Source organism: Oceanibacterium hippocampi (assembly GCF_900172325.1).
GTDB lineage: Bacteria > Pseudomonadota > Alphaproteobacteria > Sneathiellales > Sneathiellaceae > Oceanibacterium > Oceanibacterium hippocampi.
This window is the reverse complement of record NZ_FWFR01000002.1, coordinates 453,985-681,285: the sequence shown is the minus strand read 5'-3', so window position 1 is coordinate 681,285 and position 227,301 is coordinate 453,985. Positions and strand designations below refer to the sequence as shown.

General features: G+C 67.1%; 215 protein-coding genes (1 of these 215 only partly in view). 125 read left to right on the top strand and 90 right to left on the bottom strand.

The genetic code is table 11. The features are described from left to right. Together OCH7691_RS14185 and pdxR are read right to left on the bottom strand one after the other, a co-directional pair. A protein-coding gene (locus OCH7691_RS14185; RefSeq protein ID WP_085884186.1) for an extracellular solute-binding protein crosses the window boundary here: on the bottom strand, positions 1-109 show its start. 968 nt of this gene lie to the left of the window's left edge; only the first 109 of its 1,077 coding nucleotides appear in the window; its start codon is at positions 107-109; the stop codon falls past the left edge of the window. Positions 110-221: 112 nt separating this feature from the next. Continuing rightward, a complete protein-coding gene (gene pdxR, locus OCH7691_RS14180) occupies positions 222-1,712 on the bottom strand; it encodes a MocR-like pyridoxine biosynthesis transcription factor PdxR (RefSeq protein ID WP_085884185.1) in 1,491 nt (496 codons plus the stop codon). Positions 1,713-1,829: 117 nt separating this feature from the next. Here pdxR and OCH7691_RS14175 point away from each other — a divergent pair, with 117 nt between their 5' ends. The 21 genes from OCH7691_RS14175 (at position 1,830) to OCH7691_RS14080 (ending at position 20,115) form a co-directional block, all read left to right on the top strand. After that, a complete protein-coding gene (locus OCH7691_RS14175) occupies positions 1,830-2,936 on the top strand; it encodes a mandelate racemase/muconate lactonizing enzyme family protein (protein ID WP_085884184.1) in 1,107 nt (368 codons plus the stop codon). Positions 2,937-2,940: 4 nt separating this feature from the next. Further along, positions 2,941-4,431 carry an aldehyde dehydrogenase family protein gene (locus OCH7691_RS14170; protein ID WP_085884183.1) on the top strand — a complete coding sequence of 497 codons (1,491 nt, stop codon included), beginning with the start codon at positions 2,941-2,943 and terminating at the stop codon, positions 4,429-4,431. 286 nt (positions 4,432-4,717) lie between these two features. Next, the gene (locus OCH7691_RS23320; protein ID WP_176245059.1) at positions 4,718-4,861 is read left to right on the top strand and encodes a hypothetical protein; all 144 of its coding nucleotides are present in this window, start codon (positions 4,718-4,720) and stop codon (positions 4,859-4,861) included. Positions 4,862-5,061: 200 nt separating this feature from the next. After that, entirely contained in the window at positions 5,062-5,274 is a 213-nt protein-coding gene (locus tag OCH7691_RS22955) for a hypothetical protein (RefSeq protein WP_139839704.1), read from the top strand. 298 nt (positions 5,275-5,572) lie between these two features. Further along, positions 5,573-5,899 (top strand): hypothetical protein, encoded by a 327-nt coding sequence (locus OCH7691_RS14160; protein WP_085884181.1) that lies wholly within the window; start codon positions 5,573-5,575, stop codon positions 5,897-5,899. Further along, positions 5,899-6,120, top strand: a complete 222-nt coding sequence (locus tag OCH7691_RS14155; RefSeq protein WP_085884484.1) for a recombinase-like helix-turn-helix domain-containing protein — start codon at positions 5,899-5,901, stop codon at positions 6,118-6,120. The genes OCH7691_RS14160 and OCH7691_RS14155 overlap by 1 nt, the downstream gene beginning before the upstream one ends. Before the next feature lie 40 nt (positions 6,121-6,160). After that, complete coding sequence (locus OCH7691_RS14150) at positions 6,161-7,234, top strand: Rieske 2Fe-2S domain-containing protein (protein ID WP_085884180.1); 1,074 nt, start codon at positions 6,161-6,163, stop codon at positions 7,232-7,234. Beyond that, positions 7,234-7,656 carry a RidA family protein gene (locus OCH7691_RS14145; RefSeq protein WP_085884179.1) on the top strand — a complete coding sequence of 141 codons (423 nt, stop codon included), beginning with the start codon at positions 7,234-7,236 and terminating at the stop codon, positions 7,654-7,656. Before OCH7691_RS14150 ends, OCH7691_RS14145 begins: the two co-directional genes overlap by 1 nt. Before the next feature lie 53 nt (positions 7,657-7,709). After that, the gene (locus OCH7691_RS14140) at positions 7,710-8,627 is read left to right on the top strand and encodes a PDR/VanB family oxidoreductase (RefSeq protein ID WP_085884483.1); all 918 of its coding nucleotides are present in this window, start codon (positions 7,710-7,712) and stop codon (positions 8,625-8,627) included. Positions 8,628-8,642: 15 nt separating this feature from the next. Beyond that, positions 8,643-9,608 carry a VOC family protein gene (locus tag OCH7691_RS14135; protein ID WP_085884178.1) on the top strand — a complete coding sequence of 322 codons (966 nt, stop codon included), beginning with the start codon at positions 8,643-8,645 and terminating at the stop codon, positions 9,606-9,608. Positions 9,609-9,655: 47 nt separating this feature from the next. Further along, complete coding sequence (locus tag OCH7691_RS14130) at positions 9,656-10,444, top strand: ABC transporter ATP-binding protein (RefSeq protein WP_085884177.1); 789 nt, start codon at positions 9,656-9,658, stop codon at positions 10,442-10,444. A gap of 38 nt (positions 10,445-10,482) precedes the next feature. Beyond that, positions 10,483-11,469, top strand: a complete 987-nt coding sequence (locus tag OCH7691_RS14125) for an ABC transporter substrate-binding protein (RefSeq protein ID WP_085884176.1) — start codon at positions 10,483-10,485, stop codon at positions 11,467-11,469. A 39-nt stretch (positions 11,470-11,508) separates the two neighbouring features. Then, positions 11,509-12,303 (top strand): ABC transporter permease, encoded by a 795-nt coding sequence (locus tag OCH7691_RS14120; protein WP_085884175.1) that lies wholly within the window; start codon positions 11,509-11,511, stop codon positions 12,301-12,303. A 25-nt stretch (positions 12,304-12,328) separates the two neighbouring features. Then, a complete protein-coding gene (locus tag OCH7691_RS14115; protein ID WP_370853115.1) occupies positions 12,329-12,940 on the top strand; it encodes a cupin domain-containing protein in 612 nt (203 codons plus the stop codon). A gap of 8 nt (positions 12,941-12,948) precedes the next feature. Beyond that, a complete protein-coding gene (locus OCH7691_RS14110) occupies positions 12,949-13,704 on the top strand; it encodes an SDR family oxidoreductase (RefSeq protein ID WP_085884174.1) in 756 nt (251 codons plus the stop codon). Positions 13,705-13,714: 10 nt separating this feature from the next. Beyond that, a complete protein-coding gene (locus tag OCH7691_RS14105) occupies positions 13,715-14,527 on the top strand; it encodes an alpha/beta fold hydrolase (RefSeq protein WP_176245058.1) in 813 nt (270 codons plus the stop codon). Beyond that, the gene (locus tag OCH7691_RS14100) at positions 14,524-15,360 is read left to right on the top strand and encodes an IclR family transcriptional regulator (RefSeq protein WP_085884172.1); all 837 of its coding nucleotides are present in this window, start codon (positions 14,524-14,526) and stop codon (positions 15,358-15,360) included. Before OCH7691_RS14105 ends, OCH7691_RS14100 begins: the two co-directional genes overlap by 4 nt. 24 nt (positions 15,361-15,384) lie before the next feature. After that, entirely contained in the window at positions 15,385-16,170 is a 786-nt protein-coding gene (locus tag OCH7691_RS14095) for an SDR family oxidoreductase (RefSeq protein WP_085884171.1), read from the top strand. Beyond that, the gene (locus tag OCH7691_RS14090; RefSeq protein ID WP_085884170.1) at positions 16,163-17,842 is read left to right on the top strand and encodes a thiamine pyrophosphate-binding protein; all 1,680 of its coding nucleotides are present in this window, start codon (positions 16,163-16,165) and stop codon (positions 17,840-17,842) included. Before OCH7691_RS14095 ends, OCH7691_RS14090 begins: the two co-directional genes overlap by 8 nt. After that, positions 17,839-18,636 carry an aspartate dehydrogenase gene (locus tag OCH7691_RS14085; protein ID WP_085884169.1) on the top strand — a complete coding sequence of 266 codons (798 nt, stop codon included), beginning with the start codon at positions 17,839-17,841 and terminating at the stop codon, positions 18,634-18,636. The genes OCH7691_RS14090 and OCH7691_RS14085 overlap by 4 nt, the downstream gene beginning before the upstream one ends. Positions 18,637-18,648: 12 nt before the next feature. Then, complete coding sequence (locus tag OCH7691_RS14080; RefSeq protein ID WP_085884168.1) at positions 18,649-20,115, top strand: aldehyde dehydrogenase; 1,467 nt, start codon at positions 18,649-18,651, stop codon at positions 20,113-20,115. Positions 20,116-20,134: 19 nt separating this feature from the next. Here OCH7691_RS14080 and OCH7691_RS14075 read toward each other — a convergent pair whose 3' ends face one another. Both OCH7691_RS14075 and OCH7691_RS14070 read right to left on the bottom strand, forming a co-directional pair. Then, positions 20,135-20,989, bottom strand: a complete 855-nt coding sequence (locus OCH7691_RS14075) for a MurR/RpiR family transcriptional regulator (protein ID WP_085884167.1) — start codon at positions 20,987-20,989, stop codon at positions 20,135-20,137. After that, positions 20,989-22,434 carry an amidase gene (locus OCH7691_RS14070; protein ID WP_085884166.1) on the bottom strand — a complete coding sequence of 482 codons (1,446 nt, stop codon included), beginning with the start codon at positions 22,432-22,434 and terminating at the stop codon, positions 20,989-20,991. The genes OCH7691_RS14075 and OCH7691_RS14070 overlap by 1 nt, the downstream gene beginning before the upstream one ends. Positions 22,435-22,657: 223 nt before the next feature. Here OCH7691_RS14070 and OCH7691_RS14065 point away from each other — a divergent pair, with 223 nt between their 5' ends. From OCH7691_RS14065 to OCH7691_RS14040, 6 genes are all read left to right on the top strand, one after another. Further along, complete coding sequence (locus OCH7691_RS14065) at positions 22,658-24,286, top strand: ABC transporter substrate-binding protein (RefSeq protein WP_085884165.1); 1,629 nt, start codon at positions 22,658-22,660, stop codon at positions 24,284-24,286. 75 nt (positions 24,287-24,361) lie between these two features. Beyond that, on the top strand, positions 24,362-25,330 hold the full coding sequence (locus OCH7691_RS14060; RefSeq protein WP_085884164.1) for an ABC transporter permease: 969 nt from the start codon (positions 24,362-24,364) through the stop codon (positions 25,328-25,330). Continuing rightward, complete coding sequence (locus OCH7691_RS14055; protein WP_217807998.1) at positions 25,327-26,181, top strand: ABC transporter permease; 855 nt, start codon at positions 25,327-25,329, stop codon at positions 26,179-26,181. Before OCH7691_RS14060 ends, OCH7691_RS14055 begins: the two co-directional genes overlap by 4 nt. Then, a complete protein-coding gene (locus tag OCH7691_RS14050; protein ID WP_085884163.1) occupies positions 26,178-27,161 on the top strand; it encodes an ABC transporter ATP-binding protein in 984 nt (327 codons plus the stop codon). The genes OCH7691_RS14055 and OCH7691_RS14050 overlap by 4 nt, the downstream gene beginning before the upstream one ends. Continuing rightward, complete coding sequence (locus tag OCH7691_RS14045; protein WP_085884162.1) at positions 27,158-27,925, top strand: ABC transporter ATP-binding protein; 768 nt, start codon at positions 27,158-27,160, stop codon at positions 27,923-27,925. Before OCH7691_RS14050 ends, OCH7691_RS14045 begins: the two co-directional genes overlap by 4 nt. Before the next feature lie 10 nt (positions 27,926-27,935). Continuing rightward, on the top strand, positions 27,936-28,763 hold the full coding sequence (locus OCH7691_RS14040) for a dienelactone hydrolase family protein (RefSeq protein WP_085884161.1): 828 nt from the start codon (positions 27,936-27,938) through the stop codon (positions 28,761-28,763). Positions 28,764-28,779: 16 nt separating this feature from the next. On the opposite strand, the gene OCH7691_RS14035 is transcribed toward OCH7691_RS14040, so the two are convergent. Further along, positions 28,780-29,208, bottom strand: a complete 429-nt coding sequence (locus tag OCH7691_RS14035; RefSeq protein WP_085884160.1) for a VOC family protein — start codon at positions 29,206-29,208, stop codon at positions 28,780-28,782. A 49-nt stretch (positions 29,209-29,257) separates the two neighbouring features. Next, positions 29,258-29,704, bottom strand: coding sequence for a MarR family winged helix-turn-helix transcriptional regulator (locus OCH7691_RS14030; protein WP_085884159.1), 447 nt, complete (start codon positions 29,702-29,704; stop codon positions 29,258-29,260). Positions 29,705-29,865: 161 nt separating this feature from the next. Between OCH7691_RS14030 and OCH7691_RS14025 the strand changes: the two genes are divergently transcribed. From OCH7691_RS14025 to OCH7691_RS14005, 5 genes are all read left to right on the top strand, one after another. After that, the gene (locus OCH7691_RS14025; RefSeq protein WP_217807996.1) at positions 29,866-30,375 is read left to right on the top strand and encodes a VOC family protein; all 510 of its coding nucleotides are present in this window, start codon (positions 29,866-29,868) and stop codon (positions 30,373-30,375) included. Positions 30,376-30,401: 26 nt separating this feature from the next. Next, positions 30,402-30,758, top strand: coding sequence for a DUF1428 domain-containing protein (locus OCH7691_RS14020; protein WP_085884157.1), 357 nt, complete (start codon positions 30,402-30,404; stop codon positions 30,756-30,758). Between the two features lie 224 nt (positions 30,759-30,982). Beyond that, positions 30,983-31,810 carry a mechanosensitive ion channel family protein gene (locus tag OCH7691_RS14015; protein ID WP_085884156.1) on the top strand — a complete coding sequence of 276 codons (828 nt, stop codon included), beginning with the start codon at positions 30,983-30,985 and terminating at the stop codon, positions 31,808-31,810. Next, positions 31,807-32,658, top strand: coding sequence for a CBS domain-containing protein (locus tag OCH7691_RS14010; RefSeq protein WP_085884155.1), 852 nt, complete (start codon positions 31,807-31,809; stop codon positions 32,656-32,658). The genes OCH7691_RS14015 and OCH7691_RS14010 overlap by 4 nt, the downstream gene beginning before the upstream one ends. Continuing rightward, positions 32,655-33,971 carry a magnesium transporter gene (locus OCH7691_RS14005; RefSeq protein WP_085884154.1) on the top strand — a complete coding sequence of 439 codons (1,317 nt, stop codon included), beginning with the start codon at positions 32,655-32,657 and terminating at the stop codon, positions 33,969-33,971. The genes OCH7691_RS14010 and OCH7691_RS14005 overlap by 4 nt, the downstream gene beginning before the upstream one ends. Positions 33,972-33,991: 20 nt before the next feature. On the opposite strand, the gene OCH7691_RS14000 is transcribed toward OCH7691_RS14005, so the two are convergent. Both OCH7691_RS14000 and OCH7691_RS13995 read right to left on the bottom strand, forming a co-directional pair. Then, complete coding sequence (locus tag OCH7691_RS14000) at positions 33,992-34,774, bottom strand: 3-hydroxybutyrate dehydrogenase (RefSeq protein ID WP_085884153.1); 783 nt, start codon at positions 34,772-34,774, stop codon at positions 33,992-33,994. A 44-nt stretch (positions 34,775-34,818) separates the two neighbouring features. Continuing rightward, positions 34,819-35,955 (bottom strand): DUF3734 domain-containing protein, encoded by a 1,137-nt coding sequence (locus OCH7691_RS13995; RefSeq protein ID WP_176245057.1) that lies wholly within the window; start codon positions 35,953-35,955, stop codon positions 34,819-34,821. A gap of 412 nt (positions 35,956-36,367) precedes the next feature. On the opposite strand from OCH7691_RS13995, the gene OCH7691_RS13990 reads away from it, so the two are divergent. Genes OCH7691_RS13990 through OCH7691_RS13965 form a run of 6 tightly spaced genes read left to right on the top strand, consistent with a single transcriptional unit; the run spans position 36,368 to position 41,784 of the window. Beyond that, positions 36,368-37,090: a TylF/MycF/NovP-related O-methyltransferase gene (locus OCH7691_RS13990; protein ID WP_085884151.1), complete on the top strand. Its 723-nt coding sequence runs from the start codon at positions 36,368-36,370 to the stop codon at positions 37,088-37,090. A 43-nt stretch (positions 37,091-37,133) separates the two neighbouring features. Next, the gene (locus OCH7691_RS13985) at positions 37,134-38,783 is read left to right on the top strand and encodes a CmcI family methyltransferase (protein WP_085884150.1); all 1,650 of its coding nucleotides are present in this window, start codon (positions 37,134-37,136) and stop codon (positions 38,781-38,783) included. Between the two features lie 8 nt (positions 38,784-38,791). Further along, on the top strand, positions 38,792-39,886 hold the full coding sequence (gene rfbG, locus OCH7691_RS13980; RefSeq protein ID WP_085884480.1) for a CDP-glucose 4,6-dehydratase: 1,095 nt from the start codon (positions 38,792-38,794) through the stop codon (positions 39,884-39,886). Positions 39,887-39,913: 27 nt separating this feature from the next. Next, a complete protein-coding gene (locus tag OCH7691_RS13975) occupies positions 39,914-40,702 on the top strand; it encodes a sugar phosphate nucleotidyltransferase (protein ID WP_085884479.1) in 789 nt (262 codons plus the stop codon). A 3-nt stretch (positions 40,703-40,705) separates the two neighbouring features. Further along, positions 40,706-41,287, top strand: coding sequence for a dTDP-4-dehydrorhamnose 3,5-epimerase (gene rfbC, locus OCH7691_RS13970; RefSeq protein ID WP_085884149.1), 582 nt, complete (start codon positions 40,706-40,708; stop codon positions 41,285-41,287). Beyond that, on the top strand, positions 41,281-41,784 hold the full coding sequence (locus OCH7691_RS13965; RefSeq protein WP_085884148.1) for an acyltransferase: 504 nt from the start codon (positions 41,281-41,283) through the stop codon (positions 41,782-41,784). Before rfbC ends, OCH7691_RS13965 begins: the two co-directional genes overlap by 7 nt. Here the strand turns inward: OCH7691_RS13965 and OCH7691_RS13960 are convergent. The 3 genes from OCH7691_RS13960 to OCH7691_RS13950 form a co-directional block, all read right to left on the bottom strand. Next, positions 41,750-42,766, bottom strand: a complete 1,017-nt coding sequence (locus tag OCH7691_RS13960) for a glycosyltransferase family 2 protein (protein WP_085884147.1) — start codon at positions 42,764-42,766, stop codon at positions 41,750-41,752. The genes OCH7691_RS13965 and OCH7691_RS13960 overlap by 35 nt on opposite strands. 87 nt (positions 42,767-42,853) lie before the next feature. Then, positions 42,854-44,314 carry a multicopper oxidase family protein gene (locus tag OCH7691_RS13955; protein ID WP_085884146.1) on the bottom strand — a complete coding sequence of 487 codons (1,461 nt, stop codon included), beginning with the start codon at positions 44,312-44,314 and terminating at the stop codon, positions 42,854-42,856. A 23-nt stretch (positions 44,315-44,337) separates the two neighbouring features. Then, a complete protein-coding gene (locus tag OCH7691_RS13950; RefSeq protein WP_217807992.1) occupies positions 44,338-46,740 on the bottom strand; it encodes a heavy metal translocating P-type ATPase in 2,403 nt (800 codons plus the stop codon). 152 nt (positions 46,741-46,892) lie between these two features. Here OCH7691_RS13950 and OCH7691_RS13945 point away from each other — a divergent pair, with 152 nt between their 5' ends. The 4 genes from OCH7691_RS13945 (at position 46,893) to OCH7691_RS13930 (ending at position 50,436) form a co-directional block, all read left to right on the top strand. After that, on the top strand, positions 46,893-47,255 hold the full coding sequence (locus tag OCH7691_RS13945; RefSeq protein WP_085884145.1) for a hypothetical protein: 363 nt from the start codon (positions 46,893-46,895) through the stop codon (positions 47,253-47,255). Between the two features lie 91 nt (positions 47,256-47,346). After that, positions 47,347-47,892 carry a cupredoxin domain-containing protein gene (locus tag OCH7691_RS13940; protein WP_085884144.1) on the top strand — a complete coding sequence of 182 codons (546 nt, stop codon included), beginning with the start codon at positions 47,347-47,349 and terminating at the stop codon, positions 47,890-47,892. A gap of 80 nt (positions 47,893-47,972) precedes the next feature. Next, positions 47,973-49,724 carry a copper resistance system multicopper oxidase gene (locus tag OCH7691_RS13935; protein WP_085884143.1) on the top strand — a complete coding sequence of 584 codons (1,752 nt, stop codon included), beginning with the start codon at positions 47,973-47,975 and terminating at the stop codon, positions 49,722-49,724. A gap of 4 nt (positions 49,725-49,728) precedes the next feature. Further along, the gene (locus OCH7691_RS13930; RefSeq protein WP_085884142.1) at positions 49,729-50,436 is read left to right on the top strand and encodes a copper resistance protein B; all 708 of its coding nucleotides are present in this window, start codon (positions 49,729-49,731) and stop codon (positions 50,434-50,436) included. Between the two features lie 73 nt (positions 50,437-50,509). Here the strand turns inward: OCH7691_RS13930 and OCH7691_RS13925 are convergent, their stop codons facing one another. The 3 genes from OCH7691_RS13925 to OCH7691_RS23310 form a co-directional block, all read right to left on the bottom strand. Next, the gene (locus OCH7691_RS13925) at positions 50,510-51,085 is read right to left on the bottom strand and encodes an OsmC family protein (RefSeq protein ID WP_085884141.1); all 576 of its coding nucleotides are present in this window, start codon (positions 51,083-51,085) and stop codon (positions 50,510-50,512) included. A gap of 64 nt (positions 51,086-51,149) precedes the next feature. Beyond that, positions 51,150-52,082: a hypothetical protein gene (locus tag OCH7691_RS13920; protein ID WP_085884140.1), complete on the bottom strand. Its 933-nt coding sequence runs from the start codon at positions 52,080-52,082 to the stop codon at positions 51,150-51,152. Positions 52,083-52,234: 152 nt separating this feature from the next. Then, positions 52,235-52,690: a universal stress protein gene (locus OCH7691_RS23310; RefSeq protein ID WP_176245056.1), complete on the bottom strand. Its 456-nt coding sequence runs from the start codon at positions 52,688-52,690 to the stop codon at positions 52,235-52,237. A gap of 199 nt (positions 52,691-52,889) precedes the next feature. On the opposite strand from OCH7691_RS23310, the gene OCH7691_RS13910 reads away from it, so the two are divergent. Both OCH7691_RS13910 and OCH7691_RS13905 read left to right on the top strand, forming a co-directional pair. After that, positions 52,890-54,017: an NAD(P)/FAD-dependent oxidoreductase gene (locus tag OCH7691_RS13910; RefSeq protein WP_176245055.1), complete on the top strand. Its 1,128-nt coding sequence runs from the start codon at positions 52,890-52,892 to the stop codon at positions 54,015-54,017. After that, positions 54,005-55,240, top strand: coding sequence for an NAD(P)/FAD-dependent oxidoreductase (locus tag OCH7691_RS13905; protein ID WP_085884138.1), 1,236 nt, complete (start codon positions 54,005-54,007; stop codon positions 55,238-55,240). The genes OCH7691_RS13910 and OCH7691_RS13905 overlap by 13 nt, the downstream gene beginning before the upstream one ends. A gap of 18 nt (positions 55,241-55,258) precedes the next feature. Here OCH7691_RS13905 and OCH7691_RS13900 read toward each other — a convergent pair whose 3' ends face one another. Genes OCH7691_RS13900 through OCH7691_RS13885 form a run of 4 tightly spaced genes read right to left on the bottom strand, consistent with a single transcriptional unit; the run spans position 55,259 to position 58,607 of the window. Beyond that, the gene (locus tag OCH7691_RS13900; protein ID WP_085884137.1) at positions 55,259-56,131 is read right to left on the bottom strand and encodes an amidohydrolase family protein; all 873 of its coding nucleotides are present in this window, start codon (positions 56,129-56,131) and stop codon (positions 55,259-55,261) included. Between the two features lie 16 nt (positions 56,132-56,147). Further along, on the bottom strand, positions 56,148-57,206 hold the full coding sequence (locus OCH7691_RS13895) for a 4-oxalomesaconate tautomerase (protein WP_085884136.1): 1,059 nt from the start codon (positions 57,204-57,206) through the stop codon (positions 56,148-56,150). Further along, positions 57,199-57,873 (bottom strand): 4-carboxy-4-hydroxy-2-oxoadipate aldolase/oxaloacetate decarboxylase, encoded by a 675-nt coding sequence (locus tag OCH7691_RS13890; protein WP_085884135.1) that lies wholly within the window; start codon positions 57,871-57,873, stop codon positions 57,199-57,201. Before OCH7691_RS13890 ends, OCH7691_RS13895 begins: the two co-directional genes overlap by 8 nt. Continuing rightward, the gene (locus OCH7691_RS13885; protein ID WP_085884134.1) at positions 57,873-58,607 is read right to left on the bottom strand and encodes a PIG-L deacetylase family protein; all 735 of its coding nucleotides are present in this window, start codon (positions 58,605-58,607) and stop codon (positions 57,873-57,875) included. The genes OCH7691_RS13890 and OCH7691_RS13885 overlap by 1 nt, the downstream gene beginning before the upstream one ends. A gap of 159 nt (positions 58,608-58,766) precedes the next feature. Here OCH7691_RS13885 and OCH7691_RS13880 point away from each other — a divergent pair, with 159 nt between their 5' ends. The 6 genes from OCH7691_RS13880 to OCH7691_RS13855 all read left to right on the top strand — a co-directional run bounded on the left by OCH7691_RS13880 (position 58,767) and on the right by OCH7691_RS13855 (position 64,249). After that, positions 58,767-59,999, top strand: a complete 1,233-nt coding sequence (locus OCH7691_RS13880; RefSeq protein ID WP_217807990.1) for a LysR family transcriptional regulator — start codon at positions 58,767-58,769, stop codon at positions 59,997-59,999. Positions 60,000-60,134: 135 nt separating this feature from the next. After that, a complete protein-coding gene (locus OCH7691_RS13875; protein ID WP_217807989.1) occupies positions 60,135-61,061 on the top strand; it encodes an NAD(P)-dependent oxidoreductase in 927 nt (308 codons plus the stop codon). Then, positions 61,058-61,447: a protocatechuate 4,5-dioxygenase subunit alpha gene (gene ligA / locus OCH7691_RS13870; protein ID WP_085884132.1), complete on the top strand. Its 390-nt coding sequence runs from the start codon at positions 61,058-61,060 to the stop codon at positions 61,445-61,447. Before OCH7691_RS13875 ends, ligA begins: the two co-directional genes overlap by 4 nt. Next, positions 61,440-62,279 (top strand): class III extradiol dioxygenase subunit beta, encoded by an 840-nt coding sequence (locus OCH7691_RS13865; RefSeq protein WP_085884131.1) that lies wholly within the window; start codon positions 61,440-61,442, stop codon positions 62,277-62,279. The genes ligA and OCH7691_RS13865 overlap by 8 nt, the downstream gene beginning before the upstream one ends. 27 nt (positions 62,280-62,306) lie before the next feature. After that, positions 62,307-63,248: a Gfo/Idh/MocA family oxidoreductase gene (locus OCH7691_RS13860; RefSeq protein WP_085884130.1), complete on the top strand. Its 942-nt coding sequence runs from the start codon at positions 62,307-62,309 to the stop codon at positions 63,246-63,248. 8 nt (positions 63,249-63,256) lie between these two features. Beyond that, positions 63,257-64,249 carry an aldo/keto reductase gene (locus OCH7691_RS13855; protein WP_085884475.1) on the top strand — a complete coding sequence of 331 codons (993 nt, stop codon included), beginning with the start codon at positions 63,257-63,259 and terminating at the stop codon, positions 64,247-64,249. A 108-nt stretch (positions 64,250-64,357) separates the two neighbouring features. Here OCH7691_RS13855 and OCH7691_RS13850 read toward each other — a convergent pair whose 3' ends face one another. Then, entirely contained in the window at positions 64,358-64,900 is a 543-nt protein-coding gene (locus OCH7691_RS13850; RefSeq protein ID WP_085884129.1) for a cytochrome b/b6 domain-containing protein, read from the bottom strand. A gap of 1 nt (position 64,901) precedes the next feature. Then, complete coding sequence (locus OCH7691_RS13845) at positions 64,902-65,174, bottom strand: PepSY domain-containing protein (RefSeq protein ID WP_085884128.1); 273 nt, start codon at positions 65,172-65,174, stop codon at positions 64,902-64,904. Between the two features lie 140 nt (positions 65,175-65,314). On the opposite strand from OCH7691_RS13845, the gene OCH7691_RS13840 reads away from it, so the two are divergent. Together OCH7691_RS13840 and OCH7691_RS13835 are read left to right on the top strand one after the other, a co-directional pair. Next, entirely contained in the window at positions 65,315-65,974 is a 660-nt protein-coding gene (locus OCH7691_RS13840; protein ID WP_085884127.1) for a response regulator transcription factor, read from the top strand. Further along, positions 65,971-67,308, top strand: a complete 1,338-nt coding sequence (locus tag OCH7691_RS13835; RefSeq protein WP_085884126.1) for a sensor histidine kinase — start codon at positions 65,971-65,973, stop codon at positions 67,306-67,308. The genes OCH7691_RS13840 and OCH7691_RS13835 overlap by 4 nt, the downstream gene beginning before the upstream one ends. On the opposite strand, the gene mdoH is transcribed toward OCH7691_RS13835, so the two are convergent. Further along, positions 67,305-69,281: a glucans biosynthesis glucosyltransferase MdoH gene (gene mdoH, locus OCH7691_RS13830; RefSeq protein ID WP_176245054.1), complete on the bottom strand. Its 1,977-nt coding sequence runs from the start codon at positions 69,279-69,281 to the stop codon at positions 67,305-67,307. The two genes, OCH7691_RS13835 and mdoH, sit on opposite strands and share 4 nt — an antisense overlap. 390 nt (positions 69,282-69,671) lie before the next feature. Here mdoH and OCH7691_RS13825 point away from each other — a divergent pair, with 390 nt between their 5' ends. After that, positions 69,672-71,237, top strand: coding sequence for an OpgD/OpgG family glucan biosynthesis protein (locus tag OCH7691_RS13825; RefSeq protein WP_085884124.1), 1,566 nt, complete (start codon positions 69,672-69,674; stop codon positions 71,235-71,237). A 55-nt stretch (positions 71,238-71,292) separates the two neighbouring features. Here OCH7691_RS13825 and OCH7691_RS13820 read toward each other — a convergent pair whose 3' ends face one another. From OCH7691_RS13820 to OCH7691_RS13790, 7 genes are all read right to left on the bottom strand, one after another. Continuing rightward, the gene (locus OCH7691_RS13820; protein ID WP_085884123.1) at positions 71,293-71,889 is read right to left on the bottom strand and encodes a NapC/NirT family cytochrome c; all 597 of its coding nucleotides are present in this window, start codon (positions 71,887-71,889) and stop codon (positions 71,293-71,295) included. A gap of 9 nt (positions 71,890-71,898) precedes the next feature. Then, positions 71,899-72,363: a nitrate reductase cytochrome c-type subunit gene (locus OCH7691_RS13815; RefSeq protein WP_085884122.1), complete on the bottom strand. Its 465-nt coding sequence runs from the start codon at positions 72,361-72,363 to the stop codon at positions 71,899-71,901. A gap of 25 nt (positions 72,364-72,388) precedes the next feature. Then, complete coding sequence (napA, locus tag OCH7691_RS13810; RefSeq protein ID WP_085884121.1) at positions 72,389-74,893, bottom strand: periplasmic nitrate reductase subunit alpha; 2,505 nt, start codon at positions 74,891-74,893, stop codon at positions 72,389-72,391. Next, positions 74,890-75,165, bottom strand: coding sequence for a chaperone NapD (locus OCH7691_RS13805; RefSeq protein ID WP_085884120.1), 276 nt, complete (start codon positions 75,163-75,165; stop codon positions 74,890-74,892). Before OCH7691_RS13805 ends, napA begins: the two co-directional genes overlap by 4 nt. Further along, complete coding sequence (locus OCH7691_RS13800) at positions 75,162-75,686, bottom strand: ferredoxin-type protein NapF (protein ID WP_217807986.1); 525 nt, start codon at positions 75,684-75,686, stop codon at positions 75,162-75,164. The genes OCH7691_RS13805 and OCH7691_RS13800 overlap by 4 nt, the downstream gene beginning before the upstream one ends. A gap of 4 nt (positions 75,687-75,690) precedes the next feature. Next, entirely contained in the window at positions 75,691-75,873 is a 183-nt protein-coding gene (locus OCH7691_RS13795; protein WP_085884118.1) for a periplasmic nitrate reductase, NapE protein, read from the bottom strand. A 164-nt stretch (positions 75,874-76,037) separates the two neighbouring features. After that, positions 76,038-76,997: a LysR family transcriptional regulator gene (locus tag OCH7691_RS13790; protein ID WP_085884117.1), complete on the bottom strand. Its 960-nt coding sequence runs from the start codon at positions 76,995-76,997 to the stop codon at positions 76,038-76,040. 104 nt (positions 76,998-77,101) lie between these two features. Between OCH7691_RS13790 and OCH7691_RS13785 the strand changes: the two genes are divergently transcribed. The 14 genes from OCH7691_RS13785 to OCH7691_RS13720 all read left to right on the top strand — a co-directional run bounded on the left by OCH7691_RS13785 (position 77,102) and on the right by OCH7691_RS13720 (position 91,775). Further along, positions 77,102-77,968, top strand: coding sequence for an ABC transporter permease (locus OCH7691_RS13785; RefSeq protein ID WP_085884116.1), 867 nt, complete (start codon positions 77,102-77,104; stop codon positions 77,966-77,968). Next, positions 77,968-78,753, top strand: coding sequence for an ABC transporter permease (locus tag OCH7691_RS13780; protein WP_085884115.1), 786 nt, complete (start codon positions 77,968-77,970; stop codon positions 78,751-78,753). Before OCH7691_RS13785 ends, OCH7691_RS13780 begins: the two co-directional genes overlap by 1 nt. Before the next feature lie 42 nt (positions 78,754-78,795). Then, a complete protein-coding gene (locus OCH7691_RS13775; protein ID WP_085884114.1) occupies positions 78,796-79,935 on the top strand; it encodes an extracellular solute-binding protein in 1,140 nt (379 codons plus the stop codon). 75 nt (positions 79,936-80,010) lie between these two features. Next, positions 80,011-81,096: an ABC transporter ATP-binding protein gene (locus OCH7691_RS13770; protein ID WP_085884113.1), complete on the top strand. Its 1,086-nt coding sequence runs from the start codon at positions 80,011-80,013 to the stop codon at positions 81,094-81,096. Beyond that, positions 81,093-82,448, top strand: a complete 1,356-nt coding sequence (locus tag OCH7691_RS13765; RefSeq protein ID WP_085884112.1) for an aminotransferase family protein — start codon at positions 81,093-81,095, stop codon at positions 82,446-82,448. The genes OCH7691_RS13770 and OCH7691_RS13765 overlap by 4 nt, the downstream gene beginning before the upstream one ends. Before the next feature lie 12 nt (positions 82,449-82,460). After that, positions 82,461-83,387 carry a 3,5-dioxohexanoate:acetyl-CoA acetone transferase gene (kce, locus tag OCH7691_RS13760; protein ID WP_085884111.1) on the top strand — a complete coding sequence of 309 codons (927 nt, stop codon included), beginning with the start codon at positions 82,461-82,463 and terminating at the stop codon, positions 83,385-83,387. Between the two features lie 82 nt (positions 83,388-83,469). Continuing rightward, a complete protein-coding gene (locus OCH7691_RS13755; protein ID WP_085884110.1) occupies positions 83,470-84,492 on the top strand; it encodes a histone deacetylase family protein in 1,023 nt (340 codons plus the stop codon). After that, on the top strand, positions 84,489-85,589 hold the full coding sequence (locus OCH7691_RS13750) for an NAD(P)/FAD-dependent oxidoreductase (protein WP_085884109.1): 1,101 nt from the start codon (positions 84,489-84,491) through the stop codon (positions 85,587-85,589). The genes OCH7691_RS13755 and OCH7691_RS13750 overlap by 4 nt, the downstream gene beginning before the upstream one ends. A gap of 37 nt (positions 85,590-85,626) precedes the next feature. Further along, positions 85,627-85,977, top strand: a complete 351-nt coding sequence (locus OCH7691_RS13745; protein ID WP_085884108.1) for a RidA family protein — start codon at positions 85,627-85,629, stop codon at positions 85,975-85,977. 142 nt (positions 85,978-86,119) lie between these two features. Beyond that, complete coding sequence (locus tag OCH7691_RS13740) at positions 86,120-87,601, top strand: DegQ family serine endoprotease (RefSeq protein ID WP_085884474.1); 1,482 nt, start codon at positions 86,120-86,122, stop codon at positions 87,599-87,601. Positions 87,602-87,774: 173 nt separating this feature from the next. Further along, positions 87,775-88,449: a winged helix-turn-helix domain-containing protein gene (locus tag OCH7691_RS13735; RefSeq protein WP_085884107.1), complete on the top strand. Its 675-nt coding sequence runs from the start codon at positions 87,775-87,777 to the stop codon at positions 88,447-88,449. Further along, positions 88,439-89,809, top strand: a complete 1,371-nt coding sequence (locus OCH7691_RS13730) for a sensor histidine kinase (RefSeq protein WP_139839701.1) — start codon at positions 88,439-88,441, stop codon at positions 89,807-89,809. Before OCH7691_RS13735 ends, OCH7691_RS13730 begins: the two co-directional genes overlap by 11 nt. A gap of 102 nt (positions 89,810-89,911) precedes the next feature. After that, on the top strand, positions 89,912-90,880 hold the full coding sequence (locus OCH7691_RS13725) for an ABC transporter transmembrane domain-containing protein (protein WP_085884105.1): 969 nt from the start codon (positions 89,912-89,914) through the stop codon (positions 90,878-90,880). Positions 90,881-91,004: 124 nt separating this feature from the next. After that, the gene (locus tag OCH7691_RS13720; protein WP_139839700.1) at positions 91,005-91,775 is read left to right on the top strand and encodes a PRC-barrel domain-containing protein; all 771 of its coding nucleotides are present in this window, start codon (positions 91,005-91,007) and stop codon (positions 91,773-91,775) included. A gap of 102 nt (positions 91,776-91,877) precedes the next feature. Here the strand turns inward: OCH7691_RS13720 and OCH7691_RS13715 are convergent, their stop codons facing one another. The 4 genes from OCH7691_RS13715 to OCH7691_RS13700 all read right to left on the bottom strand — a co-directional run bounded on the left by OCH7691_RS13715 (position 91,878) and on the right by OCH7691_RS13700 (position 93,651). Continuing rightward, complete coding sequence (locus OCH7691_RS13715) at positions 91,878-92,093, bottom strand: dodecin (RefSeq protein WP_085884103.1); 216 nt, start codon at positions 92,091-92,093, stop codon at positions 91,878-91,880. A gap of 153 nt (positions 92,094-92,246) precedes the next feature. Then, on the bottom strand, positions 92,247-92,552 hold the full coding sequence (locus OCH7691_RS13710) for a hypothetical protein (protein ID WP_085884102.1): 306 nt from the start codon (positions 92,550-92,552) through the stop codon (positions 92,247-92,249). A 90-nt stretch (positions 92,553-92,642) separates the two neighbouring features. Beyond that, positions 92,643-93,143 carry a CBS domain-containing protein gene (locus OCH7691_RS13705; RefSeq protein ID WP_139839699.1) on the bottom strand — a complete coding sequence of 167 codons (501 nt, stop codon included), beginning with the start codon at positions 93,141-93,143 and terminating at the stop codon, positions 92,643-92,645. A gap of 184 nt (positions 93,144-93,327) precedes the next feature. After that, the gene (locus OCH7691_RS13700; RefSeq protein ID WP_139839698.1) at positions 93,328-93,651 is read right to left on the bottom strand and encodes a hypothetical protein; all 324 of its coding nucleotides are present in this window, start codon (positions 93,649-93,651) and stop codon (positions 93,328-93,330) included. Between the two features lie 17 nt (positions 93,652-93,668). Between OCH7691_RS13700 and OCH7691_RS13695 the strand changes: the two genes are divergently transcribed. Together OCH7691_RS13695 and OCH7691_RS13690 are read left to right on the top strand one after the other, a co-directional pair. After that, the gene (locus tag OCH7691_RS13695) at positions 93,669-93,977 is read left to right on the top strand and encodes a hypothetical protein (protein ID WP_085884099.1); all 309 of its coding nucleotides are present in this window, start codon (positions 93,669-93,671) and stop codon (positions 93,975-93,977) included. Between the two features lie 63 nt (positions 93,978-94,040). Next, on the top strand, positions 94,041-95,078 hold the full coding sequence (locus OCH7691_RS13690; protein ID WP_085884098.1) for a sodium:calcium antiporter: 1,038 nt from the start codon (positions 94,041-94,043) through the stop codon (positions 95,076-95,078). Between the two features lie 102 nt (positions 95,079-95,180). On the opposite strand, the gene OCH7691_RS13685 is transcribed toward OCH7691_RS13690, so the two are convergent. From OCH7691_RS13685 to OCH7691_RS23305, 3 genes are all read right to left on the bottom strand, one after another. Beyond that, positions 95,181-95,471, bottom strand: coding sequence for a hypothetical protein (locus tag OCH7691_RS13685; RefSeq protein ID WP_085884097.1), 291 nt, complete (start codon positions 95,469-95,471; stop codon positions 95,181-95,183). Positions 95,472-95,508: 37 nt separating this feature from the next. Continuing rightward, positions 95,509-96,018 carry a Dps family protein gene (locus tag OCH7691_RS13680; RefSeq protein ID WP_085884096.1) on the bottom strand — a complete coding sequence of 170 codons (510 nt, stop codon included), beginning with the start codon at positions 96,016-96,018 and terminating at the stop codon, positions 95,509-95,511. Positions 96,019-96,130: 112 nt separating this feature from the next. After that, positions 96,131-96,727, bottom strand: coding sequence for a response regulator (locus OCH7691_RS23305; RefSeq protein ID WP_176245053.1), 597 nt, complete (start codon positions 96,725-96,727; stop codon positions 96,131-96,133). Positions 96,728-97,090: 363 nt separating this feature from the next. On the opposite strand from OCH7691_RS23305, the gene OCH7691_RS13670 reads away from it, so the two are divergent. Further along, positions 97,091-99,109 (top strand): acetoacetate--CoA ligase, encoded by a 2,019-nt coding sequence (locus OCH7691_RS13670; protein WP_217807984.1) that lies wholly within the window; start codon positions 97,091-97,093, stop codon positions 99,107-99,109. Positions 99,110-99,169: 60 nt separating this feature from the next. On the opposite strand, the gene OCH7691_RS13665 is transcribed toward OCH7691_RS13670, so the two are convergent. The 9 genes from OCH7691_RS13665 to OCH7691_RS13625 form a co-directional block, all read right to left on the bottom strand. Beyond that, complete coding sequence (locus tag OCH7691_RS13665) at positions 99,170-100,489, bottom strand: APC family permease (RefSeq protein WP_085884094.1); 1,320 nt, start codon at positions 100,487-100,489, stop codon at positions 99,170-99,172. Positions 100,490-100,657: 168 nt separating this feature from the next. After that, complete coding sequence (locus OCH7691_RS13660) at positions 100,658-101,818, bottom strand: serine hydrolase domain-containing protein (protein WP_085884093.1); 1,161 nt, start codon at positions 101,816-101,818, stop codon at positions 100,658-100,660. Between the two features lie 59 nt (positions 101,819-101,877). Then, positions 101,878-102,912: an extracellular solute-binding protein gene (locus tag OCH7691_RS13655; RefSeq protein ID WP_085884092.1), complete on the bottom strand. Its 1,035-nt coding sequence runs from the start codon at positions 102,910-102,912 to the stop codon at positions 101,878-101,880. A 30-nt stretch (positions 102,913-102,942) separates the two neighbouring features. After that, complete coding sequence (locus OCH7691_RS13650) at positions 102,943-103,758, bottom strand: ABC transporter permease (RefSeq protein ID WP_085884091.1); 816 nt, start codon at positions 103,756-103,758, stop codon at positions 102,943-102,945. Continuing rightward, entirely contained in the window at positions 103,758-104,687 is a 930-nt protein-coding gene (locus tag OCH7691_RS13645) for an ABC transporter permease (RefSeq protein ID WP_085884090.1), read from the bottom strand. The genes OCH7691_RS13650 and OCH7691_RS13645 overlap by 1 nt, the downstream gene beginning before the upstream one ends. Position 104,688: 1 nt before the next feature. Further along, positions 104,689-105,708, bottom strand: coding sequence for an ABC transporter ATP-binding protein (locus OCH7691_RS13640; RefSeq protein ID WP_085884089.1), 1,020 nt, complete (start codon positions 105,706-105,708; stop codon positions 104,689-104,691). A 282-nt stretch (positions 105,709-105,990) separates the two neighbouring features. Then, positions 105,991-107,364, bottom strand: a complete 1,374-nt coding sequence (locus OCH7691_RS13635) for an aspartate aminotransferase family protein (protein ID WP_085884088.1) — start codon at positions 107,362-107,364, stop codon at positions 105,991-105,993. Positions 107,365-107,398: 34 nt separating this feature from the next. After that, a complete protein-coding gene (locus OCH7691_RS13630) occupies positions 107,399-108,901 on the bottom strand; it encodes an NAD-dependent succinate-semialdehyde dehydrogenase (RefSeq protein WP_085884087.1) in 1,503 nt (500 codons plus the stop codon). A 124-nt stretch (positions 108,902-109,025) separates the two neighbouring features. Then, on the bottom strand, positions 109,026-109,520 hold the full coding sequence (locus OCH7691_RS13625) for an Lrp/AsnC family transcriptional regulator (RefSeq protein ID WP_085884086.1): 495 nt from the start codon (positions 109,518-109,520) through the stop codon (positions 109,026-109,028). 103 nt (positions 109,521-109,623) lie between these two features. On the opposite strand from OCH7691_RS13625, the gene ehuR reads away from it, so the two are divergent. The 10 genes from ehuR to doeB all read left to right on the top strand — a co-directional run bounded on the left by ehuR (position 109,624) and on the right by doeB (position 119,228). Next, positions 109,624-111,009, top strand: a complete 1,386-nt coding sequence (gene ehuR, locus OCH7691_RS13620) for a MocR-like ectoine utilization transcription factor EhuR (RefSeq protein WP_085884085.1) — start codon at positions 109,624-109,626, stop codon at positions 111,007-111,009. 123 nt (positions 111,010-111,132) lie between these two features. Next, the gene (gene ehuA / locus OCH7691_RS13615) at positions 111,133-111,918 is read left to right on the top strand and encodes an ectoine/hydroxyectoine ABC transporter ATP-binding protein EhuA (protein ID WP_085884084.1); all 786 of its coding nucleotides are present in this window, start codon (positions 111,133-111,135) and stop codon (positions 111,916-111,918) included. Between the two features lie 56 nt (positions 111,919-111,974). Further along, positions 111,975-112,826 carry an ectoine/hydroxyectoine ABC transporter substrate-binding protein EhuB gene (ehuB, locus tag OCH7691_RS13610; protein WP_085884083.1) on the top strand — a complete coding sequence of 284 codons (852 nt, stop codon included), beginning with the start codon at positions 111,975-111,977 and terminating at the stop codon, positions 112,824-112,826. 89 nt (positions 112,827-112,915) lie between these two features. Continuing rightward, positions 112,916-113,575, top strand: a complete 660-nt coding sequence (ehuC, locus tag OCH7691_RS13605; protein WP_085884082.1) for an ectoine/hydroxyectoine ABC transporter permease subunit EhuC — start codon at positions 112,916-112,918, stop codon at positions 113,573-113,575. Between the two features lie 6 nt (positions 113,576-113,581). Continuing rightward, positions 113,582-114,238 (top strand): ectoine/hydroxyectoine ABC transporter permease subunit EhuD, encoded by a 657-nt coding sequence (gene ehuD, locus OCH7691_RS13600; protein WP_085884081.1) that lies wholly within the window; start codon positions 113,582-113,584, stop codon positions 114,236-114,238. Positions 114,239-114,243: 5 nt separating this feature from the next. Next, positions 114,244-115,035, top strand: a complete 792-nt coding sequence (eutA, locus tag OCH7691_RS13595) for an ectoine utilization protein EutA (protein WP_085884080.1) — start codon at positions 114,244-114,246, stop codon at positions 115,033-115,035. After that, on the top strand, positions 115,032-116,030 hold the full coding sequence (gene eutB, locus OCH7691_RS13590) for a hydroxyectoine utilization dehydratase EutB (protein ID WP_085884079.1): 999 nt from the start codon (positions 115,032-115,034) through the stop codon (positions 116,028-116,030). Before eutA ends, eutB begins: the two co-directional genes overlap by 4 nt. Beyond that, entirely contained in the window at positions 116,027-117,016 is a 990-nt protein-coding gene (gene eutC, locus OCH7691_RS13585; RefSeq protein ID WP_085884078.1) for an ectoine utilization protein EutC, read from the top strand. Before eutB ends, eutC begins: the two co-directional genes overlap by 4 nt. An 18-nt stretch (positions 117,017-117,034) precedes the next feature. Next, positions 117,035-118,216 (top strand): ectoine hydrolase DoeA, encoded by a 1,182-nt coding sequence (doeA, locus tag OCH7691_RS13580; protein WP_085884077.1) that lies wholly within the window; start codon positions 117,035-117,037, stop codon positions 118,214-118,216. 4 nt (positions 118,217-118,220) lie between these two features. Next, entirely contained in the window at positions 118,221-119,228 is a 1,008-nt protein-coding gene (gene doeB / locus OCH7691_RS13575) for a N(2)-acetyl-L-2,4-diaminobutanoate deacetylase DoeB (protein WP_085884076.1), read from the top strand. A 3-nt stretch (positions 119,229-119,231) separates the two neighbouring features. On the opposite strand, the gene ureG is transcribed toward doeB, so the two are convergent. The 18 genes from ureG to OCH7691_RS13485 form a co-directional block, all read right to left on the bottom strand. Continuing rightward, complete coding sequence (ureG, locus tag OCH7691_RS13570; protein ID WP_085884075.1) at positions 119,232-119,894, bottom strand: urease accessory protein UreG; 663 nt, start codon at positions 119,892-119,894, stop codon at positions 119,232-119,234. Continuing rightward, complete coding sequence (locus OCH7691_RS13565) at positions 119,891-120,646, bottom strand: urease accessory protein UreF (RefSeq protein ID WP_217807981.1); 756 nt, start codon at positions 120,644-120,646, stop codon at positions 119,891-119,893. The genes ureG and OCH7691_RS13565 overlap by 4 nt, the downstream gene beginning before the upstream one ends. Continuing rightward, positions 120,576-121,091: an urease accessory protein UreE gene (gene ureE, locus OCH7691_RS13560; protein WP_085884073.1), complete on the bottom strand. Its 516-nt coding sequence runs from the start codon at positions 121,089-121,091 to the stop codon at positions 120,576-120,578. The genes OCH7691_RS13565 and ureE overlap by 71 nt, the downstream gene beginning before the upstream one ends. A 2-nt stretch (positions 121,092-121,093) precedes the next feature. Then, positions 121,094-122,806 carry an urease subunit alpha gene (gene ureC, locus OCH7691_RS13555; RefSeq protein ID WP_085884072.1) on the bottom strand — a complete coding sequence of 571 codons (1,713 nt, stop codon included), beginning with the start codon at positions 122,804-122,806 and terminating at the stop codon, positions 121,094-121,096. Between the two features lie 3 nt (positions 122,807-122,809). Next, positions 122,810-123,130 carry an urease subunit beta gene (locus OCH7691_RS13550; RefSeq protein WP_085884070.1) on the bottom strand — a complete coding sequence of 107 codons (321 nt, stop codon included), beginning with the start codon at positions 123,128-123,130 and terminating at the stop codon, positions 122,810-122,812. 10 nt (positions 123,131-123,140) lie between these two features. Beyond that, positions 123,141-123,443, bottom strand: coding sequence for an urease subunit gamma (locus tag OCH7691_RS13545; RefSeq protein WP_085884068.1), 303 nt, complete (start codon positions 123,441-123,443; stop codon positions 123,141-123,143). Positions 123,444-123,458: 15 nt separating this feature from the next. Then, positions 123,459-124,340 (bottom strand): urease accessory protein UreD, encoded by an 882-nt coding sequence (locus tag OCH7691_RS13540; protein WP_085884067.1) that lies wholly within the window; start codon positions 124,338-124,340, stop codon positions 123,459-123,461. Beyond that, the gene (gene urtE, locus OCH7691_RS13535) at positions 124,315-125,010 is read right to left on the bottom strand and encodes an urea ABC transporter ATP-binding subunit UrtE (protein WP_085884065.1); all 696 of its coding nucleotides are present in this window, start codon (positions 125,008-125,010) and stop codon (positions 124,315-124,317) included. Before urtE ends, OCH7691_RS13540 begins: the two co-directional genes overlap by 26 nt. A 2-nt stretch (positions 125,011-125,012) precedes the next feature. Further along, positions 125,013-125,792 (bottom strand): urea ABC transporter ATP-binding protein UrtD, encoded by a 780-nt coding sequence (urtD, locus tag OCH7691_RS13530; RefSeq protein ID WP_217807980.1) that lies wholly within the window; start codon positions 125,790-125,792, stop codon positions 125,013-125,015. Then, positions 125,785-126,966 (bottom strand): urea ABC transporter permease subunit UrtC, encoded by a 1,182-nt coding sequence (urtC, locus tag OCH7691_RS13525; RefSeq protein ID WP_085884063.1) that lies wholly within the window; start codon positions 126,964-126,966, stop codon positions 125,785-125,787. Before urtC ends, urtD begins: the two co-directional genes overlap by 8 nt. A gap of 1 nt (position 126,967) precedes the next feature. Beyond that, a complete protein-coding gene (gene urtB / locus OCH7691_RS13520; protein ID WP_085884061.1) occupies positions 126,968-128,617 on the bottom strand; it encodes an urea ABC transporter permease subunit UrtB in 1,650 nt (549 codons plus the stop codon). A gap of 110 nt (positions 128,618-128,727) precedes the next feature. Beyond that, positions 128,728-130,020: an urea ABC transporter substrate-binding protein gene (gene urtA, locus OCH7691_RS13515; protein WP_139839696.1), complete on the bottom strand. Its 1,293-nt coding sequence runs from the start codon at positions 130,018-130,020 to the stop codon at positions 128,728-128,730. A gap of 265 nt (positions 130,021-130,285) precedes the next feature. Further along, on the bottom strand, positions 130,286-131,329 hold the full coding sequence (locus OCH7691_RS13510; RefSeq protein ID WP_085884058.1) for an aldo/keto reductase: 1,044 nt from the start codon (positions 131,327-131,329) through the stop codon (positions 130,286-130,288). Further along, a complete protein-coding gene (locus OCH7691_RS13505; RefSeq protein WP_085884056.1) occupies positions 131,326-132,396 on the bottom strand; it encodes an aldo/keto reductase in 1,071 nt (356 codons plus the stop codon). The genes OCH7691_RS13510 and OCH7691_RS13505 overlap by 4 nt, the downstream gene beginning before the upstream one ends. After that, positions 132,393-133,961: an alkaline phosphatase family protein gene (locus OCH7691_RS13500; RefSeq protein ID WP_085884054.1), complete on the bottom strand. Its 1,569-nt coding sequence runs from the start codon at positions 133,959-133,961 to the stop codon at positions 132,393-132,395. Before OCH7691_RS13500 ends, OCH7691_RS13505 begins: the two co-directional genes overlap by 4 nt. Positions 133,962-133,973: 12 nt before the next feature. Further along, positions 133,974-135,065 carry a glycosyltransferase family 4 protein gene (locus OCH7691_RS13495; protein ID WP_176245052.1) on the bottom strand — a complete coding sequence of 364 codons (1,092 nt, stop codon included), beginning with the start codon at positions 135,063-135,065 and terminating at the stop codon, positions 133,974-133,976. 5 nt (positions 135,066-135,070) lie between these two features. Further along, on the bottom strand, positions 135,071-136,057 hold the full coding sequence (locus tag OCH7691_RS13490; protein WP_085884051.1) for a lysylphosphatidylglycerol synthase transmembrane domain-containing protein: 987 nt from the start codon (positions 136,055-136,057) through the stop codon (positions 135,071-135,073). Then, positions 136,054-137,199 carry a glycosyltransferase family 4 protein gene (locus OCH7691_RS13485; RefSeq protein WP_085884050.1) on the bottom strand — a complete coding sequence of 382 codons (1,146 nt, stop codon included), beginning with the start codon at positions 137,197-137,199 and terminating at the stop codon, positions 136,054-136,056. The genes OCH7691_RS13490 and OCH7691_RS13485 overlap by 4 nt, the downstream gene beginning before the upstream one ends. 231 nt (positions 137,200-137,430) lie before the next feature. Here OCH7691_RS13485 and OCH7691_RS13480 point away from each other — a divergent pair, with 231 nt between their 5' ends. Together OCH7691_RS13480 and OCH7691_RS13475 are read left to right on the top strand one after the other, a co-directional pair. Then, positions 137,431-138,126: a pirin family protein gene (locus OCH7691_RS13480; RefSeq protein ID WP_085884049.1), complete on the top strand. Its 696-nt coding sequence runs from the start codon at positions 137,431-137,433 to the stop codon at positions 138,124-138,126. Positions 138,127-138,185: 59 nt separating this feature from the next. Continuing rightward, complete coding sequence (locus OCH7691_RS13475; RefSeq protein ID WP_085884048.1) at positions 138,186-138,662, top strand: DoxX family protein; 477 nt, start codon at positions 138,186-138,188, stop codon at positions 138,660-138,662. Positions 138,663-138,775: 113 nt separating this feature from the next. Here the strand turns inward: OCH7691_RS13475 and OCH7691_RS13470 are convergent, their stop codons facing one another. Then, positions 138,776-139,924 carry an acyl-CoA dehydrogenase family protein gene (locus OCH7691_RS13470; protein ID WP_085884046.1) on the bottom strand — a complete coding sequence of 383 codons (1,149 nt, stop codon included), beginning with the start codon at positions 139,922-139,924 and terminating at the stop codon, positions 138,776-138,778. Positions 139,925-139,947: 23 nt separating this feature from the next. Next, positions 139,948-142,251 (bottom strand): NADP-dependent malic enzyme, encoded by a 2,304-nt coding sequence (locus tag OCH7691_RS13465; RefSeq protein WP_085884045.1) that lies wholly within the window; start codon positions 142,249-142,251, stop codon positions 139,948-139,950. A gap of 318 nt (positions 142,252-142,569) precedes the next feature. Here OCH7691_RS13465 and OCH7691_RS13460 point away from each other — a divergent pair, with 318 nt between their 5' ends. From OCH7691_RS13460 to OCH7691_RS13435, 6 genes are all read left to right on the top strand, one after another. After that, complete coding sequence (locus OCH7691_RS13460; RefSeq protein ID WP_085884044.1) at positions 142,570-143,532, top strand: TAXI family TRAP transporter solute-binding subunit; 963 nt, start codon at positions 142,570-142,572, stop codon at positions 143,530-143,532. Between the two features lie 163 nt (positions 143,533-143,695). Further along, on the top strand, positions 143,696-146,479 hold the full coding sequence (locus tag OCH7691_RS13455) for a TRAP transporter permease (RefSeq protein WP_085884042.1): 2,784 nt from the start codon (positions 143,696-143,698) through the stop codon (positions 146,477-146,479). A gap of 137 nt (positions 146,480-146,616) precedes the next feature. Then, entirely contained in the window at positions 146,617-147,603 is a 987-nt protein-coding gene (locus OCH7691_RS13450; protein ID WP_085884041.1) for a carbon-nitrogen hydrolase family protein, read from the top strand. A gap of 31 nt (positions 147,604-147,634) precedes the next feature. Continuing rightward, on the top strand, positions 147,635-150,409 hold the full coding sequence (locus tag OCH7691_RS13445) for an aminotransferase class I/II-fold pyridoxal phosphate-dependent enzyme (RefSeq protein ID WP_085884040.1): 2,775 nt from the start codon (positions 147,635-147,637) through the stop codon (positions 150,407-150,409). A 108-nt stretch (positions 150,410-150,517) separates the two neighbouring features. Beyond that, positions 150,518-151,981 (top strand): biotin carboxylase, encoded by a 1,464-nt coding sequence (locus OCH7691_RS13440; protein ID WP_085884039.1) that lies wholly within the window; start codon positions 150,518-150,520, stop codon positions 151,979-151,981. A 70-nt stretch (positions 151,982-152,051) separates the two neighbouring features. After that, positions 152,052-153,038, top strand: a complete 987-nt coding sequence (locus OCH7691_RS13435; protein WP_176245051.1) for a C45 family autoproteolytic acyltransferase/hydrolase — start codon at positions 152,052-152,054, stop codon at positions 153,036-153,038. A gap of 9 nt (positions 153,039-153,047) precedes the next feature. On the opposite strand, the gene OCH7691_RS13430 is transcribed toward OCH7691_RS13435, so the two are convergent. The 3 genes from OCH7691_RS13430 to OCH7691_RS13420 all read right to left on the bottom strand — a co-directional run bounded on the left by OCH7691_RS13430 (position 153,048) and on the right by OCH7691_RS13420 (position 156,174). Next, positions 153,048-154,424 (bottom strand): TRAP transporter large permease, encoded by a 1,377-nt coding sequence (locus OCH7691_RS13430; RefSeq protein WP_085884037.1) that lies wholly within the window; start codon positions 154,422-154,424, stop codon positions 153,048-153,050. A 3-nt stretch (positions 154,425-154,427) separates the two neighbouring features. Continuing rightward, positions 154,428-155,051 (bottom strand): TRAP transporter small permease, encoded by a 624-nt coding sequence (locus OCH7691_RS13425; protein WP_085884036.1) that lies wholly within the window; start codon positions 155,049-155,051, stop codon positions 154,428-154,430. Positions 155,052-155,169: 118 nt separating this feature from the next. Further along, complete coding sequence (locus OCH7691_RS13420; protein WP_085884035.1) at positions 155,170-156,174, bottom strand: TRAP transporter substrate-binding protein; 1,005 nt, start codon at positions 156,172-156,174, stop codon at positions 155,170-155,172. 263 nt (positions 156,175-156,437) lie between these two features. Between OCH7691_RS13420 and OCH7691_RS13415 the strand changes: the two genes are divergently transcribed. From OCH7691_RS13415 to OCH7691_RS13405, 3 genes are all read left to right on the top strand, one after another. Beyond that, positions 156,438-159,758 carry a transglutaminase family protein gene (locus tag OCH7691_RS13415; RefSeq protein WP_085884034.1) on the top strand — a complete coding sequence of 1,107 codons (3,321 nt, stop codon included), beginning with the start codon at positions 156,438-156,440 and terminating at the stop codon, positions 159,756-159,758. A gap of 88 nt (positions 159,759-159,846) precedes the next feature. After that, positions 159,847-162,432: a circularly permuted type 2 ATP-grasp protein gene (locus tag OCH7691_RS13410; protein WP_085884033.1), complete on the top strand. Its 2,586-nt coding sequence runs from the start codon at positions 159,847-159,849 to the stop codon at positions 162,430-162,432. Continuing rightward, positions 162,429-163,304, top strand: a complete 876-nt coding sequence (locus OCH7691_RS13405; protein ID WP_085884032.1) for a transglutaminase family protein — start codon at positions 162,429-162,431, stop codon at positions 163,302-163,304. The genes OCH7691_RS13410 and OCH7691_RS13405 overlap by 4 nt, the downstream gene beginning before the upstream one ends. Positions 163,305-163,363: 59 nt before the next feature. Here OCH7691_RS13405 and OCH7691_RS13400 read toward each other — a convergent pair whose 3' ends face one another. The 14 genes from OCH7691_RS13400 to OCH7691_RS13335 all read right to left on the bottom strand — a co-directional run bounded on the left by OCH7691_RS13400 (position 163,364) and on the right by OCH7691_RS13335 (position 179,340). Further along, positions 163,364-164,788 (bottom strand): gamma-aminobutyraldehyde dehydrogenase, encoded by a 1,425-nt coding sequence (locus OCH7691_RS13400; RefSeq protein WP_085884031.1) that lies wholly within the window; start codon positions 164,786-164,788, stop codon positions 163,364-163,366. Between the two features lie 21 nt (positions 164,789-164,809). Further along, on the bottom strand, positions 164,810-165,634 hold the full coding sequence (locus tag OCH7691_RS13395) for an ABC transporter permease (RefSeq protein ID WP_085884030.1): 825 nt from the start codon (positions 165,632-165,634) through the stop codon (positions 164,810-164,812). Continuing rightward, positions 165,624-166,571: an ABC transporter permease gene (locus tag OCH7691_RS13390; protein ID WP_085884029.1), complete on the bottom strand. Its 948-nt coding sequence runs from the start codon at positions 166,569-166,571 to the stop codon at positions 165,624-165,626. The genes OCH7691_RS13395 and OCH7691_RS13390 overlap by 11 nt, the downstream gene beginning before the upstream one ends. Next, positions 166,568-167,578, bottom strand: coding sequence for an ABC transporter ATP-binding protein (locus OCH7691_RS13385; RefSeq protein WP_085884028.1), 1,011 nt, complete (start codon positions 167,576-167,578; stop codon positions 166,568-166,570). The genes OCH7691_RS13390 and OCH7691_RS13385 overlap by 4 nt, the downstream gene beginning before the upstream one ends. Positions 167,579-167,650: 72 nt before the next feature. Beyond that, complete coding sequence (locus OCH7691_RS13380) at positions 167,651-168,820, bottom strand: ABC transporter substrate-binding protein (RefSeq protein WP_085884027.1); 1,170 nt, start codon at positions 168,818-168,820, stop codon at positions 167,651-167,653. Positions 168,821-168,968: 148 nt separating this feature from the next. Then, entirely contained in the window at positions 168,969-169,877 is a 909-nt protein-coding gene (locus OCH7691_RS13375; RefSeq protein WP_085884026.1) for a LysR substrate-binding domain-containing protein, read from the bottom strand. A 40-nt stretch (positions 169,878-169,917) separates the two neighbouring features. Next, positions 169,918-170,622, bottom strand: coding sequence for a Crp/Fnr family transcriptional regulator (locus OCH7691_RS13370; RefSeq protein ID WP_085884025.1), 705 nt, complete (start codon positions 170,620-170,622; stop codon positions 169,918-169,920). Between the two features lie 95 nt (positions 170,623-170,717). Further along, a complete protein-coding gene (locus tag OCH7691_RS13365) occupies positions 170,718-171,662 on the bottom strand; it encodes an FAD:protein FMN transferase (protein WP_217807979.1) in 945 nt (314 codons plus the stop codon). Positions 171,663-171,665: 3 nt separating this feature from the next. Beyond that, positions 171,666-172,193 carry a nitrous oxide reductase accessory protein NosL gene (locus tag OCH7691_RS13360; protein ID WP_085884024.1) on the bottom strand — a complete coding sequence of 176 codons (528 nt, stop codon included), beginning with the start codon at positions 172,191-172,193 and terminating at the stop codon, positions 171,666-171,668. Then, positions 172,190-173,011 (bottom strand): ABC transporter permease, encoded by an 822-nt coding sequence (locus OCH7691_RS13355; RefSeq protein WP_085884023.1) that lies wholly within the window; start codon positions 173,009-173,011, stop codon positions 172,190-172,192. Before OCH7691_RS13355 ends, OCH7691_RS13360 begins: the two co-directional genes overlap by 4 nt. Next, positions 173,008-173,904, bottom strand: a complete 897-nt coding sequence (locus tag OCH7691_RS13350) for an ABC transporter ATP-binding protein (RefSeq protein WP_085884022.1) — start codon at positions 173,902-173,904, stop codon at positions 173,008-173,010. The genes OCH7691_RS13355 and OCH7691_RS13350 overlap by 4 nt, the downstream gene beginning before the upstream one ends. After that, complete coding sequence (locus OCH7691_RS13345) at positions 173,901-175,169, bottom strand: nitrous oxide reductase family maturation protein NosD (RefSeq protein ID WP_085884021.1); 1,269 nt, start codon at positions 175,167-175,169, stop codon at positions 173,901-173,903. Before OCH7691_RS13345 ends, OCH7691_RS13350 begins: the two co-directional genes overlap by 4 nt. Before the next feature lie 3 nt (positions 175,170-175,172). After that, complete coding sequence (gene nosZ / locus OCH7691_RS13340) at positions 175,173-177,074, bottom strand: TAT-dependent nitrous-oxide reductase (RefSeq protein WP_085884020.1); 1,902 nt, start codon at positions 177,072-177,074, stop codon at positions 175,173-175,175. After that, a complete protein-coding gene (locus tag OCH7691_RS13335; RefSeq protein ID WP_085884019.1) occupies positions 177,067-179,340 on the bottom strand; it encodes a NosR/NirI family protein in 2,274 nt (757 codons plus the stop codon). The genes nosZ and OCH7691_RS13335 overlap by 8 nt, the downstream gene beginning before the upstream one ends. Before the next feature lie 133 nt (positions 179,341-179,473). Between OCH7691_RS13335 and OCH7691_RS13330 the strand changes: the two genes are divergently transcribed. Next, a complete protein-coding gene (locus tag OCH7691_RS13330) occupies positions 179,474-181,864 on the top strand; it encodes a thiamine pyrophosphate-binding protein (protein ID WP_085884018.1) in 2,391 nt (796 codons plus the stop codon). Between the two features lie 40 nt (positions 181,865-181,904). On the opposite strand, the gene OCH7691_RS13325 is transcribed toward OCH7691_RS13330, so the two are convergent. Beyond that, positions 181,905-182,330, bottom strand: coding sequence for a MarR family winged helix-turn-helix transcriptional regulator (locus OCH7691_RS13325; protein ID WP_085884017.1), 426 nt, complete (start codon positions 182,328-182,330; stop codon positions 181,905-181,907). Between the two features lie 95 nt (positions 182,331-182,425). Between OCH7691_RS13325 and OCH7691_RS13320 the strand changes: the two genes are divergently transcribed. The 8 genes from OCH7691_RS13320 to OCH7691_RS13285 all read left to right on the top strand — a co-directional run bounded on the left by OCH7691_RS13320 (position 182,426) and on the right by OCH7691_RS13285 (position 193,667). After that, a complete protein-coding gene (locus tag OCH7691_RS13320; RefSeq protein WP_085884016.1) occupies positions 182,426-183,583 on the top strand; it encodes a substrate-binding domain-containing protein in 1,158 nt (385 codons plus the stop codon). A 183-nt stretch (positions 183,584-183,766) separates the two neighbouring features. Beyond that, entirely contained in the window at positions 183,767-185,407 is a 1,641-nt protein-coding gene (locus tag OCH7691_RS13315) for a flotillin family protein (RefSeq protein WP_176245050.1), read from the top strand. Then, on the top strand, positions 185,407-186,633 hold the full coding sequence (locus OCH7691_RS13310; protein ID WP_085884014.1) for an urea ABC transporter substrate-binding protein: 1,227 nt from the start codon (positions 185,407-185,409) through the stop codon (positions 186,631-186,633). Before OCH7691_RS13315 ends, OCH7691_RS13310 begins: the two co-directional genes overlap by 1 nt. 67 nt (positions 186,634-186,700) lie before the next feature. Continuing rightward, positions 186,701-187,567, top strand: a complete 867-nt coding sequence (locus OCH7691_RS13305; protein WP_085884013.1) for an ABC transporter permease subunit — start codon at positions 186,701-186,703, stop codon at positions 187,565-187,567. After that, complete coding sequence (locus tag OCH7691_RS13300; protein ID WP_085884012.1) at positions 187,567-188,592, top strand: branched-chain amino acid ABC transporter permease; 1,026 nt, start codon at positions 187,567-187,569, stop codon at positions 188,590-188,592. Before OCH7691_RS13305 ends, OCH7691_RS13300 begins: the two co-directional genes overlap by 1 nt. Next, positions 188,589-189,305: an ABC transporter ATP-binding protein gene (locus tag OCH7691_RS13295; protein ID WP_085884011.1), complete on the top strand. Its 717-nt coding sequence runs from the start codon at positions 188,589-188,591 to the stop codon at positions 189,303-189,305. The genes OCH7691_RS13300 and OCH7691_RS13295 overlap by 4 nt, the downstream gene beginning before the upstream one ends. 7 nt (positions 189,306-189,312) lie before the next feature. Continuing rightward, a complete protein-coding gene (locus OCH7691_RS13290; RefSeq protein ID WP_085884470.1) occupies positions 189,313-191,826 on the top strand; it encodes an amidase in 2,514 nt (837 codons plus the stop codon). A gap of 53 nt (positions 191,827-191,879) precedes the next feature. After that, positions 191,880-193,667, top strand: coding sequence for an AMP-binding protein (locus tag OCH7691_RS13285; RefSeq protein ID WP_085884010.1), 1,788 nt, complete (start codon positions 191,880-191,882; stop codon positions 193,665-193,667). Between the two features lie 6 nt (positions 193,668-193,673). Here the strand turns inward: OCH7691_RS13285 and OCH7691_RS13280 are convergent, their stop codons facing one another. Continuing rightward, the gene (locus OCH7691_RS13280) at positions 193,674-194,447 is read right to left on the bottom strand and encodes a DeoR/GlpR family DNA-binding transcription regulator (RefSeq protein ID WP_085884009.1); all 774 of its coding nucleotides are present in this window, start codon (positions 194,445-194,447) and stop codon (positions 193,674-193,676) included. 114 nt (positions 194,448-194,561) lie between these two features. Beyond that, on the bottom strand, positions 194,562-195,266 hold the full coding sequence (locus OCH7691_RS13275; protein WP_085884008.1) for an SDR family oxidoreductase: 705 nt from the start codon (positions 195,264-195,266) through the stop codon (positions 194,562-194,564). A 158-nt stretch (positions 195,267-195,424) separates the two neighbouring features. Here OCH7691_RS13275 and acdA point away from each other — a divergent pair, with 158 nt between their 5' ends. From acdA to OCH7691_RS13255, 4 genes are read left to right on the top strand one after another with little or no spacing between them, the layout of a single operon-like run. Beyond that, positions 195,425-196,648 (top strand): 3-sulfinopropanoyl-CoA desulfinase, encoded by a 1,224-nt coding sequence (acdA, locus tag OCH7691_RS13270; RefSeq protein ID WP_085884007.1) that lies wholly within the window; start codon positions 195,425-195,427, stop codon positions 196,646-196,648. Continuing rightward, a complete protein-coding gene (locus OCH7691_RS13265; RefSeq protein WP_085884469.1) occupies positions 196,641-198,248 on the top strand; it encodes a thiamine pyrophosphate-binding protein in 1,608 nt (535 codons plus the stop codon). The genes acdA and OCH7691_RS13265 overlap by 8 nt, the downstream gene beginning before the upstream one ends. Continuing rightward, on the top strand, positions 198,232-198,666 hold the full coding sequence (locus tag OCH7691_RS13260) for a DUF2177 family protein (RefSeq protein ID WP_217807974.1): 435 nt from the start codon (positions 198,232-198,234) through the stop codon (positions 198,664-198,666). Before OCH7691_RS13265 ends, OCH7691_RS13260 begins: the two co-directional genes overlap by 17 nt. Further along, on the top strand, positions 198,663-199,967 hold the full coding sequence (locus OCH7691_RS13255) for an MFS transporter (RefSeq protein WP_085884006.1): 1,305 nt from the start codon (positions 198,663-198,665) through the stop codon (positions 199,965-199,967). The genes OCH7691_RS13260 and OCH7691_RS13255 overlap by 4 nt, the downstream gene beginning before the upstream one ends. An 8-nt stretch (positions 199,968-199,975) precedes the next feature. Here the strand turns inward: OCH7691_RS13255 and OCH7691_RS13250 are convergent, their stop codons facing one another. Beyond that, the gene (locus tag OCH7691_RS13250) at positions 199,976-200,605 is read right to left on the bottom strand and encodes a pyridoxamine 5'-phosphate oxidase family protein (protein WP_085884005.1); all 630 of its coding nucleotides are present in this window, start codon (positions 200,603-200,605) and stop codon (positions 199,976-199,978) included. Between the two features lie 108 nt (positions 200,606-200,713). On the opposite strand from OCH7691_RS13250, the gene OCH7691_RS13245 reads away from it, so the two are divergent. Further along, the gene (locus tag OCH7691_RS13245; RefSeq protein WP_085884004.1) at positions 200,714-201,631 is read left to right on the top strand and encodes a LysR family transcriptional regulator; all 918 of its coding nucleotides are present in this window, start codon (positions 200,714-200,716) and stop codon (positions 201,629-201,631) included. Between the two features lie 4 nt (positions 201,632-201,635). On the opposite strand, the gene OCH7691_RS13240 is transcribed toward OCH7691_RS13245, so the two are convergent. Then, a complete protein-coding gene (locus OCH7691_RS13240; RefSeq protein WP_370853114.1) occupies positions 201,636-203,417 on the bottom strand; it encodes an acyl-CoA dehydrogenase family protein in 1,782 nt (593 codons plus the stop codon). A gap of 112 nt (positions 203,418-203,529) precedes the next feature. Between OCH7691_RS13240 and gcvA the strand changes: the two genes are divergently transcribed. From gcvA to OCH7691_RS13225, 3 genes are all read left to right on the top strand, one after another. Then, on the top strand, positions 203,530-204,408 hold the full coding sequence (gene gcvA / locus OCH7691_RS13235) for a transcriptional regulator GcvA (protein WP_085884003.1): 879 nt from the start codon (positions 203,530-203,532) through the stop codon (positions 204,406-204,408). Between the two features lie 79 nt (positions 204,409-204,487). Beyond that, a complete protein-coding gene (lhgD, locus tag OCH7691_RS13230) occupies positions 204,488-205,708 on the top strand; it encodes an L-2-hydroxyglutarate dehydrogenase (protein WP_085884002.1) in 1,221 nt (406 codons plus the stop codon). Between the two features lie 375 nt (positions 205,709-206,083). Next, positions 206,084-207,271 (top strand): pyridoxal-phosphate-dependent aminotransferase family protein, encoded by a 1,188-nt coding sequence (locus OCH7691_RS13225; protein ID WP_085884001.1) that lies wholly within the window; start codon positions 206,084-206,086, stop codon positions 207,269-207,271. A 16-nt stretch (positions 207,272-207,287) separates the two neighbouring features. Here OCH7691_RS13225 and OCH7691_RS13220 read toward each other — a convergent pair whose 3' ends face one another. Both OCH7691_RS13220 and OCH7691_RS13215 read right to left on the bottom strand, forming a co-directional pair. Beyond that, positions 207,288-208,001 carry an ATP-binding cassette domain-containing protein gene (locus OCH7691_RS13220; RefSeq protein WP_085884000.1) on the bottom strand — a complete coding sequence of 238 codons (714 nt, stop codon included), beginning with the start codon at positions 207,999-208,001 and terminating at the stop codon, positions 207,288-207,290. Positions 208,002-208,010: 9 nt separating this feature from the next. Further along, the gene (locus tag OCH7691_RS13215) at positions 208,011-208,703 is read right to left on the bottom strand and encodes an ABC transporter permease (protein WP_085883999.1); all 693 of its coding nucleotides are present in this window, start codon (positions 208,701-208,703) and stop codon (positions 208,011-208,013) included. 78 nt (positions 208,704-208,781) lie between these two features. Between OCH7691_RS13215 and OCH7691_RS13210 the strand changes: the two genes are divergently transcribed. Genes OCH7691_RS13210 through OCH7691_RS13195 form a run of 4 tightly spaced genes read left to right on the top strand, consistent with a single transcriptional unit; the run spans position 208,782 to position 211,118 of the window. After that, positions 208,782-209,588: a biotin/lipoate--protein ligase family protein gene (locus tag OCH7691_RS13210; protein ID WP_085883998.1), complete on the top strand. Its 807-nt coding sequence runs from the start codon at positions 208,782-208,784 to the stop codon at positions 209,586-209,588. Next, positions 209,581-210,591: a DUF6352 family protein gene (locus OCH7691_RS13205; protein WP_085883997.1), complete on the top strand. Its 1,011-nt coding sequence runs from the start codon at positions 209,581-209,583 to the stop codon at positions 210,589-210,591. The genes OCH7691_RS13210 and OCH7691_RS13205 overlap by 8 nt, the downstream gene beginning before the upstream one ends. A 24-nt stretch (positions 210,592-210,615) precedes the next feature. Continuing rightward, a complete protein-coding gene (locus OCH7691_RS13200) occupies positions 210,616-210,822 on the top strand; it encodes a DUF6494 family protein (RefSeq protein WP_085883996.1) in 207 nt (68 codons plus the stop codon). A gap of 11 nt (positions 210,823-210,833) precedes the next feature. Next, entirely contained in the window at positions 210,834-211,118 is a 285-nt protein-coding gene (locus OCH7691_RS13195; protein ID WP_085883995.1) for a hypothetical protein, read from the top strand. A 33-nt stretch (positions 211,119-211,151) separates the two neighbouring features. Here the strand turns inward: OCH7691_RS13195 and OCH7691_RS13190 are convergent, their stop codons facing one another. Beyond that, complete coding sequence (locus tag OCH7691_RS13190) at positions 211,152-213,230, bottom strand: 4Fe-4S binding protein (RefSeq protein WP_217807972.1); 2,079 nt, start codon at positions 213,228-213,230, stop codon at positions 211,152-211,154. Positions 213,231-213,420: 190 nt separating this feature from the next. Here OCH7691_RS13190 and OCH7691_RS13185 point away from each other — a divergent pair, with 190 nt between their 5' ends. The 9 genes from OCH7691_RS13185 to OCH7691_RS23765 all read left to right on the top strand — a co-directional run bounded on the left by OCH7691_RS13185 (position 213,421) and on the right by OCH7691_RS23765 (position 221,986). Continuing rightward, positions 213,421-213,948 (top strand): DUF3305 domain-containing protein, encoded by a 528-nt coding sequence (locus OCH7691_RS13185; protein ID WP_085883994.1) that lies wholly within the window; start codon positions 213,421-213,423, stop codon positions 213,946-213,948. Next, on the top strand, positions 213,941-214,627 hold the full coding sequence (locus tag OCH7691_RS13180; protein ID WP_085883993.1) for a DUF3306 domain-containing protein: 687 nt from the start codon (positions 213,941-213,943) through the stop codon (positions 214,625-214,627). The genes OCH7691_RS13185 and OCH7691_RS13180 overlap by 8 nt, the downstream gene beginning before the upstream one ends. Before the next feature lie 130 nt (positions 214,628-214,757). Further along, positions 214,758-215,429 (top strand): TorD/DmsD family molecular chaperone, encoded by a 672-nt coding sequence (locus OCH7691_RS13175; protein WP_217807971.1) that lies wholly within the window; start codon positions 214,758-214,760, stop codon positions 215,427-215,429. Positions 215,430-215,516: 87 nt separating this feature from the next. Continuing rightward, positions 215,517-215,714 carry a twin-arginine translocation signal domain-containing protein gene (locus OCH7691_RS13170; protein WP_085883991.1) on the top strand — a complete coding sequence of 66 codons (198 nt, stop codon included), beginning with the start codon at positions 215,517-215,519 and terminating at the stop codon, positions 215,712-215,714. Between the two features lie 39 nt (positions 215,715-215,753). Continuing rightward, entirely contained in the window at positions 215,754-218,627 is a 2,874-nt protein-coding gene (locus OCH7691_RS13165; RefSeq protein WP_085883990.1) for a formate dehydrogenase subunit alpha, read from the top strand. Positions 218,628-218,639: 12 nt separating this feature from the next. Next, entirely contained in the window at positions 218,640-219,236 is a 597-nt protein-coding gene (gene fdh3B / locus OCH7691_RS13160; protein ID WP_085883989.1) for a formate dehydrogenase FDH3 subunit beta, read from the top strand. A gap of 90 nt (positions 219,237-219,326) precedes the next feature. Next, on the top strand, positions 219,327-220,412 hold the full coding sequence (locus OCH7691_RS13155; protein WP_085883988.1) for a formate dehydrogenase subunit gamma: 1,086 nt from the start codon (positions 219,327-219,329) through the stop codon (positions 220,410-220,412). A gap of 39 nt (positions 220,413-220,451) precedes the next feature. Next, positions 220,452-221,792: a c-type cytochrome gene (locus tag OCH7691_RS13150; protein WP_176245049.1), complete on the top strand. Its 1,341-nt coding sequence runs from the start codon at positions 220,452-220,454 to the stop codon at positions 221,790-221,792. 62 nt (positions 221,793-221,854) lie between these two features. After that, the gene (locus OCH7691_RS23765; protein WP_281251917.1) at positions 221,855-221,986 is read left to right on the top strand and encodes a hypothetical protein; all 132 of its coding nucleotides are present in this window, start codon (positions 221,855-221,857) and stop codon (positions 221,984-221,986) included. A gap of 36 nt (positions 221,987-222,022) precedes the next feature. On the opposite strand, the gene OCH7691_RS13145 is transcribed toward OCH7691_RS23765, so the two are convergent. Beyond that, positions 222,023-222,991 (bottom strand): NAD(P)H-dependent flavin oxidoreductase, encoded by a 969-nt coding sequence (locus OCH7691_RS13145; protein ID WP_085883986.1) that lies wholly within the window; start codon positions 222,989-222,991, stop codon positions 222,023-222,025. A gap of 158 nt (positions 222,992-223,149) precedes the next feature. On the opposite strand from OCH7691_RS13145, the gene OCH7691_RS13140 reads away from it, so the two are divergent. The 4 genes from OCH7691_RS13140 to OCH7691_RS13125 all read left to right on the top strand — a co-directional run bounded on the left by OCH7691_RS13140 (position 223,150) and on the right by OCH7691_RS13125 (position 227,215). Further along, complete coding sequence (locus OCH7691_RS13140; RefSeq protein ID WP_085883985.1) at positions 223,150-224,340, top strand: iron-containing alcohol dehydrogenase; 1,191 nt, start codon at positions 223,150-223,152, stop codon at positions 224,338-224,340. Between the two features lie 51 nt (positions 224,341-224,391). Continuing rightward, entirely contained in the window at positions 224,392-224,685 is a 294-nt protein-coding gene (locus OCH7691_RS13135; protein ID WP_085883984.1) for a cupin domain-containing protein, read from the top strand. Positions 224,686-224,724: 39 nt separating this feature from the next. After that, a complete protein-coding gene (locus OCH7691_RS13130) occupies positions 224,725-225,936 on the top strand; it encodes a multidrug effflux MFS transporter (protein ID WP_217807969.1) in 1,212 nt (403 codons plus the stop codon). Positions 225,937-226,129: 193 nt separating this feature from the next. After that, a complete protein-coding gene (locus OCH7691_RS13125) occupies positions 226,130-227,215 on the top strand; it encodes an acyltransferase family protein (RefSeq protein ID WP_085883983.1) in 1,086 nt (361 codons plus the stop codon). Positions 227,216-227,301: the final 86 nt, after the last annotated feature.

The following is a 227,301-nucleotide window of genomic DNA, read 5'->3' as shown; positions in this document are numbered from 1 at the left end:
GGGCGTAGGAACCCCAGGTCAGCAACCGCAGCGTTTCCGCCTGCGCCGCGGTTGCCGCGGTAAGCATGGTTGCAGCCAGGAGTGCCCCGGCCAGTGTCCCTATTCTCATTGTTACCTCCCGCTTCTGACCGGTCGTCCGGACGGACAGGCCGGCATTCTTTGAATGAAAGAAGCCTACGGTCTTATTGGACTGTGAAATATATCCATTAACGACATTTCAGTCAGACCAATGGCCGGGCCAGTTCTGGCAGGTCCGCGAGCTTCCTGACGCCGCGCCGGATATCGTCCGGGGTCACGCCGCCAAAGCCGAGGACCAGTCCCTTCCGGCCGCTAGCTGTCGCAGAATAGCGTGACAGCGGGGCGACGATAATGCCTTTTTCCCGCGCCCCTGCGACGATGCGGTCCTCGTCGGCCGCCGCGGGCAGGAATCCGACCGTGTGAAAGCCACTCGAGGTGGGTCGGATGTCGATATGCGGGCGCAGCGACGCCGCGGCCTCGAGCAGGGCGTCGTGCCGGGCCTTGTAGGCCCGCCGCATCAGCCGGATATGGGTCGCGAACAGGCCCTCGTTCATGAAATCGGCGACGATCGCCTGCGTTGCCGTCGGCACGCCGCTCAGCCAGTAGGCGCTGACCTCGGCGAGCGCGCCCACCAGGTTCCTCGGGACCAGGATGAAGCCGAGCCGGAGCGAGGGAAACAGCGATTTCGAGAAGGTCCCGACATAGATCACCCGGTCCCGGGTATCGATGCTCTTCAGCGACGGCTGCGGCTGGTTGCCATAGTAGAACTCGCCGTCGTAGTCGTCCTCGACGATGAGCGCGTCGGCCTCGTCTGCGGCCTGCAGCAGGGCCAGCCGGCGGCGCAGGCTCATCACCTGGCCGAGCGGCTGCTGGTGCGACGGGGTGACGAAGGCGAGGCGGAAGGCGGGTGCCTTGCGCAGCCCGTCGACGACGCTCAGGCCTTCCGCGTCGATGTCGACCGGCACGATCTCGGCGCCGCCGGCGACGAAGGCGTTGCGCGCGCCGATGGCACCGGGATTCTCGAACCAGACGCGCTCGCCGGGATTGAGCAGCAGCGTGCTGATCAGGAAGAAGGCCTGCTGCGCGCCGGCGACGACGAAAAGCTGGTCCGGATCGCACCTAATGCCGCGCGCCGCATTGAGATGGGTGGCGATGGCTTCCCTGAGGCCCTGGTGGCCGGACGGATGGCCGTAGCCCATGACATCGTCGCGACCCGCCCGCCAGTGTCGTGCCGAAAGCCGCGCCCAGTGCGCCATCGGGAAGAGGTCGAGCGCCGGCAGCGCGGTGATGAAGGCCTGCGACTTGTGCGGCAGCCAGGCGCGGGGGGCGAAGCGTTCGCGAGCGTCGGCCGCCGCCTGCGAGAGCGACGGGGCATGGCTTTCGCCGGCGGCCGGGCGCGGCGCGGCCGGGCTTGCCGGGCGACCGGCCAGGGCCTGGCTGACGAAGGTGCCGGCCCCGACCCGGGCGTCGAGCAGCCCTTCCGCGGTCAGCCGGTCGATCGCGTCGATAACGGTTGTCCGCGAGACGCCGATTTCCTTGGCCAGGGTCCGGGTCGCCGGCAGCCGCTCGCCCGGATTGACCCCGCCCGACAGCAGGATGTCCTTGAGCCGCAAGTAAAGCTGGACGCTGATCTTCCGGTCGGCCGCCCGGTCGATCCTGATCGAGGACAGCAACGCCCCTGCGTTCGTCTTCATGGCCTGGTCCCGATATGGATTGGACCATAGGACGAACGATAATGGACCTTAAATCAAGACCAATTCGGTCTATCGTGAGGATCGGGCCAGCCCTTTAGGGAATATCGCGGAACCGCCATGATCATCGCCAGTATCGAGACCTTCACGAACGAGTTCGTCTGCTTCGTCCGCGTCAGAACGGATGACGGTGCCGAGGGTTGGGGTCAAGTCGCGCCCTATTTCGCAGACATCACAGCGCAGGTCGTGCACCGCCAGGTCGCGCCGTATGCGCTCGGCCGGGACGCGCTCGATATCGACGCCCTGGTCGACCTCATCCCTGAGCGCGAGCACAAGTTCCCCGGTGCCTACCTGCGCCGGGCGATCGGCGGGCTCGATACCGCACTCTGGGATCTGCGCGGCAAGCTGGAGGGCAAGCCGGTCTGTGCGCTGATCGGCGGTACGCCGGGCACGCTTCGCGCCTATGCCTCGTCGATGAAGCGCGACATCACCCCGGCGGACGAGGCGGCGCGGCTGAAGGACCTGCGCGACCGTTGCGGTTTCGACGCCTTCAAGTTCCGGGTCGGCGCGGAATGCGGCCATGATGTCGACGAATGGCCGGGCCGCACGGAAGAGATCGTGCCGACCATGCGACGCGAACTGGGCGACGCGGTGGCGCTGCTGGTCGACGCCAATTCCGGCTTCTCGCCCGGGCGCGCGATCGAGGTCGGCGGCATCCTGCAGGACAACGGTATCTCGCATTTCGAGGAGCCGTGCCCCTACTGGGAATACGAGCAGACCCGGCAGGTCACCGAGACCCTCGACATCGACGTCGCCGGCGGCGAGCAGGATTGCTCGCTGGTCGACTGGCGGCGGATGATCGCCGGCCGGGTGGTCGACATCGTGCAGCCGGATGTCTGCTACCTCGGCGGCCTGACGCGCACGCTTCGCGTCGCGAAGATGGCGGCCGAGGCCGGGCTGCCCTGCACGCCGCACAGCGCCAATCTCTCGATGGTGACGCTGTTCACCATGCACTTGCTGCGCGCGATCCCGAATGCCGGGAAATATCTCGAATTCTCGATCGAGCGGGAAGATTACTACCCGTGGCAGGAGGGGCTTTTCGTGGAATCGCCCTACGCGATCGAGAATGGCCGCGCCACGGTCACCGCGCGCCCTGGCTGGGGCGTCGACGTCGATCCAGAATGGCTCGCCCGATCCGCCTACCGCATCAGCGAACAGGGACATTGAACCGATGAACAGCAGCCGTGAGCTTGCCGCGCGCGCCTTGTCCGGTGGAACACTTCCCGGCCTGCCGAACGGGCATTTCATCGACGGGGCGTTCCGTGCCGGCGCCGCGGGCCGGTCGATGGCGAGCCTGGATCCGGGACGGGCAGAGCCCTTTGCCGACTTCGCCCGGGGCGACGCCGACGACGTCGATGCCGCAGTGCAGTCGGCCCGTCGGGCCTTCGAGACGGCCTGGCGCGACATGGCGGCGGCCGAGCGCGGGCGGATCCTGATGCGCGCCGCCGGCCTGATCCGTCAGAATGCCGCCCGGCTCGCGGTCGCCGAATGCCTCGACAGCGGCAAGCCGCTGGCCGAGGCCGAGGGCGATGTCGGCGGCGCCGCGCGGGCCTTCGAATATTATGCCGGGGCCTGCGACAAGTTGCAGGGCGACAGCTTCCCGATCGGCCCGACGTATCTCGGCTACAGCCTGCACGAGCCGGTCGGCGTCACCGCGCAGATCATTCCCTGGAACTATCCGATCTCGACCGCGGCGCGGGGCATCGCCCCGGCTCTGGCGGCCGGTTGCACGGTCGTCGCCAAGCCGGCCGAGCAGACCCCGTTCACCGCGCTCATGCTGGCCGATATCCTCAGACAGGCGGGCCTGCCCGACGGCGTCTGCAACGTCGTGACCGGCACCGGGATAGAGGTCGGCGCGCCGTTGTCGGCCCATCCGGGCATCGACCACATCACCTTCACCGGTTCGGTCGCGAGCGGCCAGAAGGTGATGCGGGCCGCCGCCGATCACGTGACGCGGGTGGTGCTCGAGCTCGGCGGCAAGTCGCCCGTCGTCGTGCTCGGCGATTGCGATGTCGAGCGGGCGCTCGACGGGGTCATGGGGGCGATCTTCGAGAATGCCGGGCAGATCTGCTCGGCCGGCTCGCGCCTGATCGTCGAGCGTTCGCTGCATGCGCCGTTCGTCGAGACGCTTTGTCGCCGCGCGGAAGCGCTCAGTATCGGCCACGGGCTGCGCAACCCGGCGCTCGGACCGGTCAACTCGGCCGAACAGCTTGCCCGGATTTCCGGATTCATCGATCGGGCCCGGGACCGGGGCGCCGAGATCGTCACGGGCGGCGCGACAACCACCGATCCGGAAACCGGCAAGGGCTGGTTCTACCGGCCGACCATCGTCGACAACCGCGAACCCGATGACGAACTGGTGCGCGAGGAGATCTTCGGCCCGGTCCTGACCGTGCAGGTCGCCGAGGATGCCGATCATGCCCTGGCGCTCGCCAACGACAGCCAGTACGCGCTGGTCGCCGGCATCTACACCGGCGACTTCTCCCGGGCGCATCGTTTCGCCCATCGGGTCGACGCGGGACAGGTCTTCATCAACGAGTATTTCGCCGGGGGCATCGAGGTGCCTTTCGGCGGCAACCGGAAGTCGGGCTTCGGTCGCGAGAAGGGGCTCGAAGGCCTGTTGAGCTATTGCCGCACCAAGAGTGTCGCCGCGCGGATCTGACGCGTTCCGGAGAGGCGGCCCGAGGCCTCCTTCGGAGGCGTGGCCTTTTTTCGCCCGGTAGATGTCGAATTCGATGAAATGCTATCTCTATCTAGTTGAATCTGAAAAGTGATGTCTATTGCCAAAAAGATTTTACAAAACGAACGCTTCAAAAGCTCTCGAATTTAAAAATAGACGTTCAAGAAGTTAATATTGGAGAAGAGTGGCGGGTATTTGAAATTCCGGAGTTTCTACCCATATTAAACTGAGGGTCGATTTGGCCTTGGCAATTAGAAAGTCCAATTCCATGTCCTTCAAGAAATTCTCTGTCACCCAGGACAGCGCCGCTAAACCGGCGCCGGCCGCCGATGCTACAGCAGCTGCCAACAAGCCGGCGGTAAAGGCTCCCGCAGCGGTCGACAAGACGGCCGCGCCGAAACCGAAGAGCTGAATCTCGGCACTGCGGCCCGCTTGAACGGGTCGCGATCCAGTGACGGGCCTGCGATCCCGGTCCCGTGGCATCGCCGCGACGGGTTCGGGGTCGCGGCCTCGAATTGCCGTCGACTTTTGCGCGCCCGTACCGGCATGCCGGGTCGTCGGTCCCCTGTTCCTCTTTCCCGATGAAGGGACGGAAGCGAAAGGTTTACCAACGTGACAAAATCAGCTATCGCGCAGTCGCCGGACCTCGCCACAGCGTTCGAGCCGTCGCACGCGGACGAGAGCAAGACGCGCCATTGTCTCCGCTGCAAGTCGGAATTCCTGAGCAGCTGGTCGGGAGAGCGGATCTGCGGCCGTTGCAAGGGTTCGACCGCCTGGCGCAATGGCACGCCCTACAGCTTCACCTCGGCCGGCCGACGGGTCTGAACGACGCCGACCGGCGCCCGCACCGATCATCCGCCTGAACCGATCCGGTGATGACCGGTTCGGTCGGGCGGTTCTTGGTTCCGGTCCGTGAGGGTTCCGAAGCCCCCTGAAGCCATCCTTTACTTCCCGGATATCCGCGCGGTGCCGTTCTTCGGCGCCGCGCTGCCGATTCCGCTCTGGCGATTTTTCGCTTTACAGGGCCATCGCCGAGTCATATTATTTCGATAGTGAAATTGAGTTTCATATATGAAACATATTCACTGGTCGAGATAGCCCGACCCGAAGGGGGGACCATCCGATGCCCGATGCCGAAGAGACGATGTTGCTGACGGTGTTCCTGCGCCATGATCAGTCCAACAATCTCGACGCCATCCAGACCCGGCTGAAAGAGGCCGATTGGTGGGAGCGTTTCCCGCCCGAGGGCGTCGAGATCGTCTCCTGGACCGTGGCCATGGGCTTCGGCCAGATCGTGACCCTCCGCCTGCCGCCGTCCCGGCTGAACGTGGTCAACGTCGAGCTTGAGCGGTCCGCGTGGGGTGTCTTCAGCACCGAAATCTTTCCGACATACGACTTCGTTCCGGTTCGCGAGATGATCCGGGAACGGGTGCGAAACGGGGGAAAATGATGACCAATCAGCAGTATCTCGAAGTGCATCAGACCCGCGACAGGGCGCCGACCGATTACGAGAACATTCTCGGCGACGCGATCGAGCGGGCCTTCGCGGCCGGGGTCGACGGCCTGGACGGGCTCGTGCGGAGCCTCAACGAGCAATGTGTGCCGGCACCGGGCGGGGCCGCCTGGACGGCTGGCCTTTATGTCGCGGAAATGAAGCGGCTCGGCGCCTGACCGGCGCGACGCGAACGCTGACGAAAGCGGGGAGAGCGAGATGACGGACTTCAACGGCAATCTGGACAACGCCGCCACCGACGAGATGATCGAGCAGCGCCTGGCGGTCGGCCTGCGCAATCTCTGGTGGCCGATCTGCCCGTCGAGCTTCGTGGGCGAGCGGGCGATCTCGCTGCGCCGGCTCGGTTATCGCATGGTGCTCTGGCGGCGTCGTGACGGCACGGTCCGGATCCTCGAGGATCTGTGCCCGCATCGCGGCGCGCCGCTGTCCCGCGGCATCGTCATGGATGACCGGATCGCCTGCGGCTATCACGGTGTCCAGGTCGACGAGAACGGCGTTGCTGTGTCGGTTCCCGGCAGCCCGGGCTGCAAGCTGGAAGGGTCGCGCTGCGTCCGCGTGTTCCCTGCGATCGAACGCAACGACACGATCTTCGCCTATGTGTCGGACGACCAGGAACAGAACACCGATCCGGCACCCTTCACGATGCCGGAGCAGCTCGAATCCGACAACTACAGCGCCTTCCTCTGCTACGCGGAATGGAACGGCGATTATCGCTTCGTCTATGACAATGTCATGGACCCGATGCACGGCACCTTCCTGCACAAGCAGTCGCATTCGATGTCCTTCGGCGACACCACGGCGAAGTTCCGCATCCGTGATACCGATCATGGCTTCGTCTTCGAGAAGGAAGGCCAGCGGAACGTCAATTTCGACTGGACCGAGTGGGGCGAGACCGGCATCCACTGGCTGCGCCTGGAGATCCCCTACCCGAAGACCGGCGGTCCGGGCGGCAATTTCCACATCGTCGGCATGTACACGCCGATCGGCCCGAACAAGGCGGCGATCTTCCACTGGCGGGTCCGCGACGTCCAGGGCTGGCAGCGCGACACCTGGCGCTTCCTGTACAAGAACCGGCTCGAGGAGCGGCACTGGCACGTGCTGGAGCAGGACCGGGGCCTGCTGGAGGACCTCGACGAGGGCGCCAACGCCAACGAGTTCCTCTATCAGCACGACATGGGGCTTGTCCGGCTGCGCCGTCGGCTGCGTAATCTCGCGACCGAGCAGCTCGAGGCCGAGGCGGCGCGCCGCATGGGCCGGCAGAGCGCGGCCTGATGTCCGCTTTCCGGAAAATCGTCGCGGCCGAGGTCCCGGAACCGCCCGGCGCCTCCTGGTCGAACTGCCTGTTGATCGGCCGCGAGGTCGTGTTCTCGGGCGTGACCGCGCGCACTGCCGATGGCAACGCGGCCGGCGGTGACAGCATGGCGGCGCAGACGGCGGCGATCTTCGCCAAGATCAAGGCGCAGCTCGCCGCGGCCGGCGGCCGTGACGGCAACATCTACCGGCTGGTCATCTATGTCACCGACATCGCCCGCAAGGACGAAGTGAACGCCGCCCGGAAGGCCGCCTTCCGCGATGTCTATCCCTGTTCGACGCTGGTCGAGGTCTCAGGCTTCGTCTTTCCGGATCTTCTCGTCGAGGTCGATGCCTTCGCCAACCTGGACGTCGACCTGCAGGCGGAAGGGGCGGACCGGTGAGCGCCGCCGCCGACAGCGGCGACCGCCGCCCCCTGAACCTCCGTATCCAGCGCATGCAGTGGGAGGCGGAAGGCGTCCTTTCCGTCGAACTGCGGCGGCCGGACGGTGACGAACTGCCATCCTACGAACCCGGCGCCCATGTCGATCTGCGATTGCCGAACGGCCTGGTGCGAAGCTATTCGCTGGCCGGCGATCCGGCCAACCGCGATCGCTACGTGGTCGGCGTCGGCCTCGACGCGGCGAGCCGGGGCGGCTCCAGCTTCGTGCACGGCAAGCTCCGGGTCGGCGACCGCATCGACGTCGAGCCGCCGCTCAACCATTTCCCGCTGGTCGAGGACGCCGAGAAGGTGGTGCTGCTGGCCGGCGGCATCGGCATCACGCCGATGCTCTGCATGGCCCGCCGCCTGACCGAACGCGGCCGTCCCCTTACCTTCCACTATGCCGTGCGAAGCCGCGAGCGCGCCGCTTTCCTCGATCAGCTCGAGGCGATGGGGGCCGACCTGCGCCTGCATGTCGACGCCGAGGCGGGCGGGCCGTTCGACATCGCCGCGGCGGTCGCCGGCCATCCGGCGGGCACGCATTTCTACTGCTGCGGCCCGGGGCCGATGATGGCGGCCTTCGAGGCGGCGGTCGCCGAGGTTCCGGACGAGCGCGTCCATGTCGAGTATTTCACGCCCAAGGCGATCGAGACGGAGGGCGCGGACAGCGCCTTCACCGTGCGGCTCGCCAGGAAGGGGTTGACCGTCGAGGTCCCGGCCGGGCGTTCGATCCTCGGCGCGCTTGCCGATGCCGGCGTGATCGTACCGTCCTCCTGCGAGGACGGGATCTGCGGAACCTGCGAAACCCGTGTCCTCGACGGTGTTCCCGATCATCGGGATTCCGTTCTCACCAAGGCCGAGCAGCAGTCGAACCGGACCATGATGGTCTGCGTCTCGCGCTGCAAGGGTTCCGGCCTGGTTCTCGATATCTGACCCGGAGACCGTTCGATGAGCATTCTCGGTATAGACCGGATTACCTACGGCGCCGCCGATCTGGCGACCTGTCGCGCCTTCTTCGCCGACTGGGGCCTGACCCTGATGGCCGAGGACGCGGCGGGTCTCGATTTCGAGGCGGCGAACGGCTGCGAGATCCAGGTCAGGCTGCCGGACGACCCGGCGTTGCCGCCGGCCTTCGAGGAAGGGCCGACGCTCCGCGAGGTGGTCTGGGGCGTGTCCGGGACGGCCGATCTGCAGCGCTACCGTCCGACCCTGGCCGCGCGGCCGGGCTTCCGCGAGGATCCGGACGGCACGCTGCACGCGATTGACCCGAACGGCTGCGGCGTCGCGCTCCGGGTCAGCCGGAAGCGCGATGTCGAGGTCAAGGGCTCGCCCTCGAACGTCTGGGGCCACAACGCCCGTATCGACACGCCCGGCCCGGTGTACGACCGCGCCAGCCCGATCGAGGTCGGCCATGTCGTCTTCTTCACCAACACGCTCGAGGAAACGACCGCCTTCTACGCCGCCCTCGGGTTCCAGCTCTCCGACCGTTATCCCGGGCGCGGCCATTTTCTCCGCTGCGCGGCGGAAGGCGGCCATCACGACCTGTTTCTCCTGCAGACGCCGGCCGGCAATCGCGGCCTCAACCATGTCGCCTTCACCGTGCGCGACATCCACGAGGTCTTCGGTGGCGGCCTGCAGATGTCGCGGAAGGGCTGGGACACCCAGCTCGGGCCGGGACGGCACCCGATCTCGTCCGCCTATTTCTGGTACTTCCGGAACCCGGCCGGCGGTTTGATCGAATATTACGCCGACGAGGATTACCTGACCGGGAACTGGCAGCCGCGCGACTTCGAGCCCGGCCCGACCGTGTTCGCGGAATGGGCCGTCGACGGCGGCCTCGACGGCGAGACCCGGCGCCAGAGCAGGGGGCCGGCGACGGCAAGCGGCAAGTTCCTCACCGAGAAGCAATCCTGATGGCGAGGACGGCGGAAACCGGGAGTTCGGCAGGACAGGGGCGGGTCATGACCAGGCAGGCACTCGAATTCAGGAACGTCACCAAGATCTTCCGCGCCAGCCATCGCGGCAGCACGGAAGTGACGGCGATCTCCGACGTCAGCTTCCAGGTCGCCGAAGGCGAGGTCGTCTCGATCATCGGCCCCTCCGGCTGCGGCAAGAGCACCTGCCTCAATCTCGGCTCCGGCCTCGATCCGGCGACGACGGGCGAGATCTACGTCGATGGCGAGCGGGTGACGCGGCCGATCTCGCATGTCGCCTTCATGTTGCAGAAGGACCTGCTGCTGCCCTGGCGGACGATCCGCGAGAATGTCGAGCTCGGCCTCGAGATCCAGAAGCTGGTGACCGCCGAGAGCAAGGCGCGGGCGATCGAACTGCTCGAGAAATGCCACCTCGGTGGCTTCGTGAACAGCTATCCGCACGAGTTGTCGGGCGGCATGCGCCAGCGCGCCGCGCTCGCCCGCACGCTCGCCGTCGATCCGTCGGTGCTGCTGATGGACGAGCCGTTCTCGGCGCTCGACGCGCAGACCAAGATGGTCCTGCAGCAGGACCTCGGCAAAACCCTCGCCGAGACCGGCAAGACGGCGCTGTTCATCACCCATGACCTCGTCGAGGCGATCGCGCTCTCCGACCGCGTGCTGGTGATGAGCCAGCGGCCGGGCACGATCATCGAGGAAATCGTTGTCGAGATCCCCGATCGCGACAATCCCATGCAGCGCAGGCAACACGAACGCGTCGGCGGCTACGTCGCGGCGCTGATGGACCTGCTGCATATCGGAGAGGCCGCCGAGGCATGAAGCCGAGGCACGGAAACGGGAGACAACAGGGAAACGTCATGAAAAACATTCGCAAATTTCTGATCGCGGGCCTCGTCGGCGCCGCGGCCCTCGGCGCCTTCGCGACCCCGCAGGCGGAAGCGGCGGAAGACATCACCTATCTGCTGCCCGCGCCGGGCTTCCTGCCTGCCTTCTCGCCGTGGATGCTGGCGAAGGAGCGCGGCTACTATGACGACGAGGGCCTGAACGTCACCTTCCAGGTCGCCAAGGGCGGCGTCGATGTGGCCAAGCAGGTCGGCGCCGGCAATGCGGTCGTCGGCGGCGCGATCGGCGACACGCCGATCCTCGTCCGCGCCAACGGCGTGCCGGTCAAGGCGGTCGCGGTGCTCGGCGGACGCTCGTTGATGCAGCTCGTGGTCAACACCAAGCGCGACATCGAGACCCCGGCCGATCTCAAGGGCAAGACCATCACCGCGATGGCCTATCAGGACACCACCTTCTACGCGCTGCTCGGCGTGCTGGCCTCGCAGGGGCTCGGCAAGGACGACGTGAACGCCCAGGCGGTCGGCCCGGTCAATATCTGGAAGCTGTTCGTCGCCGGCGAGTCCGACGCGATGGCCTCGGTTCCGGACTGGACCTATTACGCGATGCAGTCGGGCATGGAAGGGATCAAGGTCATCCCGTCCGACGAGTATTTCAAGAGCATGGCGCAGGCGATCATCGTCGCCGACGAGACCATCGAGAACAATCCCGAGCTCGTCCGCAAGCTCGTCCGCGCGACGCTCAAGGGCATGAAGGACATCATGGACGATCCGGACGGCGCCGCCGTCGACTATGTCAAGGCCGTGCCCCAGAACAAGGGCAAGGAGAAGGACATGGCGGAGATCTTCCGGATGTTCACGAAATATGTCTACAGCGGCCAGGAGACGCTCGGCCTGATGGACGTGGAGCGCCTCACCGCGCTCCAGGAATTCTACCTGGAGCAGGGCATCGTCCGCACCCGCACGCCGGTCGACGAGCTCTATACCAACCAGTTCGTCCAGTGATCCGCTGAACCGCGCAAACCCGATCCAGGAGTAGACGCGATGGACTCCCTCTCGATCGAATCCTCGACCCAGCGGATGCTGGCAGGCAGTGTTCTCCTGTTCTGTGCCTTCCTTGCCCTCTGGGAATGGGGACCGACCCTGTTCGGCATCCCGGCCTTCATCATTCCGCCGGCGTCGAAGGTGTGGAGCGAGTTCATCTACATGTCCGGCAACGAGAACCTGCTGTTCCATACCGCGATCACCGCGGGGCAGGTCGTTGCCGGGCTGGTCCTGGGCGTGCTTCTCGGGATGGTGGTGGGCTTCATCCTCGGCATGTCGCCGACCGCCGAATTCCTGCTGTCGCCCTATATCCTGGCGCTGCAGATCGCGCCGAAGGTGGCGTTCGCGCCGCTGTTCATCATCTGGTTCGGCTACACCGTCTATCCGAAGATCCTGGTCGCGGTGCTGATCGTCTTCTTCCCGGTGATGATCAACGTGCTCGGCGCCGTACGCTCGATCGATCCGGACATCACCCGGCTCGCGCGGGCGTTCACGGCGAGCCGTCTGCAGGTCTTCTGGAAGATCGAGTTTCCCGCCTCGCTGCCGCCTTTCTTCGCCGGTCTTCGCATCGCCGCGACGCTCGCGGTGATCGGGGTCGTGGTCGGCGAACTGGTCGGCGGCAATACCGGACTCGGCTACCTGCTCTCGTTCGGCGAGGGCGCCGGCAACACCGCGATGGTTTTCGTGGCGATCATTCTGCTGACCCTGATCGGCATCGTTCTCTACGGGCTCATCGTTCTCGCCGAACGCCGGGTCCTGCATTACATGCCCGCGCGCGTCCGCGCCGACGGCTGAGCTGATTTCACGGAGGAATCGAAAGATGAGCAAGCGCAAGGAAAAGATCGTCGAACAGGCGGGCCAGATGCTGCCGAGCTGGGAAAAGCCGGCCGACCGCAGCCTCGGCGAGTGGATCGAGAAGAGCCGCGTGGCCCGTTTCGAGAGCCGGACCTACGACTGGAACGCGCTCAAGTTCCAGGCCGACTTCGACCCGAAATACAAGCGCGCCCAGTGCCGCTACATGGGCACCGGCGCGACCGGCGTGGCCAGCGACAGCGGCACCGTCCCGTCGGAGCATTTCACGTTCTCGACGATGATCCTGCCGGCCGGCTGCGAGGGCCCGCTGCATGTCCATCACGATGCCGAGGAAGTCTTCTTCGTGCTCAAGGCCGAGAAGCTCCGGCTGTTCTTCGAACTCGACGGCGAGACGGCCGAGACCGTGCTGACCTCGCGCGACCTGATCTCGGTGCCGCCCGGCGTCTATCGCGGGCTTCGCAACGAGGGCCAGGAAGAGGCCCTGATGTGCGTCATGCTCGGCACCTCGAAGCCGATCGTGCCCGACTATCCGGACGGGCATCCGCTGATGGAACTCCGCAAGCGCCGTCGCGAGATCGCGGCCGCCGCCGAGTCGGAGAAACTGAGCAAGGCGAGCTGACGACCGCCATGCCGCTTTCCGGACGCATCATCGTTGTCACCGGCGCCGGCCGGGGCCTTGGCAGGGCGTTCGCCGAGGCTGCCGCCGGGGCGGGCGCCGAGGCCGTCGTCATTGCCGAGATCAATCGGGAATGGGGCGAGGCCTCGGCCGCCGCGCTCGTCGAGGCGGGTCACGAGGCCTGCTTCCTGCCGCTCGATCTCGGCGACCCGGCCTCGATCGAGGCGCTGGCGGGCGAAGTCGGGGCGCGCTACGGCCGGGTTGACGGGCTGGTGAACAACGGCGCCATCGCGACCGGTATCGGCGGCAAGACCTTCGAGGAAATCGATATCGAGACCTGGGACCGGGTCATGTCCGTCAATGTCCGGGGCACCTGGCTGGCGGTGAAGGCCTTCGCGCCCTGGCTCCGCAAGTCGTCGGGCGGCCGGGTGGTCAACCTGGCCAGCGATACCGCGCTTTGGGGCGCGCCCCGGCTGTTGTCCTATGTCAGCAGCAAGGGCGCGATCATCTCGATGACGCGCTCATTGGCCCGCGAGATGGGCGGCGACGGGATCACGGTCAACGCGGTCGCGCCCGGGCTGGTGCGCGTCGAGGCCACCGAATATGTCCCGGAGGAGCGCCATCGCCTTTACGAGACCGGGCGGGCGATCCCGCGACCGCAGTATGCCGATGACGTGATCGGCGCGGTGCTCTACCTGCTCGGGTCCGGGGCCGGTTTCGTGACCGGCCAGACGCTGCCGGTCAACGGCGGCTTCGTTTTCAATTGAGGGCGGAACGGTGAGCGAAGCCCATCCCCGGAAAACCGTCGCGGTCGGCGACCTGGCGCTCAGCTATCGCGAGGCGGGCACAGGGCCGGCGCTGGTGCTGCTGCACGGGATCGGCTCGAACAGTGGTTCCTGGATCCACCAGCTTGCCGCGCTCGGCGCCGATCACCGGGTCATCGCCTGGGATGCGCCGGGCTATGGCCGGTCCGATCCGCTGGCCAACGCGCGGCCGGCGCCGGCGGATTACGCCGATCACCTGGCGGCCGCGCTCGACGCGCTCGGGATCGCGACCGCTGACGTCGTCGGCCATTCCTTCGGCGCGCTTGTCGCCGCCGCCTTCGCCCGCCGCCATCCCGCCCGGATCGGCCGGCTCGTGCTCTCGCACCCGGCGGTCGGATTCGGCGCCGCGGCCGACGCGCCACTGCCGGAGGGGGCCGCGGCCCGGGTCCGCGACCTGGAAACGCTCGGGCCCAAGGGCCTGGCGGAGAAGCGCGCAGCGCGGACCTGCGGTCCGCACGCGGCGCCGGAGGTTATCGACCTGACGCGTCGCGTCATGGGAGAAATCCGCCCCGAGGGCTACCGCGCCGCCAATCATCTGCTCGCCCGGGGCGATCTGCTGGCCGATCTCGCCGGTCTCGACCTGCCGATCCGGGTGATGGCCGGGACGGCCGACCCGATCACGCCGGAAGCGCGCTGCCGCGACGTCGCGGCGCGACTGCCCGGGGCCGATTATGTCGATCTCGGCGAAGTTGGCCATCCGAGCTACGCGGAAGTGCCGGAACGCTACAACGAGGCGCTGAGGCGCTTCCTGAGGAGGAACCGATGAGCAGCGAAGCCGATGAAAAGGCGGCCGCCGCCGATACCGAACGCTATGTCGTGCCCGGTCTCGAGCGGGGTCTCCGGCTTCTCGAATGTTTCAGCCGCGACCGGCGGGAAATGACCCTCGCCGATCTCGGGCGCGAGCTCGCGCTGCCACGCTCGACCGTGTTCCGGCTGGCGGTGACACTGGAGCGCATGGGCTATCTGCAGCGGGTTGTCGGCGGCAAGAGCTATGCGCTCGGATCACGCATCCTGACGCTCGGGTTCGAATATCTCGCCTCCATGGACCTGGTCGAGGTCGCCCGCCCGCACCTGACCGCGCTTCGCGACGCGACCGGCGCGGCGGCCCACATGGCGATCCGCGAAGGCCGCGAGATCGTCTATATCGCCCGCGTCGCCTCGCAGGCCCAGCTTGCCAGCAACGTCCATGTCGGGACCCGCTTCCAGGCCCATGCGACGTCGATGGGGCGCGTCCTGCTCGGCGCCCTGAACGACAGCGATATCGTGAACCTGTATGCCGGCGTGGCTCTGGAACGATTTACCGAGTTCACGCCCGGCACGGTCCCGGAACTGCTGGATATCGTCGAGCAGGATCGCAACCGCGGTTACGTCGTCAGCCGTTTCGCCTTCGAACGCGGTGTGGCGTCGGTCGCGGCGCCGGTTCGCGATGCATCCGGGCGGATCGTCGCGGCGATCAATATCTCCAGTCCCGGCAGCTACATCCCGCTCGACGAGCTTGACGGGGTCATCAAGGACCGGGTCCTCGAGAGCGCACGGGAAATCTCGGCCTGGCTGGGCTTCCGGCCGGCGGCGCTGGAACAGCGGGCGGCGGGCTCATGACCGCCGCCGGGAAAGGCTGACGCGATGGATCTGGGTCTGAAGGACCGCGTGGCGGTCGTGACCGGGGGAACCTCCGGCATCGGGCTGGAAGCGGCCCGCATCCTGCTCGGCGAAGGCGCCAGGGTCGCCATCTGTGGCCGCGACGGTGGCCGGCTGGATGCGGCCGCGGCAACGCTCGGATTCGACGACCGTCTGCTGGCCATGCGTTGCGACGTGCTGGACGAGGGTCAGGTCGGCGCCTTCCGCGCCGCGGTTGTCGACCGTTTCGGCGCGGTCGACATGCTGATCAACAATGCCGGGCAGGGTCGCGTATCGACCTTCGCCGATACCGGCGACGCGGCCTGGGAAGAGGAACTGCATCTCAAGTTCTTCAGCGTGATCCGCCCGACCCGGGCCTTCCTGCCGGCGCTGGAGAATTCGTCGGCCGGCAGCATTGTGGTTGTCAACTCGCTGCTGTCCCGGCAGCCCGAACCGCACATGGTCTGCACCTCGGCGGCGCGCGCCGGCGTACAGAACCTGGTGAAATCGCTGAGCGTCGAGTTCGCGCCCAGGGGCGTGCGCGTCAATTCGATCCTGCTCGGCGTGATCGTCTCCGGCCAGTGGCGCCGCCGCTTCGAGGCGGCCCGCGCACCGGGCCGGGATTTCGACGACTGGATCGCGGGCGAGGCCCGCATCCGCAAGGTTCCATTGGGTCGTTTCGGCCAGCCGGATGAGCCGGCCCGTGCCGTTGTCTTTCTCGCTTCACCGGCCGCGTCCTACATCACCGGCGCGGCGCTGGAGGTATCAGGAGGGGTGTCGCGTCATGCCTGAAGTGAAAACCACCGTCGGCGATCTGGTCGCCGCGTTTCTCGAAGCGGCCGGTGTCGAGGAGACCTTCGGGGTCATCTCCATCCACAACATGCCGATGCTCGACGCGATCGGTCGTCGCGGGAATATCCGCTACGTCCTCGCGCGCGGCGAGGCCGGCGCGGTCAACATGGCGGATGCCGCCGCACGCGTCCGGGGCGGGCTCACGGCCGCCTTCACCAGCACCGGCACCGCCTGCGGCAATGCCGCCGGTGCGATGGTCGAGGCGCTGACCGCGGGCAGCCCGGTCCTGCACCTGACCGGCCAGATCGACAGTCCCTACCTGGACCGGGACCGGGGCTATATCCACGAGGCGCCGGACCAGCCGCGCTTGCTTGAAGCTGTTTCAAAGGCGAGCTTCCGGGTCTGGTCGCCGGAAACCGCGCTCGGCGTGTTGCGCGAGGCCGCACGGATCGCGCTTACCCCGCCGGCCGGCCCGGTCAGCATCGAGATCCCGATCGACATCCAGAAGGCCGCGGTGACGATTCCCGACGACCTCGCGCCGATCCCGCCGGTGACGGCGCGCCCGTCCGAGGTGGCGCTTGACGCGCTCGCCGCGGCGCTGGTCAAGGCCCGCCGCCCGCTGCTCTGGCTCGGTGGCGGCGCCCGTGGCGCGACCGTCGGCGCGGAGCGGCTCGTCTCGATGGGGATCGGCGTCGTCACCAGCACCAACGGCCGGGGTATCGTGCCGGAGGATCATCCGCTCAGCCTCGGTGCGGTCAACATGGTGCCGGCGGTCGAGGCCTTGTACCGGACCTGCGATTTCATGCTGGTCGCGGGCTCCCGCCTGCGGGGCAACGAAACGCGGAACTACAAGATGGAATTGCCGCGTCCGCTCTGGCTCGCCGATGCCGATCCGCGCACCGAGGGCCGGTCCTACGTGGGCGACGGCTTCGTGCATGGCGATGCCGCCGACATCCTCGATGCCCTGGCCGACCGGGTCGCCGGCCGCATGGCGATCGATCCGGCCTTCGCCGACGATCTGGCGACGGCGCGCGAGACGGCGGTCACCGCGCTGCGTGACAATCTCGGTCCTTATGGCCGGCTGATCGACCAGTTGCAGGCGGTGATGCCGCGCGACGCGGTCTGGGTTCGTGACGTGACGATCTCGAACAGCACCTGGGGCAATCGCCTGCTGCGCATCTTCGGGCCGCGCGACGGCGTGCATGCGCTGGGCGGCGGCATCGGGCAGGGCACGCCGATGGGCATCGGCGCCGCCGTGGCGGCGGGTGCCCAGGGCCGCAAGACCGTCACGCTAGTCGGCGACGGCGGTTTCGCGCTCTCGCTCGGCGAACTGATGACCGCCGTGCAGGAACGCGCGGACGTGGTCTTCCTGCTGATGAACGACCAGGGCTACGGCGTCATCCGCAACATCCAGGACGTTCACTACGGCGGCCGGCGCTATTTCGCCGATCCGCTGGCGCCCGATTTCGGCGCGCTGTCGGCGGCCATGGGGCTCGCCCACACGGTGGTTCGCGACCTGGATGACTTTCCCGACGCGATGGCCGCCGCGATCGCCCTGCCGGGTCCGGCGATGGTCGAGATCGACATGATTGCCGTTGGCCCGTTCAAGGTCGCCTTCGCCGGCCCGCCGGTGCCGCAGAAGGCCCCGGCCAGGGAATCGGTGCCGGCGTGATCCGGATCGCGCTCATCGGTTATGGCGGGATTGCCGCGACGGTCGTCGAGACGCTGCCGCAGATGCCGGGCGTCGAACTCGCTGCCGTCCTGGTCCGGCCGGGACGGGAGCAGCTGGCCCGGGAGCGGCTCGGCGACGTGCCGCTCGTCACCTCGATCGAGACGCTGCTCGCCGAGGGGCCAGAGCTTGTCGGTGAATGCGCCGGGCATGAAGCCGTGCGGGAGTTCGGTCTGGCGATCCTCGATGCTGGCAGCGACCTCGTGATCGCCTCGATCGGCGCGCTTGCCGATCAGGCGCTTTACGACCGGCTGACCGAGGCGGCCGCGCGTTCGGGCGCCCGACTGGTCCTGCCGGCCGGGGCGATCGGCGGCATGGACGCGCTTGCCGCAGCCCGTTTCGGCCGGCTGGACACGGTTCGCTACCGGTCCCGCAAGCCGCCGCAGGCCTGGACGGGGACCCCGGCCGAGGCGATTTGCGACCTTGCCACGCTGACCGCGCCGGTGGTGCTTTATCGGGGCTCGGCCCGGGCGGCGGCGGAACAATATCCGAAGAACGCCAATGTCGCGGCGACCGTGGCGCTGGCCGGACTCGGCTTCGAGGCGACCGAGGTCGAACTCGTCGCCGACCCGGGAGTCACCGGCAATATCCACGAGATCGAGGCCGCCGGCGACTTTGGCCATTTCGCGATCACCCTGTCCGGGCGTCCGTCGCCGGCCAACCCGAAGACGTCGATGCTGACCGCGCTCAGCATGGCGCGCGCGTTGGGCCAGCCGGGCGCCGTCGTCGTCATCTGAGCGGGAGCGACCATGACCGAGATCTTCGTCGGCGGCGAATGGCGTCAGGGCAGGGGCCCGGTGCTTACCTCGATCAATCCGGCCGACGGCAGCGTCAATGCGGAGTTCGCGGGTGCCTCCGCCGAGGACGTGGCGGATGCGGTGACACGCGGTCACGAGGCAATGAACGATCCCGCCTGGCGCGATCTCAGGCCGCACGAACGGGCCCGCATCCTCACCCGGATCGCCGACGGGCTGGAATCGGAGATCGAGGCCATCTCGATCCTGCAGACCCGCGATACCGGCAAGACGCGCGGCGAGACGACGGCGCTGGCGGCCAGCGCCGCCGGGACCTTCCGCTACATGGCGGCCGCGCTGGAAACGCTGGAGGACGAGCTGACCCCGCCGCGCGGCGATTACATGACGATGAGCGTGCACGAGCCGCTCGGCGTCATCGGCGCGATCACGCCCTGGAATTCGCCGATCGCGAGCGACGCCCAGAAGGCCGCGCCGGCGCTCGCCGCCGGCAACGCGGTGGTGCTCAAGCCGGCCGAATGGACGCCGCTGGTGTCGCTCAAGTTCGCCCGCATCTGCGAGACGGCGGGACTGCCGGCCGGCCTGCTTTCGGTCCTGCCGGGGCAGGGGCGGATCGCCGGCGACGCCATCGTCCGCCATCCGCTGGTCCGCAAGGTCTCGTTCACCGGCGGCACCCGGACCGGCCGTCATCTGGCGACGGTGGCCGGCGAGAAGCTGATGCCGATCACGCTGGAACTGGGGGGCAAGTCACCGACCGTGGTCTTCGCCGATTCCGATATCGAGCATGCGATCAACGGCGTGCTGTTCGGGATCTTCTCGTCGAGCGGGCAGAGCTGCATCGCCGGTTCGCGCCTGTTCATCGAACGCGGCATCTACGACGAGTTTCTCGGGCGGCTGGTCGCCCGCGCCCGGCAACTGCGGGTCGGCCCTGGCGAGGATCCGGCGACCCAGGTCGCGCCGCTCGTCCATTTCGACCACCGGGCGAGCGTCGAGCGCTATGTCGATCTCGCCCGCGAGGAAGGCGGCCGCATCCTTTGCGGCGGCGCCCGCCCGGACGGCACGGCCCATGCGGACGGGGCCTATTACCTGCCGACGATCATCGACGGCCTGGCCAATGCCAGCCGTACCTGCCAGGAGGAGATCTTCGGGCCGGTGCTGGTCGCGCTCCCCTTCGATGACGAGGACGACCTGGTCGCCCAGGCCAACGACAGCGTCTACGGCCTCGCCTGCGGGCTCTGGTCGCGCGACTACCAGAAGGTCTGGCGGCTGGCCCGGCGCATCGCGGCCGGCACGGTCTGGATCAACACCTACAAGCAGTTCAGCATCTCGACGCCGTTCGGCGGCTTCAAGGACAGCGGCCTCGGTCGCGAGAAGGGGCGTCACGGCATCCGCCAGTACATGCAGCAGAAGAGCCTCTACTGGGGCCTCAACGAGGCGCCGCTGCCCTGGGCCATGCCGCGCTGACGGTCGGCAACAGGCGTCGTCAGTCGAGGAAGGCGCCGAAGTTCTGCTGCAACGCGGTCAGCCGGCCGATCCGATCCGTCGCGCGCTCGCCGAGCCGCTGGGCGATATCCTCGAACAGGAGGTTCGAGAGACTGACGAACGGCGACTGGCTGTCCCAGAACAGGCGGCTTTCCGTGTTCACCGCCAGCACGTCCTCGGTGTGGGCATGCGCCCAGTGGCAATGCCTGTCGCAGATGACGATCAGCCGGACGCCGGCGCGGCTCGCCTGTTCGGCAAGGAGCTGGCTGAGCCGCGTGTAGCGGCGCATTTCGAACAGCACCAGGGCGGGGGCATCTGCCTTGCCGCCGAACAGCGCCGCGAAGGTGCCGTCCGCGCCATCGAGGACACCGACCTCGGGGCGCAGATATTGCAGGCGGGCGGCGAAGTCGGCGGCGATGCCGCCCAGGGTCTGGAAGCCGGCCACGAAAACCGCGTCCGAATCGCACAGGGTCTCGACCACCCGTTGCCAGAGCGGCGTTCCGACCAGTTCGTAAACGGCGACGAGGGCGCGGATCTCGAGCTGCAGGCTGGCATGCAGGTCCCGCCCGGCCGGGCCCCTTTTCTTCAGATGCTCGGCCCGGTCGGTAAGGAGCAGGGACGGGTTCAGGCTGGACTCGCGCAACTCTTCCTTCAATTCGCCGATGCCGCTGTAGCCCAGGGTTCGCATGAAACGGCTGACCGTCATCTGGCTGACGCCGACCCGCGCGGCGATCGTCGCCGCCGTTTCGAACGGCAGGTCCTGGAGGTTGGCCAACATGTAGGTGGCGATCTCCCGCTCCGACCGGGTGAAGCGATGCAAATCGGCGCGCAGGCGCCTTTCCAGGTCGCCGTTCATCACACCGTGCCCGGGGGAGACGCCGGCGGACGCCGGTGGAACCAGGGTTTCGCGGTCTCGAGCTGGGCCGCCAGGCGGAAGAGGAGGCCCTCGTTCTCCATGGTCGCGCTCATCATGACGCCCACCGGCAGGCCGTCCGCGCTCCAGTGCAGCGGCACCGACATGCTCGGCTGACCGCTGACATTGAACAGACTGGTGAACGGGCTGAAGCGCAGAAGCGCTGCCGAATATTCCTCGATGTCCGGGTTCCGCATCCGTTGCGGACCGAGCGGCGCCGGTGGTTCCGCCAGGGTCGGGCTGACGAGAATGTCGTTGTCGCGATGGAAGGCGGCCATCCGCCGGCCCTGGGCATGGATCACCGACAACGCGTCGGCATAGGCGTCGGCAGTCAGCGTCCGGGCATGCACGACCGCGTTCCAGGTGACCGGCTCGACATCGCTCTCGGCCAGTTCCCGGCCGAGATGCGTTGCCCTGCGACGGAGGGCGGAAAGGACATTGGCGGCGACCAGTGTCCAGACGGCTCCGCCGACCTCCTCGCCGTCACCGGGAGGCATCGCCTCCTCGACGTGATGACCGAGGCTTTCCAGAAGTTGTGCCGCCTCGCGCGCGGCCGTGACGCATTCCGGGTCGACCGGCGTGCCGGACAGCGGGGCCAGTTGCAGGGCGACCTTCAGCTTGCCCGGATCGGCGCCGACTTCCTTGCGGTAGGGACGGGCGGGCGGTTGCGCCGAATAGGGGTCGCCCGGAATGCGGCCGGCGACCGCGTCCAGCAGCGCGGCGCTGTCCCGCACGCTTCGCGTCAGGGCATGGACGACCCCGAGGCCGCCCCAGCTTTCCCCGGCATCGGGTCCGAGGGAGACCCGCCCGCGGGTCGGTTTCAGGCCGAACAGGCCGCAGCAGGAGGCCGGAATGCGAATCGAGCCGCCACCGTCGCTGCCCTGCGCCGCGGGGACGATGCCGGCGGCCACCGCCGCGGCGGCACCGCCGGACGAGCCGCCGGCAGTCCGGGTCAGGTCCCAGGGATTGCGGGTATCGCCGTGCAGAACCGTTTCGGTCGATGCGGCGAGACCCTGTTCCGGCGTGTTGGTCTTGCCGAAAATCACCAGGCCGGCGGCCTTGTAGCGCTGGACGACATCGGAATCGTGATCGGCGACCGCGTCGGAGAAGAGCGCCGAGCCGCCGCTCGTGACGGTGCCGGCGAGTTGGACCCCGACATTCTTCAGCAGGAAGGGGACACCCCTGAAGGGGCCGTCGGGGAGGCCGGCGGCAACCGCCTCTCGCGCCAGATCGTCATGCCGGTAGCTGATCGCATTGATCGCCGGCTCGACCGTTTCGGCGCGGGTTATCGCGGTTTCCAGAAGCTCGCCCGGCGTCACCTTGCCGGACGCGACAAGCGCGGCGAGACCGAGCGCATCATGGTCGTCGTATTCGTCAATGACCGCCATTCAATCCATCCAGGGACAAGCTACAAACTGCCCGCATGATATCCCTTTACGGGCATTGTTGTTAAAGAAATAACATTTGTCGGAATGTTGGTGTCAAGATAACATCGACGGGGTTCGGATACAGGCGGACAGAACAGCGAAACGCTGCCGGCGCGGAACCGGGAGAGATATTCGCGGCGCGCCGAGGCAACGGCGAATCAAACGATAAACCGGAGGCAGAAAGATGAGAGCATTGTGGAAATCCGGCGGCCGGCGCCTGGCGCTTGTCGCGGCAGCGGTCGGCGGAGTCGCCGTCGGCGGCGCGGGCATGGCGCAGGCCGAGAACGTCATCGCCTGGGGCAAGGCCGCGGACGTGACCAGCATGGACGTCAACATTGCCGGCACGGTCGCGTCCTGGACCATGTACCAGATGATCTATGAGACCCTGCTGACCACCGACAAGGACATGAATCTGCAGCCGGGCCTCGCGGTCTCGTGGGAGCAGACCTCGCCGACCGGTTACGTCCTGAAGCTCCGCGAGAATGCCAAATGGTCGAACGGGCGCCCGGTGACGGCAGGCGACGTGATCGGTAGCCTGCAGCGGATCAGCGGCGAGGAACTGAACCCCGAGGGCGTTGCCGCGGCGACGACCGACGAGGCGAAGCAGAAGGCCAGCCTGAAGATCTCCTCCTACTGGGGGCGGCAGTTCGGTGTCATCAAGTCGATGACGGCGCCGGACGATCACACGGTCGTGGTGGAACTCGAAAAGCCGCATACCGCGTTCCTGACGGCGCTCGCCCATATCTCGGCGGCGATCGTCCCGATCAAGGAACTGAAGGACGGTACCTTCGATCCGAATTCCGAGATGCTGGGTTCCGGCCCCTTCATGGTCGCCGAGCATCTGCCGAAGGAAAGCTGGACGCTGGTCCGCAATCCCCATTACTGGCGCGACGGTTATCCCAAGGCGGACCGGATCGACGTGCCGATCATCCCGGACGAGGCGGCGCGGGTCGCCGCGCTCCGTGACGGGCGGGTCGACTACGCGATCTTCTCGAACCCGGATATCGCCCGTCTCGTCGCCGACGACCCGAACATCGTCGTCGAGGCGCAGAAGACGACCAACTATTTCCGCGTCGACATCAATGCGCTGTCGGACAAGTCGGCCTTCAAGGACAAGCGGATCCGCCAGGCCTTCAACCTCGCGATCGACCGCAACGCGATCGCCAATATCGTCTTCGCCGGCGCCACCGTGCCGGATCAGCCGGTCCCGGTCGCGTTCGGCAAGGATGCCTGCGGCACGACGGACACCTACGCGCTGCCGCGCGAGGAGCGGCTGAAGAAGGCGCGCGAACTGGTCACCGCGACCGGCGAGGATGAGGTCGAGACGACGATCATCGCGCCGGCCTCCGACCCGGTCTATGCCCGCATCGCCCAGGTGATCCAGCAGAATGCCCGCGACGTGGGCATCGAGGTCGAGATCCTGCAGATGCCGACCGCCGAGTATCTCCAGAAGGTCTTCACGGACGGCGATTTCGACGCCTCGATCTCCTGGCTCGCCGGGTACAGCGATCCGAGCATGGTGATCGCCTGGTGGAACCCGAAATTCGCGGTCTGGAACACCGTCTTCCACGAGTATGTGCCGGAACTCGCCGATGCGCTCGGAGAACTGAAGAGCACGCCGGCCGGGGGCGAACGCGATGCCAAGCTGACCGAGGTCTGCGGCATGATCGACGACGGCGCCAACATCCTCGCGCTGGTCTCGAAGGTCGACTTCATCCTGCACCGGAAAGACAAGATCGATATCCGTGTCGACCCGGTTTCCGGTTCCTCCAACACCTTCCAGTATGCTGCCGAGTATACCTCGAAGGACTAACGCAAGGCTGATCCACCCGCCGGGCGCCACGATTGCGTCCGGCGGATGGTCCCCCTCGGTGACGGAGACGGACGCTTGCGCCTGATCTATTTCCTCGCCCCGCGGCTGCTGATCGCGGCGATCACCATGTTCGGCGTCGCGCTGCTGGTCTTCCTGTCGCTCAGGCTGATTCCGGGCGGCTACGCCGACATCGTCCTCGGACCCTTCGCCACCGGCGCGGCGCGGGATCTGCTGATCCAGCGCTACGGTCTCGACGAGCCGATCTTCGTTCAGTTCGGCAAGTGGCTCTGGGCGCTGCTGCAGGGTGACTTCGGCAACTCGATGGTGACCAACAAGCCGGTGATAGACGAGTTTCTCCGCCGGGCGCCGGTGACCGGCGAACTGGCGATCCTGACGCTCCTCCTGGCGCTCGCAATCGGCCTGCCGCTCGGCGTCTGGAGCGGTCTCGCCGAGGGCGGCGCCGGCGGCAAGGGGCGTCTCGGACGCCTGGTCGGCGCGCTCGGCGCCAGCGTGCCGGATTTCGTGATCGGCAGCGCCTTCATCTTCATCTTCTCGAAATGGTCTCTCGGCCTGAAGGTCGGCGGCTTCGTGCCGCTCGACCAGGGCCTCTGGGACAATCTCAAGACCATGATCCTGCCGACCGTCTCGCTGTCGGTCTTCGCCATCGCGCTGTTCCTGCGGACGACCCGGGACGCGGTGCTGCGGGTCATGACCGACGGCCATATCCTTGCCGCGGTCGCCCGCGGCCAGCGGCCGCGCGACATCGTGCGCCACCATGTGCTGCGGAACGCGGCGATCCCGGTGGTGACCGTGACCGCGACCTATTTCGGCTTTCTGCTTGGCGGCGCGGTGATCGCCGAGGTGCTCTTCTCGATCCCGGGCGTCGGCTACTACATCTTCTCCTCGCTGGAGGAGCGCGACTATGCCGTCGTCCAGGCCGGTGTGCTGCTCGCCGCCTTCGTCTTCGTTTCACTCAACATGGTTGCCGACTTCGCCTACGCGCTGATCGACCCGCGCATCGGCGCGGCCCGGTCCGGCACGTGATCGCGCTCGCCTCGGCCCGGCTCGGGCGCTTCTTCCGGCGCGATTCGCTGGGCCTGCTCGGGGCCGTCCTGCTGCTGGTGCTGCTGATCCTCGGGATCTTCGGCGATCTGCTGCCGCTCGGCGATCCGAACGCCATCGGCGCCGGCCCGCGACTCGGCGCGCCCAGCCTTGCCTTTCCGCTCGGCACCGACGATCTCGGCCGGAGCTACCTGCCGCGCGTCGTCGAGGGCATCGGCGTGACTTTCCTGCTGTCGGCCATCGCGGTGATCATCACGGCGGTGATCGGCACGCTGCTCGGCATGGCGGCCGGTTACCTGCATGGCGCGACCGACCATCTGATCGCCCGCATCGCAGATATCCTGTTCGCCTTTCCGGCGCTCCTGTTCGGCCTGCTGGCGGCGGCCGTGATCGGGCCGGGCAGCATCGCCGCGATCGTCGTCATATCGACCGCGACGATACCGCTCTTCATCCGCGTCGTGCGATCCGTCACGCTTTCGGTTGCCGAGCGGGAATTCGTCGTCGCCGCCGTGGTCTCCGGCGCCTCGACGTGGCGGGTGATGCTGGTCCACCTGCTGCCGAACATCCTCGGCGCCGCGATCATCCAGCTCACCTATGCGCTTTCCGTCTCGATGATCATCGAAAGCGCGCTTTCCTTCCTCGGCCTCGGCGTGCAGCCGCCGGCGGCCTCGCTCGGCTCGCTGCTCCGCCTCGGCAGCGTCTATCTGACCATCGCGCCCTGGCTGGTGCTCGCGCCCGGTCTCGTGCTGGCGGCCGCGATCATGTCGATCAACCTGCTCGGCGACGCGATCCGCGACGCCCTCGACCCGCTTCGCGGACGGTCGCTCAAATGACGGCGGCGGTCGACATCCGCGACTTCGTCGTCGCCTACGAGACCGGGGGCGGCGCGGTCTTCGCGCTCGACGGCATCGACCTGGCGATAGGCGCCGGCGAGACGCTCGGCATCGTCGGTGAAAGCGGCTCCGGCAAGTCGACGCTCGGCATGGCGATCGGACGGTTGCTCGCGCCGAACGCCCGGATCGACGCGGGCGACATCCTTGTCGCCGGCTGCTCGGTGACCACCAGCGACGACGAGACCGTGCGCCGGTTGCGGCGGGAACGGCTGGGCTTCGTCTTCCAGAACCCGATGTCGGCGCTCGACCCGACGATGCGGATCGGACGCCAGGTCGCGCTTGCCATGGAGGGCACGCCTGACACCGCGGCGGTCGAGAGGTTGCTCGTCCGGGCCGGCCTCGACGAGCCCGGCCGTGTCGCCCGGAGCTTCCCGCACGAACTGTCCGGCGGCATGGCGCAGCGGGTGGTGATCGCGCTGGCAATCGCCCGCAATCCCCAGATCCTGATCGCCGACGAGCCGACTGCCTCGCTCGATGCCTCGATCCGCGACCGCATCCTGGATCTGCTGTTCGCGATGCGGGCGGAGACCGGCGCGAGTCTCGTGATCCTGAGCCACGACCTGAGGATGATCGTCCATCGCTGCGAACGGGTGATCGTGATGTATGGCGGGCGGATCGTCGAGATGGGCGAGAGCCAGGCCGTCTTCGGCAGTCCTGCTCATCCCTATACCCGGGCGCTGATCCGCGCGGCCGCCGGCAACGAGGCGCCGGGCGAGCAGCTCGACCCGATCCCGGGCGTGCCGCCGGTCCTGCGGGCGCCGTCGGCCGACTGTGCCTTCGCGCCGCGCTGTGCCCATGCGGCCGAGCGTTGCCGACGCGAGCGGCCGGCCGAACGCGCGGTCGGCGGAAGCCGCGTCGCCTGCCATTTCGCGGAGGAGATCATGGCCGCTTCCGGAACCGCGCGGGAGGTTGCCGAATGACTGACGTCGCGGCGCCGGTGATCGCCTTCCGCGGGGTCGGCGTCACCTATCGCAAGGGGCCGGTCTGGAACCGCACGGAGGTGCCCGCCGTCGGTGCCGTCGATCTCGAGATTGCCGCCGGCGAGACGCTGGGCCTGGTCGGCGAATCCGGCTCCGGCAAGACGACGCTCGGCCGGGTAGCGCTCGGCCTGATCCGCCCCTCGCGGGGCGAATTCCTGATCGAGGGCAGGCCGTTCGACCCCGCCATCCGCCGCGAGGGGGCGCTCTCGGTTGTCCTGCAGCACCCGGAATGGGCGCTCAATCCCCGCCTCAGATGCGGCGTCTCGGTCGCCGAGCCGTTGACGATCCGAGGCGATCTCGACCGTCAGGCGAGGCGTCAGCGGGTCGCGTCGATGCTGGAACGGGTCGGTCTCGACCCCGGATTCGCCGAGCGCTATCCGGGCGACCTGTCCGGTGGCCAGCGCCAGCGCATGGCGATCGCCCGTGCGTTGATCACCGAACCGCGCTTCATCGTCTTCGACGAGGCGGTGAGTGCGCTCGACGTTTCGGTCCAGGCGCAGATCCTGAACCTGATCCGCGAACTGCAGGCGGAGCACCGCTTCGCCGCGATCTTCATTTCCCATGACCTGGCCGCGACCCGCTACATCTCGCACCGGATCGCCGTGATGCTGAAAGGCGATATCGTCGAGGTCGCGCCGGCGCGAACCTTCTACGACATGCCGGCGCACGACTACAGCCGGGCCCTGTACGCGACGATCCGGTGAGGTCCGCCCGATGATCGCCATGCGCATGTGCCGCCGGATAATCGTGCCGGTCCTGCTTGCCGTCGCGATCCTGGCGGGTTGCGCCGGAAGCCAGGCCAGCGATTCCGGCAGCGATGCGGACGAATTGCTGCGGACCTGGGAGGGGGCGCAGATCTATCTTCCCGGTCCCCGTCCCAGGTCGGGTGTGCGGATCCGGGATGTCGATCTCGCGGCTTATGAGCCGTCCGACGGCGCGGTCCCGGTGATCGTCCACGCCCATGGCTGCACCGGGCTGTCCCGGGCCTCGGCGGAATTCGGCTACCGGATGGCGAAGGCGGGTTTCCTTGTCATCGAACCCGACAGTTTCGCGCGCAGCTACAAGCCGAGGAGCTGCGACGGCCCCCGCGCGAAGGGCGGCTTCCATCGCGGCGTCCTGGGCTGGCGACATGCGGAGATCGACCATGCGCTGAAGAAGGTCAGGGAACTGCCCTTCGTCGACCGGGACAACGTCTTCCTTGCCGGTCACAGCGAAGGCGCGATCGCCACCGCGACGTACGAGGGCGAGGTCGTGAGCGGCCGGATCATCGAAGGCTGGACCTGCCACGCGGGCTGGCCGGAATATCGCGGCCTCGCCGCGCCCGCCGACGAGCCCGTACTGGCGCTGCTGGGCGAGGATGACCCGTGGTTCCGGGGCAGGGCCGTCCTGACCGGCGATTGCGGCGCCTTCATGCGGGGCGCCGGGCAGCGCTCGATCGTCTACCGGGCGCCGTCGCCGCTCGCCGACCAGCACTGGCTCTCCTTCGACGAGGGCGTCCGGGCCGAGATTCTCGACTTCCTCAACCGCTATCGGACGAGATAGCGCCGCCGGCCTCCGGTCAGGGCTGGTCCGGGCGCCAGTCGTTCGAGCAGTTCACCATCCACGGCGTGCCGAAGCGGTCGGTCACCATGCCGAAGCGGGTCGCCCAGAAGGTCTCCTGCAACGGCATCTGCACCGTTCCGCCCTCTGCCAGGCGACCGAACAGCGTCTCGGCCTCGGCCGCGTCGTCGACCTGGAGCGAGAGGCAGATTCCCTGCGTCGGCGAGCCGGCCTGCTCGGGCGGCGCATCGGAGGCCATCAGCGTCTGTTCGCCGATTGTCATGTGGGCGTGCATGATCAGGTCATTCGCGATTTCCGGCGCGGTCGCGTCGGCCGGCATGTCGGCGAAGCTGATCATCGCCATGATCTTGCCGCCAAGGGCCATCTCGTAGAATTCGAAGGCCGCGCGGCAGTTGCCGTAGAAGGTGAGATAGGGGGCGAGGAGCATTCGTATTCCTTTCTTCGGGAATGAGGGAACGGAAAGCGCCGGCAACCGTTCATGAGAGTGCGACCAGGTCGCCGCGGAGACGGTCCGGATCGCCGCCCGCGAGCATCGCGTCGACCGTGTCGTGGGTCGCCCGCCAGACCGGAACGGCGTCCCTAAGATGGCGCCGGCCGGCGTCGGTGATCGTCAGGCGACGACCGCGACGGTCCTCCTCGTCGACCGTGACCTGAACCAGGCCGCGCCGTTCCAGCGGCTTCAGGTTGGCAGTCAGTGTGGTCCGGTCCATGGCCAGGAAAGCGGCGATGTCGCCCAGTCGCGGCGAAGCCGGTCGGTTGAGCGCCATCAGCAGCGAGAATTGTCCGCTGGTCAGCCCGAACGGCCGCAAGGCCTCGTCAAAGCGCCGCGCGACCCTGCGGGCGGCGCGCTGCAGGTGCAGGCAGAGGCAGCGGTCGCGGACCTCGTGGGTCACTTCGAGCGGCAGATCGGGAAGCATCGTCATGAGGCAAGTATGTTGACATCAACGTAAAAGTCAACGAGGCTTCGCGCCCGGATCGAGCGGACATCCTCGCCAAGTCGTCAGGGCGCCGCGAGCGGCACCGCAGGGGCGCCACGATGTGCGCGGCACGAAAGCGGGTCCGCGGAACGAAGGAGAATTCTGCCGTGCAAGGACATCCAGGCACCGGCAAGCGCGTCGAGACCAGCGAGCGCATCGCCACCTGTCTCTGGTTCGACGACAACGCCGAGGCAGCGGTCGCGTTCTATTCCGAGATCTTCCCGGACGTGGAAGAGGTCGGTCGTCTCCATGCCGGCGAGGCCGGGCCGCGCCCCGCCGGCAGCGTGCTCACCATCACCTTCACGTTGTTCGGCCGGCAGTTCGTCGCACTCAACGGCGGGCCCGACTTCACCTTCAGCCCGGCGGTGTCGCACATGGTGATCTGCGACAGCCAGGCGGAGATCGACCGCTATTGGGAGCGCCTGCGCGAGGGTGGCGAGACGCTGCAATGCGGCTGGCTGACCGATCGCTTCGGCGTCACATGGCAGGTCGTGCCCTCGGCGCTCCAGACCATGTTGCAGGACGGCGACAGCGCCCAATGCGACCGGGTGATGCGCGCCGTGCTGACCATGACGAAGATCGACATTGCCGCGCTGGAAGCGGCTTACAGGGGCTGACGCCCCGCAGGACAGGAGGAAACGGCATGTATGTCGACGGAATAGTGATCCCGGTACCGACCCGGAATCGTGAAGCCTATTACGAACTGGCGACCCGGGCGGCGCCGATCTTCAAGGAACATGGCGCGCTCAAGATCGTCGAATGCTGGGGCGACGACGTACCGGACGGCGATGTCACGTCCTTCCCGATGGCGGTGAAGTGCAAGGACGACGAGACGGTTGTCTTCGCCTATGTCGTCTGGCCGTCGCGTGCCGCGCGCGACGAGGGCAACGAGAAGATCAGGTCCGATCCGCGCATGAAGATGGGCGAGGGCGGCATGGAAATGCCCTTCGACGGCAAGCGCATGATTTTCGGCGGCTTCGAGGCAATCCTCGAGCTTTGAATACGACCGCGCGTCGCATCCCCGTTCACGCCCCCGGCATGCCCTGATCCCGGGGGCGTCGAACGTGGCAGGATCAATCCGGCGGAAACTGGGGTAGAATGAGAGCCGAGAAGGCAACATGGCCCGTTGCCGCGAGACCGTACGAGAAACAGTAAGACGAGGCTGACTGACGAGAGATTGCGCATTCAAACCAGCTGACCGAACCCAACGGAGGAGACACTCCTATGCTGGACCAAATTCGGCCGCTCGCGGCGAGCTTGAGACAGATTGCTGACGCTTTTCTGCAACATCTGCCGTCGCTGATCAGCGCAATCCTGCTGCTTCTCGTCGGCTGGCTCGTGGCGAGGCTCCTGAGGGGTCTGACGCTGCGTTCGGCACATACCCTCAACCGGGTTTCCCAGGCGATCGGGCTCGGCGGATTCGTTCGCAGCATCGACGCCCAGGGATCGACGGCGCGCGTCCTTGCCAGCATCATCTACTGGCTGGTCATCCTGTTCTTCTTGACCGCGGCGACCAATGTCCTCGGCCTGAGCATCTTCGCCGGCTGGCTGGACAAGCTCGTGGGCTACCTGCCGAATATCCTGTCCGGCCTGCTGATCATCTTCGCGGGCTTCATCCTCGCGACGATTGCCCGCGACGCGACCACGGCGGCCCTGCCGAACCTTTCCGAGCAGCAGCGCAAGCTCATCGGCGGCCTCGTGCAGGGTCTGACGCTGATCCTCCTGGTGGTGGTCGGCCTGGACCAGATCGGCATCGACATCACGGTCATCATCACGGTTCTGGCGGTCACCGTGGCGGCCGGCCTCGGTGGCCTTTCGCTCGCCTTCAGCCTTGGCGCGCGGATCTTCGTCAGCAACGTGATCGGCGCCCACTACCTGGATCGCGACCTCAATCCGGGCCAGCGTATCCGGGTGCGCGACATGGAGGGGACGATCCTCGAGATCACCTCGGTCGCTGTCATCGTCGAGACCGCCGACGGCCGGCTCTCGATCCCCGCCCACCTGTTCGCCGAAGAGGTCACGCTCACCCTGAAGCCGGAGGCGAAATCGTGAGCGGGCGGGACGCGCTGGCCGAGCTGTTCCTGGAGCGCCATCTGCAGGATGCCGCGGCCGTTGCCGAGGAATGCGACGCGGAGGCGATCGCCGCCTTCGCGGCGGAGCTTCCGGAGGATCGCGCCGTCGACCTGTTCTCGACGCTGTCCGCGGGCGTTGCCGCCGCGGCCATGGAACATGTCGACGACAGACTCGCGGTGGCCTTTCTCGGGGCGATGGCGCGCCGCAAGGCCGCCGACATCCTGCGCCGGATCGCGCCGGAGCGCCGGGCCAGCCTGCTCCAGGGCATGTCGACGGCGACCCGCCTGCAGCTCGAGGTGATCCTGCTGCAACCGAGGCACCGGGTCGGCGCCTGGATGGAGAGCCACCCGATGGCACTGCCGCAGACGGCGAGTGTTGCCGTGGCGCGCCGGCGACTGCAGCGGCATCCGACGACGGTCAGCGAGATCTATGTCGTCGATGCCGGGCAGAAGCTTGTCGGCGTGGTGCCGCTGTCGCGCCTGTTAACCGCTGGCGACGAGGCGTTGCTGCCGGCCGTCGCCATCCCAGCGAAGCGTACGCTGAGGGCCAGCGCCAGCATCGAGAGCGCGCTCGAGGAGCCGGCCTGGGCCGATCTCGATACCCTGCCGGTGGTCGACCGGGACGGCAAGCTGGTCGGCAGCGTCCGCCATGCCGCGTTGCGCGTGGCCTCGGAACAGCCGCGCGCCGCCGGCAACGACGAGGATGGCGGCGACTATCTGCTGCTCGCGAACAATGTCTATGTCGGCCTTGCCGCCGTCCTTGCCGCCTCGATGGCGAAGGCGCAGGTCGAGCCGCCGTCGCCGCCGGAAGAGGGGACGGCCCGATGACCGGCCCGGCGACCCTGGCACTGGCCAGCGCGTATCTGTCCCGCTACCCGGCCGAGGCGGCACGGGCGATCGACGCCTATTCCCCGGCCGAGATCGAGCGTTACCTGTCGCTGGTCCCGCCCGAACGCGCGGTGCCCGTGATGAACGCGCTGACGCCGATGACCGGGGCGACGGTACTGGAACGGCTGCCGGTGGAGCTTCGCCTGGCGGTGTTGCAACAGCCGGAGCGGAGCCGGGCGGTCGCCCTCCTCGGGCAGATGCCGGACGACCGCCGTGAGCAGGTCCTGGGCGAACTGCCGGACGGCCTGGCGACCCAGCTCCGCCAGACGCTGGAATATCCGGAAGCAACGGCCGGGCGCCTGATGGATACCGCTGTCTTCAGCCTGCCGGCGGAAGAGACCGTCGGCCGTGCGATGGCCTTGCTGCGCGAACCCCATCGCGGTTCGGCCGACGTCCATTTCATCAAGTTGCTGGACGCAGAGAACCGGCTCGCCGGGGTCGTCGATGTCCGCAAGCTCGCCTTCAACAGCCCGGATACGGTGTTGTCGAGCCTCGCCCGGGCAGTCCCCGCGGTGGTCGGGCCGATGGCGCCTCGGGAAGAGGTCGTGGAGGCCCTCGAGGCGCATAGTCTCGATGAACTGATGGTCGTCGATCAGGAGGGGCGCATTCTGGGCATCGTTCGCCATGGAACCCTGCTGAACGCCCTGAAGAGCGAGGCCAGTCTCGACATCCAGACGATGGTCGGCGTGAGCAAGGACGAACGCGCCCTGTCGTCGAGCTGGTTCGCCCTGCGCAAGCGCATGCCATGGTTGCAGATCAACCTGCTGACCGCGTTCCTTGCCGCATCGGTCGTCGGTTTCTTCGAGAATACCATCGCCACCTTCACCGCGCTCGCGGTGCTGTTGCCGGTTGTCGCCGGCCAATCGGGAAATGCCGGCGCCCAGGCGCTGGCGGTGACGATGCGCGGTCTCGCGCTCCGGGAAATCACCATCGGCCACTGGCTCCGCGTGATGCGGAAGGAGATGAACGCCGGCTTCTGGAACGGTGTCGCGATCGCGATCACCTGCGGGATCGGCGTCTTCCTGTGGAGCGGCAGTGTCGGCCTCGTGCTGGTGATCGCGCTCTCGATGGTGATCTCGATGGTCGCCGCCGGGATCGCTGGCGCGCTGGTGCCGATCGTCCTCGCCCGGCTCGGCCAGGATCCGGCGGTAGCCTCGTCGATCATCCTGACGACGGTGACCGACGTTGCCGGCTTTTTCTCCTTCCTCGGGATCGCGACCCTGCTGTCGGGGATGCTGGTCGCCGGGGGCTGAGGACGCGGGAAGGGGTGTCGTCAGTCCATGTGCCAGCCGTGGCTGACCACCAGTGACTGGCCGGTGAGCGCGTTGGTCGGGAAGGCGGCGAACAGGAGGGCGACCTCGGCCACGTCCTCGATGGTGGTGAATTCCTTGTCGACCGTCTCGCCCAGCATGATCCGGTCGACGACCTCGTCCTCGCTGATTCCGAGTTCTTTCGCCTGTTCCGGGATCTGCTTCTCGACCAGCGGCGTCTTGACGAAGCCCGGGCAGATGACGTTGGCCCGCACGCCGTGTTCGGCGCCTTCCTTGGAGATCACCCGGGCAAGGCCGAGCAGGCCATGCTTGGCGGTCACATAGGCGGATTTCAGCGGCGAAGCCTCCTTTGAATGGACCGAGCCCATGAGGATGACCGAGCCGGACTTCTGCCGGTACATGTGCGGAATGCAGGCCTTCGTGGTCAGGAAGGCGCCGTCCAGGTGAATGGCGAGCAGCTTCTTCCAGTCCTTGAACGCGTAATCCTCGATCTTGTCGACGATCTGGATGCCGGCGTTGGAAACCAGCACGTCGACACCGCCCCATTTCGCGACGACCGCGGCGACCCCGGCGTTGACCGCATCCTCGTCGGTCACGTTCATGGCGACGCCGAAGGCCGAACCGGGGCCGGTGGCGGTCAGCCGCTTGGCGGTCTCGCTGGCCGCGCCGAGGTCCAGGTCGGCGATCGCGACGCGGGCGCCTTCCGCGACGAAACGCCTGGCGATGCCCTCGCCGATGCCGCGCGCGGCGCCGGTGACGATGCAGACCTTGTCCTTGAGTTTCATGGTCGTCTTTCCTCTGGAACGAATTGTCGATCGCCGCGACCGGATCAGTCGTCGACGTCGCGGGTCAGGTCGAGGACGGTGACGCCCTCCTTCGGCCTGGTGCGCTCGCGCCAGGCCTTCTGGCGGAAGGTGCGACGTACGTCGACGACGCCGCTCTGCCAGTGCTCGAGCACCGAGTGGCGGGAGAATTCATAATCCTTCGACTGGCTGTGGTAGTTCTTCCGCCGGTGGATCAGGTGCACGATCGTCACTGCCGCGTCGCAGCAGAGCCTGTCGATCATCTGGACGTCGGGATCGGATTGATACTCCTCGGGCAGCTTGTGGATCAGCCGGTGGGCGGCGCGCTGCAGGGCGCGATTGCGGCGGAAGACATCGGTGTTCAGCCGGGTCCGGCTGGAGAAGCGGATATCCTTCGCCCGTTCCGAGACATCCGAGAGGGTGCGCGGCATCGGGCCGCGCGCGCTGAACAAATCGACCTGGAAGACCAGCATGTCGTCGTTGGGCGCTTCGTCGAGGACATATTGCAGCGGCGTGTTCGAGACGATGCCGCCGTCCCAGTAATGCTCGCCGTCAATCTCGATCGGCGGGAAGCTGGGCGGCAGCGCGCCGCTCGCCATCACGTGCTCCGGGCCGATCTTCTGCCGGTGGCTGTCGAAATAGGCGAAGTTGCCGGTGCGGATATTCACCGCTCCCATGGAAAGGCGCATCTTCTCCGAGTTGATCAGGTCGAAATCGACGTACTCGACGAGCGTCTTCAGCAGCGGGCTCGTCTCGTAGAGGCTCAGCGCCTGCGGCGAGCCCGCCGGGTAGATCGCTGCCGGCGGGAAACGCGGCTGGAAGAAGCCGGGAAGCCCGGTGCCGGCGGCGATCATGGCGCTTGTCTCGTTGAACAGCGCGCGCGCCTCCTCGCCCGGGATGACCGGTTCGGCCAGCAGGCGCGACGACAGTTTTTCCCAGAAGGCGCGCAGCCGCTCGATCCTCTGCTCGGGCGGGTTCCCGGCAATCAGCGCCGCGTTGATGGCGCCGATGGAAATGCCGGCGATCCAGTCCGGTGTGTGCCCGGTCGTCGTCAATTCCTCGAAGACGCCGGCCTGGTAGGCGCCAAGCGCGCCGCCGCCCTGCAGCACCAGCACGGTCTTTTCCGCGTCGACGGTCGGCTTCGACTGTGTCTTCTCGTTCATCGGGATGATGCTCCGGCGCTCTCGCGGCATGTTCGGGGCCCGCTGTGTCCATCCCCATCGCGCAGGCGGCGCGCTCGCCTGAGGGTGGTTCGTCGGGCATCTGGATCGCAGGGGCCGTGTGTTCGGGATATGGTCGCCCGCGCCGATTGCTGCAATGCGGTACGGACGAATTGACGCAGGCCCCGTATCGCGCCGCCGGAAGGCAACGAAATGGCGGAACGTCGGCGCCCTTCGCCTTGCCAAAGGCGGCGCTATTCAGTAACCATCTGCCCGCCCGCCTCCGGGGCAGTCGGGCACAGCAAAAGGACGGGTCGGCGATCCGGTGCCGGACGTGCGACGGGTCATCACCCCGGGGCGTTCGAACCGAAAAGAGCGAAGCGCGGCGCTCCATGCCCGACCCGGGAGGTCATGAATGTCGATCAGGAAATGGCTGGGACTGAAGCGGAAGAAGGCCGTGACCTACCGCTACGACCAGGACGGCCTGAAATCGATCCACAATTGCGATTTCATGGACGACCCGGCCTTCGCCGACGCCTACCGGGCCGGCGCCGAGACCGGCGCCTGGGGCAAGTCGCGGGTTCACTGGCGGGTCCATGTGGTGCTCTGGGCGGCGGCGCGCGGGCGCGGGTTGCAGGGCGATTTCGTCGAGTGCGGGGTCCACAAGGGCGGCACCGCGCATGCCGTGATACGGGCGCTCGATTTCGCGAAGCAGCCGCGGAAGTTCTATCTGTTCGATACCTTCGCCGGCTTCGACGAGAAAACCCTGACCGAGCGTGAGCGGCAGCGCGCGCTCTACAAGAACGAGTATGAGAGCGACGTCTACGAGGAAGTGCGGAAGCGCTTCTCGGTCTATCCGAATGTCGAGATCGTGCGTGGCCCGGTGCCCGATACGCTTGCCGATGTCGAGATCGACCGGGTTGCCTATCTGTCGATCGACATGAACACGGTTGTGCCGGAGATCGCCGCCGCCGAGCATTTCTGGCCGAAGCTGGTCAGCGGCGCGACGGTCGTGCTCGACGATTACGGCTGGCCGGGGCATGAAGAGCAGAAGGCGGCCTTTGACGGTTTCGCCGCCGAACGCGGCGTGCCGCTCCTGCGTCTGCCGACCGGGCAGGCGGTAATGATCAAGCCATGATCCGGAATGGCGAGCCCCATACGGCAATGAAGCGGAGAGCGATGTGAAATTCACCATTTTTGGGGCCGGCGGGTTCATCGGCCGGCGACTGTCCGACACGCTCAAAGCATCGGGGCACGAGGTCGCGACGCCGGACCGGACCTGGCTTTCCGGGGCGCGGAACTCCGACTTCAAGGTCGCGCCCTACAACGCCGATCTCGGCCAGGTGATCTATTGCATCGGCATGACCGCCGATTTCCGCGAGAAGAAGCGGGAGACGGTCGATGCCCATGTCTCGCTGCTCAACACCATCCTGCATTCGACCAAGTTCGAGAGCTTCCTCTATCTGTCGACGACACGGGTCTACCTGGGCTGCGAAACGACCTCGGAGGCGGCCCGGCTTTCCGTCGATCCGCAGGCTGCCGACGACCTCTACAACCTGTCCAAGATCATGGGCGAGAGCGCCTGCCTGTCGCTCGACAATCCGAAGATCCGCGTGGCCCGTGTGTCCAACGTCGCCGGCTTCGATCCGAATTCGCAGAATTTCCTGAACTCGGTCATTCGTACCGCCGTCACCTCCGACGCGCTCACGCTCGGCGAAAGTCTCGAATCGGCCAAGAATTACGTCTATGTCGATGATGTCGTCGAGGCGCTGATCAATATCGCGACAAGGGCGAAGGGCCGGATCTACAATGTTGCCGGCCCGGACAACGTCAGCCACGGCGATATCGCCGCCGCCCTCGGCCGCCTGACCGGAGTGAAGACGACGGTCGCCGACAAGGCGCCGACGAGGATCTTCCCGCCCATCGACATGGGCCGCTACAGCGCCGAGTTTCCGCCGATCACGCGCTCGCTGAACGATGTCATCGACGATGTCGTGAACAGCTATCGCGGCTATCACCATGCCCTCGACCCGGCGTCGCGCGGCGAAACGACAATCGACGAGGCGCGCGGCATCGTCCGCTACCGGGACGAGGCCCGGGGCATCGCGCTGGAACTGCCGATGGAAAGCGCCGAGGGCTGGGAAGTCGCCTCGAAGGCCTGGCTCCGCGTCGGCTGGGACGTGAAGCATATTTATACCTTCACCTGGATGGGGCGGCCGATCATCCAGCTGCCCGAGGACATGATCCGGATCCAGGAACTGATCCACACGACCAGGCCGGACGTCATCATCGAGACCGGCATCGCCCACGGCGGCTCGCTGATCTACTACGCCAGCCTGTTCGAGGCCATGGGCCATGGCCGGGTGATCGGCGTCGACATCCAGATCCGCCCGCACAACCGGCGCGCCATCGAGGAACATCCGCTGTTCAAGCGGATCGAGATGTTCGAGGGGTCATCGACCAGCCAGGCGATCGTCGACCAGGTCAAGGCGCGGATCGGCAAGGACGACAAGGTCATGCTGATCCTCGACAGCAACCACACCAAGGACCACGTCCTGGCGGAACTGCGCGCTTATGCGCCGCTGGTGACGGTCGGCTGCTACGCGGTCGCCGCCGACGGCATCATGGCCCAGGTCGCCGGCGGGCCGCGGACCGGCGCCGACTGGCCGGTCAGCAACCCGACCGAGGCGGCACGCGCCTATGTTGCCGAGAACGAGGATTTCGTGATCGACATGCCGGCCTTCGAGTTCAACGAGAGCCCGCTTCGCCATCACGTGACCTACTGGCCTGACGGCTATCTCCGCCGGGTCAAGGACAGCGCGGCCGGGTGATCTTGCCGATGCACGGTCATGCCCCAGATCCCGGATTCTGGCGCGGGCGCCGCGTCTTCCTGACCGGTCATACCGGCTTCAAGGGGGCGTGGCTGACGGTGCTGCTGCATCGTCTCGGGGCGGTGGTCACCGGCTACAGCCTGGCGCCGGTGCCGGCGCCCTCGCTTTACGAACTGGCGGGAACCGGCGCCCTGCTGGCCGGCGAGCATATCGCCGACATCCGCGATGCCGACCGCCTGGCGTCGGCGCTCGTCGCCTCCAGGGCCGACACCGTGCTGCACCTTGCCGCCCAGGCGCTGGTCCGGGAGAGCTACCGCGATCCGCTCGAGACCTTCTCGACCAACGTCATGGGAACGGCGAACCTGCTGGAGGCGGTGCGCCGCGCCGGCGAGCAGGTCCGCGCCGTCGTCGTCGTCACGACCGACAAATGCTACGAGAATGCCGAGACCGGCCGTGCCTATCGCGAGAGCGACCCGCTCGGCGGGCACGATCCCTACAGTGCCAGCAAGGCCTGCGCCGAGATCGTCACCCAGTCGATGCGCCGGAGCTTCTTCGGTCCGGCGGGCGCGGCCTGCGGGATCGCCAGCGCGCGAGCGGGCAATGTCATCGGCGGTGGCGATTTCGCGACCGACCGGCTGGTTCCGGATTTCGTCCGCGCCCGCGTCGCCGACCGGGTCATGGCGATCCGGAACCCGGCCGCCGTCCGCCCCTGGCAGCATGTGCTGGAGCCGCTGAACGGCTATCTCCTGCTGGCCGAGCGGCTGGCTGGGCCGGTCGTTGCGGACTTCGCGGAAGCGTGGAATTTCGGCCCCGATCTCGAGGCCTGCGTGCCGGTCGAGAGGCTGGTATCGCTGGCCGAGTCGGACTGGCCGGGCAAGCCGGTGGTGCGGGTCGCGCGGGACGGCGAGCCGCACGAGGCGACACTGCTGATGCTCGACACCGGCAAGGCGCAGGCGCGGCTCGACTGGCGACCGCGCTGGTCGCTCGAGGAGACGATTGCCGAGACGCTGGCATGGTATCGGGCCTGGCACGAGGGGGGCGACCCGCTCGCCGCCTGCCGCGAACAGATTGACGCCTATCTGGGCGACGGGAAGAAGGGGTAGCAGCGCGTGACAAACGATCTGAAGGACATCCCGGCGGTCATCCTGTGCGGCGGCCTCGGCACGCGCTTCGCCGAGGAGACGACGATCCGCCCGAAGCCGATGGTCGAAATCGACAACAGGCCGATCCTCTGGCACATCATGTCCCACTACGCGCTGTTCGGCGTGCGGCGGTTCATCCTCTGCCTCGGCTACAAGGGCGACATGATCCGCGACTATTTCCTGCATTACTGGCGGATCAATCGCGACATCGAGGTCAATCTCAAGAGCGGTACCGCGCAGGTCCTCGACAACGGCGGCCGGGGACCGGAGGACTGGGACGTGGTACTGGCCGAGACCGGGCGCCTCAGCCAGACCGGCATGCGGATCCGCAAGGTGCTCGACCGGATCGACAGCCCGACCTTCTTCGCGACCTATGGCGACGGCGTCTCGACGGTCGATATCGGGGCGCTTTACGAGGCCCACCGGAAGAGCGGCCGGCTGGCGACGATCACCGGTGTCCGCCCGTCCTCGCGGTTCGGCGAGCTCGACATCGAGGGCGGCCAGATCAAGACCTTCCAGGAGAAGCCGCAGTCGCAGGGCGGCTGGATCAACGGCGGCTTCATGGTGCTAGAGAAACCCGCCTTCGATCACCTGGGGCCGGCCGACGACGTCTCGCTGGAACGCGGCGTGCTCGAGGTTCTGGCCGACCGCGAACAGCTTTCCGTCCATTGTCACGGGGGCTTCTGGCAATGCATGGACACGGCGCGTGAACGCGATCTCCTGAACGAGATGTGCAAGGGCGGGACACCGCCCTGGCTGCGTCGGGACGCGGAATAGGGCATGGGCGCCTTCAGCTTCACCGAGCTCGCCATCCCGGGTGCCCGGCTGGTCGATTGCCGGGTCCACCGGGACCAGCGCGGCATCTTCACGCGGATGTTATGCGCCGATGAGTTCACCGCTGCCGGGATCACCCGGCCGTTCGTGCAGAGCAACCTCTCGTCCAACAACACGCTCGGCACCGTGCGCGGGCTGCATTTCCTGGCCACGCCGAAGCGCGAGGGCAAGTTCGTCCGCTGCGTCGTCGGCGCCGTCTTCGACGTCTTCGTCGATATCCGGAAAGGCTCGCCCACGTTCGGACAATGGTACGGCGTCGAGCTCTCGGCCGAGAATGCCCGCGCCATCTACGTGCCGCCCGGTTGCGCGCACGGTTACCAGACCCTGACCGAGCAGTCGGTGGTCAGCTATTTCGTGCAGGACAGTTACGACCAGTCGCTCGACCGCACGCTTTCCTGGGCGGATCCGGCGGTCGGGATCGACTGGCCGATCGCCGACCGGGCGGTTCTGAGCGAGAAGGATTCCGCCGCGCCGGACCTCGCCGGTCTGGAGGAGCGCGATCTGCTTGCCTTCGAGCGGTCATGCTGAGGATCGCGCCGAGCGCGCGGATCTCGAAACTTGCCGATATCGAGGATTCGGTGCGCGGTTCCGTGATCGAGATCGGCGAACGCGCGGTCGTCGATTCCTTCGTTAAGGTCAAGCCGGCGGGCGGCAGCGGCGACGTCGTGATCGGCGCCGATTGCCAGATCAACTCGGGCTGCGTGCTCTATATCGGCAACGGCATCCGCATGGGGCGGGGCTGCCTGATCGCCGCCAACTGCACCTTCGCGCCGACCAACCATGCCTTCGACGATCCCGACCGCTTCATCTTCGAGCAGGGCTTCCAGCCATCGCGCGGCGGGATCGTGTTGGAGGACGATGTCTGGATCGGTGCCAACAGCGTGCTGCTGGACGGCGTGAGGATCGGCCGGGGCGCGGTGATCGGGGCCGGCGCGGTCGTCCGCGGCGAGGTCCCGGCCTTTGCGATCGCCGTCGGCGCGCCGCTCAGGATCATCGGCCGGCGCGGTCCCGGCGACGGCGCTTGATCCGCTTGCCCGCCTGCTTGAGGTGCCAGCGGACGAAGGCGATCGGCCGGTAGACCGGCCATAGCAGCGCCGAGAACAGGATCTGCGAGCCGTAGCGCGCGACATAGGCGGCCGCCTCGGCCGGACGTTCGTCGTGGCGGAACATGCAGCGCAGGAAACCGAGGGCGAGCCCGGCGCGGAGCTTGAACGGGTTGAAGTCGCGGGCCAGCAGTTCCGGGTAGCTGTTCTCGAAGAAGCGCGCCCGGGCGACCCATTCGCCGAACTTCTCGTAGGCCCGGTAGCCGCCCGACTGGTAGCGGTCCGGGTGGATCAGTTCGACGAACAGCGGCGCCTTGAGCACCGCAAGCCAGGGTTTCAGCATCAGCAGCTCGAGGCCCGCCTGATGCTCGTAGCCGGCATGCAGATAGACTTTCGAAAGGTTGGTGTAGCGCAGGAGGTCGGACGGCAGGAGCGTGTGATAGATGATGCCGACGCCGGTCAGGGTGAAGAAGGCCGCCTCGATCAGCGCCCGGCAGTCGTAGAGTTCGCCGTCGCCGCGGGCGCCCTTCACATTCTCGAACTTGCCGGCGACCGGCTTGTCCCGGCCGCTGCCGAGATCGCGCTGCACGTGGCCGGCGCGCGCGGCGCAGGCCCGGGGCTCGGCCTCCAGCTTTGCGACCATGGCCCCGATCGCTTCCGGCACCAGCGTCCAGTCGCTCGACAGCACAATGTGATACTTGCCGTTCCGCGGCGTGAAGGCCTTCTGGTGGTTGAGAATGATGACATCGGAGAGGTTCGGGGAATTGCGCTCGTAGACGATCCGGGGATCGCCGATGTCGGCCACGATGTCGTGGATCGCGTCGCTGATCGAATTGTCGTGGACGAAGATTTCCAGTTCACGGTGGGTCTGGGCGCACACGCTCTCGAGGCAGAGCCGGAACAGGTCGGCGCGCTCGTAGGAGGTGATGGCGACCGTGACCAACGGCTGCGACGGCTCTGACATGGTTGGGATCCCGAACTGGCTGGCTGCGGAGGAGGAGTAACGGCGGCCGGCGCAAATCTCAACCCGGATGAAGGCGCGGTCGCGCCTTCAGGCGACGCGGATGACGCCCATCATGCCCGCGGCCTGGTGTTCGAGGATGTGACAGTGGAACATCCAGTCGCCCGGATTGTCGGCGACGAAGGCGATCTCGACCCGTTCACGGGGCGCCATCAGCACCGTGTCCTGCCATTCCCGGTGCCGGGTCGGTTCGCCGTTTCGGCTGAGCACGCGGAAGGAATGGCCGTGCAGATGGATCGGGTGATGCCAGGCGGTGGCGTTGGTCATCGCGATCACATGGCTCCGTCCGCGCTCGAGGGTCATCACCGGCTCCATCAGGTGGCCGGTGGCGGCGACGCCGTTGATGAACCACATGCGGCCGGCCATCATCATGTCCCGCATCGCCGGCGGCTCGGGCATCGTGCCACCGCCGGCGCCCATCTGCTGCATGACCATCCCGCCCATCATGCCGCCGTTGAAGACCACGTCGTGGCGCGTCGCGGTCTTGACATCCGGTTCGGGTAGCCCGTTCGACGGCAGCGCGATCGGCCAGTCCGGCGGGCCCGCCCGCAGGGGCTCGCCATCGAGGGCGAGATCGACCAGCCGATAGTCGGAACCCCGGTAGAAGCGGTCGATCACCGCGCTTCGCGTGCCGGCGGTGCCGGCAATGTCGAGGATCAGGTCGGCCCGCATCGCCGGGCCGAGCGTGACGAGCCCGTCGGGCGGCTCGTGCGGTGTCACCGGCTGGCCGTCGAGGGCGATCACAAGCGGCCGCTGGTCGCCGAAATCGAGCGCGAAGATCCGCGCGTTGGCGCCGTTGATCAGGCGCAGCCTGAGCCGTTCGCCCGGACGGACCGGAACGGCGTCGGGGACCCGGCCGTTGATTGTGACGGTGTTGCCGACACGGCCGTTGTGGCTGAGGTCGCGGGGGCTGCCGAAATCGTCGGTGATCCGCGCCGCCTGGGTCAGCCGCCAGTCGTCGAGCATCCAGACGAGCTCGCGGTCGACCCGGGGCGGCGACGGCTCCTCCACGATTAGCGGTCCGGCAAGGCCACGGCCGACCTGCTCGTGGCTCCGCATGTGCGGGTGATACCAGTAGGTGCCGGCATCGGGCGCGGCGAACTCGTAGACGAAGCGCTCGCCGGGCTCGATCGGCGGCTGGGTCAGGTGCGGCACGCCGTCCATGGCGTTCGGCACGCGCAGGCCGTGCCAGTGAACGGTGGTCGCCTCGGCAAGGCCGTTCTCGACCTCGATCCGGACCGGCTCGCCAGGAAGCAGGCGGAGTTCCGGACCCGGCACGGCGCCGTTGAAGCACCAAGTCGGGGTCAGGCCGTAGGGTTCGGGGACCAGCCGGACATCGGCCGGGGCGGGGCGAATCCGGATCGTGCGGGCCGGGCCGGAAGTCGCGGCATGCCCGGCAACGATGCCGGCGAACGGCGCCGCGAGGCCGGCGGCAAGGCCGGTGCCGAGAACCGTTCGGCGGGTGAGCATCGCCCTCTCCGGGTGCTTCATGATGACCCTCCAGACCGGCCGCCCTACAGGCGGATGCCCCTGAGGCGGAGCGCGTTGCTGATGACCGACACCGAGGAGAGGCTCATCGCCGCAGCGGCGAACATGGGCGAGAGCAGGATCCCGAAGAAAGGATACAGCACGCCGGCGGCAATCGGAACGCCCGCGGCGTTGTAGACCAGCGCGAAGAACAGGTTCTGGCGGATGTTGCGCATCGTCATTTCCGCCAGGCGCCGGGCCCGGACGATGCCGTTCAGGTCGCCCTTCACCAGCGTGATCCCGGCGCTTTCGATGGCGACGTCGGCGCCGGTGCCCATGGCAATGCCGACATCCGCCCGGGCAAGCGCCGGCGCGTCGTTCACGCCGTCGCCGGCCATCGCGACACGATGCCCCTCTGCCTGCAGTTCCGCGACGATGCGGGCCTTGTCTTCTGGCAGCACGTCGGCGCGGATCTCGTCGATGCCGATCCGGCTCGCGACCGCGCGCGCGGTCCGTTCGTTGTCGCCGGTCGCCATGACGATGCGGAAGCCCTGTGCGTGCAGTTCGCGGATCGCGTCCGCCGTGGTCGGCTTGATCGGGTCGGCGACGGCGACCAGGCCGGCAATCCGGCCATCGACCACGACGAACATGACGGTTTCGCCCTGGTCGCGCCGCTCGTTCGCGGTCGCCGTGAATTGCGTGCTGTCGAGGCCGAGATCGGCGAGCAGTGCAACATTCCCGAGCGCCACGTCGCGGCCCCCGACGCGGCCCTTCACGCCCTTGCCGGTCACCGCCTCGAAATCCGTGGCGTCTTCCGGCGTCACGTTTCGCGCCTCGGCGCCCTGGACGATGGCCTCGGCCAGCGGGTGTTCCGAGCCCCGTTCGAGGCTGGCGGCGAGCCGCAACACGTCGGCCTCGTCGTGGCCGGCTTCCGGCAGCACCGCGACCAGCGCCGGCTTGCCGGCGGTCAGCGTGCCGGTCTTGTCGACGATCAGGATATCGACCCTGGCGAAGCGCTCCAGTGCCTCGGCGTTCTTGATCAGGACGCCGGCCTGGGCGCCGCGACCGGTCGCGGTCATGATGGAGACCGGCGTCGCCAGCCCGAGGGCGCAGGGGCAGGCGATGATCAGTACCGAAATCGCGGCGATGAGGGCATAGGCAAGCGCCGGCGACGGTCCCCAGATCGACCAGGCGATGAAGGCGAGGATGGCGGTGCCGATCACCGCGGGAACGAAGATCCCGGCGACGGAATCGGCGAGTTTCTGGATCGGCGCGCGGGACCGCTGGGCTTCCGCCACCATGCCGACGATCCGCGCCAGCATCGTGTCCTTGCCAACCCGCCGGGCCTCGATCACCAGGCTTCCCGTGCCGTTCAGGGTCGCGCCGGTGACCGGATCGCCGGCCGACTTCTCGACCGGGATGGGCTCGCCGGTGAGCATCGATTCATCGACCGGCGAACGACCGTCGAGGACCTCGCCGTCGACCGGGATCTTCTCGCCCGGCCGGACCCGGAGCCGGTCGCCGACCTGGACATCCTCGAGCGGGATTTCCTCCTCCCGTCCGTCGGAGCGGATGACGCGGGCCGACTTGGCCGCGAGCCCCATGAGCGCGCGGAGCGCAGCGCCGGTCCGCTGGCGGGCGCCGAGTTCGAGTAACTGGCCGAGCAGCACCAGCACGACGATTACCGCGCCGGCCTCGAAATAGACCCCGACATTGCCCTCCGCGTCGCGGAACCCGGCGGGAAACAGGCCCGGCGCCAGCACCGCGACGAGACTGAAGAGGTAAGCGGCCGAGACGCCGATCGCGATCAGGCTGAACATGTTGAGGTTCATGGTGCGGAAGGATTTCGCGCCGCGCACCAGGAACGGCCAGCCGGACCACAGGATGACCGGCGTCGAGAGCACGAGTTCGAGCCAGAGCGACAGGCGCTCGCCAATCATGCCGCGCAACCCGAAGCCCAGGTGCGGGGCCATCGCCAGCACGAGGACGGGAACGGTCAATATCGCGCCGACAACGAAGCGACGGCGGAAATCGACGAATTCAGGGTTGGGGCCCTCATCGGCGGCGGGCAGGCCCTTCGGCTCCAGCGCCATGCCGCAGATCGGGCAATCCTCCGGCCCGGTCCGCTCGATTTCCGGATGCATCGGGCAGGTATAGATCGTGCCCTCGGGCATCGGTTCGGGCGGCGGCCGATCGCCCAGGTAGGCGTCCGGGTCCTTCTCGAATTTCGTCAGGCAGCCGGACGAGCAGAAATAGTGGCGCTCGCCCTGATGCTTCGCCATGTGGCGGGCGCTGGCGCGCTCGACCGTCATGCCGCACACCGGGTCGGTCGCACGTATGTAGGACTGCGGGTCGGCCTCGAATCGCTTGCGGCATCCTTCGGCACAGAAATGAAAGGCATGGCCGTCGACGTCCGCGATCGGTGTTTCGGGACCGGGGTCCACGAGCATGCCGCAAACCGGATCCCTGATAATCATCGTCTCTGTGATCGCCGCACCATCCGACATCGTGCCCTCCTGGATCAATATAAACTGGATATGGAGTTTCCAGTCACTGGAAGGTCAACGAGATTCTTTTGCGGCGATCTTGATCTTCCGGTCGTTTGGCCGATTATCAGACCGGTATGAAGCGGTTCCTTTCCTGGCTGGTCGTGCTGACGCTCCTGTCGGCGACGACAATGGCGAATGGCAGCGATGGTCTCGCTGCCGAGGCCACCCATCATGGAACATCGACGGCCATGGCCTCGATGCATGAGGACGGCATTTGCGCCGACGGGGAAGTGGATTGCGATACCGGCGGAGACCTTTGCTGCGCGATGGCGTTCGGCCATTGCGGCGGTTTCCTGGGACAGCCTGAACAGGTCGGAACGCCTGTGATCTTTGCGCGGCCTGCGGATTTCGCTGCCTACGCCGAGCGGCAACGCGGAATCCTGTCCGGGGCCGAAACACCGCCTCCTCGAACCTGATCGCCTTCACCTGTCCCGCTTCCGGCCGTCTCTCCATGAGATGGCCGACGCCGGACTCCGTACATGCGATTCCAATATTCGGGGATATCCGATGAATTTTTCCTGCCTGTCGCGCACCGCTGCCGGTGCCGCGTTCACCGTTGCCGCCGTACTCGCCGCGGGCCCATCGTCCGCGGACATGGGCCATGGTTCGTCCAAGGGTGTCGGTCACGCCGGCGAGGCCGCCAAGGCCACGCGCACCGTCGAGATCGTCATGCACGACAATTTCTACGAGCCTGAGAAGGTCGATGTGAAGGCCGGCGAGACCGTGCGCTTCACCGTTCGCAACAACGGCGAACTGGTCCACGAGTTCAATATCGGTACAGCCGACATGCATCGCGGTCATCAGAAGGAAATGATGATGATGGTGGAGCATGGCGTGCTCGAGCCCGACCGGATCAATCACGAGGCGGCAAAGGCCATGCAGGCCGATATGGGCCATGGCATGCACAACGATCCCAACAGCGTGCTGCTGGAGCCCGGCAAGTCCGGCGAGGTCGTCTGGACCTTCCCGGAGGACGCCGTCCTCGAATTCGCCTGCAACGTCCCAGGCCATTACGAGGCGGGCATGCAGGGACAAATCATGATCAAGCACTGACGGCACTCGGACGGGGCGGTCGCAAGGCCGTCTCGCCCGGACTTCCCGCGTCGCCGACCATCATGAAAAGGAATGCCAGGATGAAATCCTTCGGCCTCATGCCTGCCGGCCTGCTCTGTCTCGGCGCCTTGCTGGCGCCCGTGACCGCAGTCCAGTCCGGCGAATACAATCTCACCGTCGACCGCGTTCAGGTCGACACCGGAAGCTTCACCCGTAGCGGCATCGGCTATAACGGCGCCACACCGGGCCCCGTTCTGCGCTTCGAGGAAGGCGAGGAGGTCACGATCAACGTGACCAACAACCTCTCGGAATCGACCTCGGTGCATTGGCACGGCATCATTCTGCCGACCGATCAGGACGGCGTCCCGGGAATTTCCTATCCCGGCATCGCGCCCGGCGAGACCTTCACATACCGGTTCCCGATCCGCCAGAGCGGCACCTACTGGTTCCACAGCCATACCGGGTTCCAGGAACCGGACGGCGCCTACGGCGCCATCGTGATCACGCCGAAGAAGCGCGAGCCCTTCCGATACGATCGCGACTATGTCGTTCAGCTGACGGATGCCCACCCCCATTCCGGCGACCGGATCCTGCGCAACCTGAAGATGTCGGCGGATTACTACAACCGGAAGCAACGCACCCTGTTCGACTTCCTCGACGATGTCGCCAGCAAGGGGCTCGACCGGACGCTGGCCGACCGCGCCGCCTGGGGCGAGATGCGCATGATGCCGACCGATATCGAGGATTTGCAGGGCTTCACCCCGCTGATCAACGGCAAGGCGGTGTCGCAGAACTGGACCGGGCTTTTCACGCCGGGCGAACGGGTGCGCCTCCGCTTCATCAATTCGTCGGCGATGACCTATTTCGACATTCGCATTCCGGGTCTGAAATTGACCGTGGTACAGGCCGACGGCAACAACGTGCAGCCGGTCACGGTCGACGAGTTCCGCATCGCGGTGGCCGAGACGTTCGACGTGATCGTCCGTCCGACGGAGGACCGTGCCTATACGATCTTCGCTGAATCGATGGGCCGAACCGGGTTCGCCCGGGGTACGCTCGCGACCCGCGAGGGGGAGGAGGCCGACGTGCCGGAGCTGCGCCCGGCGCCGCTCCTGACTATGGCCGACATGGGCATGGCGCATGAAGGCATGGACCACGGTTCGATGCCGGGCATGACCCATAGCATGCCCGACGGCACGACGATGAAAGGCATGGACCAGGGTTCGATGCCGGGCATGACCCACAGCATGCCGGACGGCACGACGATGAAAGGCATGGACCACAGTGCCCACGGCGGAATGGCGATGGACAAACCCGATCCGTTCTATGCCCCGGGCAGCGGCCTCAGCCCGACCGCGGCCGAGCCGGGCGGGAAGTTCCTTTCCTACAGCGACCTGAAGGCACAATCGCCGCTCTATGCGGAGCGGCCGGCGGGGCGCGAGATCGAGCTCCGGCTGACCGGCAACATGGAGCGCTATATCTGGTCGATCAACGGGATCAAGTACGAGGATGCCGAGCCGATCCGGCTGCAGTATGGCGAGCGGGTCCGTTTCAAGTTCGTCAACGAGACGATGATGACCCATCCCATGCACCTGCATGGCATGTGGTCGATCCTCGACAATGGCAACGGCCGCTGGAACCCGATCAAGCACGTTGTCAGCGTGACGCCTGGAACGACCGTCTACATGGAGACCGAGGTCGACGCGCCCGGGGCATGGGCATTCCACTGCCATCTCTCCTATCACGCGGACACCGGGATGTTCCGGAAGGTGATCGTGGAAGGCGGTCCTCCGGAAAAGGCGGCGGCGCTGACCGGTGTGAGCGGAGGTTGAGGCGATGAACGGACGCTTTCTTGCCATCGCGGCGGCGGCCCTCACGCTGCTTGCCGCATGCCTGTCGATTGCCCGGGCGGAGCCCTATGTCTGGGGGTTCCAGGCGGAACAGCTCGAGTATCGCGCCGGCACGGGCGACGACGTCGCCGCCTGGGATTTCGATGCCTTCTTCGGCAAGGACGAGCTTCGCCTGGTCTGGCGAAGCGAGGCCGAGTACGAGACCGGGGAAAAGAATTTCGAGTCGTTGCAGAACCAGTTGCGCCTGCAGAAGCCGATCTCGGACTTCTTCGATGCCGTGGCCGGGGTCAGTGTCGAGACCCCCGACGGATACAAGCGGGTGCATGGCGTTCTGGGTCTTCACGGTCTCGCGCCGCAATGGTTCGAGATCGATGCCGACCTGTTCGTCTCCGATCGTCCGTATTTCCGGTTCGAGGCGGAATACGAGGGGCTGATCACCAATCGGCTTATCCTCACGCCAAGCGTCGAGGTCGAGGTTCCGCTTGTCGACGACCGGTTCGCCGGTCGCGGTGCCTGGGGGCCGAAGGTCGAGATCGGCGCCCGGCTAAGCTACGACCTCGTCGACCGGGCCTTCTCGCCCTATGTCGGCGTTCATTACGAACGGAGCTTTGGCGAAACCGCCAATCTGAAGCGGGCGGAGGGCGGCGACGCCGACAGCCTGTTCCTTGTGGTCGGCGCCCGGCTGATGTTCTGAACCCCTGCCGAAACGGCTGCGCCCCGCGGGGGATCCCGCGGGGCGCGCGCCGCGCGCTGCTCCGGCTGCGCCGCTACTCGACGATCAGGGTCGGGCGAAGACCGATCGCCCGCGAGATATTGTGGACGTTCGGCGAGGTCGCCGTCACCGCCTCGTGGATCTCCCGGAACTGCTCCGGAGTGCCGTCGCCCTTGATCCGAACGGTATAGCGCAGGCTCTCGAAGCCCGGCGCGATATCCGGATCGAGGCCGAAGAAGCCGCGCAGGTCGATGTCGCCCGCGGTCTCGATCTCGACGCTGTCAAGCCTGATCCCGCGCACCGCGCATTGCGCCACGTAGCCGACGGTCATGCAGGCGTTGAGTGCCGACAGCAGATGCTCCTGCGGGTTGGCATGGCGATTGCCGCCGCCGAGTTCTTCCGGCTCGTCGATGTCGATGGTGAAGTGCCGCTCCACGGTCTCGCCGTCGAGATCGAAGCCGGTCACTTCGGAGCGGCTGCGGGTCTGACCCTGCCAGGAGGTCGCGACCCGCCAACGGGTGTGCCCCTTGTCGGTATCGTTCGCGACCGAGGCGGCGAGCGCCTTCAGGTCGTCGACATTCAGGCCGTTGACGATGGTCGGTGCGACACTGGTCTGCGTATGCGCGTTCATGACAATTCTCCTGTATCGGGACGTTTCTGAAGATCTCGGACTGGTTCCCCGGGGCGGGACGTTCCTACTGGAGTGCCCCGAGCGTGGCCGCGATGCGGCCGAGCTGTTGCTCGCTGACGAGGCTGCCGAGCACTTTCTGGAAGTGCGGATGGTCGGCGCCGGAGTGGATATACTGCCAGCGATAGGCGGCGACGATTCCGGTCTCGATTTCGGCTGCTTCCTCGACGTCCACGGTGCGTCCGCAGGCGGCGACGAAATAGGCGGCATCGGCCTTGGCCTGGACCTGGAGGATTCCGTCGACGGCGCCGACAAGGCCGATGAAATCATCGACTGCCTGATCTCGTTCCGCCGGGCTGAATGTCGCGTCATGACGCTTCCATTCCAGTTCGTCGAGGATCGCGTGCTGGCTTTCCTCCTTCCAGTGGAACAGGAAGACGTCCTTGAAGAGCGGCGAGAGCATGCTGTCGGGCTCGATCGACTGGCGGTAATGCAGCTGGGTGAAGAGCTCGATGTCGTGGGTCAGCGCCAGCACCGCCCAGGTGCTGCTGCCGAGCACGGCCATCGCCACCTGATCCGGATCGACGTCGAAGCGATAGCCTGCCGGCAAGGTCTCGGCGATCATCTCCTCGATCCGCCGGAACAGGGCCTGATGCTTCAGTTCCTCGTCGCTGAAGCGGACCAGCGCTTCGAGTGCCACCTGGTCGCCGAGCCAGTAGTCGCGGCTGAGCTCGAGTATCTTGGCGTTGATGAAGCGCTCCGCCAGACCGAAGATGTTGGCGTAGGTGCGGCCCTGGATCTGGCTGAGGAAGTGCTGTTCGTCGACAGAGAGCGTGGTGAAGTCGCGGACGAGCGAGAGTCCGTCGGGCAGGAACTTGTCGGACCGGTCGAAATGCCGATCACGGATCACATCATTGTCGATGTCCCAGCGGACCTGCTTCGAGGCACGAATACACCGGGCGTAGCGGTCGGTTGCCGGAAAGTCGAATATTGCATTCATTGCCGTTCCCCTGTTTGACCAGGGTGCCGTCCGTCGGCCGCTTCTCGGCTTTCTTTCGGCACCTGTTCAGACAGGTAGGCGGCCGTGTATCACGATAATGTGATCCAGAACACAGTCGTCTGGGCCGCCGCCGGAGCGGAAGAGCCCGGCGGTTAGCGGACGGCGACGCAGGTGCAGCGGGCCAGATGCAGCACCTTGTGGGAAACGCTGCCCATCAGCAGGCCTGCCGCGTCGTTCAGGCCGCGGCTGCCGATGAAGATCATCTCGGCATGGACCTGCCGGGCGACGAGCGCGATCTGACTGGCCGGGTCGCCTTCCTCGGTCCGGCTCTCGACCCCGTCGATCTTCGCGCTCCGGGCGCGGATCTCGGCTTCGCGGAGGATGCCGGCCCCCATCCTGCCGCCGGCCTCGTAGCGGGCCGCGAGCTCGTCCTTGCGGATGCCCTCGACCTCGGCGAAGCGTTCGAGGCCGTCCGGCACCGGTTCGTGGCGGACGACATGTAGGATGACCAGCCCGGCGTGGCGCTGGGCGGCCAGATCGACGGCGAGGTCGAGCGCCTTCCAGCCGTGGCTGGAGCCGTCGACGGCGACAAGGTATTTCGCGACCATTTCGGTATCCTCCGTGCGCGCTCCGGCCAACCCCTCAAACGGTCGGTCGAACGGGGCGGGGGCCGGATACGCCCTCGCGGGTGGTCGTGCCGGCCATGCGATGCGATGCCGCCAGACTGCGGGAATGGCCGGTTGGCCGCCTTGACCTTGATCAACTCTCGTGCGGTTGCGATGGTGGGGCAGGAGATGGGGGAGAGCCGTGGGCGGAACAGGACCGACAATCGCCGTGATCGGCGCCGGCATCGTCGGTGCGGCGATCGCCCTTGATCTCGCGCGCCGGGGTGCCGCGGTGACCTTGCTTGAAGCAGGCATCCCCGGCGGCGGGGCGACCGCCGCAAGCTTCGGCTGGATCACCGTCACGCACGGCATGGCGGCGCCCTGTGCGCGACTTCGGCAGGCCGCGATGGAAGACTGGCACAGGCTGGATGCGCGACTGGATGGCCGACTTGCGCCGGAGTGGCGGGGGGCGCTCTCCTGGACCGCCGATACCGGGGCAACCGAGCGTTTGGTCAGCGATCATGCCGAGCGGGGCTACGACGTCCTCCTGCTGGAACGCGCCGAGATCATGGCACGGGCCCCGATGCTCGTCGATCCGCCGGCGGTTGCCGCATGGGCGGGCGGCGAAGGCGCGGTCGACCCGCCGGCTGCCGTGCGGGTGCTGGTCGCGGCCGCGTGCGAGGCCGGGGCGGTTCTGCGCGACCGCACCCCCGTCGACGCGATCACCGCGAGCGATGGCCGGGTCGACGGCGTGAATGTGGGCACAGAACGGATCCCGGCGGACCACGTGGTGCTGGCCGCCGGGGCGGGCGCGGCGGCGCTCGCAGCACCTCTCGGCGTGGCCCTGCCACTCCATGTCTCGCCGGCGATCCTGCTGCATTGTCGCGGGATCGCCATGTCGCCCGGGCCGATCCTGTCCGGTCCCGGTTTCGAGGTCCGACGGCGCGGCGCCGGGAGCCTGCTGGCGGCCGAGGATTATCTGGACGATACGGCCACGAACGGCCCGGATGCGGTCGCGGCCCGGGCGCTTGCTGCGATCCGCGCCGGCCTGCGCGGCACGGAAGCACTCCGCCTCGAACAGGTCAGCGTCGGCTGGCGGCCAATGCCGGATGACGGGCTGCCGATCGTCGGGGCCGTCGCGGGGATTGACGGTCTCTACCTGGCGGCGATGCATGCCGGGGTGACGCTCGCCCCGACCGTGGCCCGCCTCGCGGCGGCGGAACTGCTCGACGGCTCGGACGAAGTACTGCTCGCGCCTTGTCGCGCGGACCGGTTCGCGCAGGCTTCAAGTCACGACAGTAGAGGGAAGGCGGCGACATGGCAGGCATAGAGGCGGAGCGCGGGGTCGTCGTCGTCGGTGCCGGACAGGCGGGCTACCAGGTCGCGGACTCGCTGCGCCGCGAAGGCTTCGACGGGCCGGTGGCCCTGGTGGGCGAGGAGCCGCATCTGCCCTACCAGCGCCCGCCGCTGTCCAAGAGCTACATGCTCGGCGACCTGGCGCGGGAACGGCTGAGTTTTCGCAACGAAGACTATTACGGAAAACATAACATCGCGCTTCGGCTCGGCACCCGGGTCACGGCGATCGAGCGGTCGTCAAGGCAGGTGCGCCTCGTGGATGGCACGACGCTGCCCTACAGCCATCTCGTGCTCGCAACCGGCGCCCGCGTCCGGCGGCTGCCGGTGCCGGGCGCCGATCTTGCCGGGGTCTTCGATCTCAGGAGCCTCGACGACAGTGACCGGATCAAGGCGGCGCTTGCCCGCGCCGCGGACGTCGTGGTTATCGGCGCCGGCTTCATCGGCCTCGAATTTGCCGCTGCTGCCGCGAAACTCGGCAAGCGGGTCCGCGTGCTGGAGGCCCTGCCACGGGTCATGGCGCGTGTCCTGTCGCCCGAACTGTCCGACTTCTTCACCGCGCTCCATCGCGGTCACGGCGTCGACATCGCCTGCGGCATGGCAGTCAACGCGATAACGGGCGAGAGTGGCGCGGTGAGCGCTGTCGCCTGCGCCGACGGCAGCAGCCACAAGGCCGAGCTGGTGCTGGTCGGGATCGGCGTCGTCCCCGAAACCGCGCTTGCCGAGGCGGCCGGGCTCACCATCGACAACGGCATCGTCGTCGACGGTCACGGCCGCACGTCGGACCCCGCGATCCTCGCCGCCGGCGATTGCGCGGCGGTCGAGCATCCGTTCACCGGACGGCGGATCCGCCTTGAATCGGTGCAGAACGCAGCCGATCTGGGGCGCACGGTCGCGGCCACCATCGCCGGCCATGACCGGCCCTATGTCACAGTACCGTGGTTCTGGTCGGACCAGTATGACGTCAAGCTGCAGATGGTCGGGCTGCAGGACGGCTGCGATCGCACGGTCCTGCGGGGCGATCCGGCGCTCGGGAAATTCTCGCTCTTCCATTTCAGGGGGACGGAACTGCGGGCGATCGATTCCGTCAACCGCGCGGGCGACCATCTGCAGGGCCGGAAACTGCTCGCCGCCGGCGTCTCGCCGACCCCCGATCAGGCGGCCGACCCGGATTTCCCGCTGAAATCGCTGCTCGCCTGATCGCCCGGCCGTTCCGCCTCAGGCCCAGTAGAGCCGCATCGGGTTGTCGACCAGCAGGGCCCGCTGTTTCGCCGCATCGGTCGCGATATGCGGGATCACGTCGACCAGGTGGCCGTCGTCCGGCATGTGCGATTTCATGTTCGGATGCGGCCAGTCGGTGCCCCAGAGCACGCGGTCGGTGAAACGGTCGACGATGTGGCGGGCGAAGGGCGCGACGTCGGCGTAGGCGGGCGGGCCTTCCAGGCTCAGCCGTTCCGGGCAGGTTACCTTTGACCAGAGGGTGGGCACATCTTCCATCAGGCCGACGAAGCGCCGGAAGCCCGGATTGTCGACGCCCTTCGCGATGTCGGGGCGGCCCATGTGATCGACCACGATCGTCGTCGGGATCTCCTTCAGGAAGGGGATCAGTTCCTCGAGGTCGGCCGCCTCGAAATAGACCACGACATGCCAGCCCAGTCTGGCGATCCGTTCGGCGATCCCGAGGAAGACGTCCTTCGGTGTCGCATCGACCAGCCGCTTGACGAAATTGAAGCGCACGCCGCGCACGCCCGCCGCGTCCATTTCGGCCAGTGCCTCGTCGCTCACGTCAGGGCCGACCGAGACGACGCCGCGCGCCTTGCCGCCGGAGCTCTTCAGCGCATCGACCAGCGCCCGGTTGTCCTTGCCGTGACAGGTCGCCTGGACGATCACGTTGCGGTCGAAGCCGAGAAAATCGCGGAGCGCGAACAGCTGCTCCTTCGAGGCGTCGCAGGGGGTGTATTTCCGTTCCGGCGCGTACGGGAACTGCGCGGCGGGTCCGAAGACATGGCAATGGGCATCGACCGCGCCTTCCGGCGGGACGAAGGCCGGCCTGGTCGGGTCCGGGTGGAAGGGCAGCCAGTCGGGATCCATCGAATACTCCGGTAAGTCAGGCGGCGAAGACGGTGCCGTCGAACAGCTTGCGTGCGGTCCTGAGGATGGCGGCGTTGCTGACCGCGCCGCTGCCGTCGACCTCGACCACCACCGACATGGCGCCGATCGGATGCTCGATGTCGAGGGTCCTGCGGGCGCCATCCGGGATCGTCGCGACGGACGCCCCGGGGGTGCCGGGCAGCATGCAGGCGGTGGCCACGCTGACCGCGCCGAGGACGCCGATCGAGGCGTGACAGCGATGCGGGATGAAGGTGCGCGTGCAGACCGCACCACCGGCCTTCGGCGCCGAGACGAGGCACATCTTCGGCACCGAGGCGGCGCGAACATCGCCGAGATTCATCAGCGGGCCGGCTTCAAGGCGGATCTTCTCGAGCTTCGCCTTCAGCGTCTCGTCCGCATCCAGCGTCTGGCGGCTCTCGTCGCCGGTGATCCCGAGGTCGGCGGCCCGCATCACGACTACCGGCATCCCGTTGTCGATGCAGGTGACCTCGACACCGTCGATCACGTCGACCAGGTTGCCGGTCGGCAGAAGCGCGCCGCAGGTCGAGCCGGCGGTGTCCTGGAAGGTGACGGGGACGGGGGCGGCGGTACCCGGCACGCCGTCGATCCGCGCCGTTCCGGCATAAGTCACCCGGCCGCCCGGTGTCGCGACCAGCGCCGTCGCGGTCTGGCCGGTGTTCTCCATGAAGATGGTCACCGGGGTCTCGTCGCCGGTCGCGGGCACGAGTCCGCGCTCGATCGCGAAGGGGCCGACGCCGGCCAGCATATTGCCGCAGTTCTGCTTGTCGGTGACGATCGGCTGGTCGACGAAGACCTGCAGGAACAGGTAATCCACGTCGACGCCCTCGCGCTCCGAGCGTCGCACCACCGCGACCTTGGAGGCGAGCGGGTCGGCGCCGCCCAGCCCGTCGATCTGGCGCGGGTCGGGCGAGCCCATGACCGACAGCAGGAAGGCGTCGCGGATCGCCGGATCGGCCGGCAGGTCTTCATGCAGGAAGAAACCGCCCTTCGAGGTGCCGCCGCGCATCCACATGCAGCGGACGCCGTCAGACATATTTCAGGCCTTTCTCGGCCAGCCGCCCGCGCATGTCGTAGATGTCGAGGCCAAGCTCGCCGGCGGCGAGCCGCTTGCGCTTCTCGACTTCCTTCGCCTCGCGGTCGCGCGCCTTCGCGAGTACCGCTTCGGCTTCCTCGCGGCGCACGACGCAGACACCGTCGTCGTCGGCGACGATGACATCGCCGGGATTGACCAGCGCACCGGCGCAGACCACCGGGACATTGACCGAGCCGATGGTCTCCTTCACCGTGCCCTGGGCGAAGACGGCCTTCGACCAGACCGGGAAGCCCATCTCCGTCAGGTCACGGACATCGCGGACGCCGGCGTCGATCACCAGCCCGACGCCGCCCCGGGCCCGCGCCGACGTCGCAAGCAGGTCGCCGAAATAGCCGTCTTCGCAGGGCGAGGTCGGCGCGAGCACGAGGATGTCGCCGCTCGTGAGCTGCTCGATCGCCACGTGGACCATCCAGTTGTCGCCGGGCGGGGCGGAGATCGTCACCGCCGAGGCGGCGAGCCGCGCCCCCGGATAGATCGGCCGCATGGACGCGGCGAGCAGACCCTTCCGGCCCTGCGCCTCGTGCACGGTGGCGACGCCGCAGGCGCCGAGACCGTCGATGATGGCCTGCGGGGCGCGCGCGATTTCCCTGACGACGATTCCCGACATCAGAGTTCGTCCACGGTGCGCGGGTAGATCGACTGGAAACCCTCGGCATATTTCGCCGGCCGGCCGCCGGACTGGCCGCCCGAGTTGCGCCGGAAATGGTTGCCCCGGTTCTCCGCGAGGTTGGTGTAGTAGGTCCAGAGATGCTCCTGGCCCTGCATGCATTCGATGGCCGCGCGCTTCTTCTCCCAGACCGGGGTGATGTCGAGGAAGACATCCGGCTTCCAGCCCATCTGCTCGGTCTGGTGCGGCTCGAACAGGTAGAGCTGCGGCGCGCCGAGCACCTTCTGGCCGGGATTGTGGCCCCAGGCCTGGGCGATCATGCGGCATTCCATGGCGACGTTGGTCGCGTACATGTGGTCGGTATTGTAGGGATCGTAGAGCGAATGGCTCAACATGAAAGCCGGCTGGACCGCGCGGATGATGTCGACGAGCGCGAACTTCTTCGCCTCGTCGAGGGCGAGCGGGTAGTCGCCGGCGTCGAGGAAGCGGATGTCGTGCGCGTCGAGCGCCTGGGCGGCGGCCTCCGCCTCCTTCCGGCGATCCGCCTTCACGCCTTCCAGGGTCGCGCCCGCCTGCTTCCAGAGTTTCGCCGATTCTCCGCGCTCGCCGAACGAGAGGCAGACGATGGTGACGTCGTAGCCCTTTTCCTGGTGCAACGCGATCGCGCCGGCGCAGCGCCAGACGAAGTCGGCGGCATGGGCGCTGATCACCAGGGCTGTCTTGCGGTCTGTCATGGAAGCCTCGTGAAGCAGGATGCGCGGCCGCCCGAGGGCGCGCCGCGGAAAGAAATCTCCGGGCAGTATCCCCGCGCAATACGCTGTTCCCTATTCCAATCTCGATGCAGCAGTATAAGAAATGGCTATAGAGAAAAAGAAATGTGGGAAGGGTGGGGCGTGGACGAGATCCTGTACGACCGGATGCCGAATTTTCGCCATCTCCGCGCCTTTCGCGAAGTCGCCGCGAGCGGCAGCATCTCGCAGGCCGCGACGCGGGTCCACCTGTCGCAGCCGGCGATCACCCAGGCGCTTGCCAAGCTGGAAGGACAGCTCGGCGCGCCGATGTTCGTGCGCTCGCCGGGCGGCATGCGGGTCAACGAACTGGGCCAGCGTTTTCTCTCCCGTGTCGAGCGGGCGCTCTCGCTGGTCCGGAACGGCGCCCGCGAGGCGCTCCGCCTGGGCGCGCGACGGGGCGGGCGCGGCTTCTCGAATTTCGACCAGTTGGCGACCAGCGCGCAGCTCCGGGCGCTGGTTGCCGTCGCCCGGGCCGGGAACTTCACCCTCGCGGCGCGCGAGGCGGGGGTGTCGCAACCGAGCCTGCACCGGGCGGCGCGCGACCTGGAGCGGCTGTCCGGGCTTGCCCTGTTCATCAAGAGTGCCGGCGGGATTGAGGTCACGCCGGCGGCCGAGATGCTCGCCCGCTCGGTGCGGCTCGCCTTCGCCGAACTGGCCCAGGGCTTCGCCGAGATCGGCGAGACGCTGGGCGTCGACCAGGGCCGGATCGTCGTCGGCACGATGCCGCTGGCGCGAACCTTCGTGCTGCCGAGCGCGATCAACATGCTGATGGAATCCCGGCCCGATGTCAGGTTCAGCGTTATCGACGGCCCCTATGACGACCTGCTGCACGGGCTTCGCCATGGCGATATCGACGTGCTGGTCGGTGCGCTGCGCATTCCGGTGCCGATCGACGATGTCGTGCAGGAGGAGCTGTTCCGCGATCCGCTCGCGGTGGTCGGCCGGGCCGGCCATCCGTTGTGCCGGCAGGGGGCGATCGGGCGCGACGACCTGGCCGCCTATCCCTGGGTGGTTGCCCGCCGCGGCACGCCGACACGCCGCCATTTCGAGGCGCTGTTCGCGGGCGTGAGCGAGCCATCGTCGATCGTCGAGGCAAGCTCACTGGTGTTGATCCGCGGGTTGCTGACGGGTTCCGATCGGCTGACCCTGATCTCGACCCACCAGATCCGCCACGAGCAGGAAATGGGCCTGCTCGCGCCGCTCCCCGTCGATAGCGCCGGCACGGTCCGGCCGATCGGAACGACCTGCCGGCGGGACTGGCGGCCGACCGGGACCCAGAGCGCCTTCCTCGATTGCCTGCGCCGGGCGGGCGAGCTGGCAACGGCGCAGCCCTGAGCGGCATTGACCCGGTCGCATTATTCAAGAAATGAATAGCGGAGATGAATTTCCGATTATTCAGGTTGGCCGTTGAATGGTACGCCGGTCGAGCAGCGGACGGTCGAAGAGCCCGCCGGACGGGAGAACGGGAACGTGGCAGGCATCAGCGAAAACAGGGGAACAGCGCCGGGAACGGTCGCCTTCATCGGTTATGGCGAGGCCGCGCAGGCCTTCGTTGCCGGATGGGGCGCCGGGCGAACCGAAGCGATCGTCGCCTATGACATCAAGACCGACTCGGCCGACGCCGCCATCGTCGCGGCCAAGCGGGCCGATTACGCTCGGACCGGCATCACCGGTGCGGCGAGCCTTGCCGGGGCGCTGGCCGGCGCCGCGGCGATATTCTCGACCGTGACCGCCGATCAGGCGCTCGTCGCGGCGGAGGCGGCCGCACCGGGGATCGGCGCCGGCGCGCTCTATTTCGACTGCAATTCCTGCTCGCCCGAGAGCAAGCGCCGGGCCGCGTTGTCGATCGAGGCCGCCGGCGGCCGCTACGTCGACACGGCGGTCATGGCGCCGGTCCATCCGGGTCTGCACCGGACGCCGCTGCTGGTCGCCGGGCCGCACGCGGCGGCGGCTCTGGAACGGCTTGGGGCACTCGGCATGAATGCGCAGGCGGTCGAGGGGCCGGTCGGCGCCGCCTCGTCGATCAAGATGGTACGATCGATCATGATCAAGGGCATGGAGGCGCTGTTTCTCGAATGCGTGCTCACCGGCCGGAAGGCGGGTGTCGACGAGACCGTGCTGGCCTCGCTGGAGAAGAGTTTCCCCGGTTTCGACGTCGCCGGGCGGGCGGCCTACATGATGAGCCGGGCGATGATCCACGGCACGCGGCGCGCGGCCGAGATGCGCGAGGTGGCGCGGACCGTCGAGGAACTGGGGCTGGCGCCCCGAATGGCCGCGGCGACGGTTGGCTGGCAGGCGGAAATAGGGGGGCTCGGCCTGCCGATGGAGAACGACGACTACCGCGTTCTCGCCGACGCCCTGATCGAACGGATCCCGAGCAAGGACGAGGCGGCATGACAGCGGATTACGACGACATTCCGGGCACGCACGTGTTCGACGCGGCCCGGTCACGCCAGGGCTACCACCTGAACATGTTCTGCATGTCGCTGCGCGTGGCCGGCAACCGGGAGGCGTTCAAGGCGGACGAGGCCAGTTACCTGGACCGCTTCCCGATGTCCGGGGAACAGCGGCAGGCCGTCCTGGCGCGCGACTGGAACCGCATGCTCGGCCTTGGCGGGAATGTCTATTACACGGCGAAACTGGCGGCGACCGACGGCCTGACCTTTCAGGAACTGGCCGCCCTGATGACCGGCATGGCGCTGGAGGACTATCGCGACATGATGCTCAGGGGCGGACGCCCGATCGCCGGCAACCGCAGCAAGTCGGAGTGGTCGAATGGCTGAGATCGTCGGCGGTTACGCGACGTCCCACGTGCCCGCCATCGGCGTGGCGATGGACCAGGGCAAGACCGCGGAGCCCTACTGGCAGCCGCTGTTTGCCGGCTACGAGGCCTCTCGGAAATGGATGGCCGAACTCAAGCCCGACGTTGCCATCGTCGTCTTCAACGATCATGCCAACGCCTTTTCGCTGGAGATCATCCCGACCTTCGCGCTCGGCTGCGCCGCCGAGTACCGGCCGGCCGACGAGGGCTGGGGTGCCCGGCCGGTGCCGCTCGTCAAGGGTCATCCGGATCTCGCCTGGCATATTGCCCAGTCGGTGATCCTGGACGAGTTCGATCTGACGATCGTCAACGAGATGGAGGTCGATCACGGCCTGACGGTGCCGTTGTCGCTGGCCTTCGGCCAGCCCGAGGCCTGGCCCTGTCCGGTCATTCCGCTGGCCGTGAACGTGGTTCAGTATCCGCCGCCGACCGGCAACCGCTGCTTCCAGCTCGGCAGGGCGATCCGCCGCGCGGTTGACAGCTTCGAGCCGGGCCTGCGCGTCGCGATCTTCGGCACCGGCGGCATGTCGCACCAGTTGCAGGCTGAGCGCGCCGGGCTGATCAATGCGGACTTCGACCGGCGCTTCCTCGACCTGCTGGTCAACGAGCCGGAGGCCGCGGCGGCCATACCCCATGTCGAGTACCTGCGCGAGGCCGGCTCGGAAGGGATCGAGCTGGTGATGTGGCTGGTGATGCGCGGCGCGATGAACGCCCGGGTCAGGGAAGTGCACCGGCACTATCACGTGCCCGCGTCCAACACCGCGGTCGGGCATCTGGTGCTCGAGAACGACTAGCCTGGGAGAGAGGAAGAAGAGGTGGTGATGAGAGTCTGTGTAGCCGGCGCGGCGGGCGCCTTCGGGCGGAAGCATCTGGATGCCCTCGGCGCGATCGAGGATGTACGCGTGACCTCGGTCGTCGGCCGGTCGAACAGCATCGATGGCTTCGCCGCCGAGCGCGGCATCCCGCATGCGACGACCGACCTGGAGGAAAGCCTGGCCCGCGACGACGTCGACGCGGTGATCCTGTCGACGCCGACGCAGTTGCACGCGGCCCAGGCGATCCAGTGCCTGAAGGCCGGCAAGCATGTGCTCGTCGAGATCCCGATGGCCGACAGCCTGGCCGATTCCGAGGCGCTCGTCGCGGCCCAGCGGGAAACCGGGCTGGTCGCCATGGCCGGCCATGTCCGCCGCTTCAACCCGAGCCATCAGTGGATCCACAACCGGATCGAGGCCGGCGAGCTGAAGATCCAGCAGATGGACGTGCAGACCTATTTCTTCCGGCGCACCAACAAGAACGCGCTGGGCGAACCACGCTCCTGGACCGACCACCTGCTCTGGCATCACGCCTGCCACACGGTCGACCTGTTCCAGTACCAGACCGGCGAGACGGCGAGCCGCGCCTTCGGGCTGCAAGGCCCGATCCATCCGGAACTCGGCATCGCCATGGACATGTCGATCGGCCTCAAGGTTCCGTCCGGCGCGGTCTGCACGCTGTCGCTTTCGTTCAATAATGATGGTCCGCTCGGGACGTTCTTCCGTTATATCTGCGATAACGGGACCTACATCGCCCGCTATGACGATCTGTTCACCGGCAAGGAGGAACAGGTCGATCTGTCGGGCGTCGCGGTCTCGAACAACGGAATCGAGCTGATCGACCGCGAGTTCATCGGCGCCATCCGGGAGGGACGTGAGCCCAACGGCTCCGTCGCCCAGTGCCTGCCGGCGATGCGGACGCTCGATCTGATCGAAAGGAGTCTCGGTTGAGCGACAAGATTGCGGAACGGACACTCGGCCCGGGATCGATCTATCCGATCGGTCTGGGCTGCATGAACCTCTCACACGGTTATGGCCCCGGCCCGGACGAGGTGGACGCCTCGGCGCTGCTGAACCGGGCGCTCGATCTGGGCTGCACCCACCTGGATACGGCGGCGATCTACGGCCTCGGCCATAACGAGGAACTGCTCGGCCGGGCCGTCATGCATCGTCGCGACGAGTTCCTGCTCGCCAGCAAGTGCGGCATGGACCGGGGGCCCGATGGCAAGCGCGCGCTCGACGGCCGCCCGGAGACCCTGAAGAAGACCTGCGAGGGTGCGCTGCGCCGTCTCGGCACCGACGTGATCGACCTCTACTATCTTCACCGGATGGACAAGAAGGTGCCGATCGAGGACAGCGTCGGCGCGCTCGCCGACCTCGTCGCTGCGGGCAAGATCCGCGCCATCGGATTGTCCGAGGTCTCGGCGGCGACGGTGCGCCGCGCGCACAAGGTGCATCCGATCGCAGCCGTGCAGAGCGAATACTCGCTGTGGTCGCGGAATGTCGAAATCGGCGTGCTGGAAACCTGCCGGGAAATCGGCGCCACGCTGGTCGCTTTCAGCCCGCTCGCCCGGGCCTTCCTCACCGGCAAGCTGCGCGACGTGACGGGCTTCCCCGACGGCGACATCCGCGCCACGATGCCGCGCTTCACGCCGGAGAATTACGCGAAGAATCTCAAGCTGCTGGACGGTTTTGCCGAGATTGCGGGTGAGGTCGGCTGCTCGATGGCCCAGCTTGCGCTTTCCTGGCTGCTTGCCAAGGCGCCGCATATCGTGCCGATCCCCGGCACCACGCGGATCGATCACCTGGAGGAAAATCTTGGCGCCGCCCGCTGGCGTCTCGATGCGCCGACGATGGCCCGCCTCGAGGCGCTCATCAACGAGCGCACGGTGACCGGGTCGCGCTACAACGCGGCCGCGCAGGCCACGGTCGATACCGAGGAATTCGCCTGAGAGGGCGATAGCGGACACTGCTCCCCCGACATCGTCGGGGGCCGCAGGCCGGCGGGCGAAGGGGGTCGCCCGCCGGTGTTTGCGGGCCGGCAATGACCGGGGCGAGGGTCAGTCTATGTCGGTACCCGAGGGCGCCCGTTTCCGCCCGACGATCATCGCCCGGACCAGGTTTTCGCGGTGTCGCAGGCTCGTCAGGGCGACGCCCGTGACGTGGATCGCGACCATGACAATCATCAGATTGGCCATGATCTCATGGACATCTTCGACCCATTTGATGCCCCAGTAGACGTCGAGCGTGGTCATCCAGCCGGTTGTCGCGGTCATCGCGGTAATCGCCAACAGGGCGAGGATCATCGCGGCACCTGCCGGGTTGTGGCCGACAAAGCGCCGCTCCCGGCCGCGCAGGATGTCGCGGAGATACTGGCCGACCGCCGCGGGCGACCGTACGAACTGGCTAAACCGGGCATGGCGCGGGCCGATCAGGCCCCAGAGCAAGCGGAAGGCGACCAGTCCGCCCGCCACGTAACCCGACCATTCGTGGATCCTGTCCAGCTCATCCGCTGTCAGCCAGGCGATCGCGAAGGCGGCCACGAGGCTCCAGTGGAACAGCCGGACGAGCGGGTCCCAGACCGGGACCGTGGTTCTCGTCATGTCAGTCATCGATCTTCTGCTTGATCATCTTGAAGCTGCGGGGGTCGAAATAGGCTTCCACCCGGTCGCCCCGCGGGTCGATGGCGTAGACCTCGTAGCACCCGTCGTCGGACTTGATCCGCTTGATTTTCCAACCCTCGGTCTCGAGTTTCTGCTGAAGGGCTTCGCTGGGCTGCCATTCGGCGACCGGCACATTGCAGCGGTCCTCGGCAAATGCGGAATTAGTGCCGAGCAGGGCGGCGAGAAGGACGGCGGCGGTGGTGAGACGATTCATCGCTGTTTCTCCGGATCGGGGTTGCGTTAAGACCAAGATGGGATGCGAACCTGACGACAAGCTGAAGCCGCGGCCGAACTGGCTTCAGCCCGGCTTCAGGTCGAGGGCCTAGTTTCCGGCCCCCGGGGAGGACGGATCACATGCGAGTCTTGCTGGTCGAGGATGACGAGGCGCTCGGCGCCGCGGTCTGCGAGCATGTTGCCGAGGCCGGCCACGCGGTCGACCGGGTGACCCGGCTGGCCGATGCCGCCGCAAGCGTCCGCGCCGCGGCCTACGATCTGGTGTTGCTCGATCTCATGCTGCCCGACGGCAGCGGCCTGGATTTTCTGCGACGGCGCCGGGCCGAGGGCAGCGTGACGCCGGTCATCATCCTGACCGCGCGCGACCAGATTTCCGACCGTATCGCCGGCCTGAATGCCGGCGCCGACGATTACCTGGTCAAACCGTTCGACCTGTCCGAGCTTTCCGCCCGGATCGCCGCGGTGGCCCGCCGTTATGCGGGCAATCCCAACCCGCAAGTCACGCTCGGCGAACTCGACATCGATCTCGCCGCGAAAGCCGTCTTCCGGGCCGGTCGGCGTGTCGAGCTGACCGCGCGGGAATGGGCGATCTTCGAGGCGCTCGTGCAGCATCCCGGGGCAATCTTCTCCAAGGCCCGGCTGGAGGAGAAGATCTATGCCTACGGCACGGAAGTCGAGAGCAACACCATCGAGGTCCATGTCAGTCGGCTGCGCAAGAAACTCGGCGCCGGAGTGATCGAAACCATGCGCGGTCTCGGCTATCGGCTGGGCAGGTCGTGAGCGAACGGCGCAGCCTGCAGCGGCGGCTCGCCCTCGGGCTCGCGTTCGGCGTCGCGCTGCTCTGGCTGGTGGCGGCAATCGGCGCCGGACTGGTGGTCCGCCACGAACTCGACGAAGCCCTCGACAGCGCGCTTCAGGAAACGGCGCAGCGGTTGCTGCCGCTCGCCGTTCCGGCCATTCTCGAACGCGGAATGACCGGCCTGCCGCACGAGGCAATCGCGATGCGCGCGCATCGCGAGTTCCTGACCTACCTGGTCCGCGATCCGGCGGGGCGGGTTCTGCTGAAATCCCACGACGCCGATCCGGCGCATTTTCCGGCCGTGCCGCGGGCGGGTTTTTCGACGACCGCGACGCACCGCCTGTATGGCGAGGCGGGCGTGAGCGGAACGATGATCCTCGAAGTCGCCGAACCGCTGGCGGATCGGCGCCGGGCAATCATGGAGCCACTGGTTCCGCTATTGCTGCCGCTGCTGGCCTTCATTCCGCTGAGCCTCGGCGGGGTGTGGTGGTTCGTCCGCCACAGCCTGCGACCGGTCGCGGCTTTCAATGCCGAGGTCGAGCGACGCGGCGGCGGCGATCTGACGCCGGTTGCGGACGACACGCTGCCGGCGGAACTCCGGCCGATCGCCGAGGCGATCAACCGGCTGATTGCCCGTCTCGGGGCGGCAATCGAGGCAGAGCGGAGCTTCACCGCGAACAGCGCCCATGAAATCCGCACGCCGATCGCGGCGGCGCTGGCCCAGACCCAACGGCTGATCGCCGAGGTGGAACCCGGTCCGCTTGGGCCACGGGCGCGCCGGATCGAGCGTTCGCTGCACGATCTCGCCACCTTGTCGGAAAAGCTGTTGCAGCTCGCCAAGGCGGAAGGGGTCGGCCTGGTCCGCGAGGAGCCCGGCGATCTGGCGCCCGTCCTTGCCTTCCTGGTCGACGAGATGCGGCGCGCGGAGAATGCCGGCGAGCGATTGCGCGTGCACAAGTCGGACGACCAACTGGTCTCGCGGATCGATCCGGATGCCTTCGCGATACTGCTGCGGAACCTGATCGAGAACGCGCTGAAGCATGGCGATCCCGCGGCGCCCGTCGATATCGTCGTCGCGGCCGGTGGCGTGCTTCGCGTGGTCAATGCGGGGCCGGTCGTACCCGCCGCGCAACTGGGACGGCTGAAAGACCGCTTCGAGCGGGCCGGAACGGGCGCGAACGGCGCGGGCCTCGGTCTTGCGATTGCAGAGGCGATCGCCGCCGGCGCCGGCTGCCGGCTGGAGCTCTTTTCGCCGGCACCCGGTCGCGACGACGGTTTCGAGGCGAGGCTGTTGCTGGGAGGCGGTTCCGCCTAGGCGGCTTGCCTGTTCGCGGTGGGAGCCGGCGGAGCGGCCGGTGTACGTGCGCGGTCGGACGCCATCTGCGGCACGATCGCCATCTCGGTCGTCTCGGTCGGGTTCAGGAACAGGCCCTGTGAACGCGCCCAGCGGCCGGCGTCGGGACTGGAACTCAGCCAGCTGACCGGGATCGCCAGGATCAGGCCGACGAGGATCGGCGACAGCCACCAGAAGCTGCCGGGGATGAACAGGGCGACGGCGAGCGCCGCGACCAGGCCGATGATCGTGTGCGGCGCGAAGACCCGCGCGACGAAGCGGAACGGGAGCAGGTGGTCGTCACGCTCCTGGCTTGCCCAGCCGGCGCTCCGGCCGAACAGGATATTGATCACGAACCAGCTGTGCGCGAGCATCGCCACCGGCGCGAACAGCGCCGAGAAGACGGTTTCCCAGAAGATGCTGCGGGCGAGTGCCACGGCGCCGCCATGGGCGGCCGTCAGCCGGCGGTTGCGGAGCATCAGCGCGAAGGCGAAGAGCTTCGGCCCGAGCAGCAGGACGATCATCGCGCTCAACAGGCCGGTCACGGCGGCGGCGTGCGAGATCGGCCAAGTCAGCACCGGACGGCCGCCGACATAGCTGACCTCGGGGATCTGCGCGATCTGGTACGCCTCGACCGCCGAGAGGCCGAGCAGCAGCAGCCAGAGCGGCGAGGAGAGATAGCTCATGATGCCGATCGCGAAATGCATCCGCGAGGGCAGGGTAAGGCCGCGCGCGGCAATGATCTTGAGATGCTGCATGTTGCCCTGGCACCAACGCCGCTCGCGGGCCAGGTAGTCGATCGACGTGGTCGGGGTTTCCTCGAAGCTGCCGCCCAGATCGGGCGCCATCCAGACCTCCCAGCCGGCCCGGCGAAGCAGCGCGGCCTCGACGAAGTCGTGGCTCATGATCTCGCCGCCGAGCGGCGCCTTGCCGGAGAGCAGCGGCAAGCCGCATTGGTCCATGAAGGCCTTGACGCGGATGATCGCGTTGTGGCCCCAGTAATTGCCGTCGCTGCCCTGCAGATAGGCGAGGCCGGTGGCGAAGATCGGTCCGTAGACCGACGAGGCGAACTGCTGCACGCGGGCGAACAGCGAATCGCGGCCGATGATCTGCGGCGGGACCTGGATCAGGCCGACCTTCGGGTTGGCGTCCATCAGGTCGACCAGCCTGAGCAGGGTCTCGCCGGTCATCAGGCTATCGGCGTCGAGCACCACCATATGTTCATAGCGGCGGCCCCAGTTCTCGCAGAACTCGGCGATGTTGCCGCTCTTCCGGCCCTTGTTCTCGCTGCGCCGGCGGTAATGGAGCGGGAAGCTGCCGGCGAGCGCATGGCGCAGGCGCCGGGCCGCGGCCTGTTCCGCCTGCCGGATCGCCGGGTCGGTGCTGTCGCTCAGCACGAAGAACTCGAAGTCGCCAGCCCCGCCGGCGGTCCGGAGCGAGGTGGCGATCGCCTCCAGTCGCGCGAAGACCCGGTCCACGTCCTCGTTGTAGATCGGCATCGCGATCACGGTCCGTGCCGCGCCGTGGAACTCGACACGGCCGGTGCGGCGGGGCGCATGCCGGAGGAAATGCAGCGGCACGGCGCGCCAGTGGGCGAAGATGCCGAACGCGGTCAGCCAGAATGAGGTGGCGATCCAGGCGAAGACGATGCCGAAGACCGAAATGAGGGCGATCTCGAGCGGCGTCGTGCCATCGATCCGGAGCACCGTCCAGAACCAGGCGACGCCGGTAGCAGTGGTGGCGACCACGAGCAGCAGGAACAGCCAGCGGCGGAGCCGGAGCTCATGCTCGAAAAGGCGGCGCCGGGTCGCGAGGCCGCGGCCGCCGGCGACGGTGGCGAGCCCCGCCAGGACGATCCAGAGCGAGACTGCGAGATCGCGGATGCGGCGGAGCCCCAGCAGGAAAAGCGGCCCCGCGTCAGACAGGCCGATCCGCGCCAGTGACTGGACGGGCATGGCGGCCGGGCGCGGTGCGGGCGTGAAGGAAGGGTCGGCCCGACGCGCACGACCGTCGTCGGCGGTTCCGTGTTCAGCGCTGGAATCGAAGGCAGTGTCGGCACTGTCGGCGCCGGTATCCTGGTCGCGGGATGCAATATTATGGTGCCGCAGATTTGCTTGCAGCGGGGTCATTGCGATGCCTTTCTGGCTTGGGTAGCGTCAGTTAGATTGTGCGCGGCGAAGCGCTTTCCAGCGATGCCCTACAAAATTCACGAACACTAACCAATGTAGTAGCCCGGGCCGCATGCTATCTCGCGGAATTGCGGCTGTTTCAAGACCGATCAACGTCGTGGACACCGGGAAAGTTCCCGCGCAGCGGAAGCAGGTGACAAAGTGTATGGGAGTAAGATGAGCGAACTTGATCGCCGCCAGTTGCTGGCTGCCGGCGCAGCCTTTTCCGCCCTCGGATTCGGTGCGATATGGAGCCGGTCCGCGCACGCGGCCGCGTTTGGTGCGGCCGAGCCGTTCAGCTTCGATCTGCTGCGCGCCCGCGCCCGGCGGCTTGCCGGCGAGGACTACAGGCCGCCGGAGAAGCCGGCGCCCGACGCCACCGCCGCAATCGACTATGACACCGTCCAGAAGATCCGCTACAGGGCCGACCGCGCCTTGTGGCAGGACGCCCCCGTCGGTTATCCGGTGCGTTTTTTCCACCTGCACCGCTTCGCCCAGGAGCCGGTCCGGATGAACGTCGTCAGCGGCGAGCAGTCGCGGCCACTCGTCTACGAGAAGGCGCTGTTCGACTACGGCGACACGGGGCTCGGCGAAAGCCTTCCCGAAGGCCTCGGCTTCGCCGGTTTCCGGGTCATGGACGGCAGCGGCCGCGACAGCGACTGGCTGGCCTTCCAGGGGGCGAGCTATTTCCGTACCTCCGGCGAATCCGACCAGTACGGCATCTCGGCGCGCGGCATCGCCACCAACACCGCGCTCGCGACCCGCGAGGAGTTCCCGGTCTTCACCGAATTCTGGCTGCAGGCGCCGCTCGAGGAAGGCGCGCCACTGGTGATATATGCCTTGCTGGAGGGGCCGAGCGTGACCGGCGCCTACCGCTTCGACGCGGCGCAGAAGGACGGTGCCGTGATGGACGTCCATGCCGAGCTTTTCATGCGCGGCGACGTGCCGCGGCTCGGGATCGCGCCGCTGACCTCGATGTACTGGTTCGGCGAGAACGAGCGTCGGCAGGCGGTCGACTGGCGGCCGGAGATCCACGACAGCGACGGGCTGGCGCTCTGGACCGGGACGGGTGAGCGGATCTTCCGGCCGCTGGTCAACCCGCCGAGCGTTCAGGTCAATTCCTTCGTCGACCGCAACCCGAAGGGCTTCGGCCTGATGCAGCGCGACCGGGACTTCGATCATTACCAGGATGACGGCGCCTTCTACGATCGCCGGCCGAGCGTCTGGGTCGAGCCGAAGGGCGACTGGGGCGACGGCGCGGTGGTGCTGGTCGAGATCCCGACCGACGACGAGGTTTACGACAACATCGTCGCCTTCTGGCAGCCGAAGAAGCCGGTTCGCGATGGCGACGTGCTGGCCTTCGACTACCGCCTGCACTGGCGGGACAGGGAGCCCTATCCGGCGCAGGGTGTCGGCCAGGTGGTCGCGACCCGGATCGGCCGTGGCGGAATCCCCGGCGGTCCCGCTTCCGAGCGCCAGGGCCTGCGGAAATTCGTCGTCGATTTTGCCGGCGGTCCGCTGACCGAGATGGAAGCACGCTACGACGTCGACCCGGTCGTTACCGTTTCGCACGGCGAGGTGTCGAACGGCTACGTCATCAAGGTCGTCGGCACGAACAGCTGGCGCGCGGTCTTCGACGTCGCCGTCGACGGCGACGCCCCGATCGATCTGCGGTGCTTCCTTCGCCTCGACGGGCGCACGCTGACCGAGACCTGGCTCTACAAGTACTTCCCGAAGACCTGAGAAACGCGGCCGGCGACCGGGTTCGACGACCCGGTCGCCGTCCTCGACAGGCGGCTCACCAGCCCTCGACCCCGGCCATGTCCGGCAACTGGTGGGCGATCCCCTTGTGGCAGTCGATGCAGGTCTTCTCGCCGGACACCAGGAAGCCCTGATGGGCTTCGGCGGCGCGCGGTCCCTGCTGGGTGAAGTCCATGGATTCGGCGCTGTGGCAGTTCCGGCATTCGAGCGAGTCGTTGCTCTTCAGCCGATGCCATTCGTGCTTGGCCAGACGAAGTCGCTCGGCGACGAACTTGTCGCGGGTGTTGATGGTGCCGAACAGTGTCCCCCAGACCTCTTTCGATGCCTGCATCTTGCGGGCGATCTTGTGCGTCCATTCATGCGGCACATGGCAGTCGGGGCAGGAGGCGCGCACCCCCGATGCGTTGGAGAAATGCACCGTCGTCTTCAGTTCGGCGAAGACGTTGTCGCGCATCTCGTGGCAGGAGACGCAGAAGGTCTCGGTATTGGTCGCTTCGAGGGCGGTGTTGAAGCCGCCCCAGAACACGACACCGGCCAGGAAGCCGCCGAGCGTGAGGAAGCCGAAGCTCAGGTGAACCGCCGGACGGCTGAGGGTCCGCCAGAAACCCAGGACAAGGGAAATGAGTGCCCGCATGGCCGCTTCCTATTCCTTGTCCCGTTCGGCCGCGAGCAGGCTGTCGATGTCGACAAAGCCGTTGGCGACCGCCGGATCGATCCGCTGCTGGGTGACGTGGCACTGGTTGCAGAAGTAGCGGCGCGGCGAGATGGCCGCGAGGAACTGGCCGTCGCGATCCATGAAATGGGTGATGCTGACCATCGGCGCGCCGCTTTCCTGGGTCCGGGCGCGGGCGTGGCAGGACAGGCACTTGTTGGCGTTGCGGGTGACCTGGTAGCCGTCGATCTCGTGCGGGATGGTCGGCGGCTGTTCCGGGTAGTTGCGGACCCGGCGGCTGGCGCTGTCCTCGGTCCGGGCGATCGGCGGGGGCATCGTGTCGCCACCGAGGGTCGCCTCGCCGCGAAGACCGGCAATCGAGTGCGGGACATCCTGGGCCTGCAGCGGGGCCACTGCGAACAGCAGAGCGAGAACTGCGAGAACCGACTTTTTCATCGTGAAGTCCTCCCGGCGCGCCGGCTCATATCCGCTCGATCCGAACGGCGCATTTCTTGTAGTCGGTCTGTTTCGAGATCGGATCGGTGGCGTCCAGCGTGACCTTGTTGATCAGTTGGCTGGCATCGAACCAGGGCACGAAGACGAGGCCCCGGGGCGGCCTGTTGCGGCCGCGCATCTCGACCCGGGTCTGCATCCGGCCGCGCCGGGAAATCACGGCGATGGCATCGCCCCGCCGCAGGCGCAGGGCGGCCGCGTCGTCCGGATGCATGTAGCAGAGCGCATCGGGGACTGCCTTGTAGAGTTCCGGGACCCGCTGGGTCATCGAGCCGGAATGCCAGTGTTCGAGAACCCGCCCGGTCGAGAGCCAGAACGGGTAATCGACATCGGGGGATTCCGCCGGCGGCTCGTAGGGCAGGGCGAAGATCCGCGCCTTGCCGTCCTTGTGGCCGTAGAACTCGACGCCGGCGCCGGCCGTCACATAGGGGTCGTGGCCTTCCCGGTAGCGCCAGCGGGTTTCCTGGCCATCGACGACCGGCCAGCGCAGTCCGCGTTCCGCGTGATAACGGTCGAAATCGGCGAGATCGTGCCCGTGACCGCGCCCGAATTCGGCATATTCCTCGAACAGGCCCTTCTGCAGGTAGAAGCCGAAGGCCTCGGCCTCGTGGTTGGCGTAGTCCGGGCTCGCCTCGGAAAGCGGATAGCGGTCGACCTGGCCGTTCCGGTAGAGGATGTCGTACAGCGTCTTGCCGCGATATTCCGGCATCTTCGCGAGCAGATCCTCGGGCCAGACCTCCTCGACCGTGAAGCGCTTGGAGAATTCCACCAGTTGCCAGAGATCGGAGCGCGACTCGCCCGGGGCGTCGACCAGCTGGTGCCAGAACTGGGTCCGTCGCTCGGCGTTGCCGTAGGCGCCTTCCTTCTCGACCCACATCGCGGTCGGCAGGACGAGGTCGGCAGCTTCCGCCGTCACCGTCGGATAGGCGTCCGAGACGACGATGAAATTGTCCGGGTTGCGATAGCCGGGCAGGGTCTCTTCCATCATGTTGGCCGCGGCCTGCATGTTGTTGTTGACCTGCACCCAATAGGCGTTGAGCTTGCCGTCCTTCAGCATCCGGTTCTGCTGCACCGCGTGATAGCCCGGCGTGTCCGGGATGGCGCCGGCCGGCAGCTTCCAGATCTTCTCCGCGATCGCCCGATGTTCCGGATTGGCGACCACCAGGTCGGCCGGCAGGCGGTGCGAGAAGGTGCCGACCTCGCGCGCCGTACCGCAGGCGGACGGCTGACCGGTCAGCGAGAAGGGGCTGTTGCCGGGTTCGGCGATCTTCCCGGTCAGAAGATGGATGTTGTAGATCAGGTTGTTGGCCCAGACGCCCCGCGTATGCTGGTTGAAGCCCATGGTCCAGAACGAGACGACCCTGGTCGCCGGATCGGCATAGGCTTCCGCCATCTCGAGCAGCCGTTCCTTCGGCACGCCGGACATCTCGTGCGCCTTGTCGAGCGTGTAGTCGGCGACGAAGGCGGCATAGTCCTCGAACGTCATGTCGGTCGAGCCGCCCGCATTGTCGGCGTTCTGCGCCGCCTGCTCGAGCGGATGCTCGGGCCTCAGGCCATAGCCGATGTCGGTATTGCCGCGCCGGAAGGTGGTGTGCTTCCGGACGAAATCGCGGTTCACCCGCCCTGTCTGGATGATGTGGTTGGCGATGAAGTTGAGCAGCACCAGGTCGGTCTGCGGCTTGAACACCATCGGGATGTCGGCAAGGTCGAAGCAGCGATGCTCGAAGGTCGACAGCACGCCGACCCGGACATGGGGGGCGCTCAGCCGGCGGTCGGTCAGGCGCGTCCACAGGATCGGGTGCATCTCCGCCATGTTGGAGCCCCAGAGGAAGAAGGCGTCCGCCTGCTCGATATCGTCGTAGCAGCCCATCGGCTCGTCCATGCCGAAGGTCCGCATGAAGCCGCCGACCGCCGAGGCCATGCAATGGCGCGCGTTGGGGTCGATGTTGTTGGTCCGGAAGCCGGCCTTGAAGAGCTTGAGCGCGGCATAGCCCTCCCAGACCGTCCACTGCCCGGAGCCGAACATGCCGACCGCGGTCGGCCCCTTGTCGCGCAGCACCGCCTTGAACTTCTCGGCCATGACGTCGAACGCGGTATCCCAGCTCACCGGGGTGAATTCGCCGTCCTTGGCATAGGCGCCGTCCTTCATGCGGAGCAGGGGCGTCGTCAGGCGGTCGCCGCCGTACATGATCTTGGACAGGAAGTAGCCCTTCACGCAGTTGAGGCCGCGATTGACCTCGGCCTTGACGTCGCCATGGGTGGCGACGACACGGCCCGACTTGGTCGCGACCATCACCGAACAGCCGGTGCCGCAGAACCGGCAGGGCGCCTTCGACCAGGTCAGGGCCGTCTTGTCGCGATGGGTGACGAGGTTCTGCGCCTCGGCCGGCAGCGTGATCCCGGCGGCCATCGCCGCCGTGGCCGCGGCCTGCGCCTTCAGGAAAGCCCGCCGCGTCGGTTTCAGGTCGGTCATTGGACGTATTCCTCAATTGGCTCGTCCGCACCCTCGTCGATCGCGTGGTAGACGAGGTTGCAGCTGAGAACGCCGGCGATGCGCGAGAAGCTGTCGGCACGGGCCGCGATCGGCGCCGTCGTCGGCACCTCGATGACGACGACGATCTTGCCGCACGGATCGGTCGCATGGATCTCGCAGGTCGCGTCGGCCCGGATTTCGGCGCAGACGTCGGCCAGCCGCTCGGGCCGGCATTGCACGATGAGGCTGGCGATGTTCACGGCTTCGGTCATGGGCTCATGGTTTCCCGCGAATAGGCGGCGGACAGCGCGCCGGTCGGACAATGGGAGAGGCAGGCGCCGCAGCCGCTGCAATCGGCGCTGCTGACGATCGGAACGGGCGGCCCGCCAAGGCGCGGCGGGAAGCGGATCGCCTGCATGTCGCAGGAATCGCGACAGGTTTCGCAATGGATGCCCTTGGCCGGCAGGCACTTCCCGTCATCGACGGACACGGCAAGCGACCAGGCCGGCAGCCCGATATGGCCGAAGACGTCCGCCGGACAGGCCCGCGCACAGTCGCCGCAGAAGGTGCAGGCGCCGTTGCCGGCCAGGAAATCGACGACCGGATATCCGCCGTCGCCGATCCGGATGATCGCTTCCGGACAGGCATCCCGGCAGGCGGCGCAGCCGTCGCAGGCGATGGCGATGCGGGCTTCGTCGGTCCAGGGCGGCCGGATCGGGGCCGGGCCGGGCTTCACCCTGCCGCTCAGCAGCGCGCGCCGCCCGGGGTCCGGCATCGTTGCTCTATGCCACATGATGTCAGGCCGCCGGCGGCCCCGGGGGGCCGTAGATGATCTGGATCAGCCAGATCGCCAGGCCGAATGCCCCGACAAATCCGACGGCGAGCCCGGGAATGAGAAGGAACACGGTGAACAGGAAGGTCAGCAGTTCGGACCTCCGACCGCCGTCATGCTTCTCCGCTGTCGGGCTTGTGCCGCGCATGCTTTCCTCTCCTTCGATACGGCGCCTCGGGCGGGCGTCGCTGGTTCGAACGGAGGGCAGGATCGGCGACCTTGCGGCCCGGTGCATTGACCGAAATCAAGACGAACCGGAAATTGCGCGATCAGGCTGTCATTCGCGCCAGGCGTTTCTTCGCCCTAACCGATCTACAGATAGGTGCGTTCGGCGATCGGGGTTTCCTCGATGCGGCGAACCAGTTCCGCGATCAGCACTTCCTCGGCCCTGTTCATCCGCGCCTTCGGGTTCCACACCACGTGGACATCGATCGCCGGCGGGTTGTCGTAGGGCGGCAGGCGCCAGAGCAGGCCATCCTCGATGTCACGCCGCATGACATGGATCGGCAGCGGGCCGACGCCGAGCCCGGCGACGATCATGCGCCGAACCTCCTCCAGATGTGCCGAGGTGCCGACGATCCGTTCGTCCAGTTCCGCCTCGGCGCGCATCAGGGCGACGGAGCGGAGCGCATCGTTCATCTGGTCGGTGACGAAGCTGACCGAAGACTGGCCGGCGAGATCCGCCTTGGTCAGTCCCTCGCGGCCGTAGAGCGCGTGGGTCGGGCCGCAGAAAAGCCCGAAATACTCCCGGTATAGCCGGCGGTATTCGAGCCGCGGACTGCGGTCGCGGACCAGGCACACGGCAAATGACGCGCGCCGCGCGGTGACCGCCGCGATTGCCTCCCGGCTGGCTGAGACGTCGATCGAAAGAGTGGCGCGGGGATGGGCGCGGTGGAAATGATTCAGCGCCTCGTCGAACAGGGGACAGATCACGTGGCTGGCCATCGCGACCCTGACGTGGCCCTGAACCGCGTCGGTGATCTCCCGCATCAGGGTGCCGAGGCGGAGGATCGAGCCATGGATCTCTATCGCCTCACGATGCAGAAGCCGGCCGGCGTCGGTCAGTTCGAAACGCCCGGGCGAGCGGTGGATGAGCCGCCGGCCGAGCCGGTCCTCGAGACGCTTGAGCGCGTTCGAGACGGTCGGCTGCTTGAGACGCAGGCGCTCGGCGGCTTCCGTGACCGAGCGCGCCTCGGCAAGCGCCACGAAGGTGCGCAGGAGGTTCCAGTCGAGCTCGCGGGCGATCCGCTCGGGGCTGTCGCTGTGCTGCATTCCACTATAGGGCATCGCTATAGTGAAGATTTCAACTATCTATTTGAAGAATATTAGGGGTCATGCGACCGTCTTCCGACGCTGACAACGGAAGACAGAACAGCATGACTGTCGAAGCGCGCGAAGCGCGACAACCGTGGATCCTGCTTTCCCCCGCCCTGACCGCTGTGGCCCTTCTGCTTCTCGTGCCGCTGGCCTTCATCGTCGTCTATTCGTTCTGGCTCCGGACCTCGACCGGCGCCGACCAGGTCGGCTTCTTCCTCGACAACTGGCAGGAGGCGCTGAGCGACCGGTTCTACCGGGACATCCTGCTCAACACCCTCAAGATCGCCGCGATCACGACGATCGTCTGTGCCCTGATGGGCTATCCGGCGGCCTACGTGGTTGCCCGCTCGAAGGGCAACAAGGCGCTGCTTCTCCTGCTCCTGATGCTGCCCTTCTGGATCAGCTACATCATCCGGACGATGTCGTGGATCAACATCCTCGGCGTCTCCGGCGCGATCAATTCGGCGCTGCTGGCGCTCGGCCTGATCGGCGAGCCGATCCAGATGCTCTACAACGAGACGACGGTCATCCTCGGCCTCGTGCATTTCCTGCTGCCCTTCATGGTGCTGAATGTCTTCGTCAGCCTGGAGGGCATCGACCGCACGCTCGAGGATGCCGCCTGTTCGCTCGGCGCGACGCGCTGGGAAAGCTTCATCCGGGTCACGCTGCCGCTGTCGCTGCCCGGGCTCGCCGCCGGCGGCCTGCTCTGCTTCGTGCTCGGCGCCGGCACCTACATCACGCCGCTCGTTCTCGGCGGGCCGACCGACGCGATGTTCGCCAACCTCGTCTTCGAGGCGATCATCACCCAGCTCGACTGGCCGCTCGGCTCGGCGCTCTCGCTGATGCTGCTCGGCGTGCTCGGCGCCCTGGTCGCCGTCTACAACCATTTCCTCGGCATGGCGCAGCTGATGAAAGGGCTCGGCTGATGGGCTGGAACCTGCTGCGCGGCTGGACCGTGCTGGTCTATCTCTTCATGTTCCTGCCGGTCGCCGTGGTCATGCTGCTCAGCGTGAACGCGAGCCAGTTCGGCTCCTTCCCGATGACCGGCTTCTCGCTCCGCTGGTTCGTCGAGCTCGCCAACAACGACGCGATCCTGCGCGCCTTCCGGACCTCGATCCTGCTCGGCACGCTGACGGCGATCATCTCCTCGACGCTTGGCGTGCTCGCCAGTCTCGCGCTCGTCCGCTACGAGGTGCCGGGGCGGAATGTCATCTCGACCCTCTTGATCGCGCCGATCCTGGTGCCCGAGGTGGTGCTGGCGGTCGCGCTCCTGCTGTTCCTGAACGTGCTGCAGATCAACAAGAGCTTCCTGCTGCTGCTCATGGGGCATGTCATCTTCACGCTGCCGTTCGTCATTCTCGTCGTGCAGGCGCGGCTGGTCAGCATCCGCCGCGACATCGAGGAGGCGGCGATGAGCCTCGGCGCGAGCCCGGCGCAGACCTTCCTGCAGATCACGCTGCCGCTGCTCGCCCCCGCCGTCTTCGCCGGCATGCTGTTCGCCTTCACCATCAGTTTCGACGACATCACCGGGACCCTCTTCTGGAAGCCCGGCGGCGTCGAAACCGTACCGACGCAGATCTTCGCGATGCTCCGGAACTCGATCTCGCCCGAGATCAACGCCCTGGGCACCGTGATGATCCTGCTCACTGCCGGGCTGCCCCTTGTCGGGATGGCGATCGCCCGGCGCATGGCAAGCCGGCGCGGCGGTTAGAAACGCGCGGCTCAATCAGGGAAAGGTCACAAGGAGAGACTCATGGACAATTCAAAGCGATACGAACGCCTTCGCGAGCGTTACCTGAACGGCGGGCTGGACCGCCGCACCTTCCTCGGGCTGATCGGCGCCGCCGGTGCCGCCTACGGCCTGCAGACGCCCTTTGCCCGGCACGCGCTGGCGGCGGCCGGCGAGGTCCGCTTCGACGGCTGGGGCGGTGTCGTCTCGGAAGCCTTCCGCAAGCATGCCTTCGACCCCTATACCGCGAAGACCGGCATCAAGGTCATCGACGGCACCTTCGGCGGCGGCGACGAGTATCTCTCGCGCGTCAAGGCGAGCCAGCCCGGCGAATACAATATCGCCCACCTGTCCGGCGTCTTCGACTATGCCCGCTACGCCAATCTCGGGCTCGCCTCGACCCTGAACGAGGCGAATATCCCCAACCTCGAATATGTCATCCCGAAACTGGTCGACGTGTTCCGCGGCGTCACCGACGGCAAGCTGTCCTGCGTGCCCTACGATTACGGCACCACCGGGCTCGCCTATAACCGCAAGCATGTCTCCGACGAGGAGATGAAAGAGAAGGGCGCGAAGATCCTCATCGACGAGCGCCTGAAGGGCAAGATCGGCGGCTGGGGCGACTGGCGCACGCGGATCTGGATGGGCGCGCTGCAGACCGGGCAGGACCCGAACGGCATCACCGACATGGACGCGGTCTGGAACGCGATCCGCACCCACCGCGACCTCGCGCTGAAGTACTGGGGTTCCGGCGCGGAGCTGATGAGCCTGCTGGCCGAGGAGGAGATCTACGTCACCGAGGGCTGGTCCGGCCGCATTTACGCGCTGCAGGAGCAGGGCCACGACATCGGCTACATGGACCCGCCGAACGGCTACGGCTGGCAGGAATGCCTGTTCGTGCTCAAGGGCTCGCCGATGGAGGCCTGCGAGGAGCTGCTGAACTTCATGCTGGCGCCGGCGACCTCGATCGCGGTCGCGGAGGGGCAGAATTACCCGCCGGCCCTCGACCCGAAGAAGGTCGATCTCGGCAAGAAGATCCCGACCCTTCCGGCCTTCGATCCGAGCGGCACGCTGGCCGGTCTCACCTTCGCCGATCCGGCTTACTGGAACGGCAACGAGCAGGAATGGTCGAAGGCATTCGGCCGGATCCAGAAGGGCTATTGAGGACCCGGCAACCGGCCGGGGCGGGAGGAGAGCCCTCGCGCCCCGGCCGCGCCGCGACAGACCGGAGTACAGCCGTTGAGCGCCGTTCAACTGACCGACATCGTCAAGCAGTTCGGGACCTTCACCGCCGTCCACAGGATGTCGCTGGAGATCCCGGATGGCGGCTTCGTCACCCTGCTCGGGCCGTCCGGCTGCGGCAAGACGACGACCTTGCGGATGATCGCTGGCCTTCTCGACCCGAGCGAGGGCGAGATCGCCATCGGCGGCCGGCGGGTCAACGAGGTGCCGATCCACAAGCGCAACCTGGGCCTCGTGTTCCAGAATTACGCGTTGTTCCCCCACAAGAGCGTGGCCGACAACATTGCCTTCGGACTCAGGTACCGGAATGTCCCGCAGGCCGAGGCGGCGAAGCGGGTCCGGGAGGCGCTCGAACTGGTCCAACTCCCGGATGTCGGCGACCGCTATCCGAAGCAGCTTTCGGGCGGCCAGCAGCAGCGCATCGCGCTGGCCCGGGCAATCGTCATCGAGCCGGACGTGCTGCTGCTCGACGAGCCGCTGTCGGCGCTTGACGCCAACCTGCGCGAAAGCATGCGGGTCGAGCTGAAACGCATCCAGCACCGGATCGGCGTCACCACCGTGTTCGTCACCCATGACCAGTCGGAGGCGCTGGCGATGTCCGACCTGATCGTCGTCATGTCGGATGGCCGGATCGAGCAGGTCGGCGCGCCGGAAGAGGTCTACAACACGCCGGCGACGGAGTTCGTCGCCCGTTTCCTCGGTGCCTCCAACATCCTCGACGGGCGCGTTTCCGGCGCTGACGGCGGGGAACTGACGATCGAGGCCCCGGCCATCGGCGCGATCCGGGTCGCCCGGGCCCGCGCGCCGGGACTGGACGGTGCCGGGCCGGCGAAGCTGGTGATCCGGGCCGAGAAGCTCCGCCTTGCCGCGCCCGGCGCCCTTGTCGACGGCGAGGTCGCGGTCGACGGCATGGTCGAGACGGTCGATTACCAGGGCCAGGCGGCGCGCTATTTCGTACGCGTCGGCGGCGAGCAGTTGCAGGCGATCAACATGATCGACGACCACCCCTTTGCCGAGGGCGAGGCCGTTTCGGTCTGCCTGCGGCCGCGCGATTGCGCCGCCCTGCCGGGAGGCCCGCAGTGAGCCAGCGCAAGGCGAGCCACCTGTTCTACCAGAGCCGGCGCCGGCGGCCGGTGCTCGACCAGGCCCGCGGCGTCTACATGTGGGACGTCGACGGCAACCGATATCTCGACGGCTCGTCCGGTGCCATGGTCTGCAACATCGGCCATTCGGACGAGCGGGTGCTGGCGGCGATGCGCCGGCAGATGGACAAGTCGACCTTCGGCTACCGGCTGCATTTCGAGACCGAGGCGGCCGAGCGGCTGGCCGAGAAGACGGCGAGCCTGGCGCCGGAGGGGATGAACAAGGTGTTCTTCGTTTCCGGCGGCTCGGAGGCGGTCGAGAGCGCCATCAAGCTCGCCCGGCAATTCGCGCTTGCCATCGGTGAGGCGCAGCGCTGGAAGGTGATCTCGCGCTATCCGAGCTATCACGGCTGCACGCTCGGCGCGCTCGCCCTGACCGGCTACGCGCCGATGACCGCGCCGTTCGACGCGATGATGCGGCCGATGCCGAAAATCCCGGCGCCGCGTGCCTACCTGGACGGTCTCGACGCCGACGATCAGGCGACCGGCCGGCATTACGCGAACATGCTGGAGGCGGCAATCCTTGCCGAGGGCCCGGAAACCGTGCTCGCCTTCATCGTCGAGCCGGTTGGCGGCGCCTCGACCGGGGCGCTCGTTCCGCCGGCGGGCTACATGGCGCGGGTCCGCGAGATCTGCGACAGCTACGGTATCCTGCTGATCCATGACGAGGTGATGTCGGGCGGCGGCCGCACCGGACGCTTCTTCGCCGCCGAGCATTGGGGGGTGGAGCCCGACATACTCGCGGTCTCGAAGGGTTTCGCGGCCGGTTATGCGCCGCTCGGCGCGATGGTCGCCCATGACCGGATCGTGGAAGCCGTGCTCGACGACGGCGGCTTCATCCACGGCTTCACCTATGCCGGCAACCCGCTCGCCTGTTCCGCCGGCCTCGCGGTACTGGAGGCGATCGAGGCCGATGGCATGATGGCGAACGCGGCCCGCGTGGGCGCCCTGCTGAAATCACGCCTCGAGGGCCTGAAACAACGCTATCCGTTCATCGGCGACGTGCGGGGAGAGGGCCTGCTGCTCGCCTTCGAACTGGTCGCCGACCGGGCGACCATGGAGCCGCTGCCGAAGGCGCTCGGGGCGTTCGACCGGCTGGTCGAGATCGCCTACGACAACCGCCTGATCATCTATTCCCGGCGCAGCCGTGGCGGTTACGTCGGAGATCATTTCCTCGTCTGCCCGCCGATGATCGCGACCGAAGATCATGTGGCCGAGATCATCGAGGGGCTCGATCGTTCGCTCGACCAGTTCGCCCGGGAGGCGGGCCTGCCCGGTCCCGGCGCCGTCTGACCGGAAGGTAGCATGAGCAAGATCATCATTAGTTGCGCCGTGACCGGCTCGATCCACACGCCTTCGATGACGCCGCATCTGCCGGTGACCGGCGACCAGATCGCCGAACAGTCGGTGGCCGCGGCCGAGGCGGGGGCGGCGATCCTGCATCTCCACGCCCGCGATCCGGCGGACGGCCGTCCGTCCGCCGCGACCGAGCATTTCATGGCCTTCCTGCCGCGCATCAAGCAGCAGACCGACGCGGTGGTGAACCTCACGACCGGCGGCAGCGCGACGATGACGCTCGACCAGCGGCTGGCGGCGCCGAAGGCGGCGGCGCCGGAAATGTGCTCGCTCAACATGGGCAGCATGAATTTCGCGCTCTACCCGGCGGCCGAGCGGATCAGCGCCTGGAGATACGACTGGGAACGGCCGTTCCTCGAGAATTCCGACGATCTCGTGTTCAAGAACACGCCGCGCGATATCGCCCATGTCTTGACCGAGATGGGGACCAGGCGGGGCGCACGCTTCGAGTTCGAATGCTATGACGTCGGCCATCTCTACATGCTCCGGCACTTCGCCGACCGTGGCATGGTCGAGGCGCCGTTCTTCATCCAGTTCGTGTTCGGTGTGCTCGGCGGCATCGGCGCCGATCCGGAGAACCTGACCCACATGAAGGGCATCGCCGACAAGCTGTTCGGCGACGATTATGCCTTCTCCGTCCTCGCAGCGGGCCGCCACCAGATGCCGCTCGCCACCATCGCGGCGGCGATGGGCGGTCATGTCCGGGTCGGGCTCGAGGACAGCATCTTCATCGCGCGTGGCCGTCTTGCCACCTCGAACGCGGAACAGGTGACGAAAATTCGCGAGATCGTCGAGCGTCTCGGCCGCGATATTGCCACCCCGGCCGAAGCCCGGCATATGTTGGGGCTGAAGGGCGCCGACCGCACCGCATTCTGACGCGACGACCTTTTTGATGAAGAACGTGACGGGACGGCAACTGGCCCGGTCCCGCCGCCGACGTTCCGCCGGAGGAAGAGAAATGAAGGCTGTCTTTGACGCGCGCCAGCGCAAGCACGATCCGAAGCATTTCATGGCGAGCGGCGCGCTGTCGCAGAACCCGGAGCAGCCGGCGCGGATCGACGCGCTGATGGCCGGCGCGAAGGCGGCGGGCGCCAGTTTCGTCGCGGCGGAGGATCATGGCCGGGGGCCGCTCGCGGCCATCCATTCGCCGGAGTATCTCGCCTTTCTCGAAACCATCCACGAACGCTGGAAACGCATTCCCGGCGCTTCCGAGGAAGTCATTCCGAACGTCCATCCGGACCGCCGCACGGTCGGCTACCCGCGCTCGGCGGTCGGCCAGGCGGGCTATCACCAGGTCGACACGGCCTGTCCGATCGCCGCCGGCACCTGGGAATCCGCCTATTGGGCGGCACAGGCCACGCTTACCGGCGCGGACCTCATCCTCGATGGTGAGAAGGCGGCCTATGTCCTTGCCAGGCCACCCGGACATCATGCATTCGCGGATCTCGCCGGCGGCTTCTGCTTCCTCAATAACGTGGCGATCGCGGCCGAACATCTGCGGCGCGCCGGGCGGCGGCCGGCGATCCTCGACGTCGACGTCCATCACGGCAACGGCACGCAGGGCATTTTCTACGACCGCGACGACGTGCTGACCGTCTCGATCCATGCGGATCCGGAACGCTTCTACCCGTTCTTCTGGGGGCATGCCCAGGAACGCGGCGAGGGGCGCGGGCGAGGCTACAATCTCAATCTGCCGCTGCCGCGCGGCACCGGCGACGCGGCGCATCGTGAGGCGCTCGGGCTTGCCCTCGCGCGGATCCGCGCCTTCGGGGCCGACGTCCTCGTCGTGGCGCTGGGCCTCGACGCGTCCGAGAACGACCCGCTCCAGGGCCTGTCGATCACGACCGCCGGATTCGGCGGTATCGGGGCGGCCATCGCCGGGCTTGCTCTTCCGACACTGCTGGTGCAGGAAGGCGGCTATCTCTCCGACGATCTCGGAGCCAACCTGACCAGTTTCCTGCGGGGGTTTGTAGGGACATGAGCGAGACGGCTGATATCCTCGTTATCGGTGGCGGAATTGCCGGCATCAGCGCTGCGGCGCGGATGGCGCCGGAGGCCTCCGTCATCGTGCTCGAGGCGGAAGACACGATCGGGCGGCACGCGACCGGTCGCTCGGCGGCGATCTTCATCCTGAACTACGGCAACATGACGCTGCGCGCGCTCAACCTCGCATCCGAGAGCGAGCTCCTGGAGCCGGTCGGGATCTCCGACCGCAGCCTGTTGTCGCCGCGCGGCGAGATGCTGATCGCGAGCGAGGCGGACATGCCGGCGTTCGAGGCCTACCTGGCCGGCTCGGTCGGGATGGACCGGCTGACGCCGAAGGAGGCTGTCGAGCTGTTTCCGCTGCTCCGGCCGGAGCCGATCTTCGCGGCGGCGATCGAGCGCAATGCCCAGGAGATCGACGTCGACCGGCTGTTGCAGGGCTTCGCCCGGCTGTTGCGCCACCATGGCGGCAAGATCGTGCCCGAGGCCCGCGCCGAGACCATCGTTCGTCGCGACGGGGTCTGGCATGTCGAGACCCCGGCCGGGAGCTTCGAGGCGCCGATCCTCGTCAATGCCGCCGGGGCCTGGGCCGACGAGGTCGCCGCCACCGCCGGCCTTCGCCGTCTCGGGCTGATGCCGCTGCGACGCTCCGCGGCGATCGTGCCGCTGCCCGATGGCCAGGATTCGCGTAGCTGGCCGATGGTCGCGAGCGCGGCGGAGAACTGGTACGCCAAGCCCGAGGGCGGCAAGCTGATGGTCTCGCCGGCCGACGAGGACCTGGTCGAACCGCATGACGCCTGGCCGGACGACATGGTGCTGGCGGAAGGTCTCGACCGTTTCGAGAAGGCGATGACCATGGAAGTGACGCGGGTCGAGCGGACCTGGGCGGGGCTTCGCACCTTCGCCCCCGACCGCTCGCCGGTCGTCGGCTTCGCGCCGGACGGCGAGGGCTTTCTCTGGCTGGCCGGGCAGGGCGGTTACGGCGTACAGACCTCGCCGGCGCTGTCACGCCTTGCCGCCGATATCGCGCTCGGGCGTCAACCGGTACTGGGCCAGCAGACGGTCGCGGCGGTCGCGCCGGCACGCTTCTTCTGACATTCTTCCGATTTCCCAATGACTTGAGAGGGTTTCCATGAGCGATATCACACGTTACGAGCCCGGCAAGCGGATGTCCCAGGCGGTCGCCCACGGCGGCCTCATCTGGCTGGCGGGCCAGGTCGGTGCGCCGGGCGAAAGCGTCACCCGGCAGACCGAGGCGATCCTCGCCAACATCGACCGTCTTCTGGCCGAGGCCGGCAGCAGCAAGTCGCGACTTCTGCAGGCGACCATCTGGCTTGCCTCGATGGACGATTTCCAGGAAATGAACGCGGTATGGGACGCCTGGATCGACCCGAAGAATCCGCCAACCCGGGCCTGCGGCGAGTCCCGGCTCGCCACGCCCGACTACCGGGTCGAGATCATCGTCGTCGCGGCCGCCGGCTGAGGCGCCGCCAGCGCGGCCCGTCGCCACATGACACGGAGTTCATCTTCCTGAAAGCGTAAGGCCCGTCCGGTCTCCCTACCTTCATGACGGCACGGCGGAACATGCACCGCCGATCGAATCCGCAGTCACGATGGAGATCAACATGACGGCACTTGCAATTCGGGAGCGCCCCGCATCCGGTCTCCGGTCCCTCGGGATCGGGATCGCCGCGGGCACGATGCTCCTGTGGAGCGGCGTGGCCTCGGCCGCGCCGGCTCCCGACGGTTTCACGGCGCTGGCCAAGAAGGTGACGCCGGCGGTGGTCAATATCGCCTCCGCCCACGAGGTCGAAACCGGCTCGACGCCGGAGATGCCGTTCCAGTTTCCCGAGGGATCGCCGTTCGAGAAGTTCTTCCGGCAGTTCCAGGATCGCATGGGCCCGCAGGGCCGGGGACACGAGGCGCCGCGGATGGCGATGGGGCTCGGTTCGGGCTTCATCATCGACCCCTCGGGCTACGTGGTCACCAACAACCATGTCATCGACGGCGCCACCGAGGTGAAGGTGCGGCTCGACGATGACACCTCCTATCCGGCGACGATCGTCGGGACCGATCCGCTGACCGACCTGGCGCTGCTCAAGATCGATGCCGGCAAGCCCCTGCCGTCGGTCGACTTCGGCGATTCCGACAAGGCCGAGGTCGGCAGCTGGGTCATGGCGGTCGGCAACCCGTTCGGCCTCGGCGGCACGGTGACCGCCGGAATCGTCTCGGCGCGCGGCCGCAACATCGACGCCGGACCCTATGACGACTTCCTGCAGATCGACGCGGCGATCAACAAGGGCAATTCCGGCGGTCCGCTGTTCAACATGGACGGCGGCGTGGTCGGCGTGAACTCGGCGATCTACTCGCCGAACGGCGGCAGCGTCGGCATCGGTTTCGCGATCCCCTCCAATCTCGTGAAGACCGTGGTCGCCCAGCTGAAAGACGGCGGCCAGGTCGAGCGCGGCTGGCTCGGCGTGCAGATCCAGCCGGTAACGCCGGAGATCGCCGACGCGGTCGGCATGGAGCAGCCGGCCGGCGCGATGGTCACCGCGGTGACCGAGGACAGCCCCGCCGCGAAGGCCGGGCTGAAGCAGGGCGATGTCATCGTCGGTTATGCCGGGCACAGGGTTTCCGGCCCGCGTGAACTGGCCCGCGTCGTCGCGATGCAGAAGGTCGGTTCGAAGACCGCGGTGACGATCTGGCGCGGCGACGGCGAACGGGAAATCCCGGTCGTCACCGGCCGGCTTACGGCCTCGGCCGACCAGCCCGGACAGGGGGCACCGGTCGAGCCGACCGGCGCCTACCGCTCGGATGCCCTGAACGCCGAACTCGCATCGCTGACCCCGGAACGGCGCAAGGCCTACAATATCGATGAGGAGACAACCGGTGTCCTGGTCCTTGACGTCGAGCAGGGTTCGGCCTTCGAGGTCGGGATCCGCGAGGGCGACGTGATCGAGGAGATAAACCAGGTCGCGGTTTCCTCGCCGCACGAGGTCGACGCCATCGTCGAGAAGGCGAAGACGGAGAAGCGCAACTCGGTTCTCACCCTGATCAATCGCCGGGGTCACAATCTCTTTCTCGGCCTGAAGCTCGACCGGGCATGACCCCACGCGCCACGTCGTGAAAACGGGCCGGCCGGCGGCAAACCGGCTGGCCCGATCTCGTTCCGGCACAGGGTGGTGCCAAAGAGGAGATTGCGGCAACCATGACCAGAACCCCATATTGCAGCGGAAGCGAAGGCCGGGAAGCCTGGCCGCAGTCGAGAGTCGGGGACGGCATGCGGATACTGGTGATAGAGGACGACGCGAAGACCGCCGATTACATCCTGAAGGGACTGGGCGAGGCGGGACACCGGGCCGACCACGCGGTCGACGGCCGCGAAGGCCTGCACCGGGCGACCGGGGGCGAGTATGACGCGCTGATCGTCGACCGCATGCTGCCGGGCCTCGACGGGCTTTCGATCGTCAGGGCGATCCGGGCGGCCGACATGACGGTTCCGGTCCTGATCCTGAGCGCCCTCGCCCATGTGGACGAGCGGGTGACGGGACTGCGCGCCGGCGGCGACGACTATCTGACCAAGCCTTTCGCCTTTTCCGAATTGCTGGCGCGCCTCGAGGCGCTGCTCAGGCGGCCGCACGCGATCGCGCAGCAGACCGTACTGACGGTCGGCGACCTCTCGATGGACCTGCTCGCCCGCCGGGTCGTGCGCGCCGGCCAGCCGATCGAGCTGCGTCCGCAGGAATACAAGCTGCTCGAGTATCTGCTGCGCCACGCCGGTGACGTGGTGACGCGGACAATGCTGTTCGAGGGCGTCTGGGATTTCCATTTCGATCCGCAGACGAATGTTGTCGATGTCCATGTCAGCCGCCTCCGCCAGAAGATCGACAAGGGTTTCGACAAGCCGCTGATCCATACCCACCGGGGCGGAGGCTATTCCATCCGTGCTGACTAGGCTGCTCAGGACATCGGGATTCCAGGTCGCGGTTCTCTACGTCCTGTTGCTCGGCGTGACCCTGGTCGCGCTGCTCGGCTTCATCTACTGGTCGACCTCGTCGCTGATCGACGCGCAACTCAACGAGACGATCGAGGCGGAGATCCGGGGCCTTGACGAGCAATACCGGGCCGAGGGGATCGGGCGGCTGGTCGAGGTGATTGCCGAGCGGAGCGGACCGCGCGGTGGCGGTGACGGCGTCTACGGGCTCGCCACGCCGGGTTTCGCGATGCTCGCCGGCAACCTGACCGCGTGGCCGCGCGAGGCGTCGGCGGCCGACGGCTGGCGCGAGCTTTCGCTTGCCCGCAACCTGAACGGTGCGACGACCCGCCATGTGGTTCGCGGCCGGGTCTTTGTCCTGAAGGGCGGCTATCACCTGTTCGTCGGCCGCGACACGGCGGAACGCAGTCTCTTCAAGGAGATCATGATCAACGCGATCGTCTGGGCGCTCCTGCCGGCGCTGGCGCTCGGCCTCCTTGGCAGTGTCCTGATCGGCCGCTACGCGCTGCGCCGGGTCGACGCGGTGCGGGCAACCAGCGAGGAGATCCTGGCCGGCGATCTGACCCGCCGCGTGCCGCTCGCCGGCAGCGGCGACGAGTTCGACCGGCTGGCGGAAACCATCAACAGGATGCTTGAGCAGAGCGAAACCCTGATGACCGGCATGCGGACCGTGACCGACAGCCTGGCCCACGACCTTCGCAGCCCGCTGACCCGGGCCAAGACCGGCATCGAACTGGCGCTCCGCCGAGAAAGCGACATCGCCACCTACCGGCAGACCCTCGAGCAGACCAACGGCGAACTGGAGACCATCCTCCGCACCTTCGAGGCGCTCATCAGCATCGCCCATGCCGAGACCGGCATGAACCGACTGGCGGACAGCTCGCTCGACCTCTCGCAACTGCTCGGCGATCTGGCGGATCTTTACCAGCCGATGGCGGAAGAGGCCGGCCGCGTGCTGGTTGGCGAGGTCGCGCCAGGGATCATGATCCGGGGCCATCGCGAACTGCTCGGCCAGGCGGTCGCCAACCTGATCGACAACGCCATCAAGTTCACGCCGGAAGGCGGGGAGATACGGGTTGTGCTGGGCCGCGAGGGCGATACCGCCGTCCTCGCGGTTGCCGATAGCGGACCCGGCATTCCCGCCGCCGACCGGGAGCGCGTGCTCCAGCGTTTCGTGCGCCTCGACGCGAGCCGGGGAACGCCGGGCAGCGGGCTTGGCCTGAGCCTGGTGGCCGCGGTCGCCAGGCTGCACGGCGCGGCGCTGGCGCTCGCCGACAACGAGCCCGGACTGCGGGTCATCCTGCGCCTGCCCCTCGCCTGATCGGCGGCGGGGCGTTGCCGCGCCGGGAACTTGTTCCCAGTTCCATCGTTCGGCTATGGGGATGCCCGCATCGCGGTTCGGCGACGGGCAGGGGGGACGTTCATGTTCGGCTGGATCCGGCTTAAGCCCAAGAGCATCGAGAGGACCGGCGACGACAGGCCGGTGCGCTCGCTGTTCCGTTTCGTCTGGCGCATGACCGGCCAGCACCAGGTGCTGGTCAGCCTGGTGGCGCTCGCCGTCGCCAGTCTCAGCATGGCCCCGCTCGAACTGCAGCGCCGCATCATCAACAACGCCGTCGAGGATCGCGACGCGACATTGCTCATCGAACTCGGGGCGATCTATCTCGCCGTCGTCGCCGTGCAGGGCGCGATCAAGTTCGGGCTCCGCATCTACCAGGGCTGGCTCAGCGAAAGTGCCACCGCCTATTGCCGGAACCATCTGGCGCGTATCCATGCTGAGCGGGACCGGGACGACGAGAACAACGGCCAGGGACGGGCTGTCTCGGTCATCACCACCGAGATCGACAAGCTGGCCGGTTTCGTCGGCGAGGGGATTTCGCAACCGGTCGTCAATCTCGGCATGTTCGTCGCGATCACCGGCTACATGCTGGTGGTCGATCCGCTGGTCGCGGCGCTGAGCTTCGCGTTCCTGGTGCCGCAGCTGATCCTCGTGCCATTCGTCCAGTCCTGGCTCAACCGGCTGATCGAGGAACGGCTGAAGCTCATCCGCGGGCTCAGCGACACCATCACCGGGGCGGAGGAGGACGGCGGAAGCCTGACCGGTGACGGGTTCCGGACCGTTGTCCACGAAGTCTATCGGAACCGGATCAAGATCGTCGCGCTGAAATCGGTCCTGAAGGCCGCGGTCAACCTGATGAACAACCTGGCGCCGCTGTCGGTCCTTCTCGTCGGCGGCTACCTGGCGATCCAGGGCGAAACGACGATCGGTATCGTCGTCGCCTTCATGTCCGGCTTCGATCGCCTGGCGGATCCGATGCGCGAACTGCTGAATTTCTACCGGATCGCCGCGCAGGCGGATGTACAGCACCGCATGATCACCCGCTGGATGTGAGCCCGGCGGTTGGAACCGCGACTGCGCGCAGACGTTTCCCTAGTCAACGGTCGGTTGGCCGCGCAGCGCCAAGGATCGCCGCGGCGGTGGCCGTCCCCTGACACAGGCAAAGGAAGGCCAGATCATGTTGCAAAGTATGAAGGAACTGCAGGGCTACCGGATCCAGGCGTCGGACGGCGACGTGGGCAAGGCGAACGATTTCTTTTTCGACGACCGCGTCTGGACCGTCCGCTACATGGTGGTCGACACGGGCTGGCTGTTCGGGCGCAAGGTGCTGGTCGCGCCCGACGCGGTGAACGACGTCAATATCGTCGACGAGAAGTTCGTCGTCGGCCTCTCCAAGAAGGCGATCGAGGAGGGGCCCGGGGTCTCGACCGACTTGCCGGTCTCGCGCCAGGAGGAGATCAATCTCCGCCGTCACTACAACTGGCCCTATTACTGGGAGGCCTATCCGGCCGGCGTCATGGCGGCGCCGCTGGTCCCGCCGTTGCAGCCGGTGCGGGCGATTCCCGAGGAACGGAACGCCGCGGGCGAGAGCGAGGCGGAAATCGCCGAGGGCCACGATTCCCACCTGCGCAGCGCGAACGAGGTCGAGGGTTATCACATCGAGGCGCTCGACGGCGAGATCGGCCATGTCGAGGACTTCCTGGTCGATGACGAAACCTGGGTCGTCCGCTACATGGTCATCGACACGCGGAACTGGCTGCCCGGCAGGAAGGTGATCGTCGCGCCGGTCTGGGCCAAGGCGATCGACTGGTCGGCCAAGATCGTCCAGGTCGACCTGGAGCGCCAGGCGATCAAGGAGAGCCCTGAATTCACCGGCCATTCCGAGATCGGCCCCGAGTTCGAGAAGTCGCTGGAGAGCCACTACGACCGACCGCTCATGTGGCCGTGACGGATCCGCAGACAGGGACGGTCGGCCAGGAAGAAACGGCGCCCGGGTAACTCCGGGCGCCGTTCCGTTGCGGGCCGTTGCGGGCCGTGCGGCGGTGGTGGCTTACTTGCCGCCTTCGTAGCGGAAGCCGAGTTTCACGCCGACCTGGTAATGGGCGACCTTGCCGGCCTCGATGTGGCCGCGGATTTCCGACACTTCGAACCATTCGAGATTGCGGAGCGTCTTGCCGGCGGTTTCAACCGCGTTGTTGATCGCGTCGTCCAGCGAGTCCGGCGATGAGCCGTAGACTTCGGTGACGCTGTAGACATTCTTCGACATGTCGTCCTCGCTTTCGTGAAAATGTGTCGTGTGTCCGGTTATCCTGCCGGGGGGGGCAGATGATATCAGCCGCGGCCGGCGAGATGCCGGCCGCAGATGATAACGGCCGCGGCCGGCGAGATGCCGGCCGCGGCGCATTTCCTGCGACAGTCGTCAGGCGTGGTGGGCGTGTCCGTCGTGACCGGCAGGCGTCGCGCCCGTGTCGCCGTCGCGCAGCCGGTCCAGGGCATGGCGGAGTTCGGTGTAGCGATCCTCCATTTCCTTGTCGTCGTCGGGCCAGGACGCCTCCGCCGTCTCGTCGATCTCGCGCATCGCGCGACCGATCTCGGCGTCCAGCCATTCGATCGTTTCGCCATAGGGATCGCTCTGATCCCAGTGTCCGCGTTCCTCCTTCACTTCATCCAGATCGCGGCGCAACTCGTTGAATCTGAGGATATGCTTGTCTTTCCTGTCGACCATGTTTCCGTCCTTTCCGGTTTGCGGGATGCTGGTAGTTCACTACCAAATTGAACGCTTGCGGAAGGCCGAGGTTCCTGTCGACGACGCGGCTCAGTCGCGCCTTTTCTTCGCCGGCGGGACATGCGGCCGGGTCGTGTAACTCTTCACCTCGCCGAAGGGGGCGGTGTCGGGCGCCTTCTCCATCGGGTCGCGGGCGCGCCGCTTCCTGTCTGGGGCGGCGGTGTCGTCGCCGGGGGCCAGGTCGCTCGGGCCGATCAGGCCGTGGATCTGGTGATCCTCGTCGACGACGGCGACGATACCCGCATCGGAGAAGGTCAGCAGTCGCTCGACCACGGTGATGTCGTCGTCGAGCCGGCAGGTGCGGAATTTCAGGGAATCGAGGTTGCCGATCAGTTCATCGCTGATCCCGGGCGTTTTCGCGTCGAGATCGACCAGCAGGGCACGGTCGATGACGCCGGCGACCTGGTTGCCGTCCAGGGCAACGAGATAGTCGGTGTCGCTTTCGCGGAATCGGATCAGGGCCTCGCGAAGCGAATGTGCGACATGCACGATGGCTTCGGCGGGTTGCATGATATCGCGTGCCATTGTCATGGAATGCCTCCGGTCAAGGGTCCGGTCATCGGGCAACGCGAACGGGCGTGGGTCTGGCGGCAGTCCGACGCCACCGACGACATACTGAGTAACTGACATCGGGGCGGCCGCTGCCGTTCTCCCGATTCCTTCTGCTGCATGGTCATTGCCGGGGGCGTCCGAGAATTCGGACGCTGCCCGGACGTCAGGATGGAATCGCCGCCAGAAAGGCGATCAACAGGAACACCACGGCGAGCCCGAGAATGGCGACGTAGCGCCAGCGTTTCCGGCGCGTGTCGAGGATGATCTCGGCCTGTCTCGCCGCGCGTGGATCGATGTGCGTCGCATCATCCCGGCCGGGACGATTTCTGGCGGTGTTCTCATCCGGATTTCCCGGCGCGTTTCCGGATGTCCGGCCACGCGGGTCGGTCATCTCCTGTTCCTTCGGTGCGTTTGAACAAGGAACGCGCGCCATCCGCTTTGGTTCCATGACGGGAACAATCCGGGCCGACAGGCGTTCAACCGGCATGGCAGGGATCTCTTGACATGATCGGCGGACTGATACTGGCGCTCTGGGGCGCCTTCATGGTCGTTGCCTGGCCCTATTGCCGGCATGCGCGGCATCCCCGGTTGCCGCTGGCGGCCGCCTATCTGGTCTTCGTCACGGTGGTGTCCATGATCACCGGCGGGACATTCTTCATGACCGCCTCGTTGCTGTTCGGCTTCGGCTTCGCGACCGATGTGGCGGTCTTTCCGCCGGCAACCCTCATCGCGTTGGCGGCGACGGTTCCCGCAATCCTGCTGGGTGGGAGGATGATCCGCCGTCCGCCCTCCCGACAGCCCCTCCCGGACTAGGCGCGCCGAGCGATCCCGGCGCCGGCCGGCACCGGTGCGCCATGCACTCTCAGGAAGGCGATCGTGCCCGATATCCAGTCCCAGTCTGTTCTGCCGGCGTTGCTGGTCTTCACCGCGGCTTCGGTCGCCATTCTCCTGGGCGGAATCCGGCTGACCCGGTTGGTCGACCGCCTGGCCGACGTCACCGGTCTCGGGGAGGCGATTGCCGGCGCCCTGTTTCTCGGGGCCGCGACTTCGTTGTCCGGCCTCGTGACCTCGGTGGTTGCCGCCGGAGACGGCTATGTCGATCTCGCGCTCTCCAACGCGCTCGGCGGGATTGCCGCGCAAACCCTGTTTCTGGTCGCCGCCGACCTCGCCTATCGCCATGCCAACCTGGAACACGCAGCGGCATCGCTGACCAACATGGTGAGCGGCCTGATGCTGGTCATGATGCTGACGGTGCTGCTTGCCGCCGGCCACCTCGACCCGGTCACGTTTCTCGGCATCCATCCGGCGACGCCGGTCCTGTTCGCGCTCTACCTAGTCGGGCTGCGGCTCGGCTCCGGTGTCCGGACGGAGCCCATGTGGGGGCCGGCCGAGACCCCGGAAACCCGTCCCGACCGGCCCGAAGGCGGTCCGGAGGGATCGCCCGGGACCGGCTCGCTGCTGGCCGGGATCCTTGCCCTCGGTCTGGTTGTGGCGGTTGCCGGATACCTGATCGCCGAGAGCGGCCTGGCGTTCGTTCGCCTGGGCGGGTTGCGGGAAACGGTCGTCGGGGCGCTGGTCACGGCGCTTGCGACCTCGACGCCGGAGCTGGTGACGACCGTCGCCGCGGTGCGCCGCGGCGCACTGACCCTGGCCGTCGGGGGCATACTCGGCGGGAACTGCTTCGATGTTCTCTTCGTCGGCGCCGCCGACATCGCCTACCGGGACGGCTCGATCTATCACGCGATGGCGGGCGAGCAGGCCTTCCTGGTGCTGCTTTCCATCCTCATGACGGTCGTCCTGATTCTTGGCCTGGTCGGTCGCCAGCGGCACGGCCCGGGCAATATCGGTTTCGAGGGGCTGGCGCTTGTCGGGCTCTATGGCGGGGCGATGGCGATCCTGCTCGCCGGCGGCTGAAGACAGGGCGGCCGCGCCTGACCCGGCGGGGTCCGGCACGGCCGCCCGTTTCCGCGCGGACGGAGAGGGAGCCGGCGGAAACGTCGTGGAACCTGACGGGCGCTACTGCTTGGTGTTACGACGCTCGCCGAGCGCATGCGCCGATGCCTTGTCGGGCGCGAGCAGGCGGATCGCCTCGAGCACATCCGTGAGGCGGGATGTTTCGCCGCCCTGCATGTTCTCCTCCTCCGCGACCTCCAGCTCGCGCGCGTCGGTTTCCATCGCGCCGAGGACGCGAAGCTTGTCGTCGCGGCTCAACTCGTCGTCGCGGACGACGTCGAAGGGGCTGGCGTAGAACTGGCCGGGATCCTCGATGATCTCGGCAACCGTCTTGCGGGCATTCTCCGTGGCCATGGTGATCTCCGTGCGTTGCGGGAGGGTAGGGGTGGCCCTACTCGGCGAGGATCGAGCGCAGCATCCATGCCGCCTGCTCATGCGCGCCGATTCGGGCGGTCAGGAGGTCGGCGGTATAGACATCGTCGATCTCCTCGGCGGCCTGCACGGAATGGCGCAGCCGTTCGGCGACCGCCTGGTTGTCGGCCACGAGCTGGCGGACGAGGTTCTCGGCGGATTTCTGGGTCGCCTCGCTCTTCAGTTCCGAGAATTTCTCGAACTCGGCGAAGCTGGACGGCGCGACATGGCCGATGGCGCGGATGCGTTCGGCGATGTCGTCGATGGCGGCCGCCAGATCCTCGTATTGTGCCTCGGTGAGATTGTGCAGGCCGTAGAATAACGGCCCGACCGCGTTCCAGTGCGTGCCCTGCGTCTTCAGGTAGAGGATGTAGGTATCGGCGAGCGAGCGGGAGAGGCAGGTCGCCAGTTTCCCGGTGTCGCGCTCGGGGATCCCGGTCTTCACCTTCACCTTGCCGGGTTTCGCCTGCAGAACGGCCTGCTTGCTCATGCAACAATCTCCTGTCGGTCGGTACTGTCCGCCTGTGGCGGCATCAACTGGCCGGATGGCCTGATGCCAGACGAACGCTTACCGGGCGGACAGGTTCCGGGTCCGAACGCGTCTATTCGACGAGATCGCGGACCGCCGTCACGAGTGTTGTGGGAATGCTGACCTTGCTGACGATCGGTGCCACCCAGTGCCGTTCCGGCAATGCGTCCTGCGGGTCGCAATCGGTGCAGAAGATGAAGGGCACCTTCGCCTCGGCGAGCGCATCGGCGATGTCGACGACGGGACACTCGCCCGCATGCAGATCGAGAATGACCGCGTCCGGTTCGAACTGCTCGACCGACTTGAGCGCTTCTTCGGTTGTCGCGACCGGTTCGAGAACGTCGAATCCGGCGTCTTCCAGGACACTCTTGATGCCGTGCGCGATGAGGAAATCCTGATCGACGATCAGGATGGTGGCGCCGTCGCCGAGGCGCAACGCTTCGCGGACAACGGCGGAACCGTTCTTGACCACGCCGATATCGGTAGACGAGATGTTGTTCTGCATCAGCTTCTCGCCGTCGACCGAACCGGCGGTACTGAGGCCGATGTTCATCAATGCCCGGACAGCCGCCGAGCGGGACGGCATCTTGTGCTCGAAACGCCAGTCATCGACGGCAAGGACCTCTGACTGCGTAAGCATGACCTGCAGTCGCTCGGCTCTCTTCTCCATCTTACTGAATTCTCCAAACTCCGATCGGCCGGTAAATCACTACAATTCGCGAAACAACTACGCACAGTCGCTGCCAGCCTGGGGAGGAAATGCCTCCCGCTTGCCGATTGGCCAGCTGTCGAAAATGCATTCCTTAATGGAAGATAATACGCGACTTTTGAGAAAGTTAACGAAGAATCGGCGCGTCCCCTCATTACTTGACCAGGCGCTTCTGTTGCTTGCGTGATATTTCTTGAGATAAACCGTTGATACGAATACGGCTTCCCCGCTTCCCGCAAGAGGTGCGATGTCGCGCTTGCGGCCTGCGACAGGGAACGAGAGGATTGATGGTCCCGAGCGGACCGAAGAAGGGGAGAACGGATCGTGCGTCCTGCTTATGTTTCGCAACTTCGCCGCTACCAGGCCTGGCTGAGCCGGAACCGGGGCCTCGACTTCCAGAATTACGAAGCGCTCTGGCAATGGTCGGTGGGGGAACCGAACGACTTCTGGCAGAGCCTCTGGGACTATCACGGGATGACCTCGCCGACGCCGCACAGTGCCGCGCTGGCGGAGGAACGGATGCCCGGCGCCGTCTGGTTCCCGGGCGCGCAGGTGAATTATGCGCGCGAGGTGTTCCGCCATGTCGATGCCGCGACGGCGGCCGGCATGCCGGCAATCATCGCCGAGAACGAGGAGGGGGCGGTCCGCGAGACGAGCTGGACCGGGCTGCGCCGCGACGTTGCTGCCTTCGCCCTGACCCTTCGCGATCTGGGCGTGACGCGGGGTGACCGGGTCGCGGCCTACATGCCGAACCGGACCGAGACGATCGTCGCCTTTCTCGCGACCATTTCGATCGGCGCGGTGTGGAGCGTCTGCGCCCCCGACATGGGACCGCAGGCGGTCATCGACCGGTTCCGCCAGATCGGGCCGTGCATCCTGATCGCCGTCGACGGCATCCATTACGGCGGCCGGGCGGCCGACCGGAGCGCCATGGTCGAGACGCTGCGCGCCGAACTGCCGAGCGTCGAGCGGGTGATCCTGCTGCGCACGCCGTATGCCACGGGAACGATCCCGGCCGATGCGGATTTCGCGGCGTCGGTCGCGCGGGAGGATGCGGCGGCGGATGATTTCGAGCCCGAATGGCTGCCCTTCGATCATCCGCTCTGGGTACTCTTCTCGAGCGGCACGACCGGCATGCCGAAGGCGATGGTGCACAGCCATGGCGGTGTTCTCATGGCCGGGTTCGCCGGCAGCAAGAATGTCGATGTCGGCTGCTCCTACGAGGAGAACAGCTTCGGCGAACGCTTCCACTGGTTCTCGACGACCGGCTGGGTGATGTGGAACGCCCAGGTTGGCGGACTGGTCAGCGGCACGACGATCTGCATTTACGACGGCAGCCCGAACGGGCCGAAGGGGGGGCCGGACTGGACCACGCTCTGGCGCTTCGCGGCCCGGCACGGGGTGACCTACTTCGGTGCCGGCGCGGCCTTTTACGGGGCCTGCATGAAGGCCGGGATCGGCCTGGCCGCCTGCGGCGATCTCGCTCGCATCCGGGCCCTCGGGACCACCGGTTCGCCGCTGCCGCCTGCGGTCCAGGAATGGGGAACACGGACATTTGCCGCCCTCGGCACGCCGGACATCTGGTGGAGCAACATCTCCGGCGGCACCGATTTCTGCGCCAACCTGGTGTCGGGCAACCGGGACCTGCCGCTGCAACCGGGGCGCATGCAATGCCGCCAACTCGGCTCCGCCGTCGCCGCCTGGAACGACGCCGGTGAGCCGGTCATCGGCGAGATGGGCGAACTGGTCTGTACCCGGCCGTTGCCGTCGATGCCGCTCTATTTTCTCAATGACCCCGACGGCGAGCGCTACCGGTCGAGCTATTTCGACGTCTTCCCGGGGGTCTGGCGGCACGGCGACTGGATCCGCATCGATGCCGACGGCACCTGCGTGATCTTCGGCCGCAGTGACGCGACCATCAACCGGCACGGCGTGCGGCTTGGCACCAGCGAGATCTACTCGGCGGTCGAGAAGCTGCCGGACCTGCAGGATTCCATGCTGGTCGACCTGGAGTATCTCGGACGCGACAGCTGTCTCGTCCTGTTCGTCGTCCCGCGCGAGGGGACGCGCGTCGATGACTGCCTCCGGCAGCGGATCGGCGAGGCGATCCGCTCGCGCGTGTCGCCGCGCTTCCTGCCCGACCGGATCATCGCCGCGCCGTCGATCCCCTACACGCTGTCCGGCAAGAAGCTCGAGATCCCGGTGCGCCGGCTGCTGCTCGGCCATCCGGCCGACAAGGTGGCGAGCCGCGACGCGCTCGCCGATCCGGGCGCGCTCGACTGGTACGCGGCGCTCGCCGCGAGCGGGAGCTTCGGGCAGGACGCCGCCGGGAACCCGGCCTGAGGGTTCGACGAACCGACCGGTAATCGCCCGGTGCGGGTGAGAACGCGCGCTGTGGCGCGGTCACTCCCGCGACAGGCGCAGGAACAGTCTCTCGCCGAGGAAGAGGATGGCGATCCCGGCGAGCGCGACGACGATGATGATCGGATCGGAGCCGCCACGGACCACGAGCAAGGCGCCGAGAACAGTCACGTCGAGCAGAATGGCGGTCACGAGTATCGGCGTCGAAGCGCCGGTCTCCTTGCGCAGATGGCGCAGGATTCCCCAATGCACGGCGATATCCATGACGATATAGAAAATCGCACCGAGCGCCGCGATGCGCGAAAGATCGAAGAGGATCGTCAGCAGCATGGCGGCCACGATGGTATAGACGAGCGTATGTTTCTGGATGTCGCCGGGCATGCCGAAATGGCTGTGCGGGACCAGCTTCATGTCCGTCAGCATTGCCAGCATCCGCGAGACCGCGAAGACGCTGGCAATAACCCCCGATACTGTCGCGACGATGGCGAAGATAATCGTGAACGTTTCGCCGGCGCCCCCGAAGGCAGGTCGGGCCGCTTCGGCGAGCGAGGCGTTCTTCGCCGCGGCGATCTCCTCCAGTGTCAGGTTGCTCCCGACCGCCAGTGCGACCAGCAGGTATACGATGCCACAGATGAGGATCGACCAGATGATCGCGCGCCCGACATTGCGATGCGGATCGACGATCTCACCGCCGCTGTTGGTGATCGTCGTGAATCCCTTGTAGGCAAGAATGCCGAGCGCCACGGCGCCGAGAAATCCCCCTGCCGATGTTTCGCGCGGAGCGATCGAAGCGCTTTCGAACGACAAGCCGGACGCCCAGAGTCCGGTGATCGCGAATACCGCTATTCCACCGATCTTGAGAAAGGCCATCACGAACGAGAGGGTCTGTATGATCCGGTTGCCCACGATATTCACGAGAAAGGCAATCAGCAGCAGACCGACGCCGAGGGCTGGAACAAGCAAGCTTTCCTCCCCGACATCGAACAGCCGCAGCGCGTAGGTGCCGAATGTCCGTGCCACCAGGCTTTCGTTGATGACCATCGAGAAATACATCAGCAGCGCGAAGCCGGCCGTGATCGCCGTCTTGCCGTAGGCCTTTTCCAGGAACATCGCGATTCCGCCGGCGGACGGGTAGGTATTCGACAGCTTCACGTAGGAATAGGCGCTGAAACCGGACACCACGGCGGCGGCCAGGAAGGCCAGCGGGAACCACGATCCGGCCAGTTCCGCGACCTGACCGGTCAGCGCGAAGATACCGGCCCCGATCATCACGCCGGTGCCCATCGAGATCGCGCCGACCAGCGTCAGGCTGTCGCGCGCGTATCGGCTCGATTGGCTGTTGTCATCGTTCGGTCGGCGCATCGGTATTCCCCCGCGGAAAACAACCATGTCGTCATGCCGGAACGGCTCTGACGACTGACCGGCGGTGCGACACGCCGGGAACCGATAACCGTGTTTCGGCCAGTCGGGTTCCCTTCGCACGCGGATTTGGGGGCGCACCGGGTATCGGTGACAGCGGTTTCGGGAGAGTCAGACGGCGGCGGCGATCGCCTCGAAGGCGCGGAGCATCAGCGCGTCGGTCGGGTCGTCGACCGGTTCCGGCTGCGCGGCGGCCTTGGCGATCACGACCTCGCGGGCCGGGTCGATCCACAGCCACTGGCCATGGATGCCGATGCCGCAGAAGCTGCCGCTGGCGTTGCCGGTCTGGTACCACTGGCTGCGGTAACGGCCCTCGGGGAAGAGGTAGGCCATGCTGCCTTTCCGCCAGGGCCTGCTGTCGCCGGCTTCGCGGATATCCGTGACCCAGTCGCGCGGCAGCACCTGGCGGCCCTCGACCTCGCCGTGGTTGCGCATCAGTTCGCCGAGCCTGGCAAGGTCGCGCAGGCGAAGCGAAAGGCCGCCGCCGGTGCGCGGCGAGCCGTCGCGGTCGACGGTGATGACACCCGGCGCCTCGGCCCGCATCGGCCTCAGCAGGTGGTCGGAGAGCAGGTCGACGATGCGTTCGCCGGCGGCGCGTTCGACGATCCAGCCGAGCAGGTCGGCGTTGGGTGAGAGATAGCGGAAGATCTCGCCGTGGGGTTCGGGTGCAGGGCGCATGTCGGCGAGGAATTCGTGCAGCGATTCCGGCTTTTCGCCCGGCGGCAGCGGATTCCAGAGGGTCGCCCGGCGGTAGCGGACATAGTCGCTGTCCGGATCGTTGTAATCCTCGACGAAGGAGGACGAGACGGTCATGTCCAGCACGTGGCGCACGGTGCAGTCGCCGTAGGCGGAGCCGGCCACTTCCGGCACGTATCGGGTGACCGGCTGCTCCGGGTCGAGCTTGCCCTGTTCGACGACGATCCCGGCGAGCAGGGCCGTGACCGACTTGGTGATCGAGAAGATGATGTGCGGCGTGTCGCCGTCGTAGCCGTGGCCGTAGCGTTCGGCGACGAGCCGGCCGCGCTTGAGGACCACCAGGCCGCGCGTCGCGGTCGCCGCCATGGCCTCGCCCACGCGGCGCTCCTGCCCGTCGGGGCCCTCGAAGGCGATCCCGTCGACCGGGGTCGGAGCGGTCTCGAACGGCCGCGGCGTTCCGGCGGCGGCGCGAACGACCGGCACCAGCGCCTCGACATTGTGGAACGAGCGGCTGCTGTAGGGCGCGAGGCGCCAGTTCGCGAGCGTCGGTTCGGCCTCGTCGGGGTGCGTTGTCATGGTCCCTCGCGGAAAAAAGAAGGGCCCGGCGAACCGGGCCCTTCCGTAGGACGTGACCCTTACTTCGTGAGTTCGGTCCAGATCGCGGTGTAGATGTCGTTGACTTCCTTCGGGCAGGCCGGGAGGAAGACGCCCTTGTCCTTGTAGGCGTCGGGCACCTGGATCTCGACCGCCGTCTTCATGTCTTCCGGCATGAAGGCTTCCGAGCCGTCGATGCCATTGGCGTAGCGGGCAAAGGCCGAGATCAGCGCGGCATTCTCCGGCTCCATGACGAAGTTCATGAAGGTCTTGGCGTTCTCGACATTCTTGGCGTCCTTCAGGATGAGCACACTGTCCATCCAGACCGGGTAGCCTTCCTTCGGATAGCCGAACTTGATGGTGTCCTTGGCCAGCCGGGCGCGGAACGCGGCGCCGTTCCAGTAGGCGGCCGCGGCAAAGTCGCCGCGCGGCATCTTCTCGACGAGGCCGTAATCCATGGACAGCCACTTCGGCTTCGCGGCCATCAGCGCGTCGCGCGCCTTCTTCAGCGCATCCTTGTCGGTCGTGCAGGGCTCGCTGCCGACATACATGAGCGCGAGGCCCATGATATCGCCCATTTCCGGCGCAACGTTGATCTTGCCGACCAGGGATTCGGGCGGATCGAAGACGATCGCCGAGGTATTGATGTCGCCGTCATAGACCGAGGTGTCGACGACCATGCCGACCGTGCCCCATTGCCACGGGACGCTGTAATGCCGGCCCGGGTCCCACGGCGGGTTGCGCCATTGCTCGGCGACATTCTTGAAGTTCGGCATCTGGTCCGGCCGCGATTCCATCGCCAGCCCCTCGTCGATGAAGATCTTCACGAAATTCGCCGAGGGGACGACCATGTCGAAGCCGTGGCCGCCGGCCTTGACCTTGGCCAGCGCGGTCGAGTTCGAATCGTAGTCGGTGACCGTGATCTTGATGTCGTGGGCTTCCTCGAACTTCTTGATCAGTTCGGGATTGGTGTAGTTGCCCCAGTTGTAGAGATTGAGTTCCCCTGCGGCCTGCGCCATGCCGGCGGAGGCAAGCAGGGCCGCACCGGCGAGGCCGGCGGACAGTTTCCACATCATTGGACATCTCCCTGTATAGGTTTTTCCATTTTACGAAGGTTTGCGCGTAATCACAAAGAACAGCGATACGACGATGATCGAGATCGCCAGCAACGCCGTCGAAATGGCATTGATTTCCGGGGTGATCACCCGGCGAAGCTGGCCCAGCATGTAGGTCGGCAGGGTTTCCTGGCCGGCCGACTTGACGAATTCCGTGATCACCACGTCGTCGAGCGAAATGACAAAGGCGAGCATGGCGCCCGCGAGAATGCCGGGGAAAAGCAGCGGCAGCGTGACCCGGCGAAAGGTCTGCCATGGCGTCGCGTAGAGGTCGGCCGCCGCCGTTTCGAGCGTCAGGTCCATGCCCTCCAGGCGGGCGCGGATCGGCAGATAGGCGAACGGGATGCAGAAGGCGGTATGGGCGGCGACCAGGTAATAGAGACCCTGAACGCCGGTCGCGACCTTGATCACCGCGAACAGGATCAGCAGGGCCACCGCGGTCACGATTTCCGGCACCATCAGCGGCTGGTTGATCATCGCGTATATCGCGGTGAGCCCGCGGAACGGCTTGACCCGGGTCGTGCCGAGCGCCGCCATGGTCGCCAGCGTCGTGGCGAACAGCGAGGCGAGGGCCGCCAGTACCAGCGAGCGGATCGTCGCGTCCTGCACGGCCGCGTTGTTCCAGGCCGCGACATACCATTGCAGCGAGAAGCCTTCCCAGATCGCGATATACTTGCCCGCGTTGAAGGAATAGACGACCAGCGTGACGATCGGCGTGTAGAGCAGCACGAAACAGGTGATCGCGATCATCGTGAACCCGGGCAGCCGCCGGATCGAGAAGGGTCGCCGCTGTCCGAAGAGCGCCATTATTGCCGCGCCTCCGACGCACGCTGCACGGCGCGGACATAGAACAGCAGCACGATCATGACGATCGCCAGCAGGGTGATCGAGAGCGCCGCGCCGAGCGACCAGTTGCGGCCGGCGCCGAACTGCAACTCGATCAGGTTGCCCAGCATCATGTTCTTGCCGCCGCCCAGCACGCGCGGCGTGACATAGGCACCGAGCGCCGGCACGAAGACCAGGATCGAGCCGGCGACGATACCCGGCTTGACCAGCGGCACGATGATCCGGCGCAGCACGGCGAGGCGGCTGGCATAGAGGTCGTAGGCGGCTTCCACGAGGCGGAAGTCGAGCCGCTCCATCGAGGCATAGAGCGGCAGCACCATCAGCGGCAGGTAGACGTAGGTCATGCCGACCATGATCGCGAAGTCGCTGTAGAGCATCTGGATCGGCTGGTCGATGATGCCGGCGAGCTTCAGCCCGGTATTGATGATGCCCTCGTTGCGGATCACCTCGAGGATCGCGAAGGTGCGGATCAGCAGGTTGGTCCAGAACGGGATGGTGATCAGGAACAGCCAGATGTTGCGGTCCGAGGCCGGCCGGGTGGCGATGAAATAGGCGGTCGGAAAACCGAAGGCCAGGGTCGTCAGGGTGGTCAGGAAGGCGATCCGGACCGAGCGCCAGAGGATCATCAGGTGCGCGTCGGCGAACGAGAGCGTGCCGTCGAAGATATCGCGCTGGAAGACGACCTTGAACCAGGCCTCGTCGGAGAACTTCCAGACCACGCCGCCGTATTCGGCCGGCTCCAGGAAGGAATAGACCAGCACGATCAGGAGCGGGCCGGAGGCGGCCATGAACAGCACGGTGAGCGCCGGCGCGCTGAGCAGCCAGCTGCGCCGGACCTTGCGGCGTTCCTCCGCCTCGACCCGTCCGCTGCCGGCTGTCTCGGTCAGCATCTCAATCTCTCAATACCTGGACGGAATCCGGCTCGAAGGCGATGCCGACGGGGGCGCCGGCCTGCAGGGCCTCGGTGCTGTCGCGGCGGTTCTGGTTGCGCACGACGAAGGCTTCGCCGCCGTCAAGGCGGACGTGGTAATGGGTGTCGGTGCCGAGATAGACGATATTCTCGAGCGTCCCGTTGAGCGCTGCGCCGTCCGGTGCAAGCCGGGCATGTTCGGGCCGGATCGCCACGGTGACGCGGCCGCTCGCGCTCCGGTTCTCCGGCAGTTCGACGGCGATCTCCGGCCCGCTGGCGAGACGCAGCCGGACCTGCCGGCCGTCGGAGGCGAGCACCTCGGCCATGAGGAAATTGGTATCGCCGATGAAGTCGGCGACGAAGCGGTCGGCCGGGTGATCGTAGATCTCCCGCGGGCTGCCGATCTGCAGGACCTTGCCGGCATGCATCACCGCGATGCGGTCCGACATCGTCAGCGCCTCTTCCTGGTCGTGCGTGACGAAGATGAAAGTGATCCCGGTCTCGCTCTGCAGGCGTTTCAACTCGATCTGCATTTCCTTGCGGAGCTTGTAGTCGAGCGCCGACAGCGGCTCGTCGAGCAGCAGGACCTTCGGTCGCGGCGCGAGTGCGCGGGCAAGCGCCACGCGCTGCTGCTGGCCGCCGGAAATCTGGTCGGTGCGGCGGTCGCGCAATTCCTCCATGCGGACCAGTTTCAGCATCCGGTCGGCGGTCTCGCGGACCTCAGATTTCGGCTTGCCGAGCATCTCGAGGCCGAAGCCGATATTCTCCGCCACCGTCATGTGCGGGAACAGCGCGTAGCTCTGGAAGACCGTGTTGACCGAGCGCTGGTAGGGCGGGAGATGGGAGATATCCTGTCCCTGCAGCAGGATCGTGCCGCGGGTCGGCTGATCGAAACCCGCGATCAGGCGGAGCAGGGTGGTCTTGCCGCAGCCGGAGGGACCGAGAAGGGTGAAGAACTCGTTCTCCCGGATCGTGACGGAAACGTCGTCGAGCGCCTGCATGGCGTTCGCGCCCTCGCCGAAGATCTTGAAGACATGCTCGGCGACGATGGCGCCGCCGCTTCGTTCATCGGCCGTTTCGCTGGCAATTCGCCCTTGTTCGATAGTCGCACCCCTCGGTCGTTGCCGCTTTCTCGCCGTCTATCTAAGCCGTTCGTGGCGTCGCTTGGCAAGCCTGTTTCGGACTGGCCCCACCCTGACCGGTGGCTGAACGGGCCGCGCGACATGCGCGCCGGAGGGGGAAGGGAACGACCATTCGCCCCCTTCCTTGCCTGCCCGTCCCGGTCAGCCGAGCACTGCCTTGACCGCCTCACCCGTGGCGCCGGCGATGGTGTCTGCCTCCGCCCGGGACAGGCAGAGCGGCGGCGCGAAGCCGAGGATGTCGCCCTGCGGCATGGCGCGGGCGATCACGCCGCGTTCCAGCAGGGCGGCGGCGACGCGCGGACCGACTTTCTCGGCGGCGTCGTAGAACCGCGTGGTCTCCCTGTCGGCGACGAACTCGACGGCACAAAGCAGGCCTTCGCCCCGCACGTCGCCGACATGGGCATGGCCGGAAAGGGCCTCGCGCATCACCTTGTTGAAATAGCCGCCGGTCTTGCCGGCATTGCCGACCAGGCCGAGGTCGTCGATCAGTTTCAGGTTGGCGACGCCGGCCGCCGCGCAGACCGGATGCGCCGAATAGGTCCAGCCATGGCCGATCGGTCCCATCGCGTCGGAGGCCTGCATCAGCACCTCCCAGACCCGGTCGTGGACGATCGAACCGGACAGCGGCGCATAGGCCGAGGTCAGGCCCTTGGCGATGGTGATGATATCGGCGTCGATCCCGTAATGGTCCGAGCCGAACATGCTGCCGAGCCTGCCGAAGCCGGTGACCACCTCGTCGGCGATCAGTAGCACGTCGTGCTTCCTTAACACCGCCTGGATCGCTTCCCAGTAACCGGCCGGCGGCGGCACGATGCCGCCGGTGCCGAGGACCGGCTCGCCGATGAAGGCGGCGACGGTATCGGGACCTTCGGCGACAATCAGCGCTTCCAGCCGTTCGGCGCACTGGCGGGCGAAGTCAGCCTCGCTCTGGCTGCGGTCCTCGCGCCGAAAATAGTAGGGCGCGTCGGTATGCAGGATCGGCGCGCGGGGCAGGTCGAACGCCTTGTGAAAGAGGTCGAGTCCGGTCAGCGAGCCGGTCATGACGCCGGAGCCGTGGTAACCGCGCCAGCGCGAGATGATCTTCTTCTTCTCGGGCCGGCCGAGCGCGTTGTTATAATACCAGACGAGCTTGATGTTGGTCTCGTTGGCGTCCGAGCCGGAAAGCCCGAAATAGGTGTGGTTGAGGCCCTCGGGCGCGCGCTCGGCGATCATCCTGGAAAGCGTGATCGAGACCTCGGAGCCATGCCCGACATAGGAATGGTAATAGGCGAGTTCGCGGGCCTGTGCGGCGATCGCCTCGGCGATCTCGGTGCGGCCGTAGCCCACGTTGACGCAATAGAGCCCGGCGAAGCCGTCGAGCAGGCGGTTGCCGTCACGGTCCCTGATGAAGACGCCTTCGCCGCCGGTGACGACGCGGGTCGGCGTTTCGCCGCGGGCATGCTGCGCCATGTGGGTCGAGGGGTGGAAGAAGTGGGCGCGATCCCACTCTTCGAGCTGGTCGTTGCGACGGAGCATGTCGGTCCTGCCTTTCCGGTTCTGTCGTTTCGCCTCAAGCCTGTTCGAGGCAGCGGTATTTGAGCGTCGTGAAGGCCTCGAGCCCGTGCCGCGAACCCTCGCGGCCGAGGCCGGACATCCTGACGCCACCGAAGGGCACTGGGGCCCCGGTGATCTTGACCCGGTTGACCGCGACCATGCCGAAATCGAGCGCCGCGCTCATCCGCTCGATGCGCGCCGGGTCGGCCGTGACCAGGTAGGCGACGAGCCCGTAGTCGGTGTCGTTGGCCCGGCCGATCGCCTCCGCCTCCGTGTCGAAAGGGGCAAGGGCGGCGACCGGCGCGAAGGTTTCCTCGGTCATGATCAGGGCGTCGGCCGGGACGTCGGCAAGCAGCGTCGGCTGGTAGAACAGCGGCCCGGCCTCGTGCCGCGCGCCACCGACCAGCAGGCGGGCGCCCCTGGCTACCGCGTCGTCCACATGACGCGCCGCCTTGTCGACGGCGCCTTCATGCATCAGCGGGCCGATATCGACGTCGTCGAAGCCGTTGCCGGTGCGGAGCGCGGAAACTTTTTCTGCGAAGGCTGCCGTGAACGCCTCGTAAATGCCGCGCTGCACGAGGATCCGGTTCGCGGCGAGGCAATCCTGGCCCGAGGTCGCGAACTTGGCCGCCATCGCGATCCCGACCGCGCGCTCGATATCGGCGTCGTCGAAGATCACTAGCGGGGCATGACCGCCGAGTTCCATGATCACGGTCTTCATGGTCCCCGCGCACCGTCCGGCGAGCATCGTCCCGATCTCGGTCGAGCCGGTGAAGGAGAAGACCCGGACGCGGCGGTCGTCGACCATTGTGCCGACAATTTCCGAGGCCTCGCCGGTGACCACGTTGAAGACGCCCGCCGGCAGTCCCGCCTCGTCGGCCAGCGCCGCCAGCGCCAGCGCGGAGAGCGGCGTCCAGGCGGACGGATGGGCGACCACCGTGCAACCGGCGGCCAGCGCCGCAGCGGCTTTCCGGGTCAGCATCGCGGCCGGGAAGTTCCACGGCGTGACGATGCCGGCCACGCCGAGCGGGATCCGCTCGACCGCGACTTCGGCGCCCGGCAGGTGGCTCTCCATCGGTTCGCTGAAGGATCGGTTCGCCTCGGTCGCGTAGAAGGCGACGAAAGAGGCGGCATAGTCGATCTCGCCGCGGGCCTCGGCCAGCGGCTTGCCCTGTTCCAGGGTCATCAGCACGGCCAGGTCCTCGCGATTGGCGACGATCAGCCGGTGCCAGGCGTCTAGCCGCGCGGCGCGCTCGGCCGCCGGGGCCTTCGACCAGCCGGCAAAGGCCGTCGTCGCGGCGTCGATCGCGGCCCGGGTGTCGCCGGCGCCGAGCTTCGCGACCCGGGCGATGGTGAGCCCGGTGGCCGGATCGTCGACGGTGAAATCGCGGCCCTCCGGGCCGGCCGTCCAGCGGCCGTCGACATAGGCGAGGGTGCGCAGCAGCCGGCGGTTGCCGAGACGGTCGAGCTCGGCGGCGGTCTCGTGGACGGCTTGCTTGATCGGGAACAAGGCGGACATCCGGTTTTCTCCCCTGGCAGAGCGATTTCGCCCTTGAGAATGGGGCCCGGACGGAGAGAGCGAGTCCGAATAGGCCGCCGATCGGAGAGAGATCATCTTCCCGCGGGGCGGAGGCGCGGGGGAATCATCTTTCCGCCTCGGACGAGGCCCCGAACAGCGCATCCGTCGGCAGGATGACCGGGTCCTTCACGGTCTTGGTGACGATGTAGGAGAAATAGCGCGCGATGCCGATCTCGCGCTCCAGCAACTCGTCGATCAGGCGCTGGTAGATGTCGATGTCGCGTGTCATGACCTGCAGCATGTAGTCGAGCCCGCCGCCCACCGCCCAGCAGCCGACGATTTCCGGGATCGCCCGGACGGCGCGCTCGAACCGGTCGAAATCGGCCTGCCGGTGATTGGTGAGCGTCACCTCGACCAGCACCGTCGTGACCGGACCGGCGACGCGGGGCGCCAGCCTGGCGTGATAGCCGGCGATCAGGCCACTGTCCTCGAGCCGCTTCAGGCGCGTCCAGCAAGGCGTTGCCGATATCCCGACGCGCTCGGCCAGGGCGACCTTGGCGACGCGCCCGTTCTTCTGGATTTCCGACAGGATGCGAAGGTCGATCGCGTCGAGTTTCATGGCTCACCGTTGCGCGGATGCCGGGCTCGCCGCCGGCACCGATGCAGCATGAGGATATCCGTTCCGCATTGTCAATTGTACTGATTATGGGCATAAGTGTCTCATGACAAGTTGGCGTCCCGATCCCGGCCAGTTGAGCCGTCCCATCTATCTGTCGCTGGTCGAGCAGTTCGGCCGGGCGATCGCCGAGGGTCTTCTGCAGGAGGGCGAGCGGCTGCCGACCCACCGCCAGCTTGCCTACGAACTCGGCATCTCGGTGCAGACCGTGAGCCGGGCCTACGAGGAACTGATGCGGCGAGGGCTTGCCTCGGGCGAGGTCGGCCGCGGCACCTTCGTGCGGCTCGGCGCGGAGGAACACAGCCCGCCCTATATCCCGGAACGGGTCGCCGAGGTCATCGACCTGTCGATGCTGAAGCCGGTTCTCGAAGCACGCCATGTCGATCTGTTCCGCGCCGGCGCGGCGGCGGTCGCGGGCTCGATGCCGGATCGCGCGATCACCTCCTTCCGCTCCAACGTCGTCTATGCCAGCCATCGTCCGGCGGCGCTCGCCTGGCTCAGGCGTTGCGGCATCGATCCGGGCGAACGGGATGTGCAGATCACCAATGGTGCGACGGCGGCGATCGCCGTTTCGGTGATGACGGCCCTGCCGCCGGGCAGCACGATCGCGACCGAGGTTTTCACCCACCACACGCTCCTGCCGCTGGCCCGCTATCTGGGTATCCAGGTGCGAGGGGTGGCGATGGACGAGGAGGGGATCATCCCCACCGAGCTCGAGCGGCTGTGCCGTGAAGGCGACATCTCGGCGCTCGCGCTGCTGCCGAACGGAGCCGGGCCGACCGCCGCCTTCATGTCGCTCGGGCGCCGCGAGGCGATCGCCAGGATCGCCCGGCACTACAATCTCTGGCTGATCGAGAACGACGCCTGGGGGCCGTTGATCGCCGATCGGCCGCCGCCCTTCGCGACACTCGCGCCGGAGCGGACCTTCTATTTCACCAGTTTTACGAAGATCACCGTGCCGGCCTTGCGGATCGCCTATCTGCTGACCCCGGAACGGCTGCTCGCCTCGGCCCTGAACCGCCATCTGGTGACCAACTGGATGGCCTCCTCGCTGATCGCCGAACTGGCCAGGCAATGGGTCGTCGACGGAACCGCGGACGAACTGGTGCGCTGGCAGCGGCAGGCGCTCGCCCGGCGCCAGCGGGACGCGGCGGCGGTTCTCGGCGATATCTGCTACACTTCGCACGAGCAGGGCTTGCATCTCTGGCTGCCTTTGCCGGAGGGCCGGAGCGAATCGGACTTCGTCTCCTTTGCCCGGTTGCGCGGCGTCGCGGTGGCGCCCGGGTCGTCCTTTCATGCCGGCGCCCAGCCGAGCCCGCCGGGGATCCGCGTCTCGGTCGGATCGACCGGGGCGGACGAATTGCGGACCGGACTCGGCATCATCGCCTCGCTTTATCGGGGGGCGCCGGAGCCGGCCCTGCTGACGCTCTGAGCGTATCTTTCTCCGCGTCCTGAATTGTCATGATTAAATATTCAGATTGACATGATTCACTTTGGATTGAATCGTTTGTCGGCAAGCACTCGGGAATAGGGTGCAGGGAGGCGGCGGTCAGCCATGACAGAGCCCATCATCAATATCGACAAGGTATCGAAGAGCTTCGGTGCCTTCGAGGTTCTCAAGGAACTCTCCTTCAGCGTGAAGCCCGGCGAGAAGCTGGCGCTGATCGGTCCCTCGGGATCCGGCAAGACGACCATTCTCCGGATCCTGATGACGCTCGAGACGATCAACGGCGGCCACATCACGGTCGACGGTGAGCAGCTGTGGCACAAGGAGGAGAACGGCAAGCTGGTGCCGGCCGACGAGAAGCACCTGCACAGGATGCGCGAGAAGATCGGGATGGTCTTCCAGCTCTTCAATCTCTTCCCGCACAAGACGGTGCTGCAGAACGTCATGCTGGCCCCCGTGCTGGTGAAGGGCGTCTCGCGGGAGGAGGCGAGGACACGCGCCATGGAACTGCTCGACATGGTCGGCATGTCCGAGAAGGCCGACGTACGCCCGGCGCAGCTCTCGGGCGGGCAGAAGCAGCGCGTGGCGATCGCCCGCGCGCTCGCCCTGCAGCCGAAGATCATGCTCTTCGACGAGGTGACCTCGGCACTCGATCCGGAACTGGTGGAGGAGGTACTGAACGTCATGCGCCGCCTCGCCCGGGAAACCGACATGACCATGCTGCTGGTCACCCACGAAATGAGTTTCGCGCACGATTTCGCCGATCGGGTCCTGTTCTTCGATCAGGGCCGGATCGTCGAGGAGGGGCCGCCGGAGAAGATCTTCAGCGACCCGCAGCAGGAACGGACGCAGTCCTTCCTGCGCAAGATCATCGCGGCGGGGCAGCGAATCTGAACCCGGCCGCATCCTGTCTCGACAATCTGCACGTCAATTAGAAACGGGAGGTGAATATGGGTATCGAACGGAAAATCGGCCGCGTCGCGGCCGCGGGCTTCGCCATCGGCCTGACAATGCTGTCCGGCGCGGCGCTGGCGGAAGGCGAACTCGACCGTCTCCGCGACCAGGGCTTCGCGCGGATCGCGATCGCGAACGAGCCGCCCTGGACCGAGGTCAAGCCGGACGGCAAGGTCACCGGCGCCGGACCCGAGGTCGCTCGCGCGATCCTGAAGAAGCTCGGCGTCGACGACATCGTCGCCTCGATCTCCGAGTACGGCGCGATGATCCCGGGCCTGCAGGCCAAGCGCTTCGACATGGTCGCGGCCGGCCTGTTCATCAAGCCGGAGCGCTGCGCCGCCGTTCTGTTCTCGCAACCTGACCTGTGCGACGCCGAATCCTTCGCCGTCAAGAAGGGCAACCCGATGGGCATCAAGTCCTTCGAGGATGTCGCGACCAAGGGTGCCAGCGTCGGCGTCGTCGGCGGCGGCACCGAGGAGAAGCTGGCGATCGAGGCCGGCGTGCCGCGCGACAAGGTGATCGTCGTCCCCGATCCGCAGTCCGGCATCAAGATGCTGCAGGCCGGTCGCATCGACGTCTATGCGCTGCCGGTGCTGTCGATCAGCGATCTGCTGAAGAAGGCCGACGATCCGGAACTCGAGATGTTCGCGCCGGTCGCCGGGACGCCGATCTTCTGCGCCGGCGTGGCCTTCCCGAAGGGCGCCGAGGCGCTTCGCGACGCCTATGACGTCGAACTGGCGAAGATGAAAGAGAACGGGGAATTCGCGGCGATCGTCGAGCCCTGGGGCTATTCGGCGGAAGCGGCGAAGCAGCAGAACCGCGAGACGCTCTGCGGCGGCCCGAACTGAACCGACCGGGATCGCGTGGGGGGAGACCCCCACGCACCCCCGCATCGCCTCGTTCCGCCGGAACTCCGGCCTATCGGGAGGCTTGATCGATGGACCAGTGGTCCGGCTATCTCCAGCTGATCGTCGACGGCGCCTTCGTCACCGTCCAACTGACGCTGATGGGCTGCGCGCTGGCGCTCGTGATGGCGTTCGTCGCCGGCCTCGGGCGGCTGTCGCGGTTCTTCGCATTGCGGGCGATCGCCACCGCCTATATCGAGTTCTTTCGCGGCACCTCGATCTTCGTCCAGCTTTTCTGGGCCTATTTCGTGCTGCCGCTCATGGGCGTTCCGCTGTCGCCCTTCCAGGCCGGCGTGCTTGCCCTCGGGCTGAACGTCGGGGCCTACGGCGCCGAGGTCGTGCGCGGCGCGATCCGCTCGATCCCGCGCGAGCAGTACGAGGCCTGCACGGCGCTCAACCTGGGGCGCTGGCAGCGGCTCCGCCATGTCATCCTGCCGCAGGCCTTCGTGCTGATGCTGCCGACCTTCGGCAACAACGCGATCGAGCTGATGAAGGGAACCGCCGTCGTTTCCCTGATCTCGCTTTCCGACATGACCTTCCAGGCCCAGGTGGTGCGCGCGCAGACCGGCAGCACGGCGGTCCCGTTCCTGACCATCCTGGTGCTCTATTTCCTCTTCGCGACGGTGCTGAGCTCGTCGATCCGCGGGCTCGAACGGCGCCTGAGCCGCGGCCTCGAAGGCACGAGGAGCTAGCCGGCCATGGAATGGGACTGGGAATTCGTCTTCAAGATCCTGCCGGGCCTCGGCCGGGGCGTCCTGATAACCATCCAGGCGACGATCATCGGCACGGTGATCGCGATGGTCGTCGGCCTCTTCTTCGCCATCCTCAGGCGGTCGACGAACCGGTGGATCTCGCGTCCGGTCGGCTTCTTCGTCGATTTCGTGCGCGGCACGCCGCTGCTGGTGCAGCTCTATTTCCTGTTCTACATCCTGCCCGACATCGGCATCCTGCTGCCGCCGCTGCTGGCCGGCGTGATCGGTCTCGGGCTGCATTACGGGACCTACACCGCCGAGGTCTACCGGGCCGGCATCGACAACGTCCCGCGCGGCCAGTGGGAGGCGGCGAAGGCCGCCAACCTCAACGCCTACCAGACCTGGCGCCACGTCATCATTCCCCAGGCCGTGCCGCCGATGATGCCGGCGCTGGCCAACTACTTCGTGGCGATGTTCAAGGAAACGCCGCTGCTCGCCGCGATCACCGTTCTCGAACTGATGAACGAGGCCCGCAGCGCCGCGAACTTCTACTACCGCTATCTCGAGCCGATGACCCTTGTCGGCGTCTTCTTCCTGGTGATCAGCGTGCCGTCGGTGGTCCTTCTCCGGTGGCTGGAAAAGCGTTTTGGCAAAGTGGAGTAACCGAGATGGGTGCCGACCGGATCGCGCGGACCGCGCGCCTGCCCGAACTGGACGACCGTCCGGTCGCGCGCAGGATCGGCCTGGTCGCGCTGGCGACCGATCACACGACCGAGCGTGATTTCGCCCGGATGCTGCCGCATGGCGAGGCCGCCGTCTACGTCAGCCGGGTCGCCTACGACAATCCGACGACGCCCGAGAATCTTGCCCGGATGGGGCCGCGGCTCGGCGCCGCGGCGGCGCTGATCCTGCCCGGGGAACCGCTCGACGCGCTCTATTACGGCTGCACCGCCGCCTCCTTCGTGATGGGTGACAGGGCGGTCGCGGCGGCTTTCGCGTCGGCCAAGCCGGACGTTCCGGTGGTCACGCCGCCGCAGGCGGCGGTGCTCGCCTTCCGGGCTCTCGGCATCCGCCGGATCGCGATCCTCACCCCCTATCTGGAGGAAACCAGCCGGCCGCTGATCCCCTATCTGGAGGAACGCGGTCTCGAGGTCACCGGCCTGACCTGTTTCGGGATGGAGGACGATCGCGAGATGGCGCGGATCAAGCCCTCCGAGCTGGTCCGCGCGGCGGTCGAGGCAGCCGGGGACGGCGCCGAGGGCCTGTTCATTTCCTGCACCGCGCTTCGTTCGACCGAGGTCGTGGGCGAGATCGAGCGCCGTCTCGGGCGTCCGGCCGTGACCTCGAACCAGGCCGGGATCTGGTGCTCGATGCGGCAGGCGGGCATCGCCAGTGCCATCGACGGTTACGGCCGCCTGCTCGGATTGCCGTTGCCCGATACTGCCGGACCGGGCCGATGACGGCGCTGCCCGTCGGCATGGCCGGGATCCGCGAGGCCCGCCGCCGCATTGCCGGCCATGTCCGCCGCACGCCGCTGGTGCCTTCGACCGCTCTCTCCGACCGACTCGGCCGCCCGGTCAGCCTCAAACTCGAACATCTCCAGATCACCGGCAGCTTCAAGCTCCGCGGCGCCACCAACGCGATCCTCTCGCTGGCCGCCGAGCAGGCGCAACGCGGCGTCGTCGGCGTCTCGACCGGCAACCACGGGCGTGGCCTGGCCCATGCGGCGAAGGTCGCCGGCGTACCCTGCACGATCTGCATGTCGGCCCTCGTGCCGGCCAACAAGGTCGAGGCGATCCGGGCACTCGGCGCCGATGTCCGGATCGTCGGCCGGTCCCAGGACGACGCCCAGGTCGAGGTCGACCGGCTGGTCGCGGAGGAGGGCATGACGATGCTGCCGCCCTTCGATCATCCGGACATTATCGCCGGCCAGGGCACGCTCGGGCTGGAGATCCTCGAGGAATGCCCGGAGGTGGAAACGGTGCTGGTGCCGCTGTCCGGCGGCGGCCTGATCGCGGGGCTGGCGCTGGCGATCAAGGAAACCCAGCCGGATGTCAGGGTCGTCGGCGTCAGCATGGCGCGCGGCGCGGCGATGCATGCCTCGCAGCAGGCGGGCAAGCCGGTCCTCGTCGAGGAACTGGCGACGCTTGCCGATTCGCTCGGCGGCGGCGTCGGGCTCGACAACCGCTACACCTTCCGCATGGTTCGCGATCTCGTCGACGAGATCCTGCTGCTCGATGAGGCCGAGATCGCGGCCGCGATACGCCATGTCTACTGGCAGGAACAGGAGATCGTCGAAGGCTCCGGCTCGGTCGGGGTCGGCGCGATCCTGGCCGGCAAGGTCCGTGCCGCCGGGCCGACCGTCGTGCTGCTCTCGGGCCGGAACATCGACATGGCGCTGCATCACCGGATCATCTCGGGCGAGGATGTCGACGTGGCGGAGGAAGGGACGTGAACGCGATCAGGATCGTCGGCGAGAAGGAGCTGCGCGCGGCGCTCGACCTCGACTTGAGCGTGCTCGACTGCGTCGAGGACGCCTTCGTGGCACTCGCGACCAAGGCGGTGGCGATGCCGCCGATCCTGCGGCTCGACATCCCGGCCCATAACGGCGAGGTCGATGTGAAGACGGCCTACGTGCCGGGTCTTGACAGTTTCGCGATCAAGATCAGCCCCGGCTTCTTCGACAATCCGAAGCTCGGCCTGCCAAGCGTCAACGGGCTGATGGTGGTGTTCAGCGCCCGCACCGGCCTGGTCGAGGCGGTCCTGCTGGACAACGGCTATCTGACCGATCTCCGGACCGCCGCCGCAGGCGCGGTCGCGGCCAGGCATCTGTCCCGGGCCGATTCGTCGGTCGCCACGATCTTCGGGGCCGGGGTCCAGGCCCGCCTGCAGCTGCGCGCACTGACCCTGGTGCGTCCGATTGCCGAGGCCCGGATCTGGGCCCGCGACAGCGAGCGGGCGTCCAGGGCTGCCGCCGAACTTGCCGCCGAACTCGGCATCGCCGTCCGCGCGTCAAACGACGCCGAGGCGGCGGTCGCCGGCGCCGACATCATCGTCACGACGACCCCGTCGACGGCGCCGCTGCTCGCGGCCGACTGGCTGGTCCCCGGCCAGCATGTGACCGCCATGGGTTCCGATGCCGAGCACAAGAACGAGCTCGATCCGCGGATCGTTGCCATGGCGCGCTACGTCCCCGACAGCCTGAAGCAGGTCCGCCGCCTGGGCGAACTGCATCACGCGATCGCCGCCGGGCTGGTCGGAGACGATGCGATCTTCGCCGAGCTCGGCGCCGTCATCGCGGGGCAGGCGGAGGGGCGGACCGGCGACGTCGACATCACCGTTGCCGATCTCACCGGGACCGGTGTCCAGGATACCGCCATCGCCACGCTCGCCATCGCCCGTGCCTCCGCCTCGGGCGCCGGCGCGACCTTTCAGGCCTGACCATCGGGAGGAGTGCCGATGCCCGATATCGCTCTCAATTTCAGCCGCTCCGAATATGCCGACAGGCTGGCCGCGACCCGCCGGGCCATGGCGGCGGCGGGCGTCGAACTGCTGATCGTCAGCGATCCGTCGAACATGGCCTGGCTGACCGGCTACGACGGCTGGTCCTTCTATGTCCATCAGGCGGTGATCGTGCCGCCGGACGGAGAGCCGGTCTGGTTCGGCCGCGGCCAGGATGCGAACGGCGCACTCCGCACGGTCTACATGGCCGAGGCGAACATCATCGGCTACCCGGATCACTATGTGCAGTCGACCGAGCGCCATCCGATGGACTATCTCTCGGCCCGGCTCGCCGATCGCGGCTGGGACGGTCTCGCGACCGGCGTCGAGATGGACAATTACTGGTTCACCGCGGCTGCCTTCGCCGCACTGCAGCGGCATCTGCCGAACGCCCGCTTCAGCGACGCCAATTCACTGGTGAACTGGCAGCGCGCCGTGAAGAGCCCGCAGGAACTGGACTACATGCGGATCGCCGCCCGCATCGTCGAGGGCATGCACAGGCGGATCGTCGACGTGATCGAACCGGGCATGCGGAAATGCGACCTGGTGGCGGAGATCTACGATGCCGGCATTCGCGGCGCCGACGGCCATGGCGGCGACTATCCGGCGATCGTGCCGCTGCTGCCGTCCGGGACCGACGCGGCGGCGCCGCACCTGACCTGGGACGACCGGCCGATGAAGTCAGGCGAGGCGACCTTCTTCGAGATCGCCGGCTGCTACAAGCGCTACCATTGCCCGCTCTCGCGCACGGTCTTCCTCGGCAAGCCGACGGACAATTTCCTGCGCGCCGAGGCGGCGGTGCTGGAGGGCATGGAGGCGGGCCTGTCCGCGGCGCGTCCGGGCAACAGCTGCGAGGATATCGCCAACGCCTTCTTCGCCGTGCTGAAGCGGGCCGGCATCGTCAAGGACAACCGCACCGGCTACTCGATCGGGCTGAGCTATCCGCCCGACTGGGGCGAACGCTCGATGAGCCTGCGTCCCGGTGACCGGACCGAGCTTCGACCCGGCATGACCTTCCATTTCATGACCGGTCTCTGGCAGCAGGACTGGGGGCTCGAGATCACGGAGTCGATCGTCATCACCGAGCAGGGCGTCGAATGCCTCGCCGACTTTCCCCGCCAGCTGTTCGTGAAGGATTGACGCCGTGCCGAAGACAGAGCCCCGTCCGCGTTCGTCGCCGCTCACGCCGACCGTCGATTTCAACGCTGCCGGAGTCCAGCACGGATTCCTGAGGCTGCCCTACAGCCACGACGATTCCGCCTGGGGCTCGGTGATGATCCCGATCACCGTCGTCCGGAGCGGCGAGGGTCCGACGGCGCTGCTGACCGGCGGCAATCACGGCGACGAGTACGAGGGGCCGATCGCGCTCTTCGATCTCGCCCAGTCGATCCGCGCCGAGGACATTACGGGGCGCGTCATAATCGTGCCGGGAATGAACTACCCGGCGCTCAGGGCCGGCACGCGGACCTCGCCGATCGATCGCGGCAACCTGAACCGGAGCTTCCCCGGCCGCCCCGACGGAACGGTGACGGAGAAGATTGCCGACTATTTCCAGCGTCACCTGGTGCCGCTCGCCGATGTCGTGGTCGATATCCATTCCGGCGGCCGGACGCTCGATTTCGTGCCGTTCGCCGCCGCGCATGTGCTGATCGACAAGGAACAGGAGGAACGCTGCTTCGCAGCGGTCGAGGCGTTCTCCGCGCCCTGGTCGGTCCGGATGCGGGAGATCGATGCGGCCGGCATGTTCGATACCGCCTGCGAGGACATGGGGAAGGTCTTCGTCACCACCGAACTGGGCGGCGGCGGCACGGCGCGGGCGGCGACGGTCGCGATCGCCAAGCGCGGCCTCCGCAACGTGCTGATCCACTCGGGCATCCTGAAGGGAACGGTCGAGCGGACGCCGAGCCGCTGGCTCGACATGCCGTCCGACGATTGTTTCCTCTTCGCCGAGGAGGACGGCTTGCTGGAGCTTGCCCGCGATCTGGGCGAACCGGTCAAGTCCGGCGAGGCGATCGCCCGCATTCACCCGGTGACGCGGACCGGGATCGCGCCCAAGGTGCTGCACGCGAAGCTCGACGGCATTCTCGCCGCCCGTCATTTCCAGGGTCAGATCAAGACCGGCGACTGCCTGGCCGTGGTCGGCGTGCTCTGACCCTCAGGCCGCGCCGCCGTCCGCTGCCTTGCCGATCCGGTCGGGCAGGCCGCCGCTTTCGACGATGAAGCGGACGATCTCGTCGGCGCCGTCGCCGATCTTGAGATTGGCGAAGACGAAGGGCCGCTCGCCCCGGGCACGACGGGTGTCGCTTTCCATGACGGAAAGATCGGCGCCGACCAGCGGCGCCAGGTCGGTCTTGTTGATGACCAGCAGGTCGGAGCGGGTGATGCCCGGTCCGCCTTTCCGCGGGATTTTCTCGCCGGCCGCAACATCGATCACGTAGATGGTGATGTCGGCGAGTTCCGGGCTGAAGGTCGCGGCCAGGTTGTCGCCGCCGCTTTCGATCAGGCAAAGCTCGGCAGCCGGAAACCGGGTTCCCATGCGGGCGACCGCCGCAAGGTTGATCGAGGCGTCCTCGCGGATCGCCGTGTGCGGACAGCCCCCGGTCTCGACCCCCTCGATCCGTTCGGCGTCGAGCGCGCCGGCCCGCGTCAGGATCATCTGGTCCTCGCGGGTATAGATGTCGTTGGTGATGACGAAGAGATCGTAGTCGGCGCGCATGCGCCGGCAGATCTGCTCGGCCAGCGCCGTCTTGCCGGAGCCGACAGGGCCGCCGATCCCGACCCGCAGGGGGCCGCCTTGTCCGATCCGGATCGTGCTCATGAGCGGAACAGCCTCGTATACTGGGTTTCGTGGGAGAGTGAGCAGAGTTCGGCCGCGACGCCGGCGCCGCCGAGATCGTCGAGATTCCGGTCGAGCGCCACGGCCGCTGCCGCCAGCAGGCCGGCTTCCAGCGCCGCCGTGATCCGCTGGCCGGCGGTCTGGCCGAGCGGGATCAGCCGCACCCCGGCCGAGACGAGGTTGGCGGCGAAGGCATGCAGATGCAGGGTCATTGCGCCGGCGAGCGGCAGGCCGTGGAGCCGGCAGGCGGCCCCTGCGACGACCGGCAGCGAAAGCGCGATGTCGGCCGCTTCCAGATCCTCTCGCAGTGCCGCCAGGGCGGTGTCCGGCCAGGCGGCGATCACGGTGTCGAGGAAAGCCGCACCCTGCATCTCGGTTTCCAGCGCCAGTTCGACGGACGGGCGAAGGGCGGCGCCGACCTCGGCGACTGCCCGGAACGCCGCCGCATCGGGCGCGGCTCGCCAGGCGGCGGCGAACAGGATCGCCTCGTTCCGGCCGCTGCCGAAGGACAGCAATCCGTCGAGCCAGTCGAGCAGCGTGGTCTCGTCGGTCACGTCGCCATGCTCGATCGCGAATTCAAGGCCGTGCGAATAGCTGAAAGCGCCGATCGGGAAGGACGGCGAGAGCCAACTGGCCAGCCGCAGCGCCTGCGGCGCGGTCAGTTCAGTGCCCGTGTCCATGATCGTGCCCGTCGCCGTGATGATGTTCGTGCCCGTGGCCATGGTCGTGGACATCGCCGGCACCCGTACCCGCATAGGCGCCCGATTCCGGCTGGAAGGGCGCGGTAACCTCGACGACCCGGCCGCCGAGGCCGCGGAGCATCTCGGCGATCACATGATCGGGGCGAATGCGGATCCGTGCGGCGTCGATTTCGGCCGGGATATGCCGGTTGCCGAGATGCCAGGCTAGGCGAATCAGGTGGTGGCTGTCGTCGGCGGTGATATCGAGCAACGCTTCCGGCGCGGCGCGCACGGCGATCCAGGCGCCCGCCTCGGTCTTCAGTCCGTCGCCGTCGGCCATCGCGATCGCCTTCGGCAGGTCGAGCAGCACGGCGTTGCCGCCGTCGGTCGCGAGGCGGATCCGCCGGCGGTGCCGGTCATGGAAATCGAGCGTCACGGAATCGCCCGCGGCGTCGGCCGGCCAGTTGCCCCTCGGCCTGTGTTCGATCGCGCGTTCCATGCTCAGAACAGGAAGTAGCGCTGGGCCATGGCAAGTTCCCTTGCCGGCTCGCAGGTCAGAAGCTCGCCGTTGGCGCGCACTTCATAGGTCTCCGGGTTTACCTCGATATGCGGCGTCGCGCCGTTCAGGACCATCGACGCCTTGCCGATCCCGCCGCGCGTGTTGGCGACGGCCAGCAGCGGCTTGTCGACCTCGAGCCCGGCACTCAGGCCCGCCTCGCTGACGAAGGTGACCGAGCTTTTCGTCAGCGCCTTGCCGAAGGCGGCGAACATCGGCCGCATGTGAGTCGGCTGCGGGGTCGGGATCGAGGCGTTCGGATCGCCCATGACGGCGGCGGCGATCATGCCGGATTTCAGCACCAGGTCCGGCTTGACGCCGAAGAAGGCCGGCGACCAGATCACCAGGTCGGCGAGCTTTCCCGGCTCGACCGAACCGACATGGCTGGAGATGCCGTGCGCGATCGCCGGGTTGATGGTGTATTTCGCGACATAGCGCCGGGCCCGGAGATTGTCGTTGTCCCCGGTTTCCTCGGGCAGCCGGCCGCGCTGGCGCTTCATCTTGTCGGCTGTCTGCCAGGTGCGGATCACCACTTCGCCGACCCGGCCCATCGCCTGGCTGTCGGAGGCGATGATCGAGAAGGCGCCCATGTCGTGCAGGATGTCTTCGGCGGCGATCGTCTCCTTGCGGATCCGGCTTTCGGCGAAGGCGACATCCTCGGGGATCTTCTGGTCGAGGTGATGGCAGACCATCAGCATGTCGAGATGCTCGTCGACCGTGTTGACGGTGAAGGGCCGTGTCGGGTTGGTCGAGGACGGGATGACGTTCGCCTCGCCGCAGACCTTGATGATGTCCGGGGCATGCCCGCCGCCGGCGCCCTCGGTATGGAAGGCGTGGATGGTGCGGCCCTTGAAGGCGGCGACGGTGTTCTCGACGAAGCCCGACTCGTTCAGGGTGTCGGTATGGATGAGGACCTGGACGTCCATCTCGTCGGCGACCCCGAGGCAGCAGTCGATGGCCGCCGGCGTGGTGCCCCAGTCCTCGTGCAGCTTGAGCCCGCAGGCGCCTGCCTGGACCTGCTCGATCAGGCCGGCCGGGCGGCTTGCGTTGCCCTTGCCGAAGAAGCCGAGATTCATCGGGAAGGCGTCGGCTGCCTCGATCATCCGGCGGATGTTCCACGGACCTGGTGTGCAGGTCGTGGCATTGGTGCCGGTCGCCGGGCCGGTGCCGCCGCCCATCATGGTCGTGATGCCGGAATGCAGGGCCTCGTCGATCTGCTGCGGGCAGATGAAATGGATATGCACGTCGAGGCCGCCGGCAGTGACGATCTTGCCTTCGCCAGCGATCGCCTCGGTCGCCGGGCCGATGACGATGTCGATGCCGCGATTGCCGGCGGACTGCACATCCGGGTTGCCGGCCTTGCCGATGGCGACGATGCGGCCGTCCTTCACGCCGATGTCGGCCTTTACGATCCCCCAGTGGTCGAGGATGAGGGCATTGGTGATCACCAGGTCGACAGCGCCCTCGGCGCGCGAGGCCTGGCTCTGGCCCATGCCGTCGCGAATGACCTTGCCGCCGCCGAACTTGACCTCGTCGCCGTAATTCGTGTGGTCCTCCTCGACCTCGATGAAGAGCTCGGTATCGGCGAGGCGAACCTTGTCGCCGACGGTCGGGCCGAACATCCCGGCATAGGCGGCGCGTGACATGCGATAGGCCATCGTTCAGCGCTCCCCGCCGTCGAGCGGTCCCATGACCGCCTGGTTGAAGCCGTAGACCCGGCGCCTGCCGCCGTAGGGCACCAGCGTCACCTCGCGCGACTGGCCGGGCTCGAAGCGGACGGCGGTTCCGGCCGGGATGTCGAGGCGCTTGCCGAGCGCCTCCATGCGCGGGAAGTCGAGCGCCCCGTTTACCTCGTAGAAGTGATAGTGACTGCCGACCTGGACCGGCCGGTCGCCCCTGTTGGCGACCGTTACCGTCGTCGTCTCGAGCCCGGCATTCAGTTCGATTTCGCCGTCGGCCGGCAGGATTTCGCCCGGTATCATGCGTGCCCCCTCAGCGGATCGGGTGGTGGACAGTGACGAGCTTGGTGCCGTCGGGAAAGGTCGCCTCGACCTGTACTTCCTCGATCATCTCGGGGATCCCCTCCATCACCTGGTCGCGGCGGATCACGGCGGCGCCGGCTTCCATCAGGTCGGCGACGCTGCGGCCATCCCGGGCGCCCTCGACGACATAGTCGCTGATCAGCGCGATCGCCTCCGGGTAGTTCAGCCGGACGCCGCGGGCCAGCCGCTTGCGCGCGACCTCGGCCGCCATCGCGATCAGCAGCTTGTCCTTTTCCCTCGGGGTCAGATGCACCGTTTAGTTCCTCCCTCAGCAGGACCAGACCCGCGGCAGCGCGGGCACGAATCCGAGCAGTTCTTGCCGCAGCATCGCGAGCAGCCCGACCAGCAGACGACGTACCGCCGCCGGCTCGCCGAGCAGACGGGCGACGAGCAGGCCGTTGACGATCGTCGCCGCGGCGCGGACCGCCGCGCCGTCGAGGAGCGTCCGGACCCGCTCGCGCAGCGGTTCGAGGTCGGGACCGTGGGCGATCAATGTCGTGAAGGCGCCGGCGCCAGCGAGGCCCGCGCGCCGGGTCAGGGGAGCCGCATCGTCAAGGCGAAAGGGATCGAGCCAGCGCAGCCGTCCGGCGATCCGCACGCGCCATTCGTCTCGGAGGCTGATCCGGGTCACCGTCTCGCCCATCGCGCCACGACCGAAGACCAGCGTCTCGGCGGCGAGAAGTCGGGCTCCGGTGGCAAGATCGACCCGCGTCCGGCGCCGGAAATGCGCGCCGTCGAAGAGGATCGTTTCCTGCGGCGCCCAATGCAGGCGGGCATCATCGCCGAGGGTGATCGTCGTCTCGATCCGTGCCGGCTCGTCGATCGACCGGTAGATCCTTTCGGCGGCCTGGCCGGCCACGGTCGCCGCCGCGCCGTCGCCGAGCGCGACATCGGTGGCCAGCCGGTCGCCGCCGCAGACCCCGCCGGCGGTGTTGATCAGCACCGCGACGGGCTCGGCCTGGCCTTCGCGCGGCAGGATGACCCGGCACGGGCTGTGCTGGGCAAGCGTGTCGAGCCGCGTCCTGCCGCCGTCCGATACGAAACCGAGCCGCACGGCGCCATCGGCGCGGGCGAGATCGCGATCGCTTGCCGGCGGGTCGCGGAACTGCCCGGCATGCGCGTCTTCAGACGGTGAGGTGACGGCGTACATCCTGTTCCACCATGTCGGCGGCGCTCCCCGCCATCACCACCTCGCCCCGGTCCATGACGGTGAAACGGTCGGCGAGATCGCGGGCGAACTCGAAATACTGCTCGACAAGAACGATGGCCATATCGCCGCGGGCGCGCAAGTCCGCGATTACCTGGCCGATCTGCTTGATGACCGACGGCTGGATGCCCTCGGTCGGTTCGTCGAGGACGAGCAGGCGCGGCCGCATGACGAGCGCGCGCCCGATGGCGAGTTGCTGCTGCTGGCCGCCGGACAGGTCGCCCCCGCGCCGGCCGAGCATGTCCTTCAGAACCGGGAAGAGCGCGAAGACATAGTCGGGCACATGGCGTTCGCGGGAAGGCAGCGCGGCGAAGCCGGTGCGCAGGTTCTCGTCGACCGTGAGCAGCGGAAAGATCTCCCGGCCCTGCGGGACAACGGCGATGCCGCGCCGGGCCCGTTCGGCGGAGGGCAGGGCCGTGATATCGTGGCCTTCCCAGTCGATCCGGCCGCTGGCGACCGGCTGCTGGCCAACGATGGCGCGGAGCAGGCTGGTCTTGCCAACGCCGTTCCGGCCCATGACGCAGGTGACGAGGCCCTTCTCGGCGGACAGCGAGACACCGCGCAGCGCCTGGCTGGCGCCATAGAAGAGGTCGATATGATCTACAGAGAGCATGGTCAGCGCCCGAGATAGACGTCGATGACGTCCTGGTTGTTCTGTACCGCCGCGAGCGAACCCTCGGCCAGCACCGCGCCCTCGTGGAGCACGGTGACCCGGCAGCCGAGCGCGCGGACGAATTCCATGTCATGCTCGACGACGACGACGGTATGGCGCCGGGCGATCTCGCTCAGCAACTCGGCGGTGCGCATTGTCTCGGCATCGGTCATGCCCGCGGCCGGCTCGTCGACCAGCAGCAGTTCCGGGTCCTGCATCAGCAGCATGCCGATCTCCAGCCACTGCTTCTGGCCGTGCGACAGGCCGCCGGCCGCCTCGTTCTGCTGACGGCCGAGGTTGATGATGCCGAGCACTTCCTCGATGCGGGCCCGTTGCCGTTCGCTCGCGCGGAAGCGGAGCGCGGCCAGCACGCCCCGGGGCGCCTTGAGCGCCAGTTCGAGATTTTCATAGACGGTCTGGTTCTCGAACACGGTCGGCTTCTGGAACTTGCGGCCGATCCCGAGATTGGCGATCGCCGCCTCGTCGAGCGCGGTCAGGTCATGACCGCCGTGGAACCTGGCGATGCCGAGATCGGGCCGGGTCTTGCCGGTGATCACGTCCATCATCGTCGACTTGCCGGCGCCGTTCGGCCCGATCACGGCACGAAGCTCGCCCGGTTCGAGATAGAGGCTCAGGCTGTTGAGGGCCCTGAAGCCGTCGAAGCTGACCGTGATTCCGTCGAGGTAGAGGATCGCGTCCTGAACCGCCCCGGCGCGCGCGGATGGCGTTGCGATGTCAGTCACCTGTTGCGTCCTCCACCGGCTTCCGCGGCCTTGTCCGGCCAGGCATGCCGAGCGAGAGCGGCCAGCCGGTCAGCCGGCGGCCGAAGATTCCGAGCACGCCCTTCGGAAAGAACAGCGTGACCGCGACGAACAGGCCGCCCAGCAGGAACAGCCAGAGCTCGGGGAGGGCGCCGGTGAACCAGGACTTGCCGAAATTGACCATCACCGCGCCGAGGGCGGCGCCGACCAGCGTGCCGCGACCGCCGACCGCGACCCAGATGACGATCTCGATGGAATTCGCGGGGGTGAATTCGCTCGGGTTGATGATCCCGACCTGGGGGGTGTAGAGGGCGCCGGCGGCGCCCGCCATCATCGCCGAGACGATGAAGACGAGGAGCTTGTAATGCTCGACCCGGTAGCCGAGGAAACGGGTCCGGCTCTCGGCGTCGCGGATCGCCAGGATCACCCGGCCGAACTTGCTGTCGACCATGCGCCGGCAGAGCAGGTAGCCGGCGACCAGCGCGATCGCCGAGGAGAAGAGCAGCGCGCTCCGCATGCCGTCGCTGCGCAGGTCGAAGCCGAGCAGGTCCTTGAAGTCGGTCATGCCGTTGTTGCCGCCGAAGCCCATGTCGTTGCGGAAGAAGGCGAGCATGAGGGCGAAGGTCATGGCCTGGCTGATGATCGAGAAATAGACACCGGTCACCCGGCTGCGGAAGGTGAACCAGCCGAAAACGAAGGCGAGCAGGCCGGGCACCAGCAGAACCATCAGCAGCGTGAACGCAAGATTGTCGAAGCCGTGCCAGTACCAGGGCAGTTCCTTCCAGTCGAGGAAGACCATGAAGTCGGGCAGCAGCGGGTTGCTGTAGACCCCGCGGTCGCCGATCTGCCGCATCAGGTGCATCCCCATCGCGTAGCCGCCGAGCGCGAAGAAGGCGCCGTGGCCGAGGCTGAGGATGCCGCAGAAGCCCCAGATCAGGTCGACGCTCATGGCGAGCAGGGCGAAGCAGAGATACTTGCCGACCAGCGACATCACGTGGGCGGGGACATGAAAGCTGCTCGACGGCGGCAGCAGGAGATTGCCGGCGACCATCAGGATCGCCACCACGGGCACGAGGATCACGAAGACCGTGCCGGTTGGCCCGAGGCGGAGCAGGAACGGCCGGTGGCCGGCATGGGGAAAGGCGGCGTTGCTCATCTCAATTCTCCACGGCCCGGCCCTTCAGGGCGAACAGGCCCTTCGGCCGCTTCTGGATGAACATGATGACGGCGATGAGGACGAGGATCTTGCCGAGCACGGCGCCCGAATAGGGTTCCAGCAGCTTGTTGACGATGCCGAGGCTCATGGCGCCGACCAGGGTACCCCAGAGATTGCCGACGCCGCCGAAGACGACGACGAGAAAACTGTCGATGATGTAGCTCTGGCCGAGATTGGGGCTGACATTGTCGATCTGGCTGAGCGCCACGCCGGCGATGCCGGCGATCCCGCTGCCGAGGCCGAAGGTGAAGGCATCGACCCAGCCGGAGCGGATGCCCATCGCGTTCGCCATCCGGCGGTTCTGGGTCACCGCGCGCATCTGCAGGCCGAACGCGGTGTAGCGGAGCACTGCCATCAGCGCGAACAGCACGATGAGTGCGAAAGCGATGATCCAAAGCCGGTTCGTGGTGAAGAGAAGGCCGCTGGTGACCTCGATCGTGCCGCTCATCCAGTCCGGCGAACTGACCTCGCGATTGGTCGGGCCGAATATCGTGCGGACGAGCTGCTGCAGGACCAGGCTGATGCCCCAGGTCGCCAGCAGGGTCTCCAGCGGGCGGCCGTAGAGGAAGCGGATCACGCCGCGCTCCATGGCGATGCCGACCGCGCCGGCGACCAGGAAAGCGAAGGGGAGGGCGATCGGCAGCGACCAGCCGAGTGCCTCCGGCGCATGAAGCCGGAAGGTTTCCTGCACCAGGTAGGTGGCATAGGCGCCGAGCATCACCATCTCGCCATGCGCCATGTTGATGACGCCCATGACCCCGAAGGTGATGGCGAGCCCGATGGCGGCGAGCAGGAGGACCGAGCCGAGGCTGATCCCCTGGAAGACATTCTCGACGAAGGCCAGCCGGGAAAGCCGGGTCTCGATCTGTTGCAGCGCCTTTCCGGCCGCCTGGCGAACTTCTTCGCTGCCTTCCCCGTCGTCGAGCAGGATGCCGCCGAGCAGCGCCCGTGCGCCCTGGCTGGTCGACTGCGACAGTATCCGGATGGCCGCGACCTTGTCGGCGGGTGTCGAAGCCTCGCCGGCCTTGATCAGGATCGCCGCCCGGGCGAGGTCGAGCGCCTCGCGTGCCCCGGGGTCGTCGTCCTTCGAGAGCGCGTCATCGACCAGCGGCAGCAAGGCCGGATCGGGATCCATGAACAGCGATCGGGCGGCGGCGATACGGACCTGCGGATCGGGGCTGAACAGGCCGAGCGCGCCCAGCGCCGTGCGGATCTTGACCCGAAGCCGGTTGTTCGTCTTGATTTTCTGGAAATCGCCGCGCGCGCCGGTGCCGGCCGCTTCACCGGTCCCGGGGTCGGTGAGCAGGTAGCCTTCGCCGCCTTTCCTGGCAAGAAAGACGGCCTTGTCGGACTCGCGGTAATAGAGGTCGCCGTCGGATAGCGCCTCGAGGACCGGGATTGCCCGGGGGTCTCCGCTGGCGGCCAGTGCATCGACGGCTTCGCCGACCGCGGCAAAGCCTTTCCCGGTCAGAACCGGAAGCGCGTCCTCGAAGGCCCCGGCGCGGGCGCCGTTCGCCGAGAACGGCCCGGCCGCCAGGATGGCCGCGAGCAGCAGTAGCAGGCGGATCGCGCGTTGGCAGATCTGGATCACGAAGTCAGCGCTCCCGTCCGGTGTTGACGTGGTAGCGGCGAACCGTGCCGCCGGAAGGAAAAGCGGGGTGCCGGAGAGGGGACGCCGGCACCCGCGCTTCTCGTCGCGCCTCAGTTACCGAGATATTTTGGCTTCTCGCAGTTGCCGCAGACCCAGGGATAGGTCCAGTCGGCGGTCAGCTTGGCGCTTTCCGGGATGAAGTCGGACCAGGCATCGCCGATCACCGTGCCGCTGGTCTCCCACACCGTCTCGAACTGGCCGTCGTCCTGGATCTCGCCGATCAGCACGGGCTTGGACAGGTGGTGGTTGACGTGCATCTCCGCGACGCCGCCGGTCAGATTCTTGACCTGCTGGCCGTACATTGCCTGGCGAACCGCGTCGACGTTGGTCGTGCCGGCCTGCTTGACGGCCTGAACCCACATGTTGAAGCCGATGTAGTGGGCCTCCATCGGATCGTTGGTGACCCGCTTCTCGTCCTTGATGTAGCCGTGCCAGGCCTCGATGAAGGCGTCGTTTTCCGGCGTATCGACCGACATGAAGTAGTTCCAGGCGGCGAGATGGCCGACCAGCGGCGTGGTGTCGAGACCGGCCAGTTCCTCTTCGCCGACCGAGAAGGCGACGACCGGAAGGTCCTCGGCCTTGATCCCCTGGTTGGCGAGTTCCTTGTAGAACGGAACGTTGGCGTCGCCATTGATGGTCGAGACGACCGCCGTCTTCTTACCCTGCGAGGAGAATTCCTTCAGGTTGCTGACGATGGTCTGCCAGTCGGAATGGCCGAACGGGGTGTATTCCTCGAGGATGTCCTCGTCGGCAATGCCCTTGGCGTTCAGGAAGGCGCGCAGGATCTTGTTGGTCGTGCGCGGATAGACATAGTCGGTGCCGAGCAGGGCGAAGCGCGTGGCACCGCCGCCGTCCTCGCTCATCAGATACTCGACCGCCGGGATCGCCTGCTGGTTCGGCGCGGCGCCGGTATAGAAGACGTTGCGCGAGCTTTCCTCGCCTTCGTACTGGACCGGATAGAAGAGCAAGCTGTTCAGCTCCTCGAAGACCGGCAGGACCGATTTCCGCGAAACCGACGTCCAGCAGCCGAATACCACGTCGACCTTGTCGCCGGTGATCAGCTCGCGCGCCTTCTCGGCGAACAGCGGCCAGTTGGACGCCGGGTCGACCACGACCGCCTCGAGCTTCTTCCCGAGCAGCCCGCCCTTGGCGTTCTGCTGCTCGATCAGCATCAGCATCGCGTCCTTCAGGGTGGTCTCGCTGATCGCCATGGTTCCCGACAGCGAATGCAGGATGCCGACCTTGATCGTGTCGGCGGCCTGGGCGGCGGTGGCCCCGAACCAGGTTCCCGCCGCAACGCCGGCAATCGCCAGTGTCCGGCTCAATCTGCGAACTTTGCCCATGAATTATGCCTCCTTGCCCATTCTGTTTTGCACTGCACAATGGGAATTCAAGGAATGTGCCACTTCGCCAACGATCGCAGAAAATGGCGAAATGCTTGGGCGGACGGCACCCGTGGCCCGGGGCAGAAGCCAGTCGGTGGCGCGAATTTGGGCAGGGAGGGAAGGGCTGCCCAGGAATTAAGCGAATGGCGATATGGCTCCCGCCGGCCGCGCGGCCAGCGTCGGTACGGCGGAGAAGGCGACGCTCGCCCGAAGCTGGGCGCGCCTACGTTGCGATCGCTTGCCCGGGCGGGCGGAGCGAGCATTTCGCCATCGGTGCCAGACGTTCGACCTCGGCGAGGTCTGTCGCACTCAGGGGCGGGCTGGCAAGGACGCCCAGGTTCTCGCGCAGTTCCGCCTCGCTCCTGACCGCGAACAGACAGGTCGAGATGCCGTCGAGGTCGAGCGCGTAACGAAGCGCGGTTTGCGCCATGCTGCGATCGGCGCGGGCGAGTACCCGCAGGCTCTTGCCGCAGTCGGCACGTTCGCGCAGGCGGTCCCGCGTGCTGTGCGAGGTTTCGTGCCCCATTACCTCGCCATCGGCCGAGGTCAGGAAGCCCTGGGCGAGCGGCGACCGGCCGATGACCCCGATCCTCCGCTCGATCGCGACCGGAAGGAAAGTGGCTGACCCGTCCCGATCCAGCAGGCTGATCGCGAACTGGACGGCATCAAGCCCGGGCAGGTCGGCCGCCCGGCCGAGCCCGTCCGGGAACACCACGGTCAGGCCGGCGGCACGGATCTTCCCTTCCTCCTTGAGGCGGGACATGACATCGAACAGGTCGTCGCGCGCCATCGCGCTCTCGGTGACATTGTAGAACTGATAGAGATCGACATGATCCGTGCCGAGCCGCCGCAGGCTGCCCTCGAGGTGCCGCCGGATGTCGTCGGGCCGATAGGAATAGCTCTGCTGGCTATCGCGCATCAGGTTGAGTTCCCGGCGCACGCGCTTGAGGAGAGCCCGGGCCGGCACCAGTGCCGGTCGAAGCTTCATCGCCAGGGCCCCCAGGCGGCTCAGCGTCATGCCGCCCTTGGTCGCGATGACGACCTTGTCGCGACGGGCGGCCAGGCTCCGGCCGAACACCCGCTCGCTGTTGCCGTGGCCATAGCCGGGCGAGGTGTCGAAGAAGGTCACGCCGGCGTCGAACGCGATATCGACGATCCGCCGCATCGCCGTTTCGTCACGGAAGTGGAGCCCGCCGCCGAAGGTCGAGCCGCCGAGGGCCAGCGCCGAGACCTCGATGCCGGTGCTGCCGAGCGGGCGATAGATCACGTTTGCCGCCCGGTGTTGCCGGCCGGTCCGGGCGCGGCCTCCGCCGGAGTCGCATCGGCCGCCGGCGGCAGCGGCGCGATCCGCTCGGCCGCGCGGATCTCGTCCTGGCTGAGCGGGGCGCCGTCGAGCGCCTTCAGATCCGCCGCGAGCTGCTCCCGGTTGACGACCGAAAAGAGCACCGTCGAGACCCCTGCCACCTGCAGCGCGTACCGGAGCGCGAATTCCGCGACGCTTCGGCCGTTGCCGACAAGTGCTCGGGCCTCCTCCGCCTGGGCGCGCCGGGCAGCGATCTGCTGCGCGCTGATGTGCGAGGATTCGGTTGCCTTGATATGACCGGTCGTATCGGTCAGGAAGCCGGATGCGAGTGGCGAACGGCCGATCACCGCGACGCCGCTTTCCATGGCGAGCGGCAGGAAGCGCTGCACGGCAACCTGTTCGAGGAAGTTCACCGGAACCTGGATGCAGTCCATGGCCTGGTGCCGCAAGCCCGCGAAGGCGGTGTCGATCTTGACCACGGTTGCACCGCCGAAGCGGATTTTGCCCTCCGCCTTGAAGCGTTCCATGACGTCGAAGGCATCGTCTCGGGCGAACAGGCTCTCGCTCGCGTTGTAGTACTGGTAGACGTCCACATAGTCGCTTTTCAGGCGCCGCAACGTACCCTCCAGCGAGGTCCGGACATCCTCGGGCCGGAATGTGTATCGCTTGTGCCTGTCGCGGAATATCCCGATTGCGCGACGATGGCGCTGCAGGAGGCCCTTGGCCGGGGCCATCAGCGGCCGGATCTTCAGCAGAAACTTGCCGAGCGCGGTCATCCGGATGCCGCCCTTGCTGGCGATGACAACGCGATCCCGGCATGTGCCGAATGCCTGGCCGAGCAGTTCCTCGTGCAGGCCGTTGCCGTAGCTCTCCCCGGTGTCGAAATAGTTTATGCCGGCGTCGTGCGCGGCCTGCAGCACCGCAAGCGCTTCGCGGTCGTCGCGGTAGAAGATGCCGCCGCCGAGCGGCGAGGTGCCGAGCGCGAGTTCGGAGACCGAAATCCCGGTGTTCCCGAAAGGCCGCTGTTTCATGGAATTCTCCGATCGTCGGTCGCGACCGCAGGGGCAGGTCGCGGATGCAGGATCTCGTGCAGCACGCGGCCTTCCAGCTCTGGCGGCGGCGTTATGCCGAGACAGTGCAGCCAGGTCGGCGCCAGGTCGATCAGCCGCCCGCCGTCGAGCGTCGCGCCGGGCGCGATCATCGGGCCTGCGGCAAAGAACGTCGCGGCCGGTCGATGGCTGCCGCTGGTTGGCCAGGCCATGCCTTCCCGCCAGCGGGTCCCGAAGACCTGGTCTGACCGCCTGACACTCTCGTTCGGCATGTATTCACCCCCGCGCCAATGGACCAGCAGATCGGGCGCCCGATCGAGTTCAGGGCCATGCAGCACGTCCTCCCGCCTGTGAACGGAGGAGACGGCCGGCTCTCCCGTCTCGGGATCGCGAAGGGCGAGCAGCGCCGCGCCGATCTCCGCCCTCAGGCGCTCGTATTCCGCGCCGGGCGCGACGATCCCCTCCGGGTCGCGTCCCCTGAGATTGATGAAGATCTGGCCCTCCTCGCCACGGGAAAAGGCGCGGGTCCGTTGCCAGTCGATATCGGCGCCGTCAAAACGGTTCATCAGCCAGCCTTTCAGGGGGCGCAACGTGCGCAGCAGGGCCGTCCTGACGCCCACCGGCAGGCGGCTCTGCGCGAGGAAGCGAAGCCTCGCGAACAGTTCCCGCCTGCCGCCGTCGCTTTTCGCCGCCGCGGGCGTGAAGGCGAGGAACCCGGCCTGTGCCAGGAAGGCATTCACATCGACGCCGGATGCGAGCGGCCCGGCGCCGCATTCGGAGACGACAAACACCGTCGTATCGGGCCCCGACGCCTCGACGAGTCGCCCGACAAGGCGGTCGAGGCCGAGAAAGGCGCTCTTGACCACGTCACGGTAGGGGTTGTCCGGGCGCTCGTCCGTCATGTCGCCCCAGAAGTAATGCTGGGCCATCGCCGTCGCACCGACATAGCACATCGTCAGGTCGCAAGGGCGGCTGTCGACGACATGGCCCATGACGTCGACCCAGCGATCGCAGTCCCGCTCGACGAGCCAGAGATAGTCGGCCTTCTCGCGGCCGCCCGGAAAGATGCTCTTGAGCGGGTAGGGGCCCGATGTCCGGACGATTTCGTCATAGAGCGTCGGCGGTTCGGCGATCGAGCGGTGCGCGCCCGGCGCGTCCTGCCCGGCGATCATGAAGCCGGAAAGCCGTTCCGGCGGATAGGTGAAGGGCAGGTTGATCGTTCCGGCGGTGCGGCCGGCCGCCTCGGCCAGTCGCCAGACCGGCGCCGTTTTCAGCGCCGTGCCGTCGATTTCCCGAAACCGGCCGTCGGTGTCGCGCTGCATGAAATCGAACAGCCCGTGATGGCCCGGCGTGCGCCCGCTGATCAGGGTGCCCCAGAGCTGCGCGGTAACGAACGGTTCCGGCGCCTCGATCGTACCGGCGACACCGGCGCGCATCAGCCGGTCAAGATTGGGGAGGTCGCCGGAGCGGGCCCATTTCATGGCAAGCTCGGAAGAGGCTTCGCCCGAGACGATCACCAGAACCTTCTGCGCGGAACTTTCAGCCATCACTTTCCCGCTTCAGGGGCCGCCGAGGAGTTCGCGATAGATCGCCAGATGGCGATCGATGACGCGATCTTCCTCGAACCTCTCCGACACGTAGTCCCGGCCGGCCTCGCCGCGCGCGCGCCAGGCATCGCCGGTCAGCAGGGTCTTCACGCCGGCCGCGAAATCGTCTTCGCCGGCATGATAGCCGAATTTGCTCGCGACCCCGGACGGATCGACGAAACTCAACAGCGCGCAGCCGTGCGCCATCGCTTCCAGGAAGGATGTCGGCAAGCCTTCCCGCGCGGCGGTGTTGACGAAGATCCACGCCTTCGCAAAGAGCGCTTCGAGACGCCCGGTTTCGAACTGGTCGATGAATCCGGTGAGTTCGAGATTGGGCAGGTTGCCGTACCGGGCCCGCAACGCGGCGTCCCATCCGGCATCCTGGCTGGCGCCGGCGGCAATGAACTGCACCTCCGGGAAGACTTTCGCGAGTTCGAAGAACAGCTGTGGCCGTTTCCGCCGGTCCCAGCGGGCGACGAACAGCACGGTCGGCTGTTCCGCCTTCGTGGGCAGCCGTTGCGGGATGCGGATCGGCGAACCGAGAAACTCGATCGGCCCGACGCTGGCGAACCGGCGGTTGAGCGCGTCGATCCCGTGCGGCGCGCAGGCAAACAGGCGATCGGCGTGCCGGATCGCCCGGCCGACAAGCGGGTTGCGCTCGAACATCCAGGCGGCAAGGGTCTTCAGTCGGCTTCGGGACGGGTGGCGGAGTTCGATCAGCCAGTCGGCGAGAAACTTGGGATCGCGAAAGGTGATGACGTGCCGCCGGTCCGGCATCGCATGCTGGGCAAGATAGGAGGCGAGCGAGGCTTCCTGCGAGTGATAGATGTCGGCATCGCAGTCGCGGAAGAGGGCGGCGGCGCGCCAGGGGGCATTCGGCGGATAGGCGAGCACGCGGACACCGTCGACCTCTTCGACGGGCCCCTGTCCCGGCCGCTGCGGCACGACGGCGGTCACCTCGATACCTCTCTCGACCAGCTTCCTGCCGATGAAACGGGCCGAGCGGCCGAAGCCGCCGTATTTGCCCCAGGCGAAGAACTCGACGCAGATCAGGCAGACCTTCACCGCGGTTACTCGGACCTGTCCGGGACGGCGCTGTTGCGCTCCCGGGCAAGATCGCAAACCAGCAGGAGGCCGCCCGCGGCGCTGACCACCACCAGCCGGAGGAAGAGCGTGAGGGAAAAGGCGACCGCCTCGACCGCGCCGATGCCATAGGCGCCGAGCAGGACGATCAGCGTACCCTCGCGGACGCCGAGGCCGGCGAAGGTCAGCGGCAACAGGCCGACGATCGCGACCGCGCTTCTCACCCAGGCGAGGTCGACGATGGCAAGATCGAGGCCGACGGCATGCGAGAAGAGGGCGTAGGAGCCGATGCCGACGGTGTGGCCCAGCAGCGCATAGCTCCAGATCCACGCGCGCCAGCCGATCGGCAGATCGTGAAAGGCGCGGGAACTGTCGGCGAGCTTGTCGAAGATCCGGGCGAACAGCGGCAGCCGGACGAGCCCGATCCTTTCGGCAAGCGCCCTGGACAGGACGAGGAAGCGTTCGTTGAGGATCGCCATCTGGGCGATGACGATGGCCGCGAAAAGCGCGGCGAAAGTAAGCCGGATGGCGTCGCCGCCGGGGATGTCGCCGATCATCAGGCTGGCGGCGAAGCCGATTGCGACCAGCGAAGAGACCTCGTTCAGTCGGTCATAGACGATCCCGACAAGGGCGTTCGCGCCGCCCGTGCCGCGTCGCTTCAGGAGGTACCATTTCGCCGCCCCGCCGGCCAGATGGCCGGGCAGGAAGAAGGAGAAATAGGCGGTCCGGAGATTGATGGCGAAAATGCTGGCGACCGACGCGTGAAAATCGAATCGCCGCAGGATCAGCCGCAGGCGGGCGGCGGCGAAAAGGCGCATGGCGAATACGACGACGATCCCGGCCACGAGCGGGAGGGGATCGAGCCCGATCAGGCTCCGGCCGAGTTCGTCGAGCGGGATCTGAGTCAGGATAAGGGCGAGGAGACCGAGCCCCACGGCAATCTTGAGACCCGGGATGGCCAGCAGGCGGCTCATCGCGACAAGGCGGCGGACGGCGGACGATCGGGCGACGCCCGGCGAAAGGCATCGACATACTGCACCGCCACATGGGACCAGGTGAAATTCTGTTGCAGGCGAAGCCGGCCCGCCTCGCCGAGCCTGGCGCGCAAGGCCTTGTCGGTCGTCAGGCGGACAAGCGCCGCGCGCAGCCCGTCGACATCGCCCGGTTCGACGAGAAGGGCGGTGTCGCCGGTCACATCGGCACAACCTGTGCCCTTTGTCGTCACGATCGCCGTCCCGCTCGCCATCGCTTCGAGCAGGGAGACCGGGAAATTCTCCGCCGTCGACGGCAATGCGAACACCGAGGAGGTCTCGAAGAGAGCCTTCAGGTCGGGACTGTCGTTGTCGAGCCACCCGCGGAACCGGATCGGCGCCTTCGACGCGCGGGCCTGCTTCTCCAGCGCCTGGCGATTGGGCCCGTCACCGACGATATCGAGTTCGTAGGGCGTGTCGAGTCCGGCGAAGGCTTCGATCAGGTCCTGGATGCCCTTGCGCCTGAAGAGCCGTGAAACGGCAAGAATGCGCGGGACACGTTCGGACGACGGCTTGAACCGGGCCGGATCGAATCCGTTGGGTATGATCACGGTCCTTGCCTTCGGGCGTCGCGAAACGATGAGTCGTCGAAGCGTCGGCGAGGGGCAGACGATCAGGTCGGCGCGGTCGACGACCCAGTTCCACAGCGGCGCCAGCACCGCGTGCAGGAGGCGGAAGCGTTCCGGGTTGTAGCCCGGCACATCCGATCCGTGCGCGGTCAGGACGATCGGGATGTCCGACCAACGCTTCATCAGGGGTATGAGCACGCCATCGGGAAAGATGAAGTGACAATTGCAGACGTCATAGGAACGTTCCCGCAGGAGGCGCCGCAGCGTGGGGATGACCGAGATCGCGTAGGCGGCAAGCTCCAGGGGCGACGTGCGGTCGGCCCGGCCGCGGATCGTCCTGACCCTGTGGACGATGGCGCCCGCGATGGTTTCCTTCGGCGGGAGATCCTTCCAGCCCGACGTGAGAATGTCGACTTCGTGGCCATCCAGCACGAGCTGTCGCGACAGGCCCGCGACGACTTTCGCGCCCCCTCCACCAAGCGGCGGGAACTCGTAGCAAAGGATCAGAACCCTCAATTCGACCTCGCCTCCTCGGACGGACGCTCGTTAAAGGGTATGCGCTGTCCTATACGAAAGTGTAAAGCCCGCATCATTCCGGCGGTCGCGATATTCCCTCGCTTGTCCGATTGTACATCGAGAGGAGACAGTGTGGTGCTATCTTGCGTGATTGTCCGCATTAGGCTTTTCCCCACCTATTGCCCATGGAACGACCGGCGGGTCAATCGCCGGCAGGCAAGGAGACGGACAATGATCGCAAAAAGAAGCGCGGCGGAACGCGGAGTCGAGCGTCTGGACTGGCTGCACTCGAAGCACAGCTTCTCGTTCGGTCGCTATTTCGATCCGCAGCACATGGGGCATGGCCCGCTTCGCGTGATCAACGAGGACAAGGTCGTCCCCGGCGCCGGGTTCGGCGAGCATGGCCACCGCGACATGGAGATCATCTCCTTTGTCCTCAACGGCGCGCTTGCCCATCGCGACACGCTGGGCAGCGGCTCGGTCATCCGGCGCGGCCAGATCCAGCGCATGAGCGCGGGCACCGGGATTCGCCATAGCGAGTTCAATGCCTCCGAAACCGAGGCGGTTCACTTCCTGCAGATCTGGATCGAGCCGGAACGGAAGGGTCTCGCACCGGGCTACGAGGAGAAGGCGGTCGATCTCGACACGCCCGGAATCCGGCTGATTGGCAGCCGGGACGGGCGGGACGGATCGGTCACCATCCATCGCGACGCGGATCTCTACGTGGTTCGTCCCGAACCGGGAAAGGCGCTGCGTCATTCGTTGCGACCCGGCCGGATCGCCTGGGTGCAGTCGACGGCGGGGCAGATGCTGGTCAACGGGACCCGGCTGGCCGCTGGCGACGGTGCGGCGATCGACGATCTCGACAGCCTCGAATTCGTGGCGAACGACAATGCCGAGGCCCTGCTTTTCGACATGGCGGCCTGAGCGCCGTCCCGACATGCATTCGCGGGCTGCCCGCGCAACCGAACAGAAGGAGATTGATCATGAATAGTCGTACTGCCGACCTGTCCGCCCCCCGCCCGATCGTGCCGGTCCTGGCGCCGCTCTGGCAGGGCCTGGCGCCGCTCGCGCCACTCCTCGTCCGCGTTGTCACCGGCGCGCTGCTGATCCCGCACGGCGCCCAGAAGCTGTTCGGCTGGTTCGGCGGTTACGGTCTCGAAGGGACCGGGCAGTATTTCGCCTCGATCGGTTTCGAGCCCGGAATCGTCTTCGCCGCACTCGTCGGCCTGCTGGAATTCTTCGGCGGGATCGCGCTGATCCTGGGCCTCCTGACCCGCCCGGTGGCGGCGGCGGTGGTCGTCTTCATGGCGGTCGCCTTCACGATCCACCTGCCGAACGGCTATGCGTGGAACAGTGCCGGCTTCGAGATGCCGCTGTTCTGGGGCCTGATGGCGCTGGCCGTGCTGTTCCAGGGCGGCGGACGTTTTTCGCTGGACCGGGTGATCGGCCGCGAGGTCTGACGCGTAGAACGATGTAGTGAGTAGCGCAGGACGCGTAGTCTGTCGCGACGGAAGGCCGGTGTCTCCCCTCTGACACCGGCCTTTTTCGTGCCCGGCAGGGCGCTACGCCGCAATCAGATCCGCTTGGCGATTTCCTCGAGCATCACCTCGGTGGCGCCGCCGCCGATCGCCTGCACCCGGGCATCGCGGACCATGCGTTCGATTGCGGCCTCGCGCATGTAGCCGAAGCCGCCATGGAACTGCTGGCAGTCGTACATCACCCGGTTGACCAGTTCGCCGCAGAGCGCCTTGACCATCGAGACCTCCTTGACGCAGTCCTGGCCCCGGGCATCGAGCCAGGCGGCGTGATAGACGAGTTGCCGGGCCGCCGCGACCTCGGCCTGGCGAAGCGCCAGGCGCTGGCGGATTGCCTGCTTGTCCCATAGCGGGGCGCCGAAGGCACGGCGCTCGCGCACGTAGGCGAGCGTCATCTCGAGCGCCTTGTCGGCCTCGCCGAGGGCCTGGGCGCCGAGCACGGTGCGCTCGTTCTGGAAATTCTGCATGACCGCATAGAAGCCGCGATTCTCCGCGCCGAGAATGTTCGCCTTCGGCACCCGGCAGCCCTCGAAGACGAGCTCGGCGGTGTCCGAACTGCGCCAGCCCATCTTGTCGAGCGCGCGGCCGACGCGGAAACCCGCCATGCCCTTCTCGACGATGAAGATTGTGATGCCGCGCGATCCGCGGGCGTCCGGATCCGTGCGGGCGGCGACGAAATAGAGGTCCGCGTGGACGCCGTTGGTGATGAACATCTTGGTCCCGTCGATCACCCAGTCGTCGCCATCCGGGCGGGCCCGCGTGCGCATGCCGGCGACATCCGAACCGGCGTCGGGCTCGGTGATCGCGACCGCGGTGATCGCCTTCCCGGCGACGATGTCGGGCATGTAGCGGGCGAGCTGTTCGGCAATGCCCGCATTGGCGAGGTGGGGCGAGGCCATATCGGTATGGACGAGCACGGTGATCGCGAAGCCGCCGAAGGAGGAGCGTCCGAGTTCCTCCGCCAGCACGACCGAGGCGAGTGTGTCGAGGCCGGACCCGCCATGGGACTCCGGATGGCGGATCCCGAGAAAGCCGAGTTCGCCCATCCGCCGCAGGACGGCGCGGGGCACCATGCCGTCCTTCTCCCATGTCTCGCCGTGCGGCAGCACCTCGCGTTGGACGAAGCGGCGGAGCTGCTGGCGCAGCATGTCGTGGGTCTCGTTGAAATAGAGGCTCGGCTGGGTCATGGCGTTCGCGGGGTGTCGATGGCTCAGGCCTCGGCGACGACCGGTGAGGTGCCCTGCTGCGCCTCGACGACGGCCAGCGCCGTCATGTTGACGACGCCGCGCGCGGTCACCGACGGGGTCAGGATATGGGCCGGCTTGGCGGCGCCGATGAGGATCGGCCCGACCGGTAGCGCGCCGCCGAGCGATTTCAGCAGCTGGTACGAGATATTGGCGGCGTCGAGGTTCGGCATGATCAGGATGTTGGCCTCGCCGGTCAGCTGCGAGAGCGGGAAGGAGCGGGCGCGATAGGCCTCGTCGAAGGCCGCATCGCCGTGCATCTCGCCCTCGACCTCCAGGTCCGGCGCGGCGGCGCGGATGCGCGCGGCGGCTTCCCGCATCTTGATCGCCGTCGGCGTGTTGGCGCTGCCGAAGGCGGAATGGGAGAGCAGCGCGATCTTCGGCACGATCCCGAAGCGCTTGACCTGGCCGGCCGCGAGGATCGCCGTCTCGGCCAGTTCCTCGACGCTCGGGTCGAAGCTGACATAGGTATCGGCGATGAAGAGCGCGCCACGGTCGAGGATGATCAGGCTGAGCGTCGAGAAGTCCCGCACCCCGGAGGCGAGGCCGAGCACCGTGCGGATGTGGTCGAGGTGGCGGTCGAAGCGCCCTTCGAGGCCGCAGATCATGGCGTCCGCGTCGCCCCGCTGAAGGGCCAGCGCGGCGATCACGGTCGGCCGCGTGCGGACGATGGTACGCGCCCTGTCGGCGGTCACGCCGTTGCGCCAGGAGCTTTCCAGGTAGGTGTCGACATAGTCGCGATAGCGCGGATCGCTTTCCGGATTGACGACCTCGAAATCGTTGCCCGGACGGATCGACAGGCCGAAGCGGTCGATGCGGGCCTGGACGACCTCGGGACGGCCGATGAGGATCGGCCGCGCGATGCCTTCCTCGAGGGCGACCTGCGCGGCGCGCAGCACGCGCTCGTCCTCGCCCTCGGCATAGACGACCCGCTGCGGCGCGGTCTTTGCCTGGGCGAAGATCGGCTTCATGATCAGGCCGGAGCGATAGACGAAGCGGTTCAGGCGGTCCCGGTAGGCGTCGAAATCCTCGATCGGCCGGGTCGCGACGCCGCTTTCCATGGCCGCGCGGGCGACCGCCGGGGCAATTTCCAGGATCAGGCGCGGCTCGAACGGAGAGGGAATCAGGGATTCCCGGCCGAACAGCTTGGCGTCGCCGCCGTAGGCCTTGGCCGCGATATCGGACGGCGCCGCGTGGGCAAGTGCCGCGATGGCGCGGACGGCGGCGTGCTTCATCGCCTCGTTGATCGCCGTCGCGCCGACATCGAGGGCGCCCCGGAACATGTAGGGGAAGCAGAGCACGTTGTTGACCTGGTTGGGAAAATCCGATCGGCCGGTGCAGATCATCACGTCGGGGCGGGTCACGCGGGCAAGGTCCGGCATGATTTCCGGGACCGGGTTGGCGAGCGCCAGGACGAGCGGGTTGGGCGCCATCGTCTGCAGCATTTCCGGTTTCAGGACACCGCCGGCGGAAAGCCCGAGAAAGACATCGGCGTCCGGGATGACGTCGGCCAGCACGCGGGCGTCGGTGGCCTGCGCGAAGGCGGCCTTCCAGCGGTCCATGAGTATCTCGCGGCCCTCGTAGACGACGCCCTCGATATCGGTGACGTAGATATTCTCCCGCTTCGCGCCGAGCGAGATCAGCAGGTTGAGGCAGGCGAGCGCCGCCGCGCCGGCGCCGGAGGCGACGATCTTCGCCTCGGAGAGCTTCTTGCCGGCGACGTCCATCCCGTTCAGGACGGCCGCGGCGACGATGATCGCGGTGCCGTGCTGGTCGTCATGGAAGACCGGGATCTTCATGCGCTTCTTCAGCCGGTCCTCGATCTCGAAGCATTCCGGCGCCTTGATGTCCTCCAGGTTGATCCCGCCGAAGGTCGGTTCGAGGGTCGCGACGACGTTGCAGAACAGGTCGACGTCCTGACAGTCGACCTCGATATCGAAGACGTCGATGGCGGCGAATTTCTTGAACAGGACCGCCTTGCCCTCCATCACCGGCTTGGCGGCCAGCGGCCCGATATTGCCGAGCCCGAGGACGGCGGTGCCGTTCGATATCACCGCGACCAGGTTGCCGCGCGCGGTCATGCGGGCGGCCTGGGCGGGGTCGTCCACGATGGCGTCGCAGGCGGCCGCGACCCCCGGGGAATAGGCGAGCGCCAGATCGCGCTGATTGCCGAGCGGCTTGGTCGGGACGACCTCGATTTTCCCGGGCCGGGGCTCGGCGTGATAGAAAAGCGCGCCCGCACGCAGGTCGTCAGAAATATTGCTCGGCATCTCTCTCAATCTCCGCTCGGGACGCGACAGGCTGGATACGTTACGCGAAAGCCGCCGGGAGAACCATTGCCGCGGCGCAACTATCGCGACTCCCAATGACCGCCATCGGGGCGCTCGCAACATTACCTTTGATAGTGCTATGCTGATTGGCAATACAGCCATGCGGACAGGTAAGGCAATTGCCGCGATGTCGCATGGGAACCGGGAAACGGCAAGTGCAGCCGCGTCCCGTTCCGGGTTCCGGCCCGCGAAATGCGACGATCTTCCGTCGATCGGCGGAAGGCGTCGGAGACACGACTATGAAGGGAGACTTGCAAAATGCGATTCATTACTGGTGCGGCGCTCGCCGCGGTATTCTTCGCCGGGGCGACCGGTGCGATGGCGGAGGAGAAATTCGTCACCGTCGGCACGGGTGGGCAGACGGGGGTCTACTACGTCGTGGGTCAGTCCATCTGCAAGCTGGTGAATCGCGGACAGTCCAAGCACAACATCAAGTGCACGGCCCCGTCGACCGGCGGCTCGGTGGCCAATCTCAACGCCATTCGCGCCGGTGACATGGACATGGGCGTGGCCCAGTCCGACTGGCAGTATCACGCCTACCACGGCACCTCGAAATTCGAGGAGCAGGGCGCCAATCCGGACCTGCGCGCGGTCTTTTCGGTTCATCCGGAGCCGTTCACGGTCGTCGCCCGCGCCGACGCCGGCATCAACACGTTCGACGATCTGAAGGGCAAGCGCGTCAATGTCGGCAATCCCGGCTCCGGGCAGCGCGGCACCATGGAAGTGCTGATGGGGGCCATGGGCTGGACGATGGATGATTTCGCGCTCGCTTCCGAGCTGAAGTCGGCCGAGCAGTCCCAGGCGCTGTGCGACAACAAGGTCGACGCGATCATCTTCACCGTCGGCCATCCGAACGGCTCGATCCAGGAAGCGACCACGTCCTGCGACGCCAAGGTGATCCCGGTGACCGGCGCCGCCGTCGACAAGCTGATCGGCGACAATGCCTATTACGCCTCCGCGACCATTCCGGGCGGCATGTACAAGGGCACCGACGCGGACGTCCAGACCTTCGGCGTCGGCGCGACCTTCGTGTCCTCGACCAAGACCGACGACGAGACGATCTACCAGATCGTCAAGGCCGTGTTCGACAATTTCGATCGCTTCAAGGGCCTGCATCCGGCTTTCGCCAATCTCGATCCGGCGAAGATGATCACCAACAACCTGTCGGCGCCGCTGCACCCTGGTGCGGCCCGTTACTACAAGGAAAAGGGCTGGATGTAAGTCCGGACCATGCATGACCGATCCGGGCCGGCCGTCGGAAGACCCGGCCGGCCCGCGATCGCGGATCCGGTACATCGAACAAGACCGGCGGACGCCCGGTGACATTCTCAGGTCCGGCGCGAGCCGGCCGGGATGACGCCGCCGGCATCGGGGAGGCGCGTCAATGACAAGAAAAGACCAACAGCAGGCATCTCGGGTCGAACAGGAAGGCGCCGGACACGGCGGTCTGAGCCAGGCAGAGATCGACGAACTGGTCGCATCCTCCGATACCGGCGGGCGCTCGCCGGACGGTTTCGCCGCGAAGGCGATACTGGGCCTGGCACTCGCCTGGTCGCTGTTCCAGCTCTGGTTCGCCTCGCCGCTGCCCTTCATCTTCGACTTCGGCGTCTTCAACGACACCCAGGCACGGTCGATCCATCTCGCCTTCGCGGTGACGCTCGCCTTCCTCGCCTACCCGGCGGCGCGCTCGGTGTTCCAGCTGATCCTCGGCATCGGCGTGCCGGTCCTGCTCGGCATCCTGTTCTGGATCGGCGGGGAAGGGACGATGCCGGTCTGGATCCCGGCACTGATCGTCGGCGCCGTCGCGGTGTCGATCGTCCTCGGCTCGCCGAAGAACCGGATTCCCGCCTGGGAATGGGGTCTCGCACTGGTCGGCGCCTTCTGTGCGCTTTACCTGTTCATCTTCTACCGGGATCTTTCGGGTCGTCCCGGCGCGCCGATCTTCCAGGATCTGGTCGTCGGCATGATCGGCATAATCCTGCTGCTCGAGGCAACGCGGCGTTCGCTCGGCCCGGCGCTGATGATCGTCGCCTCGGTGTTCCTGGTCTACACCTTCCTCGGCCCCTACATGCCGTCGATCATCGCCCACAAGGGCAACTCGCTGAACGAGGTCATCAACCATCACTGGGTGACGACCGAGGGCGTGTTCGGCATCGCGCTCGGCGTCTCGACCAGCTTCGTCTTCCTGTTCGTGCTGTTCGGTGCCTTGCTCGACAAGGCGGGGGCCGGCAACTACTTCATCCAGGTCGCCTTCTCGCTGATGGGCCACATGCGCGGCGGGCCGGCCAAGGCCGCCGTCGTCTCATCGGCGATGACCGGGCTGATTTCCGGCTCCTCGATCGCCAACGTGGTGACCACCGGCACCTTCACCATTCCGCTGATGAAACGGGTCGGCTTCTCCGCCGAGAAGGCGGGCGCGGTCGAGGTGGCCTCCTCGGTGAACGGCCAGATCATGCCGCCGGTGATGGGCGCTGCCGCCTTCCTGATGGTCGAGTATGTCGGCATTTCCTATTTCGAGGTCGTCAAGCACGCCTTTGTCCCGGCCCTGATTTCCTATATCGCGCTCGTCTATATCGTCCATCTGGAGGCGATGAAGGCGGGCATGGAAGGCCTGCCGCGGCCGGTCGAGCCGAAGCCCTGGGTCGTACGGGTCGTCGGCTTCCTGTTCGGCGTGCTGGTCCTCTGCGCCGTTTCCTTCGCGGTCTATTACGGCATGGGCTGGATGCGGCCCGCCTTCGGCGAGGCGGCGAGCTGGATCGTCTTCGCGCTCCTCGTCGCGGTCTATGTCGGGCTCGTCGCTTTCAGTTCGCGCTACCCGGAACTTCATCTCGAGGATCCGAACGCGCCCGTCCAGAAGCTGCCGCTGCCCGGCCCGACGGTGAAGTCCGGGCTGCATTTCCTGCTGCCGGTCGTCGTCCTCGTGTGGGCGCTGATGATCGACCGGCTGTCGCCCGGCCTGTCGGCCTTCTGGGCCTCGGCCTTCATGATCTTCATCCTGCTGACCCAGCGCCCGCTCTTCGCGTTCTTCCGGAAGGAGGGCGATCTGGGTGGCCAGATCAAGCGCGGCAGCGTCGAACTGATCGAGGGCCTGATCGCCGGCGCGCGCAACATGATCGGCATCGGCATCGCCACGGCGACCGCCGGCATCATCGTCGGCGCGGTCAGCCAGACCGGCGTCGGTTCGGCGCTGGCCGAGGTGGTCGAGGTGATCTCCGGCGGGAACCTGATGGCGATCCTGTTCCTGACCGCCATCCTCTCGCTGATCCTCGGGATGGGGCTGCCGACGACGGCCAACTATATCGTGGTATCGGCCCTGCTGGCCCCGGTCATCGTCACGCTCGGCCAGCAGAACGGCCTGATCGTTCCCCTGATCGCGGTCCATCTCTTCGTTTTCTACTTCGGCATCATGGCCGACGTGACGCCACCGGTCGGACTCGCCTCGTTCGCGGCGGCGGCGGTCTCGGGCGGTGATCCGATCAAGACCGGCGGGATCGCGTTCTTCTACAGCCTGCGCACGGCGGCGCTGCCGTTCCTGTTCATCTTCAACACCGACCTCCTGCTGATCAATGTCGGCTGGATCGGCGGCTTCGGGATCTTCATCGTCGCCACGATCGCGATGCTGCTCTTCGCGGCGGCGACCCAGGGCTGGTTCCTGGCCCGCAACCGCTACTGGGAATCGGCGGCGCTGCTGCTCATCGCCTTCACCCTGTTCCGGCCGGGCTTCTGGATGGACATGATCTATCCGCCGTTCGCGGAACGGGCGCCGGGCGAGATCGTCGAGGCGGCGGCCGCGGCGCCGGAGGGCGAGCCGTTCCGGATCCGGGTCGCCGGGCTCAACGATATCGGCGATCCGATCGAGTTCGTCGCCCAGCTTCATCTCGGTCCGGGGACCGACGGAACCGAGCGGCTCAAGAACGACGGGATAACCCTTCGCGAGGAGGACGGGAAGATCTTCATCGACGATGTCGCCTTCGATTCCGATGCCCAGGCGGCCGGGCTCGACTGGGACCAGGAAGTCCTGAAGGTCCTGCAGCCGATCTCGCAGCCCTCCAAGTACCTGATGTTCATCCCGGCGGTCCTTGTGCTGCTCCTGATCGTCTTCATTCAGCGTCGGCGTGTCGCCGCCGGCGCGACGCGACCGGTCGGGGCCGGCGCGGGTCAAGGCTGACGGTCGCTGCGTGAAGACCGTGCCCTTTCGTCCGGCGACATGACGACGTCGGCGGAAGGGCGGTTTTCACCGGTGCGCCGGTCGGACGTTCTGTCAACAGCGGCCGGGTGGATTGCTGCCCGGCATCGGGAGTAGAGATGGTTCCCTTCGCGATTGCCGGTATCCAGATGCAAGTCGACGCGGCGCGTCCGAACGTCGAAGCGATGATCCACAAGATCAATGTCTGCATGGCGCGCTTTCCCTGGGTGCAGATGATCATTTTCAGCGAACTCGCCCCCTTCGGGCCGCTGCATCATCATGCACAGAGCTTCCCGCCGCCGGCCGAGCAGAGCTTCGCCGAGGCCGCCGCGCGGCACGGGATCTGGCTCATCCCCGGATCGATCTTCGAGCGGACGGCCGACGGCCGGGTCTACAACACTGCCTCGGTGATCGATCCGCAAGGGACGGTGGTCGCCCGTTATCGCAAGATGTTCCCGTTCCTGCCCTATGAGGCGGGCGTTTCCGGCGGCACCGAGTTCTGCGTCTTCGATGTGCCCGGTGTGGGCCGCTTCGGGCTCTCGAACTGCTACGACATGTGGTTCCCGGAAACCACCCGGACGCTCACCTCAATGGGGGCGGAGGTGCTGCTCCGCATCGTCCTGACCGGAACCACGGACCGCGAGGTCGAGCTTGCCATGGCCCAGGCGACGGCGGCGCAGTTCCAGTGCTTCGTTTTCGACATCAACGGCCTAGGCGCCGGCGGCGTCGGCCGCTCGCGGGTTGTCGACCCGTCCGGGCAGGTACTCTACCAGGCCGGCGAGGGCGAGGAGATCATCCCGCTGGAGATCGACCTCGAGCGGGTTCGCCGGCAGCGGGAGACCGGCGCCAACGGCCTCGGCCAGGTGCTGAAGAGTTTCCGCGACCGGGCGGTGGATTTTCCCGTCTACCGGCGCGATTCCGGCGTTGACGGCTATCTCGGGACGCTCGGGCCGCTGACGATGCCGGCGCGCGGGTCGCGCGACGGCCTTGCCGTGGAACCGGTTGCCCCGGTCGCACCACCTGCGCCGGTCGCCAATACCAATTCTGAAGTCGCCGCCGTGCCGGCGGACCTGCGCGTACCCGGAGTTCAAGTCGAAGTTACCTGACGGCCCACGCAATCCGGAGGAACGAGACGTCGTGAACGACAGCCCCATTGTCCGAAGCGGACATTCGATCGCCGAATATTACAGCGCGGTTCAGGTGCGGACGGATCGCTGGAGCGATCTCCGCGAAACGGCGCAGAGGATCAGCCGGGAACGTTCGGATATCCGGCGAAGCGATCTCGTCGCCAAGGCCGTCGCGCTGCTCGATTCGCTGGAACCGATCGAGATCTACTGGGCCTTCCCCGGGGCCGAGGGCTTCACCGTGTTGCGCGACCTGTTGCACCGGGGACGTTACGATGATTTCGCCTTCGGCACCCGGCGCATCTCGCGGGCTTTGCAAAGCGGGGCCTATCGCCGTCGCACCATACCGCTGCACGAGGAAAGCCAGGACGACGACAGCGAGCCTGACAGCCTCGAGGCGCGCGCCCATGCGAAGCCCTATTTCGAGGTCCTCATCGTCGATCTCCTGACCGCCGCGCAGGAACATGCGCTGCACAGGAGCCTCGACGACATGCGCCGGCACGAGGATCCGTTCGTCTATCGCGCGGTGGTCGTGCCGAGCCTCGAGGACGCTCTGATCGCGGTGATGTTCAACCACAACATCCAGTCCGTCGTGGTCCGCCATGGGTTCGACCTCCGATCGCGCAATGAACTCAAGGTGTTGAAGCGCTATCTTTCGGAAGTGGGCGAAATCCAGATCGACGATATACCGATGCAGGATCTCGGCCCGGCACTCTGCCGCATGATCAGCCGGGTGCGGCCCGAACTGGACCTGTTCCTCGTCACCGACCGCTCGGTCGAGGATATTGCCGGCCGCGACCTGGGCAGCTGCCGCCGGGTCTTCTACAACCAAGAAGACTTCAACGAACTGCATCTGAATATCCTGCGCGGCGTCGCGGCGCGTTACGAGACGCCGTTCTTCAGCGCGCTGAAGGCCTATTCCCGGCAGCCGACCGGCGTCTTCCACGCGCTTCCGATCAGCCGCGGGAAGTCGATCACCCGGTCCCACTGGATCCAGGACATGGGCGAATTCTACGGCGCCAACATCTTCCACGCCGAGACCTCGGCAACCTCGGGCGGGCTCGACTCGCTGCTCGAGCCGCATGGCCCGATCAAGAAGGCGCAGGAGCTCGCGACGCGGGCCTTCGGTTCGAAGAAGACGGTTTTCGCGACCAACGGCACCTCGACCTGCAACAAGATCGTCGTCCAGGCCCTGGTGCGGCCGGGCGACATCATCCTGGTCGATCGCGACTGCCACAAGTCGCACCATTACGGGATGGTGCTGGCCGGCGCCCATGTGGTCTATCTCGACAGCTATCCGCTCCAGCCCTACTCGATGTACGGCGCGGTGCCGCTGAAGGAGATCAAGCGCCGGCTGCTCGAACTGAAGCGCGCCGGCAAGCTCGACCGGGTGCGGATGCTGCTGCTGACCAACTGCACCTTCGACGGCATCGTCTACAACGTCGAGCGGGTCATGGAGGAGTGCCTGGCGATCAAGCCGGACCTCGTCTTCCTCTGGGACGAGGCGTGGTTCGCCTTCGCCCGCTTCGGCCCGACCTACCGGCAGCGCACGGCGATGTACTGCGCCGACCTGTTGCGTGACCGTTTCCGCGATCCGGACTACCGGGCCCGCTGCGCGGCCCAGGCCAAGACCCTGAAGGACGCCGACGACGAGACCCTGCTGGCAACCCGGCTGCTGCCGGATCCCGACCGGACGCGGGTCCGGGTCTATGCCACCCAGTCGACCCACAAGACCCTGACCTCGCTCCGGCAGGGGTCGATGATCCACATCCACGACCAGAACTTCCGGGGCGAGGTGGAGGAGGCCTTTCACGAGGCCTACATGACGCATACCTCGACCTCGCCGAACTACCAGATCATCGCCTCCCTCGATGTCGGTCGGCGGCAGGTGGAACTGGAAGGCTTCGAGTTCGTCCAGAAGCAGATCGAAGCCGCCATGGCGATGCGCCGGAGCATCTCGACCAACCCGCTTTTATGCAAGTATTTCAAGGTTCTCACGGTCGCCGATCTGATCCCGTCTGAATACAGGGAGAGCGGCATCAAGTCCTATTTCGACCCGGAGCATGGCTGGAACGACGCCTGGGACGCCTGGGCCCAGGACGAGTTCACCCTCGATGCCTCGCGGATCACGCTGGCCGTCGGCGCGACGGGCTTCGACGGCGACACCTTCAAGAACAAGACGCTGATGGACCGGTTCGGTATCCAGGTCAACAAGACCTCGCGCAATACCGTGCTTTTCATGACCAATATCGGCACCACCCGCTCGTCGGTGGCCTATCTGATCGAGGTTCTGGTCGAGGTCGCCCGGGAGATCGACGACCAGATCGAGGATGCCAGCCCGACCGAGCGCAAGGTGTTCGAGCGGCGTGTCCGTTCGCTCAACGAGGATCTGCCGCCGCTGCCCGATTTCTCGCGCTTCCACGAGGCGTTCCGTGCCCGCGACGGCTCGGACACGCCCGAGGGCGATCTTCGCGAGGCCTTCTTTCTCGCCTACGACGACGGCAATTGCGAACATCTCTCGCTCGACGACGGCAGCCTCGACGCGGCCATGGAATCGGGCAGGGAGGTCGTTTCGACCGCCTTCATCATCCCCTATCCGCCGGGTTTCCCGATCCTCGTTCCGGGCCAGGTTATCAGCGCCGAGATCCTGCGCTTCATGCGGGCTCTGGACGTCAAGGAAATCCACGGCTACCGGCCTGAACTCGGGCTCCGCGTCTTCACCGAGGAGGCCCTGAAGAAGCTTTTGAGCCGCCGCTCCGCCGCGGGCAAACGCAAGGCCGCGGGCTGAACGGTTCGACCCGTTCGTGCCGGTCGGCGCGGACGGAAAAGACCCGTTCGCGTCAGCCGGCGCGGACGAAAAAGAAACGTCAGACAGGAACGTCAGGAGGCATCGTCAATGGCTGCATCGCGCAAGCTGAAAAACATCTCCGAGATCCGGCGTTATTTCCATCGCAACGAGAAGCCGATCTTCTTCATCAGTGCGACCAATTTCAACCTGCTCGGAATCGACGAGTGGGTCCGGAATTTCAAGTATATCAACTATCTGGATTGTTATGACGGCCGCCACCCGAACGTCCTCTGTCCGACCGAGCAGCCGCATGCGGAGTTCCAGTCGATCGAGGAGATCAACAACTACCTGCTACAGCACAAGGAAGTGATCGACGCGATCAAGCGTCGCGGCGGCAAGCCCAAGCTGGTCTTCCTCATGTTCGACGAGGAGACCGAGAAGCTCGCCAAGGAACTCGGCTGCGATGTCTGGTTCCCGAAGGCCAAGCTCCGCAACCGGGTCGACAACAAGATCGAGACGGTCCGGATCGGCAACAAGGCGGGGGTGCCGAGCGTGCCCAACGCGCTCGCCGAGATCGAGAGCTACGAGCAGCTGCAGGAGGTCGCGAAGAAGGCGAAACTCGGCAGCGACCTGGTGCTGCAGTCGGCCTTCGGCGACTCCGGACACACGACCTTCTTCATCAAGTCGGCCGCCGATTTCCGCCGCCATGCCCACGAGATCATCGGCCAGGGCGAGATCAAGGTGATGAAGCGGATCAAGTGCCGCGGCTCGGCGATCGAGGCCTGCACGACCAAGGCCGGCACCATCGTCGGCCCGCTGATGACCGAACTGGTCGGCTTCAAGGAACTGACGCCCTATCGCGGCGGCTGGTGCGGCAACGAGATCTTCGCCAACGCCTTCGCCAAGACGGTCCGGGAGAAGGCGCGCGAATATACCTTCCGCTTCGGCGAGCAGCTTCGCAAGGAAGGCTATCGCGGCTATTTCGAACTGGATTTCCTGATCGACCAGGATTCCAAGGAAATCTACCTGGGCGAGCTCAACCCGCGCATCACCGGCGCCAGCTCGATGACCAATCATGCCGCCTTCGCCCATGCGGACGCGCCGCTGTTCCTGTTCCATCTGCTGGAATTCTCGGGCGTTTCCTTCGACATCGCGATCGACGAACTGAACGAGCGCTGGGCCAACGCGGGCAACATCGATTCCTGGTGCCAGATGGTCATCAAGCATACCGAGGATTCGATCGACATCCTCACCGAGGCTCCGGAATCGGGGATCTGGCGGCTCAGGGACGACGGCGGTATCGAGTATGACCGCTTCGACTATCACCGCCGTGCCGTCGACAGCGAACAGGAGGCCTTCTTCCTGCGCATCCTGAGGCCGGGCGACTACCGCTACGAAGGCGCGGATCTCGGCATCCTGGTGACCCGGGGGCGGGCGATGGACAACCGTTTCCGGTTGACCCAGCGGTCGAAACAGTGGATCAGCTCGATCCGCGCGCAGTTCAAGGGGCGCCCGCTGACGGCGGCCGCGCCGGGCGAACTGGAAGACGGCCACGCGTTCAAGATCCTCTAGGACGGGTGGCAGGCGGGCGCCGGATGCCGATCGGGCCCGGCGCCCATGAGGCTTTGATCGCAGGACGGCCATGAACCTGACCTTTTCCGCGCTTTCCGACGACGCGACGGGGGCGGTCTGGCGTCAGCTCTTCGAGCGCAGCTGGCCGGCCTATCGCCGCTGGTATCTGAGCGAGGGCGAGGAGGCGCGTCCGACCTATCTCGCCTGCCGTCGCGCGCTCGCCACCCACATGCCGGAATTCGTCCCCGTGTGGGAGCGGCTTTGCGGGCTCGCCGGTGGCGGCGACCTGGCGGCGCGTTTCCTCAGTCTCTATCGGCCGCCGCGCTATCTCAGCGGCTGTTCGCAGGCGGTCTGGACCGGCGCCACGCCGCTGCTGGTCCGCAACTACGACTACAGCCCCTTCGCCTTCGACGGGGTGGTGCTGCGCGACGAATGGATGGGGCGTGCGGTGATGGGCACCAGCGACTGCCTGGTCGGCCTGGTCGACGGCGTGAACGACGCCGGGTTGGCGATCTCGCTCACCTTCGGCGGGCGCAGCGCGGTCGGCGACGGCTTCGGCGTGCCGATCATCCTGCGCTACGTCCTGCAGACCTGCACGACGGCGGCCGAGGCGGCCGAGACGCTGACCCGGATCCCGACGCACATGGCCTACAATGTCACCGTGCTCGATGCCGAGCGGCGCTGGGCGACGGTCTATCTGGCGCCGGACCGGGCGCCCCTGGTGACCCGCGCGGCGGTCGCGACCAATCACCAGGAACGGGTCGAACTGGTCCATCATGCGCGCGCCACGGCGACCGTCGAGCGCGAACGCTTCCTGCTGCAGCGGTTGACCCACCACCCGGAATCGCAGGCGAGTTTCATCGCCGCGTTCCAGAAGCCGCCGCTCTACTCGCTCGCCTTCGATCGCGGCTTCGGCACCCTCTATACCGCCGCCTACTGGGCGAAGAGGCGGACGATGGCGCTGTGCTGGCCCGGCCAGCGCTGGGATCTCAAGCTCGCCGACTTCGTTCCCGGCACCCGGACGGTCAGCTATCCGCTGGTTGCCGAGCGGGCCTGACGCCGACCGTCATTGGCTGGTGATGATCTCCGGTCCCATCAGCGCGGTCGGCAGGAACGTCGAGAGCCACGGGATGTAGGTCACCATGATCAGGAAGATGAACAGGATGCCGAGCCACGGCAGCGCCGCGCGCACGACCCCCATCATCGACATGCCGGCGACGCCCGCGGTGACGAACAGGTTGAGCCCGACCGGCGGCGTGATCATGCCGATCTCCATGTTGACCACCATGATGATGCCGAGGTGGATCGGATCGATGCCAAGCTGTATGGCGATCGGGAAGACCAGCGGCGCGACGATGACGATCAGTCCGGACGGCTCCATGAACTGACCGCCGATCAGCAGGATGATGTTCACGATCACCAGGAACATGATCGGCCCGAAGCCGGCGTCGAGCATGGCCCCGGCGATCGCCTGGGGGATCTGCTCGTCGGTCAGCACATGCTTCAGGATCAGCGCGTTGGCGATGATGAACATCAGCATGACGGTGAGCTTGCCGGCCTCGAACAGCGCATGCTTGGTGTCCGGGTGGAACCAGACCGTCAGCAGGGCCGTCGGGTTCCGGAAGAACGAGTGGCGGACCTCGCCTTCGCCCTTCAGTGGACCCATGTCGCGATAGACGAAATTGGCGATCAGGAAGGCGTAGACGGCGGCGACGGCGGCCGCCTCTGTCGGCGTGAAGATGCCGCCGTAGATCCCGCCGAGAATGATGACGATGAGCAGCAGGCCCCAGATCGCGTCCGATGCCGCCGCCACGATCTCCCGCCAGCCGACCCAGTCCTGGGCGGGCAGGTTGCGGATCTTCGCGGTCACGTAGATGCCGATCATCAGCATCAGGCCGGCGACCAGTCCGGGGATCACCCCGGCCAGGAACATCCGCCCGACCGAGACGTCGACCGCCGAGGCATAGACCACCATCACGATCGAAGGCGGGATCAGTATGCCCAGCGTGCCGGCATTGCAGATCACGCCGGCGGCGAAGTCGCGGGTGTAGCCGACCTGCCGCATGCCGGCGATGACGATGCTGCCGATCGCGACGACGGTCGCCGGCGACGAGCCGGACAGTGCCGCGAACAGCATGCAGGCGAAGACGCCGGCGATTGCCAGGCCGCCCTGGAAATGGCCGACACAGGCAATCGCGAAACGGATGATCCGCCGGGCGACGCCGCCGGTCGACATGAAGGTCGAGGCGAGGATGAAGAAGGGGATGGCGAGCAGCGTGTAATGACCGGCGAAGGCGTCGAACAGGGTCTGCGCGACCGAACCGAGCGAGCTGTCGGAGAAGACGAGCAGGAAGATGATCGAGGCCAGGCCGAGGCTGACCGCGATCGGCACGCCGATGACCAGGAAACCGATGACGAGGCTGAACAGGATGACGATCTGCATCGCTCAGGCCTCCCGGCGATTGGTGGCGGCGTCGTGGACCAGCTCTTCGGCCTCGTGGCTCGCGATCAGCCGTTCCCGCTTGCCGGTCGCGATCTGCCAGGCCGCCTGCAGGAAGCGGAAGGTCAGCAGCGTGATGCCGAGCGGCATGGCGAAATACGGGATGAAGCGTGGCAGCTTCTCGTAGGTCTCGCCCTCGTTCACCAGGTCCTCCAGGAAACGCAGGAAGCCCGGCATGGGGATGTCGTTGACCTCGTACCAGATGTTCTTGGTCGCGAAGGGCAGCCAGTATTGCCAGGCGCCGTAGAGCAGCAGGAAGGAGAAGACGAGGCAGCTCGCCACCGCGGCGAAACCGAGCAGCCTGCGCAGCCTTGGCGAGACGATGTTGAGGAGCGCGTCGACGCCGAGATGGGCGGTCGTCTTGACGCAGTAGGAGGCGCCGATAAGGCCCAGCCAGGCGAACAGGAACAGGGTCGTCTCGAGGGCCCAGAGAATGTTGGAATTGAAAACGTAGCGGGCGATCACGTTGGCGAACGTGATGATCGTCATGAGCCCGAGGAGAAGCGCGATCAGGCCCTCCTCGATCCCGTTGATCCATCGCCCTGTCGCCGTCCTCGGAGTGCTGTCCATCTGGCGGTCCTCCCCCCGGAACTGGTCGGGATGAGGGCGGGAGCGGTGGCGGGCGCTCACGCCCGAGCTGGCGTCGAAGACGCGGGCCGGTCAATCCCGGCCCGCGTCCAACGGGGCGTCAGTTCGTCGCGTTGTAGGAGACCGCGGCGTCGATCACGTCCTGGCCGATGCCATCGGCGAACTTGGACCAGACCGGCTTCATCGCCGCGACCCAGGCCTTGCGCTGCTCGGGCGTCAGGGTCCGGACCTTGCTGCCGGCCTTGATGATGAGCTGCTTGTTCTCCTCGTTGACCGCCGTCGATTCGGCGTTCCGCTCGCTCGTCACCTCGGCGAGGATCGTCTCGAGCTGGCCGCGGACGTCATCCGGCAGGCCGTTCCAGAAGTCGGTCGAGGTCACCACCAGATAGTCGATGATGCCATGGTTGGTCTCGGTGGCGCCGTCCTGGACCTCGAAGAACTTCTGGCCGTAGATGTTCGACCAGGTGTTCTCCTGGCCGTCGATGACGCCGGTCTGGAGGGCGCCGTAGACTTCCTTGAAGGCCATCTTCTGCGGGTTCGCGCCGAGCGCCTCGAACTGGGCCTGCAGCACGTCGGACGTCTGGATGCGGAACTTGAGCCCCTTGGCGTCCTCGGGCACCAGCAGCGGCTTCTTGGCCGAAAGCTGTTTCATGCCGTTGTGCCAGAAGGCGAGGCCGAGCAGGCCCTTCCGCTCCATCGAGCGCTTCAGCTTCTGGCCGTCATCGGAGTTCTGGTATCGGTCGACCGCGGCGATGTCGTCGAAGATGAAGGGCAGGTCGAAGATCCGGAACTTCTTGGTGAAGCTCTCGAACTTGGACAGCGACGGGGCCGCCATCTGGACGTCGCCGGCCAGCATCGCCTCGAGAACCTTGTCGTCGTCGTAGAGGCTGGAATTCGGGAAGACCTCGACGCAGACCTTGCCGTTCATCTCCTCGTTCACGCGTTTCTCGAACAGGGACGCGGCAATACCCTTCGGGTGCTTGTCGGTGTTGGTGACGTGGGCGAACTTGATGACCGTTTCGCCTGCATCGCAGGCTGCAAAGGCGGTCCCGGCGCTCAGGGCCAGAATACAGGCCGCGGCCGTCGTCAGAGCGGTGAATCGCATGTACGGAACTCCCTATGGTTCAGACTTTTTCGGGCCGCCTGCGGCGACCGGCTATTTATTTGTCACGACAACGGGGCGTCTGCCGCGCCCGTCGACGATGCTCGCTATGATTGCCATCTTATTGCCTCCGGGTCACGAAATTTGCGCTTCGCGGGGGCCGTAGGTGGCGTGATTCTTCGGTCGAGTTGACATCGCCTCGCTGCTGGGCGCTCATTGTCCGGTCGACAGATTCGCTCAACCGGCCACGGAAGGCGGTTTGCGTCATGGCCCTTCACGTCGCGCTCAACCATCGAACCAGCTATCGCTACGACCGGCTGACCGGCATGGGACCCCAGGTCGTGCGGCTGCGTCCGGCGCCACATTGCCGGACGCCGATCGTGAGCTATGCGCTCAAGATCGAGCCGAAGGGCTATTTCCTGAACTGGCAGCAGGATCCGTTTGGCAATTTCCTGGCGCGCGTGGTCTATCCCGAGAAGATCATGGAATTCCATGTCGAGGTCGACCTCGTCGCGGACATGGTGATCCACAATCCGTTCGACTTCTTTCTCGAGCCGGAGGCCGAACGTTACCCGTTCGCCTACGAGCCGCTGCTGCAGAGCGATCTCGACCCCTACCTGGAAGTGCCGGCGCAGGGACCGCGCCTGAAGGCCTGGCTGCAGGCCTTCGCGGAGCCCGAGGACCAGCCGACGGTCGACTTCCTGGTCGCCGTCAATCGCAAGCTGCAGTCCGACATCGGCTATGTGATCCGCCTCGAGCCCGGGGTCCAGTCGGCCGAGGAAACGCTCGAGAGCGGGCGCGGTTCGTGCCGTGATTCGAGCTGGCTTCTGGTCCAGATCCTGCGCCATTTCGGCCTCGCCGCCCGTTTCGTCTCGGGCTACCTGATCCAGCTCGTGGCGGACGTCAAATCGCTCGACGGGCCGTCCGGCGCCGATCGCGATTTCACCGACCTGCATGCCTGGGTCGAGGTCTACCTTCCCGGCGCCGGCTGGGTCGGGCTCGACCCGACCTCGGGGCTGTTCGCCGGCGAGGGCCATATCCCGCTTGCCTGCACGCCGCACCCGGCGACGGCCGCGCCGATCTCGGGAAACCTCGAATATGCCGAGACCGAGTTCGGCCACGAGATGTCGGTCCGCCGCATCCTCGAGAGCCCGCGTGTCACCAAGCCCTATTCGGAAGAGACCTGGGCCGATATCGATGCCTTCGGCCGGCGTCTCGACAGGGAACTCGCCGACGGCGACGTGCGGCTGACCATGGGCGGCGAACCGACCTTCGTGTCGATCGACTTTCCCGACGCCCCCGAATGGAACATCGCCGCCGTCGGCCCGACGAAGCGGGCCCGCGCCGTCGACCTGATCAAGCGCCTGCGCAAGCGCTTCGCGCCGCACGGCCTGCTCCATTTCGGCCAGGGCAAGTGGTATCCGGGCGAACAACTGCCGCGCTGGGCCTTCTCGCTCTACTGGCGACGTGACAGCCAGCCGCTCTGGAACGAGGAGGCGCTGATCGCCGACGAGGCGCCGAAGGCGGCGATCGGCCCGAAGGAGGCGGAAGCCTTCGCCCGCGGGATCGCGGCCCGCATGGAAGTCGACGAGGGCGCGGTGCTGGCGGCTTACGAGGATCCCTGGCATTTCATCGAGCAGGAGCGGAAGCTGCCGGAGAACCTCGACCCGGCAACCAACAAGCTCGACGACCCGCAGGCCCGCCAGCGGCTCGCCAAGGTCTTCGAGCGCGGCCTTGGCACGCCGACCGGCTATGTCCTGCCGCTGCAGCGCTGGAATGCCCGCGACGGCGGGGGGCGCTGGATGAGCGAGCCGTGGACGACGCGGGCGAAACACCTGTTCCTGATCCCGGGTGATTCGCCGGTCGGTTTTCGCCTGCCGATCGACACGCTGCCGCATGTCGAGCCCGGCGAGTATCCCTATATCCAGCCGGCCGATCCGTTCGAGGAGCGGGCGCCCCTGCCTGAACCCGACCGGCGTCGTCAACCGTTCCTGCGCAGCCGGGGCGGCCAGAGCGCGGCGCCACAGGCGCCGCAGACCCTGGTCGGGCAGGAGTTGCCGGACAGGGAGGGAAAGAAGATCGTCCGCTCGGCCCTCAGCGTCGAGCCGCGCGAGGGCCGCATCTGCGTCTTCATGCCGCCGGTCGAGACGCTGGAGGACTACCTGGAACTCGTCACCGCGCTCGAGGATACGGCTGCCGAACTCGACGTGCCGATCCACCTCGAGGGCTACCTGCCGCCGGACGATCCGCGCGTCAACGTGATCCGGGTGACCCCGGATCCGGGTGTAATCGAGGTGAATGTCCACCCGGCCGGCGACTGGTCCGAGATGAAGGCGATCACCGAGGCGATTTACGAGGATGCCCATCACAGCCGGCTCGGTACCGAGAAGTTCATGCTCGACGGCCGCCATACCGGCACCGGCGGCGGCAACCATGTCGTGCTCGGCGGCCCGACGCCCGCCGACAGCCCGTTCCTGCGCCGCCCGGACCTGCTGGCCAGCCTGGTCTGCTACTGGCAGCATCATCCGGCGCTTTCCTACCTCTTTTCCGGCCTGTTCATCGGGCCGACCAGCCAGGCGCCGCGGGTCGACGAGGCGCGCCACGATTCGCTCTACGAACTCGAGCTCGCCTTCACCCAGGTTCCCGAACCCGGCGCGGGACAGGTCCCGCTGTGGCTGGTCGACCGGATCTTCCGCAACCTCCTGATCGACGTCAGCGGCAATACCCATCGTTCGGAAATCTGCATCGACAAGCTCTATTCGCCGGACGGCCCGACCGGGCGGCTCGGGCTGGTCGAGTTCCGCGCCTTCGAGATGCCGCCCCACGCGCGGATGAGCCTCGCCCAGCAGCTCCTGCTCCGTGCCCTTGTCGCGCGGTTCTGGAAGACACCCTACAGGGGCAAGCCGGTGCGCTGGGGGACGGCCCTGCACGACCGCTTCATGCTGCCGCACTTTGTCCGCGCCGACTTCCAGGACGTGATCGACGACCTCAACCGGGCCGGCTACCCGATGCGCATCGAGTGGTTCGCGCCGCACCTGGAGTTCCGCTTTCCGGTGTACGGCGAGATCCGCCACGACACGATCGGGCTGGAGATCCGCCAGGCGCTCGAACCCTGGCACGTGATGGGCGAGGAAGGCGCGCCGGGCGGCACCGTCCGCTTCGTCGACGCCTCGGTCGAGCGGCTGCAGGTCAAGGTCACCGGCCTCGCCGGCGAGCGTTACGAGGTTGCCTGCAACGGCTGCCGGGTGCCGCTGACGGCGACCGGCGTGCAGGGCGAGTATGTCGGCGGTATCCGCTATCGCGCCTGGAAGCCGTCGTCGAGCTTGCATCCGACGATCGAGGTCGACGCGCCGCTGACCATCGATCTCTACGATCGCTGGTCCGGCAGGGCGGTCGCCGGCTGTGTCTATCACGTCGCCCATCCGGGCGGCCGCAACTACGAGCAGTTCCCGGTCAATGCCTATGAGGCGGAGAGCCGGCGGCTGGCTCGCTTCTTCGCCTTCGGCCATACCACCGGCGCCTCCCCGGCGCCGCGCGATCTCGGCCGGCCGGAATTTCCCCATACCCTGGACCTGCGCTGGTCGTGAGCGGCAACGATTTGTCCATCCGTCCGCCTGTACGATTGCCGGAAGGCATGTGATATTAGCCGCCGTGCCGCGTACAGGACCCTGAAAGATGTCGTCAACAAGAGCGCGTTATTCCGCCGTCGACGGCGCCATCGATCCGTTGCCGGACTATGCGCCGTCCGGCGGCGAGTTCGACGAGGTCATCGCCCCGGATGGCTCGGTTCGGCCGCACTGGCGGGAATTCCTCGACGGCTTCGCGGCGCTGCCCGAGGCCGAGCGGGATCGGGCCCGGGGCATGGCCGCGCGCCTCTTGCGCGAGAACAGCGTCACCTACGTGGCGCAGGGCGACCCGGAACATCGCGACCGTCCCTGGCAGCTCGATCTCTTCCCTCTGCTGATCGAGCCGTCTGAGTGGAAGGCGATCGAGGCGGGCCTGATCCAGCGCGCCGACCTGCTCAACCGTATCCTGGGCGATCTCTACGGGCCGCAGACGCTGCTGAAGGCGGGCAAGCTGCCCCCCTCGCTGGTCTTCGGCAATCCGCAGTTCCTGAATCCCTGCCATGGCATCGCGGTGCCGCAGAATGTCCATCTGCACCTGCTCGCCTTCGATATCGCCCGTGCCCCGGATGGCCGCTGGTGGGTGCTGAGCGACCGGACCCAGGCCCCGTCGGGGGCCGGCTACGCGCTGGAGAACCGGCTTGTCGCCTCGAACAGCCTGCCGGGCCTGTTCGCAGCCAGCAACGTCCAGCGCCTCGCCAGTTTCTTCGCCCGTTTCAGCGAGCATTTCCTCAGCCTGTCGCGCCATGACGATCCGCTCGCCGTGCTGCTCTCGCCGGGACCGGGACGGACGACCTATTTCGAACATGCCTATCTCGCCCGCTATCTCGGTTACAGCGTGGTCGAGGGCTCGGATCTCACGGTTCGCGACGACCGCCTATTCCTGAAGACCATCGACGGGCTGAAGCCGGTCGACCTCGTCATGCGGCGCGTCGAATCGGAATACTGCGACCCGCTGGAACTGCGCACCGATTCGCTTCTCGGCGTGCCGGGACTGGTCCAGGCGGCGCGCACGGGGCAGGTCGTCGTGGCCAACGCGCTTGGCAGCGGCCTTGTCGAAAGCGATGCCTTTCTGAGTTTCCTGCCGGGGCTTTGCCGCCATCTGTTGGACGAGGAACTGAAGATGCCGGGGGTGGCGAGCTGGTGGTGCGGCCAGCCGCAGGAGCGCGCCTACGTGCTCGACAACCTCGACCGCCTGATCGTCCGCAACGTGACGATGCCGAAGACCATTCTCGGACCCGGCCAGGACCGCTTCATCGGCGCCGAGCTGAGCGCGGCGGAGCGCGAGGCGCTGCGCGGCCGGATCGGCCGGGAAGGGCACAAGTTCATCGGCCAGGAGCCGGTCGCGCTGTCGACTACGCCGGTCTGGCTCGACGGCCAGGGTCTGCGACCGGCGCACATGACGCTGCGGGTCTATGTCGCGGCCACGGCGGATGGCTACAAGGTGATGCCCGGCGGGCTCACCCGGGTCTCGGAAGCCTCGATCAGCCAGGCACCGCTGCTCGAACAGAGCAACATCAGCAAGGACAGCTGGGTGCTCAGCGACGAGCCGGTCGATACTTTCAGCCTGCTGACGGCGCCGCACAATGCCCTTCGCCTGCGCCGTGGCAGCCGCGATCTGCCAAGCCGCACCGCCGACAACCTGTTCTGGCTCGGCCGCTATGCCGAGCGCTGCGAGGGCACGGTCCGCCTGCTGCGGAGCCTGCTGACCCGACTGCACGGCGAATCCGACCTCGCGGCCCATCCGGTGGCCCTCGATCGCCTGGTCAAGCTGCTCGTCGCGCAGGAACATCTGAGCCAGCGGCGTGCCCGCCAGGCGGTCGCCGGCGGCATGGGCGCGGTCGAGGCGGCCTTGGGCCGGGTGCTCTTCGGGCGCGACACGCCGGACGGGCTGGTGTCGATCCTCGGGAATGTCCGGCGCACCGCTAACCTGGTGCGCGAGCGTTTGTCGGAGGATACCTGGCAGATCCTCATGGAACTGGTAGAGACGGTCGAGGTGAGCGGTCCCGGCGACAGCCTCAACGTCGACGAGGCGTTGCAGCTTCTCGACCGCATGATCCGCAACCAGGCGGCGCTGAACGGCATGATCATGGAGAACATGACGCGCGCCTATTCGTGGCGTTTCCTCGACCTCGGGCGTCGACTCGAAAGGATCCGCCACATGGTCCGGCTGATCCGCAATCTTGCCGGGCGCGGCGATCCCGAGGCGACCGGTTCGCTCGGCCTGCTGCTCGAACTGGCCGACAGCACGATGACCTACAGGACGCGTTACAAGGCCGTGCCCCGGCTGGTCGCGGCGCTCGATCTGCTGATGGCGGACGAGACCAATCCGCGCTCGGTTCTGTTTCAGCTGAATGCCTTCGAAACCCACATGTCGGAACTGCCGAGCGACAGTTCGGAGGCGATCATCAGCCCGATCCAGCGGATCGCGACCGAACTCCACGCGACGCTCCGCCTGGCCGACATGGAAGCGCTCGCCGGGCAGAGCCGCCGCGACAAGCGGGAAAAGCTGGAGCGCCTGACCCACAAGCTCGAAGAGGGCGTGAAGGAACTGGCAGACCTGATCGCACGAACCTATTTCAGCCACTCGATGCCGCAGCATGTCTCCGGGCCGCAATGGGTCGAGATGCCGTCATGATCTACGACGTCAATCACCGGACGCGCTTCGAGTATGCCCAGGCGGTCTCGATATCGCACCATGTGCTGCATCTGTCGCCGCGCACCGCGCCACGCCAGAAATGCCTCTCCGCTGCCATCGTCGTCGATCCGGCGCCGACCGTGCGCAAGGACGGGCGGGACTTCTACGGCAACCCGATCACCCACCTGACGGTGCAGGAACCGCACGCGAAGCTGCTCGTCCATTCCCGTGCCCGTGTCGACGTCACCGGTCCCGGGCCGATCGACCTGGAGGCGAGCCGGCCGTGGGAAGAAGTGGCCGGGCTGCTGCTCGGCCCGACCGATGCCGAGGCGCTCGAGGCCTGCCGCTTCGCCTTTGCCTCGCCCTATGTCGGGATCGACGATGCGGTGCATGATTTCGCCGTGGCGAGCTTCACGCCCGGACGGCCGCTTCTCGCCGCAGCGATGGAGATGACGAACCGGATCTACAACGGCTTTGAATATCGCGGCGGGGTCACCGATGTCTCGACGCCGGTGGCGCAGGTGCTGTCGTCGCGAACCGGCGTCTGCCAGGATTTCGCCCATCTTCAGGTCGCCTGCCTGCGCAGTCTCGGCCTTGCCGCCCGCTATGTCAGCGGCTACCTGCTCACCCATCCGGCGGCCGGCCAGGAAAAGCTGGTCGGGGCCGACGAATCCCACGCCTGGATTTCCGTCTGGTGTCCGGTCAACGGCTGGGTCGATTTCGACCCGACCAACAACTGCATTCCCGGCGACGAGCATATCGTGCTGGCCTGGGGCCGGGATTACGGCGATGTCAGCCCGATCAACGGCTTCATGGTCGGCGGCGGCTCGCATGCCATCTCGGTCTCGGTCGACGTCGCCCCGCAGGCGTAGCATCGTTGAGCGCGCGAGCGGCGGACGGCCGGTGCCGCCCGCCGGATCGCTGGTTCGCTCTAGTGCTTCACCATCACGTGGCGGACGGCGGTGTAATCCTCCAGCGCGTAGAGTGACATGTCCTTGCCGTAGCCGGACTGCTTCAGCCCGCCATGGGGCATCTCGTTGGTCAGCATGAAATGGGTGTTGATCCAGGTGCAGCCGTACTTGAGCCGGGCAGCGGTCGCCATGGCGCGCGAGACGTCCTTCGTCCAGACCGAGGAGGCGAGGCCGTAGTCTGAATCGTTCGCCCAGGCGACCGCCTCGTCGACATCGGAGAAGCGGGTGACCGAGACCACCGGGCCGAAAACCTCGCGGCGAACGATCTCGTCGTTCTGCAGGGCGCCGGCGACCACCGTCGGCCGGTAGAAGAAGCCCTTGCCGTCCGGGGCGCCGCCGCCGGTGGTAATCTCGATATGCTTGAGCTCCGAGGCCCGTTCGACGAAGCTCGCGACCCGGTCGCGCTGGCGGCCGGAGATCAGCGGGCCGATCTCGTTCTGCGTGTCGTCCGCCTCGCCGAAGCGGATGGTCGAGACCGCCGACGAGAGGTCGGCGACCAGCTTCTCGTAGACCCCGGCCCCGGCATAGATCCGGCAGGCGGCGGTGCAGTCCTGGCCGGCGTTGTAATAGCCGAAGGCCCGGAGACCGTCGACCACCTCGGCGATGTCGGCGTCGTCGAAGACGATGACCGGGGCCTTGCCGCCGAGCTCCAGATGGGTGCGCTTCACCGTCTTGGCGGCGGCCTGCAGGACCTTCTTGCCGGTCGCGACGTCGCCGGTGATCGAGATCATGTCGACCTTCGGATGATTGATCAGCGCGTTGCCGACGCTCTCGCCCCGGCCGAGCACGACGTTGACGACGCCCTCGGGCAGCACGTCGGCAAGGATCCGGGCGAGCTTGAGCGCCGTCAGCGGGGTCTGCTCGGACGGCTTGAAGACCACGGTGTTGCCGCCGGCGATCGCGGGTGCGAGCTTCCAGGCCATCATCATCAGCGGGTAGTTCCAGGGCGCGATCGAGGCGACGACGCCGATCGGGTCGCGCCGAACCATCGAGGTGAAGCCGCTCAGGTACTCGCCCGCCGCGTTTCCCGGCATGCAGCGCACGGCGCCGGCGAAGAAGCGATAGCAGTCGACGATCGCCGGGATCTCGTCTTCCCGGACCGCGTTGATCGGCTTGCCGCAATTGAGCGCCTCAAGCGCCGCGAAACCGTCGGCCTCGGCCTCGATCCGCTCGGCGATCTTCAGAAGATAGCCGGAACGCTCGGCCGGGGTCGTGCGCGACCAGGTGGTGAAGGCGGCCGTGGCGGCGCCGACCGCGGCCTCGATCTGGGCCGGCGAGGCTTCCGGAAGATCGAGGATGGTCGCCTCGTTCTTCGGATTGAGAACACGCTCCGCCGTCTCCGTGCCGGCCTCGAAGCGGGAGCCTATGAGCATCTCGGTATCCATGGGTGGTCTCCCTCGGTTGAACTATTTTCCCTGTCCCTGGACCTGGTCACCGTCGCGGGTGAGGTAGTAGGCGGCAAGGATGGGAAGGAATGTGACGGCGACGACCAGCATCGCGACGACGTTGGTGACCGGGCGCTGGCGCGGACGGACCAGTTCCTCGAGCATCCAGATCGGAAGGGTCGCCTGCTGGCCGGCGGTGAAGGTGGTGACGATGACCTCGTCGAAGGACAGCGCGAAGGCGAGCATGCCGCCGGCAAGCAGCGCCGTGCCGATATTCGGCAGGATCACGTGGGCGAAGGTCTGGAAACCGTTCGCGCCGAGATCCATCGAGGCCTCGATCAGCGAGCCGCTGGTGCGGCGGAAGCGGGCGACCGCGTTGTTGTAGACGATGACGACGCAGAAGGTCGCGTGGCCGAGCACGATGGTCCAGAACGAGAAGGGTATCTCGGCCAGGCTGAAGGCGGAGCGGAGCGCGATGCCGGTGATGATGCCGGGCAGGGCGATCGGCAGGATGACGAGCAGCGAGATCGCCTCGCGCCCGAAGAAGCGGGTCCGCGAGACCGCGGCGGCGCAGAGCGTGCCGAGAACGAGCGCCACCGCCGTCGCCGTCGCCGCCGTGCGCACCGAGAGCCAGAGCGCGTCGCGCACGTCCGGCCGTTCCCAGGCGATCGCGAACCATTTCACCGTCAGGTCCGGCGGCGGCCACTGGTAGCTCTTTTCCTCGGTCGTGAAGGCATAGACGAAGATGATCAGGATTGGCAGGTGCAGGAACAGGAGGCCGGCGCCGGCGGCGAGCTTCAGCATCAGCGGCGAGCGCCCCGAACGTCCCGTGCGGTCAGAGCGCATCGAAGGCTCCCTGCCGCTTGGCGACCCACAGGTAGAATCCCATGATGACGATCGGCACCACGGTGAAGGCGGCGGCGAGCGGAATGTTGCCGGCGGTGCCCTGGTGGGCATAGACCGCCTGGCCGATGAACAGCCGGGACGAGCCGACGATCTGCGGAATGATGTAGTCGCCGAGCGTCAGCGAGAAGGTGAAGATCGAGCCGGCGATGATGCCGGGCAGGGCCAGCGGAAAGACGACATGGCGGAAGGTCTGGCCGGTGCCGGCGCCGAGATCGGCCGAGGCCTCGATCAGGTTGCCCGGCACCCGCTCCAGCGCCGCCTGCATCGGCAGGATCATGAACGGCAGCCAGACATAGACGAAGACCAGGAAGGTGCCGATATAGCTGACCGAGAGCGAGTTGCCGCCGATCACCGGGATCGCCAGCAGCGCCTCCAGCGCCCAGGTCAGATGCAGCTTGGCGAACAGCCAGTTGAGGATGCCCTCCTTGGCGAGGATCAACTTCCAGGCGTAGACCTTCACCAGGTAGCTCGACCAGAGCGGCAGCATCACCGCCAGGTAGAAGGCGGCCTTCCAGCGACCCCGCGCGTAACGCGCCGCGTAATAGGCAATCGGCAGGGCGATCACGCCCGCCGCCAGCGTCACCACGGCGGCCATCGAGACGGTGCGGACGATGATGTCGAAATTCGACGGGCGCAGCAGTTCGGCATAGGTCTTCAGGGTGAATTCGTGACGGATCAGGCCGGAGAATTCATCGATCGAGAAGAAACTCTGCAGCAGCAGCGCGAACAGCGAGCCGACATAGATGATGCCGAGCCAGAGCAGCGGTGGCGTCAGCATGAGCAGCAGGAACAGCCCGGGCCGGCGCCAGAGGAAATCGGAGAGACGTCCGAGCGTGCCGTCGCGCGGCGGCCGGATCGCCTCCGCCGCGGCGCTCACGCGTGGTCCTCCATCGCATGCAGGTCGTCCGGCTGCCAGGTGAGCCAGACCCGGTCGCCGGGCCGAAGCAGGCCGGCGCTGGCCGGGACCAGGACGTTGAGCCGGGTCATCTCGGCCTCGGCGACGATGCGGGTGGTCGCGCCGTGATAGTAGGTCGCGAGCACGGTCGCCGCGAGTGAGCCGGGGCCGCTTCCTTCCGGCGCCGCCGTTGCGATGACGATCGCCTCGGGCCGCAGGCTCGACCAGCGCCGGCCGCCGCCGTGGCGTTCCGTGAATTCCGGCGGCAGCACGTTGGAGGAGCCGACGAAGTCGGCAACGAAGCGGGTCCGCGGTCGCCGGTAGATCTCCGCCGGCGCGCCGACCTGGACGATCCGGCCCTCGTTGAAGACGGCGACCCGGTCGGCCATCGACAGCGCCTCGCCCTGGTCGTGGGTGACGAAGACGAAGGTGATGCCGAGGGCCTGCTGCAGGGCCTTCAGTTCTTCCTGCATCTGCTCGCGGAGCTTGAGGTCGAGAGCGCCAAGCGGTTCGTCGAGCAGCAGCACCCTGGGCTTGTTGACGATCGCCCGGGCGAGCGCCACGCGCTGGCGCTGGCCGCCGGAAAGCTGGGCCGGGCGCCGCCCGCCATAGTCGGGCAGCTTGACGAGGGCGAGCGCCTCGGCCGCCTCGCGCCGCCGCGCCGCCTTGTCGATGCCGCGCATGCGGAGCCCGTAGGCGACATTGTCCAGCACGCTGAGGTGGGGAAACAGCGCGTAATCCTGGAACACGGTGTTGACGTTCCGGCGATAGGGCGGAATGCCCTCGGCGGTTTCGCCGAAGATCTCGATATGCCCGGTGTCCGGCTGCTCGAAGCCGGCGATCAGCCGCAGGCAGGTCGTCTTGCCGGAACCGGACGGGCCCAGCATGGCGAAGAATTCACCTGCCGCGACCTCAAGGTCGACGCCGTCGACGGCGCGGATGCGGCCGAAATGGCGGGAGACATTCTGGAACAGGACGGCGGCGGTCATGGCGTGTCCGATCCGGCCGCCCGCCCGGTTGAACGGGCAGGCGGCACAGGTGTCATGTCGGAACCGTCGGGATCAGCGGCCGCCGATCACGCCGATATAGTCGGAAACCCAGCGGTAGTAGGGCACGCACTGACCCTGGCTTTCGCACTTGGAGACCGGCGTCTGCCAGAACTTGATCCGGGCGAAGTCCTCGAAGCCGTTGGTCTTGCACCCCTCGTCGCCGAGCAGCTCGTTGCCCTTGCAGGCGGCCGGGACCGCCGGCACCGAGCCGAACCAGGCGGCGAGGTCGCCCTGCACCTTGGGCGACAGCGAATGCTCCATCCACATGTAGGCGCAGTTCGGGTGGGCCGCGTCGGCATGCATCATGGTGGTGTCGGCCCAGCCGGTCGCTCCCTCGACAGGGATGGTCGAATCGATCTTCTGGCCTTCGCCCTTGAGCAGGTTGACCTGGAATGGCCAGGAGCCCGAGGCGACCACGCCCTCGTTCTTGAAGTCGTCGATCTGGATGAAGGCGTCGTGCCAGTAACGCGAGACCAGCTTGCGCTGTTCGCGCAGCAGGTCGAGGGCTGCCTTGTACTGATCCTCGTTGAGCTCATAGGGGCTTTTGATGCCGAGTTCCGGCTTGTGGTGCATCAGGAAGTTGGCGGCGTCGGCGACGTGGATCGGACCGTCATAGGCCTGGACCCGGCCGGCATTCGACTTGCCGTCGTCGAGGGTCATTTCCTCGAACACGACCTTCCAGCTCTTGGGCGCCTCCTTGAAGGCCTCGGTCGAATACATCAGCACGTTCGGACCCCACTGGTAAGGGGTGCCGTAATGGGTTCCGTCGACGGTGTGCCACGGGGCATTCTGAAGCCGCTCGTCGACCGTCGACCAGCTCGGGATCAGCGCCGTGTTGACCGGCTGGACGCGCTTGCCGGCGATCAGCCGGAGCGAGGCGTCGCCAGACGCGGTGACGAGGTCGAAACCGCCCTCGTTCATCAGCGCGACCATCTCGTCGGAGGTATTGGCGCTCTTGACGTTGACCTTGCAGCCGGTCTTCTGCTCGAAGGCGGTCACCCAGTCGAACGCCTTGTCGGTCTCGCCGCGCTCGATATAGCCCGGCCAGGCGACGATATCGACCTGGCCTTCGCCCGAACCGAGCTTGCTCATCATTTCCGCCGCGGCGGCATCGATACTCGTGCCGGCACCGAAACCGGCGATGGCGGCGAGCGCGACGCCCGCCTTCAGGATAGATTTCATGGATCGACCCTCCCGGGAAGCTCGTGGGCGCGGGACGCGGCAATGGCTTCCTCTCCGGATCGATGGTTCTCCCTCCGGGTCGGTTTCGCAATTTTATTATTCAGAATGAGGCTATCGGTTTTTCCGATATCGATGGCCCTTCGGCCAATCAGCGTTGCCGCACCGTGCGGTGCGTCTGGGCGGCGGCGATGAAGTCCCGCGCGGCGGGCGGCAGTGGCGAGCCGCGCCGCCAGGCGATGCCGACCTGGACCGTCGGCAGGCGGCCCGACACGTCGCGCGATTCGATGCGATCGCCTTCCAGCGACCATGGCCTGTAGACCAGGTCGGGGAGCAGCGCAATGCCGGCCCCGGTTGCGACCAGGCTGCGCACCGCCTCGACCGACCGGGTCCGGAAGGCGACGTTCGGGCGGGCGCCGACGGCGGTCAGCAGGGTCGCCGTGCTTTCCTCGATCTCGTCGAGGGCGAGCATGATCAGCGGCTCGCTGGCGAGGTCCGGGGCGGCGATCGCGTCCTTGGTGGCGAGCGGATGGCCAAGCGGCAGCCAGAGCCGGAACGGCGAGACCTCGAAGATGTCGATCTGCAGCGCCATGCGGTCGCGCAGGCTGGAGACCACCATGACCGCGACATCAAGCTCGCCGCCGACCAGCAGATGCTCCAGGTAGTCGCCGTTGTCCTCGATCGCGGTGACGGTGACGTCCGGGTTGGCGCGGCGATAGCGGGCGAGCAGGTCGGACAGGACGTAGCCCGCGACCAGCGAGGTGACGCCGAGTTGCAGCCGCCCGCCGGCAGCACTCCGCTCGTCGGCGAAGCTGCGGCGGGCGTCCGAGACATTGGCCAGGATCTTGGTCGCGTGGCGCAGGAACTGGTGGCCCTTGTTGGTGATCGAGAGGCCCCGCGAATGACGCTCGAACAGCCGGACGCCGAGATCGTTCTCGAGATCGCGGATCGCCTCGGTGACCGAGGATTGCGAGATCGACAGGTTCTGGGCGGCGCCAGAGACCGTGCCCTGTTCGGCGGCGGCGATGAAATACTGCAGTTGCCGGAGGGTGAAGGCCATCAGACCCGATCTCTCCAACCGGCCATCGCCCGCTGGCAGGTCATTGGGCGCGGCTCCAGGCTTCCGAGCGATCGGTTTCCGCGTAGTCGCGCAGCGTCTCGATATCGCCGATCGCGGCGTGATACTGGTTGACGATCACGCCATGCTGCCGGAGCCGGGCAAAGGCGCGCGACAGGCTTTCCGGCGACATGCCGAGCCGCCCGGCGATCAACGCCTTGTCATAGGGCAGCGTGACCGTGCAGGCGCCCTCGCTGACCGGGCAGAGCTCGACGAGGAACTCGGCAACCCGCTGCGGGCCGGTCTGCGCCTTCAGCTGTTCGATCTGGGCAACCAGCGCGTGGAGATGGCGAAAGGTCGCGCCGAGGATCGCAACGCAGAGCTCCGGGCGCGCAACCATTGTTTCGAGCAGGTATGCCGCGCTTACCCGCAACAGGCGACAGTCGGTGACGGCCTCGGCGCCGACCGGGTAGACATCGCCGCGAAAGGCTGCTGCCTCGCCGAAGCTCTGGCCCTTCGTGAAGACGCCGACCACCGCCTCGTTGCCGGCACTGGTCGAGCGGAACAGCTTGATCCAGCCGTCAAGCACGACATAGACATACGTCGCCGGGTCGCCGTGCAGGAACAGCATGCCGCCGCTGTCGATCGTGTGTATCGTCGCCCGGCCGAGAACGAGTTCCGCCAGATCGTCCGGCAGGCTCGCGAATAGCACTGCCTCGCGGGCGATCTCCTTGTCCGACTGCGTCATTGGCTCACCGGCGTCGCTTCCGTCGCAGGACAGCGTAGCGCCTGCCGGCGGGACAGCCTAGGGGCTCCGTTCGACGGCCGGAGGAGAGATCCCGATCAGGTCAGCATCACGTCGATGTGCGGCGGTCGGGCGGCCTCGATCGCGTCCCGCTCCATCAGGCAGAAGGCGGTCGAGTAACCGTCGGCCTCGGCCGCACTCGGCGCGCGGACGACGACCCGGCTCCAGGTCCCGCCCGGATGCCCGCTCGACGGATCGATGATATGGCCGACCCGTCCGGCCCCGTCGAGACGGGTGCCGAGCGGGGCCGAGACCGCCAGCGCACCGTCGCGAAGATCAACCTTGCCATCGGTCCGTTCCGACCCGTCGGCGGCGCGCAAGCCGACACGCCAGGGCGTGCCGTCGGGGCGACTGCCGAGGGCGCGGACCTCGCCGGTCTCGACCAGCACGTTGCCGAGGCCCTGCGCGCGGAGCCAGTCAGAAACCCGGTCGGCGATATAGCCTTGCGCGATACCGTTGAGCGTCAGCGCCATACCCGGGCGGTCGAAGGCGATCTCGTCGGCGTCGTAGCGGAGATGCCGCCAGCCGCAGGTATCCCGGGCGGCGGCTAGCTCGGCATCGCCGGGCAGGCGGGGCGGCCGTTCGCTGAGACAATGGGCATGCAGCGCCCAGAGTGGCTGAACGGTCGGGTCGAAGCGGCCGCCGGTTCGCCTGTTGATCGTTTCGGCGGTCGACAGCAGCCGGAGCAGGTCGGCCGGCGGATCGTCGAGCCTGCCGGCGGCGTTCAGCCGGCTGAGCAGGCTTTCTCGACGGTACAGGCTGAAGATCGCCTCGAGACGATCGATCTCGTTACGGCAACCGGCGATCAGGCGACCGGCCTCGGCCGGGTCGGGATGTTGGAAAGTGAGCGAGGCATGGGCGCCGAGCGCTATGCCCTGCCAGCGGCGGGAGGCCGTCGCGGCGGCGCTTGCCGCGGGAACGTTCCCCGAGGCAAGCAAGGCGGCGGAGACGGTCAGGAAACGGCGTCGGTTCAGGTGCAGCATCGATCAACCCTCGGCAGGCGCCGGCGCGGCGCCGATTTCGACGGGCGCGAGGACCGCCTCGTCGGGAATATCCGTCAGTCCCGCGACATGGCCGCCGAAACGGGCGGCGAAGGCGTCGGCCCCCGCGCGGCTGCCGAAGGGGACGATCTCGGGGGCGCCCATGCCGCCGACGCGGTTGCTGCCGATGACGAAGAACGCGCCTTCGGCGGCGATCCAGTTGTCCCGGCCGGGCTCGTTCCAGCTCGGGGCAGCCGCCATGTCGTTCACGTAGATCGCGCGGATCCCGGCACTCTGCTCCGGCATGCGGAGATAGGCGATGGCGTCGCGGACCTGCGAGAAGAAGATCGGATGGGCGATCCCGGCGAGGTGGATCTGCGCCTTCGGCCCCGGATGTTCGACCAGGTTCATCTGGCAGAAATGGCCGAGCGCGTCGGCGTCGAGCGTCACCGCGGGCGGGCGGGTTGCCGCGGTCTCGTCCCGGCAGCCCGCGGCGAGCAGGATCAGGGCCAGGAGGACAGCCAGCCGGATCATGGCGTCACCCGGCGGAAGACGAGATGGGCAAAGGCGAGCGCCAGCAGCGGCCAGGCGAGGATCGCGACCAGCGTGGCGGCGGGGGGCATACTGGCGGCGGCGCCGTCGACGCCGGAGGCAAGGGCGGTCGCCTCGGACGCGGCGAGGTTGAACAGCCGGAAGGCATCGGCCGGGTTGGCGGCGAGAAGCCAGGGAAAGAAGTCGACCGTGAACGTCCCGCCGCCGTCGGTGACGATCGCCGCGAGCAGGGCGATATCGTAGAGCACGACGACGACCAGCCAGACGGCGATCGCGAGCCCGGCCGCCGCGCCGGGTCGTCGGGCGACGGCCGAGAGCGCGTAGCCGATACCGAGGAACGCGGCACCGAGGACGGGCGCGGTCCAGAACAGGCGGAACAGCGCCGGCAGGCCTACGCTCGCTTCGGGGTCCGCGATCAGCGCTATGGCAGCGGCGGTGCCGAAGCCGATCGTCGCGGCAAGCGCCAGGATGCCGAGATGGGCGATGAACTTGCCGGCGAGGATTTCCGCCCGGCCGACCGGATAGGTCAGCATCAGCGCCAGCGTCCCGCGTTCGCATTCGCCGGCAACCGCGTCGAACGAGAGCAGGAGTGCGAGCAGGGGAAGCAGGTAGACCCCGAGGCTGATCAGGCTCGCCACCGTCACGGTCAGGCGGTCGACGCCGAGCGTGCCGGTCGCGGCCGTTCCGGCGACCGTCAGCACGACCGCGAACAATGTCATCATGACGATCGCGATCGCGACCCAGCGGTTGCGGAGCGCGATCCGGAACTCGCTCGCCGCCAGCGCGAGGATGCTGGTCATGGCCGTTCCTCCCGGCTGAAAAACGCGTAGATGTCCTCGAGGCTCGGCGGGGCGACCTCGATATCCTCGATGAGCGGGCCGAGGGCGGCAATCGCGCCGATCCGGTCGAGCTTGTCTTCAGGGGCGCACAGGATATCGACGCCGACCCCGTTGATCCGGCTGCCGGCGAGCGAGGCCGCGACCCTGTCGGCGTCGCCGGCCCGGGCGACGACATGCAGGCGCACCGGCAGCGCCGAGCGGCTACGCAGGGCGGCAAGGGGCGCATTCGCGACCAGGCGGCCCCGTCGCATGATCGCGATCCGGTCGGTTTTCGCCTCGACCTCGGTGAGCGCATGGCTCGACAGCAGGATCGCGGCGCCGTCGCCGGCGAGTTCTTCCAGGATGGCATAGAACTCCCGGCGCGAGACCGGGTCGAGGCCGCTGGTCGGCTCGTCGAGGACGAACAGCCGCGGCCTGCCGATCAGTGCCTGGGCAAGTCCGAGGCGCTGGCGCATTCCCTTGGAATAGGTGCCGATCCGGCGATCCGCCGCCTCGTCGAGGCGGACCCGCGCAAGCAATTGCCCGGCGGCGTCCGGCGCGGCACGGCGCAGGCGGCAGAACAGGCGAAGCTGCTCGCGGCCGGTCAGTGCCGGATGGAAGGCGACATTCTCGGGCAGGTAGGCGACGAAACGCCGGGCCTCGGCGCTGCCCGGTCGGGCGCCGAACACCGAGATCGTGCCGCGATCGGCCGGCATCAGCCCAAGGATGATCTTCATGAGGGTGGACTTGCCGGCCCCGTTGTGGCCGAGAAGCGCCACCCGTTCGCCGGCGGCGACGGTGAGCGACAGGTCGTCGACGGCTTTCAGGGTGCCGAAGGACTTGTCGGTACCGGAGAGTTCCAGCGTGTCGGTCATTGCCGGCTCCAGAGTCGCGTCGGGATCGTGACCGGCCGCATCAGCGGTCGGCTGTCGGTGACGCCGCCGGGCAGGAGGGCGGGGAACGCGGCCTGGCTCCAGCGGATGAGCTGCACCGCCGGCGCGCCGAGCAGCAGTTTCGCCGCCGGCTGCGACCAGAGAATGTGATCCATCAGGTCGTTCGGCCGGTAGGCGGTGTCGGCGATTCCGTCGCCGTCGAGGTCGTAGGCGGCGTGATCGGACCAGTAGTTGCCGCGGCCGGCGGCGCTCCAGTCGACCCGGCGCGAGCCCACGTATTTCACCTGGTGCCGGTTGCCGATGAAGGCGTTGCCCGAGATCGTGTTGCGCTCGGACCCGGCGGTGAAATGAATGCCGATGGCGCAGCCCTCGAAGCGGTTTCCGGACAGGCTGTTGCGGTGCGCGTTGTAGAGGAAGACGCATTTCTCGGCGCCGCCCCGGATCAGGTTGCCCTCGATCCGGGCATCGTTCGCATAGTTGAGCAGCAGGCCGTGATCGCGGTCGCCGATCGACTGGTTGCCGACGATCGTGAGGCCCTTCGAGAACATCAGCGCGAAGCCGAGGTGGTTGCCTTCCGAGAGGTTGTCCGAGACCTCGGAATCGTTGGCATACATGTAGTGGATCGCGAAGCGGAGATCGCGGAAGCGATTGCCGGTGAAACTGTTGCGGGAGGAGGTGTTGACGAAGATCCCGTCGCGCCCCCAGCGCACGTCATTGCCGATGATCCGGGCGCCGGGTGCGTTCCAGACATAGATGCCGTTGCCGCGATCGTTCATCCGGTGGTCCCGGCGGCCCTCGATGCGGTTGCCGGCGACGAACGCGTCGCGGGCGCCATGGACATCGACGCCGACCAGGTTGCCGAACAGGCTGTTATCGGTGACCGAAGCGCGGGTCGCCTTCTTCGTCAGCCTGACGGCCGCGTCGAGGGTCTCGTTGGAGGAACCCGAGCCGGCGATCTCCAGTCCCCGGACGGTCACGTCGGGGGCGTTGACGGTGATCACCGAACCGGTGCCGTCGCCCTCGATCCGGGCCCGGCCGCCGCCGTCGAGGGTGAGGGGGGCCAGGATCAGGATCGGGCCCCGATGCAGGCCGGGCGCGAGGCGGAGAAGATCCCCCGCCCCGGCCGTCGCGATTGCCCGCGCCAGCGCCCCCGGCCGGTCGGCATCGGCCGGCACGTCCCGTGCCGTCGCGCCGGCCGGGCCGGCGGTCAGGCAGATCAGGAACCCGAGGGCAATGAGCGCGCGCATGGATCAGGCCGCGCGCGGCTCGACCAGCATCCGGCCGCGCATCTCCATGTGGAGCGCGTGGCAGAACCACTGGCAATAGAACCAGTGCACACCCGGCCGGTCGGCGGTGAAGGTGACCGAGGCGGTCGCCTGCGGGCCGACCTCGAAGGCGATCCCGTAATTGCCGAGCGTGAAGCCGTGCGTCAGGTCGTCCACATCGTCGATGTTGGTGATGTAGATGGTGACCTCGTCGCCCTGCCTGACGGTGAACTTCTCGAGCGAGAAGGTCGGGGCCGACGAATACATGTAGACGCGCACCTTGTTGCCGTCGCGGATCGGTTCGTCGGCGCCGTCCTCCAGGTCCACGCCGTCCGCGGCGGCCTGCTTGCGGGCGTCCTCCCACATCGGGTCGTCGCGGTTCCAGATGCTGAGCGGCGAGACGATCGAGCGGTGGACGATGATGCAGTCATGCGGCTCGGCGAAGGTCGGGCTGTCATGAACGACGACCGGCGGATCCTGGGTGATATCGATCAGCTGCTCGTTCTCGGGCTTCAGAGGCCCGACATTGATGAACCGGTCCTTGGAGAACTTGTTGAGCGAGACCAGCCATTTGCCGTCCGCGTCCTTGGTTTCGCCCATCGAGGTGTGGTTGTGACCGGGCTGATACTGGACATCGACCTTGGAGATGATCGGGTCGACATTCTCGCCGGCATGCTGGCGCACCGCCTTCTCGATGTTCCACTGGCACATCTGGCTGTCGAGGAACAGCGTCGTGAAGGCGTTTCCCTTGCCGTCGAAGGCGGTGTGGAGCGGGCCGAGGCCGAGTTCCGGCTGGGCGACGATGCAGGACAGCGGATCGGCGCCCTCGAATATCGCCTCGACCTTGTTGACGTCGATCACCGAGACCGTCGGCGAGAGCTTGCCATTGATCACGACATACTTGCCGTCGGGCGCGGTATTGCAGCCGTGCGGGCTGTTCGGGACCGACACGTAGCGGGTCAGTTCCGAGCCTTTCCGGCCGTCGAGCACCGGGACGCCGTTGTAGGTCTTGTAATCGCCGGCCGCGACCGCCGCCTCGATGCGCTTGATGTTGAAGATCACGACATGGTCGGTCTCCGACTCCGTCATCTCGGCCAGGGTTACCCCTTCCTCGGAATTGTAGCAGGTCGAGAAGGCGTATTTCCCCTGGTAGTCGGCGTCGCAATTGTCGAGATTGCCGCTGACGATGACCTGCCAGCTGACCTTCATCGTGTCGCCGTCGATGGCGGTGAAGATCGAGACGTATTTCTCCGGTTCGTCGAGGATCATGCCGTCGTTCGGCAGCGGAACGCGATGCTCCCCGTTGGCGAAGACATAGCCGGTCCGCGGGAATTTCTGCGGCCGCAGGCCGTGAATGTCTGAGGCGTTCGGGATCTCGATGATCTTGTCGCATTTCATGACGTCGCAACGGATCCGCGCGACCCGCGTGTTCGCCTTGTCGTTCATGAACAGGTAGCGACCGTCATAGGTGCCGTCGGTGAACGACATGTGCGGATGATGCAGGTCGCCGTTCATGTAGGTTCCGCCGCGGCTGGCGAGGAACTCCCGTGTTTCCGGCAGCAGGTCCTGAGTCAGGATCTTGAGGCTTTCGTTGGTCTGACCCCAGCCGGTCGCGGAGCAGCGGTTGAAGACCGGCACGCGCATCAGTTCGCGCATCGACGGCATGCCGATGATGCGAAGCTCGCCGCACTGGCCCGAGGACCAGAAGCCGTAATATTCGTCGAGTTCGCCGGGCGCGAGTTCGACGCCTTTGGCGGCGGCCCTGGCCGGTGTCGGAGAGGTCAGCGACAGCACGCCGCCGGCCGTTGCCGTGAGTACCGCGCCGCCGGCCGAAGCGCCGAGCAATGCCCGGCGGGTGAGTGCCAGATCGTTCCTGTTCTCAGACATTCCCGTTCTCCTTCGTGGAGGGTTGTGCCGCGGCTGGCAGCGGCGCCGGATGGCGCGCCGTGGCGGACGCCCGGGTGCTGTCCCGGAGCGCATCGAGGCGTTTGAATTTCTTGATGACCACAGGGCATTTGCCCTTGTGCTGGTAGAGCACCTGGCAATGCATGCAGTTCAGGCATTCGTTGGGGTTGATCTCGCCGGTCGGATGGATCGCCTGGACCATGCATTCATGGGCACAGATCTGGCAGGGATTCCCACATTCGTGATAGCGCTTGAGCCAGTCGAACATGCGGATCCGGGCCGGGATCGCGAGCGCCGCGCCGAGCGGGCAGAGATAACGGCAGTAGAAGCGCTCGACGAAAAGGCCGATCCCGAGCAGGCCGACGGCGAACAGGACGAACGGCCAGTCGCGCTGGAACTTCAGGATGATCGCGGTCTTGAACGGTTCGACCTCGGCGAGCGCCTCGGCCGCCGGGATCGACATCAGCGAAACGCCGAACAGGGCCATGAAGACGATGTATTTTACCGGCCAGAGCCGCTCGTGCAGGCCCCAGGGGAGGTGCCATTGCGGGATCCGCAGGAACTTCGCCAGCCGGTTGGTCAGTTCCTGTAGGGCGCCGAACGGGCAGAGCCAGCCGCAGTAGGCGCCGCGTCCCCAGAACAGCAGCGCGGCGGCGACCGCGCCCCACAGGATGAAGACCAGCGGGTCGAGCAGGAAGGCGTCCCAGGTGAAGCCGGTGCGCAGCGTGCCGACGAGCGCCAGCAGGTTCACGACCGAGAGCTGCGCATTCGCATACCAGCCGAGGAAGACCAGCGTGACCGACAGGAAGCCGATCCGGAACCAGAACACGAAGCGTTCGGAGCGGGTGAACCAGAGCTGGAAGAAGAAGGCGCCGGTGAGCGTCGCCAGCATGAGGAGGAGGGCGCCGATCTCGATCTTCCGGTCGCGCCAGATCCGTTGCCACAGGGCCGCTTTCGCGGCCGCTTCGCTGTCCGCGTCGACGAGCGGCGCGACGACTGCCGTATTGCCGGTCGCGCTGGCGGGCGCGGCGGCCGGCAGCAGGTAAGGCTCAGGCAGGCGATAATCGAGATCGAAGGTGAGAAAGCTCTTCTTCACCGGGCCGACGGCCCGGTTGACGAGCAGCTGCAGTCGCCACGGCTGGGCCGGATCGAAGCCTGATTCGGCGGGAATGCGGAACAGGTCGAGCTCGGTGAAGCTCGGCGCGCCGCCGGCGGCGAGGGCGCCGAGGCGGCGGTGCTGGCGGTCGCGGAAGCGCACCGCGACGTCGCCCTGGATCAGCTGCACACGGTCGAAGATGCCGCCGCGCACATAGCCGGAGCCCTTGAAGGAATAGCGGCCGCGGCCGGCCAGCAGGATCGCCTGATCCCCTTCGCCGAGCCACGTCCGCAGGTTGTCGTATTCGGCGTCGCCGAGCAGGCTGTGGCCGATCGTCGGCACACTGACCAGCGCCGCCTGCAGGTCGATGTAGAGGTCGGACGGATTGCCCGGCTCCGGCCGCGCCGCCGCCAGTTCGTCGCCCGAGGCGGCGAAGGCCTCGTTGACCTGGCCGACATCGAGGGCGAGACGGCGGATCGAGCCGTCGCCGGCCAGCGTCTGCCAGTCGACGACCCTGTCCTGCGCCGGGTCCAGTTCGCGCCGGACGACCGGCTGTTCGGTGCCGGCGGCGAGCCCGCCGAGCCCGAGCGCGCGGGCGACCTTGATGCCCGAGCGCACGATCGAATCGTCGATCACCATGATCGTGACCGTCGCGCCGGAGATGATGTCGAGATCGTGCGCGTCGCCGCCGGCCGCCACCTCCGCCGCGAGGTCGAGGCCGGTATAGCTTTCCGTCAGCGCCTGGATCTTCCGGTTGGGGATGCCGATCAGGACGATCGGCTCGGCATGCTTGACGAGGCGAGCCCCGGTCAGCCTGGCGTCCGGCGAGACCGCCGCCACGACATGGATCGGCTTGCCGGAATAGCCGGTCGTACCGACGAAGTCGGAGGTCAGGAAGGCCCAGGCGATGATCTCCCGGCCGCGCAGGATCGGCATGACCGGGAGGTCCTGTCGCATCGGCCCGAAGCTTTCGCCGCCGGCCGCGAGATCGGCCGGCAACAGGTCGGCGATGTATTTCGGCAGAAGCGGCGTCGACTGGGCATGGATCGCCGTCGACCCGGCAACGCACAGCCCGAGAATCAGCGCCAGCAGGGTCGCCTGGCGATAGAGGGTTCCGGCCCGAATGCCGGAAAGTATCCCGGAAAGCGTCATTGTCCGTCCTCGTGGTTCGAGGTGACAATTGCGCCCGATCGGCGGTTCCGGCATTGACTTTGGTCAATTCGCCGGGAGGATGGGTTGCCGTTGCGGCAACAGGCCGGAGTTGGGGAGGAGATCGTCGGTGTCGATGCGTAAAGAACTGGACATGCTGCATGAAATCGAGCGCAAGCTGCTCTGGCTTTCCTGCTGGACGATCCACAACGCCAACCATCTGCGGGAGAAATCGGACGGCCTGAAGGTCGGCGGTCACCAGGCGTCCTCGGCCTCGATGGTCTCGATCATGACGGCGCTCTATTTCCATGTCCTGCGGCCGGAGGACCGGGTCGCGGTCAAGCCCCATGCCTCGCCGGTTTTTCACGCGATCCAGTATCTCGCCGGCAACCAGACGCGGGCGAAGCTCGAGGCCTTCCGCGGTTATGGCGGCGCGCAGTCCTATCCCAGCCGGACCAAGGATATCGACGATGTCGATTTCTCGACCGGCTCGGTCGGTCTCGGCGTCGGGATCACCGCCTTCGCGGCGATGATCCAGGACTATCTCGACGCCAAGGGATGGCGCGGCGGTCGGCCGAAGGGGCGGATGATCGCGCTGGTCGGCGATGCCGAACTCGACGAGGGCAATGTCTACGAGGCCCTGCAGGAAGGCTGGAAGCACGATCTCCGCAACACCTGGTGGGTGATCGACTACAATCGCCAGAGTCTCGACGGCGTCGTCCGCGAGGGCCTGTCGGACCGGATCGAGGCGATCTTCGGGGCCTTCGGCTGGGACGTGGTGATCCTGAAATACGGCGCCCTTCAGCGCGCCGCGTTCGCCGAGCCGGGCGGGGAGGCGCTTCGCGACTGGATCGACACATGCCCGAACGCGCTCTATTCGGCGCTCACCTATCAGGGCGGCGCGGCCTGGCGGAAGCGGCTCAATGCCGATCTCGGTGGCAACGCCAAGGCGCTGGCGTTGGTCGAGCGGCGTTCCGACGACGCGTTGCAGGCGCTGATGTGCAATCTCGGCGGCCATTGCCTGGAAAGCCTGATAGAGGTTTTCGAGGGCATCGATCATGATCGTCCCGTCGCCTTCGTCGCCTACACGATCAAGGGCTGGGCGACACCGCTCGCCGGCCACAAGGACAACCATTCCGGCCTGATGACGCCCGACCAGATGGCCGAGTTCCAGGCCGCCATGAAGATCCGCGCCGGGCACGAGTGGGAGCCCGCCGAGGGGCTCGGCATCTCGGCCGAAACGCTTGACCGCGCGGTCCGGGAGAGCGCCTTCTTCGCCCGCGGCACCCGTCGCTTCGAGGCATCGACCCTGCCGGTCCCCGATCTGCCGGCGCCGGCCGACCGGGCGATCTCGACCCAGGCCGGGTTCGGCAAGATCCTCGACGTGCTGGCCAAGGGCGATGCGGCGCTGGCGGCGCGTATCGTCACCACGTCGCCGGACGTCACGGTCTCGACCAATCTCGGCCCCTGGGTCAACCGGCGCGGCCTGTTCGCCCGCGACGAGATCGCCGATACCTTCCGCGACGAGCGCGTGCCCTCGGCGCAGAAATGGCGGTTCTCGACGAACGGCCAGCATATCGAGCTCGGCATTGCGGAGATGAACCTGTTTCTGCTGCTCGGCGCGGCCGGGCTGTCACATTCGCTGTTTGGCGAGCGGCTGCTGCCGATCGGCACGCTCTACGACCCGTTCATCGCCCGCGGCCTTGATGCCCTGAACTACGCCTGCTACCAGGATGCCCGGTTCCTGCTGGTGGCAACGCCGTCGGGCGTCACGCTGGCGCCGGAAGGTGGCGCGCACCAGTCGATCAGCAGCCCGCTGATCGGTCTCGCCCAGGACGGCATCGCCGCCTTCGAGCCGGCCTATGTCGACGAGCTCGCGATCATCATGGCCTGGGCCTTCGACTACATGCAGCGGAACGGCGAGGGCGATCCGGACGAGCGCACCTGGCTTCGCGACGAGACCGGCGGCTCGGTTTACCTCAGGCTCTCGACCCGCACACTCGACCAGCCGCAGGGCCGGGCCGGGGCGGACTTCGCCGGCGGCGTCATCGACGGCGCCTACTGGCTGCGCGAACCCGGTCCCAATTGCGAGGTCGTGATCGCCTACCAGGGCACGGTCGCGCCGGAGGCGCTCGAGGCGGCCGGCCTGATCGGCGAGGACCGGCGCGATATCGGCGTGCTCGCGGTGACCTCGGCCGACCGGCTCAATGCCGGCTGGACGGCCGCCTTGCGGGCGCGCAAGCGCGGCAACGCCGGCGCGATGAGCCATATCGAGCGGCTGCTGGCGCGGTTGCCGCGACATTGCCTGCTGGTGACCGTGATCGACGGCCATCCGGCGACGCTCGCCTGGCTGGGCTCGGTCCAGGGCCATCGCACCGTGCCGCTCGGGGTCGAGCATTTCGGCCAGACCGGCACGATCGCCGATCTCTATCGTCACCACGGGATCGATGCGGCAGCGATTGTCAGCGCGGTCGCCGAACTGACCCCGGGGCGCAATCCGGCCCGGCGCTTCGCCGTCGTCGGCTGAACCTGCGACCGGCCGGCGGCATGCCGCCGGCCGTCACGCCTCAGTTGGCGTGATCGAGCGTATCGAGAATCTGTTTCAGCCGCGCCACGTCGCGCTTGCCGAGTTTGCGGTTGAGTGCCTCGTCATGGGCGTCGACCGCTTCCTTGATGCGGTCGTGGAGCGCCCGGCCGCTCTCGGTGATGAAGACCAGCACCCGGCGCGCGTCGTTGATGTCCGGCAGGCGATGGACCAGCGCGTTCGAGACCATCTTGTCCAGCATCTTGGTCAGCGCCGGATGGTTCATCAGGACCAGCGAGGCGAGTTCGCCCATCGAGCGGCCGCGGCCGTCGCTCAGGATGTCCAGAACCCGCCAGTGTTCGACCTGCACGCCTTCTTCCTGCAGCAGGTCGTCAAGTTCGCCGTGCAGGCGCCGGTGCGCCCGCGCGACCTGGTAGACCAGGTAATCGGCGATCGTGTCGTTGGCCATTGTCGAAGCTAGTCCCGTAACGCGTTCAGAAGAATTTGCACATCTCTCAAAGCTTGATATTGTTTAATTTGGAAAAGAACAAGGGTCAACACGGGATGGGCTTCACGGAAGGCGACGATCCGCACATTGCGGACAGTCGCCCCGGCTGGCAGGAGAGCAGGCTGCGCCAGGCGCGGCCTCGCAGTCGTGGCGACGACTGGATCGGGCAGGAAGATCGTTACCGCATCGGGCTGTTCGTACCGATGAGCGGCGCGGCAGGGCTCTGGGGGGCGTCCTGCGTCGCTTCCGCCCAGCTTGCCGCGCACGAGATCAACGCGCGGGGCGGGATCGCCGCGCGCGAGGTGGAATTCGTTCTCGTGGATGCGAGCGACGAGACCGGCCTCGCGGTCGAGCACGGCGCCAACGACCTGATCGAGGACAATGCCATCTCGGCGATCGTCGGCATGCATCTGAGCTCGGTTCGCCAGCGCCTGAACAAGATCGTCGGCGCCCGCGTACCCTATGTCTATACCCCGCTGTACGAGGGCAACGAACGGACCCCGGGCGTGTTCGCGATCGGCGAGACGCCCGAGGACCAACTCCGGCCGGCGATCCGGCACCTCAGCGCCACCCGCAAGGTTCGGCGCTGGGCGCTGATCGGCAACGACTATGTCTGGCCGCGCGCCTCGAACGCCTTCGCCCGCGACTATATCGACGAGAATGACGGCGAGGTGGTGTTCGAATGCTACGTGCCGTTCGGCTTCCCGGAAATCGAGCGGCTGGTCGAACATGTCGCGACGTGCGGCGCCGATGCGGTGCTGATCTCGCTGATCGGCCAGGACGCGGTCGAGTTCAACAGGCTGTTCGGGGCCGCCGGGCTCGACCGGCGGGCAATCCGCCTGTCGGCGGCGATCGAGGAGAGCGGCCTGCTCGCCATGGGGGCGGAGAACACCAAGCGGCTGTTCGCCGTCTCGAGCTATTTCGGGGGGCTGCGGACCGACCGCAACATCGCCTTCAAGGAACGCTATTTCGCCTGCCACGGCGAGTATGCGCCGGTCCTCAACGCGCTCGGACAGTCGCTTTACGAAGGGGTCAATTTCCTGGCCGCCGCGGTCGCCCAGGCCGGTCCCGGCATGGCGCTCGCGCCGAACCAGCCGCTCGAATACGTCAGCGCCCGCCAGGGACGCTACTGGGACAACCAGAAGAAGGCGCTGCCGATCTATCTTGCCCGCGCCGACGGTCATCTTTTCGCGACCCCCGAACGGATTTTCTGAGCCGCGACCAGGCCGTCGACCGGGAGTCTCGCCAGCCTTTCCGTGGCTTTCGGCCGGGTTCGCAGAAATGTTGAAACGGAAAATAAAACACTTGAAATAGAAAATAAATGATGCGTAGATCTCGGCGTTGATCCGATTGCGTCCGGCCGTGCATGGCCCCGGATGCGGAGGGGGGAGGACACCGTGCTCTGGCTTTTGCTCGTTCTCGGCCTGATCGTCGCCATCGTCCTGGCGGTGCTTTTTCTCAATCGCTTCTACGTCAAGAGCGGACGTGACACGGCGCTGATCCGGACCGGCGCCGGCGGGCGCCTGGTGGTCATCGACGGCGGTTGCCTGGCGCTCCCGATCCTCCACAAGGTGGATGTGATCGCGATGAACACGCAGCGCCTCGACATCGCCCGGGCCGGGCGCCAGTCGCTGATCACCGAGGATCGCCTGCGGCTTGACGTCGAGATGGAATTCCATGTCCGCGTGATCCCGACGGCCGAGGGCATCGCCACCGCCGCCCAGGCCTTCGGCGCGCGTTCCCTGCGTGGCGGCGAGTTGCAGCGCCTGATCGAGGGCAAGCTGATCAACGCCATGCAGGCGGTCGCCGCCGAGCGCACCATGGAGGCGCTGCACCAGGGAAGGGCCGCCTTCGTCAACGCGGTCGCGGCCCTCCTTGCCGAGAATCTCGGCGAGAGCGGGCTGAAGCTCGATGCCGCGTCGCTGGTCCATCTCGACCAGACGCCGTTCGCGGCGCTCGACGAGAACAACGTCTTCAACGCGGTCGGCATGCGGAAGCTTGCCGAGATCGTCTCCGACAACCGCAAGGCGCGCGCGCGGATCGAGGCCGAGGCCGATATCGTCGTTCGCGAGACCCAGCTCGAGCAGGCGCAGCGCCGCATCTCGCTGGAACAGCAGCATCGCGAGTCGGAGATCGCCCAGCGCCAGGCGCTGCAGGAGCGCGAGGCCGAGAGCGATGCCGGGATCGCGCAGAGCCGGAGCGACGCCGACCGCAGGATCGAGGCGGCGAAAATCGCGCGCGAGGCGGCCCTGAAACAGGCCGAGATCGCCCGCGACCGCAGCCTGCGCGAACAGGAGATCGAGGCCCTGCACGCGGTCGAGTTCGCCGAGATCGACAGCGCGATCCGGCTCGCCGCCAAGAAGGCGGACGAGACCCGCGCGGCGGCGGAATCGGAGAAGGCGCGGGCCGAGGTCGTGCTGGCCCAGGAACATGTCCAGACCCAGAAGGACCAGGCCGCCGCCGAACGTTCCCGCGAGATCGCCCTGATGAAGGCGCGCGAGGCCTCCGAGGTCGAGAAGTCGCGGATCAAGACCCAGGTCGACAACCTGGTCGCGATGGCGCAGGCGGAAGCGAATGCGACCGAGCTTCGGGCCGGCGCCGAGCGCGCCCGCATGTTGGCCGAATCGGAAGGGAAGTCGGCGCTGATCCAGGCCGAGAACGGGCTCAGCGAGCCGGTCATCCGCATGAAGCTCGACATGCACCGGCTCGACCGGCTGCCCGAGATCGCCACGCAGATGATGAAGCCGGTCGAGAAGATCAAGTCGATCCGCATCAACCAGATCGCGGGCCTCGGCGGCAACGGCGGCGGCGGCGGCGGTTCGGGTGCGGGCGAGGGGATCAGCGGACCCTTCGACCAGGCCCTGCAGTCGATCCTCGGCATGGCGGTGCAGCTTCCGGCGATGCGTCGGATCGGCGAGGAGATCGGTCTCGACATGGATGTCAATCTGGCCGGCCGGGTTCAGGAGAGCGCCAGCCGGTCGGCGCAGCGCGGCACGGTCTCGGGCGGCGCCCCCAACCAGAAAACGGAGGACAACTGATGAACCTGACCCGACGCGACCTGCTGGCGGGGGCGGCTGCCCTTGCCACGACGACCAGCCTCGTACCCTGGGTTCCGGCGCATGCCGCCGAGATGATCAAGCTCGGCTCGATCCTCGACACCTCCGGCATCTTCGACGCCTACGGTAAGCCGATGCAGAAGGCGACCGAGCTCGCCGTGGCGGAGATCAACGCCGCCGGCGGCCTGAACGGCGAGAAGATCGAGCTCGTCTCCTACGACACCCAGTCGGACATGGCGCTCTATACGCAGTACGGCCAGCAGCTTGCCCGCCAGGACAAGGTCGACGTCGTCCATGGCGGCATCCTGTCGGCCTCGCGCGAGGCGATCCGGCCGACGCTCCGCAAGAGCAAGACGCTCTATTTCTATAACGTCCAGTACGAGGGCGGGGTCTGCGACCGGAACATCTTCATCACCGGCGTCACCCCGGCACAGCAGGCCGCGGTGCTGATCCCGAACGTCGTGAAGGACTGGGGCAAGAAGGTCTATATCCTCGCGGCCGACTACAATTACGGCCAGATCACCGCCAAGTGGGTGACCAAGTATGCGCAGGAAGCCGGCGGCGAGGTAGTCTCGACCGACTTCTTCCCGCTCGATGTCGCCGATTTCGGCTCGACCATCGCCAAGATCCAGAGCGCGGCGCCCGACCTGATCGTCTCCGCCCTGGTCGGCGGTGCGCATCTGTCCTTCTACCGCCAGTGGGCGGCGGCCGGCCTCAACAAGAAGATCCCGATGGCCTCCACCACGATCGGCGTCGGCAACGAACACAAGGTGCTGACACCGGAGGAAGGCAACGGCATCCGCGTCGCCTACAACTACTCGCACGAGCTGGCGAGCCCGACCAACCAGGCCTTCCTGAAGAAGTGGGCGGAGAAATTCGGCAACACCGACGACATCCACGAACTCGCGGTCTCGACCTACCAGGGCGTCTGGCTGTGGGCCGAGGCGGTCAAGAAGGCGGGGACGCAGGACCGCATGCCGGTGATCGAGGCGCTGGAGGCCGACCTGTCCATCGAGGGGCCGGGCGGCAAGGTGACCATCGATCCGAAGACCCATCATGCGACGCTGGACGTGCATCTGATGGAATTCCAGGACCAGAAGATGAAGGTTCTCGAGGATTTCTCGCAGCGCCCGCCGCTCGATACACAGGCGGTCTGCGACCTCCAGGCCAATCCGGACGACAACCAGCAGTACGAAATCAAGATCTGAGCCGGGTGCGGGGGCGGCCACGGCCGTCCCCGCAACCCCTTCGACAGCCCCAAGCGCGAGGAGCCCGATGGATCTCGCGGCCGTCATTCTTGTCGAAATTCTCTATGCGGTGGCCAGCCTGGTGCTGATCGGCGCCGGGCTTGCGGTGGTCTTCGGCATGATGCGGGTGATCAATCTCGCGCATGGCGAGTTCATGATGATGGGCGGTTACGCGACCATCGTCGCGGTCAATCTCGGCATCAACGTCTATGTCGCGATGATCATCGTCGCGCCGATCGTCGTCGGGCTGATCGGCCTCGTCGTCGAAAGGCTGGTGATCCGCCATCTCTACGGCCGGCTGGTCGACACGATGCTGGCGACATGGGGGCTCAGCCTGCTCTTCATCGGCCTGGTGACGATGATCTTCGGTAACACGACGACCGGCATCTCGACGCCGATCTCGGGCCTCACGATCGGCGCCTACCAGATCAACGGCTACAACTTCTTCATTATCGTCGTCGCGGTGATCCTTCTGCTCGCGGTCTTCGCCGTGCTGCGCTGGACACGTGTCGGCCTGGTCGCGCGCGGCACGATGCAGCGATCGGACATCGCCTCGGCGATCGGCCATAACACGTCGCGCATCTACATGGTGACCTTCGTCGCCGGATCGGCGCTCGCCGGGCTGGCGGGCGGCATCCTGGCGCCGCTGGTCGGTCTCGTGCCGTCGAGCGGCGGCGCCTATATCGCCAAGGCCTTCATCACCGTGATCGTCGGCGGGCCGTCGATCATCGCCGGGCTGATGTCGAGCGCCGGTCTGCTCGGCGTGGTCGCCCAGATCTTCACCTTCGCCGCGACCCCCGTGGTCGGCGAGGTGGCGCTGCTGATCGCCGCGGTGATCCTGCTCCGCCTGCTGCCGCAGGGGATCACCGGGCGCTTCCTGAAGGGCCGTCTCTGATGCGCCCGGGCGAGGCTCTGTCGATCTGGCGGGCGATGGCGATCGGCGCGGTGGCGCTGATCCTGCTGCCGTTCGTGATGCAGTATTACACGCTCACCGTGCTGGTGATCTACGGGATGCTGGGGCTCAGCCTCGGCCTCGTCTGGGGCTTCGGCGGCATCCTCTGCTTCGGCCAGGCGGCGTTCTACGGTCTCGGTGCCTACAGCTACGCCATCGCCGCGGTCAATATCGGCGAGAGCAGCGTGCCCTTCATCCTCGGCATCGTGGTGCCGGCGCTGTTCGCGCTGGTCCTCGGCGCGATGATGTTCTACGGCCGGCTCTCGGACGTCTATCTCGGCGTGATCACGCTCGTGGTGACGCTGATCTTCTTCAAGTTCATGAATGCCACGGCGGGCTCCGCCCATGTCATCGGCGATGCCCGGTTGGGCGGATTCAACGGGATCCCGGGCTACCAGACCCTGAACGTGCCGGGCAGCCCCGACGATTATCTCTACGACGACCGGCTCTACATCGTCTGCGCGGTGGCGCTCCTGCTGGTCTACGGGCTGGTCCGCTGGCTGCTCGCCAGTCCGTTCGGCCGGGTCTCCGTCGGCATCCGCGAGAACGAGCTGCGCGCCGAGCTTCTCGGCTATGACGTTCGGGCGCGGAAGACCCTGCTGTTCGCCGTCGGCGGGGCGATCGCCGGGCTCGCCGGCACGCTCTATGCGAGCTGGGCGGAGATCGTCACGCCCGGCCTGTTCAGCCTCGGCCAGTCTGCCGAGATCATCATCTGGTGCATCGTCGGCGGCCTCGGCACGCTGGCCGGACCGATCTTCGGCGCGGTGGCGCTCGGCTACCTGAAATTCCTCCTTGGCCAGCAGTCGATGGTCGACAATTCGATCGTGCTCGGCCTGATCCTCGTGCTCGTCGTGCTGCTCCTGCCGCGCGGCATCGTGCCGACCATCCGCGACCTGTTCTTCCGGACCTTCGGCCGCCGCCGGCGCCGCTCGCGACGCCCGGCCCGGCGCCAGGACAACGCGTCATGAGCCAGATCGTCGTCGAGACCCAGGGCCTGTCGATGCGCTTCGGTGGCGTCACCGCGGTCGACAATGTCGACTTCCAGCTCCGCGCCGGCGAACTGCGCTGCCTGATCGGGCCGAACGGGGCCGGCAAGAGCACCTTCTTCAAATGCCTGACCGGTCTTCTGCGCCCGACCGAGGGCGAGGTGATGATCCGTGGCGAGACCACGACCGGCTTCGATCCGCATCGCATCGCGCGGCTCGGCGTCGGCATCAAGACCCAGGTGCCGAGCGTCATGGACGGGCTGACGGTCGCCGAGAATGTCTGGATCTCGGCCCAGCGGGTGCATTCGGCGCCCGAGGCCCGGCTCGCCGTGGAGGAGATGATCGAACGCTTCGATCTCGGCGACATCGCCGAACGGACCGTCGATCGTCTGGCCCACGGCGAGCGCCAGCGGGTCGAGCTGGCGACGGTGCTGGCCGCGAAACCCTGGCTGGTGCTGCTCGACGAGCCGGCGGCCGGCATGACGGCGGAGGAAGTCGAACGGATGTCGGCGATCATCCGCGACATCAACCGCCACGCCGCGCTGATCATCGTCGAGCATGACATGCAGTTCATCCGCGCCATCGCCGACCGGGTGACGGTCTTCTACCAGGGCGCGGTGCTGGTCGACGACCAGGTCGACCGGGTGCTCGCCGACCGGCGGGTGCGCGACGTCTATCTCGGCAAGAAGGCATGAGGTGCCGATCGTGAACACGGCGACCGAACTTCTCGAGGTCAAGGGCCTGCATGGCGGCTACGGGCGCATTCCGGTCCTGCACGGCATCGACCTGGCGGTCGGGTCGGGCGAGATCGTGGGTGTGCTCGGCCATAACGGCATGGGCAAGTCGACCCTGCTGAAGACGATCATCGGCCTGCTGCCGGCGAAGAGCGGATCCATCCGCTTCGACGGCCAGGACATCGGCAAGCTTTCGGCGCATGAGCGCGCCCGGCGCGGCCTCGGTTATGTGCCCCAGGGTCGCGGCGTGTTCCCGAAGCTCAGCGTTCGCGACAACCTGCGGATGGCCTTCCAGGAGGTCGGCGGCGACGACGAGAATGCGACGATCGAGCGCGTGCTGGACAGTTTTCCCCAGGTCCGCCGCCTGATCGATCGGGAGGGCGGCGCGCTGTCCGGCGGTGAGCAGCAGCTGCTGGCGCTGGCCCGCGCGATGATGGGCGATCCCTGGCTTCTGCTGCTGGACGAGCCGACGGAGGGGATCCAGCCGTCGATCATCGAGGAAATGGAGCAGACCCTGACGGGCCTGCAGGCTGATCGCGGGCTCTCGATCCTGCTGGTCGAGCAGAATTTCGAGTTCATCCATGCGCTTGCCGACCGCGTCCTGGTGCTCGAGCGGGGCCGGATCACCGCCGAGATTTCCGGCGCCGACCTGCAGCAGAAGGGCCGGGTCGAGGAGTTTCTCGGCTTCGGCGCGGCGCGGACGACCGGGCGGATGACTGTAGCGCGGACACCGCCGAAAGCGTCGCCCGCCGCGGCGACGCAACCGGCAGGCGCCCCGGCGGCGGCGGTCTTCGACGCGCCGCTCCGTCACCCGTCCGGCGAGCGACGGGACCCGGGCGCCCGGTTGCCCGAGGCGGAACGGATGCCGTTGCGCCCGGCCCCGCCGCCATCCCGATCCGCGGTGCCGGCCGGCGCGCGGCCCGCGACCTCTTCAACCTTCAGCCCGGCGACAGCGAAGGCGACGACAATGAGCGTGAAACGACCGACCCTCGGCCAGATGCGCGAGATGAGCGAACGGCTCCGGCTGTCGATGAGTGACAGCGATCTCGCGGAATACCTCGCGGTCATGGAGCCCTACATGGAGGCCTACGACCGGCTTGCCGCGGCGCCCGACTTCCTGCCGGAGGTGAAATATCCCCGTTCCCCCGGCTACCGGCCGGACGCCAGCGAGAATCCGCTCAACGCCTGGTACTACAAGACCGACATCAAGGGCGCGGCGGACGGCCCGCTGCGCGGCAAGCGGATCGTCCTCAAGGATACCGTCTGCCTGGCCGGCGTGCCGATGATGAACGGCTCCTCGATCATGGAAGGCTACGTGCCGGAGATCGACGCCACCATCGTCACCCGCATGCTCGATGCCGGCGCGACCATCGTCGGCAAGTCCCATTGCGAATACCTCTGCCTGTCCGGCGGCAGTCACACCAACGCCACCGGTCCGGTCCACAATCCCTACAAGCACGGCTACATGGCCGGCGGCTCGTCGAGCGGTTCGGCGGTGCTCGTCGCGACCGGGGAGGTGGACATGGCGATCGCCGGCGACCAGGGCGGCTCGATCCGCATTCCGTCGAGCAATTGCGGGACTTACGGGATGAAGCCGACGCACGGCCTCGTGCCCTATACCGGCGTGATGCCGGTCGAGCAGACGATCGACCATGTCGGCCCGCTGACCGCCAATGTCGCCGACAACGCGCTGCTGCTCGAGGTCCTGGCCGGCGAGGACGGCCTCGATCCCCGGCAATACAAGCCGCGCACCTATCGCTACACGGAGGCGCTCGGCAAGGGCGTGCAGGGGCTCCGGATCGGCATCCTGCGCGAGGGCTTCGGCCGGCCGGAAAGCGAGGCGGACGTCGACGAGAAGGTTCGCGCCGCGGCCGAGCGCTACCGCGAACTCGGCGCCCGGGTCGAGGAAATCTCGATCCCCGATCATCTTCTGGTGCCTGACTACTGGACCGCGATCACGGTCGAGGGCCTCCAGGACATGATGATGCACGGCAATACGTCGGGCACCAACCATCGCGGCCTGTTCCTGCCGAGCATGGTCGACCATTTCGCCAACTGGGAAAACCGGGCCGACGAGCTTTCCTCGAGCCTGAAGACCTGCATGTTCCTCGGCGAGTATTTCCAGACCCGCTATCGCGGCCGCTTCTACGGCAAGGCGCAGAACCTGATGCGCCGGGCCACGCTGCGCTACAAGGAGGCGTTCCGCGCCTACGATCTCCTGCTGTTGCCGACGCTGCCGATGAAGGCGCAGGAGATCCCGCCGCCAGACGCGGCGCTCGCGCTCTACGTGCAGCGGGCGTTCGAGATGGTCGGCAACACCGCGCCCTTCAACAGTTCGGGCTTTCCGGCCATGTCGTTGCCTTGCGGCATGAGCGAGGGCCTGCCGGTCGGCATGATGCTGGTGGGCAAGAATTACGACGAGATGACGATCTATCGGGCCGCGCACGCCTTCGAGCAACTGGGCGACTGGCGGGCGATGTAGCGCCTGCGGCACGGCGGGCCTGGGCTCGCCGGCGGCGGCGAGGGAGGTGACGGATGTCGAAACTGTCTGAACCGCGCGGCGGGCGGCTGTCCGTCAGCCTGCGCGATGCGGCGCGCGGCGGCGCGCCCGTGGCCGGCGCCTGCATCCGGCCGCTCGACGGCAAGTCCTATGTCTCCGGCGACCGCTCGGAACCGCTCCGGCGCGAGACGATCCCGGAAATGATGGCGGCGACCGTGGCCCGCTTCGGGCCGCGCGACGCGGCCGTCTTCAGCGCGACAGGCGAGCGGCTGAGCTATTACGATCTCGACCGCGAGGTCGACGACCTCGCCGCCGGCCTGCTCGCCCTCGGGCTGGAGAAGGGCGACCGCATCGGGATCTGGTCGCCAAACCGGAAGGAATGGCTGCTCACCCAGTTCGCGACCGCGCAGATCGGGCTCGTGCTGGTCAACATCAATCCGGCCTACCGCCTGTCGGAGCTCGAATACGTGCTCAACAAGGTGGGCTGCAAGGCGCTCGTTACCGCCGACCGGTTCAAGACCTCGGACTATGTCGGCATGGTGCAGACACTGGCGCCGGAACTGGCCGACTGCAAGCCGGGCAAGCTCCGCGCGGCGAAGCTGCCCGCGCTCCGCATCGTCGTCCGGATGGGTTCGGAGCCGACGCCGGGCATGCTCGCCTTCGGCGATCTGATGCGGCTCGGCGGACCGGCGCAGAAACTCAGGCTGCCCGGCATCTCGGCCGCCCTCGATCCGGACGAGCCGATCAACATCCAGTTCACCTCGGGCACCACCGGCTCGCCCAAGGGTGCGACGCTGACCCACTACAACATCGTCAACAACGCCCATTTCGTGACCCGGGCGATCGGCTTCACCGAGGTCGACCGGCTCGCCATCCCGGTGCCGCTCTATCACTGCTTCGGCATGGTGATGGGCACGCTCGGCTGCGTCAGCAAGGGCGCGGCGATGATCTTCCCGGGCGAGGGTTTCGAGCCGGGGCCGACGCTTGCCGCCATCGAGGCCGAACGTTGCACCGGGCTTTACGGCGTGCCGACCATGTTCGTCGCGATGCTGGATCACCCTGACTTCCGGAAGTTCCAGCTCGGCTCGCTCAGGACCGGCATCATGGCGGGCTCGCCCTGCCCGGTGGAGGTGATGAAGCGGGTCGTCGCCGACATGCATATGAGCGAGGTGACGATCGCCTACGGGATGACCGAGACGAGCCCGGTTTCTTTCCAGTCGGACGTCGACGATCCGCTCGAGAAACGGGTCGCGACGGTCGGCCGCATTCATCCCCATGTCGAGGTCAAGATCGTCGACGGGGAGGGGCAGGTGGTGCCGGTCGGCGAGCAGGGTGAACTCTGCACGCGCGGCTATTCGGTGATGCGCGGCTATTACAACGATGCCGAGCGGACGGCCGAGGCGATCGACGCCGGCGGCTGGATGCATACCGGCGATCTCGCGACCCTCGATGCCGAGGGCTATTGCAACATCGTCGGCCGGGTGAAGGACATGGTGATCCGGGGCGGGGAGAACATCTATCCGCGCGAGGTCGAGGAGTTCCTCTATCGCCATCCGAAGGTGCAGCAGGCCCAGGTCTTCGGCGTGCCGAGCGAGCGTTACGGCGAGGAGCTCTGCGCCTGGATCGTCCTTCAGCCGGGCCAGACGTCGAGCGAGGAGGAGATCCGCGACTTCTGCCAGGGCCAGATCGCCCACTACAAGGTCCCGCGTTACGTCCGCTTCCGGGACGAACTGCCGATGACGGTGACCGGCAAGGCGCAGAAGTTCCTGATGCGCGACGCGATGATCGAGGAACTGGGCCTCAAGGCGATCGAGACGGCCTGACCCGGCTCAGGGCGCGGCGATATGGACGCGGGTACCCCATTGCTCGAGCAGTTCGCCGAGCGCCTTGGGCGGCCTGCGGTCGGTGAACAGCGCGGCGATTTCCTTCAGCGAGCCCATCTTGACCATCGGCCGGCGCGAGAACTTGCTGTGATCGGCGAGCAGGAAGGTCTTGCGTGAGTTGCGCAGGATCGTCTGCGCCGCCCGGACCTCGTCATAGTCGAAATCGAGCAGGGTGCCGTCCTCGTCGATGCCGCTGATCCCGATGATCCCGAAATCGACGCGGAAGCGCTCGATCATCTCGCAGGACGCCTGGCCGACCACGCCGCCGTCCCGGTTCCTGAGATTGCCGCCGACCATGATGATTCGGAAATCGGTCTCCTTCGAAAGGATCGCCGCGACATTCAGGTTGTTGGTGATGATCCGCAGGTCCTGGTGGTTGACCAGCGCATGGGCGAAGGCCTCGGTCGTGGTCCCGATATTGATGAACAGCGACGAGCGGTTGGGGATCTCGGCCGCGGCCTCGCGGGCGATCAGGCCCTTCTCCGCCGGGTTCAGGACCTGGCGTTCGGAATAATCGATGTTCTCGATCGACGAGGACGCCGCCGCGCCGCCGTGATGGCGGGCGACCCGGCCGGCGTCGGCCAGCTTGTTGAGATCACGGCGGATCGTCTGGACGGTGACGCCGAACTGGCGGGCCAGATCCTCGTTGGTGGCATAGCCCTGCTGGCGAATGACCGCGAGCAATTGCTGGCGGCGCGGCCAGGTGTCTTTTTTCGGCATACCATCGTTTCGTTGCTTGGGCCGGTGCGGGCGCGGCCGAGAAATCGGATCCGGTTTACACCGCCCGTTTAGCGCCGACAAGCGCCGGCCGTTGAAGGCGCCGTCGCGGCCGGCTCAGACCGAGCGGGTCAGTCCGCCGTCGATGCGGATATTTTGCCCGGTGATGTATGACGCCTTCGGGGAGGCGAGGAAGGCGACCAGTTCGGCGACCTCACGCACCTTGCCATAGCGGCCCATCGGGATCCGTTCCCGGCGCGCATCCTTCTCGGGCAGGCTGTCGACGAAGCCCGGCAGCACGTTGTTCATGCGGATGCCGTCGGCCGCGTAGCGGTCGGTGAAGAGCTTGGTGAAGGCCGCGAGGCCCGCCCGGAACACGCCGGAAGTCGGGAAATCGGGCTCCGGCTCGAAGGTCGCATAGGTCGAGATGTTGACGAAGGCGCCGCCGCCCTGCTTCTTCATCACCGGTGTCGCCAGGCGGGCGATACGGACGACATTGAGCAGGTAGGTGTCCATGCCGAGCTGCCAGTCCTCGTCGCTGATCTCGAGGATCGCCCCCTTCGGCCCGTGGCCGGCGCTGTTGACGACGACGTCGATCCGGCCCCAGGCGTTCATCGTCGCCTCGACGAGTGCGCCGAGGTCTTCGTTCGACTGGTTCGAGCCGACCACCGCGATGCCGCCGAGATCGGTGGCGAGCGCCTTCGCCTTGGCGGTGGAGGAGAGTATGGCGACCTTGTAGCCGTCCTCGGAAAGTTTGCGCGCGCAGTCGGCTCCCATGCCGCTGCCACCGGCGGTCACGATCGCGACTTTCTCCTTTGCCATGATGGCGCTCCCTTGCAAGAAGTCTGGACACCTATCTATTGCGCCGGCGACGGGCTGTCGAGCGGGCTTGCGGCCCGCGCCGTCGCGGTCGAGGATAGAACGACGCCGGGCCTGCCGTGGTTCGACGGTCCCGGGTTGGGCAACTGGAAGGAATTCCGATGTACGGACTGGACGAGGCACAGCAGCGGCTGCAGTCGCGTGCGCGGGCGCTGGCCCGGGGCGAGATCCTGGGCCGGGCGGCGGAAGTCGACCGCACGGAGGAGTATCCGTGGGACAACGTGGCGAGGCTCACCGAGGCGGGCTTCATGGGGATGACGATCCCGGCCGAATACGGCGGGCAGGGGCTGTCCTATCTCGATGTCGTGCTGGTGATCGAGGAGATGGCGCAGGTCTGCGGTGTGACCGGCCGGATCGTCGTCGAGGGCAACATGGGGGCAATCGGCGCGATCATGAAGTTCGGCACCGAGGCGCAGAAGCGCCGCGCCGCGGCGCTGGTGCTCGACGGCGACAAGCCGGCGATCTGCATCACCGAACCGGACGCTGGATCGGCCGCCACCGAGATGACGACGACCGCGGTGAAGCGTGGCGACCGCTATGTCCTGAACGGCCGCAAGCACTGGATCACCGGCGGCGGCGTCTCGCGCCTGCACCTGATCTTCGCGCGCGTGATCGAGGACGGGCAGGACCAGGGCATCGGCGGCTTCATCGCCGTGCGCGGCGAGGACGAGGGGCTGAAGATCGGCCGGCGCGAACCCGCGATGGGTCTGCGCGGCATTCCCGAAACCGAGATCCTGTTCGAGGACCTGGAGATCCCGGCGGCCATGGCGCTGATCCCGCCGGAGGGGCTGAAACGCGGCTTTGCCGGCCTGATGAACGCCTACAATGCCCAGCGCGTCGGCGCCGGCACGGTCGCCCTCGGGATCGCCCAGGGCGCCTACGAGATCGCCCTTGCCTATGCGAAGGAACGCCATCAGTTCGGCCGCCCGATCGCCGAGTTCCAGGGCCTGCAATGGATGCTGGCCGACATGTCGATCGGCCTCGCCGCCGCCCAGTCGCTGATCTACAAGGCGGCGGCCGGTGCCGGCACCGGCTTTCCCGACATGCGCGAGGCGGCGCAGGCGAAGATCTTCGCCGCCGAAACCGCCTTCAAGGTAGTCAACGACGCGCTGCAGGTTCACGGCGCCGCCGGCTATTCCCGGAACCGCCCGCTCGAGCGGATGGCCCGCGATGTCCGCATGTTCACCATCGGCGGGGGCACGGCCCAGATCCTGCGCACCCAGGTCGCCGGTTCGATCCTCGGCATGAAGCTGCCGCAGACCCGCGACGGGCATCTCCGTCTTGCCGCCGCGGACGGCAGTGGCCGGGACCGCGGCGTTGCCTGACGTCGCGACGCTGATCGCCCGGCGGCTCCATGCCGCCGGCTGCCGCCATGCCTTCGGCATTCCCGGCGGCGAGGTCCTGGCGATGATGCAGGCGCTCGACGATGCCGGCATCGCCTTCACCCTCTGCAAGCACGAGAATTCGGCCGCCTTCATGGCGGAGGGCAGCTTCCACGCGACCGGTGCTCCGGGCATCCTGCTTGCCACCATCGGCCCGGGCCTTGCCAACGGGGTCAACGCGGTCGCCAACGGCTGGCAGGACCAGGTGCCGCTGATCGTGCTGTCCGGCGCGGTGGATGCGGTCGAAGCCGCATCCTATACGCACCAGGTCTTCGACCATCAGGCGCTGATGCGGCCGATCACCAAGGCCAGCCTGTCGATGGTCGACGGGGCCGCCGACCTGCTGATCGACCGGGCGGTGGCGATCGCGCTCGCCGATCCGCCGGGGCCTGTCCATGTCGATGTCCCGATCGGACTCGCCGGCCACGACCAGCGCGAGCCGGGCCGGGTCGCGGTGCCGATGGAACCGCCGATGGCGCCGGCCGGCGGGGCGGCGCTGGACCAGGCCCGGGCAATGCTGGCGAACGCGGTGCGGCCCCTGATGATCGCCGGCATGGGCGCGCTGCATCACGACGCGGGGATCGAGATCCGCGCGCTCGTCGAGCGGTTCCGGATGCCGCTGCTCACGACCTACAAGGCCAAGGGCATCCTGCCCGAGGATCACGAGCTTGCGCTCGGCGGGCACGGCCTGTCGCCCCGTTCGGACCGCGAGGTGATGCCGCTGCTGGAGGCCGCCGACCTGATCCTGCTGGCCGGCTACGACCCGATCGAGATGCGCATCGGCTGGCGTGATCCCTGGGACCCGGCGAAAGCCATCGAATTCACCCATGTTCCGAACCGGCACGGCATGCACGGCGCCGCGCTCTCGTTCGTCGGCGATGTCGGACGGGGCATCGCCGCCATCGGCGCCGGCCTTGAGCCGGGCGGCGAGACCTGGCCGGAGCGGGCGCCGGCGCAGGCCCGTGCCCGGCTGCACGGCCTGTTCGCCGACAGGCCCGCCTGGGGGCCGCATGCGGCCTTCGCCGCGGCCCGGCGGGCCGTTCCCCGGGACACCGTGGTGACCGCCGACAGCGGCGCCCACCGCATCCTGCTGAGCCAGATGTGGACCTGTTACGCCGAACGGACCCTGCTGCAATCGACCGCGCTCTGCACGATGGGCTGCGCGCTTCCGCTCGCGATCGGCCACAAGCTGGCGGCACCGGACCGGCCGGTCCTGGCGGTCATGGGCGATGCCGGGCTCGAGATGGTGCTGGGCGAGCTTGCCACGCTTCGCGATCTCGAGCTGTCGCTGGTCGTCCTGGTCATGGTGGATGCGTCGCTGGCGCTGATCGAACTGAAACAGCGCGGCGCGAGCCGGCGCAATGTCGGCGTCGATTTCGGGGCGACGGATTTAGCCGCCGTGGCGGCCGCGATGGGAGGCCATGGCTGCCGGGCAACCGACGTGGCGACGCTGGAACGGGAACTGGCCGCCGGCTTTCGCCGCGACGGCTTCACGCTGGTTGCCTGCGAGATCGGAGCGCGCGCCTATGACGACGCCTTCTGAGGCCCTGGCGATGCAGCCGTTCGTTGCCTACGGCGCGGCGCTGGCCGCGTTCCTCGTCCTTGACCTGTTGTGGCTCGGCATCGTCGCCCGGCGCTTCTATGTCACCGGGCTCGGCGATATGCTGCGGCCGCGGCCGCGTCTTGGCGTCGCCTTCCTGTTCTATCTCGTCCATGTCGTCGGCATCGTCGTCTTTGCCGTATTGCCAGCGCTTGAGACGGGTAGCGCCGTGGCGGTGCTCGGCCGGGGCTTGCTGCTCGGGCTGGTCGCGTACGGCGCCTACAACCTGACCAATCTCGCGACCCTGAAAGGCTGGCCCTGGCGGCTCTCCGCCGTCGACCTGGCCTGGGGGAGCTGTCTCACCGGGGCCTCGGCGCTGGCCGGCTTCCATGCCGCAGCCGCCATCGGCGGGCCGGCATGAGCGGACGTCTGGCCGAGGCCGCCTACGACCGCCTGACCGGCGACCAGAACGAGACCGCGCTCAACGAACTGTCGCCCGGGATCCGCGAGGCGCAGCCGCGGAACTTCCTGATCCACGTGGCCGCGCTGGCCGCGACCAAGGCCGGTGATGGCCTTGCCGATCCGAAGCTCGTGCTGCCCTGGCTCCTGAACGCGCTCGGCGCACCGGCCTACCTGATCGGCTTCCTGGTCCCGGTTCGCGAGGCCGGCGCGCTGTTGCCGCAACTCGCCGTCAGCGCCTTCATGCACCGCCTGCGGGTGCGAAAATGGCTGTGGAGTGGCGGCAGCATCGTCCAGGGGTTGATGGTCGCCGGGATGGCTGTCGCGGTACTGACGCTGGACGGCGTGGTCGCCGGCTGGACCGTGGTCCTGCTGCTGGCGCTCTTCTCGCTGGCCCGCAGCGTCTGCTCGGTCGCCTACAAGGACGTGCTCGGCCGCACCGTCGCGCGGGCGACGCGCGGCACGGCGACGGGCACGGCCAACACGGTCGCCGCGGCGCTGGTGCTGGTCTACGGCACGCTGCTCAGTTTCGGCCTGCTCGACCGGACGCTCGCGGTGGTCGGTGGCGCGCTTTTCGTCGCGGCCGGATTCTGGCTGCTGGCGGGGATCCTGTTCGCCGGCCTCCGGGAGGAGGCGACCGAGCCCGAGGGTGACGAGCGGCCCAGCCCGTTCCGCCAGATCGCGCTGCTTCGCGAGGCTCCGGAACTGCGCGATTTCATCATTGCGCGCGGGCTCCTGATGGCGACGGCGCTCGCGCCGCCCTACCTGCTGTCGCTGTCAGGCGGTGGCGAGGCCCGGGAATTCGGCCGTCTCGGACTGTTCGTCGTCGCGGCCGGTCTCGCGGCGGTCGTCAGCACCTATGCCTGGGGCCGATTCTCCGATACTTCGAGCCGCAAGGTGCTCGCCACCGCCGGGTTCGTCGCCGCGTCGGCGCTTGCCGGGGTCGCGCTCTTCGACGGGTTCACCGCCAGTAGCGGGCTCGCCGGATCGGTCTACCCGATCTTCCTGTTCATCCTGATGATCGCCCATCACGGGGTCCGGATCGGCCGCTCGACGCATGTGGTCGACATGGCGCCGGACGCGAAGCGCGCCGCCTACACGGCGTTGTCCAATACCGCGATCGGACTGCTGCTCGCCATCGGCGGCGGGTTCGGGGTGATCGCGGAACTGGCCGGCGCGCGGACCGTGATCTGGCTTTTCGCGGCGATGGCCACGGCGGGCGGGCTCTACGCGCTCCGGCTCGACGAAGTGCAGCGCCGCTGACGGGGCTTTCAGGCCGTTGCCGCCAGCCGTTCCTTGAGCGCCGCGTTCTCCGCGCGAAGGGTGTTCAGCTCGTCCCGGATCGGCGACAGGTGGAATTCCAGTTCGTCGAGGGTCAGCCGCGACGGGATATGCTTCTGGCAGTTCCAGTCGAAGGCGGCGACGGTTATCACCACCGCGCGTTCGGGCCGGGCCTCGTAGGCGGGATCGTGCAGGCTGGCCACCAGGTCCGGGTTGTCGGCCAGGTCGATGAGTCGCGCCCGGCCCCAGATCTTCAGCCGTCGGCGGTTCGGGTAATCCATCAGGAAAAGCGCCACCCGGTCATCGGCCTTCAGGTTGCCGACGCTCAGATACTGCCGGTTGCCACGGAAATCGGCGTAAGCGAGGGTCTTCTCGTCGACCACCTTGAGAAACCCGACCGGTCCGCCGCGAAACTGCACGTAGGGCCAGCCGGTCTCGGACACCGTCGCCTGGTAGAAGCCGTCCCTGGCGGCAACGAAACGGGCCTCGGCAAGGCCGAGCCGGTCGGCCGGTTCCGCGCCCGGGGCCATGATTGCCCGATAGGCGCGGGCCGAGCCCTGGCGCTCCTGCTCCGCGAGCACGGTCGGCGTGAAGGCGATCTCGGTAAAGGCGCGGGTCATTGCAGGTCTCCCCGTTCGAGGATGGTCGACGTTACCGGGAAGATAGTCTCTTTCATGCATCGCCGGAATAATGGAAGATCGAAAGAAATTATTCCATCTGGAGGAATAATGGATCGATTCCGGGAACTTTCGACCTTTCTCGCCGTGGCGGAGGAGGGCGCGTTCAGCGCCGCCGCCCGACGGCTCGGCATGTCGCCGCCTGCGGTGACGCGGACGATATCGGCGCTGGAGGCGCGCCTGGCGACGGCGCTTTTCGTGCGGACCACGCGCCGGGTGGCACTGACCGCCGCCGGCGAGCGCTTCCGGGTCGACGCGGCGACCATCCTGCGCGACCTGAACGAGGCGGAGGCGTCGGCCGCCGGTTTGCACGAGGCGCCGCATGGCCGGCTCCGGGTGACCGCCCCGGTGCTGTTCGGCGAGCGCTTCGTCGCGCCGGCCCTCTGCGACTTCCTTGACCGTCACCCGGCGATGACCGCCGAGGCGGTCTTTCTCGACCGCATTGCCGACCTGATCGAGGAGGGTTTCGACGTCGCGCTCCGCATCGGCGACCTGCCGGATTCATCGCTTGTCGCGCGCCGGGTCGGGACGCTCCGCCGTATTGTCGTGGCGGCGCCCGCCTATCTCGACCGCCATGGCGCGCCGCAGGCGCCGAAGGATCTCGCCCGGCACAGGATCGTCCTCGCCACCGGCAGCGGCGCGGCAGGGAACTGGGATTTCGTGCGCGGCGGCGTCCGCCGTGTCGCCCGTCCGGCGCCGACGCTCCGGGTCAACACGGTAAGTGCCGCGATCGACGCCGCGATTGCCGGCTTCGGGATCGCCCGGGCCTTCTCCTACCAGGTCGATGCGGCGATTGCCCGGGGCGCGCTCGTCGAGTTGCTGGCCGGCTACGAGAGCCGCGAGGTCCCGGTCCACCTCGTTCATCAGGAGGGCAGTCGCGCGGCTGCCAAGATCCGCGCCTTCGTCGATTTCGCCGCGCCCCTGATCCGCCGCGCGGCAGGTTCGTTGCCCCGGCCGGAAGGCGCCTGAAAGGCTATCCGACGAGGCCCTGGGCGGTCGCGAGGTCGACCGGCCGCTCGTCGAGGAGCGCATCGATCAGCGCCGTGTCGCTCGCCGAGCCGGACAGCGGATCGGCCGGGCGCAACCGGTGATCGACCACCATGCGGGCGAGCAGGAGGCGCCGCGCATCGCCGCCACGCAGGCCCGACGCAGCCCCTTCGCCGGCCAGCAGGACCGCGCTGGTGACATTGTAGAGGGCGTCCGCCGCCTGCCGCGAGCGGCCTTCGTCGCCCGCTGCCGCGACTTCCCCGGCGAAGGCGACGGCGCGCTTGACGAGGCCGCCGAGTTCGCCCTGGAACTGGCCGGGAATGGCGTCGCCGGCGGCCATGTCGCCGAGGGCTGTTGCCAGATCCTCGTGCGCGCCGACCTTGCCGACTGCCCGCATCACCACGTCCAGCGCGTTGATGTTGGACGTTCCCTCCCAGATCACCCCGACATGGGCATCGCGAAGGAGCCGGGCATTCACCCAGTCCTCGATGAAGCCGTTGCCGCCGCGGACTTCCATCGCCCCGGTGGCGACGCGGATATTGTCGCGCGCGGTGCGGAATTTCAGCAGCCCGGTGAGGATGCGGAGCAACTGTTTCGCCTTGCGGTCGCCCCGGTTGGCCTGGTCGAGCGTGACGGCGGTGAACAGCGAGAAGGAGAGCGCCTGTTCGGTCGGCACCATCAGTTTCATCAGCGACCGCCGCATCAGCGGCTTGTCGATCAGCCGGCCGCCGAAGGCGACGCGGTTCCGAGCCACGGCGAGCGACTCGTTGAGGCAGCGGCGCATCATGCCGGCCGCGCGGACGCCATGCGAGAGCCGCGACATGTTGACCTGGTCAAGCATCAGCTTCAGGCCGTTGTTCGGATGCGGCCCGGCGCTGCTGATCGGATGGGCGACGGCGCCCTCGAAGATGATTTCGCCGGACGCCATCGAGCGGGTCCCGAGCTTGTCTTTTAGGCGGACGATCCGGTAGCGGTTGCGGCTGCCGTCGTCGAGGGTCTTGGGCAGCAGGAAGAGCGACAGGCCGCCGCTGCCGCCAGGCGCGCCTTCCGGCCGGGCCAGCAGCAGGCCGACATCGGCATCGGCGCAGGAACAGAACCACTTGTCGCCATAGAGCCGCCAGACGCCGTCCTCAAGGCGGGCCGTCAGTTCGCTGTTGCCGACATCGGAGCCGCCGGCCTTCTCGGTCATGAACTGGGCGCCGGTCATGAGCTCTGTCATGTCCTGGCTCTGCATGCGCGGCAGGTATTTCGCCTTCAGTGCATCGTCGGCATAGCGGTCGATTAACAGCGCGCTGGTCTCGCTCACCGACAGCGGGCAGAGCAGGCCGAATTCCGCCTGCGCGAAAAGATACTGGAAGATGTATTTCCCGACCGGCGGGACCTTCGTCGGCCAGCCATGGACGCCGGCCCGGTTCGACATGCAGTGAATGCCGAAATCGCCGAAGCCGATCTTCTCCATCTCGCGATAGGCGGGGTGAAACTCGATCCAGTCGCGATTGCGGCCCATGGCGTCGCGGTGATGGAGGACCGGCACATGGCGGTCGCAGGTCCGCGCCAGTTCGTCGAGACGGGTACCGGCAATTTCGCCCAGACGATGGTAGAGCGGCGTCATGTGGCGGCGCAGATCGTCAGGCAGGTAATGGCCGAGCAAGGATTGCAGGCTGCCGTCGATCTCGAAGAAGTTCTCGCCGTGGCAATCGGGCGCCAGCCAGTCCGAACCGGTCGGTTTGGGCGCGGCCGCGATCTTTTCCTGAACGGTCATTTCCATTGCTCCCCGCGTGACAACCTGTTGCCGCCGATTCTCGCCCGCATGGCGGCCGCTCGCAAACGATGAATTGTCGGGTTATGGTTGAACGAATCGCAACCAGGGGAGGGCGCTCATGCGACGGCTTCCAGCCAGTGCGGCGCTCCAGGCTTTCACGGTCGCCGGGCGCAGCTTGAGTTTTTCGAAGGCGGCGGCCGAACTGAACCTGACCGCCGGGGCGATCAGCCGGCAGATCCGGGCGCTGGAGGAGCAGCTTGGCACCGCGCTGTTCCGCCGCCATCACAAGCGGGTCGAACTGACCGAGGCGGGACGGCGCTTCCTCGACGATATCGCCCCGTCGCTCGAGCATATCGCCGCCGCCGCCGACCGCCTGCGGCAGGGCGGGGTGGCATCGGCGCTCTCGATCGGCGCCTACCCGACCTTCGCGATCCGCTGGTTCATCCCGCGCTGGGGGCGTTTCTACGACCGTCATCCGGAGATCGACGTGCGGCTCACCACCTCGATGGGGCCGTTCGATTTCCGCAATGCCGACTATGACGCGGCGATGGTGGTCCGCCCCGAGGTGCCGCTCAAGGGCTTCGTCAGCCACCGGGTGCTGCCGGTTGAACTGTTCCCGGTCTGTCGGCCGGAACTGGCGCGGTCGATCCGCGTGCCGGCCGACCTGGCCCGCCATACCCTGCTGCACGATGCCCCGCGCCCCGACGACTGGCCGCGCTGGCTGGCCGCCGCCGGCGTCGGCGGGATCGACGGGCAGAGGGGATTGCGCTTCGAAAGCCTCAACCTGGCGCTCCAGGCGGCGATCGAGGGTCTCGGCATCGCCATCGGCATCGGGGGACTGGTTCGGCCCGAGCTCGAAAGCGGACGGTTGGTGCGGCTCTTCGATGTCATCCGCCATTCCGACCGGCCTTTCCAGTTCGTCTATCCGGAGGCGCGGGCAAACGATCTCCGGCTGGTGGCATTTCGCGACTGGCTGCTGGAGGAGGCGGCCTCGTGAGGCTTGCATTCGGGTCGATCCCGATTATTGAAGGACGCTCCGGACACAGGGCCGGATTGGCGGACGGGCGAATTGTTCTATGGCATCGGATCTGATCGTTATCGGCGGCGGCATCGTCGGCCTGTCGACCGCATGGCAGCTTCTGAAGGCCCATCCCGGCCTCGCCGTCACCGTGCTGGAGAAGGAAACCGAGGTCGCCCGTCACCAGAGCGGCCACAACAGCGGCGTCATCCATGCCGGGGTCTATTACCAGCCGGGCAGCCTGAAGGCGCGCTTCTGCAAGGAAGGGGTGGAGGCGACCATCGCCTTTTCTCGCGAGCACGGCATCGCCTTCGAGCAATGCGGCAAGCTGCTTGTCGCCACCGGCGAGGACGAGCGCGAGCGCATGATCGCGCTGCATGCACGCTGCCTGGAGAACGGCCTCGACGCGACCCTGCTCGACCGGGCGGCGCTCCGGGCGCTGGAACCCAACATCGAGGGGGTCGGCGCCATTCGCGTGCCGACCACGGGAATCGCCGACTATCCGGCGATCGCGCGCAGGATGGCGGAAGAAATCGCGCGCCTGGGCGGCGAGGTGCGGACCGGTGTCGAGGTCGTCGGGATTTCCGAGAGCGCCAACGATGTCCGCGTCGAGCTGGCCGCCGCGAACGGCGTCGGGGAACATCTGACGGCGCGCCACCTGGTTGCCTGCGGCGGGCTGATGGCCGACCGGCTGGCGCGGTTCTGCGGGATCGCCGCGGATTTCAGCATCGTCCCGTTCCGCGGCGAATATTTCCGCCTGCCGTCCCACCTCGACGGCATCGTCTCGCACCTGATCTATCCGATACCTGATCCGGCGCTGCCTTTCCTCGGCGTCCACCTGACGCGGATGATCGGGGGCTATGTCACGGTCGGGCCGAACGCGGTGCTCGCCTTCGCGCGGGAGGGCTACCGCTTCGGCGACGTCTCCGCCCGTGACCTGGCCGCGATGGCGCGCTTCGGCGGCTTCTGGCGGCTGATCGGGCGCAACCTCGGGCCGGCCTGCAACGAGATGTGGAGCTCGCTGTCGCGCCGACGCTACCTGGCGCTCTGCCGGCGCTATTGCCCGTCGCTCGAACTGGACGACCTGCAGCCCTATCCGGCCGGCGTCCGGGCCCAGGCGGTCGCCGCCGACGGCACGATGATCCACGATTTCCTGATCCGCGAGACCGCGCGGTCGCTGCATGTCTGCAACGCGCCCTCGCCGGCGGCGACCTCGGCGATCCCGATCGGCCGACACCTGGTCGCGCGGGCCGGCGATCTGTTCGGGCTGGGCGCCTGAGCGCCGGTCTTTGCGGGGCGCGCAAAAGGCTTCGCCGCGGCACCTGCCGCGTTGCCCGGCAGGCGGCTTGGCGCTAGTTGTTGACGCGGATCGGGCGGAGACCCGGCCGGGCCTTCGGGAGGGGGCGGGAATGAACAGGATCACCGACTGCTTGGCCACTCCCGGCCTTGTCGAGGACGCGGGTATCCCGCACCCGTTCGGCAGCCCCGGAAATCGCCCCGGTCTCACCCGTGTGACGCGGCCCCTGCTCGACATCGCGGACGACCGGCCGGCAACACGGAAGGCTCGTCAGGGGACGGATGAAGGGGAAGAAGGGGAAACGGGTCGGGCGCCCTGTCGGACCCGGACAACGGGGATCATCGAAGAGGCTAGGTCATGAGCGTGCGAGCCGGCCGGGAGTTTCTGGCCATTCCGGGACCGACCACGGTGCCCGACGAGGTGCTGCGGGCGATGCATCGCCCGGCGATCGACATCTATTCCGGGCCGCTGATCGAGATCACCGACCGCTGCCACGCGGATCTCCGGCGAATCTTCGGCACGTCGGGCCGGAGCTATATCTACATCGCCAACGGCCATGGCGCGTGGGAGGCGGCGCTGACCAACACGCTGTCGCGGGGCGACAAGGTGCTGGTCCTTGAAAGTGGCCGTTTCGCCATCGGCTGGGGCGAGACGGCGAGCCGGCTCGGCCTCGCGGTCGAAGTGCTGCCCGGCGACTGGCGCCGGGCGGTCGATCCGGACGCGGTCGAGGCGCGGCTTCGGGCCGATGCGGCGCACGAGATCAAGGCCGTTCTGGTTGTCCAGGTCGATACCGCCTCGGGGGTCCTGAACGATATCCCGGCGATCGGACGGGCGATCGCGGCGGCCGGCCACCCGGCGCTCTATCTTGTCGATACCATCGCCTCGCTCGGCACCATGCCGTTCGACATGGACGGCTGGGGCGTCGATGTCGCCGTCGCCGGCTCCCAGAAGGGGCTGATGTCGCCGCCCGGCCTGGGATTCGTCGGCACCAGCAAGCGGGCGCGCAAGGTTCACGAGACCGCGGACCTGCGGACCCATTACTGGGACTGGACGGCGCGCGAGGGCGAGCGTCATTACGAGAAATATTGCGGCACACCGCCGGAACATCTGCTGTTCGCGCTCCGCCAGGCGCTCGACATGCTGTTCGCCGAGGGTCTCGAGGTGGCGTTCGAGCGGCACCGCCTGCTCGCCGGCGCGACCCACGCGGCCGTCGAGCGCTGGGCCGAGGGCGGCGACTTCGAGTTCAATATCCTGGTTCCGGCCGAGCGTTCGCCGTCGGTGACCCCGGTCATCATGAAGGACTCGCGCGGGCCGCGCCTGCTGCTCGACTATCTTCGCGAGAAGTTCGGCGTCGTCCTCGGCATCGGGCTCGGCGCGCTCGGCGACCGGGCCTTCCGGATCGCCCATATGGGCCATGTCAACGGGCCGATGATGCTCGGTACGCTGGCCTCGGTCGAGGCGGCCCTCGTCGCCCTCGGGATTCCGCACGGCAAGGGCGGAACCGAGGCGGCAATCCGCCATCTCGGCGAACGGGTCGCGCCCTAGCGCAGGGCGGCAGGCCCTACCAGGCGAGCCGGCCCTCGAGGAAGGCCTGCGCCGGATCGCTCGCAGGGCCGGCGAAGAACGCTCCGGCCGGGCCGCGTTCGGCGACCTGGCCGCGGGCGAGGAAGATCACCTCGTCGGCGAGCCGGCGGGCCTGGCCCATATCGTGCGTCGTCATGACGATCTTGGTGCCGCCATCGCGGATCTCCGTCACGATTGCCTCGACGGCGGCGATGGCGCCGGGATCGAGGCTCGCGGTCGGTTCGTCGAGAAACAGGATTTCCGGCTCCAGCACCCAGGTCCGGGCGAGCGCCAGGCGTTGTTGCTCGCCCCCGGAAAGCGCGCGCGCCTGCCGCTCGGCGATATCGGCGAGGCCGGTTCGCTGCAGCACGATCGCGGCGCGCCGGCGGCGCTCGGCCCTGGCGACACCGCGCAGCTTGAGGCCGTATTCGACGTTGGCCAGGACCGAGCGGCGCAGCATGACCGGTTTCTGGAAGACCATCGCCTGTCGGCGGCGGTTGTCGGCCCCGTCGGGACCGAGCCAGCGCACATGGCCGGCGCTCGGCGGCATCAGCCCGTGCAGCAGGTTGAGCAGCAGGCTCTTGCCGGCGCCGTTATGGCCGAGGATGACGGTCGTCCCGCCGTCGTCGAGTTCGAGATCGAGCGGGCCGAGCAGCGGCTTGCCGTCGGCGCGGAATGACAGCCCTTCGGCACGGCAGGGGAGTATCGCCATCCGGTCCGCCTATCGTGCCGTACGGGAAATGAGGACGGCGGCGGCGTTCACGCCGAGCGCGATCAGCAGCAGGACCAGCCCGAGCGCCATGGCCAGCGCGAGGTTGCCCTTGCTGGTCTCGAGCGCGATAGTCGTTGTCATCACCCGCGTCACGTTGGCGATATTGCCGCCGACGATCAGCACCGCGCCGACCTCGGCGCTGACCCGGCCGAAGCCGGCCATCACCGCCGAGACGAGACGCAGCCGGCCGTCCCAGAGCACCGTCGGGATGACCTGCCGGGTGCGGGCGCCGAGCGAACAGAGCTGCTGCATGTATTCCTCGTAGAGCGTCCGCATGGCCTGGTGCGCCAGGGCGGCGACGATCGGCGTTGCCAGCACGCACTGGGCGAGGATCATCGCGCCGGGCGTGTAGAGCAGGCCGAGGAAGCCGAGCGGGCCGCTTCGCGACAGCAACAGGTAGAGGAACAGGCCGACGAAGACCGGCGGCAGCGCCATCAGGGAATTGAGTATGACGATCACCGTACCACGGCCGGGGAAGCGGTAGACGGCCACCAGCGCGCCGAGCGGCAGGCCGATCAGCGAGGCCAGCCCGACCGCGGTAAGGCTGACGTAGAGCGACAGGCCGACGATCTCGACGAACTCGGGGTCGCCGCCAAAAATCAGTTCAATCGCGAGGACGAACGCATTCAGGATGTCGGTCATTGCCGCATTGCGGGCCTCCCCTCCCGGACCGGGCGACAAAAGCATGCCATCGCAAGCAGATAGGGGGAAGCGACGAAAATGGAAAAGCTGCAAGACCCCTCTGGCGGTTGCGCCCCGCTTTGCTATCCTCCGGCCATGCAAGCCGCTCTCGACCTGCCGCCCCTGTTCCATCCGGTCATCCTGACCGACCCGTCCGCGACGCTCGATGCCGCAGCGACGGCCGCCGCCGACGGCGCCGATCCGGGAACGCTGTTCTGGGCACCGGATCCGAGCCGGGCGATCTTCGCCGTCGTGCTCGGCCCCGAGAACGAGATGCGCGTTTCGCGCGGCGTGGTCCATGTCGCCGCGCTCGCGCTCGGTTCCGCGCTCGGGGCTCTGATTCCGCCAGAAGTCGCCGTCACCTATCGCTGGCCGGACCGGATCATCGTCAATGGCCTGCCTGCCGCCCGGCTTGCGCTGCTCGGGCCGGAAGCGGCCGAGAGCGCCGTTCCGGACTGGCTGGTACTCGGCGTCAGCGTCGCGATCGGCGGCGAATTGCCGCCGCCCGACGCCCAGGGCAGGTTGCGCAGCACCACGCTGGAGGCGGAAAGCTGCATCGGCCTGCGGCCGGACATGCTGATCGCGAGCTTCGCCCGTTACCTGATGTCCTGGATGCGGCGCTGGGAAGAGGACGGCTTCGAGATGATCGCGACCGAATGGCTCGGGCGGGCCGACGGCCGGGACAAGGCGGTGCCGATTCATGCCGGCGGCAAGACGTTGCGAGGCCAGGTCGTCGGACTCGAGGCGCCGGGCGATCTCGTACTCCGCAAGGACGGCAAACCGGTCGGATTGAAGCTCAGGAAGGGACTCTCGATGCAAGCACCCAGGGGATGGCCCGATGCCTGATTTCTGGCGCGTTTCCGGCCACAATCTGCTGGACCCGGACGACAACGGCCATCTGGTCGTCACCGACGATTTCCTGCGTGCCTATTTCCTGCGCCCGGAGATGGAACCGGTCGCCGAATCCAACGATGCCGAGCGGCGTCTGCACGAGGCGCTGCTGACCGAACCCAGGCGGGCCGTGTCCGAAAGCGAGATCGCCGCGCTCGCCGACCCCGACGCGATCGAGAACTACCGCCTGCTGCTCTCGTTTCGCGACGCGCTGGTCGAGGCGGGCACGGCGGAGCGTTGCTACCTCGGGTTCTTCGGCCGGCAGGTGAGCTGGCCGGCACTGTTCCTCGATCACCTGGTGCACGTGGTCCTACGCAGTGCGATGGAAGGCTGCGACGATCCCTACCAGGCGCGCGCGGGCGAGCTTTTCTTCCGCAACCAGAAGGTGACGCTGCGGGAATCCGGCGCCCTGCTTGCCGACGCGGAAGTCGTCGAGATGCACCGGCGGACCGGCGGACTGGGCTCTCTCGGGCAGCTCCTGGTCGAGGCGGGCACCGACATGAACGAGGTCGAGCTCGATATTCTGAACAAGGGCAACGGAGACGGCTACTGGGCGCGCAGCGACCGCTTCGACATGGTCTTCGACCTGACCTTCGGCCGGCCCGGCCAGGATGCGCTCTGCCGGGTCATGGAGCGCTGGATCCTGCACATGCTCGGCGTCGAGAGCCGTATTCATCCAGTACAGAAGATCAGCGACGAGCAATGGCGCTGGCATACCGGACTCGACGTCGAGGCCAGCGCGATCCTGAACTCCCTCTACGAGGGCCAGGAACTGGAAGAGGAGACGCTTGGCCGCCTGCTCGCGCTGTTCCGGCTGGAGTTCGCCGACGAGTCGCGGATCCTGCCGGACGCACAGGGGCGCCCGGTCTACCTGGCGCTTGCCATGACGACGGACGGCATGGTCCGCTTCAAGCCTCAGAACCTGCTCGTCAACCTGCCGCTGGCGCCGCTATCATGACAAACCCGAGGGAGGATTAAGATTATGAACGAAGAAGCCTTCAACATGAGCTTGCGCAAGTTTCTCAAGAAGGTCGGCGTCACCTCGCAGCGCGAGATCGAGACGGCGATCCGCGAGGCGCTCGACTCGGGCCGGCTCTCGGGCAACGAAACCGTCGCCGCGACGGTCACGCTGAAGATCGGCGCCGTCGGGCTGGAAGTCGGGATCGACGGCGATATCACGCTCGAATAGGGGGAACGGACATGGCATCAAAGCGCGGTTTTCTCGACAGTATTCTGGCGAGGGCGATTTCCTTTCTCGTCTTTCTCGGGCTCGCCGGCGTCATCTTCGTCATCGCCCAGGACCGGATCATGGGTAGCCAGGCGGAAGCGGCAGGCCCGAACGAGGCGGCCTTCGTCGCCTGCTTGCATGAGCGCCGCGCGGCGATCGACAAGGAACTCGCGGACGGCGTCTACGATGCCCGTCAGGCGGAAACGTTCCTGAGCCGCGCCGAGGCCTACTGCCGGAGCACGACGGCCAGCGAATAGGACGCGCCGGCCCTGCAGGGGCTCCGGCGGCCGTCAGGTCTGGCTGTCGTCGGTGCCCTTGCGCTCGGCGAGGAGCTTCCTGCGGGCTTCCTCGATTTCGGCCTCGCGCTCGCGAAGGTCGTCTTCGGTGGTGCGGACCTTCGGTCGCGGCGCACCGGCGAACGGATTGTCCTGTGCCTCGAACTGGACGACGACCCGGCAATTCTCGCACATCCGGATGCGTTCGACCGCGGCCGGGTCCCGGAACATCGAATGCTTGCCGGCGAGCGCGGCGACGATCCGCTCGACCGAGCTTCTGGTGCCGAATTCCTTGCCGCAGCGGACGCATTCGTAAGGCTCTTCCTCCTTCACCAGGCGTTCGTTCCGGGCCGCCGCGGTGAAATCGTAGCGGGGTTCGAGCCGCATGACCTTTTCCGGGCAGGTGGCGACGCAGAGTCCGCATTGCACGCAGGCGTTCTCGACGAATGACAGGCGCGGCCGGTCCGGATCGTCGCGCAGCGCGTTGACCGGGCAGGTCGAGACGCAGGACAGGCAGAGCGTGCAGCCGTCGACATCGATCTCGACCGAGCCGAACGGGGCACCGGCCGGCAGGGCGACGCGGTCGGCCGGGGCCGGCGCCACCTTCTGCAGGTGGCCGAGGGCGAGCGCCGCGTTGGCCCGCTTGGTGCCGAGCGGCATGAAGCTTCCGGCCTCGGCTCCCGGTCGCGGGGTCAGCGTCCAGAGGCTTTCCTCAAGCCGCTCCGGATCGTCGCAATCGAGGAAGACCACCGCGCCCGGCGCGTAGCCGAGGCCGTCCAGCAGGCGTTCGATCATCGCCGTCTGCCCGGCCAGCGAATCGCTCTCCTGCCGCCGCTTGGGCGGCACGAGAATGACGAGATGCGTAATGCCATAGGCGAACGCCGAGGCGATGAAATCGAAGCTCGGCTGGGTCACCTCGTTGACGGCGAACGGGAGAACATTGGCCGGCAGGCCGCGACCCTGGCGCGACGAGGCGGCGATCATGTCCTCGCCGAACGGCTCGTCGACCAGCAGCAGGACCGGGGATTCCCCGCCGGCCTTGCGGTAGGTCTCGAGCAGTGTTCGCAGCCGCAGCAACAACGCGTCCTGGGGCGGCAGCGCATAGGCCGCGGCGCCGGTCGGGCAGACGCTGGCGCAGTTGCCGCAGCCGCCGCAGAGATGGGGGTCGATCTCGACGGTGTCGCCGGCCGGCCGGATCGCCCCGGCCGGGCAGGCGTCCAGGCAGCGGTGGCAGCCCGTGATGCGGTTCCGGCTGTGCACGCAGAGCGAAGGCTCGAAGGCGACATAGCGCGGCTTCTCGAAGCTGCCGACCATGTCGGCGATGTCGAAGATCGCCCGCTCGACCGCGACCGGATCGGCCGGATCGACACGGTAGTAACCGTCCCGGCGCCCGCCGGCGGGAAACAGCGGCGTGCCCCCGGACAGGTCGAGAATGAGATCGCAGGTCGAGCGCGCGCCATCGCGGCCGGGATCGAAGGCAAGGCCGGCGCGGGACGAGACCCGGGGCGCCGCGTAATCGTCGACGACCAGCTCGAAGGCGCCGAAATGACCGCTTGCCTTCGCGATCCGGCCACCGAAGACCGGCACCTCGCCGACCCGCGGCGGCAGCAGGTCGGGCCGGCCGTCGAGCAGCAGGGTGACATCCAGACGTTGCGATAGCCGTTCGGCGGCGGCGAAGGCCACCTCGTCGCGGCCGTACACCAGGCAGACACCGTCGGATTCGATGGTCAGCGTCGGGGCGTCCGGGACCTCGACTGTGGCCTCGGCGAGCAGGGCGGCGATCTTCGGCAATGCCGCGTCGGCATCGGCCGACCAGCCGGCCCGTTCGCGGATGTTGGAGTGGATCAGCCGCCGTTCCGAGCCCATCTCGTCATGGATCTCGGCGAACAGCGGCGCCTCCTGGGTGCAGGCGACCACGATATCGCCGACACCGTCGACGAGTGCGGCGCGGAAATTGTCGATCTGCGCACGACAAAGCTGGGTCTGTACCTCGAGCGGGCCCTTGGCACCGCAGGCCCGGACAAGCTTGTCGCCGTCGATCGGCATGCTGTGTTCGCAGTCGCAAACAAGAATTTTCTTGCCGTTGTATTCCACCCGGTTTTCCTCCCCGCGATCCTTTTGACCGCTACGCTAACACTATCAGGAGTCTTTCTGACAAGCGGCAATCAACTTTCCACCATGTGGATGTGATCGGGCGTTTCGCCGCTTGAAGTTCCGTCGGGACCGTCCCTATGCTTGTGGATAACAGGGCCTCAGGGGGAGGGCGGCGCAAAAGGCGCATCCGATGACCAGGAGCGAAGCCATGACGCTCGGTGTCGTGATCGAGCGGCGCACGAGCAATCATCCCTGGCAGGACCATTTCTGGCTGCCGGCGGGGGTGATCGTGGGCGCGCCGCCAACCGCCCGCTGGCGCCTGCTGGCCGAGGGGGATGGCTGGCAGCGTTTTCATGCGGCGACCCTCGAGCTGGTCCTGCATCGGAGCGAGACCGAGGCCTACAGGGTCAATCTGTCGAACGAAACCCCGGTCCTCTACGTCGTGCTCCGCCCCGACGAGCGCGAGGTGGAGAACGACATCGCCGTCCATATGGTGACGGCCTCGCCGTTCGAGGCGCAGGACTATCTCGACAGCGGCGAGGAAATCGTCGAACCGGTCGAGATGCCGCCCGGCATCATCGCCTGGGTACAGGGATATATCGACCGACACCATGTCGACGAACGGTTCCTCAAGCGGAAGCGGCGGCCGCACAATCCCGACGGCGGGGCCTTCGCGCCCGAACCGCGGGTGATGCCGAAGGGGACCGGCATTGGCTGAACAGGGAAAATTCCTCGACCGCTGGGCGCGCCGGAAGCAGTTGTCCCGCGAAAGCGGTCGGCTGTCGCTGCGTGGACGGGCGGCGCCGGTCATGCCGGACGAGACAACGGTGGCGGTGGCCGACCCGGACGTCGATGAACTGCCTGGACGGGCGCCCGGTCTGCTGTCGGGCGACGCCGCTGCCGTGCCGGCGCCGGGCGTCGCAGCCGAAGAACAGGCGCGGGACGACGCGGCGCTGCCGGACCCGGAGGCGATGGAGCGGGACGGCGATTTCACCGTCTTCATGAAGAAGGATGTGCCCGACGCTGTCCGGCGCCTCGCCCTGCGGCGGCTCTGGCGGCTCGACCCGGTGCTCGCCAACGTCGACGGCCTGGTCGATTACGGTGACGACTTCACCGATGCGGCGCGGGTCATCCCGGGCATGAAGACCGCCTACAAGGTCGGTCGCGGCTTCCTCAAGGAACTCACCGAGGATGGCGAGGCCGCCAAGACCGGTCCGGCCGAACCCGCGGTGATCGCGGCGAATGACGGACCCGCAACGGATGAACCGTCGAATGACGCGCCGGACGTGCCTGAGACGGAGGCCACGGATGGGCCGCCGGACGGCGAGGAAGACGGAACGCCTGGCGCGGGAATGGTCGGATCCGCGGCGAGATCGAAGGGTGAGGACGCCGGCTAGCCGGTGTCCTGCCCGAAAGGCTTGGTGGTTGCCGACGAAGAGGTATAGGGTTGATGGGATACAGGATTCTGAGGGCAGGCAGGCCCGCCGTTCAAAAGAAACGGGCCGCCGCGAAACGCCAAGGGTTGATGTGACGGAGAGCAAGGGGCGCGCCGCGAGGCTCCCCGAGGCTGTCGATCAGACATTGCCGACGGAGCCCGACATTCAGGAAATTCCGGACGACATCCCGGAGGAAGAGTTTGCGCGCGCGCAGCATTACACGTTGCTGGCGCGGTTCCTGGCGGTCGAGCCGGATGCGGAACTGCTCCAGGTGGCGGCCGGCCTGACCGGCGATGAGACGCCGCTCGGAATAGCCATGGCGGATCTGGCGCGGGTTGCCGCGCGAACGAGCCCGCGGGCGGCGCGCGAGGAATACCAGGCGCTTTTCATCGGCCTCGGCCGCGGCGAACTGGTACCGCACGGCTCCTTCTACCTGACCGGATTCCTGAACGAGAAGCCGCTGGCCGCGCTGCGCGCCGACCTTGCCGTGCTCGGCGTCGGCCGGGCGGAGCAGAACCGGATCCCGGAGGATCACGCGGCGACGCTCTGCGAGATCATGGCCGGCCTGATCGGCGGCAGCTTCGGTGCGCCGCTCGGACTGGCGGCGCAGCGGACCTTCTTCGGCAGCCATATCGGCCCCTGGATGGGCCAGTTCTTCGAGGACCTGGAAACCGCCGAATCGGCCGATCTCTACGTCCCCATCGGCATGCTCGGGCGGCGCTTCCTGGAGGTCGAGTCGCTGGCCTTCCAGATGCTCGACTGAGGCGCGACCCGCGCCGGAACGAACCCGTATCTTTTGCCAGTATTTAGTCGCGTAAGTGGTTCACACCTTCAACAAGAGGGATTGGCGATGAATGAGAAAGCGAAGCCGGCTTCCCCGGAACGCCGCGACTTCCTGAAGCTCGCCGCGCTCGGGGCTACCACCGGCGGTGTCGCACTCGCGACACAGGCGGCGACCGTCGAGGCGGCCGTGCCGGTCGCGGGAAAATCCGCGGGCTATCGGGAAACCGCACATGTGAAGACCTATTACGAGCTCGCGCGCTTCTAGCCGCGACTTCGACAACTCTTTGACATATCGGAGAGGTCAATGCTCAGAAAGAAGACCAACGGGGTTGCGAGAGGCCCCCGTTTGTCCAAGGCCCTTGCCGGACTGACCGGCAGTGCCATCGACCGACGCACCTTCCTGAGGCGCTCCGGGTTGACCGCGGGAGGCCTCGCGGCCGCCTCGCTGGTGACCGGCGGAACCGTCCGGAAGGCGGAAGCCCAGACCGCCACGGCGGCGGGCAACGTCACCCAGATCAAGAGCGTCTGCACCCATTGTTCGGTCGGATGCACGGTGATCGCCGAGGTCAAGAACGGCGTCTGGATCGGGCAGGAGCCCGGCTTCGACAGCCCGTTCAATCTCGGGGCCCATTGCGCGAAGGGCGCATCGGTGCGCGAGCATGCCCATGGCGAACGCCGGCTGAAATATCCGATGAAGCTGGTCGACGGCAAATGGGAGCGGATGAGCTGGGAAAACGCGATCGACGAGATCGGCGACAAGATGTTGCAGATCCGCGAGAAGTCCGGTCCCGACTCGGTCTACTGGCTCGGTTCGGCCAAGCATTCCAACGAGCAGGCCTATCTGTTCCGCAAGTTCGCCTCCTACTGGGGTTCGAACAACGTCGATCACCAGGCGCGGATCTGCCATTCGACCACGGTCGCAGGTGTTGCCAACACCTGGGGCTACGGCGCCATGACGAACAGCTACAACGACATCCACAATTCCCGTGCGATGTTCCTGATCGGCAGTAATCCGGCCGAGGCCCACCCGGTCTCGCTGGTTCATCTGCTGAAGGCGAAGGAAGAGAACAACGCGGCCCTGATCGTCTGCGATCCGCGCTTCACGCGCACCGCGGCGCATGCCGACGAATATGTCCGCTTCCGTCCCGGTACGGACGTCGCGCTGATCTGGGGCATTCTCTGGCACATCTTCGAGAATGGCTGGGAAGACAAGGAGTTCATCCGCACCCGCGTGTGGGGCATGGACCAGATCCGGCCCGAGGTCGCCAAATGGACCCCGGAGGAGACCGAGCGGGTGACCGGCGTGCCGGGCTCGCAGCTCGCCCGCGTGGCCCGCACGATGGTCAACAACCGGCCGTCGACGGTGATCTGGTGCATGGGCTCGACCCAGCATGCCAACGGCAACAACAACACCCGTGCCTACTGCATCCTGCAGCTGGCGCTCGGCAACATGGGCGTCGCCGGTGGCGGCACCAACATCTTCCGTGGCCATGACAACGTGCAGGGCGCGACCGATCTGGGCGTGATGTCGCACACCCTGCCGGGTTACTACGGCCTCAAGGCCGGCGCCTGGCAGCACTGGGCCCGGGTCTGGGAAACCGACTACGAGTGGCTGAAGGCCCGCTTCGCCTCCCAGGAACTGATGGAGGACAACGGTATCCCGGTCTCGCGCTGGATCGACGGCGTGCTCGAGGCGAAGGAGAACATCGATCAGCCGGACAATGTCCGGGCGATGGTGTTCTGGGGCCATGCCGCGAACTCGCAGACCCGCGGTCCGGAGATGAAGGAGGCGATGGAGAAGCTCGATCTTCTCGTCGTCGTCGATCCCTATCCGACCGTTGCCGCGGTGATGCACGACCGCAAGGACGGCGTCTACCTGCTGCCGGCGGCCACCCAGTTCGAGACCTCGGGCTCGGTGACCGCCTCCAACCGGTCGCTGCAGTGGCGGGACAAGGTCATCGACCCGGTCTTCGAATCGAAGAACGACGCCGAGATCATGTACCTGTTCGCCAAGAAGCTCGGCATCGCGGACGAGATGTTCCGCAATATCGAGGTCAAGGGCACCGATCCGGTCGTCGAGGACATCACCCGGGAATTCAACCGCGGCATGTGGACCGTCGGCTATACCGGCCAGTCGCCGGAACGGCTGAAGATGCACATGCAGTACCAGCACACCTTCGACCGGACGACACTGCGCGCGACCGGCGGGCCGCTGGACGGCGAGGTCTACGGGCTGCCCTGGCCATGCTGGGGTACCGCGGAGATGAAGCATCCCGGGACACCGATCCTCTACGACACCTCGCGGCCGGTGGCCGAGGGCGGACTGACCTTCCGGGCCCGGTTCGGGGTCGAACGGGACGGCCAGAACCTGCTTGCCGACGGCGTCTACTCGGTCGGTTCGGAGATCAAGGACGGTTATCCGGAATTCACCATGGCCATGCTGAAGAAACTCGGCTGGGATGGCGATCTGACGGACGACGAGCGCAAGGCCATCGATGCTGTCGCCGGTGACAAGACCAACTGGAAGACCGACCTGTCAGGCGGTATCCAGCGGGTCGCGATCAAGCATGGTTGCGCGCCCTTCGGCAATGCCAAGGCGCGGTGCGTGGTCTGGAACTTCCCCGACCCGGTACCGCTCCACCGCGAGCCTCTCTACACCTCGCGGCGCGATCTCGTGGCCGACTACCCGACTTACGAGGATCGCAAGTTCTACCGGCTGCCGACGATGTACGCATCGATCCAGAAGCAGGATTTCTCGGTCGAGTTCCCGATGATCCTGACCTCCGGACGACTCGTGGAATACGAGGGCGGCGGCGAGGAGACGCGCTCCAACCCGTGGCTGGCGGAACTGCAGCAGGAAATGTTCGTCGAAATCAATCCGTACGACGCGAACGGCCTCAACCTGCGCGACAAGCAGCAGGTCTGGCTGCACAGCCCGTCGGGCGCCAAGGTCAAGGTCGCGGCGCTGGTGACGGAACGTGTCGGGCGCGGCGTGGCCTTCATGCCGTTCCATTTCGGCGGTCACTTCCAGGGCGAGGACCTGAGGGCGAAATATCCCAAGGGCGCGGATCCCTATGTCCTCGGCGAAGCCTCGAACACGGCGCAGACATACGGCTACGACTCGGTGACCCAGATGCAGGAAACCAAGGCGACACTCTGCCGTATCGAGCCGGCGTAAGGAGAACTTGAAATGGCAAGAATGAAGTTCCTCTGCGACGCTGAGCGTTGCATCGAGTGCAATGCCTGCGTGACCGCATGCAAGAACGAGCATGAGGTTCCGTGGGGGGTCAATCGGCGACGGGTCGTCACCATCAATGACGGCAAGCCCGGCGAACGGTCGATCTCGGTGGCCTGCATGCACTGCTCGGACGCGCCGTGCATGGCGGTCTGCCCGGTCGACTGCTTCTACGAAACCGACGATGGCGTGGTCCTGCACTCGAAGGATCTCTGCATCGGCTGCGGCTATTGCTTCTACGCCTGTCCGTTCGGGGCGCCGCAATATCCGCAGGCCGGGAACTACGGCAGTCGCGGGAAGATGGACAAGTGCACCTTCTGCGCCGGTGGCCCGGAGGAGGACAACTCCGCGGCCGAGTTCCAGAAATACGGCCGCAACCGGCTCGCCGAGGGCAAGCTTCCGCTCTGCGCGGAGATGTGCTCGACCAAGGCGTTGCTCGGCGGTGACGGGGATACCGTCTCGTCGATCTACCGCGAGCGTGTCGTCGCCCGGGGCTTCGGCTCCGGCGCCTGGGGCTGGGGCACGGCCTATCGGTCGAAGGCCGGCGGCTGACGAGGCCAGACAAGGGGGCGGGGCGCGGTCTCATGATCGCGTCCCGTCGTCCCCGTCGCGACATTTCCATTCCTTCCTGAAGGTGGCGTCATGCGGACCCAACCGGTGCTTGCCTGCGGCCGTGCCCTGCGCACGCTGCTCGTCATCCTGTTCGTTGCCGCCGGGCTGGGCGGTGTATTCCTGGCGACCGCGCCGGCGGCCCTGGCCCAGGACGCCGGAGCGGTGCCGGGCAACGCGCTCGGCAATTCGAGCGATTCGAATTTCTGGCGGGCCATCCGCCAGGGCGAGAGCGGCAATGTGAGCCTGCCGAACCAGCAGGCCGGGGTGCTGATCCAGAGCAACGGCGAGGATTGGCGGATCTGGCGGAACGGGCCGCTTAAGTTCTGGGGCGGCATCGCCCTCGTCGGCATGCTGGCCCTGCTCGCGCTGTTCTTCGCGCTGCGTGGCCGGATCCGTGTCGATCACGGCCTGAGCGGTCGCACCGTGCGCCGCTTCAACGGGTTCGAGCGCTTCGCCCACTGGCTGACGGCGCTCTCCTTCGTGGTTCTCGGGCTGACCGGCCTCAACCTGATGTTCGGGCGGGAACTGATCATCCCGCTGCTCGGCAAGGAGGCGTTCGCGACGATCACCCAGGCCGGCAAGTATCTGCACAATTACGTCGCCTTCGCCTTCATGATCGGCCTCGTGCTGATCCTGGTGCTGTGGATCCGGCAGAATATCCCGAACCGCTACGACCTGATCTGGCTGGTCAAGGCCGGCGGCATGCTGGGCGGCCGCAAGCATCCGCCGGCGCGCAAGTTCAATGCCGGCCAGAAGATCCTTTACTGGCTGGTGATCATCGGCGGCATCTCGATCAGCCTGACCGGCCTCGGCCTGATGTTCCCGTTCGAGATCAGCTATTTCGAGGGCACCTTCCGGCTGCTCAACCTTCTAGGGCTCGATCTGCCGACAAGCTTGAGCGCGACCGCCGAAATGCAGCTTACCCAGCTCTGGCACGCCATCGTCGGAATCGGGCTGATCGTCGTCATTTTCGGCCATATCTATATCGGCACGCTCGGCATGCAGGGGGCCTTCGACGCGATGGGCTCCGGCGATGTCGACGAGAACTGGGCGCGCGAACATCACAGCGTCTGGATGGACGAGATCGGGCGGCAGCCGGGCGCCGGCGACGACTAGGCTGGCACCGGCATCCGCATGGCAAGGGGGCGACAGCGTGTGGTGGCGGCGTTCCGCCGGCCTGTGGCGGTCCTGACGCTGCTGGTCTGCTGCCTCGGCGGGCCGGCAGCGGCGGAACTTGCCGCCCATGGCGGGCCGGTGCGGGCCGTCGCTGCCGATCGCTCGGGGCGCGTCGCGCTCTCGGGCGGCTTCGACTACAACGTGATCCTCTGGGACCTGGCGAATCGCGAGCCGCTCCGCCAGTTCGTCGGGCATGACGCGGCCGTCAATGCCGTCGCCATCCGGCCGGGCGCGCACCAGGGCCTCTCGCTTGGCGATGACGGGGTGCTGATCCTCTGGGACCTCGACGGCGGCGAGGAACTCCGCCGCCTCGAGGCGCACCGCGGCAAGGCCGTGGCGCTCGCGCTCGCCCCGGACGGGCGGCGCGCACTGACGGGCGGCTGGGACCGGACGATCCGGCTCTGGGATCTGGATGCGGAGCAGCCGCTCCGGGCGACCTGGCAGATCGAGTTCAACGTCAATTGCCTGGCGGTCTCGCCGGACGGCGGGATCGCCGCCGCCGGCGATCACGATGGCGGCATCACGATCCGCCGGATCGCCGATGGCGTCGTGCTCGGCCAACTGCTCGGCCACGATTTCGCCGTCAACGGGCTGGCGTTCAGTCCCGATGGCTCGACTCTCGCCTCCGCCTCGATCGATCAGTCGGTTCGGCTCTGGGACGTTGCGACGCGGCGCGAGACCGGTCACCTCGAAGGCCATGAGAGCCCGGTGCTGTCGCTCGCGATCTCTGCCGACGGCCGCCATCTGGCGAGCGGCGATGCGGCCGGGTTCGTCAATTTCTGGGACCTTGCCGGGCGCCGCCTGCTCTGGCAGGCGGCCGCCCATGACGGCGCGGTCTGGGGCCTCGGTTTCGCCGCCGAAGGCGAGATTCTGCTCTCGGCCGGGTCGGACGAGGTACTCCGGCTCTGGTCGGCCGACGATGGCATGGAAATCGACCGCGCGCCCGGCAATGGGCGGATGGCGCGGGCCGGGACCGGGGCAGGGGCGGAGGCCGATGAAAACAGGCGCGGCGCCGAGCTGTTCCGCAAATGCCAAGTTTGTCACACGGTGACCGCGGATGGCGGCAACCGGGCCGGACCGACGCTCTACCGCGTCTTCGGACGCCGCGCCGGCAGCGTGCCCGGCTATCCCTATTCGGCGGCGCTCCGGGACAGCGACATCGTCTGGACGCGGGAAACCGTGGCCGAGCTGTTCGCGATCGGGCCGGAGAACCTGACGCCCGGCTCGAAGATGCCGTTGCAGCGGCTGCCGAGCGAGGCGGACCGCGATATCCTGATCGATTATCTCGTGCGCATCACCGGCGCGCCGGGAGACGAGTGATTTGCCGCATCGACCCGGGTCGGGTTAGGCTCGACGGGCGCTTTTGAGGGGAACAGACGCCGATGAAAGCTTTTCTGGTTGCCGTTATCGCCCTGGTGGTGGTGTCCGGCGGGGCCGCCGTCGTTCTCGACCTGACGTCGCAGACGACCACGCAGAAATACACCCTCGACGGGAGTGTCCGGCTCGGCAACTGAGCGATCGCCGCCGGGCCGGTCCTGCCATGCGTCCTTTCAGGCGGCCCGGCCGATCCGGTCGCGCGCCGCGTCGTATTGGGTCTTCAGCCGGGCGACGAGTTCCGCCGCAGGCAACACCTCCTTGACCGCCGAGATGCCCTGGCCGCAGCCCCATATGTCCTTCCAGGCTTTCTTGTCGCGCTCCCGGTCGGAACCGAAGCTCATCTTCGTCGGGTCACTGACCGGCAGGTTGTCCGGGTCGAGCCCGGCATTGGTGATCGACGGCTTCAGATAGTTGCCGTGCACGCCGGTGAAGAGGTTGGTGTAGACGATGTCGCCGGCCTCGCATTCGGTGATCATGCGCTTGTAGCTGGCGTCCGCGTTCGCCTCCTCGGTGGCGATGAAGGCCGAACCGATATAGGCCAGATCGGCGCCGGCGGCGATTGCCGCGAGGATGGCATTGCCGGTCGCGATCGCGCCCGAGAGCGCCAGTGGCCCGTCGAACCATTCGCGGATTTCCTGGATCAGGGCGAAGGGCGAGATCGTGCCCGCATGCCCGCCGGCCCCGGCGGCCACCGCGACCAGGCCGTCGGCGCCCTTCTCGATCGCCTTGTGGGCGAAGCGGTTGTTGATGATGTCGTGCATGACCATGCCGCCGTAGCTGTGTACGGCGTCGTTCAGCTCGGGCCGGGCGCCGAGCGAGGTGATGACCATCGGCACCTTGTATTTCACGCAGAGCGCCAGATCCCGCTCCAGCCGCTCGTTCGAGCGATGGACGATCTGGTTGACCGCGAACGGCGCCGAGGGCCGCTCGGGGTGGGCCCGGTCATGCGCCGCCAGTTCCTCGGTGATCCGGTGCAGCCATTCGTCCAGCAGGCTTTCCGGCCGGGCGTTGAGGGCCGGGAACGAGCCGACGATGCCGGCCTTGCACTGGGCGATCACGAGGTCGGGGTTCGAAATGATGAAGAGCGGCGAACCGATAACCGGGATCGACAGGCGCTCTTTCAGGAAGGTCGGCAGGGTCATCCGGTCTCACTCCAGCTCGGCTGCGGTGATGTTTGATAGGACGAAGCGATGGCGCCGGGCAAGAGGGTGGCCTGCCGGCTCTCGCCGGCGACGCGTGTTTGCCGTATTCGTACGGCGCTGCCGGCGGTAACGTTGGGCCGGCAACAGGAGAGGACGCGATGCTGCAATACGAGGCGGGGGCCTACGAATATTCCGATCAGAAGGCGGTGATCCACGGCCGGCCCGCGGCCGAAACGGTCGCCGCCGAGGCGGCCCGCAGGGACGCCCGGCGGGTGCTTGTCGTCGCGTCACGCTCGCTTTCTCGACAAACCGACGCGATCCGCTCGATCGTCGCGGCGCTCGGGCCTCGCCATGCCGGGACCTTCGATGATGTCGTTGCCCATTCGCCGCTGTCCTGCGTCCTCGACCTGGTGGGGCGGATCCGCGCCCTCGACCCGGACCTGATCCTGTCGGTCGGCGGCGGCTCGGTCATCGACCTCGTCAAGGTCGCCCGGATCGCCGACGCGGCGGGTGCCGGCGACGGCCCGGCGGTGCTGGCGATTCGCGCGGGCGTCGACGAATCCGGGACAATGGCGCCGTCGCCGCACCCGGCGCCGCGCTGTCCCCACATCACCGTTCCGACGACGATGTCGGGCGCGGAGTTCGGTTCGGTCGGCGCCAGCGTCGATCCGGAGACCCATACCAAGGTCGCCTTCCTGAGCCGTAGCTTCCCGGCGGAGACGGTGATCTACGACCCCGCGATCACGCTGCTGACGCCGGAATGGCTGTGGCTTTCGACCGGAATCCGCGCGGTCGACCATGCGGTCGAGGGGATCATGTCGCGGGCGCCGAGCGCCTATGTCGACGGCCTTGCGCTGCACGCCCTCCGGCTACTCGGCGATGGCCTGAAGGCGGTGAGTGCGCGCCCCGACGACCTGGCAGCGCGCGCGACCTGCCAGCTCGGCGTCTGGCTCGCCTCGAGCGGGATCATGAAGGTGTCATACGGCGCCTCGCACGGGATCGGCCACCAGCTTGGCGCCGTCGCCGGGGTGCCGCACGGCCATACCTCCTGCGTGATGCTGCCGCATGTGGTCGCGCTGAACAGCCCGTCGATGCCGGAGCGGGCGGAATGGGTGCGAATGGCGCTCGATCCGGCGGCGCCGAGCGCGGCGAGGGCGCTTCACGACCTGATCGCCGGGCTGGGCCTGCCGCGGACGCTGGATGCCGTCTCGGTGCCGCGGGACGCCTGGCAGCGGATTGCCGAATCGGCTCTTGCCAATCCGTGGGTGCGCAGCAACCCGGTTCCGCTCCGGACCGCGGACGACGTGCTGGCGCTGCTCGGGCAGGCGAATACCGGGCAGGTCGACTAGCGCCCCGCCCGGCCGGTATCATCCGGATCCAGCGAGACAGGAGAGCGAGTGATGGCAACCAACCGGCAGAAGGCCGTGGCGACGATCCAGGTCGACAACGCGCGGACCCGGGTCGCGCTTTGGGAGTTCGCCCGGGGCGCGGAGACCGGGCATCATGTTCACGGATTCGACTATGTCGTCGTGCCGCTCGGCGATGGCGAGTTGACGATCGTCGACGACAACGGCAAGGAAACGCGGGTGCCGATGCGGGCAGGCGCTTCCTACTTCCGGGAGGCGGGCGTGTCGCACAATGTGATCAACAGCGGCGCGGCGCCCTTCGCCTTCGTCGAAACCGAGTTCAAGTAGCGCGACGACCGGCGACGCCGGATCCGGGGAGAGCATTCTTTGTCTGACAATCGCGCCGCGGCGGGCGCCGCGGAATTCGTCGCGCTGATGGCGTTGCTGATATCGCTGACCGCGATGTCGATCGATGCGATCCTTCCGGCGCTGACGGAAATCGGCGCGGCGCTCGGCGTCGTCAACGAGAACAACAACCAGCTCCTCGTGACGGCGCTGTTCATCGGATTCTCGTTCGGGCAGATCTTCTACGGGCCGCTGTCCGACAGCATCGGCCGTAAGAACGCCATCTATCTCGGCCTTTTCATCTTCATGACCGGTTGCCTGCTGTCGCTGTTCGCCGCCGATTTCGAGCAGATGCTGACAGGCCGCTTCCTGCAGGGGCTGGGCGCGGCGGGGCCGAGAATCGTCACGGTCGCCATGGTCCGCGACCGGCACGAGGGTCGCGCGATGGCGCGCATCATGTCCTTCGTGATGGCGGTCTTCATCCTGGTTCCGGCACTGGCCCCGGCGCTCGGCCAGGCGGTCATGCTGCTTGCCGGCTGGCGGGCGATCTTCGTGATGTTCCTGCTGCTTGCCGTGACCGCCTCGCTCTGGCTGCTGTTGCGGCAACCGGAAACCCTGCCGCGCGAGCGACGGCGCAGGTTGTCGTCGCGCGTCCTGCTGTCGGGCATAGCGGAGTGCTTCCGCAATCGCTCGGTGCTCGGTCATATCCTGGCGACCGGCACGGTGAGCGGCGCGTTCATCGCCTATCTGAGCTCGGCCCAGCAGATCTTCCAGGTGCAATACGCGCTCGGCGAGGCCTTCCCGATCTATTTCGGCGCGCTTGCGCTGGCGATCGGCGCGGCCTCGATCGCCAACGGTCGCCTCGTCATGCGTTTCGGCATGCAGCGGCTGAGCAGCCTTGCCCTGGTTGTCCTGATCGCGCTCTCGTTCGGCTTCCTGCCGCTCGCGCTGCTCGCTGACGGTCATCCACCGCTCTGGCAGTTCGTGCTTTTCCTGATGGGGATCTTCTTCTGCATCGGCATGCTGTTTGGCAACCTGAACGCGCTGGCGATGGAGCCGCTTGGCCATATCGCGGGCATCGGCGCGGCGGTCGTCGGCTCGGTGTCGACCCTGATTTCGGTGCTCCTCGCGATCGTCATCGGGCTTCTCTACGACGGCACCATCGTCCCGCTTGTCACCGCCTTCGCATTGCTCGGGGTGGTGTCGCTGGCGTTCGCGCGCTGGGCGGCAAGCGCGCGCCAAACCTCCGCCTGAACGGCGTCGAAAGGGCGCGAAGCCGCGGATTTTGTGACCGTCGTGGTTGAATTTCCAATAATCGAAGGTTAACACATTCGACGTAGACATGAGGGGCGTGACTGTCTTTCGACGGGCGCGAGGAGTTGTTCGGATCGTCTGAAACGCTTGTCGGAATGATTGCAGTAACAGTTGCCGGAGGGGGGGCATTTCCATGAACGCGGAATTGTCGCGACGCATGCGCATCGCGCGGGCGCTCTGTATCGGATTCATGCTCTTCGCCCATATCAGTCCGGGCGCCGAGGAACTCGACTACCAGCAGTTCGGCTATCGCCCGTTCGACGTGGTCCGGTTCATCCTCTCCGACATCTTCGGGCGGGCATCGACACCGCTACTCAGCATCATCGGCGGCTATCTGGCGGTGCTGAGCTGCAAGCGCGACAGTTACCCGACGCTGATCCGCAAGCGTTTCCGCACGCTGATTGTCCCGATGGTCTCGTGGAACGTCCTGGCGGTGCTGGTCGTCGTGGCGTCCGGCATCTTCCTCGGGCGCCAGGAGCTGATCGACCGGTTCGACATCACGGCGCCGGAATGGGTCAACCTGGTGTTTGCCCTCGGTTCACCGCCGATCAACACCCAGCTCGCCTTCCTGCGCGACCTGTTCGCCTGTTTCCTGCTGTTTCCTGTCTTGCGCGCCGTTGCCCGGCGTTTCCCGGTGCTGCTGCTGGCCGCGCTGTTTGCCTGGTTCGCGACCGACGTCAAACTCTATTTCGTCATGCGGCCGATCATCCCGCTCCTGTTCACGCTCGGCATCATCGTCGCCGATCGCGGGATTCCGACCGACATTCTCGATCGCTGGGCGGCCCCGATCGTCACCTCCTTCGTCGTCTACCTCGTGCTGATCTCGGCCTACGACGTCGCCCGGCAGCTCGAGATCATCACGCCGGTGGACCAGTTCGCGGTCGCCCACAAGGCGAATTTCATCGAGATCCGCCGTTTCCTCGGGGCGCTCGCCTTCTGGATCTTCGCCGGCTGGCTGAACCGGGACGGCAATCGGCTGGGTGACATGATCGCCCGCTACGATCCCTATGTGTTCCCGCTGTTCTGCAGCCATCTGCTGGTCATGACCGCGCTCTGGCATCTGTGGATGCCCTTCTTCGGCGACTACTACGGCACCTGGTACCCGGTCTTCTATGCCGTCAATCCGGCGATTTCGATCGCGGCGGCCTGGGTCTGGGTCGAGGCGATCCGCCGGGAACCCCGCGGCCTGCTGGTGTCGATGTTCTCCGCCCGCGCCTGACCGGTCCCTGGTACGGACGGGGCTTGCGCGGCCCGGCCCGGCCCGGTCACCATGGCCACTGTCCGGGTCGACCAGGGGAGGGCGAA

Bases quoted from the DNA above. Each gene is read 5' to 3' on its own strand.
- pdxR (WP_085884185.1), bottom strand. From the start codon at position 1,712: ATGAAGACGAACGCAGGGGCGTTGCTGTCCTCGATCAGGATCGACCGG.
- OCH7691_RS14175 (WP_085884184.1), top strand. From the start codon at position 1,830: ATGATCATCGCCAGTATCGAGACCTTCACGAACGAGTTCGTCTGCTTC.
- OCH7691_RS14170 (WP_085884183.1), top strand. From the start codon at position 2,941: ATGAACAGCAGCCGTGAGCTTGCCGCGCGCGCCTTGTCCGGTGGAACA.
- OCH7691_RS23320 (WP_176245059.1), top strand. From the start codon at position 4,718: ATGTCCTTCAAGAAATTCTCTGTCACCCAGGACAGCGCCGCTAAACCG.
- OCH7691_RS14160 (WP_085884181.1), top strand. From the start codon at position 5,573: ATGCCCGATGCCGAAGAGACGATGTTGCTGACGGTGTTCCTGCGCCAT.
- OCH7691_RS14155 (WP_085884484.1), top strand. From the start codon at position 5,899: ATGACCAATCAGCAGTATCTCGAAGTGCATCAGACCCGCGACAGGGCG.
- OCH7691_RS14150 (WP_085884180.1), top strand. From the start codon at position 6,161: ATGACGGACTTCAACGGCAATCTGGACAACGCCGCCACCGACGAGATG.
- OCH7691_RS14145 (WP_085884179.1), top strand. From the start codon at position 7,234: ATGTCCGCTTTCCGGAAAATCGTCGCGGCCGAGGTCCCGGAACCGCCC.
- OCH7691_RS14140 (WP_085884483.1), top strand. From the start codon at position 7,710: ATGCAGTGGGAGGCGGAAGGCGTCCTTTCCGTCGAACTGCGGCGGCCG.
- OCH7691_RS14135 (WP_085884178.1), top strand. From the start codon at position 8,643: ATGAGCATTCTCGGTATAGACCGGATTACCTACGGCGCCGCCGATCTG.
- OCH7691_RS14130 (WP_085884177.1), top strand. From the start codon at position 9,656: ATGACCAGGCAGGCACTCGAATTCAGGAACGTCACCAAGATCTTCCGC.
- OCH7691_RS14125 (WP_085884176.1), top strand. From the start codon at position 10,483: ATGAAAAACATTCGCAAATTTCTGATCGCGGGCCTCGTCGGCGCCGCG.
- OCH7691_RS14120 (WP_085884175.1), top strand. From the start codon at position 11,509: ATGGACTCCCTCTCGATCGAATCCTCGACCCAGCGGATGCTGGCAGGC.
- OCH7691_RS14115 (WP_370853115.1), top strand. From the start codon at position 12,329: ATGAGCAAGCGCAAGGAAAAGATCGTCGAACAGGCGGGCCAGATGCTG.
- OCH7691_RS14110 (WP_085884174.1), top strand. From the start codon at position 12,949: ATGCCGCTTTCCGGACGCATCATCGTTGTCACCGGCGCCGGCCGGGGC.
- OCH7691_RS14100 (WP_085884172.1), top strand. From the start codon at position 14,524: ATGAGCAGCGAAGCCGATGAAAAGGCGGCCGCCGCCGATACCGAACGC.
- OCH7691_RS14095 (WP_085884171.1), top strand. From the start codon at position 15,385: ATGGATCTGGGTCTGAAGGACCGCGTGGCGGTCGTGACCGGGGGAACC.
- OCH7691_RS14090 (WP_085884170.1), top strand. From the start codon at position 16,163: ATGCCTGAAGTGAAAACCACCGTCGGCGATCTGGTCGCCGCGTTTCTC.
- OCH7691_RS14080 (WP_085884168.1), top strand. From the start codon at position 18,649: ATGACCGAGATCTTCGTCGGCGGCGAATGGCGTCAGGGCAGGGGCCCG.
- OCH7691_RS14075 (WP_085884167.1), bottom strand. From the start codon at position 20,989: ATGAACGGCGACCTGGAAAGGCGCCTGCGCGCCGATTTGCATCGCTTC.
- OCH7691_RS14070 (WP_085884166.1), bottom strand. From the start codon at position 22,434: ATGGCGGTCATTGACGAATACGACGACCATGATGCGCTCGGTCTCGCC.
- OCH7691_RS14065 (WP_085884165.1), top strand. From the start codon at position 22,658: ATGAGAGCATTGTGGAAATCCGGCGGCCGGCGCCTGGCGCTTGTCGCG.
- OCH7691_RS14050 (WP_085884163.1), top strand. From the start codon at position 26,178: ATGACGGCGGCGGTCGACATCCGCGACTTCGTCGTCGCCTACGAGACC.
- OCH7691_RS14045 (WP_085884162.1), top strand. From the start codon at position 27,158: ATGACTGACGTCGCGGCGCCGGTGATCGCCTTCCGCGGGGTCGGCGTC.
- OCH7691_RS14040 (WP_085884161.1), top strand. From the start codon at position 27,936: ATGATCGCCATGCGCATGTGCCGCCGGATAATCGTGCCGGTCCTGCTT.
- OCH7691_RS14035 (WP_085884160.1), bottom strand. From the start codon at position 29,208: ATGCTCCTCGCCCCCTATCTCACCTTCTACGGCAACTGCCGCGCGGCC.
- OCH7691_RS14030 (WP_085884159.1), bottom strand. From the start codon at position 29,704: ATGACGATGCTTCCCGATCTGCCGCTCGAAGTGACCCACGAGGTCCGC.
- OCH7691_RS14020 (WP_085884157.1), top strand. From the start codon at position 30,402: ATGTATGTCGACGGAATAGTGATCCCGGTACCGACCCGGAATCGTGAA.
- OCH7691_RS14015 (WP_085884156.1), top strand. From the start codon at position 30,983: ATGCTGGACCAAATTCGGCCGCTCGCGGCGAGCTTGAGACAGATTGCT.
- OCH7691_RS14005 (WP_085884154.1), top strand. From the start codon at position 32,655: ATGACCGGCCCGGCGACCCTGGCACTGGCCAGCGCGTATCTGTCCCGC.
- OCH7691_RS14000 (WP_085884153.1), bottom strand. From the start codon at position 34,774: ATGAAACTCAAGGACAAGGTCTGCATCGTCACCGGCGCCGCGCGCGGC.
- OCH7691_RS13995 (WP_176245057.1), bottom strand. From the start codon at position 35,955: ATGAACGAGAAGACACAGTCGAAGCCGACCGTCGACGCGGAAAAGACC.
- OCH7691_RS13990 (WP_085884151.1), top strand. From the start codon at position 36,368: ATGTCGATCAGGAAATGGCTGGGACTGAAGCGGAAGAAGGCCGTGACC.
- rfbG (WP_085884480.1), top strand. From the start codon at position 38,792: ATGCACGGTCATGCCCCAGATCCCGGATTCTGGCGCGGGCGCCGCGTC.
- rfbC (WP_085884149.1), top strand. From the start codon at position 40,706: ATGGGCGCCTTCAGCTTCACCGAGCTCGCCATCCCGGGTGCCCGGCTG.
- OCH7691_RS13965 (WP_085884148.1), top strand. From the start codon at position 41,281: ATGCTGAGGATCGCGCCGAGCGCGCGGATCTCGAAACTTGCCGATATC.
- OCH7691_RS13960 (WP_085884147.1), bottom strand. From the start codon at position 42,766: ATGTCAGAGCCGTCGCAGCCGTTGGTCACGGTCGCCATCACCTCCTAC.
- OCH7691_RS13955 (WP_085884146.1), bottom strand. From the start codon at position 44,314: ATGAAGCACCCGGAGAGGGCGATGCTCACCCGCCGAACGGTTCTCGGC.
- OCH7691_RS13950 (WP_217807992.1), bottom strand. From the start codon at position 46,740: ATGCTCGTGGACCCCGGTCCCGAAACACCGATCGCGGACGTCGACGGC.
- OCH7691_RS13940 (WP_085884144.1), top strand. From the start codon at position 47,347: ATGAATTTTTCCTGCCTGTCGCGCACCGCTGCCGGTGCCGCGTTCACC.
- OCH7691_RS13935 (WP_085884143.1), top strand. From the start codon at position 47,973: ATGAAATCCTTCGGCCTCATGCCTGCCGGCCTGCTCTGTCTCGGCGCC.
- OCH7691_RS13930 (WP_085884142.1), top strand. From the start codon at position 49,729: ATGAACGGACGCTTTCTTGCCATCGCGGCGGCGGCCCTCACGCTGCTT.
- OCH7691_RS13925 (WP_085884141.1), bottom strand. From the start codon at position 51,085: ATGAACGCGCATACGCAGACCAGTGTCGCACCGACCATCGTCAACGGC.
- OCH7691_RS13920 (WP_085884140.1), bottom strand. From the start codon at position 52,082: ATGAATGCAATATTCGACTTTCCGGCAACCGACCGCTACGCCCGGTGT.
- OCH7691_RS23310 (WP_176245056.1), bottom strand. From the start codon at position 52,690: ATGGTCGCGAAATACCTTGTCGCCGTCGACGGCTCCAGCCACGGCTGG.
- OCH7691_RS13905 (WP_085884138.1), top strand. From the start codon at position 54,005: ATGGCAGGCATAGAGGCGGAGCGCGGGGTCGTCGTCGTCGGTGCCGGA.
- OCH7691_RS13900 (WP_085884137.1), bottom strand. From the start codon at position 56,131: ATGGATCCCGACTGGCTGCCCTTCCACCCGGACCCGACCAGGCCGGCC.
- OCH7691_RS13895 (WP_085884136.1), bottom strand. From the start codon at position 57,206: ATGTCTGACGGCGTCCGCTGCATGTGGATGCGCGGCGGCACCTCGAAG.
- OCH7691_RS13890 (WP_085884135.1), bottom strand. From the start codon at position 57,873: ATGTCGGGAATCGTCGTCAGGGAAATCGCGCGCGCCCCGCAGGCCATC.
- OCH7691_RS13885 (WP_085884134.1), bottom strand. From the start codon at position 58,607: ATGACAGACCGCAAGACAGCCCTGGTGATCAGCGCCCATGCCGCCGAC.
- ligA (WP_085884132.1), top strand. From the start codon at position 61,058: ATGACAGCGGATTACGACGACATTCCGGGCACGCACGTGTTCGACGCG.
- OCH7691_RS13865 (WP_085884131.1), top strand. From the start codon at position 61,440: ATGGCTGAGATCGTCGGCGGTTACGCGACGTCCCACGTGCCCGCCATC.
- OCH7691_RS13860 (WP_085884130.1), top strand. From the start codon at position 62,307: ATGAGAGTCTGTGTAGCCGGCGCGGCGGGCGCCTTCGGGCGGAAGCAT.
- OCH7691_RS13850 (WP_085884129.1), bottom strand. From the start codon at position 64,900: ATGACGAGAACCACGGTCCCGGTCTGGGACCCGCTCGTCCGGCTGTTC.
- OCH7691_RS13845 (WP_085884128.1), bottom strand. From the start codon at position 65,174: ATGAATCGTCTCACCACCGCCGCCGTCCTTCTCGCCGCCCTGCTCGGC.
- OCH7691_RS13840 (WP_085884127.1), top strand. From the start codon at position 65,315: ATGCGAGTCTTGCTGGTCGAGGATGACGAGGCGCTCGGCGCCGCGGTC.
- mdoH (WP_176245054.1), bottom strand. From the start codon at position 69,281: ATGCCCGTCCAGTCACTGGCGCGGATCGGCCTGTCTGACGCGGGGCCG.
- OCH7691_RS13825 (WP_085884124.1), top strand. From the start codon at position 69,672: ATGAGCGAACTTGATCGCCGCCAGTTGCTGGCTGCCGGCGCAGCCTTT.
- OCH7691_RS13820 (WP_085884123.1), bottom strand. From the start codon at position 71,889: ATGCGGGCACTCATTTCCCTTGTCCTGGGTTTCTGGCGGACCCTCAGC.
- OCH7691_RS13815 (WP_085884122.1), bottom strand. From the start codon at position 72,363: ATGAAAAAGTCGGTTCTCGCAGTTCTCGCTCTGCTGTTCGCAGTGGCC.
- napA (WP_085884121.1), bottom strand. From the start codon at position 74,893: ATGACCGACCTGAAACCGACGCGGCGGGCTTTCCTGAAGGCGCAGGCC.
- OCH7691_RS13805 (WP_085884120.1), bottom strand. From the start codon at position 75,165: ATGACCGAAGCCGTGAACATCGCCAGCCTCATCGTGCAATGCCGGCCC.
- OCH7691_RS13800 (WP_217807986.1), bottom strand. From the start codon at position 75,686: ATGTGGCATAGAGCAACGATGCCGGACCCCGGGCGGCGCGCGCTGCTG.
- OCH7691_RS13795 (WP_085884118.1), bottom strand. From the start codon at position 75,873: ATGCGCGGCACAAGCCCGACAGCGGAGAAGCATGACGGCGGTCGGAGG.
- OCH7691_RS13790 (WP_085884117.1), bottom strand. From the start codon at position 76,997: ATGCAGCACAGCGACAGCCCCGAGCGGATCGCCCGCGAGCTCGACTGG.
- OCH7691_RS13785 (WP_085884116.1), top strand. From the start codon at position 77,102: ATGACTGTCGAAGCGCGCGAAGCGCGACAACCGTGGATCCTGCTTTCC.
- OCH7691_RS13780 (WP_085884115.1), top strand. From the start codon at position 77,968: ATGGGCTGGAACCTGCTGCGCGGCTGGACCGTGCTGGTCTATCTCTTC.
- OCH7691_RS13775 (WP_085884114.1), top strand. From the start codon at position 78,796: ATGGACAATTCAAAGCGATACGAACGCCTTCGCGAGCGTTACCTGAAC.
- kce (WP_085884111.1), top strand. From the start codon at position 82,461: ATGAGCAAGATCATCATTAGTTGCGCCGTGACCGGCTCGATCCACACG.
- OCH7691_RS13755 (WP_085884110.1), top strand. From the start codon at position 83,470: ATGAAGGCTGTCTTTGACGCGCGCCAGCGCAAGCACGATCCGAAGCAT.
- OCH7691_RS13750 (WP_085884109.1), top strand. From the start codon at position 84,489: ATGAGCGAGACGGCTGATATCCTCGTTATCGGTGGCGGAATTGCCGGC.
- OCH7691_RS13745 (WP_085884108.1), top strand. From the start codon at position 85,627: ATGAGCGATATCACACGTTACGAGCCCGGCAAGCGGATGTCCCAGGCG.
- OCH7691_RS13740 (WP_085884474.1), top strand. From the start codon at position 86,120: ATGACGGCACTTGCAATTCGGGAGCGCCCCGCATCCGGTCTCCGGTCC.
- OCH7691_RS13735 (WP_085884107.1), top strand. From the start codon at position 87,775: ATGCGGATACTGGTGATAGAGGACGACGCGAAGACCGCCGATTACATC.
- OCH7691_RS13725 (WP_085884105.1), top strand. From the start codon at position 89,912: ATGTTCGGCTGGATCCGGCTTAAGCCCAAGAGCATCGAGAGGACCGGC.
- OCH7691_RS13720 (WP_139839700.1), top strand. From the start codon at position 91,005: ATGTTGCAAAGTATGAAGGAACTGCAGGGCTACCGGATCCAGGCGTCG.
- OCH7691_RS13715 (WP_085884103.1), bottom strand. From the start codon at position 92,093: ATGTCGAAGAATGTCTACAGCGTCACCGAAGTCTACGGCTCATCGCCG.
- OCH7691_RS13710 (WP_085884102.1), bottom strand. From the start codon at position 92,552: ATGGTCGACAGGAAAGACAAGCATATCCTCAGATTCAACGAGTTGCGC.
- OCH7691_RS13705 (WP_139839699.1), bottom strand. From the start codon at position 93,143: ATGACAATGGCACGCGATATCATGCAACCCGCCGAAGCCATCGTGCAT.
- OCH7691_RS13700 (WP_139839698.1), bottom strand. From the start codon at position 93,651: ATGCCGGTTGAACGCCTGTCGGCCCGGATTGTTCCCGTCATGGAACCA.
- OCH7691_RS13695 (WP_085884099.1), top strand. From the start codon at position 93,669: ATGATCGGCGGACTGATACTGGCGCTCTGGGGCGCCTTCATGGTCGTT.
- OCH7691_RS13685 (WP_085884097.1), bottom strand. From the start codon at position 95,471: ATGGCCACGGAGAATGCCCGCAAGACGGTTGCCGAGATCATCGAGGAT.
- OCH7691_RS13680 (WP_085884096.1), bottom strand. From the start codon at position 96,018: ATGAGCAAGCAGGCCGTTCTGCAGGCGAAACCCGGCAAGGTGAAGGTG.
- OCH7691_RS23305 (WP_176245053.1), bottom strand. From the start codon at position 96,727: ATGGAGAAGAGAGCCGAGCGACTGCAGGTCATGCTTACGCAGTCAGAG.
- OCH7691_RS13665 (WP_085884094.1), bottom strand. From the start codon at position 100,489: ATGCGCCGACCGAACGATGACAACAGCCAATCGAGCCGATACGCGCGC.
- OCH7691_RS13660 (WP_085884093.1), bottom strand. From the start codon at position 101,818: ATGACAACGCACCCCGACGAGGCCGAACCGACGCTCGCGAACTGGCGC.
- OCH7691_RS13655 (WP_085884092.1), bottom strand. From the start codon at position 102,912: ATGATGTGGAAACTGTCCGCCGGCCTCGCCGGTGCGGCCCTGCTTGCC.
- OCH7691_RS13650 (WP_085884091.1), bottom strand. From the start codon at position 103,758: ATGGCGCTCTTCGGACAGCGGCGACCCTTCTCGATCCGGCGGCTGCCC.
- OCH7691_RS13645 (WP_085884090.1), bottom strand. From the start codon at position 104,687: ATGCTGACCGAGACAGCCGGCAGCGGACGGGTCGAGGCGGAGGAACGC.
- OCH7691_RS13640 (WP_085884089.1), bottom strand. From the start codon at position 105,708: ATGCAGGCGCTCGACGACGTTTCCGTCACGATCCGGGAGAACGAGTTC.
- OCH7691_RS13635 (WP_085884088.1), bottom strand. From the start codon at position 107,364: ATGCTCCGTCGCAACGACCAGCTCGAAGAGTGGGATCGCGCCCACTTC.
- OCH7691_RS13630 (WP_085884087.1), bottom strand. From the start codon at position 108,901: ATGTCCGCCTTGTTCCCGATCAAGCAAGCCGTCCACGAGACCGCCGCC.
- OCH7691_RS13625 (WP_085884086.1), bottom strand. From the start codon at position 109,520: ATGAAACTCGACGCGATCGACCTTCGCATCCTGTCGGAAATCCAGAAG.
- ehuR (WP_085884085.1), top strand. From the start codon at position 109,624: ATGACAAGTTGGCGTCCCGATCCCGGCCAGTTGAGCCGTCCCATCTAT.
- ehuA (WP_085884084.1), top strand. From the start codon at position 111,133: ATGACAGAGCCCATCATCAATATCGACAAGGTATCGAAGAGCTTCGGT.
- ehuB (WP_085884083.1), top strand. From the start codon at position 111,975: ATGGGTATCGAACGGAAAATCGGCCGCGTCGCGGCCGCGGGCTTCGCC.
- ehuC (WP_085884082.1), top strand. From the start codon at position 112,916: ATGGACCAGTGGTCCGGCTATCTCCAGCTGATCGTCGACGGCGCCTTC.
- ehuD (WP_085884081.1), top strand. From the start codon at position 113,582: ATGGAATGGGACTGGGAATTCGTCTTCAAGATCCTGCCGGGCCTCGGC.
- eutA (WP_085884080.1), top strand. From the start codon at position 114,244: ATGGGTGCCGACCGGATCGCGCGGACCGCGCGCCTGCCCGAACTGGAC.
- eutB (WP_085884079.1), top strand. From the start codon at position 115,032: ATGACGGCGCTGCCCGTCGGCATGGCCGGGATCCGCGAGGCCCGCCGC.
- doeA (WP_085884077.1), top strand. From the start codon at position 117,035: ATGCCCGATATCGCTCTCAATTTCAGCCGCTCCGAATATGCCGACAGG.
- ureG (WP_085884075.1), bottom strand. From the start codon at position 119,894: ATGAGCACGATCCGGATCGGACAAGGCGGCCCCCTGCGGGTCGGGATC.
- OCH7691_RS13565 (WP_217807981.1), bottom strand. From the start codon at position 120,646: ATGTCCACGACCATGGCCACGGGCACGAACATCATCACGGCGACGGGC.
- ureE (WP_085884073.1), bottom strand. From the start codon at position 121,091: ATGGAACGCGCGATCGAACACAGGCCGAGGGGCAACTGGCCGGCCGAC.
- ureC (WP_085884072.1), bottom strand. From the start codon at position 122,806: ATGGCCTATCGCATGTCACGCGCCGCCTATGCCGGGATGTTCGGCCCG.
- OCH7691_RS13550 (WP_085884070.1), bottom strand. From the start codon at position 123,130: ATGATACCGGGCGAAATCCTGCCGGCCGACGGCGAAATCGAACTGAAT.
- OCH7691_RS13540 (WP_085884067.1), bottom strand. From the start codon at position 124,340: ATGTACGCCGTCACCTCACCGTCTGAAGACGCGCATGCCGGGCAGTTC.
- urtE (WP_085884065.1), bottom strand. From the start codon at position 125,010: ATGCTCTCTGTAGATCATATCGACCTCTTCTATGGCGCCAGCCAGGCG.
- urtC (WP_085884063.1), bottom strand. From the start codon at position 126,966: ATGAGCAACGCCGCCTTTCCCCATGCCGGCCACCGGCCGTTCCTGCTC.
- urtA (WP_139839696.1), bottom strand. From the start codon at position 130,020: ATGGGCAAAGTTCGCAGATTGAGCCGGACACTGGCGATTGCCGGCGTT.
- OCH7691_RS13505 (WP_085884056.1), bottom strand. From the start codon at position 132,396: ATGAAACAGCGGCCTTTCGGGAACACCGGGATTTCGGTCTCCGAACTC.
- OCH7691_RS13500 (WP_085884054.1), bottom strand. From the start codon at position 133,961: ATGGCTGAAAGTTCCGCGCAGAAGGTTCTGGTGATCGTCTCGGGCGAA.
- OCH7691_RS13490 (WP_085884051.1), bottom strand. From the start codon at position 136,057: ATGAGCCGCCTGCTGGCCATCCCGGGTCTCAAGATTGCCGTGGGGCTC.
- OCH7691_RS13480 (WP_085884049.1), top strand. From the start codon at position 137,431: ATGATCGCAAAAAGAAGCGCGGCGGAACGCGGAGTCGAGCGTCTGGAC.
- OCH7691_RS13475 (WP_085884048.1), top strand. From the start codon at position 138,186: ATGAATAGTCGTACTGCCGACCTGTCCGCCCCCCGCCCGATCGTGCCG.
- OCH7691_RS13470 (WP_085884046.1), bottom strand. From the start codon at position 139,924: ATGACCCAGCCGAGCCTCTATTTCAACGAGACCCACGACATGCTGCGC.
- OCH7691_RS13465 (WP_085884045.1), bottom strand. From the start codon at position 142,251: ATGCCGAGCAATATTTCTGACGACCTGCGTGCGGGCGCGCTTTTCTAT.
- OCH7691_RS13460 (WP_085884044.1), top strand. From the start codon at position 142,570: ATGCGATTCATTACTGGTGCGGCGCTCGCCGCGGTATTCTTCGCCGGG.
- OCH7691_RS13455 (WP_085884042.1), top strand. From the start codon at position 143,696: ATGACAAGAAAAGACCAACAGCAGGCATCTCGGGTCGAACAGGAAGGC.
- OCH7691_RS13450 (WP_085884041.1), top strand. From the start codon at position 146,617: ATGGTTCCCTTCGCGATTGCCGGTATCCAGATGCAAGTCGACGCGGCG.
- OCH7691_RS13440 (WP_085884039.1), top strand. From the start codon at position 150,518: ATGGCTGCATCGCGCAAGCTGAAAAACATCTCCGAGATCCGGCGTTAT.
- OCH7691_RS13435 (WP_176245051.1), top strand. From the start codon at position 152,052: ATGAACCTGACCTTTTCCGCGCTTTCCGACGACGCGACGGGGGCGGTC.
- OCH7691_RS13430 (WP_085884037.1), bottom strand. From the start codon at position 154,424: ATGCAGATCGTCATCCTGTTCAGCCTCGTCATCGGTTTCCTGGTCATC.
- OCH7691_RS13425 (WP_085884036.1), bottom strand. From the start codon at position 155,051: ATGGACAGCACTCCGAGGACGGCGACAGGGCGATGGATCAACGGGATC.
- OCH7691_RS13420 (WP_085884035.1), bottom strand. From the start codon at position 156,174: ATGCGATTCACCGCTCTGACGACGGCCGCGGCCTGTATTCTGGCCCTG.
- OCH7691_RS13415 (WP_085884034.1), top strand. From the start codon at position 156,438: ATGGCCCTTCACGTCGCGCTCAACCATCGAACCAGCTATCGCTACGAC.
- OCH7691_RS13410 (WP_085884033.1), top strand. From the start codon at position 159,847: ATGTCGTCAACAAGAGCGCGTTATTCCGCCGTCGACGGCGCCATCGAT.
- OCH7691_RS13405 (WP_085884032.1), top strand. From the start codon at position 162,429: ATGATCTACGACGTCAATCACCGGACGCGCTTCGAGTATGCCCAGGCG.
- OCH7691_RS13400 (WP_085884031.1), bottom strand. From the start codon at position 164,788: ATGGATACCGAGATGCTCATAGGCTCCCGCTTCGAGGCCGGCACGGAG.
- OCH7691_RS13395 (WP_085884030.1), bottom strand. From the start codon at position 165,634: ATGCGCTCTGACCGCACGGGACGTTCGGGGCGCTCGCCGCTGATGCTG.
- OCH7691_RS13385 (WP_085884028.1), bottom strand. From the start codon at position 167,578: ATGACCGCCGCCGTCCTGTTCCAGAATGTCTCCCGCCATTTCGGCCGC.
- OCH7691_RS13380 (WP_085884027.1), bottom strand. From the start codon at position 168,820: ATGAAATCTATCCTGAAGGCGGGCGTCGCGCTCGCCGCCATCGCCGGT.
- OCH7691_RS13375 (WP_085884026.1), bottom strand. From the start codon at position 169,877: ATGGCCTTCACCCTCCGGCAACTGCAGTATTTCATCGCCGCCGCCGAA.
- OCH7691_RS13370 (WP_085884025.1), bottom strand. From the start codon at position 170,622: ATGACGCAGTCGGACAAGGAGATCGCCCGCGAGGCAGTGCTATTCGCG.
- OCH7691_RS13365 (WP_217807979.1), bottom strand. From the start codon at position 171,662: ATGCTGCACCTGAACCGACGCCGTTTCCTGACCGTCTCCGCCGCCTTG.
- OCH7691_RS13360 (WP_085884024.1), bottom strand. From the start codon at position 172,193: ATGATCCGGCTGGCTGTCCTCCTGGCCCTGATCCTGCTCGCCGCGGGC.
- OCH7691_RS13355 (WP_085884023.1), bottom strand. From the start codon at position 173,011: ATGACCAGCATCCTCGCGCTGGCGGCGAGCGAGTTCCGGATCGCGCTC.
- OCH7691_RS13350 (WP_085884022.1), bottom strand. From the start codon at position 173,904: ATGACCGACACGCTGGAACTCTCCGGTACCGACAAGTCCTTCGGCACC.
- OCH7691_RS13345 (WP_085884021.1), bottom strand. From the start codon at position 175,169: ATGCGCGCGCTCATTGCCCTCGGGTTCCTGATCTGCCTGACCGCCGGC.
- nosZ (WP_085884020.1), bottom strand. From the start codon at position 177,074: ATGTCTGAGAACAGGAACGATCTGGCACTCACCCGCCGGGCATTGCTC.
- OCH7691_RS13335 (WP_085884019.1), bottom strand. From the start codon at position 179,340: ATGACGCTTTCCGGGATACTTTCCGGCATTCGGGCCGGAACCCTCTAT.
- OCH7691_RS13330 (WP_085884018.1), top strand. From the start codon at position 179,474: ATGCGTAAAGAACTGGACATGCTGCATGAAATCGAGCGCAAGCTGCTC.
- OCH7691_RS13325 (WP_085884017.1), bottom strand. From the start codon at position 182,330: ATGGCCAACGACACGATCGCCGATTACCTGGTCTACCAGGTCGCGCGG.
- OCH7691_RS13320 (WP_085884016.1), top strand. From the start codon at position 182,426: ATGGGCTTCACGGAAGGCGACGATCCGCACATTGCGGACAGTCGCCCC.
- OCH7691_RS13310 (WP_085884014.1), top strand. From the start codon at position 185,407: ATGAACCTGACCCGACGCGACCTGCTGGCGGGGGCGGCTGCCCTTGCC.
- OCH7691_RS13305 (WP_085884013.1), top strand. From the start codon at position 186,701: ATGGATCTCGCGGCCGTCATTCTTGTCGAAATTCTCTATGCGGTGGCC.
- OCH7691_RS13300 (WP_085884012.1), top strand. From the start codon at position 187,567: ATGCGCCCGGGCGAGGCTCTGTCGATCTGGCGGGCGATGGCGATCGGC.
- OCH7691_RS13295 (WP_085884011.1), top strand. From the start codon at position 188,589: ATGAGCCAGATCGTCGTCGAGACCCAGGGCCTGTCGATGCGCTTCGGT.
- OCH7691_RS13285 (WP_085884010.1), top strand. From the start codon at position 191,880: ATGTCGAAACTGTCTGAACCGCGCGGCGGGCGGCTGTCCGTCAGCCTG.
- OCH7691_RS13280 (WP_085884009.1), bottom strand. From the start codon at position 194,447: ATGCCGAAAAAAGACACCTGGCCGCGCCGCCAGCAATTGCTCGCGGTC.
- OCH7691_RS13275 (WP_085884008.1), bottom strand. From the start codon at position 195,266: ATGGCAAAGGAGAAAGTCGCGATCGTGACCGCCGGTGGCAGCGGCATG.
- acdA (WP_085884007.1), top strand. From the start codon at position 195,425: ATGTACGGACTGGACGAGGCACAGCAGCGGCTGCAGTCGCGTGCGCGG.
- OCH7691_RS13260 (WP_217807974.1), top strand. From the start codon at position 198,232: ATGACGACGCCTTCTGAGGCCCTGGCGATGCAGCCGTTCGTTGCCTAC.
- OCH7691_RS13255 (WP_085884006.1), top strand. From the start codon at position 198,663: ATGAGCGGACGTCTGGCCGAGGCCGCCTACGACCGCCTGACCGGCGAC.
- OCH7691_RS13250 (WP_085884005.1), bottom strand. From the start codon at position 200,605: ATGACCCGCGCCTTTACCGAGATCGCCTTCACGCCGACCGTGCTCGCG.
- OCH7691_RS13245 (WP_085884004.1), top strand. From the start codon at position 200,714: ATGGATCGATTCCGGGAACTTTCGACCTTTCTCGCCGTGGCGGAGGAG.
- OCH7691_RS13240 (WP_370853114.1), bottom strand. From the start codon at position 203,417: ATGGAAATGACCGTTCAGGAAAAGATCGCGGCCGCGCCCAAACCGACC.
- gcvA (WP_085884003.1), top strand. From the start codon at position 203,530: ATGCGACGGCTTCCAGCCAGTGCGGCGCTCCAGGCTTTCACGGTCGCC.
- lhgD (WP_085884002.1), top strand. From the start codon at position 204,488: ATGGCATCGGATCTGATCGTTATCGGCGGCGGCATCGTCGGCCTGTCG.
- OCH7691_RS13225 (WP_085884001.1), top strand. From the start codon at position 206,084: ATGAGCGTGCGAGCCGGCCGGGAGTTTCTGGCCATTCCGGGACCGACC.
- OCH7691_RS13220 (WP_085884000.1), bottom strand. From the start codon at position 208,001: ATGGCGATACTCCCCTGCCGTGCCGAAGGGCTGTCATTCCGCGCCGAC.
- OCH7691_RS13215 (WP_085883999.1), bottom strand. From the start codon at position 208,703: ATGACCGACATCCTGAATGCGTTCGTCCTCGCGATTGAACTGATTTTT.
- OCH7691_RS13210 (WP_085883998.1), top strand. From the start codon at position 208,782: ATGGAAAAGCTGCAAGACCCCTCTGGCGGTTGCGCCCCGCTTTGCTAT.
- OCH7691_RS13205 (WP_085883997.1), top strand. From the start codon at position 209,581: ATGCCTGATTTCTGGCGCGTTTCCGGCCACAATCTGCTGGACCCGGAC.
- OCH7691_RS13200 (WP_085883996.1), top strand. From the start codon at position 210,616: ATGAACGAAGAAGCCTTCAACATGAGCTTGCGCAAGTTTCTCAAGAAG.
- OCH7691_RS13195 (WP_085883995.1), top strand. From the start codon at position 210,834: ATGGCATCAAAGCGCGGTTTTCTCGACAGTATTCTGGCGAGGGCGATT.
- OCH7691_RS13185 (WP_085883994.1), top strand. From the start codon at position 213,421: ATGACCAGGAGCGAAGCCATGACGCTCGGTGTCGTGATCGAGCGGCGC.
- OCH7691_RS13170 (WP_085883991.1), top strand. From the start codon at position 215,517: ATGAATGAGAAAGCGAAGCCGGCTTCCCCGGAACGCCGCGACTTCCTG.
- OCH7691_RS13165 (WP_085883990.1), top strand. From the start codon at position 215,754: ATGCTCAGAAAGAAGACCAACGGGGTTGCGAGAGGCCCCCGTTTGTCC.
- fdh3B (WP_085883989.1), top strand. From the start codon at position 218,640: ATGGCAAGAATGAAGTTCCTCTGCGACGCTGAGCGTTGCATCGAGTGC.
- OCH7691_RS13155 (WP_085883988.1), top strand. From the start codon at position 219,327: ATGCGGACCCAACCGGTGCTTGCCTGCGGCCGTGCCCTGCGCACGCTG.
- OCH7691_RS23765 (WP_281251917.1), top strand. From the start codon at position 221,855: ATGAAAGCTTTTCTGGTTGCCGTTATCGCCCTGGTGGTGGTGTCCGGC.
- OCH7691_RS13145 (WP_085883986.1), bottom strand. From the start codon at position 222,991: ATGACCCTGCCGACCTTCCTGAAAGAGCGCCTGTCGATCCCGGTTATC.
- OCH7691_RS13140 (WP_085883985.1), top strand. From the start codon at position 223,150: ATGCTGCAATACGAGGCGGGGGCCTACGAATATTCCGATCAGAAGGCG.
- OCH7691_RS13135 (WP_085883984.1), top strand. From the start codon at position 224,392: ATGGCAACCAACCGGCAGAAGGCCGTGGCGACGATCCAGGTCGACAAC.
- OCH7691_RS13125 (WP_085883983.1), top strand. From the start codon at position 226,130: ATGAACGCGGAATTGTCGCGACGCATGCGCATCGCGCGGGCGCTCTGT.